The 164516-nt window shown below is 59.9% G+C and carries 163 protein-coding genes and 7 pseudogenes; 77 read left to right on the forward strand and 93 right to left on the reverse strand.

All coding sequences use genetic code 11. The features are described 5' to 3' along the window. Positions 1 to 213: 213 nt before the first annotated feature. The 4 genes from ACSSVY_RS15045 (at position 214) to ACSSVY_RS15060 (ending at position 5196) form a co-directional block, all read left to right on the forward strand. Positions 214 to 2391, forward strand: coding sequence for a ParB/RepB/Spo0J family partition protein (locus tag ACSSVY_RS15045; protein ID WP_454270486.1), 2178 nt, complete (start codon positions 214 to 216; stop codon positions 2389 to 2391). A 99-nt stretch (positions 2392 to 2490) separates the two neighbouring features. Next, positions 2491 to 2964, forward strand: a complete 474-nt coding sequence (locus ACSSVY_RS15050; protein ID WP_114276003.1) for a hypothetical protein — start codon at positions 2491 to 2493, stop codon at positions 2962 to 2964. 383 nt (positions 2965 to 3347) lie between these two features. Beyond that, positions 3348 to 3512 carry a hypothetical protein gene (locus tag ACSSVY_RS15055; RefSeq protein WP_007803240.1) on the forward strand — a complete coding sequence of 55 codons (165 nt, stop codon included), beginning with the start codon at positions 3348 to 3350 and terminating at the stop codon, positions 3510 to 3512. Between the two features lie 238 nt (positions 3513 to 3750). Then, positions 3751 to 5196 carry a hypothetical protein gene (locus ACSSVY_RS15060; protein WP_114276004.1) on the forward strand — a complete coding sequence of 482 codons (1446 nt, stop codon included), beginning with the start codon at positions 3751 to 3753 and terminating at the stop codon, positions 5194 to 5196. A 9-nt stretch (positions 5197 to 5205) separates the two neighbouring features. Here the strand turns inward: ACSSVY_RS15060 and ACSSVY_RS15065 are convergent, their stop codons facing one another. Then, positions 5206 to 5493 carry an H-NS histone family protein gene (locus ACSSVY_RS15065; protein ID WP_009827212.1) on the reverse strand — a complete coding sequence of 96 codons (288 nt, stop codon included), beginning with the start codon at positions 5491 to 5493 and terminating at the stop codon, positions 5206 to 5208. 83 nt (positions 5494 to 5576) lie between these two features. On the opposite strand from ACSSVY_RS15065, the gene ACSSVY_RS15070 reads away from it, so the two are divergent. After that, positions 5577 to 5705, forward strand: a complete 129-nt coding sequence (locus tag ACSSVY_RS15070; RefSeq protein ID WP_454270490.1) for a hypothetical protein — start codon at positions 5577 to 5579, stop codon at positions 5703 to 5705. A 207-nt stretch (positions 5706 to 5912) separates the two neighbouring features. After that, positions 5913 to 6317: a single-stranded DNA-binding protein gene (locus tag ACSSVY_RS15075; protein ID WP_009827211.1), complete on the forward strand. Its 405-nt coding sequence runs from the start codon at positions 5913 to 5915 to the stop codon at positions 6315 to 6317. Positions 6318 to 6371: 54 nt separating this feature from the next. Here the strand turns inward: ACSSVY_RS15075 and ACSSVY_RS15080 are convergent, their stop codons facing one another. After that, on the reverse strand, positions 6372 to 6968 hold the full coding sequence (locus ACSSVY_RS15080) for a hypothetical protein (protein ID WP_037954955.1): 597 nt from the start codon (positions 6966 to 6968) through the stop codon (positions 6372 to 6374). Positions 6969 to 7007: 39 nt separating this feature from the next. Here ACSSVY_RS15080 and ACSSVY_RS15085 point away from each other — a divergent pair, with 39 nt between their 5' ends. The 15 genes and pseudogenes from ACSSVY_RS15085 to ACSSVY_RS15155 all read left to right on the forward strand — a co-directional run bounded on the left by ACSSVY_RS15085 (position 7008) and on the right by ACSSVY_RS15155 (position 17371). Beyond that, entirely contained in the window at positions 7008 to 7913 is a 906-nt protein-coding gene (locus tag ACSSVY_RS15085) for a hypothetical protein (RefSeq protein WP_114276002.1), read from the forward strand. A 137-nt stretch (positions 7914 to 8050) separates the two neighbouring features. Further along, positions 8051 to 9250 carry a DUF932 domain-containing protein gene (locus tag ACSSVY_RS15090; protein WP_454270492.1) on the forward strand — a complete coding sequence of 400 codons (1200 nt, stop codon included), beginning with the start codon at positions 8051 to 8053 and terminating at the stop codon, positions 9248 to 9250. A 127-nt stretch (positions 9251 to 9377) separates the two neighbouring features. After that, positions 9378 to 9818 (forward strand): JAB domain-containing protein, encoded by a 441-nt coding sequence (locus tag ACSSVY_RS15095; RefSeq protein WP_114276349.1) that lies wholly within the window; start codon positions 9378 to 9380, stop codon positions 9816 to 9818. A 109-nt stretch (positions 9819 to 9927) separates the two neighbouring features. Next, positions 9928 to 10446 carry a DNA repair protein RadC gene (locus tag ACSSVY_RS15100; protein WP_114276373.1) on the forward strand — a complete coding sequence of 173 codons (519 nt, stop codon included), beginning with the start codon at positions 9928 to 9930 and terminating at the stop codon, positions 10444 to 10446. A 103-nt stretch (positions 10447 to 10549) separates the two neighbouring features. Further along, entirely contained in the window at positions 10550 to 11041 is a 492-nt protein-coding gene (locus tag ACSSVY_RS15105) for a DUF6878 family protein (protein WP_067297141.1), read from the forward strand. 10 nt (positions 11042 to 11051) lie between these two features. Next, positions 11052 to 11444: a DUF6915 family protein gene (locus ACSSVY_RS15110; protein ID WP_454270494.1), complete on the forward strand. Its 393-nt coding sequence runs from the start codon at positions 11052 to 11054 to the stop codon at positions 11442 to 11444. A 1-nt stretch (position 11445) separates the two neighbouring features. Continuing rightward, complete coding sequence (locus ACSSVY_RS15115) at positions 11446 to 11643, forward strand: hypothetical protein (protein ID WP_047998245.1); 198 nt, start codon at positions 11446 to 11448, stop codon at positions 11641 to 11643. 75 nt (positions 11644 to 11718) lie between these two features. Further along, on the forward strand, positions 11719 to 12138 hold the full coding sequence (locus ACSSVY_RS15120; protein ID WP_067297244.1) for a hypothetical protein: 420 nt from the start codon (positions 11719 to 11721) through the stop codon (positions 12136 to 12138). After that, positions 12131 to 12391: pseudogene (locus tag ACSSVY_RS15125) on the forward strand (antitoxin of toxin-antitoxin stability system); the annotation flags it as partial. The gene ACSSVY_RS15120 and the pseudogene ACSSVY_RS15125, both read left to right, overlap by 8 nt. 165 nt (positions 12392 to 12556) lie before the next feature. Then, a complete protein-coding gene (locus ACSSVY_RS15130; RefSeq protein ID WP_454270497.1) occupies positions 12557 to 13783 on the forward strand; it encodes a site-specific integrase in 1227 nt (408 codons plus the stop codon). Beyond that, positions 13777 to 14694 (forward strand): tyrosine-type recombinase/integrase, encoded by a 918-nt coding sequence (locus tag ACSSVY_RS15135; protein WP_454270499.1) that lies wholly within the window; start codon positions 13777 to 13779, stop codon positions 14692 to 14694. The genes ACSSVY_RS15130 and ACSSVY_RS15135 overlap by 7 nt, the downstream gene beginning before the upstream one ends. Continuing rightward, positions 14691 to 15698 (forward strand): tyrosine-type recombinase/integrase, encoded by a 1008-nt coding sequence (locus ACSSVY_RS15140; protein ID WP_454270501.1) that lies wholly within the window; start codon positions 14691 to 14693, stop codon positions 15696 to 15698. The genes ACSSVY_RS15135 and ACSSVY_RS15140 overlap by 4 nt, the downstream gene beginning before the upstream one ends. 122 nt (positions 15699 to 15820) lie before the next feature. Further along, a pseudogene (locus ACSSVY_RS15145) lies at positions 15821 to 16213 on the forward strand (antitoxin of toxin-antitoxin stability system); the annotation flags it as partial. Between the two features lie 58 nt (positions 16214 to 16271). Next, on the forward strand, positions 16272 to 16673 hold the full coding sequence (locus tag ACSSVY_RS15150) for an MbcA/ParS/Xre antitoxin family protein (RefSeq protein ID WP_067297291.1): 402 nt from the start codon (positions 16272 to 16274) through the stop codon (positions 16671 to 16673). Next, positions 16670 to 17371, forward strand: coding sequence for an RES family NAD+ phosphorylase (locus ACSSVY_RS15155; RefSeq protein ID WP_067297288.1), 702 nt, complete (start codon positions 16670 to 16672; stop codon positions 17369 to 17371). The genes ACSSVY_RS15150 and ACSSVY_RS15155 overlap by 4 nt, the downstream gene beginning before the upstream one ends. 522 nt (positions 17372 to 17893) lie before the next feature. Here ACSSVY_RS15155 and ACSSVY_RS15160 read toward each other — a convergent pair. After that, positions 17894 to 18187, reverse strand: coding sequence for a hypothetical protein (locus ACSSVY_RS15160; protein WP_067297285.1), 294 nt, complete (start codon positions 18185 to 18187; stop codon positions 17894 to 17896). Between the two features lie 176 nt (positions 18188 to 18363). Between ACSSVY_RS15160 and ACSSVY_RS15165 the strand changes: the two genes are divergently transcribed. The 8 genes from ACSSVY_RS15165 to ACSSVY_RS15200 all read left to right on the forward strand — a co-directional run bounded on the left by ACSSVY_RS15165 (position 18364) and on the right by ACSSVY_RS15200 (position 30674). Next, on the forward strand, positions 18364 to 22746 hold the full coding sequence (locus ACSSVY_RS15165) for a strawberry notch-like NTP hydrolase domain-containing protein (protein WP_454270503.1): 4383 nt from the start codon (positions 18364 to 18366) through the stop codon (positions 22744 to 22746). A 3-nt stretch (positions 22747 to 22749) separates the two neighbouring features. After that, complete coding sequence (locus ACSSVY_RS15170) at positions 22750 to 23781, forward strand: DUF7146 domain-containing protein (RefSeq protein WP_067297302.1); 1032 nt, start codon at positions 22750 to 22752, stop codon at positions 23779 to 23781. A gap of 372 nt (positions 23782 to 24153) precedes the next feature. Continuing rightward, on the forward strand, positions 24154 to 25086 hold the full coding sequence (locus ACSSVY_RS15175) for a DUF2493 domain-containing protein (RefSeq protein WP_067296638.1): 933 nt from the start codon (positions 24154 to 24156) through the stop codon (positions 25084 to 25086). 85 nt (positions 25087 to 25171) lie between these two features. Next, positions 25172 to 25429, forward strand: a complete 258-nt coding sequence (locus ACSSVY_RS15180) for a WGR domain-containing protein (protein WP_067296648.1) — start codon at positions 25172 to 25174, stop codon at positions 25427 to 25429. Between the two features lie 50 nt (positions 25430 to 25479). Beyond that, positions 25480 to 25710: a DUF6429 family protein gene (locus tag ACSSVY_RS15185; protein WP_067296651.1), complete on the forward strand. Its 231-nt coding sequence runs from the start codon at positions 25480 to 25482 to the stop codon at positions 25708 to 25710. A gap of 387 nt (positions 25711 to 26097) precedes the next feature. After that, the gene (locus tag ACSSVY_RS15190) at positions 26098 to 27231 is read left to right on the forward strand and encodes a ComEC/Rec2 family competence protein (protein WP_067296640.1); all 1134 of its coding nucleotides are present in this window, start codon (positions 26098 to 26100) and stop codon (positions 27229 to 27231) included. After that, complete coding sequence (locus ACSSVY_RS15195) at positions 27224 to 29506, forward strand: ThiF family adenylyltransferase (RefSeq protein WP_161489486.1); 2283 nt, start codon at positions 27224 to 27226, stop codon at positions 29504 to 29506. Before ACSSVY_RS15190 ends, ACSSVY_RS15195 begins: the two co-directional genes overlap by 8 nt. Next, entirely contained in the window at positions 29499 to 30674 is a 1176-nt protein-coding gene (locus ACSSVY_RS15200) for a patatin-like phospholipase family protein (protein WP_067296653.1), read from the forward strand. The genes ACSSVY_RS15195 and ACSSVY_RS15200 overlap by 8 nt, the downstream gene beginning before the upstream one ends. 30 nt (positions 30675 to 30704) lie before the next feature. Here the strand turns inward: ACSSVY_RS15200 and ACSSVY_RS15205 are convergent, their stop codons facing one another. Next, positions 30705 to 31934 (reverse strand): MBL fold metallo-hydrolase, encoded by a 1230-nt coding sequence (locus ACSSVY_RS15205; protein WP_114273189.1) that lies wholly within the window; start codon positions 31932 to 31934, stop codon positions 30705 to 30707. A 121-nt stretch (positions 31935 to 32055) separates the two neighbouring features. Between ACSSVY_RS15205 and ACSSVY_RS15210 the strand changes: the two genes are divergently transcribed. Continuing rightward, the gene (locus tag ACSSVY_RS15210; protein ID WP_454270507.1) at positions 32056 to 32205 is read left to right on the forward strand and encodes a hypothetical protein; all 150 of its coding nucleotides are present in this window, start codon (positions 32056 to 32058) and stop codon (positions 32203 to 32205) included. Between the two features lie 294 nt (positions 32206 to 32499). Here the strand turns inward: ACSSVY_RS15210 and ACSSVY_RS15215 are convergent, their stop codons facing one another. Further along, entirely contained in the window at positions 32500 to 32769 is a 270-nt protein-coding gene (locus ACSSVY_RS15215) for a hypothetical protein (protein WP_072506879.1), read from the reverse strand. Positions 32770 to 32928: 159 nt separating this feature from the next. Beyond that, a complete protein-coding gene (locus ACSSVY_RS15220) occupies positions 32929 to 33108 on the reverse strand; it encodes a hypothetical protein (protein WP_114273190.1) in 180 nt (59 codons plus the stop codon). A 43-nt stretch (positions 33109 to 33151) separates the two neighbouring features. Here ACSSVY_RS15220 and ACSSVY_RS15225 point away from each other — a divergent pair, with 43 nt between their 5' ends. After that, complete coding sequence (locus ACSSVY_RS15225) at positions 33152 to 33631, forward strand: hypothetical protein (RefSeq protein WP_162792792.1); 480 nt, start codon at positions 33152 to 33154, stop codon at positions 33629 to 33631. Here ACSSVY_RS15225 and ACSSVY_RS15230 read toward each other — a convergent pair. Both ACSSVY_RS15230 and ACSSVY_RS15235 read right to left on the reverse strand, forming a co-directional pair. Beyond that, on the reverse strand, positions 33588 to 34277 hold the full coding sequence (locus ACSSVY_RS15230) for a hypothetical protein (RefSeq protein ID WP_114273191.1): 690 nt from the start codon (positions 34275 to 34277) through the stop codon (positions 33588 to 33590). The two genes, ACSSVY_RS15225 and ACSSVY_RS15230, sit on opposite strands and share 44 nt — an antisense overlap. Then, positions 34270 to 35061: an AAA family ATPase gene (locus ACSSVY_RS15235; RefSeq protein ID WP_121066451.1), complete on the reverse strand. Its 792-nt coding sequence runs from the start codon at positions 35059 to 35061 to the stop codon at positions 34270 to 34272. The genes ACSSVY_RS15230 and ACSSVY_RS15235 overlap by 8 nt, the downstream gene beginning before the upstream one ends. Positions 35062 to 35738: 677 nt before the next feature. On the opposite strand from ACSSVY_RS15235, the gene ACSSVY_RS15240 reads away from it, so the two are divergent. Genes ACSSVY_RS15240 through ACSSVY_RS15250 form a run of 3 tightly spaced genes read left to right on the forward strand, consistent with a single transcriptional unit; the run spans position 35739 to position 40098 of the window. Further along, a complete protein-coding gene (locus ACSSVY_RS15240) occupies positions 35739 to 36287 on the forward strand; it encodes a helix-turn-helix domain-containing protein (protein ID WP_121066454.1) in 549 nt (182 codons plus the stop codon). Next, entirely contained in the window at positions 36280 to 38154 is a 1875-nt protein-coding gene (locus ACSSVY_RS15245) for a relaxase/mobilization nuclease domain-containing protein (RefSeq protein WP_163025966.1), read from the forward strand. Before ACSSVY_RS15240 ends, ACSSVY_RS15245 begins: the two co-directional genes overlap by 8 nt. A 12-nt stretch (positions 38155 to 38166) precedes the next feature. Next, entirely contained in the window at positions 38167 to 40098 is a 1932-nt protein-coding gene (locus tag ACSSVY_RS15250) for a type IV secretory system conjugative DNA transfer family protein (protein WP_121066459.1), read from the forward strand. Positions 40099 to 40140: 42 nt separating this feature from the next. On the opposite strand, the gene ACSSVY_RS15255 is transcribed toward ACSSVY_RS15250, so the two are convergent. From ACSSVY_RS15255 to ACSSVY_RS15350, 20 genes are all read right to left on the reverse strand, one after another. Further along, the gene (locus ACSSVY_RS15255; RefSeq protein WP_114295062.1) at positions 40141 to 41331 is read right to left on the reverse strand and encodes a GIY-YIG nuclease family protein; all 1191 of its coding nucleotides are present in this window, start codon (positions 41329 to 41331) and stop codon (positions 40141 to 40143) included. Next, positions 41324 to 43372 (reverse strand): pseudomurein-binding repeat-containing protein, encoded by a 2049-nt coding sequence (locus ACSSVY_RS15260; protein ID WP_114295063.1) that lies wholly within the window; start codon positions 43370 to 43372, stop codon positions 41324 to 41326. Before ACSSVY_RS15260 ends, ACSSVY_RS15255 begins: the two co-directional genes overlap by 8 nt. A gap of 175 nt (positions 43373 to 43547) precedes the next feature. Further along, positions 43548 to 45002 (reverse strand): ATP-binding protein, encoded by a 1455-nt coding sequence (locus ACSSVY_RS15265; protein WP_454270511.1) that lies wholly within the window; start codon positions 45000 to 45002, stop codon positions 43548 to 43550. A gap of 14 nt (positions 45003 to 45016) precedes the next feature. Next, complete coding sequence (locus ACSSVY_RS15270) at positions 45017 to 45166, reverse strand: hypothetical protein (protein WP_454270513.1); 150 nt, start codon at positions 45164 to 45166, stop codon at positions 45017 to 45019. Further along, positions 45163 to 45579 (reverse strand): hypothetical protein, encoded by a 417-nt coding sequence (locus tag ACSSVY_RS15275; protein ID WP_134078432.1) that lies wholly within the window; start codon positions 45577 to 45579, stop codon positions 45163 to 45165. The genes ACSSVY_RS15270 and ACSSVY_RS15275 overlap by 4 nt, the downstream gene beginning before the upstream one ends. Next, positions 45576 to 48314 carry a class I SAM-dependent DNA methyltransferase gene (locus ACSSVY_RS15280; RefSeq protein ID WP_454270515.1) on the reverse strand — a complete coding sequence of 913 codons (2739 nt, stop codon included), beginning with the start codon at positions 48312 to 48314 and terminating at the stop codon, positions 45576 to 45578. The genes ACSSVY_RS15275 and ACSSVY_RS15280 overlap by 4 nt, the downstream gene beginning before the upstream one ends. After that, complete coding sequence (locus ACSSVY_RS15285; protein ID WP_454270517.1) at positions 48311 to 48733, reverse strand: PIN domain-containing protein; 423 nt, start codon at positions 48731 to 48733, stop codon at positions 48311 to 48313. Before ACSSVY_RS15285 ends, ACSSVY_RS15280 begins: the two co-directional genes overlap by 4 nt. 3 nt (positions 48734 to 48736) lie before the next feature. Then, positions 48737 to 48985, reverse strand: a complete 249-nt coding sequence (locus ACSSVY_RS15290; protein WP_054540688.1) for a FitA-like ribbon-helix-helix domain-containing protein — start codon at positions 48983 to 48985, stop codon at positions 48737 to 48739. A gap of 126 nt (positions 48986 to 49111) precedes the next feature. After that, entirely contained in the window at positions 49112 to 50122 is a 1011-nt protein-coding gene (virB11, locus tag ACSSVY_RS15295; RefSeq protein ID WP_454270519.1) for a P-type DNA transfer ATPase VirB11, read from the reverse strand. After that, positions 50122 to 51579, reverse strand: coding sequence for a TrbI/VirB10 family protein (locus ACSSVY_RS15300; protein ID WP_454270520.1), 1458 nt, complete (start codon positions 51577 to 51579; stop codon positions 50122 to 50124). The genes virB11 and ACSSVY_RS15300 overlap by 1 nt, the downstream gene beginning before the upstream one ends. Positions 51580 to 51581: 2 nt before the next feature. Further along, positions 51582 to 52313 (reverse strand): TrbG/VirB9 family P-type conjugative transfer protein, encoded by a 732-nt coding sequence (locus tag ACSSVY_RS15305; RefSeq protein ID WP_238373085.1) that lies wholly within the window; start codon positions 52311 to 52313, stop codon positions 51582 to 51584. 3 nt (positions 52314 to 52316) lie between these two features. After that, a complete protein-coding gene (locus ACSSVY_RS15310) occupies positions 52317 to 52961 on the reverse strand; it encodes a virB8 family protein (protein ID WP_238373086.1) in 645 nt (214 codons plus the stop codon). A gap of 2 nt (positions 52962 to 52963) precedes the next feature. After that, the gene (locus tag ACSSVY_RS15315) at positions 52964 to 53965 is read right to left on the reverse strand and encodes a type IV secretion system protein (RefSeq protein ID WP_224557930.1); all 1002 of its coding nucleotides are present in this window, start codon (positions 53963 to 53965) and stop codon (positions 52964 to 52966) included. Next, a complete protein-coding gene (locus tag ACSSVY_RS15320) occupies positions 53965 to 54387 on the reverse strand; it encodes a hypothetical protein (protein WP_454270522.1) in 423 nt (140 codons plus the stop codon). The genes ACSSVY_RS15315 and ACSSVY_RS15320 overlap by 1 nt, the downstream gene beginning before the upstream one ends. Before the next feature lie 69 nt (positions 54388 to 54456). Then, positions 54457 to 55266, reverse strand: coding sequence for a type IV secretion system protein (locus ACSSVY_RS15325; RefSeq protein ID WP_165809168.1), 810 nt, complete (start codon positions 55264 to 55266; stop codon positions 54457 to 54459). Then, positions 55256 to 56287 (reverse strand): lytic transglycosylase domain-containing protein, encoded by a 1032-nt coding sequence (locus ACSSVY_RS15330; protein WP_454270524.1) that lies wholly within the window; start codon positions 56285 to 56287, stop codon positions 55256 to 55258. Before ACSSVY_RS15330 ends, ACSSVY_RS15325 begins: the two co-directional genes overlap by 11 nt. A gap of 222 nt (positions 56288 to 56509) precedes the next feature. Next, a complete protein-coding gene (locus tag ACSSVY_RS15335; RefSeq protein ID WP_454270526.1) occupies positions 56510 to 58879 on the reverse strand; it encodes a VirB4 family type IV secretion/conjugal transfer ATPase in 2370 nt (789 codons plus the stop codon). Further along, on the reverse strand, positions 58869 to 59144 hold the full coding sequence (locus ACSSVY_RS15340; RefSeq protein WP_037239481.1) for a type IV secretion system protein VirB3: 276 nt from the start codon (positions 59142 to 59144) through the stop codon (positions 58869 to 58871). The genes ACSSVY_RS15335 and ACSSVY_RS15340 overlap by 11 nt, the downstream gene beginning before the upstream one ends. Positions 59145 to 59167: 23 nt before the next feature. Next, positions 59168 to 59452 carry a TrbC/VirB2 family protein gene (locus tag ACSSVY_RS15345; protein WP_219436497.1) on the reverse strand — a complete coding sequence of 95 codons (285 nt, stop codon included), beginning with the start codon at positions 59450 to 59452 and terminating at the stop codon, positions 59168 to 59170. Next, on the reverse strand, positions 59449 to 59997 hold the full coding sequence (locus ACSSVY_RS15350; RefSeq protein ID WP_408646201.1) for a lytic transglycosylase domain-containing protein: 549 nt from the start codon (positions 59995 to 59997) through the stop codon (positions 59449 to 59451). Before ACSSVY_RS15350 ends, ACSSVY_RS15345 begins: the two co-directional genes overlap by 4 nt. Positions 59998 to 60618: 621 nt before the next feature. Here ACSSVY_RS15350 and ACSSVY_RS15355 point away from each other — a divergent pair. The 3 genes from ACSSVY_RS15355 to ACSSVY_RS15365 all read left to right on the forward strand — a co-directional run bounded on the left by ACSSVY_RS15355 (position 60619) and on the right by ACSSVY_RS15365 (position 63024). Continuing rightward, positions 60619 to 60888, forward strand: coding sequence for a hypothetical protein (locus ACSSVY_RS15355; RefSeq protein WP_454270528.1), 270 nt, complete (start codon positions 60619 to 60621; stop codon positions 60886 to 60888). 85 nt (positions 60889 to 60973) lie between these two features. After that, a complete protein-coding gene (locus tag ACSSVY_RS15360; RefSeq protein ID WP_151976084.1) occupies positions 60974 to 61633 on the forward strand; it encodes a hypothetical protein in 660 nt (219 codons plus the stop codon). A gap of 224 nt (positions 61634 to 61857) precedes the next feature. After that, the gene (locus ACSSVY_RS15365) at positions 61858 to 63024 is read left to right on the forward strand and encodes a helix-turn-helix domain-containing protein (protein WP_151976083.1); all 1167 of its coding nucleotides are present in this window, start codon (positions 61858 to 61860) and stop codon (positions 63022 to 63024) included. A gap of 108 nt (positions 63025 to 63132) precedes the next feature. On the opposite strand, the gene ACSSVY_RS15370 is transcribed toward ACSSVY_RS15365, so the two are convergent. The 6 genes from ACSSVY_RS15370 to ACSSVY_RS15395 all read right to left on the reverse strand — a co-directional run bounded on the left by ACSSVY_RS15370 (position 63133) and on the right by ACSSVY_RS15395 (position 69720). Further along, positions 63133 to 63912, reverse strand: a complete 780-nt coding sequence (locus ACSSVY_RS15370) for an SDR family NAD(P)-dependent oxidoreductase (protein WP_151976082.1) — start codon at positions 63910 to 63912, stop codon at positions 63133 to 63135. Between the two features lie 37 nt (positions 63913 to 63949). Beyond that, positions 63950 to 65269 carry a TRAP transporter large permease gene (locus tag ACSSVY_RS15375; protein ID WP_151976081.1) on the reverse strand — a complete coding sequence of 440 codons (1320 nt, stop codon included), beginning with the start codon at positions 65267 to 65269 and terminating at the stop codon, positions 63950 to 63952. 45 nt (positions 65270 to 65314) lie between these two features. Beyond that, the gene (locus ACSSVY_RS15380) at positions 65315 to 65803 is read right to left on the reverse strand and encodes a TRAP transporter small permease (protein ID WP_454270532.1); all 489 of its coding nucleotides are present in this window, start codon (positions 65801 to 65803) and stop codon (positions 65315 to 65317) included. 68 nt (positions 65804 to 65871) lie between these two features. Continuing rightward, complete coding sequence (locus ACSSVY_RS15385) at positions 65872 to 66957, reverse strand: C4-dicarboxylate TRAP transporter substrate-binding protein (protein ID WP_151976079.1); 1086 nt, start codon at positions 66955 to 66957, stop codon at positions 65872 to 65874. 41 nt (positions 66958 to 66998) lie between these two features. Further along, a complete protein-coding gene (locus tag ACSSVY_RS15390) occupies positions 66999 to 68543 on the reverse strand; it encodes a class I adenylate-forming enzyme family protein (RefSeq protein WP_151976078.1) in 1545 nt (514 codons plus the stop codon). Between the two features lie 4 nt (positions 68544 to 68547). Beyond that, positions 68548 to 69720 (reverse strand): acetyl-CoA acetyltransferase, encoded by a 1173-nt coding sequence (locus ACSSVY_RS15395; protein WP_151976077.1) that lies wholly within the window; start codon positions 69718 to 69720, stop codon positions 68548 to 68550. A gap of 112 nt (positions 69721 to 69832) precedes the next feature. Here ACSSVY_RS15395 and ACSSVY_RS15400 point away from each other — a divergent pair, with 112 nt between their 5' ends. Continuing rightward, positions 69833 to 70405 carry a LuxR C-terminal-related transcriptional regulator gene (locus ACSSVY_RS15400; RefSeq protein ID WP_151976076.1) on the forward strand — a complete coding sequence of 191 codons (573 nt, stop codon included), beginning with the start codon at positions 69833 to 69835 and terminating at the stop codon, positions 70403 to 70405. Between the two features lie 629 nt (positions 70406 to 71034). On the opposite strand, the gene gdhA is transcribed toward ACSSVY_RS15400, so the two are convergent. The 3 genes from gdhA to ACSSVY_RS15415 all read right to left on the reverse strand — a co-directional run bounded on the left by gdhA (position 71035) and on the right by ACSSVY_RS15415 (position 73884). Beyond that, entirely contained in the window at positions 71035 to 72387 is a 1353-nt protein-coding gene (gene gdhA / locus ACSSVY_RS15405; RefSeq protein WP_151976075.1) for an NADP-specific glutamate dehydrogenase, read from the reverse strand. 495 nt (positions 72388 to 72882) lie between these two features. After that, positions 72883 to 73323 carry a nucleoside diphosphate kinase regulator gene (gene rnk, locus ACSSVY_RS15410; protein WP_254699958.1) on the reverse strand — a complete coding sequence of 147 codons (441 nt, stop codon included), beginning with the start codon at positions 73321 to 73323 and terminating at the stop codon, positions 72883 to 72885. 87 nt (positions 73324 to 73410) lie between these two features. Continuing rightward, positions 73411 to 73884, reverse strand: coding sequence for a hypothetical protein (locus ACSSVY_RS15415; protein WP_151976074.1), 474 nt, complete (start codon positions 73882 to 73884; stop codon positions 73411 to 73413). A 1502-nt stretch (positions 73885 to 75386) separates the two neighbouring features. Here ACSSVY_RS15415 and ACSSVY_RS15420 point away from each other — a divergent pair. Together ACSSVY_RS15420 and ACSSVY_RS15425 are read left to right on the forward strand one after the other, a co-directional pair. Beyond that, the gene (locus ACSSVY_RS15420; RefSeq protein WP_151976073.1) at positions 75387 to 75866 is read left to right on the forward strand and encodes a hypothetical protein; all 480 of its coding nucleotides are present in this window, start codon (positions 75387 to 75389) and stop codon (positions 75864 to 75866) included. A 736-nt stretch (positions 75867 to 76602) separates the two neighbouring features. Then, a pseudogene (locus ACSSVY_RS15425) lies at positions 76603 to 76695 on the forward strand (FAD-binding protein); the annotation flags it as partial. 32 nt (positions 76696 to 76727) lie between these two features. Here the strand turns inward: ACSSVY_RS15425 and ACSSVY_RS15430 are convergent. The 3 genes from ACSSVY_RS15430 to ACSSVY_RS15440 all read right to left on the reverse strand — a co-directional run bounded on the left by ACSSVY_RS15430 (position 76728) and on the right by ACSSVY_RS15440 (position 79044). Further along, on the reverse strand, positions 76728 to 77987 hold the full coding sequence (locus tag ACSSVY_RS15430) for a D-amino acid dehydrogenase (protein ID WP_151976072.1): 1260 nt from the start codon (positions 77985 to 77987) through the stop codon (positions 76728 to 76730). Positions 77988 to 78111: 124 nt separating this feature from the next. Beyond that, positions 78112 to 78543 carry a nucleoside diphosphate kinase regulator gene (gene rnk / locus ACSSVY_RS15435; protein ID WP_151976071.1) on the reverse strand — a complete coding sequence of 144 codons (432 nt, stop codon included), beginning with the start codon at positions 78541 to 78543 and terminating at the stop codon, positions 78112 to 78114. 48 nt (positions 78544 to 78591) lie between these two features. Next, positions 78592 to 79044: a hypothetical protein gene (locus ACSSVY_RS15440; RefSeq protein ID WP_151976070.1), complete on the reverse strand. Its 453-nt coding sequence runs from the start codon at positions 79042 to 79044 to the stop codon at positions 78592 to 78594. A 921-nt stretch (positions 79045 to 79965) separates the two neighbouring features. Here ACSSVY_RS15440 and istA point away from each other — a divergent pair. The 11 genes and pseudogenes from istA to dctP all read left to right on the forward strand — a co-directional run bounded on the left by istA (position 79966) and on the right by dctP (position 89125). Next, positions 79966 to 81453, forward strand: coding sequence for an IS21 family transposase (gene istA / locus ACSSVY_RS15445; RefSeq protein ID WP_151976069.1), 1488 nt, complete (start codon positions 79966 to 79968; stop codon positions 81451 to 81453). Beyond that, positions 81450 to 82214, forward strand: coding sequence for an IS21-like element helper ATPase IstB (istB, locus tag ACSSVY_RS15450; RefSeq protein ID WP_151976068.1), 765 nt, complete (start codon positions 81450 to 81452; stop codon positions 82212 to 82214). The genes istA and istB overlap by 4 nt, the downstream gene beginning before the upstream one ends. Before the next feature lie 354 nt (positions 82215 to 82568). Further along, a pseudogene (locus tag ACSSVY_RS15455) lies at positions 82569 to 82735 on the forward strand (IS3 family transposase); the annotation flags it as partial. Between the two features lie 220 nt (positions 82736 to 82955). Next, a complete protein-coding gene (locus ACSSVY_RS15460) occupies positions 82956 to 84098 on the forward strand; it encodes an IS110 family RNA-guided transposase (protein WP_441347337.1) in 1143 nt (380 codons plus the stop codon). A 16-nt stretch (positions 84099 to 84114) separates the two neighbouring features. Beyond that, positions 84115 to 84411, forward strand: a pseudogene (locus tag ACSSVY_RS15465) (transposase); the annotation flags it as partial. Between the two features lie 71 nt (positions 84412 to 84482). Beyond that, a pseudogene (locus ACSSVY_RS15470) lies at positions 84483 to 84770 on the forward strand (transposase); the annotation flags it as partial. 500 nt (positions 84771 to 85270) lie between these two features. Continuing rightward, entirely contained in the window at positions 85271 to 85471 is a 201-nt protein-coding gene (locus ACSSVY_RS15475; protein WP_425442833.1) for a transposase, read from the forward strand. A gap of 44 nt (positions 85472 to 85515) precedes the next feature. Next, positions 85516 to 85710 carry a hypothetical protein gene (locus ACSSVY_RS15480; protein ID WP_008282851.1) on the forward strand — a complete coding sequence of 65 codons (195 nt, stop codon included), beginning with the start codon at positions 85516 to 85518 and terminating at the stop codon, positions 85708 to 85710. 495 nt (positions 85711 to 86205) lie between these two features. Continuing rightward, positions 86206 to 86706 (forward strand): TRAP transporter small permease subunit, encoded by a 501-nt coding sequence (locus tag ACSSVY_RS15485; RefSeq protein WP_008282852.1) that lies wholly within the window; start codon positions 86206 to 86208, stop codon positions 86704 to 86706. Continuing rightward, positions 86696 to 88018, forward strand: coding sequence for a TRAP transporter large permease (locus ACSSVY_RS15490; RefSeq protein ID WP_198133619.1), 1323 nt, complete (start codon positions 86696 to 86698; stop codon positions 88016 to 88018). The genes ACSSVY_RS15485 and ACSSVY_RS15490 overlap by 11 nt, the downstream gene beginning before the upstream one ends. Before the next feature lie 15 nt (positions 88019 to 88033). After that, positions 88034 to 89125, forward strand: a complete 1092-nt coding sequence (gene dctP, locus ACSSVY_RS15495) for a TRAP transporter substrate-binding protein DctP (protein WP_008282854.1) — start codon at positions 88034 to 88036, stop codon at positions 89123 to 89125. Positions 89126 to 89361: 236 nt separating this feature from the next. Here dctP and ACSSVY_RS15500 read toward each other — a convergent pair whose 3' ends face one another. The 5 genes from ACSSVY_RS15500 to ACSSVY_RS15520 all read right to left on the reverse strand — a co-directional run bounded on the left by ACSSVY_RS15500 (position 89362) and on the right by ACSSVY_RS15520 (position 95449). Beyond that, positions 89362 to 92448, reverse strand: coding sequence for an efflux RND transporter permease subunit (locus tag ACSSVY_RS15500; protein WP_008282855.1), 3087 nt, complete (start codon positions 92446 to 92448; stop codon positions 89362 to 89364). A 32-nt stretch (positions 92449 to 92480) separates the two neighbouring features. After that, on the reverse strand, positions 92481 to 93629 hold the full coding sequence (locus tag ACSSVY_RS15505) for an efflux RND transporter periplasmic adaptor subunit (protein WP_254699911.1): 1149 nt from the start codon (positions 93627 to 93629) through the stop codon (positions 92481 to 92483). Then, positions 93616 to 94158, reverse strand: a complete 543-nt coding sequence (locus ACSSVY_RS15510; RefSeq protein WP_151975917.1) for a TetR/AcrR family transcriptional regulator — start codon at positions 94156 to 94158, stop codon at positions 93616 to 93618. The genes ACSSVY_RS15505 and ACSSVY_RS15510 overlap by 14 nt, the downstream gene beginning before the upstream one ends. Positions 94159 to 94314: 156 nt before the next feature. Then, positions 94315 to 94911 (reverse strand): TetR/AcrR family transcriptional regulator, encoded by a 597-nt coding sequence (locus ACSSVY_RS15515; RefSeq protein WP_232279252.1) that lies wholly within the window; start codon positions 94909 to 94911, stop codon positions 94315 to 94317. A gap of 187 nt (positions 94912 to 95098) precedes the next feature. After that, entirely contained in the window at positions 95099 to 95449 is a 351-nt protein-coding gene (locus ACSSVY_RS15520) for a winged helix-turn-helix transcriptional regulator (RefSeq protein ID WP_254699909.1), read from the reverse strand. 128 nt (positions 95450 to 95577) lie between these two features. Between ACSSVY_RS15520 and ACSSVY_RS15525 the strand changes: the two genes are divergently transcribed. The 6 genes from ACSSVY_RS15525 to ACSSVY_RS15550 all read left to right on the forward strand — a co-directional run bounded on the left by ACSSVY_RS15525 (position 95578) and on the right by ACSSVY_RS15550 (position 102856). Further along, complete coding sequence (locus ACSSVY_RS15525; RefSeq protein ID WP_151975916.1) at positions 95578 to 96390, forward strand: DODA-type extradiol aromatic ring-opening family dioxygenase; 813 nt, start codon at positions 95578 to 95580, stop codon at positions 96388 to 96390. Between the two features lie 29 nt (positions 96391 to 96419). Beyond that, on the forward strand, positions 96420 to 97313 hold the full coding sequence (locus ACSSVY_RS15530; protein ID WP_454270536.1) for an SDR family oxidoreductase: 894 nt from the start codon (positions 96420 to 96422) through the stop codon (positions 97311 to 97313). A gap of 23 nt (positions 97314 to 97336) precedes the next feature. Continuing rightward, the gene (locus ACSSVY_RS15535) at positions 97337 to 97825 is read left to right on the forward strand and encodes a luciferase domain-containing protein (protein ID WP_151975914.1); all 489 of its coding nucleotides are present in this window, start codon (positions 97337 to 97339) and stop codon (positions 97823 to 97825) included. Between the two features lie 133 nt (positions 97826 to 97958). Continuing rightward, positions 97959 to 99002, forward strand: coding sequence for an HlyD family secretion protein (locus tag ACSSVY_RS15540; protein ID WP_037239698.1), 1044 nt, complete (start codon positions 97959 to 97961; stop codon positions 99000 to 99002). Continuing rightward, complete coding sequence (gene rbbA, locus ACSSVY_RS15545) at positions 98999 to 101740, forward strand: ribosome-associated ATPase/putative transporter RbbA (protein ID WP_454270537.1); 2742 nt, start codon at positions 98999 to 99001, stop codon at positions 101738 to 101740. The genes ACSSVY_RS15540 and rbbA overlap by 4 nt, the downstream gene beginning before the upstream one ends. A 3-nt stretch (positions 101741 to 101743) precedes the next feature. Further along, positions 101744 to 102856 carry an ABC transporter permease gene (locus ACSSVY_RS15550; RefSeq protein WP_454270538.1) on the forward strand — a complete coding sequence of 371 codons (1113 nt, stop codon included), beginning with the start codon at positions 101744 to 101746 and terminating at the stop codon, positions 102854 to 102856. Positions 102857 to 102884: 28 nt separating this feature from the next. Here the strand turns inward: ACSSVY_RS15550 and ACSSVY_RS15555 are convergent, their stop codons facing one another. From ACSSVY_RS15555 to ACSSVY_RS15585, 7 genes are all read right to left on the reverse strand, one after another. Beyond that, positions 102885 to 103091, reverse strand: a complete 207-nt coding sequence (locus ACSSVY_RS15555; RefSeq protein ID WP_454270539.1) for a universal stress protein — start codon at positions 103089 to 103091, stop codon at positions 102885 to 102887. Between the two features lie 440 nt (positions 103092 to 103531). Then, positions 103532 to 104248 (reverse strand): copper-binding protein, encoded by a 717-nt coding sequence (locus ACSSVY_RS15560; RefSeq protein ID WP_037275420.1) that lies wholly within the window; start codon positions 104246 to 104248, stop codon positions 103532 to 103534. Positions 104249 to 104294: 46 nt separating this feature from the next. Continuing rightward, positions 104295 to 105653 (reverse strand): multicopper oxidase family protein, encoded by a 1359-nt coding sequence (locus tag ACSSVY_RS15565; protein WP_102106004.1) that lies wholly within the window; start codon positions 105651 to 105653, stop codon positions 104295 to 104297. 11 nt (positions 105654 to 105664) lie between these two features. After that, on the reverse strand, positions 105665 to 107128 hold the full coding sequence (locus tag ACSSVY_RS15570; RefSeq protein ID WP_099911350.1) for a TolC family protein: 1464 nt from the start codon (positions 107126 to 107128) through the stop codon (positions 105665 to 105667). Further along, on the reverse strand, positions 107128 to 107373 hold the full coding sequence (locus ACSSVY_RS15575; protein WP_232279254.1) for a hypothetical protein: 246 nt from the start codon (positions 107371 to 107373) through the stop codon (positions 107128 to 107130). The genes ACSSVY_RS15570 and ACSSVY_RS15575 overlap by 1 nt, the downstream gene beginning before the upstream one ends. A 49-nt stretch (positions 107374 to 107422) precedes the next feature. Further along, on the reverse strand, positions 107423 to 107845 hold the full coding sequence (locus tag ACSSVY_RS15580; protein ID WP_008282876.1) for a hypothetical protein: 423 nt from the start codon (positions 107843 to 107845) through the stop codon (positions 107423 to 107425). Between the two features lie 179 nt (positions 107846 to 108024). Continuing rightward, positions 108025 to 108168, reverse strand: a complete 144-nt coding sequence (locus ACSSVY_RS15585; RefSeq protein WP_162655212.1) for a hypothetical protein — start codon at positions 108166 to 108168, stop codon at positions 108025 to 108027. A 287-nt stretch (positions 108169 to 108455) separates the two neighbouring features. Here ACSSVY_RS15585 and ACSSVY_RS15590 point away from each other — a divergent pair, with 287 nt between their 5' ends. Next, on the forward strand, positions 108456 to 109160 hold the full coding sequence (locus ACSSVY_RS15590; protein ID WP_230802100.1) for a hypothetical protein: 705 nt from the start codon (positions 108456 to 108458) through the stop codon (positions 109158 to 109160). A gap of 11 nt (positions 109161 to 109171) precedes the next feature. Here ACSSVY_RS15590 and ACSSVY_RS15595 read toward each other — a convergent pair whose 3' ends face one another. The 18 genes and pseudogenes from ACSSVY_RS15595 to ACSSVY_RS15680 form a co-directional block, all read right to left on the reverse strand. Continuing rightward, positions 109172 to 110515 (reverse strand): APC family permease, encoded by a 1344-nt coding sequence (locus tag ACSSVY_RS15595; protein WP_454270540.1) that lies wholly within the window; start codon positions 110513 to 110515, stop codon positions 109172 to 109174. Positions 110516 to 110623: 108 nt separating this feature from the next. Then, complete coding sequence (locus ACSSVY_RS15600; protein WP_198133622.1) at positions 110624 to 111328, reverse strand: ferric reductase-like transmembrane domain-containing protein; 705 nt, start codon at positions 111326 to 111328, stop codon at positions 110624 to 110626. A gap of 85 nt (positions 111329 to 111413) precedes the next feature. Further along, positions 111414 to 112067 (reverse strand): methyltransferase family protein, encoded by a 654-nt coding sequence (locus ACSSVY_RS15605; RefSeq protein ID WP_008282881.1) that lies wholly within the window; start codon positions 112065 to 112067, stop codon positions 111414 to 111416. Further along, positions 112067 to 112336, reverse strand: coding sequence for a DUF2933 domain-containing protein (locus ACSSVY_RS15610; RefSeq protein WP_037298741.1), 270 nt, complete (start codon positions 112334 to 112336; stop codon positions 112067 to 112069). The genes ACSSVY_RS15605 and ACSSVY_RS15610 overlap by 1 nt, the downstream gene beginning before the upstream one ends. A 15-nt stretch (positions 112337 to 112351) precedes the next feature. Further along, the gene (locus ACSSVY_RS15615) at positions 112352 to 114706 is read right to left on the reverse strand and encodes a copper-transporting P-type ATPase (RefSeq protein WP_008282883.1); all 2355 of its coding nucleotides are present in this window, start codon (positions 114704 to 114706) and stop codon (positions 112352 to 112354) included. Then, positions 114703 to 115650, reverse strand: coding sequence for a ribose-phosphate diphosphokinase (locus ACSSVY_RS15620; protein WP_008282884.1), 948 nt, complete (start codon positions 115648 to 115650; stop codon positions 114703 to 114705). Before ACSSVY_RS15620 ends, ACSSVY_RS15615 begins: the two co-directional genes overlap by 4 nt. Then, on the reverse strand, positions 115647 to 117155 hold the full coding sequence (locus ACSSVY_RS15625) for a thymidine phosphorylase family protein (RefSeq protein WP_008282885.1): 1509 nt from the start codon (positions 117153 to 117155) through the stop codon (positions 115647 to 115649). The genes ACSSVY_RS15620 and ACSSVY_RS15625 overlap by 4 nt, the downstream gene beginning before the upstream one ends. Further along, complete coding sequence (locus ACSSVY_RS15630) at positions 117152 to 118534, reverse strand: MBL fold metallo-hydrolase RNA specificity domain-containing protein (RefSeq protein ID WP_008282886.1); 1383 nt, start codon at positions 118532 to 118534, stop codon at positions 117152 to 117154. Before ACSSVY_RS15630 ends, ACSSVY_RS15625 begins: the two co-directional genes overlap by 4 nt. Beyond that, a complete protein-coding gene (locus ACSSVY_RS15635; protein WP_008282887.1) occupies positions 118531 to 118896 on the reverse strand; it encodes a DUF5676 family membrane protein in 366 nt (121 codons plus the stop codon). The genes ACSSVY_RS15630 and ACSSVY_RS15635 overlap by 4 nt, the downstream gene beginning before the upstream one ends. 466 nt (positions 118897 to 119362) lie before the next feature. Further along, the gene (locus ACSSVY_RS15640; RefSeq protein WP_454270541.1) at positions 119363 to 119830 is read right to left on the reverse strand and encodes a phospholipase D-like domain-containing protein; all 468 of its coding nucleotides are present in this window, start codon (positions 119828 to 119830) and stop codon (positions 119363 to 119365) included. Positions 119831 to 119988: 158 nt separating this feature from the next. Then, positions 119989 to 120684, reverse strand: coding sequence for a CBS domain-containing protein (locus tag ACSSVY_RS15645; RefSeq protein WP_008282889.1), 696 nt, complete (start codon positions 120682 to 120684; stop codon positions 119989 to 119991). A gap of 39 nt (positions 120685 to 120723) precedes the next feature. After that, positions 120724 to 121319, reverse strand: a pseudogene (gene petA / locus ACSSVY_RS15650) (ubiquinol-cytochrome c reductase iron-sulfur subunit). Next, positions 121316 to 122158, reverse strand: coding sequence for an enoyl-ACP reductase FabI (fabI, locus tag ACSSVY_RS15655; protein WP_008282891.1), 843 nt, complete (start codon positions 122156 to 122158; stop codon positions 121316 to 121318). Before fabI ends, petA begins: the two are co-directional and overlap by 4 nt. Beyond that, complete coding sequence (locus tag ACSSVY_RS15660) at positions 122151 to 122330, reverse strand: hypothetical protein (protein ID WP_008282892.1); 180 nt, start codon at positions 122328 to 122330, stop codon at positions 122151 to 122153. The genes fabI and ACSSVY_RS15660 overlap by 8 nt, the downstream gene beginning before the upstream one ends. After that, positions 122314 to 124107 (reverse strand): DUF3141 domain-containing protein, encoded by a 1794-nt coding sequence (locus ACSSVY_RS15665; RefSeq protein WP_454270542.1) that lies wholly within the window; start codon positions 124105 to 124107, stop codon positions 122314 to 122316. Before ACSSVY_RS15665 ends, ACSSVY_RS15660 begins: the two co-directional genes overlap by 17 nt. Then, a complete protein-coding gene (locus tag ACSSVY_RS15670; protein ID WP_180287451.1) occupies positions 124097 to 124429 on the reverse strand; it encodes a hypothetical protein in 333 nt (110 codons plus the stop codon). The genes ACSSVY_RS15665 and ACSSVY_RS15670 overlap by 11 nt, the downstream gene beginning before the upstream one ends. A gap of 91 nt (positions 124430 to 124520) precedes the next feature. After that, positions 124521 to 125147: an RNA polymerase sigma factor gene (locus ACSSVY_RS15675; protein WP_230802091.1), complete on the reverse strand. Its 627-nt coding sequence runs from the start codon at positions 125145 to 125147 to the stop codon at positions 124521 to 124523. 220 nt (positions 125148 to 125367) lie between these two features. After that, positions 125368 to 126222, reverse strand: a complete 855-nt coding sequence (locus tag ACSSVY_RS15680; protein ID WP_454270543.1) for a DMT family transporter — start codon at positions 126220 to 126222, stop codon at positions 125368 to 125370. On the opposite strand from ACSSVY_RS15680, the gene ACSSVY_RS15685 reads away from it, so the two are divergent. From ACSSVY_RS15685 to ACSSVY_RS15700, 4 genes are all read left to right on the forward strand, one after another. Then, positions 126221 to 126472, forward strand: coding sequence for a hypothetical protein (locus ACSSVY_RS15685; protein WP_162655213.1), 252 nt, complete (start codon positions 126221 to 126223; stop codon positions 126470 to 126472). The two genes, ACSSVY_RS15680 and ACSSVY_RS15685, sit on opposite strands and share 2 nt — an antisense overlap. Before the next feature lie 41 nt (positions 126473 to 126513). Further along, positions 126514 to 127182: an RNA polymerase sigma factor gene (locus ACSSVY_RS15690; RefSeq protein ID WP_008282897.1), complete on the forward strand. Its 669-nt coding sequence runs from the start codon at positions 126514 to 126516 to the stop codon at positions 127180 to 127182. 242 nt (positions 127183 to 127424) lie between these two features. Then, a complete protein-coding gene (locus ACSSVY_RS15695; protein WP_099911744.1) occupies positions 127425 to 128765 on the forward strand; it encodes an SAM-dependent methyltransferase in 1341 nt (446 codons plus the stop codon). 5 nt (positions 128766 to 128770) lie between these two features. Continuing rightward, complete coding sequence (locus tag ACSSVY_RS15700; RefSeq protein WP_454270544.1) at positions 128771 to 129805, forward strand: type II glyceraldehyde-3-phosphate dehydrogenase; 1035 nt, start codon at positions 128771 to 128773, stop codon at positions 129803 to 129805. Positions 129806 to 129850: 45 nt separating this feature from the next. Here the strand turns inward: ACSSVY_RS15700 and ACSSVY_RS15705 are convergent, their stop codons facing one another. The 6 genes from ACSSVY_RS15705 to ACSSVY_RS15730 are packed head-to-tail and all read right to left on the reverse strand — an operon-like array spanning position 129851 to position 137663. Beyond that, positions 129851 to 130621, reverse strand: a complete 771-nt coding sequence (locus ACSSVY_RS15705) for an SDR family NAD(P)-dependent oxidoreductase (protein ID WP_008282900.1) — start codon at positions 130619 to 130621, stop codon at positions 129851 to 129853. 18 nt (positions 130622 to 130639) lie between these two features. Beyond that, positions 130640 to 131551 carry a carbamate kinase gene (arcC, locus tag ACSSVY_RS15710; RefSeq protein ID WP_088635786.1) on the reverse strand — a complete coding sequence of 304 codons (912 nt, stop codon included), beginning with the start codon at positions 131549 to 131551 and terminating at the stop codon, positions 130640 to 130642. 2 nt (positions 131552 to 131553) lie between these two features. After that, the gene (argF, locus tag ACSSVY_RS15715) at positions 131554 to 132555 is read right to left on the reverse strand and encodes an ornithine carbamoyltransferase (protein WP_008282902.1); all 1002 of its coding nucleotides are present in this window, start codon (positions 132553 to 132555) and stop codon (positions 131554 to 131556) included. A gap of 23 nt (positions 132556 to 132578) precedes the next feature. Continuing rightward, the gene (locus ACSSVY_RS15720; protein WP_088635785.1) at positions 132579 to 133808 is read right to left on the reverse strand and encodes an arginine deiminase; all 1230 of its coding nucleotides are present in this window, start codon (positions 133806 to 133808) and stop codon (positions 132579 to 132581) included. Positions 133809 to 133831: 23 nt separating this feature from the next. Further along, positions 133832 to 135280, reverse strand: coding sequence for a YfcC family protein (locus tag ACSSVY_RS15725; protein ID WP_037275431.1), 1449 nt, complete (start codon positions 135278 to 135280; stop codon positions 133832 to 133834). 16 nt (positions 135281 to 135296) lie between these two features. Then, positions 135297 to 137663, reverse strand: coding sequence for a heavy metal translocating P-type ATPase (locus ACSSVY_RS15730; protein ID WP_454270545.1), 2367 nt, complete (start codon positions 137661 to 137663; stop codon positions 135297 to 135299). A 358-nt stretch (positions 137664 to 138021) separates the two neighbouring features. Between ACSSVY_RS15730 and ACSSVY_RS15735 the strand changes: the two genes are divergently transcribed. Further along, on the forward strand, positions 138022 to 138708 hold the full coding sequence (locus tag ACSSVY_RS15735; protein ID WP_037275433.1) for a DUF6629 family protein: 687 nt from the start codon (positions 138022 to 138024) through the stop codon (positions 138706 to 138708). Between the two features lie 46 nt (positions 138709 to 138754). On the opposite strand, the gene ACSSVY_RS15740 is transcribed toward ACSSVY_RS15735, so the two are convergent. The 5 genes from ACSSVY_RS15740 to ACSSVY_RS15760 form a co-directional block, all read right to left on the reverse strand. Beyond that, on the reverse strand, positions 138755 to 139318 hold the full coding sequence (locus ACSSVY_RS15740; RefSeq protein ID WP_037275434.1) for an RNA polymerase sigma factor: 564 nt from the start codon (positions 139316 to 139318) through the stop codon (positions 138755 to 138757). A gap of 31 nt (positions 139319 to 139349) precedes the next feature. After that, positions 139350 to 140273: a prolipoprotein diacylglyceryl transferase gene (gene lgt / locus ACSSVY_RS15745; RefSeq protein ID WP_454270546.1), complete on the reverse strand. Its 924-nt coding sequence runs from the start codon at positions 140271 to 140273 to the stop codon at positions 139350 to 139352. 96 nt (positions 140274 to 140369) lie between these two features. Next, the gene (locus ACSSVY_RS15750) at positions 140370 to 141056 is read right to left on the reverse strand and encodes a TVP38/TMEM64 family protein (protein WP_454270547.1); all 687 of its coding nucleotides are present in this window, start codon (positions 141054 to 141056) and stop codon (positions 140370 to 140372) included. A gap of 38 nt (positions 141057 to 141094) precedes the next feature. Beyond that, entirely contained in the window at positions 141095 to 141481 is a 387-nt protein-coding gene (locus ACSSVY_RS15755) for a DUF302 domain-containing protein (RefSeq protein WP_037275483.1), read from the reverse strand. Between the two features lie 145 nt (positions 141482 to 141626). Further along, a complete protein-coding gene (locus tag ACSSVY_RS15760; protein ID WP_245875212.1) occupies positions 141627 to 142184 on the reverse strand; it encodes an EF-hand domain-containing protein in 558 nt (185 codons plus the stop codon). A 198-nt stretch (positions 142185 to 142382) separates the two neighbouring features. Between ACSSVY_RS15760 and ACSSVY_RS15765 the strand changes: the two genes are divergently transcribed. The 7 genes from ACSSVY_RS15765 to ACSSVY_RS15795 all read left to right on the forward strand — a co-directional run bounded on the left by ACSSVY_RS15765 (position 142383) and on the right by ACSSVY_RS15795 (position 148564). Further along, positions 142383 to 143105: a response regulator gene (locus ACSSVY_RS15765; protein WP_037275440.1), complete on the forward strand. Its 723-nt coding sequence runs from the start codon at positions 142383 to 142385 to the stop codon at positions 143103 to 143105. Continuing rightward, on the forward strand, positions 143105 to 144514 hold the full coding sequence (locus ACSSVY_RS15770; RefSeq protein ID WP_037275442.1) for an ATP-binding protein: 1410 nt from the start codon (positions 143105 to 143107) through the stop codon (positions 144512 to 144514). The genes ACSSVY_RS15765 and ACSSVY_RS15770 overlap by 1 nt, the downstream gene beginning before the upstream one ends. Beyond that, entirely contained in the window at positions 144511 to 144831 is a 321-nt protein-coding gene (locus ACSSVY_RS15775) for an SHOCT domain-containing protein (protein WP_075571760.1), read from the forward strand. Before ACSSVY_RS15770 ends, ACSSVY_RS15775 begins: the two co-directional genes overlap by 4 nt. A 451-nt stretch (positions 144832 to 145282) precedes the next feature. Next, on the forward strand, positions 145283 to 145861 hold the full coding sequence (locus ACSSVY_RS15780; RefSeq protein ID WP_037275444.1) for a L,D-transpeptidase: 579 nt from the start codon (positions 145283 to 145285) through the stop codon (positions 145859 to 145861). 31 nt (positions 145862 to 145892) lie between these two features. Further along, positions 145893 to 146351: a c-type cytochrome gene (locus ACSSVY_RS15785; RefSeq protein WP_037275446.1), complete on the forward strand. Its 459-nt coding sequence runs from the start codon at positions 145893 to 145895 to the stop codon at positions 146349 to 146351. A 348-nt stretch (positions 146352 to 146699) separates the two neighbouring features. Next, positions 146700 to 148088, forward strand: a complete 1389-nt coding sequence (locus ACSSVY_RS15790) for a multicopper oxidase family protein (RefSeq protein ID WP_454270548.1) — start codon at positions 146700 to 146702, stop codon at positions 148086 to 148088. After that, positions 148070 to 148564, forward strand: a complete 495-nt coding sequence (locus ACSSVY_RS15795) for a c-type cytochrome (protein ID WP_081508717.1) — start codon at positions 148070 to 148072, stop codon at positions 148562 to 148564. The genes ACSSVY_RS15790 and ACSSVY_RS15795 overlap by 19 nt, the downstream gene beginning before the upstream one ends. 201 nt (positions 148565 to 148765) lie before the next feature. Here the strand turns inward: ACSSVY_RS15795 and ACSSVY_RS15800 are convergent, their stop codons facing one another. Beyond that, complete coding sequence (locus ACSSVY_RS15800; RefSeq protein ID WP_290898666.1) at positions 148766 to 148972, reverse strand: heavy-metal-associated domain-containing protein; 207 nt, start codon at positions 148970 to 148972, stop codon at positions 148766 to 148768. Between the two features lie 137 nt (positions 148973 to 149109). Between ACSSVY_RS15800 and ACSSVY_RS15805 the strand changes: the two genes are divergently transcribed. The 6 genes from ACSSVY_RS15805 (at position 149110) to ACSSVY_RS15830 (ending at position 155293) form a co-directional block, all read left to right on the forward strand. After that, positions 149110 to 151629: a heavy metal translocating P-type ATPase gene (locus ACSSVY_RS15805; RefSeq protein WP_454270549.1), complete on the forward strand. Its 2520-nt coding sequence runs from the start codon at positions 149110 to 149112 to the stop codon at positions 151627 to 151629. A gap of 13 nt (positions 151630 to 151642) precedes the next feature. Continuing rightward, a complete protein-coding gene (gene cueR / locus ACSSVY_RS15810) occupies positions 151643 to 152065 on the forward strand; it encodes a Cu(I)-responsive transcriptional regulator (RefSeq protein WP_009820195.1) in 423 nt (140 codons plus the stop codon). A gap of 11 nt (positions 152066 to 152076) precedes the next feature. After that, a complete protein-coding gene (locus tag ACSSVY_RS15815; protein ID WP_454270550.1) occupies positions 152077 to 152493 on the forward strand; it encodes an ion channel in 417 nt (138 codons plus the stop codon). Positions 152494 to 152592: 99 nt separating this feature from the next. Further along, on the forward strand, positions 152593 to 153462 hold the full coding sequence (locus tag ACSSVY_RS15820) for a DUF305 domain-containing protein (protein WP_114276288.1): 870 nt from the start codon (positions 152593 to 152595) through the stop codon (positions 153460 to 153462). Between the two features lies 1 nt (position 153463). Further along, positions 153464 to 154237 (forward strand): MauE/DoxX family redox-associated membrane protein, encoded by a 774-nt coding sequence (locus ACSSVY_RS15825; protein WP_454270551.1) that lies wholly within the window; start codon positions 153464 to 153466, stop codon positions 154235 to 154237. 126 nt (positions 154238 to 154363) lie between these two features. Continuing rightward, on the forward strand, positions 154364 to 155293 hold the full coding sequence (locus ACSSVY_RS15830) for a permease (RefSeq protein ID WP_454270558.1): 930 nt from the start codon (positions 154364 to 154366) through the stop codon (positions 155291 to 155293). A gap of 136 nt (positions 155294 to 155429) precedes the next feature. Here ACSSVY_RS15830 and ACSSVY_RS15835 read toward each other — a convergent pair whose 3' ends face one another. From ACSSVY_RS15835 to ACSSVY_RS15885, 11 genes are all read right to left on the reverse strand, one after another. Further along, a complete protein-coding gene (locus tag ACSSVY_RS15835) occupies positions 155430 to 156170 on the reverse strand; it encodes a cytochrome c biogenesis CcdA family protein (protein WP_454270552.1) in 741 nt (246 codons plus the stop codon). Continuing rightward, positions 156167 to 156658 carry a hypothetical protein gene (locus ACSSVY_RS15840; protein ID WP_454270553.1) on the reverse strand — a complete coding sequence of 164 codons (492 nt, stop codon included), beginning with the start codon at positions 156656 to 156658 and terminating at the stop codon, positions 156167 to 156169. Before ACSSVY_RS15840 ends, ACSSVY_RS15835 begins: the two co-directional genes overlap by 4 nt. Next, a complete protein-coding gene (locus ACSSVY_RS15845; protein ID WP_454270554.1) occupies positions 156655 to 157359 on the reverse strand; it encodes an SCO family protein in 705 nt (234 codons plus the stop codon). Before ACSSVY_RS15845 ends, ACSSVY_RS15840 begins: the two co-directional genes overlap by 4 nt. After that, positions 157359 to 157649, reverse strand: coding sequence for a hypothetical protein (locus ACSSVY_RS15850; RefSeq protein ID WP_007121402.1), 291 nt, complete (start codon positions 157647 to 157649; stop codon positions 157359 to 157361). Before ACSSVY_RS15850 ends, ACSSVY_RS15845 begins: the two co-directional genes overlap by 1 nt. Before the next feature lie 82 nt (positions 157650 to 157731). Next, positions 157732 to 158244 carry a TlpA family protein disulfide reductase gene (locus tag ACSSVY_RS15855; protein WP_454270555.1) on the reverse strand — a complete coding sequence of 171 codons (513 nt, stop codon included), beginning with the start codon at positions 158242 to 158244 and terminating at the stop codon, positions 157732 to 157734. After that, complete coding sequence (locus ACSSVY_RS15860; protein WP_454270556.1) at positions 158241 to 158837, reverse strand: DsbE family thiol:disulfide interchange protein; 597 nt, start codon at positions 158835 to 158837, stop codon at positions 158241 to 158243. The genes ACSSVY_RS15855 and ACSSVY_RS15860 overlap by 4 nt, the downstream gene beginning before the upstream one ends. Continuing rightward, positions 158834 to 159259, reverse strand: coding sequence for a c-type cytochrome (locus ACSSVY_RS15865; RefSeq protein WP_037275465.1), 426 nt, complete (start codon positions 159257 to 159259; stop codon positions 158834 to 158836). Before ACSSVY_RS15865 ends, ACSSVY_RS15860 begins: the two co-directional genes overlap by 4 nt. A gap of 149 nt (positions 159260 to 159408) precedes the next feature. After that, positions 159409 to 159543 carry a hypothetical protein gene (locus tag ACSSVY_RS15870; protein WP_007121580.1) on the reverse strand — a complete coding sequence of 45 codons (135 nt, stop codon included), beginning with the start codon at positions 159541 to 159543 and terminating at the stop codon, positions 159409 to 159411. Between the two features lie 66 nt (positions 159544 to 159609). Beyond that, complete coding sequence (locus ACSSVY_RS15875) at positions 159610 to 160065, reverse strand: DUF411 domain-containing protein (RefSeq protein ID WP_009820203.1); 456 nt, start codon at positions 160063 to 160065, stop codon at positions 159610 to 159612. Between the two features lie 40 nt (positions 160066 to 160105). Continuing rightward, the gene (locus tag ACSSVY_RS15880) at positions 160106 to 160591 is read right to left on the reverse strand and encodes a multicopper oxidase domain-containing protein (RefSeq protein ID WP_454270557.1); all 486 of its coding nucleotides are present in this window, start codon (positions 160589 to 160591) and stop codon (positions 160106 to 160108) included. Between the two features lie 102 nt (positions 160592 to 160693). Continuing rightward, on the reverse strand, positions 160694 to 163645 hold the full coding sequence (locus tag ACSSVY_RS15885; RefSeq protein ID WP_028094409.1) for a Tn3 family transposase: 2952 nt from the start codon (positions 163643 to 163645) through the stop codon (positions 160694 to 160696). Positions 163646 to 163785: 140 nt separating this feature from the next. Between ACSSVY_RS15885 and ACSSVY_RS15890 the strand changes: the two genes are divergently transcribed. After that, the gene (locus tag ACSSVY_RS15890) at positions 163786 to 164352 is read left to right on the forward strand and encodes a recombinase family protein (RefSeq protein WP_028094410.1); all 567 of its coding nucleotides are present in this window, start codon (positions 163786 to 163788) and stop codon (positions 164350 to 164352) included. Positions 164353 to 164516 lie beyond the last annotated feature (164 nt).

Here is a 164516-nt window from a genome sequence, read left to right on the forward strand (position 1 = left end):
CCGACGCAACAACCCGTCAACTGACGGCCTTCCAAGCCCTTCAGGCTGCGCCAACTGCTCCATAGTCGAGAAAACAGTCAAAAATCGAGGTGCCCCTTAGTTGGCCATGGCCAACTTTCTAACCCAGCTTAGAGGGAGAGAGTGGTTGTGAAGGGTTTGACGGGAAGTGAGATCGGGAGAGTGGCTTCCGACGCCCGTCGTGGAGAAAAACTGATGGCGAAACCTGTCCAGAAAATCACCCTGTCCCCTTCACGGGATATCCCTTTCGACAAGCTGGTGCTCAGCCAGTCCAACGTGCGGCGCATCAAGGCTGGCGTATCCGTCGAGGAACTGGCCGAAGACATTGGCCGCCGCGGCCTCTTGCAGAGCCTGAGCGTGCGGCACGTCTTGGCTGACGATGGGACCGAGACCGGCAAGTTCGAGATCCCGGCCGGTGGACGGCGGTTCCAAGCGTTGTCCCTGCTGGTGAAGCAGAAGCGTTTGGCAAAGACGACACCCATTCCCTGCATCGTGCGGGATGCAGCGTCCGACATCCTCGCCGAGGACGATTCCTTGGCCGAGAACATGCAGCGCGTCGCCCTGCACCCGCTCGACCAGTTCCGCGCGTTTGTGTCCCTCCGCGACAAGGGTCAGAGCGATGCAGAGATTGCTGCGGCCTTCTTCGTGACGCCACAGATCGTGAAGCAACGCCTGAAACTCGCCTCCGTCGCCCCTGCACTGCTTGAGGTCTATGCCGAGGATGGCATGACGCTGGAGCAGCTCATGGCCTTCACCGTGAACCCCGATCATGCGCGTCAGGTTCAGGTCTGGGATGTGATCCATTCATCCTGGAACAAGGAGCCATTCCAGATCCGGCGCATGCTGACAGAGACGTCGGTCCGGGCGTCTGACCGGCGCGCGGTCTTTGTGGGTGTTGAGGCCTACGAAGCAGCGGGCGGCACGATGCTGCATGACCTCTTTCAGGGCGATGACGGTGGCTGGCTCGAGGACCCTGCCCTGCTCGATCGGCTGGTGACGGAAAAACTCCAGGCCGAGGCTGAGACGGTTGCGGTTGAGGGCTGGAAGTGGATCGAGGTCGCGCTTGACCTGCCCTACGGCTACAGTCACGGGCTGCGGTCTCTGTCTGGTGATCCGGCACCGATGACGGATGACGAAGGTGCAGCTCATGCCAAGCTGCTCGCCGAGTACCGAGCGCTCGAGGAGGAATACGCGGATCAGGATGACATCCCCGACGAGATCGACACGCGGCTTGGCGTATTGGAAACGGAGATGGAAAAGATCGAGACCCGGCCGTTGATCTTCGACGCGGAGGAGATCGGGCGGGCAGGGGCGTTCGTCACGCTCGACCGCTACGGCGCGCTGGCCGTCTATCGCGGCTATGTGCGTCCAGAGGATGAGCCCGTTGACGAGACCGCGGTCCAGGATGGTACTGATCCTGCGGTGGCGGGGCGGGGGGATGATCGTAATCTCACCGATAGCCATGTCAGTGCCGCTCCTGGCGGAACCGTCATCATGTCGGGTGGTCAGCCGATCGGAGCTGACTTGCCGGAGGATGAGGACGACGGGGCGTTGAAGCCGCTGCCCGAGCGGCTGGTCATGGAGTTGACGGCCCACCGGACGCTGGCGCTGCGTGAAGCGATCGGGCGCTCGCCGGATGTCGCGCTGACACTCCTGCTCCTGAAGCTGGTGACGGACACCTTCCGCACCTCATCTGCTTCGGGCAGCTGTCTCGAGGCATCCGTGCGTCAGGTCTATATGTCAGCGCAAGCGCCCGATCTGAAAGACAGCGTGGTGGCGAAGCTGGTCGACGAGCGTCATGCGGAATGGGAAGCCGATCTGCCGCTTGGCGATGATGCAGCGCTCTGGGACTATCTGACGGTCCTCGATCAGGGCAGTCGGTTGGCCTTGCTGGCGCATTGCCTCAGCTTCGGCGTCAACGCGCTGCATGAGAAGGTGAACCCATACGGTGCAGGCATCTCCGCAGGCGGTCTGACCCGGCGGATGGCGCATTCCGATCTCGTGGCGCGTGCCACAGATCTCGACATGGTCGAGGCGGGCTGGGAGCCGACGGTCGACACCTATCTCAACCGCGTGCCCAAGGCCCGCATCCTCGAGGCCGTGCGCGAAGCGAAAGGGGAGGGGACTGCCCAGCTCCTCGATCACCTGAAGAAAAGCGAGATGGCCAGTGAAGCCGAGCGCTTGCTGAAGGGCAGCGGCTGGTTGCCCGAGGTCCTGCGCCGGAACGATCTCGTGGCGCTGGACGGTGAGGACTGTGCCGAAGGCCAGGGGGCGGATGCCGAAGTGGCTGACAGCGTCAGTGAAGCTGACCTTCCTGCATTCCTGACGGATGACCTGCCTGCTCAAGGCGCATCGATGCTGGCCGCGGAATAACGTGATCCAGTGGGGGGCGGAGATTCCGCCTCCAATCACCCTATAACGTAACAATATCAATAAGATGAATGCGATTACTCGCATTCAGAATGAGGAATCATGTCTGCAACAACCATCATCGACACCGCCCCCCTCGGGGCGCTCATTCGCTACACTGACGGCAGCCCCAAGCCACCGGCACGCTTCACCAAGAAGCTGGCGGCCTGGGAGCGCTCGAACGGCGTCGGCCGCCTTGTGAAAAAGGAACCACCCCGGCTTTACGCGACCTGGACGGCACCCGCGTCGTTCACGCTGCATGAGGGCAACTTCTCCTCGGACGGGGTGATCCTCGTGACCATCATGCGCAGCCATTCTGCTGACAGCACCCTCGTCTTCGAGGTGGCCGAGGAACCGAAGCCCGGGCAGGTCCGCGTGCTTCTCGACTTCGGCGGCAACACGGAGCTGCTGCATTTGGCGGAATCTGTCACTGCGGCCGAGCTTTGGATCGCCAAGGAAGGATACCGCAATGCGCGACTTGAAATCGTTGGCGATGAAGATGGCGAAAGGGCAGGGGGCGCGGACCTGGCCGCCTGAGCCCACTGAAACCGAGGGGCCCGCCCAAGCGCGGGCCTCTCAACCATCACAACCTCGTCCTTTGAGTTCGCGGGGCGCCAAAGGAACCATCCCCAAGGAAGGACGTCTTCAACCAAGAGTTTGGCCGGGAGGCTGGCGGCAAAAGCATCAGCGGGACAACCGGCTCCAGTCGTCAGGGCACCATCCCCCGCTCGCCATTCCCTTCCTTGGCCCAAATTCTGTCTTCGAGATCAACCCGCGAGGGGTCGGACTACGGGCGAGCCCGTGCCGCCGGGCGGATTCGGACGAGCCGAACGCACCCGGTGATGTCAGCCAGTATTCGGGCCTTCGAGGTCCTGTCGCGCGGGGGATGGTCCCCCGCCTCCAAGACAGGAGCCAAACAGATGTCCCGCAAAGATGCACACGCCTTCGCCGCCTCCCTCGCCGCCACGCTCATGGTCTCGATCGTCGTCTTCCAGGCAGGGGATGGAACCTTCGGCGCCGTCCCCGCCGATGAAATCGACGGCGACGAGGTCGTGATCGTCTCGGAGTACGATCCCTTCGGGTGAGGCTTTGGCCTCACTTCCCGAGGGCCCGGGCACCGCGCAGGTGCGCCTCCGGGCCTATCGGCGACCAAGTGATCGGCGATGCCGATCTGAGGAACGCCGGTCTGCGGCCCTGAGCAGATCGTGGTGCGCAGGGTTGGCCGGGCAGCGGACATGCGCAGTTGCGTCGAAGCCCTCAAGGACTATCAGCAGGCCTTGCCAAAGCCGACCTTTGCAACACTCGTTCAATCTGACACCGTACGTGAACATCGACAGCAGTGTTAAAGGACTTGCTTTGAAGGAAATTTCCGAACTCCGCTTCAATGCAATCGCTGGCTATGCCCGGCACCCGAGGGCAGTTTTGACTGGTGAGGAACTGGCTTACTACGAGGCAGAGGATGGGAGCATTCTCGGCCTGCTCATCAGGGACCGAACAGACGGTGACTTCGCGGGAATGGCCTTTGGCCGGGACGCGAAATTGCGGTTCCGGTGGACTTCCATGACCAATTTCCTCGAGAGCCCGGAACTGGCGCACGACGCATTGGCGGAACTGATGACCAATTTGCTCGATGAGCCGGACGAATTTCATCACCAAGGTGATGAAAGGGGGGAGCCGGTCAATTTCTTCACTCTTATGCACCCACTGGATGTCTTGCACCCGGACTTCCAGCAGGTCGCATCCGAAATTGGGTTCTTTCCTGCCCGGGGCATAATCGAACCAATGATGCGGTGGCACGAGGATCTAGATGGAAACTTCGTGGAGCAGTTCCAGTCCACCGCTTTCGACCAGCGGATTTGGGAACTTTACCTTTTCGCGACGCTAATCGAACTTGGGTTTTCCCTGGATGTGACGCATGCTGTGCCCGACTTCATCGGCACAAGCTTGTTTGGGCCCATCGCCGTCGAAGCGGTGACGGTTGGACCGACTCGGCGAGGCGCTGAAATTGTTCCGCCACCGCCCGTTGAGACCCAGGAACAGATGGAAGCGTATCTGTGGGACTATATGCCGATAAAGTTCGGCAGCCCATTGTTCAGCAAGCTAAGGAAAAAATACTGGGAAAAGGAGCAGATCGCTGGTGTGCCGCTGGTGTTTGCAATCGCGGACTTCTCATCGCCCGGCTCCATGATCCACACCCGATCCGCACTCGAGCGGTATCTCTACGGGTACTCCTTTGACGCCGCACGCGACGAGCAAGGAAGAGCCGTAGCTCAGCCCATAAAGATCATTGAGCACCGTTGGGGGGACAAGGTGATACCCTCCGGCTTCTTTGACATTCCGGACTCAGAACATGTCAGCGCCGTTATCTCCACAACCGCTGGTACGATCTCAAAATTCAATCGAATGGGGATTCTGGCCGGGTTCGACGCGGGCAATGTTTTGATGACGCGTACTGGCACTGTCGTCGACCCCGATCCCGTAGCGAGGGACCCGCTGCTCTTTAAGGCGATCGTGAACGCCAAAGGATACCATGAGAGCTGGGTGGAAGGACTCAACGTCTATCATAACCCGCGCGCCATCATTCCGCTTGAGGAACACCTCGTACCTGGTGCCGCGCATCACCATTGCGACGCGGAGGGCAACTGGACAACAACCGCCCCCCGCTTCCATCCTCTGGCATCAAGTACTGAAATCCTAGGCGGCGTGAATGTCGCTAAAGCGCTCGCGAATTTCGAAGGTTCGGCGATACGGTTCTGGAAAAAACCTTAGTGGTGGGCCCTATCTTGACGGTGCGTTCGCCATACTACTTCCTTGGCGACCCCGGCTGCACCAGGCGAGCGACAGGTTAGGGTGCCGGTATTTCGGCTGCGCAGGCGCACGGGCGGTTTTCGTCTCGGTGCCGACAAGTTCGGCCAGGGAGTAACCCAGATCCTGGGCGAGAGCTTCCACCTTGGAGCGGGCTTCCGCCTTCTGTCGATCCTCATAGGTGGAGATCGCCTTGGCGACGTCCTTCCGCATTTTCTTCAGCTCGCCGAGCGACAGTGCCTCGAGATCGTAATCAGCCATTGGTGCGCTCCGTGTCCTGAATGATCCGGTATCGATAGCCTGTCGCGGCAGGGTGCCGCAACTCCCGGAAGGAGGGGAGGCAGGTGACGAGCATAATCTTGGCCGCTAGTGGGGTGCTGGGCTTGGGTTCAGGCAGTCCCGATTGGCAGGATGACAGGGTCTGGCATGGGCTCCCCGCGCATCTCTGTCTTCTGGGCCATCCCTTCGACTGACAATCCCCTAATCCCGTTCGCTTGCCTGCGCGCAACCCCGCGTCAGCCCGGGCCGTGTTGGCCGCCTATGGCGTCCTACCCGCTCCACCCCGGTCCTTTGGGGGTTTCCGGTGTCCATGCTGTCCACCGTGCACGCATCACCCGACGGGCTTTTTCCGGGTCTTGTCGAAGGGACGGTCCCGAAGACAGGAAACACAGGAGCTAATCATGCAAAACATCGTCATCCTCGCCGGCAACATCGGTCAAAAACCCGAAACCCGCACCACCCAGGGCGGCACCAACATCACCAACTTCAGCCTTGCCACCTCACGCCCCCGCCTCTCGGAAGGTCGCGTCCTGCGCGACGAGAACGGCTACCGGATCATGGACACGGAATGGCACCGCATCACCTGCTTCAACGGTCTCGGCAAGACGGTCGCCGAGCACTGCGAAAAGGGCATGAAGGTCCTCGTCCATGGCCGCATCCACTACAGCAAGTGGATCGACAGCATGGGCAACGACCGCTACGGCTGCGAGATCATCGCCGAGAAGGTCGACTTTCTGAGCCGCCCAAAGTCGGCCGAGAACGAAAACCCCGAGCTGGTCGATCGCGACGATGAGATCCCGTTCTAAGAACGGGGTCTCCCCCTCGGGCCCGGCGGGACAACCCGCCGGGTCTGTTAAACTTCAGTCTTGCGTCTTCATCGCCGCCAGCTTCTTGTCGATCCTACCGATGTGGTGGTCCCAGTCATCTGCCCAGCCCTCGGCTTTCGCTTGCTCGCAGAGCGCCCTCGCCAAGGTCCAGTTGCCGCGCTTCTCTTCGATGATGCGAAGCTGCCGGTAGCCCGCGTGGGCAGGGATGAAGCCCCAGTTCTTGTCCTCGCGGAAGAACCGGGCGACATTAGCCCCGAGCCCGATCTGGCGCTCGAAACTCTTCACTGCCTCGTCCAAGGCGAACGGATCGTGATCGCGCCACCGGTAATAGAACCCACCCCTGACCGCAAAGTAGAAGTGCAGGTTAAGAACCGGGACGTTCTCGTTCACCAGCGTGTCCGCCCGATCTAGCAGCTTGTACCCCAGATGGCGCAGGTGCTCCTTCTTCAGGTATTCAGCCAGTGCGCCGAGGCTGTTCGGATTGGTCGACCGCGCAAGGCTTTCCGCCGTGCCTCCGCCGAGTGGCGCGAAGACCCCTTCGATGGTCGCGTGTTCCTCCGGCGTGAACGCTTCCGTCCACCAGTCACCGGTCGGTTGCGATTCGGCCTTTCGACGGAAAAATGGCAGCATCCTGTATCCCTTTCCCGCCACCGTGGGTAGCATCGCACTATGCAAATACCTGACGACATCACACCCATCCTGCGCGAGATCGACCAGTCGCTCAAGGAAAAGGCAATACCGCCGCACTCACGCCCCATAATGGCGGTGCTCGAGTTCGGAAATAGGTTCCGCATCAGTCTTCCGATTGCGAAGCTCCCGCCCGGTGCACCGGCAGAACTGGTCGCGACCAGCGTATACACCGACCGCATTCACCGCTGGTACGAAGAGGTCTATGGCGACCTGATCAAGACCGATTTCTCTGAGAAGGCCAAGGTCGCGGTCCTCGCGGATGGGGACATCTGGGAGATGCGGATTCCACTGATCTACGGGACAGTGGTCATCGAGGCCAAACGCGATCTGCCCAGCCACACCTGGAACAGAGTTGGGACACAGGTTCTCAACGTCAACGCATGCGTCTCGCTGACGGGCATCACTGAGGCCCGCCTGAAGCACTTTTCCGACGACGACCTGAACGAGGTCTACGGGCTGTTCGTGGTCGGGCTAGATGTTCGTGATGCATTCAAGCGGTTCCGCAAGTCCGACCCGATGTTCGCCGCCGCCGAACAGGATTGGTTCGCAGCAGTCGCGCATATGACCAACCAATCCCCGAACTGGGGGCAAGCCCGGTGGTCCTCGCTACAGATGACCGAGAAGTTCATGAAGGGCTTGATTGCCATCATCGGGGATTACGAGGTTCCATGGGGGCACAAGCTGAAAGAGCCGCATGCCGTCCTTGCCAAATCAATCCGAGGCCTCGACCTTCGCCACCTAATTGCAGACATCCAGTGTGACGCTTCGGTTCGGTACAACGACCCGAAGATGCCTTCCACACGCCAGCAGGCCTACGCTGCCCACAAGGCCAGCCTGCTCGTCGTGCGGGTCTTGGGCGACGTCCAGTACAGCCAAAACCGATGACTACCCGCAAGCCTCGCACACTGCCGCTTTGCTCTAATTCGCCATTGTGAACCCAAGAGCGAGAGGAGGGCCGGTTTCCCGGTGACGGGTTGAAGGCTGGGAGAGTGGCTCCCGGCGCTCGTCGCGGGAGATAGCCGATGGGCGTTGTAGAAGTTCTGGATCCGGTGCAGCCGATGGGGGCTGGTGGCTGGAAAGTGGATGTAAGCCGGGGTGAGCGGAACGGGCGGGTGTCGTCCGAATGGTTCAACCGGCCCGATGACGAGCGGTATCTGTCGCTCGACGATCTCTGGGCCAATGTGAAAGGCCGGTCGGAACGCAGCCGCAGCCGTGTGGTGCAGACGGCGAACATCCGGGTCGAGGCCGCGCGCGACAACCCCGAGCGGTTGCACCTGATGCTGCCGAAGGCGCAAGAACCGGTCGCGCCCACGCATTGGGCGTTTGGCCAGCTTGCCAGCATCGTTGGCGCACCGGCCTCCTACCTGCGGCAGCTGCCTGCGCCGCTGGCGGGGATCAACCTGCAATACGGCCTGACCAACCACCGCGCCGAACAGGTCAAAACCTTCGAGACCGAAGACGGCCGCTCCGAACTGCGCGCCGTGACGGGCCCCGACTATGGCCGCATCCACGATTTCGAGCTGGTCGAGGCGGTGCAGCGCATCGCGGGCAATGGCACTGGCGACACGCGCTGGAAGGTGCCGGGCGTGCTGGACTGGTCGACAGGGGTCTACAACCCCGATGTCGAAATCAGCCGCGACACGACCACGCTTTATGCCTCGGACCGCGATGTCTTCCTGTTCCTGGTCGATGATCGCAACCCGATCGAGGCGGGTCGACTGCCCGACGGCTCTCCTGATCTCTACTTCCGGGGCTTCTACTGCTGGAATTCCGAGGTGGGCGCGAAAACCCTTGGCATGGCGAGCTTCTACTTGCGGGCGGTGTGCCAGAACCGCAATCTCTGGGGCGTCGAGGATTTTCAGGAGATCCGGATCCGGCATTCGAAATACGCCGCCTCCCGCTTTGCCCATGAGGCGGCCCCGGCGCTGACGCGGTTCGCCAATTCCTCGCCGCAGGGCTTCGTGAACGGCATCAAGGCCGCGCGGCAGCAGATCGTGGCGCGCAGCGACGAGGATCGCGCGGATTTTCTGCGCAAGCGGGGCTTCTCGAAGGCGGAGTCCGGCAAGATCATCGAGAAAGTGCTGATGGAAGAAGGCCGCCCGCCCGAGAGCATCTTCGACTTCGTGCAGGGCATCACGCGGCTTGCGCGCGACAAGACCCAGCAGGATGCCCGCCTCGACATGGAAGGGCGCGCCAAGAAGCTCCTCGACCGGGTGGGCTGATAGAGCGCCCAAGCAGCGATCGCCCGACACCGGGGCGGTCGCTGTAGCCTTTTTCTCAACATGCACGCCTTTGGCCTTGTCCCGAAAGGATAGGACGCTTCGGTGTGCGGATTTCAGCGAGACACCCATGACTCCCCAGGAAGAAACCGTCATCCTTGAGGCCCGCGACATCCTTGGCCGCTATCTCAGCCAGAACCCGGTTATCGGCAGCTGGCAGGCGCTGATGGATTATTGCGCGCTGACCGTGCGTGGGCCGATCGAGCGGTTCCACGTCCTCTATCTCGACCGCAAGAATCGCATCATCGCCGATGAGCTTCTGTCTACCGGCACAGTTGATCATGTCCCGGTCTATCCGCGCGAGGTGATCAAGCGCGCCCTGATGCTGAACGCCAGCGCCCTGATCCTGATCCACAACCACCCGTCGGGTGATCCGACGCCGTCCGAGGCTGATCTCAGCATGACCAAGGAAATCCAGAAGGGCTGCAAGTATCTCGGCCTGACGCTGCATGACCACATCATCGTCGGCGCCGGGACGGAGCTGAGCCTGCGGGCCCTCGGCAAACTCTGACGCTGTGGCCAGATCCATCACCGTCGCCCTTTCGAGGAAGAGGGTGGCGGTTTGGTCTGTGACGGATGATGCGGGGAGAGTGGCTTCCCGCGCCGTTGGAGACATTGCCATGTTTGACCTTCCCCTGCCGATCCAGCCGAGCCCGCGTCCGATGGGCCCCGTTCTAAATGGCCCGACTGTCGCTCCTGATCCCAGCCTGCCTTTCGCGCTGACGCGGATGCACCAGACGCCGGCAGGCCTGATGTCGGGCACTGCTGCCCCCGTGGTCGTTGAGCGTTTCCCGACGTTGGTCGACGCCATGCAGGGGGCGTTTGAGTATGCAAAGGATAACGGCCTTGAAGCAGCGCCGCAGCTTCTGGCGATCCTTGATTGCGACCAGCGCCTGGTTCTTGCCGGGGCCACCAGTCATGGCGCTGTGGCTTGGTGCCACCCTGTCGCCAATGCTCTTGAGGCGCGGGCCATTGTGACCGAGGCGGTTCATCTGCGCGCCCAGGCTGGCCGCGCCACTGACTGGCACGAGCCTGAATTGGCGCAGCGGCTTCGTCACCGTGCTGATCTGCTGGATGCCCGCCTTGTCGACCCGCTCTGGCGCGCTTTTGCCGCCCGGGCGCTGCAGATCGCGGCGTGACGCCCGAGAGACAGAGGAGGGCTGGGAAGGGTTTGAGCCTTCGGGGGGCAGAGGAGTGCGCCACCCGGGGGGTCTGACCTGTCCTCACCGAACGGAGATATTCATGACCCAGACTGAACCCACTCTGGCCGCCCCGCTGCGGCCTTCCACCGTCGATTTCGGGGCGATCCTTGCCGCGCATGCCGAACGCACCGCCCGGACCCTCGCCCTGCGCCCATGCAACAAAGACCGCCTGTTCGATGGCCTCATGGCCGCCGGCATCACCCATGTCACCGTGACCTTCGACGGGGCCGGTGACAGCGGCCAGATCGAAAGCATCGGCGCCTGGGCGGGCGAGACGGCTGTCGACTTCCCCGCGACTGAAATCCCCTATGCCGCGCTGACGTGGGATGATCCCGAGGTCGAGATGCGCAGCCTGTCACTGGAGGATGTTGTCGAGCAGCTCACCTACGACTTCCTCTCCGATACCCATGACGGTTGGGAAAACAACGACGGCGCCTACGGCGAGTTCTGCTTCGACGCCGCCGCCCGCTGCATCCATCTCGAGTTCAACGAGCGCTTCACCTCGTCCGAACTTTACACGCACGATTTCTGAGGGGGCGACGATGGCACATCCCTACCACCACGCCCTGTCCTCAGTGAAGAAATGGGGCGGCACGGTCGATGATTTCATCGCGGTGCATGCATGGTTCGACCAAAGCAAGGAGATCACCGCCGATTTTCGGCACCGGGCCCTGCGGCACCGGGCCCTGCGGCACCATGCCGAGGGTATCTTCATGGCCGAGACGATTTTCGGTCCGACCCTCACGCTTTCGACCGGGCGCATCATCCCGACCCGCTGGGTCGGCGAACAGCACGTGAAGGAAGACCTCGGCTTCATCCCGAGCTTCGCCGACTGGGTGAAGGCCATCCGACCCGAACCCTGGATGGGCCGGTCCGAGCGGATCGAGGCGCTGGTCGATCCGCATCTCGCCTCGCCCTTGGTCGAGGTCAGTTGACATGACCGACCCGGCCTATCATCGCCTCGGCCTGCCGGTGACCGCTTCGCCTTACGCCGTCCTGCGCGCAGCGGTCCGGGCGCTTCATCCCGACACGCGCGCCGTGCGCGGCTTCCGGACCTCGCGCAAGCGCTTCTACCAGCAGATGCTCTGCGCCCATGCCGCGCGACAGGCGGCGGGCGACCAGCCAAACGGCTGATTACCCCCAACCACCCCTTCATTCCAACACAACGCCCGGCCGCCCGGCCGGGTTTTCCCCATTCAGGAGGTCCCCATGGCGGATTACTTCACCCATTTCTCATGCCTGATCGACGTCGGCAGCCCCGACAAGGCCGCCCGGGCCCTTGCCCTGTTCCAGCGCTTGCGCGCCGCGGATCAGGACGCCGATGACCCGGAGGTCTCGGGCTTCACTCTTGAGCGCCAGGACGCGCCCGAGGGCAGCACGCTCTGGATCCATGACGACGAGCACGGCGATGTCGAGGCGGTTATCCGTTTCGTGCTGCGCCTTGCAGAAGACTTCGAGCTCACCGGCCTCTGGGGGTTTCAGTACGGTCTGACCTGTTCCCGCCCGCGCCTCGACGCCTTCGGCGGCGGCGCGCATGTCATCGACCTCGGCGCGCAGAAATCCGTCGGCTGGACGAGCAGCCAGGAATGGCTGGCCGCCGCGCTAAACGGGGAGGAGGTCGATGCCTGAGGTCATCTGCACAACAGTCTACCAGTTCCCCGAACTCTCGGATGCCGCCAAGGAAAAGGCGCGCAGCTGGTATCGCGAGCTTGGCCCCCATGACGACTGGTGGGACGCGGTCTACGAGGATTTCGAGCGTATCTGCGATATCCTCGGCATTCGTCTCAAAACCACGCCCGTGCGCCTGATGGGCGGCGGCACGCGGGCCAAGCCCTGCATCTGGTTCTCAGGCTTCTGGAGCCAGGGCGACGGGGCTTGTTATGCCGAGCGACGGATTATGCGGAGCGGTCAGGTCATCACGCTGTAAACGCGAGTGATTTTCGACAATCCGCTCCGCATAACGACGGGCTTGTGCCCTCGCGGGTTCTTTTGGGCGAGAAGTGGGTCGCCGGCATTTTCCGGCATTGAACCCATGTCAGGAGATCGAATGTCCAGCACCCCCAAGAAAAGGCGGAACACTCCGCGGTATCTCACGCTTTCAAGGCTTCATTTCGCCCGCCCACACTTCGAGGGCTATGTCCGTTGGCTTCACGCACGGAATTACACCAAGTCAACGATTTCGATGCTGACCATTTACTTGGGGCACTGGACGGATTGGATGCACGACGCCGGCTATGACCTCGGCACCATCCACAGTGGATACGCAGCATCTGTACCGGCCTTCAGGGCCATGCCGAATTACTCTATGCGATTGCGATCAGGTGCCCTGTTTGTTCTCTTCCTTGAAGAACTGGGTATTGTCGACCCACTGCCGAAGCCGCCGTCCCCGAGTGATCGGTGGCCGATCCTTGGCGAGTTCCGGGATTGGATGCTCCGAAATCGCGGGGTGTTGGACAGCACCCTCGATACCTATCAGAACATCCTTGTTCACCTGTTTCTCGTCCTTGGCGACGCGCCTGAGGCTTATAGCGCCCATGCAATCAGGGAGTTTGTGCTGGAACGCGCGGGCATGCACGGCGTTGCCCATGCAAGGATAACGGTGACCACCACTCGCGCATTCCTGCGTTTCCTGATTGCAACTGGGCGTTGCCCGGCCGGCCGTGACCAGGCCATCCCGAATTTTGCGGGCTGGCAATTGGCGCCAGTGCCAGACTTTCTCAACGACGAAGATATCGCGAGGATCTTGGCAGCTTGCGGCGGTGAGGCCCGCCTGCGCGATCATGCGGTCATTCTGTTCCTTGTCCGACTCGGCTTGCGCGCAAGCGAAGTCGCAAACCTTGAGTTCGATCACATCGACTGGCGGAATGGTCGCATTGCCATCAGGGGTGGCAAGTCTCGTCGTGAAGAATGGCTGCCTCTTCCTCAAGAAGTCGGCGAAGCACTGCTGGCCTATCTGGATCGGGGACGGCCGTCATTTGCCACGCCGCGCGTGTTCGTCACAGCAAAAAATCCGATGCGTCCGATGTCGAGGTTTGCTGTGAACTGTCTGGTTCAGGCGGCTCTTGACCGGGCGGGCATCCAGAGTGGTCGACGTGGTTCGCATCTGCTTCGTCATTCGGCGGCGACAGCGATGCTTCGGCATGGGGTCAATCTTGCAGGGGTCGGAGCGGTCCTCCGGCACCGCTCCCTGTCCACCACCATGCAATATGCGAAGGTTGACTTCGCTTTGCTCCGCGAAATCGCTCAGCCCTGGGCGGGGGAGGCCGCATGCTGATCGAGGAAATCAATCGCTACATCGCACTGCGAAGGTCGCTTGGCTTCAAGCTCAAGGAGACGGCCAAGAACTTGGCTTCGTTCGGCCAGTTCGTCGAAGCCAAAGGTGAGCGACACGTTAGGACCGCAACAGCGGTGGCCTGGGCTGACGGTGCGTCGACGCCAGACACTCGGTATCGCCGCATCACGGATGTCATCCGGTTGGCAACCTTTCTGCACGCAGAAGACGCTTCACATGAGATTCCGCCGGGAGGCATCTTCAAGGCGCATCGGACCAAGTTCATTCCTTACATCTTCACGGACGATGAATTGGCGAGGTTCATCGTTGCAGCTCGAGTCAGGCAACAGAACGAAAGCTCGCCAGTTCGGCGCGAAATCTATGCCGTCCTATTCGGCCTGATCGCATCGACCGGCTTACGGATATCGGAGGCCTTGAACCTGGCCCTGAGTGATGTTCTGCCGGATGGCATCTTGCACATCCGAAAGACCAAGTTTGGCAAGAGCCGGATGGTGCCACTGCATCCGAGTATGATGGGCATTCTCGACCGGTATCTGGAACTGAGGCTGGACGTCGCGGCCGAGGACGACCATCTCTTCCTTTCCGAAGGAAAGAGGAAAATCTATTACTCTGTCCCGCATAGGGCGTTCCACGAAATCCTTGCCATCGCGGCGATTGCGCCCGGTCGGCCCAGGCGCCCTCGGATCCACGATCTGCGCCACACCTTTGCGACACGGGTGCTGGAAAAATCTGGGGCCGGGCGCGAAGCGATTGCGCGCAATGCTGTCGCGCTGATGACGTACATGGGGCATTCCAACCTCCGATACACGTACTGGTATCTGCATCGGACGCCCGAGCTGTTGGCCGAAATCTCTGCCGCAGCCGAGGAACTCTTGACGGGGGGCGGCTCATGACAGCTCTTGCGCCGGCTATTACGCAGTTCATGCAGGATTACCTCCCTCGGCAGCGCGGGTTCAGCGCCCACAGCAGCGAAACCTATGCGCATGCCTTCAAACTGCTGTTCCAGTTCGCGGCGAGGCGTGTCGGATCCAGCCCGTCGCAGCTCAGTATCGAGCAGCTGGACGCACCATTGATCCTGGCCTTTCTGGATCATCTCGAGATAGATCGGGGAAATGGCGCCACTTCGCGAAATGCACGGCTCGCGGCCATCAAGTCGTTCATGCGGTTCGTTGAATACCAGTATCCAGCCCTCCTGGCCCAAGTCGCGCAAATCCGGGCGATCCCGACAAAACGTTGCGAGAACAAGCTGGTCCAGCACCTGTCCAAGGACGAGGTGCAGGCCGTTCTGAATGCTCCCGATGTCACGACGCGCTTAGGTGCCAGGGATCGCGCCATGATGCACCTTTGTTTTGCGGGAGGGCTGCGCGTGTCGGAACTCGTAGGGGCTGCCTTGACCGATCTGGTTCTAGGCCAGGCTCCAAGCCTGCTGGTTCGAGGAAAAGGACGAAAGCATCGGCACTTTCCACTCTGGAAGCAGACAGCTTCAGACTTGCGGGCTTGGCTTGCCGTGCGAGGGCTTACGCCTGCACCGGAGATCTTCGTCAATGCCGAAGGGAGAGCGATGACGCGATCCGGGTTCGAGTATGTGCTCGACAAACACGTCGTGAAAGCGTCTCAGCACTGTCCATCATTGGCGGGGCGTTCAGTGTCGCCCCACCAGCTCAGGCATAGTTGCGCCGTCATCATGCTGGAGGCGACCCGCGACATCCGAAAGGTCGCGCTTTGGCTGGGACACGCGGACATCCGAACGACCGAGACCTATCTGCGCGTTGATGCAGCCCAAAAGCTCGAGGCTGTAGAGGCGGTCATCCCGCCCGAGCTGCGTCGCGGAAAGTTCAAGGCTCCGGATGCGTTGATTGCGATGCTGATGACCGGAAGGAAGAATACGCTGACCTGAACCCGTCCGGAATTATGTGGAGCGGATTGTCGAAAATCACTCGCGTTTACAGCGTGATGACCTGACCGCTCCGCATAATCCGTCGCTCGGCATAAGACGCCTTATGCGGTGCTCTGCATAAGGCTTGCTTCGAAGGTTACTGGTCCCACTCCAAGGGCGCGGCCGCGCGCATCCGGGACTACGCCCCGACGGACGCGACGCTGCATGGCATCGCCGACTGGCTGCAGGCCATCCAGCGGCGGAATTTCTACCAGCTCGCTGCCGAGGTCAGCCACCGCGGCCGCTACTACCACGAATACACCATGTCCGTGGACGTCACGCGGGACAGCCCGACCTGGCAGCCGCCGACCGAAGACGCCGAGGAGATCGTGACCGAGGCGCTGCGTGATCTGGCCCGCTGGCTCTACCGCCAGCTTCAGGCTGAATACGACCACCTGACCTCGGACGAGGCCATAGAGGAGGGGATCATCGTCAACGAGTACACCTTCACCGAAGAAGGGCGCCGGTTCGGGTGAGAGCGCAGGCAGTTCATTTGATCTTTACAATCAGGCCATATGATCTATATTCAGCCCAATGGAGGACGCCATGTACGTCGCAGAGAAAATCCGGGAACCCGCACAGATCAACGCCGTCGCGTTGAAGGCTTACGCGCGCGTGGTCGATGCTTGGGGCCTTAACCTGAACGAAGCGGCTGGCCTTGCCGATATGACGGTGAGCACGTGGAAGCGCGCCAAGAAGCCGGACTTTGCGGGAGAACTGACCAAGGATCAACTCCTGCGACTCAGTGCGGTGATCGGCATCTACAAGTCGCTCGAACTCTACTTCTCCGAGCCGCTCGCGCGAAGCTGGTTCACCCGACCGAACACAGGGCCGCTGTTCGGGGGTAGCCGTCCGGTTGATACCGCCATCGACGGGGGCTTGCCGCAAATTCTCGCGGTTCGGACCTATCTTGATGCATTGCGCGGTGGGGCATGAAGCAGACCGAGATTTCTGATCGTGGTCTCGTTCGTCTCCTGCCCGCCACTTACCACAAGCCGCCATCCCTGCGCGGTCTCGTCGATACCGATGACGAGATGGAGATCCTCGCAGAGATCGAGGGCCTGACCAGCGGCCGCCTTCTGGCCGAACGTGGCCGCAATCCCCATCTGGACCCGCGCGAGCTTGCCTGGCAGCGGCGCAGCCGCGATCTGCGCATTTACGGCGACAGTCATGTCAACGCTGCCTTCACCTATACCCGCGCCGGCGGGAACCGCTTCAACACCGAAGATCGTGGCGCCTGGTACTGCGCGTGGGAGGTGATGGTTTCTGTCAGCGAAGTGGCCTGGCACCGCACCCGTGAACTCGGCTTTACCGGCAGCTTCCATGACAGCGCTCGCTATGTGGAATTGTTGGCGGATTTCATCGGGATCTTCGATGATCTGACCGATGAGCCGGAACACCCAGCGCTGCATCCCGATCCGGCTGTCGGATATCCCGAGGGCCAAAGCCTGGCCCAACATCTTCGCCGGGCTGGATCGCGGGGCCTGATCTACCCCTCAGTTCGGGCTCCCGCGCCGGGCGGGAATTGCCTCGTCTGCTTCGAGCCCCACGCCATCCAGAACGTCCGGCCGGGCGCGTCTTGGGATCTTGTTTGGGATGGGACACCGCACTACTCGCTTACTGCCGTCGGCTGACGAGTAATGGCGCATGCGCTTTTTTGGGGGGGGCGAAGACATGAAACCGGCAAACGGCAACAGGCCGGACGTCACGCATTTGAAGCCGTGTGACCATCAGTTGTTCTTTGAGGCTTTGGACTGAGTCCGCCGGTCTTCTGGGCTTCGTATAGACGCGCTGAGGAAGGCGACGTCTCGGCCCCAAGAGACCACTATAGTTTTCTTCGATGAGGTTGCTTTTCCAGCGTTATGGACGCTCCAACATCACCATTTCCAAAGAACTGAGGGGCTAGCCCCAAGTGGAGGAAGATCTGAAGACGCTGGGTCGAGAGACGACTACGACTTGCGGTGGTTGCCGAAGGCCGATGTAGGCATCTCCCGGCGTCCCGCCGGGCCCAGGTCTTGGTCCTTCGGACAGGAGTTTGACCGAGGCTGATGTCCCGAAGGGCTAATCTGCCAACCTATAGGTTGGCAACTACGCTCGGTTTGCCAAGCCACGGTATGGCAGAAGCTCCGGAAGGCCGGAGCCAGCCGGTGCCGTGCTCACTTGTTCCCGTCGATCCACTTCGACATCAGCCCCTTGTCGCGGAAACATTCGTCCGGCACGGCGCGGCGCTTGATCCGGGCGAGGCGTTCTGCAAAGGCGACCTGCCTTGATGTCGGGCGGCTTTCCTGCGCGCCCGGGTTCATCTTGGCTTGTTCGTCGATCCAGGCACTCAGGGATCGCCGATCTTGCTGAACCTCCCACGGCAGAAGCGTCTGGTTGCGCAGGGCCAGCGCGCGGGCATAGGCGATCTGCTTTGGCGTCGCGGGCAGGGCGTAAGTGGTGCTTTCCATCGGGGATCTCCCTTCTTAGCGTCGCTTTCAGCATAGAACATAACGGGAACAAAATCAAGCCGCCTGCGGAAATCATGGGGTTTGAGAGGAAGAGGAGGGCCGGGGAAGGTCAGGCCTGAGGGTGCCCGAAAGAGGGTGTCCGGGGCTGATCCTGTCCCTCATTCCGGAGTTTCCCGATGACCCATCTCGCCCATTTTGCGACCGAGCGCGCACTTGCGCCTGTTGTCCCCATCCCGTCCCCCGATACGGCCGCTGCGATCTTGAGCGTGGCCAAAGCGCTGCAGACTGATCTGGCGCAAGGTTTCCAGATCGACGCGCTGCGCCTGCGCCTTGAGATGGAGTGCGCCTTTGGCGGCTCTGACGCGACCGGCGCCTGGGACTGGAAGCTGGCCTATGAAGCAGGCGAGGCAGCGCTTGTCCTGTTCCTGCGGAAATTCGGCCGCGCGCTGTTGGCGCGGGCGGGCTCGCCCGCAGCACTGCTGCCGATCCTTGCCAAGGTGTCCGGCCTTTTGCCGACCCACACGCGGCGGTCTGAAGAGATGGAGCGGTTCCAGCAGTTCTCGACGCCGCTGCCCATGGGGCTGGCGGCACTGGCTGCAGCACAGATCACCGCGCGCGATCTGGTGCTGGAGCCATCGGCCGGAACAGGCCTTCTGGCGGTCCTCGTAGAAATCGCGGGCGGCAGCCTCGCGCTGAACGAGCTGGCCGACACCCGCGCTGATCTCCTGCGTCGACTGTTTCCGGGTCGGCCTGTCACTTGCTTCGACGCTGCACAGATCGACGATCATCTCGACGCGGATCTGCGCCCGAGCGCCATCCTGATGAACCCGCCATTCTCGGCGGTGGCGAATGTCGACGCCCGCAGCACTGAGGCGACAGCCCGGCATCTGCGCTCGGCGCTCGCGCGTCTGGCCCCCGGCGGACGGTTGGTCGCCATCACCGGTGCGGGCTTCGCGCCCGATGCGCCCGCCTGGGCTGAGACCTTCGGGCGCCTGACCGAGACCGCGCATCTGGTCTTTACGGGTGCGGTGTCCGGTGCCGCCTTCGCCAAGCACGGCACCAGCTTTGAGACGCGGATTTCGGTCTTCGACAAATGCCGCGGTGGCGAGGCGGGCGGCATCACAGCCGATCTGGCGCGCCCGATATCGCCTGATGTCGCCAGCCTGCTGTCGCTGATCACTACCCATGTCCCCCCGCGCCTCGAACTGGCGCAGGTCGCACCAGCCGGGCAGGGCCCCACTTCCCCCTTCCCGGGAAATCCTGCCCGCACCACGCGCACAGGCATCAGCTCGTCGCGCGCCACGCCTGCAACAGCCCCCACCAACACCGCGGTGCAGATCGAGGCCGCAGACCTCGCCTATACCCTGCGCGATGCAACCGAGGACGGGGCCAGCGCGCGCCTGTCGGATGCTATTTATGAGACCTTCCGTCTGCAGGCGATCGACATTCCCGGAGCGGAACCGCACCCGACCAAGCTTGTGCAATCTGCGGCCATGGCTTCGGTCGCGCCCCCAAAACCCAGCTACCGGCCCAAGCTTCCAGCCGCCATTCTGCGCGATGGCCTTCTGTCCGACGCGCAGCTTGAGACTGTGATCTACGCGGGCGAGGCGCATGGCGCTTATCTCGCGGGGTCTTGGACCGTCGATGAGACCGGCGACATGGTCTCGGCCGCGCCGGACGATGGCGCTGACGCCGTCCGTTTCCGCCGCGGCTTCTTCCTTGGCGACGGCACCGGGGCGGGCAAGGGCCGCCAGTCGGCCGGGATTGTGCTCGACAACTGGGCTCAGGGTCGGCGCAAGGCGCTCTGGATCTCGAAGAGTGACAAGCTTCTCGAGGACGCTCAGCGCGACTGGTCTGCCCTTGGCCAGGAACGCTTGCTGGTCACGCCGCTGTCGCGTTTTGCACAAGGCCGCGACATCCCGCTCTCCGAGGGCATTCTGTTCACAACCTATGCCACGCTGCGCTCCGAGGAGCGGGCTGCAAAAAAGTCCCGCGTTGACCAGATCGTCGACTGGCTCGGGGCTGATTTCGACGGGGTGATCCTGTTCGATGAAAGCCATGCCATGGCCAACGCCGCAGGAAGCAAGGGCGAGCGCGGCGATGTTACGGCCTCGCAGCAGGGCAGGGCGGGTCTGCGGCTGCAGCACAAGCTGCCGAATGCCCGCGTGGTCTATGTTTCGGCCACGGGGGCAACCTCGGTGCACAACCTTGCCTATGCGCAGCGCCTCGGTCTGTGGGGCGGGGAAGACTTTCCGTTTTCGACGCGGGCGGAATTTGTGCAAGCTATCGAAGCTGGCGGCGTTGCCGCGATGGAGGTCCTGGCCCGCGATCTGCGGTCGCTTGGCCTCTACACGGCGCGCTCGCTGTCCTATGACGGCGTCGAATACGAGATGCTGGAACATGCGCTGACGCCGGAGCAGCGCGGCATCTATGATGCATATGCGCTCGCCTTCGGAGTCATACATCGGAACCTGTCCGCGGCGCTGGAAGCGGCCAACATTACTGGCGAATCCGGCGGCACGCTAAACCGTCAGGCCAAATCCGCGGCACGCTCGGCCTTCGAGTCCGCCAAGCAGCGCTTCTTCGGTCATCTCCTGACCTCCATGAAGACCCCCAGCCTCATTTCCAGCATCGAGGCTGATCTGGCAGCAGGCCATGCTGCCGTCATCCAGATCGTCTCAACCGGTGAGGCGCTGATGGAGCGCCGCCTGTCGGACATCCCCACGGATGAATGGAACGATGTGCGCGTTGACATTACGCCAAGAGAGGCCTGCCTTGACTACCTCGCCCATTCCTTTCCGGTGCAGCTCTACGAGCCCTTCACTGACAGCGAGGGCAATCTGTCCTCGCGCCCGGTCACGCGCGATAGCCAGCCGGTGGAATGCCGCGAGGCGGTGCGCCGCCGCGATGCGCTGATCGAGCATCTGGCAAGCCTGCCGCCTGTGCCCGGCGCGCTGGACCAGATCGTCCAGCGCTTCGGCACCGATCTGGTGGCGGAAGTGACGGGCCGCTCGCGCCGCATCGTGCGCAAGGGCGAGGGTCATTTGGCGCGGCTCGTCGTCGAAAGCCGGGCGGGGTCTGCCAACCTCGCGGAAACCGCCGCCTTCATGGATGACCAGAAGCGCATCCTGATCTTCTCGGATGCCGGCGGCACGGGGCGCAGCTATCACGCCGATCTCGGGGCGAAGAACCAGCGCCTGCGGGTCCACTACCTCCTGGAACCGGGCTGGAAGGCCGATGCGGCCATTCAGGGACTGGGCCGCACCAACCGCACCAACCAGGCGCAACCACCGCTGTTCCGGCCCGTTGCTACCGATGTGAAAGCAGAGAAACGCTTCCTCAGCACCATCGCGCGTCGCCTCGACACGCTCGGGGCGATCACGCGCGGCCAGCGTCAAACCGGCGGGCAGGGGCTGTTCCGGCCCGAGGACAATCTGGAGTCTCCCTATGCCCGCGATGCCTTGCGCCAGCTTTACCGCCGCATCTATCGCGGCGATGTTGCGGGCTGCTCGCTTGGGGAATTCGAGGATGCCACCGGTCTCAGCCTGACCGATGACAACGGCCTCAAAGACGATCTGCCCCCGATCACGACTTTCCTCAATCGCCTGCTGGCGCTGACGATCGACATGCAGGCCGTGCTGTTCTCGGTCTTCGAGGAACTCCTCGACCAGCGAATCGAGGGCGCTATCGCTGCCGGGGTCTACGACCTCGGGCTCGAGACGCTGCGCGCCGAGAGCTTTCAGGTGACGGACGCACGGGTGATCTACACCCATCCCGGCTCCGGCGCAGAAACCCAGCTCCTGACCATCGCGCAAAAGCAGCGCAACACGCCGACCGCGCTCGCTGATGCGCTCGACTGGCTGGACGATCCGAAGGCGCGTTTGCTAGTTAACAGCCGCTCAAACAGGGCTGCCGTGCAGGTGCCCGCGACCAGCTTGATGCTGGACGACGGCACCATCGAACCGCGGCTGAGGCTGATCCGGCCAACGGAGGCCAGCACGGTTCCGGCCCGGATGATGGAGGACACCCACTGGCTCGAAGCCGACCGCGCAGTCTTCGCCGCCGCCTGGACCGCGGAACTGGCCGAGGTGCCGGAATTCACGGAAACCACGCTGCACATCGTGGCGGGGCTGCTGCTGCCGATCTGGAAGCAACTGCCGCAGGACGAGACCCGCGTCTACCGGCTACAAACCGACGATGGGCAGCGCATCATCGGTCGCCGCGTCTCGCCGTCTTGGGTCGCGACCACGCTGGCCGCCGATGCGCCGAAGCTCACGGCGGCGCAGGTCCATGCCCTTGTTCTGGAGGGCAAGACGGTCGTGCGCTTGGCCGAGGGGATGGAGTTGCACAGGTCCCGCGTCATGGGGGTGAACCGGATAGAACTGTCGGGCTTTTTGGGTGCCGCCAAGGACCGGCTCAAGGCAGATGGGTTCTTCTCGGAGATCATCGCCTGGAAGCTGCGGCTCTTCTGCCCAGCAGACTCCAGCGGCATCGCAGTGCTTGATCGTCTGCTTGCACGTTGTCCCGTGACAGGACTACATGCGCGTGGAGGGTGCTGAGCCATGTATTCCGAGACTGAAGATGTGATCCGCGCTCTGGCGGAGAACGCAGAGAGCGTGTGTCGCGCCTACCTTCCCGCCGGACGGCGGGAAGGGTCCTACTGGATCGTCGGCGATTTGCAGAACAATCCCGGCCGGTCGCTCTTCGTGCGGCTGACTGGACCCACATCAGGACCGGGAGCCCGTGGCAAATGGCAGGACGCTGCTGTCGGATTGCATGGTGATCTTCTCGACATCATCCGTGAGCGAACGGGGATTTCCCGCTTTCCCGATCTTCTCACTGAGGCCCGAGCGCATTTGGGCCGCCCCCAGCCGGTCCTCCCGAATACGCCAGTGCCGAAGAAGGCCAAAGCCCCCGGTGGCACACGAGCCGCGGCGGCGCGGCTCTTTGCAGCCTCTATGCCAGTCGCAGGCACGCTTGCTGATACCTACCTCCGCTCCCGAGGCATCACCCAAGGCGGCACGATGAGCGCGCTGCGCTTCCACCCGAAGTGCTGGCATCGGGATGAGGGCCAGACCCGGAGCATCCCCAGACCGGCGCTGATAGCTGCGGTCACCGATGGGGCAGGGGCCTTGCAGGGTGTGCATCGCACCTGGCTTGCGCACGACGGACAGGGCAAGGCGGAGGTCAAAACGCAGCGACGTGCCATGGGTCACCTCCTGGGCAATGCCGTCAGGCTGACCCCGCAGCAAAACATCCTCGTGGTCGGCGAGGGCATCGAGACCATGCTGTCCCTGTCCGAGGCGGCCCCCGGCCTTCCCGTCTGGGCGGCGCTCTCGTCGGGTCACCTCGGGGCCGTCCTGCTGCCAGAGGGATTGCAGCGCCTCTACATCGCGATCGACCGCGATCCGGCCGGGCAACGCGCGGCAGAGAGGTTGAGCGCCAAAGCCACAGATGTCGGGATTGGGTGCCATGTGCTCGAGCCACAACTCGGGGATTTCAACGATGATCTCCGGGCGACCGGCAAAGAGGCGCTGCGCCAGCATCTGGCAGGGCAGATCGGGCTTGAGGATCGGCAGCGCCTGTCAGGCTGAGCAGCATCGCGCAGGGGGCGGTCAGGGGCAGAGGGGGGGTAGGGGTCCTGCAGTCCTGTCGCGGGTGTGGATCATCACCTTTGCCTCTTGCCGGGTAAATCTCATCCACCCGACACCCGCGCGGCCTTCAAGAGATGGGCAGGCGGCCGTCAAAGGGGACGCCCCATCAAGGGCGGCAGGCAAGCTATTTCCGCCGCTGGGGACGAGCCCCCGCTTTGCATCGCGAAACAAATAGCTTGCCTGCCGCCCTCCTCCACATGCGTTCCGGCCCCGAAAGGCGGGGTGAAGGGGCGTCCCCCATGACGGCTTTCGCAGCCCATGAAGGCCGCGCGGGTGTCGCGCGGTTGAGACAGGCCCGGAGGCAAGAAACCGATGACGATCCACACCCACGACGACGCGTATGAACCCGCCCACACCGCATCCCAGACCGCCCATGCGCTCGACGAGTTGCAGCTTTATGGCTTCCGTCCTTTTGATGAGCCCGATCCGCGCCCGATGCCCGATGGGCAGCGCCTTGCGGTCGCCGTCGCCGACATCTTCGATGCCCTCGTCGCGAGCCTTGAAGACACCCGCATGGAACCCGACCTCGAAGAGGTGCTCTGGGGCCAGGTCAACCTCTTCCACCGCGCGACGGCCCGGATCGAGCGGTCGCTCGATGAAAACGAACAGGCGCAGCGCCGCCTTCAGCGCGAGCAGGACGGCTCCGAGGTGAAATCCACCGAACTCGAGCGCCTGACGGCCGAAGGCCTGACGCTGATCGAACGGCGCAACTGCATGGACATGATGCGCGATCACGCCGCCACCGAGTTCGTCCATCACACGGGATCGTCCTGGCGCCCCCGCACGGGCTCGATGGTGAACCGTCAGCACATGACCGCCGCGCTCATTGACAGCCGCGACTTCCTCGCCGCCAAGCGCCGCGCAGAAACCGAGGTGATGTTGCCCGCAGGCCCCAAGGTTGCCCTCACCGGCGGGACCGACTTCAACGATCACCGGCTGATCTGGGGAAAGCTCGACCAGGTCCGGACCAAGTATCCCGACATGGTCCTTCTCCACGGTGGAAGCCCCAAAGGCGCGGAACTCATCGCCGCCAAATGGGCCGAGGCCCGCGGCGTGACGCAGGTGGCCTTCAAGCCCGACTGGACCAAGCACGCCAAGGCGGCGCCCTTCAAGCGCAACGACGCTATGCTGGACGTGCTACCCGTGGGCGTCCTCGTCTTCCCGGGCACCGGCATCCAGGAGAACCTAGCCGACAAGGCCAAAAAGCTCGGCATCCCGGTCATGAAGTTCGAGAAGGGGGCATGAGCCCCCTTTTCCTCTCGCGGGGAAATCGAGGTGGAAGAGCAGGCTTCCACCTGATATTTTGGAAGAAAGCCTGCTGGATCACGATATGTCTCACTCTGTCGCTCAACTTGAGGTGTTCCCGACCGACCTGCAGATGCGGCGGATCGATCCAGCCTGCAACATGCGGCGGTTTTACCGCATGAGCATTCAGCCCGATCTCTTTGGGGGCGCCAGCTTGGTGCGCGAATGGGGCAGCATTGGCGCGCGCGGGCAGATGATGATTGAGCAGCATCCAGATGAAGGGCGCGCCGTAACCGCGCTGATGAAACTTGCGGCGATAAAGAAGCGGCGGGGTTATGCATGATGCGCGGCCGCGGTTCGAAAAGCGGGCAGACACAGGAAAACGAGGGGGAGATGGCACTCGACACTGACAAGATCGATGATGCGGCTCTCGCGATCCTTAGCCTGACGCTGCATTACGGCGATCAGGTCTGGAAGGGAATCGATTGGGCCATCACCAACCGGCTTTTCGAGAAAGGCCTGATTTTTGATCCCAAAAACAAGGCGAAATCGTTGAGCCTGACCCCAGAAGGGGTCGCGCATGCGCGGGAAATTCTCGCGCGGGAGTTCAGCAAGGCCGAGTGACGGGCGGCTTTGCGGGACCTTACAGTCGTTCGCTGCATCTGCGCGCAATTTGCTCGCATCCGCATTTGCAGCATCAGCAACGCGCAGGGCGGCAAGCGGGCGTTCGCTGCGCTCCCGTCGAAAATCACCTGTCCTTCTGAAAGCAGTCATTCATTTGGGCGTAGAAACCAGTCGGCCGATCGGATGATCCGCCGCACTACACCGAGGCGCCTCCAGCAGAATCAACCTTGAAGCTGTTGGAAAGCCAGAGGGAATAGCCGAAAATCCCCGTTCTCTCTAACCCTACATCTTGTATCATGTTGCCTCAACCGCAATATCCGTAGTATGCTTTTGGTGAGCTGTTGCGTCAGCGATGGTGCGTATTATTGACCAATACTGAGGCAAACAATGTTTGATGAACCTAAGGTGATGTTCTGGCCAGTCGGCACAGGGGATAGCACAACTGTTGTCGTCCAGAATGGCATTGTTTTGCAGGTTGACTTGCGAGATCTTCATAGCGCTGGCGATGCAGACGATGATCATGCTGCCTTGGTCGACAAACTCGTAGAAAACCTCCCCACAGTGAACGGCAAACCATATCTTTCAACCTTTGCTTTGACCCACCCTGATAAAGATCACATTCAGGGCTTCCACGATTTGCTTGATCGCGTCACGATTGGCGAAATCTGGTTTACCCCGCGCGTCTTCATCGAGAACGATCAGGATTTGTGCGATGATGCAGTAGCCTTCAAAGAAGAAGCCGAGCGCCGTGTTCAAGAAACGATCAACTCAGGTGGTGACGTTGGCGCAGGTGATCGGGTCAGACTCATCGGATACGATGCCCTTCTCAAAGAAGATCACTTCGTCGGCTTCCCGGAAGATCGCCTGACTGTTCCTGGCAACTCGATAACAGAAATTGACGGTGTCGATTACGAGGGAGACTTCAACGCGTTCATCCATGCACCATTCGCGGAAGAAACTGATGGTGACCGCAACAACACAAGCCTTTGCATGCAGGTTGTTCTGGGTGATAACCCTTCCAAAGGGGGCGTTCTCCTGTTCGGCGACATTGCCTACCCGCGTCTGCGCAAGATCATCGACAAGACCAAGGAGGCTGGCAACGAGGAGTACCTCGCCTGGAAAGTGTTCCTTGCACCGCATCATTGCAGCAAGTCGGCCATGTACCAAAAGGAAGGCGACAAAGAAGTTCTCAAGCAGGATATTCTTGATGATCTGGCGGAGTATCAGGTTGATGGCGGCGTGATTGTCGCCAGCAGCGAAAAAATTCCCTTGCAGAATGCATCTGGCGAAAATCCACCGCACGCAAAAGCGAAGAAACGCTACGAAGAAATCGCTGATGGAGGTTTCCTCTGCACTCACGAGGATGGAGAAGACGGAGAGCCCCTGGTCTTTGATGTTTCCGACGGCGCGCTAGACGCTCCAGAAGTTGCGCAAGCGGCCGCTGCAAGGAAACTTGCCGATGCGGTTGATGATGCGCGCGGATCAGACAGCCCGCCCTCGGAACAGGTCGGGTATGGCTGATTTCACGACGAGAGGGCAACAACTTGCACTCGACCAACTCCAAGATATCGCGGCAGCCAGCGATGATACGATTGATATCGTTGACGTAAAGCCACCTGCTGGCCAAGGCCTTTCTCTTGTTATTCGCGTGTCTATTGATACGAGCGGATACGCTTATGAAGATGGCGGCTTCGACTATAGAAGGCGCGAGCCGCTGAACATTTTCGTGTCGCCGCATTTTCCAGTGGAACCGCCAAGGGTCTACTTCGCACACAAGCGCTTTCTCGGGCGCGCCCATGTGCAGTGGGGTGACTACCTCTGTTTGTACCAGGCAACGGATGTCGAATGGGCATCGCAGGATGGAATGTTTGGCCTGATCAAACGTCTGGACGATTGGCTGCGTGATGCTGCCCGCAATCAGCTTGACCCGGAGGATGCACCTCTTCACCCGCCAGTTGAATACACTTCCTCCGACATCAAACTTGCGGTCGAGATCGATGCGCCAGAGATTGAAGATGGGAAATCCTTCTGGCTTGGAACAGGAAAACTAACCAGACGGAATGACCATTGCTTTGATATTTCAGAATGGTCCGAGACGCCGAGCTCGCTGCCGAAGGATGAAAAGTTTGCCGCAGTCGTGCTGCTCAATCAGGCCATGCCGATGGAGTACCCTGACACGATCAGCAAACTCATCACGACGCTGGAAGCTCGCGGAGTTCCCTTCGATCTGCTGTTCTCAATCCTGAAAATATTTGCCCTGTGCCAACCTGATAACGAACCGCTCTACTTCATTCTTGGCGCGCCCATGAGGCGAAGAGCGGCGGATGAGCCATTACGACAGCACCTCAGCGCCTGGAAGATGGATGCGGAGTATGTCAAAGCTCTCCAGGGCATAATTCTGGAAGAGAATACCGAGGCAACGCTGGAAGCCTGGAAGGTCGTTCTTGAGTGGGCAACCGAAGCCAAGACCGAATGGTGCCGCGTCTACGATAACCGTCCCGAGGTTACCTTTCGTCGGGACCAAGGCACCAAAGCCAGCTGGTTTCTTGGCAAGAAGATTGCGCTGTTGGGTTGTGGCGCGCTCGGCTCTCATATCGGTGAATACCTCGCTCGCGCTGGAGCCGAAAAAATTCGCCTGGTCGATTATTCAGCCGTCAATGCTGGCATCCTTGTTCGGCAGCAATTCCGAAACTATCAAGTCGGTTACTCAAAACAAAGCGCCTTGTCTGTACAGCTGCGTGCGATCAACCCAAAGGCAGACATCGATCATGAATTCGCCAACCTAACAAAAGGTTGGCCAGAGGCACTTAATATCAGTGATTTCGATCTTGTCATCGATGCGACGGCGTCAAGACGGGTTGCCACCGCCTTGCAGCTTGATCTGACAAAGCACAATGATGTGCCGCCGATGCTACGATGCGCGATCAGCGCAAATGCATCAAAAGGTATCGCCACTTTGAACATGCCTGGTTCAGCTTTTGGCCCTGCCGACCTATTGCGTCGCACCAAAGTCGCCGCAATGTCTGATAGCGGTTTGACAGATTTCGCCGAAGCGTTTTGGCCATTCGATCAGCACGAGCGAGGGTTTCAACCCGAACCAGGTTGCTCCGAGCCTACCTTCGTGGGATCAGCTGCAGATATCGCCTTTTTCGCATCCTCATTCTTCAACTTTGCAGCTTCGGCCTTGAGGGAGGGCGGTGACTCAAAGGCAACAGCATGTTTCGTTCGTGTGTCACATGATGACGGCTCAATGTCCTCGCATCTTGTCCCGCTTTGCCAACCCAGTATCCACGTCGAGGCTCATCATGGATACCGCGTCCATCTCTCTCATCGCGCGCAATCAGCGATAGACAGTGAGATCAAGTCAAACGCCCGTACGGGCAGCGCTAAGGACGAAACTGGGGGTATCCTCCTTGGCGAAATTGATGATGCGCTGGGAATAATTTCGATTGATGTGGCCACAGGACCGCCGCCAGACAGCAAAAAGTCTCCCGAGCTTTTTGAGTGCGGCATTGAAGGGACGCACGCGCTTTGTGAATTCCACGCAAAAGAAAGCGGCAACTCAACGAAGTTCGTTGGAGTCTGGCATACGCATCCTGTTTCCATACCAAAGCCAAGCATGGTAGATCTTGGCGCCATGGCGCAGATACTCCATCTACAGGAAAAGACGCCGCGTCATGTTGTGATGCTGATCGTTGGTCATGCAGCCACGCGTCCGACCTGGCGCTTTCATCTGTTCAGGCGCAATGAATTTCAAGTCGTTACCCTTGCCGCTGGGGAGAGTGTCGATGAGTAGCAAGTCTTTCAAATTCGGACTTGCGCTATCAGGCGGTGGCTCGCGAGCGGCAGCGTTTCATCTTGGATGTATGAGGGCTTTGAATGATCGCGGCATTCTCGATCAGGTCCTAACGCTTTCCACTGTATCCGGCGGAAGTGTGATTGGCGCGCTTTGGGCATACTCGGACGATAGTTTCGAAGAATTTGATCAACGCATGCAAATTATTCTGCGCAAAGGGCTGAAAAAGGGGATCATCCGATACACCCTCTTTTCTGGCGAAGCGCCGAAGATCGTTGGGACGATCTTCACATCAGGCGTTCTCGCGGCGCTATGCTCGTCGGCAAGGCTTCTGATTTCTGCGCTTGGGCTTGTCGGCATCAAACATGCGAGCCTGGATTCATTGAAGCTACGTCTTCAAGCACCGCTTCCCAGATTTGCGAGCAGAACAACAGCCTTTGCACGATTTCTTGACGATGAGTATTTCAAGGGAACCCTCCTCAAGGGGGTCAAACGCCAGAACCTGAAAATCATTATCAACGCGTCAGAGCTCAGAACCCAATCGGCATTTCGCTATGGCTCAATGGAATCTGGATGTTGGAGATTTGGAACGCTAACCGAAGACACGTTAGTCGCAAAAGCTGTTGCGGCCAGTGCCTCGTTTCCAGCCATCCTTCCAGCTTTGGATGAACAGCAGCGCTACATAAAGCGCGGTGAAACGGCCACGCATCGAACAATCGTCAGTGACGGCGGCGTCTATGATAACCTTGGGACGAGTTGCCTCATCCCTAAGCGCGATAGCAGTTTTAGCACGAATGTGAATGAGACTGATTTCATTATTGCCTGCGTCGCAGGCCAGGGCATTCCCGATGGTTCCTCGCTACCATATTTTTGGCCGTCCCGAATGATCGAGACGATTAACACAATTCATCGTCGGACTCATTCAATAACATTCGATCTCTTGCACCGTCTCAAGGAAAGCGGTGAGATTAAGGGTTTTCTTTTGCCGTATCTTGGGCAGAACGATGCTGCCCTGCCGTGTCCGCCCCCTGACCTCGTAGCGCGTGACAAGACGTTTGATTACCCAACGAACTTCGATCCGATGTGTCAGGAAGACTTGGAGTTGATCGCAAAGCGTGGTGAACAGCTCACCAAAAACCTAATCGAGACATATCATCCTGATCTTTGAAAGATTGATTGGCGCATAGCCAGCGCCGTCCTAGTCTCGGTGAAGTTCAAAATGGGCCCAGTAGTGATTCACTTTATCGACTTGGACAGGTCGAAATGGCCAGAGATCACGCAAGACATCTGCATGCGGATGTCCAAAACTGCGATGCCCAGGATCCGAGCTAAAGATACTGAGCCCGGGTTCGATCATGGATGCAAGGCCGGTAAACCAATTGTTCTTTGAGCCATGATGGGGCACTTGAAACACTGTCGGCTGGAAAGATCGTTTGTGTCCCAAATATCCGACCAAAGACTGCCATTGATGGTCCGTACTTAGATTACCATCACCCGTATAGATAACTGAGCCGTCAAATTTTTCCTCGAACCACGGCCAGTTGGTCCGCCAATGGCCGATGGGACCTCCATATAAGAATAGGCTAAGATCGTTGAGCTGAGACTTCGGGAATGTCCGCACGTAATGATCCTTCAGTTCCCGTAGCGCATCCTTGCGATCATTGTCGGAGCTGTTTAGGAGGGCATCGCGCAAATCATTCACTCGCTCGACAAACCTCGCTACGTTCTGTGGCCTAGTCGTTGGATCGTTGTAGGGCACGAATTCCCAGAGGCTAGGGATGAACGCCGTGCCACGCGGATGCATCATCAGCATTTGGTAATGATGCCTTGCGCCTGACAGATATGACATCCATTCGGCCATCCAGTCTTGGTCGCCTTTCTCCTGGCGGATCTCTGCTTCGGCTTCAATCTTCAACGGCAGATCGCCATCAGGGTCAAAGTCAGGCTCGCCGCCCCCGTCCGGATCAGCTGGTCCGTCACCATCAGAAAACGGCACAAAGACGATTTGATTGAACCCGTCACCGGCTTGATCGACTAAGTATTGCGCTGGGTCGGTATAGAACGCAAATTCGGGATCGTCAGGTTCGAGCCCCTGCGCATATCCGATGGCGAGCCGGTGCCAAAGCGGGGCCCAAGGCAGCATGAGGGTGCGCGTACCCACATCGTTGAGCAACTTCACCATCCCGCTGATATGGTCAGCGTCAAAATGAGAAATCACAACAAGATCTAGCCTGCGTCCATCTACGCGGCTCTGGAACTTACCAAGAGCGTTCCTCACCAGCCGTTGTGACGAGGATGTGCCGCAATCATAAACCCATTGAAAATCCGGTCTCGAATGATGGTTAAAAGATGAACCAAGGGTAAGCCGCCCTGCGGAAAATAAGCCTTGGCCTACTGGGTGGAAACGATACTGGACATGTATTTTCATCAATAACCTTCAAAAACTTGCAACTATTTTCTGTGACTCCAGACTAGCAACTTTTCCAGCCAACCCAATAGGCCAATCGTGACCGATTGCATGACTCTGCAAGTTGCTGTGAAGCTCACCAATGACCGGAAGTGGCGCGCTCCGGCGGAACGTGGTTGGATGGATGTTGAGCCTTGCACCGATGACCGCTTTGGTTCGCTGCGTTTGCGAGATTGATGGCATGGTTGAAGGACAGGTTTGGGCCGAACACGATGCTGCACCTGCGAAATAGGCTTCCATGCTGCGATGTGCGTGACTGTAATGGTGAAGGTTTCGACATGGGCAAGCCCCGTAAGCGGGGCCGGGCTGCTGAGGCTCCGCCCTGAATTCTGACCTTGCTGTATTCCTGTGCCAATACGTCTTGGCCTGTCTCATCCTGAGCCATCCCAAGACGTTTGCCACATGGTCGCCTTCACGATCCGCTTTCAGCCCTGACGGGTCTGCATCCCTCTTGCAAGGCGGACGCTGCCGCCGGGCGAAGCCGAGGGGCTTTAGTCTTCGCCACCTGGCATAAGATTCAGAAGGGCTATGCGTCTGGCTTCTGGTCGAACAGAATAACGTGCGCGCCTTCTTCACTGTCAGGGTTGCCTACCAGCACGAACGGCATATCCGACCCGTTCTTCTCGTAGAGACGGCGGTATTTCATCTGGCCGCTGAGCGGATCGCGCACTTGGTCATAGCGAAAGCTGTGCTGAACGCCGTCTTCGATCCAGGCCTTGACGCCATCGGGGGTCACCAGTGCAAGCGGCGCGCCGTCAAGCAAGATTGTCTCGCCAACGTTGAAAATCTCTTTCATCTCATGGGTCTCCTATCGGTCTTCTTTGGTAGCGTTACAAACCGTCGTCGCCTTTGCAACGATCTCTGCCCCGCGTGTTCCCTCTCTCGGTGTCATTGCCCCGGATCACAATCGTGTCCTGCTCCGGTCGCTCGCGAGCATTTTAGGGCTGGAGGCGGTCTATCCCGCGTCCTCATAGGGCTCGTACCTCAGGTTCGCGCCGTCCGCCTGATCAAAGTCATCGGACCATCTGGTACGGCGCATGCCGCAGCTCCATTGGAATACGACGCCGACCTCGACGTCTTCACCGTTTACCGACGCCCAAATGACTTCGACGGGGTAACCCGCATAATTCTTCATGCTCTTCTCCTGACCTCCATTTGGTCGGAGCCGCAGTAATCAGGTGGCAGGTATCTGCCTGTACCTATATATGCTTGGCCACCACAAAACGGAGTTTAGTAACTTGCTTTACAGGCCTCTACATATTGCGCTCTTTCTGGGCGCGGCTTCATCCTCCGTCGCGGCCGAGTGGGAGATCGGCTTGTCGCGAGGTCTGGACACCTATGCTGCGACTGCAAACGACGGGACTTTGCTCTTAGTTTGCGACCCAGACCGTGTCTACAACCCAAACGTGAGCCATGCGTACTTTTTGTCGCGTCAAAGCGATGGCAAAGCGCCACAACGCATTGTCTTTCTCGCGGCGACCGGAGAGCAGGCTGCCTTTTCTGTGCAGGACGGGATCGCAACGCAACGGGATGCTGATCCTTCCGAATGGGCACAGCTCATCGATATGATCGAGGCGGGCGGTCAGATCGCTGTCGTGACCGCACGCGATGCCTTTACGCTGGATCAGGACGCGCTGCCCGGGCTTCGATGCCGCTGATCTTTTGAGTGAGCTCTTCGATCTCGGAGTGCAGCAGCGCCTTACCGAAGGCGGATAACAGCTGCGTCACCCCATAGACGTTGAGAGGGTCATCAATGCTTGTCTGCAACGCCGCCACAAGGGTGGCGTCGAGCCTGATCATCGATTTCATAAAGGGGGCACCAGTGCCTTTGGGCTCGGCCAGGCGTGGTCGTGCAGCGGAGGCAATCTCATGCCAGGTTGCGGTGTCGCGCAGGTTTTGCATGCGGGCGCGAACCGCTTTGATCAAGGCACGCCGAACGTAGTCCGGGTCAAGGCCAGATCGTTCTGCCAGCGCATCAATCCGTGCCTGATCCTCAGCCCCGATGCGCACGTAATAGGTTCGAGACTGCGCTTCGGTGCTATTGCTGCAAGCATCGTCCGCCAACGGCTGGGTGGATACCCCTGGGTTGATGCGCGCCGTTTCAGCCGAGGCTGCCTTTTCCCCTTTCCGGGGTTCTTTCTTGTCCACTGAATTTGCCGCTGGGCCTTCTGTCGCGACCGCTGCCGCCGTACTCTGATTGAATGCGGCATATTTCGTGGCGCTCGTGGCGAACTGCCGCGATCGCGCCAGCCTGTCTTCGTTCGAGACAGCGGTCCCGGACCGGTTTGGAATCTTCCTAACCATTGGCAGCGTCCACCATGGCCTCGATGTCGCAAAGGACATCGCTGCACAGTGTCAGGGCTGAGGAAAGATGCCCCGCTTGCAACCGATGACGACGATCTTGTTCATAAATGTCCCGCACATATCCCAGCGGTCCGGTCAGCGGCATGCGCTGGATCGCAGTGAGATGGGGCACCGGCGTGGGCAGAAGTGGCAGGGTTGAAATCACCTCGAAAACCTCAAGGTCCTGCCGGTGAACCCTGCGTCTTGCCGCATCACGCTCAAAGTCATCTCCTGCGGTCACGAAATCGATCGCGCGTTTGTCCGCGTTCATCAATACCGCTGAAAACAGCGGGGCGGGGTCATCCGGCCCGAGGGTCTCGATCATGCGTATAACCCATGTAAGGGTTTTCAGGGCCGCGACGAAATCCGATTGTACCGGCACGGCCGGCACCAGGATCATGTCGCAGGCCAGCGCCAGTGTTTCGGTGTCGGGGTGCTCGCCGGGGCGGGTGTCGATCAGAACCAGATCAACACCTTCAGCCTCAAAGCTGTCCAGCGCGTGGTAAAGGCCTTCAACGGTCTCGGGGGCATCGGCCACGGTCAAGCCCGTGGGCCATGGAAGGCGTGGCAGATCACCGAAGTCGGCGCGCGCGCTTTTTGATTCCCATTCGAGGATCTGCTTGTCAGCATCCGCATCCATGACATGCACACGGCGGCCGCGTGCCAGCATGGCGGACGCAAGCATCTGTATGAGAGTTGTCTTTCCCGAACCGCCCTTCGCGGAGATGGCCGTCACAACAAGCATTCAATGTCTCCATAACGTATATTTTGCGCCGTTATGGCGATGCCTCGGGATGGCGTCCAGACCTTGCGCGATACAGACGTTCAACCTTTGGGTCAGACAGATGTGTATCTGCTGAGGCGATGTGCTGTTTTGGCGATCATCTGCGTACGCGTTCGGTCAATTGGTCAGCAGGTCACTCACGCCGACCGTGATTGCAGCGTCCATCCTTTTCGCCATCGCGTCGCTGTGGCAATTTCCCAATGCTGCCATCAGCCTTCGAGGTGTCGGGTCACCTGACCATCGACTATCCGTATCAGCGCCGACGTAATACGCACGGTGCTGCGCAGGCGTTCCAATCCCACAAGGTCTTCTTCTCCTTCCGGGAGAACCCCTTTGAGCATTCAACGCCAATGAAGGGATATCGTGTCGGCTGCGCCGACGTCATTCCCGCGCCTGTTCAGGATCCGGGCCGGGGTCCCGGATCGCGGCGCGGGGGAGGCGGTGTCCCTTCGGTCTGTTCGTTGTCGCGTGGGGTTTACAGCAGGCATGGCCAAGGCCCTGCCTGCTGATCACCGAAGGTGCGACAACGGACCGAAGGGACGTTGACAGGAACGGTATTGTGTATGACAAAACTTGTGCGGCGACTCATTAGAGTTTTCGTGTTTACAAAAACTATCTAATGATAAATCTTGCCGCCCATGTCGAAACGCCTCTCCACCATAGCCCGACAGGAGGTTCTCCGGCTTGCCGCTCAAGGGCTTGGCGATGGGGAGATCGCCGTGCGTGTTGGCTGCTCCCGACCCACTGTCGCCCGCGTGCGGGCGCGCGGTGTGGTGACGGATCGAACCACAAAGGGCCGCGTGCTGCAGGTTCGGGTGTCCGCCCGTGAGGCCGAAGCATTCGAGGCGCTTGTGGCTGAGACTGGCATGACCACGTCGGGTTTGCTCCGGCACATGATCCGTCTCTCATCCGGCATTGTCGCGTTTCGCCGGGACGAGGTCACGGCGCTCAAGGCGTCGGCCAATCAGCTCAATGCCTTGGCGCGCAATCTTGTCCAGATGCTGAAGCTTGCCCATGCGGGCAAGCTGCGGTGGAACGCGCGCGACGCGGCAATGGTCGGTCGGCTTGCGGATCGGGCCGAAGAGGTTGCCCGGGCCGTGCAGGCTTTGCGCGCGGCCTCGCTGCGCGGGTCCTTCGTCCGGGTGTCCGATTTTCGGGACGTTGGGGAGGGGCAGCGCGATGGCTGAAACACGCACCCTCCAGCAGGCGGTATTGGGCGAGATTCTGCCTCATGTGGGGCGGCGGTCTGCAGCCATGGCAGGCGAAGCGCGCGTATCGTCGGGCCGTCGGCGTGGCACGTCCGGCGGGGCAGTTGCGGTAATGTCCTGGAACGCGCTGCGGGTGCCGCAAAGCGTGGTGAAGCGGGTCGGCACGGGCGGGTGTCATTCGCCAAAAGAGTTACGCCGACAGATGAAATACATTCTGCGCGACGAGGCGCGGGTCGCAGCCTGGTCAAACCAGATCGGCATCGATCGTGCCTTTGGCGAGCGCGGCATGGAAAATATCATTGCCGATTGGAGTGCTTCCTGGTGCGGGGCGCCGAAACGGGGTCACACCGATCACATCATCCTGTCCTTTCCCAAGGGAACCGAGGCGGAATTGGCGGAAGCCATCTCGCGCGAATGGGCGCAGGAGGTGTTCGGCGGGGATTACCGGGATCGATATCGGTATGTGGCGGCCCTCCATTGCAACACAGACCATGTGCATGCCCATGTTCTTGTCGACAAGGTCGGGATGGAGGACGGCAAGTTCCTCTCGATCAGCCGCCATTCCGAGATCAGCTATGACATGATGCGCGAGCTGCATGCGCAGATCGCGGGCGAGCACGGGCTGGTACTGAACGCCTCTTCCCGTCTGTCGCGTGGCATCATGGAAAACGCCCCGAGGGACACTGATTTGCAGGCGGCCCGCAAGGAGGGGCGGGAGCCAGTGGTTGCCCCGCTGGATCCTGCAAGCCGCGTTCTGCGAGAGGCCGAGATGCGCAGGCACGCCGAGGGGTATCGGCAGCTGGCGCAACTTGCGGGGATGGGCCTGGAGGCCGACACCCCTCCGAATGGATGGATGGGGCGCATCGCGGAGAGCGCGGAGCTTGCCGCCACCAACTTGATGAAAGGAATGCCGGTGAAAGAAGGGTTTGCCGAAGGGGTTGATATCCCCGCTGCCGGAGCGGATGTGATCGGTCGTCTGATCGCCGCCCGCGAGACATTGCAAGCGGAAGCCGACACCGCGTGGAGCGCCATTCAGGACATGGCTCCCGGTGCCGAAAAGGTCGAACTGGAACAGCTCTTTGCGGGGAAGGCCCGCGAAATGGGCAGGCTTCTGGGCCGCGACTTTCTTGCGGATCATTCTTCATCGGTGTCGCCCGAGCGCGATCCCTACAGAGTTCAGGGGATTGCGGGGCTGGCAGCACGGGCAGCAGAGGAGGGCAATCCGCTCGTCGTTGAGGCGGATGCTGCACTGGGTCGTTTCAGAGCGGAATTGGCGCGCGTTCTGGCACCGATGGAGGCACGATTCGAGGAGGCGGGCAGCAGCATCGAAGAAGTCGCTGCCCGTTTCACCGCACCCCATCGCAGCGAGGCGCAACTCGAAGCCTCACGCCCAGTGGACGCCCAGGAGCGCTCGGACTGGCTTGGGCTCGAACGCGACCTGCAGGCGCGCGCGCGTGATGTTTTTGCGGGGCTGCACATGGATCGTGATCTTTTGGCGGATCTGGCGCGTCAGGATATTCTTGACGCGGGGCAGGGCAGTCGCCTTGCCGACATCGCCACGCTGGACAAGCTGATCTCCGACGTGCGGCAAGACCTGCGCGACGGGGATATGGATCAGCTGGCCGCTGGCCGGATCGATCCGCTCATGGACCGCATCGAAGACCCCGGTCTGCGACAAGCCGTGTTCTCGGAGCTAAAGGCCATCGCCGCAGTGGATGCGGGTGATGACATTACCGGGCGCGACAGCGAACCAGCCGCCACCTACCGGACCCGGATCGAGGCTTTCGAGCGCGCCGAGGAGCGGGGGCGCGACCGGGACGATACCAGTGGCGATTACGGCCTCTAGAGGATTCAAAACATGCTGCATGCAATGGAAAGCCGTTGGCGGTATCCAATCGCCATCCTGCTCGGTCTCGGTGTTGGCACCTGGATCGGTGCCGCGATCGCCACGCTCTATCTGATGGCTCGATTTGGCGAAGACCTGGGTGGGTTCGATATTTTCGAACTTTGGCTGCTCAATCTGTCTGATCCACGGGTCAAGGCAAACCCTGCGGTGGAACATACTGCGTGGCTCATCACGGCACTTCCTGCCCTGCTTCTGGCGGCGACAGGAGCTACATCCGTTCATCGCGGGTCGCTCACCGATTATGATGATGCGCATTTCCAGTCGCGTCCCGAGCTCCGCCGCAACCGTATGTCTGCGTCTCTTTCCCAGAACGGCTTTCTGTTCGGCAAGCTCGGGTCACCTGCGTCCCGCGCGCCTTTCGTGTCGGCCACGCCAGATCGCTTCCCACACGCAATGATGATCGCGCCAACGGGCCGGGGCAAAGGGGTAGGCTTCGTTTTGCCGAACCTTTTGCACTTCCAGGGCAGTGCCGTGATCCTTGACGTCAAGGGCGAGAATTTCGAGAAGACATCCATCCACCGCCAAAAGGCGCTGAACAATCAGGTCTGGTACTTTTCGCCCTATGACTACGTTCAGCCCGAGGGCAAGAACGGGCCCGTCCTGACCCGCACGCACCGGTTCAATCCTCTCCAGCGCATTGCCGATCTGCCCAGCCCCGAGCAGCAATACACCGCCGTCAACACCATGGCGGACTTGTTCCTCATCGTCGAAAGCGTGAACGCGCAGAGCTTTTTCCAGGCCGGACGCAGCCTGTTCGTGGCGTCTTGCCTCTATGCCATCGAGACCGGAAAGCCGACGATCGGTGAGGCGCTGCGGATCATGACTGGCGGCGGCAACAAAAAGGAATTCTACAAACGGGCCGCGATGCAGACTGCAAACCCGGTGGTGGCAGAGATTTTCCTGAGCATGGCCGACGAAGTGGACAAGATTCTCGATTCCTATGTCAGTGTGATCCGCGGTGCCGGATTGGAGCTCTGGCTCGATCCGGCGGTGGACCGGGCGACACAGGCAAGCGATTTCGACTTCGGGACGTTCCGACGAGAGCCACAGTCGCTCTATATTGTCGTGCAGCCGGAGCACCTGAAAACACTGGCCCCCCTGATCCGGCTCCTGTTCGCCGATGCCATCGCATGTCTGCAGCGCGCGCATCCCGGACCGGACGAGGCACATCCCGTCATGTTCCTGATGGATGAATTCGACCAACTGGGCAAACAACCCCTGGTCTTGCAGAGCATCAAGACGATCCGCTCCTATGGCGGGCGGCTCTTTATCATCTCGCAGTCGATCCCCGGTCTTGAGGGCATCTATGGCGAAACCGACCGCCGCGCGCTGCAGGCCGGTGCGGGTGTGCAGATCTACATGACCCCGCAGGATGATCGCACCGCCGACGTGCTGTCCGCAGCCCTCGGCAAGCGCACGATCGTGGGCAAGACCAGATCACAGGCAACCGTGCGCAAGCTCTCGGAAAGTGCAAATATCAGCCGTCGCTCGGAAGAACGGGCGCTGGTATCCCCCGCTGAATTGCTGCGTTTCCCGCTCGACAAGGTCCTTGTCCTGCCCGAGGGGCAATATCCCATCAAGGCGGATCACATCCGCTACTATGCGGACCGGCATTTTGAGGAGATCGACAAAGCACGGCAGGGGCATTCCTTGCCCTATCCTCCTGCTGCAGCGCCAGTCTCGAACAGGCCGAAGAAAATCACCCTCGAGCATTCAGAACCTGCAGCACCCGCGGCGATCTCCATGGGCGACAAGGAATTCGAGACTGCGGTGCAGACCTACACAGGCGCGCTACAGGGATACGCAGAAGCCGCGAGGGCAAAGCCAAAGAAAACACGTTTTGGTGGTCGGGCGCGCTCTTCGGACGCAAAGGCGAGGGGATGATCTGGAAATCGAATGTGGCTGTGCTGTTCTGCCATGCGCCAGCTATGAGACAGATACCAATCGCGCCTGTTTCGGGTCATAGACATAGCCCGAAATCGTCCCGTCCTTGATCCGTTCAACTGCATCCTTTATCGCGAATATTGGCACGAGAAACCACTCTCTCGGAATCACGGGCCTACCAAAGCGATCCATGATCTCGATCTCGAGCCGCGCGGGCTCGAAGATGCGATGGATCAGGTTCTCCAGTTTTGTCCGATTGATGTTGTAGAGTTCATAAGTCGCAACCACCTCGACGTTCGCCATCAGAAACGTTGGTTGCAGATGTGCGCCAGCGATCCGCTTTTCAACGCTCATATTGGTGACGCCGATCTTGTGTACGAGTTCGCGATTTTCGGCCACAAGTGGATGATCGGATTTGCTGCGAAGCACATAAATGATCCCGCTCGCCTCATCACCGTCGAGTGTCTGATCGGAAAAAAGTGGCCCTGCCGATGGATCGGTGATCCGCCGTCCGGCGTCGTCCTTGTTCAACGCGCGCTGAAGCGAGCGCATCAGCATGTTGCTCTCGGTCCCGTTGTCGAAAATCACCCGCAGACGCGCATCCGTGCGACCTTGCTCGTTGGTGATGGTCTCGCCCTTGTCGGCGACATAGGCCTTTTGACCGCTGACAATGAAGAAGCGTCCCTTCTCGATCTCGGCTTTCATCTCGAACGGGCGAGTTTCGCGCAAGCCGCTATCCAGTTCTTTCTGGACCTGCTCGAACAAGGGTTTGAACGTCGCGAAATCCTTGCATTTCTCGCGGTTTGCGACTTCATCGGCGGCCTTTTTCTCGGCTGTTGACCGGACATGCTTCAATTCCGTGAGGGGTGATTTAGCAACTTCCACGCCCAGTTCGGCGAGGAGGGCATCGTCATCGAGGTCATCGGAGTCTGATGCTGAGGGCGCAGGGGTGTTTGCTAGGAGACCCTGCTCGTCGAGTGGGGCAAGGAGGTCGCGGCATTCCTGCAAGTCGCGGATCCGATCAAGACGCACGGCGTAGAGGCGTTCAAAGATATCACGATCCTCCCCGTGCTGGGGAGGCCGGCCATGCTCATCTGCAAATCGCAAGATTTCCTCAAAACCTGCGATGATGCGTTCTTCGCGTGGTGTGCGGCTGAGCTGCTTCTTGACCTCGACCTCGACGCCAAGCTCAGCAAGGAGGGCGTCGTCTTCGTCCGTGAAACCCTTAGCCATTGGCAGCCTCCTGCTTCATGCGCGCGAGATACGCCACGCCTTCGGCCATTTTCTTCTCCCACGGATCAGGCGATGTGATGGAAGGCAGACGGCCCCGCTCCTGCTTGAACTTGACGGCGCGTTTCGCCAGATCTCGCGCCTCGTCCGGTGACAGTTGCACCTTTTTCGCCGAGATGACGGCCTGGACCTGCCGAAGGCTTTCCTCGCTCATCGTCTTTGCCAGAATCGAGTAGGCTTCGCCGAACGGGTTGATGCGATCAATCAGATCGATGTCGAGTTCGCGCACGTCCATTGCGAATTTGCGCACCCCGTCGATCAAGGCGGTATTGCCGGTTGTTTCTGTGTCATCGCGGTTCGACAGCGCGATCTCTTTCGCCTTTTGGGTCAGGTTCAGCGCAGCAACTGCGTGTTGGCGCACCGCTTCCTGATCCTCTGCATCTAGCTCTGGGAACCTGGCACCGACAATCTTGCCCATGCGAACCTGCGTCAGTTCCTCCGGCACCAGCTCTTCGTCGAAGAGACCCCGTTCGATCGTAGTCTTGTCCTGAACGAAAGCTGTGATCACCTCATTGAGGTCCTCTTGGCAGATGCGCTTGGCTTCCTTGCTCTTGGGTTCGACCAGACCTTTGATTTCGATCTGGAACTGCCCGCTGGCCTCGCTGAAGCCAACGTTCTCTTTGTTGGGGTCATAGCCGCCCTCGCCGTAATCGAACCCTTCGACAGGGCCACTTTTCACGGTCTTGGGCGTGAAGTTGAAACGTGGGGCCAGCACCTGCTCCATCAGCAGGCTTGCAGCGATCGCCTTCAGTGTATCGTTGACTGCCTCGGTCACGGCTTCGGCCGCGGCGTCGGGCTCCGCGATAAGGTTGGTGAACCGCGCTCGGGTCTTGCCCTCGGCATCGCGGGTGGCGCGGCCGATGATCTGCACGATCTCCGTCAGGCTGGCGCGATAACCCACCGTCAGGGCGTGTTCGCACCAGATCCAATCGAACCCTTCTTTCGCCATACCCAGGGCGATGATGATGTCGACATGATCGCGGTTGTTCTTCTGCGTGGAGTCTTTCAGCGCGGCGGAAACCTTGTCACGCTTGGATGGCTCGTCGTCCACCAGATCGGCGATGCGTAAGACTCGCTCGTCGGGCGTCTTGACCAGCTGAAAGCCTGTGATGGGATCCGCTCCCTGCCAATCGCCCAGGGCGTCAATGATATGCTCGACCTCGCGATGCTTGTCCTTGGTGCTTTCGCGCGAGTTCACGTTCGGGATGTGAAGGATTGTCTTCTCGGTCGGATCCAAAACCTTGAGGATGTCGTCCGCATAGGACCCGGAATAGAAGAAATACCCGATGTCGAGCGTCTTGAGGTATTTGTAACCATTCAACTGCTGATAGTAGGTATAGGTAAAGGTATCGAACTTTGCCTCATCTTCGGGCGACAGAACGGCTTCGGCATCGCCGCGGAAATAGGACCCGGTCATCGCAACCAGATGCACCTTGTCGCGCGCGACCAGTGCGCCCAGATGCGTGCCCAGCTTGTTATCAGGGTTGGCAGAGACGTGGTGAAACTCGTCTACCGCGATGAGCCGATCATCAAACGCTTCAATCCCGAACTTGTCCACGGCGAACCGAAAGGTCGCGTGGGTGCAGACCAGAATCTTGTCGTCGCTCGCCAGAAACTTGCCGACAGCGCCGACCTTGCCGTCATCCCCGCCGGGAGCGTTGCATAGGTTCCATCGCGGTTGCACGGTCCAGTCTGCCCAGAAGCCGTACTTGCTCAGCGGCTCGTCGTTGAAGCTGGACCCGATGGATTTTTCTGGTACCACGACGATGGCCTGACGCAGGCCTTGATTGTGCAGCTTGTCGAGTGCGATGAACATGAGCGCGCGGCTCTTGCCAGATGCCGGCGGCGACTTGATCAGCAGGTATTGCTCGCCCCGCTTCTCATAGGCACCCTCTTGCATTTCGCGCATCCCAAGCTCGTTCGATTTGGTCGAGCTTCCATTGGCCGCGTAATTTACAGAGACGGAAGGAACCTGCTGTGTCATGATATTTTCCTTCTGAGGGGCGCGGAATCATTCGCTTTGGGGCAGGCAATCAAAACCCGATCAAGTAACGATACCGCACCCTTCCTATCGTAACAGCATGATTTATATGTATTTTCCAATTTACGCCCTCTAGCCCACATACGCACAATCAAAACCCGATCAAATGTTGTCCCTGTCACGCCCATGAGGGGACATATCCGGCACGAGGGCGTTCAGCATCCGCAGGACGGATCAGATCAGCATCCAGCGTTGCGCGAATAACCCGCGATGCCTGCGCAGCGTTCTGGTCGTCGATGCCAAGCCGCTCCCGAAGTGTCGCGTTCGTCATCTTTTGACCGCCTACGTATTTGAGCGCGGCATGTTGGTAACACGCTCGCACGGCTTCTTCCGGTGTCATGTCCGCAAATCGGCGTGGTGCAAACAGAACCACGCGCACGGCGTCTCCCTCCATGCGGAAATCCGGTGGGGGCAACTGGTGCAGCTCAACCGCCGAGATCACCTTGTCGATGCCGGTGCCTTGTTCTTCGCAAAGTTTCATCCGCCGCATCAACGACGCAAGGGCTTCATTTCGGGAACGCGGCGGCGAGTCCAAAAACCGGTCGGGGCTAACCAAGGGGGCGCCCGGGTTCGTGATCTCCATTCGATCACTGAACAACTCGATGAGTGGTCCTGCGCCGGTGATTGTCATGTCTTGGTGGATCAATGCGTTGGCGATCAATTCGCGGATCGCTATCGACGGGTAAAGCGGTCGCTCCTCGCGGAACGCTTTGCCAATCAGTTCGTTGCGGGGCAGAAGACCGTCGATATAGTCCACCAAACCCTGAAAACCCGCTGCATAGCCGCGCTGGCCATCCTGGCGGTGACTCACGTCATCTGCACGTCCGGTGCCAGCATAGGCCACGAAACGAACCCCTTTGCGCTCTACAGAGGGGCCGAAATCGGAAAGTTTCTTGGCATACAGGATTGCGCCCAGATTGGTGATGTTCCAGCGGTCGCTTACATCTTTCTGGATCAAGCGATCCGCCAAAAGCCTGTCGAAAATCCCCTGGCGGTTATCCGGCAAAGGCTGGCCCGTGAGATCGAAGTAGTTGGCGTAATTCAGCCGCGCAAGAACGTCGTCGCCGGTCAGAAACTGCGCGGCGACCCCTGTCTCCCAAGCGTAGGGCTGCAACTTGGCCCAGAGGGCGCGCAGGCGTTCTGGATGGTCGGACAGGCGCGGCGTGGCGCTCCCGATGCGCAAGTAGGCTGTGCGGTCAAATTCTACCGGGGCGGTCGCGGCGGCGGGGATGGTCAGCAGGATCAGGCGCCCCCCATCGTGATCGACTTCTTCGAAACGAAACTCGATGCTTGGCGACAGGTGGTTCGCAATCCACAATTCGAGCGGCTGCCCCTTCTCCTTCTTCACTGTCGGCTCAAAAACCGTGCCGACAGCCGCATGATCACCGTCTCTCACCCCCCAAACCACATAGGCGAAGTGCTGATCGGCCAGCCGCGCGGCATTGGACAAGGCCGAAATCAGCTTACCGATCAACGCTCCGTCGGCGTTGTTTTCCTTGAACTCGATCCAGGTGGTTTCTGCCGGTTTGGCGCGCAGATCGTCCACCAGCCTGCGGGTGCGTTCCGCGCTCATGACAGGGTCAAGGGTCATTGTGTGTTCACTTTCTGACCCATCTCTCCCGACCGGCGCTTTTCATAGGCGCCCTCCTGCATCGCGCGCATGCCCAGCTCGTTCGACTTGGTCGAGCTGCCGTTGGCGGCGTACTTGACGGAGACGGAGGGGACACCTTTGGTCATTGCGAAATCCTGTACTCGTTCAAATAGCTGATGGCCCAAGCAGGCGGGCTTGGCCAACTACGAAAGCCCTTCTGATGCCAGGTGACGCTGTCCGCGCCGATCTTGTCATTAGCTTCCATGAAGCCGACCAAGGCATCGTGATCGTAGAGATAGAGATCGTCGCCATGAAGAAAGGCGATGTGAATGCCCTTGCCGGTATATTTCCGGTCGATGACAAGCCGCCCCTTGAGCTGAATTTTCAGAAAGGTTTCGCCGTCGATATGCACGGCGATGAAATCCGCGCCCTGCCAGTCATCGGTCAGGCGGATACTGTTGAAGCCGTAATCGGCCAGTCGCCCGGCGACCTTCTGGAAGTTGTAGTTCTCTTTCTGCCGTGAGTTGAGATCGGCATAGGCGACGCGCTGAAGCTTCATGCGGGCACCTTCGTCGTCATCTTCGTGTACATCTCGAACAGCTTTTCCAGCCGTTCGGTGTCGTTGCGGAAGCGGCGGCCGATGTAGATGCGTTCCAGCACCTCGTCGTTGTGGTCATGCGCGGCGCGGAGGTTGGCGGGCATTTTTTCAGGGTCGTAGAGGTCGGCGATGGTGGCGGGGAAATGCGCCTCTCGGGCCAGCAGGATGCCCTCCGCCGCCGCTGTCAGGTCGGCGCGGTTCTTTTCGGTCAGTTTGGGGACGGGGAAGGTGTTCCAGCCGAGGGTGTTGGAAAACCTATAGTCTGTTTTGATTTTCCCACAAACGGCAGCAATCCAAACCAAGCACAACCGCGATGCCATTGTCGCAATATTCCACAACGGCGGATCGAAAAAGGCAAACCCACCGTCCCCAACAATAGCACCGCGCGGCAAAGTAGCCACTGGATAAAACTCGCGCTCTTCGGAAGAGTGCCTGGGAATCTGAAAAACTATCTCGTCACCAGTTTGTCGAACCTGCTGAAAAAGATATGGAGAGCTTGCACCCGCCTTTGTGAGTTCCTTTTCGCTCTTTTGCCTCATTTCTGCAACAATATCGAAACGTTCCTTAAATTCAGGTATTTCTCGAAGCGCTGCGTAGTCTTGGTCATTCATCCATAAACAGTACCGGCCAACACCATGTGTTGCATCGTGCGCCCCAAAAAATGGTCGAATGACGTCAGTGCGATGTCCCGCCTTTGAGCGAAGACTAGCAGCAATCTCTGAGTTAAAAATCAGCCCTCCACCATCAGCAGGTTTGCTTCCGTTCACAACTGGACTTAGGCCTTGCAATGGTCGTGTTGCGTTTTGAACATACACGTCGCGATATGGGACCAAATAAGCATTTATATTTTCAACTTCTCGCACATTTCCTTCCATCCCATCAAAGAGCTTTGCCTGTCCAGGCTTCCTTGAGAACCCGACAATACATACAGTGACACCAGCATTTCGAGCAGCAAGATTTTGCCATTTGAACGAGGTAACAGCAAAATTTATACGAACTGACTGATTGATTATACTTGGCCAAAATCGGAAAACTTGTTCCCCTTGGCAAACGGAGTTTGTGGTAACAAAAGCCGCAGATGCCTCTGTAAAATCCAAATAGCGTCGCGCCTTGAGAAAAAAGCCCAGTATATAGTCAAGTGACTTCCAAGTAGGAAACTCGCCGTCAAACAAGGATCGCATATCGTCCTTTTGGCTTGGCTCTTGTTCGGTTCCACCCTTGTATGGCGGGTTCCCGCAGATATAGGTCTCGCCCCCTTCGTTCGCGAAATCGATCTGCGCCTGATCCAGCGGCGACATGAACAAGTCATCCGCTTGAAACTTCACCCCCGTCCCCGTGGGCGGGCAGACCGAAAGCCAGTCCAGCCGCAGGGCGTTGCCGCAGGTGATCCAGTTCTGCGCGTTCAGCGGCAGGAACTCGGCCAGCGCCTCCTTCTGGCCGCGATAGGTCACGTCGCATTGGTATTCCGCGATGATCAACGCCAGCCGCGCGATCTCGGCCGAGAAATCCCGCAGCTCGATCCCGCGATAGTTGGTCAGGGGAATGTCGGTGCGGCGCAGCGGCTCGCCCCGGCGCTTGTTGATCTCATACTCCAGCGCGCGCATTTCCTTGTAGGCGATGACAAGGAAGTTGCCCGACCCGCAGGCGGGGTCAAACACGCGGATCTTGGCCATGCGCGCCCGCAGATTGGCCAGCTTGCGCGCGTTGTCGCCCGCCGCCTCCAGCTCTGTCCGCAGGTCATCGAGAAAGAGCGGGTTCAGCACCTTCAGGATGTTCGGCACCGAGGTGTAGTGCATCCCGAGGACCGAGCGTTCCTCTTCATCCGCGACAGCCTGGATCATGGAGCCGAAAATGTCGGGGTTGATCTGCGTCCAGTCGAGGCTGCCGATATGGGACAGGTAGCGCTGCGCGATCTTGGAAAAGCGGGGGGCTTCGGTGCTGCCCGAGAAGAGCCCACCGTTCACATAGGGAAAGGCATCAGCCCAACGGGGCAGCTTGGCCTCGGCCCGTTTCGCGATGGGCGTGTTCATCGCGCGGAAAATCTCGCCAATGATTTCGTGCGTGTTCGACCCATCGCGGTTCGCCATCTGGTCGATGGTGGCGGTGAACAGGTTGTCGCTGACGAAGATGTCGGTGTCTTCGGCGAAGAAGCAGAAGATTAGCCGCGCCATGAAGTGGTTCATGTCATGGCGTTTCTCGGCGCTGCCCCAGTCGGGGTTGTCCTTGATCAGCTCGACATAGAGCCGGTTGAGGCGGCTGGTCGCGCGGATGTCAAAGGCGCTCTCTCGGATCTGCTTGACGGTGGATATGCCGGCGAGCGGCAGGAAGAACCCGAAATGGTCAGGGAAATCAGTGTAGCGGCAGGCGATGGTTTCGCCGGTGGTGATATCCTCGGCCTCAAGGTCGATGCCGTCGGTGGCGAGGATGAACTTCGCCTTGGCGCGGGTGGTGGCGGGGCTGTCGCGAAGGGCGGTCAGGGTCGCCGCGATGTCGCCCGGCGCGCAGGTGGCAAGGTGGATGTTGTTGGTCTGCAGGACGCCGCCGACGTCGGACTTGTTCGACGCGCCGGTACGCAGCCGCTTGATGGTCGTGTCCTTGTTGCCGAAGGCCATGAGGAAGGCATAGGGGAACTCGGCCGCGTCAAAGGGCTGCTCGGCGAGTTCGGAAACGGCTTGTTCGATTTCAACGGCGTTCATGCGGCTGTCCAGGGGTTGATCAGGTCGATCTCGCAACCCTCGAAGTCAGGCGTATTGCGCGTGGCGACGGTGGCACCATGGGTGTGGGCAATGGAGGCGATCTGGCAATCGGCCTGGGCGATCGGTCGCCCGGCGGCGCGTCGTGCGGCGGCGATGGTGGCATAGGACTGCGCGGCGTTGCTGTCGAAGGGCAGAATCCGACCGGCAAGGTCCTCGCGCAGGATACGATCCACCGCGTCAACCAGTGCGGCGCGGCGCTTGCCGTTCCCAATGATCGCAAGACCATATCGCAGCTCCGCCTCGGATATCGAGGTCAGGTAGACGTTGAGCCCGTCCTGAGCCGACAGCCATTGCTCGACCTTGGGCTCCGGGGCCGGGCGCAAGAGCTCGGAGATGACATTCGTATCGAGGATGATCATGCGTCAGGCCTGGTCGAACGCGGGCGGTTCCCGCATGGCTTCACGCTGCGGAAGGTCGAGATCAACGCCGCCCAGAGGCGCGACCCGTGCACGGATCGCCGCGGCAAGATCGTGGGATGGCTTCGCTTCGCCGACGACGTGGCGCAAGATCTCGCGCGCCTCCTCTTCCATTGAACGGCCATGTTCGGCTGCGCGGATGCGAAGGCGGCGCTTCACGTCATCGTCAAGGTTCCGGATGGTAATGCTTGCCATGATGTCCTCCTGAGAGGAGTGTAATCATCGCAATCAATGCGATCAAGCGCAAACGCGTTCATGTTGTGACAAGACGGGAGAGGTTACCGTCCGATAGTGCTCAATGCGCACCCTTCCAAACATCCCTCAGCTGGTCACTTCTGATTTTAAGATACCAGGCACCCACACCTGTTCGACCCCACGTCTTCCGTCTTTCCGACCAAGCTGCACCACGACATCGATGCTGGACGCGGCATAGCGCCTTACCTCCTCAAAACTCATATTGATGCCCACCGACATGACCATGAGGGCAAGGCGGTCGAGTGCCTTCTGAGCGGTATCGGCGTGAATTGTGGTGAAAGAGCCTGAATGGCCGGTATTGATCGCGTCAAGGAAGGTCTTGCACTCATCGCCGCGCAACTCGCCAAGAATGATCCGGTCAGGACGCATGCGCAAAGATGTCTCCAGCAATTTGGCCGCGGTGCGTTCACTTGAGGGGATACGGTCAGCCTTGAGCATCGCGCGATTGGGCTGTGGAGGAAAGAGCTCGAATGCGTCCTCGATGGTCACGATACGTTCCGCCTCGGTCACCAGCGCAAGAAGTGCCCGGGCAAAAGTCGTTTTGCCCGTGGACGTCCCGCCGCTGATCATGATGTTCAACCGCTCATCGATGCAGAGTTTCATGGCGGCTCGAATATCCCCCGCCTCGGTCAGTGCGATGACCTGTTCGGCTTTTGCCTGTCGTTCGGCACCCAAATCCACCAGTCCACCGTGCAACAGACCGATGTCGCCCAAGGTGAGTTGGTCTTCACTGTAGCGGCGCAAAGTGATCGAGGGCCCGCCATCCACGACGGGCGGATAGACGACCTGTGCCCGGATCGGCTTGCCATTCATCTCAATCTTGCCGGAGACGAGCGGCTTTTTCTCGCTGATCTGTCCGTGGGTGGCGCTGGCAATGGATGTTGCAAGGTCCCGAGCTTGGGAAGGGGAGAAAAACACACCTTCGAGGCCGACCATATGCTCAGCCCCCCGGGTTTCCACCCAGACTTTTCCATCGGGATTGACCGCTATTTCGACCACGCAGGGATCGGCGAGCGGTGCAGCCAGAGGTTTTAGATAAGTCGAAAGAAAACTGGCTTTTTCTGCCGCCGGGTTCATCAATAGAACTCGAGATCACGGTCGACGATCACACTGATCGCAGCACCCGGCTGGACCGAGATAACCGGAGGCAGGGTGGCATATTCGCCGATCACCGCATTGGTGGCCTGCGAAAAACTGCCCGCGACATCCTCGGCAATTTCTGATCCGGTCTCGGAGCTGGCCTCGGATGCGGCGATTGCCGGTCCTGCGCCGATGATCGAGAGCAATGCAGCTGTGCCAAAGCGCAGCCCAAAGCGGGAGTTCACGGAGCCCGTCACGCCCGAGCGGCCCTGATCGTCCGCGCCAAATGCGGCGAGCTGAACCGATTGCCCCTCGGGTGTGACGATGCGTGACCAGCCAACCAGAATGCGGGCCTGGCCCAAAGAAACATTCGAATTGTAGGTCCCGAAGAGGCGGGAGCCTTCGGGAATGAGAACGCGGGACTGATCGAAACTCCAGACCGGGTAGTTCACGATGGCGGTAATCTGTCCGGGCAATGTGGATTCGATGGCGGTTTCCAGTGACGCTTGAATGAGCGTGCCCTGCAGAACCGTATTGGAAGGATTGGCGATAACCTCCGCTGTCGCGACTTGAACGGGCTGGGCACCGTCCAACACGAAGGCGCGCGCCGCTGCATCTCCGACCGCGGGCCCCCTCTCGGGGTCGGATGCCGGACTGCCCGTCTGGCCGCCCGCATCAAAGATCACCCCTTCGGACCGGATTTGTGTGTTGCGCAGCGCCGCCGCCTCGGCACGCCGACGGTCCAGTTCAGCCCGCCGCGCGGCTTCCTCGGCAGCGAGCTGATCCCGCTCGGTTTGCGCGCGTAGAGCATCATTCATACCGTAATCGATCTGCTGTTGCAGGGCGTCGTTCTGGCGCTGCAGTCCGAGCATTTGCTCCATCAACTGCTCCATCCGGCCATCGGCAACACGTGCGCGTGCGGCAACCTCATCGGCGATACGCTTTTGCGCTTCAAGATCGGCTTCTGCCAACCGGGTGTCCATCTCGCTTTGCATCTGGGCGATGAGCGCCGTGTTCTGTTCCTGGACCGAGCGCAGCGCTTCGGCCAGCTCGGCCGAATTGTCGGGGGCAGGGGCCTCGGCCAGTCTTGCCAACTGGGCTTGTAGGGCGACCACGTCGCTCGCAAGCTTGGCGTTCTGTTCCTCGAGGGCTTGGCGCTGCGCCGCGAGTTCATCCTCGATTGGTCCGGGATCGAACCTCGGCTCTGATCTTTGTTCGGTCGGTTCCGCGTCGGTTGTCATGCGGCCGAACCCGTCACCGTCGACCTGATCCTGAAAGTCGTCGGCTTTCGATGTTTCAACGGCAGAAGTGATGCCGCTGCCTTGCACAAGCGGGTAGGCAACGATGGCGGTCCCTGCCAGAAGCAATGCACCCAAACCAAGCCTGAGCCCGAGAGATGCGCGCCGCTTGGGCGCGAAGCTGTATTCCTTTTCCCCTGTTTTCTCGTCGCTCATGATCAGAACTCCCGTCCACGCAGGGCGGCCACGGCAGCAGCCTCGGTCGTGAACCCACCAGTCTCACGGGTAATGCAGATATGATCGTCGCCCATGCGGATCGTGTAGGCGTCCCGCACGCCGGTGACCCGCACGACCGCACCTTGCGTCTGGCTGTTCTGGGTGATCTCGTAGCCTTGGGCGTTCAAGCCGAAGATCGAGGGCCGCACGCCGGGCCGGAATTCAAAGAAGGTCGAGCGCCCATCATTCCAGACCCGCACCGGGCGGATCGCACCGCTGCCCGCGAACTGATAGCCGGTATCTCGGCCTCCAGCCGCAAGCTGGCGCCCGGCGGGGCGCTCGTCGGGAAAGTTTACGACGACCCGGAAAGACTGTGTCCGCGAGCGTCCCTCTGTCAGATAGAAGGCGATAGCGCGGCGGTTGGTAAAGATCGTCAGGTTTGTCGCGGCCCGAGCCTCGACAGGCTTGATCGAGATCGTATTGCGGTTTGACAGAACCTCCACTTCATAGGACGCGGAGTCACCGATCAGGACTTGATTGATCCGTTCGCCGGGACCGAGTTCGATTGACGTGTTTACCCGAAGGTGGGTGTCGATCCGGATCACATCCGTAGGGTTGAAGGTCACGTGGCGAACGCGGGCGTCCTGACCCATGGTGACCGGTGCGCGCTCGGCCAAAGCGGGCGTTCCGAGCAACCCGCCGACCGTTGCGATGGCAATTATAAAGGTTTTCATGAACTATTCTCGTGTCAGTGTTTCGGCATCGACCCGGTAAGCGGTCACCGAGAAGCCAAGGGGATTTTCCCAAACGCGTGTCAGGGAGCGTTCGCGGCGGGGGGCAAACTCAAACCCTACGGTGGCGATGAATGTTTGCGTGACGGGGGTCTGGTTGGGTCGGGTGAGGCGTTTGTCGAACCGGATCTGAGCCACTTCGTCCTGCAGGAAGGTGATCGCCCGCACGCGGACATCGACCTGCGCATTCGCGCCGTAGCTGCGCGGTGGATAATTCTCGGACCCCGCGGTCCAGAGTTCTATCAGCGAGGCGCGGGCGGGCCCACTGGAGCGCCGCTGGACACTTTCGAGCCGTTCTTGAATGCCGTTCCTGAAATAGCTTTCGCGGTCGCTGATATAACTGACAAGCAGGGATTCCTTGATCGCTTCCTCATCGGTGATACCAGTCGGCTGAACCTGATAGATGCGTTCTGCTGCACCCGACGTGCTGTCGACGAGGACGGTAAACACTTCGGTTTCGCGCAGGGGCAACATAACCGTAATGGTCAGGGCCAACAGCACGGATACGGCGCAGGAACAGCCCGCAACGATCCATGCGGCGCGCGCTGCCCGGCGCGGACCCATCACCAAATCGATATCGAAATCACTCATGACTATCCCTTCTTCATCTTTCCGGCGAGCTTGACCGCACCGCCCGCATAGCTCCCGGCGCGGGCCGCGCTGGACGATCGGTCGGAGACGCCTTGTCCCTGAAGTCCTGCATTGAAGCCCCGTCGCATGTCATCTCCGCCCCGGATCGCGGCACCGGTATTGCGCCACGCGTTCCCGGGCATCCGCGCGGCATTTGCACCGATCGAGGCGAGGCCGATGTTCGTGGCGGCAAGCCCTTGCGCGAAAGTTGGCACGAGCAACATCAGGCCGGCGCCGATCATCATCACCACGACGAACGAAATCGCGTCCCCGAGTGTTTCGACGCTGTCGAGGCTCCCCGGCGCGACGGCGTTGCCAGTGGCAATGGTAAATCCTGCCATGGCAGCCACGAACAGCGGCACAAAGGAAAAGCCGATGGCGAGTTTGACCCAGGCCTCGAACAGCGGCGCGGATTGTTTGAACAAGGTGCAGGCCACGGCCACAGGTGCGATAGCGATCAATACCGCCAACATGATCTTGGCAGCCGACAGAACGATGATGGTGATCGTCGCCATGGCGGCGGCCACAAGAAACATGACCACGCTGGTCATGGCACCGGCCAGCCAGCCTCCATTCTGGCTGATCGCCTGTCCGACATTCAGGGCTTGGGAGTAGAGATCGTCGATTCCATCATAAAGGTTCCCAACTGTGCCGCCTGACAGTGAGTTCAGTATCCCCGCGCCGAGCTCCGCCGGGGCGTTTGTCAAAGCGTCATAGGGGACAGAGAGGTTCGCGAAGGTCAGGAACACGTTCACCAACGCCAAACGCAGACCAAGGGCGACGATCGTTGCACGCGTAAGTTCAACGCTTTGGATCAGCAAATTAGCACCAACGAGGATCGTTACTAATACGGACGCTGCTCGCACCACGGGGCGCACAGCTGCAACGGTGTTATCATAGGTATCAGCTGCGACACCTGCCACAGTCGCGTCGACCATGGTCAATACGTCCGCGATGATCGCCATTACGCGCCACAGCTTTCTTCGCGAAAGGTTGCATACCGTTGATCAATGGCATTCCAATCAGCGTTTCGATACCGGCGCATGGTATTGAAATCCGCCGCTGTGAGCGCATGCGCAGGCTTGTCGACCCGTTCTGTTGTGAACGCATCGAGCGACCCGAGATCATAGATGCAGCCGCAGAAGCCCTGCGACATTGCAAGCTCTCTCAGGTCGGTGCCGAAGCCCCGTCGAACCGCTCCACGGAAAATCTCGTTGCCGAAAAACTCAGTGTCCGGATAGCTGAAGTTGCAGGTTTGCGGCTTCGGGAACATCAAGAGCCCTCTTGCCTGTACCTCGCGCATGAGATCGAGGAGGCGCTCTTCCTCCCCATTTTCGGTGGCAGTGACGACCTCCCCGAGCAACGTATCGTCGGGCAGGTCTTGCAAGTCTTCCGCCCAGGCACTGCCTGCTAGGGCGATGAAAACTGCAAGTGCTTTGAGTGATGTATTCAAGGGTCAGTCCTCGGCGCCGGAGAAATCAAAGAAGGAGCGTGTGCGGGCCTGCTCGGCCGCGAAATCAATGCCGTTCTGACCTTGCGCCAAGCCTTGGGCGGCATTCAGGCGCCACATCTGGCCCAGCATGTAATTCGTCTCCGCGGCCATACGCGTGTTGAGATCGATCGATTCCTTGAGCGTTTCCTGATCGCCAATCGCTTCCACCAGCCCATCGATACGCTCGATGCTCTGGGCGGCTTCCTCGTAGGAAATTTGGGCTTGCCCGATAACCATGGCATTGGCAGCCGCCAGATCGGCTATGGCAGCGCCTTGCGGGTTCCCGGCGTCGTTCAGCTCGGTGAGCTTTTCCGAGGTGAACCCCGCACTGGCCATGGTCTCGCGCATGGCATCTGCGGCGCGGCGCTCACCCATGGTGACGTCGCCATCGAGCAGATCGTCCAGCAGGCTGTCAAAATCCCCGAGCGACAGACTGTCCATGAAACCCGATAGATCGGTGATCTTCTGGGCACGGGCACGCAGGTCCTCCACATCGTTGTAGAGGGCTGCGATTTCATTCAGGCCGGTAATTGAACCCAGGACGTCATCAAGAAGGCCCTGAATATCAGTGAGGCGCTCGATCTGGGTACGCAATTCCTCGATTTGCTGGAGCTGGTTTTCCGCATCGCGCAGCGCGGCCTGCAGCTGCTCGATATTCTGCGCGAGGTTCGATCCATCGATCACAGGCACACCCTGAGCGAAGGCTGGGGGCGGGTGTGCCGCCATGAGCGTGCCCGCGACAATAATTGCGGCAATGCGGGTGTCAGCCCTCATCGGAATACCTCCAGAAAGTGGATTGCTCCAGGTGATCGGCGGCCTCGGTCAAACCTTGTGCCGCTTCGACTTTCACGTGGGCCGCGCGCAGACGCAGCGTCAGCGCCATGAGCCGCGCCCGTTCAGCAAGCATATAGGTGGAGCGGTCCAGCGCCTCTTTTGCGTTATCGGGCGGATCTTCACGCAAAAGCGCCGCGATCCTCGTCATGGCCTGATCGATCTGGGTGCCCATGTAGGCGCCATAGCCGACCGAGGCATCCGCCCAGTTGCCCCAGGCGGCCGAGGCACCATCGAAGCCCGCCAGTGACCCCGTCATGTCGACGCCGGTGATGGTGCCAAGATAGTCGTTGTAATAGCCGTTGATGCGCCGGACGTAGGTCTGGGTTTCCTCGAAAGGAGGCACACCACCATATTCGAGAACACGGCCGGGGCCTGCATTATAGGCCGCCAGAGCGTGATCAATCCGACCGAAGCGGTTCAGTTGCGTGAGAATGTAGCGTGCGCCACCGTCCAGGTTTTCCCAAGGATCATACGGGTTCACACCGAGATCCGATGCTGTGCCCGGCATCAGCTGGCAAAAACCGCGCGCACCCACGTGGGAGACGGCTGCATTGTTGAAACGACTTTCCTGCTTGATCAGTGACTGAAACAAGATACGCCATGTCAGTGGCGTCAGACCGGCGGCCGCAACACCGGGATGACCCTCATAGCGCCGCGCCACCGTGATGATCATGCGCTCCACGTCGCTTGGCTCACCGAAGAGGCGATCGGCATCAGGATGATCTTCCTGGGCTGGGTAAGTCTCTGCAGCGCTCGCCCAGCCAGGCCCACCAGCCTCGAACCCACTCAGGTCGGTGACACCGGTGGTCTCCGCAAGGAAACGCTCATAGGCTTCAAGCTGCTCTTGATAGATATCCGCTTGTTCCTCGCGGGCATCGCGCTTCTGGCCCTGCCGCAAGGCGTCGCGTGCGAGCTCTTCGACGCGAGACACAGCGCGGGCAAGGTTGGAGCCATCGATCACTGGCACGCCCTGCGCGGAGGCAAGCGAGCCAAGACCCAAGGCCAACGGAATCGCCATTCTAGAAGCTCTGGAAATCACAATGCGCATTCCGTGAAACAAGGTCGGGAGCAGGGGCCGAGAACGCCATAACGGGCCGCTCAAAACAGGGCGATCGCACGCCTGTTGATGCACCTTCGCAAGCGCTCAGGACCGTCATGGCGACCAACAGAAAAAATCGTGCTTTCACATCATGTCCTTCCAGAATTCTTCTTTCTTGCGCCAATCAGCAGGCGCCTTTTCCTCGCCGGTCTTGCCGCCACCAAGAACAGTAACCAGACCGCCCAAGCCTGCGAGATCGGTATTGACGAACACGCTGTCGGCGCCAGAACGGATCAATGCCAGCCGCAACCCGGCTGTCGGGCTGGAAAGAAAATCCGCCTCGCGCGCGTTCAGGCGCAGGATGCTGTAATCCTCCGGATTTGCCCGTGGATTGGGAAACAGGATCTGGGTTGCCACACTTTCCGCGATGATCTGGCCGACCGAACTTTGGTCCAGATGGCCCGGTGTCTGGGTCAACATCATCACCACGCAGTTGCGCTTGCGCATGGTAACCAGCCAGTCATGGAGGCGCTTGACGAAGATATCGTCAGCCAACATCTTCCACGCCTCGTCGATCACAATGATTGTTGGTCTGCGATCCTCGATCACGCGCTCGATACGGCGGAAGAGATAGGCGAGCAGGGCGGAGCGTTCTGCGTCCTGGTCCAGAAGTTCGGTCATGTCGAGACCAAGGACATCCTCGCCAATGGCAATCGCCTGGGCACTGGGCCTTGAGAAAAGCCAACCGTACCGGCCGACTTCTGTCCATTCCCGCACGCGGGACACCAGGTCGCCATCATCATCGGTGGAGGCCACGAGACTTGCCAAACCGTCGAAGGTTCTGAGGCCCGGCTCCGCGGCGGCGATCTGACGAACCGCCTCGTTCAGTGCTGCGGTCTGGACCGTCTCAAATGGACGGTGACGGGCCAGAATGTCGCCGAGCCAATCTGTCAGCCAGGCGGCCCCCCGCGCATCGGTCTCCGTGGTCATCGGGTTAAAGCCGGTGGGCTGGCCCACCTTGATTTCGCTGTAGCTGCCACCCAAAGCGCGGATCGCCATCTCCAACCCCTGATCCTTGTCGAAAACGATGACTCGCGCACCCACTCTTCGGGCCTGTGCCATGAGAAAAGCCGTGCCGAGTGTCTTGCCGGACCCGGTGCGGCCCAGAACAAGCGTGTGCCCGACGCTTGGCTCATCGATCCGGCGCCCCGCTTCGTGAAAGTTGAACCGGTAGAGGCTGGAGGTCACGGTCGGGAAGGCCGTGATCGTCTTGCCCCATGGGCTGGCCTCAGGTCCGCGCCCTGGCCGTGTCTTGTGAAAGGCCGCCAGTTCCGCGAAATTGTGCGACGAAACGATCCCGTCACGGATCCGGTAGGCCCAGTTTCCGGGCGCTTGCGCGAAATAGAGTGCCTTTGCGGCCCAGGATTCCCGGACCAGAACGGCACCGGTCTCTTGCCCCGCACGCCAGATCTCGGAAGCTGCCTGTTCCAGTTCCTCGGCGCTGTCACAGAAAACCTGCACGGAGGCGTGATGTGTCCCAAAGGTCGACCGGCCGGATGCCACGGCGTCGGCGGCTTCGATCAATTGCTCTGTCAGGCTGACACCAGCATCCTCGGAGGCACCCCGCTGGCGAAAGGTGCGTTGAATGCGCTCAACCATCTCATTGGCGCGCCGCGGCGTGAAAGAGTTGGTGATCGTGATGTCATAGGGCAGTTCCAACGCGTCAAGCATGGTTGGCCAGGTGCGACTGGGATAGGATTTTATCCCGAAAATCGCGCCGTATCGTGCACTGTCGCCGCTTTCCAGCCGCATGGTTTTGCCTTGAAAGCTGACGTCGAAATTGCTCATCGTGTCAGCCAACAGTTGCCCGGGGGCCGCGATGATTTTGCCGTAGCTCTGTCCGTGAACCGCGGCCAACACTGCAAGCCAGTCCCCGCTCGAGACTGTCAGGCGCGCTGCACCTGCGTCGGAATACATGGCCATGAGCAGCGTCATGGCCTCTTCCAGGGCAACAATTCGCGTATCGATGTCTTTCTGGAAATCGCGGCCGCCTCCAAGGGCGCCCAGAACCTTCGAGAATGCCTGCGGCATCGACGGACGCATCAATACTGTCAGCATCAAGGTGCGGGCTTTCAGGTCACGTGCGCGCAGGCTTCTCTGCCACGCCGCGTCTACCGCATTTGCAAAAGGCATACCGTCAGGCGCAGCAAGGTCCGCGACATCCGGGCGTGATACCTTGTTGATGTGGAAACCGAAACGCTCGCCCAACTGACTGACGATCCGGGCAAAGCCTTCACTGATCTCATCGATCCGGGCGTCATCGCTGGTGAAGCTGTCGATCCCGCCAAGCGTGACCGACGCCATCAGATCACCCTGCCGCGTCAGGATGACATTGTCTCGCACCGCAGCAATGTAAGGTAGGTGCCGCCCAAGACGCTCGGCTTTCAAAACCTTGTCCCCAAGTGCATCCCGAACAGCGCTGCTGGCAATTAACCCCCGAAACTCACGCGACATAGAGATCGCCCCCATTACAGGATCGCACACTCGTTCGCGGGGTGCGCGACATCACCACGTTCAAAATCTGAAACAGATGTGGATTGCGGTCTGCGACCAGCCAAAGCGGTGGGTAGCCCGCGAGGAAAACCAGCAGGAACCGCATGTCGTCAACCAGAATGAAAGGGATCACGGATGCGAAGACCAGCGCCACAAAATATCCGATCGGGAGACCGAATATCCGTGGCGGCTTGGTCAGCCCCAGAAAGAGTGGTGTGTCGCGCATGGAGGTCTCTGCGGTCGGTCAGATCAAGGAGCCGCAAAGCCGTCGATGATGGTCTCGGCCGAAAAGATCAGCACCACGCCGACAAACACGGCGACGAAGATCGGCCAGTTGAGGCGCCCGAAAAACATCATGACACCCGATCCCACGAGAGCGAGCACACCGAGGCCACGACCGATCGGACCCGTCACCGCGTCGATGATGTTGTCGATCATGTCAGAGACCGGGCTAAGGTCTTGTGCGAGCGCCGGGGCCGCAGCCAACATCAGCAACGCGGCCAATACCGCCCGGGTGTAGTCAATGCGTTTCATGTTTGGTCTCCGATTGATTGGGCGTAGACGGCCATGACCTTGCGGACATGGCCTTGGGTTTCGCGGTAGGGGGGAATCCCGCCATGGCGCGCCACAGCTTCGGGGCCGGCGTTGTAGGCCGCGAGCGCAAGCTGCGGCGTGCCAAAACGATCAAGTTGTGTCAGCAAGTAGCGGGCGGAGCCATGCAGGTTTTGCTCAGGATCATGCGGATCGACGCCAAGCACGCGTGCAGTGTCCGGCATCAACTGCCCAAGCCCGATTGCGCCGACATGCGACCGCGCGCCTGGATCAAATGCGCTTTCAATAGCGATGTTGGCGCGAAAGAATGCGAGCCAGTCGCGAGAGGACATCCCGGCCCTGCGCAGGGCCGGGTGGTCCGCGTAGACCGAACCCACATCAAGGATCATAGTCTCGACCGCAGGGCGGCCCGATGGGACCCGAGGCGGAGAAAGGCGTGGTGAGTCAAGAGGGACGACCTCAGACCGTGCGACAATGTCGCCTTGCTCGGGTTGGGGTCTTGCAAAGTCGAGAACGCTACTGGTCAGTCGACCAACACGGTCTGGAGCATCGAGATCGATAACGGATTGTGCATAAGTGGAAGGGCCTGAAAGCCCCCAGAGAACGAGGCTAGCCGCTGGTAGGATACCTTGTCGTCTCAAACTCCCACGTGCCTCTCTCACCTTCTCGGAGAGGGCAGCTGAATACCTTTGCGTCGAGCTCCAGGCAGAAGCTCATGAGCCCTGCTGCGGTCTTGAAGACGCGTGGTTTAAGATCCCGGTTGGTCACATAGACCGACCGGTGCACACCGCCTTGACCGTCATTGGAGCAGACGAAAACCGTCCAGCCACCCCTATGCGTATTGCCGCCCTTTTCCGGGGCCTCAACGCATTCCACCTCGATCCATGCCCCACCTTGAATCGCCTCTTGCATGTGCGATGTTAGGATCACGGGGTATTTTGTTCCTGCCATTTTGCCTCCGAAGGAAAGAAGTTCCTACGGAAGTAACCTGCTTTTGCACCGCTTCAAACAGTGCATGTCACAAGATATGCGGCGATGTATCGGAAAACACTTTAGATGGTCAATAAATATCTTTTGATTGATTACGATATTTTTTTGGTGATAGGTCCGACACACGATTCGCCCACAGATTGTCGGGAGACCACCAGATGTCGCGGTTGCTGGCATGTAGCACATTCATCGCCCTAGCGATCCCAGCAACCGCCGAGACGCTGGCGATGGACTGCGTGTTGCCATCGCGGCCGGAGCTGGCGGCCTCGCCTGCGCTCCTGAACGAGTACGGCGATGACATCAGAGCCGAGTTCAACACCTACTTCGATGAGGCACAAACCTATCTGAATTGCCTCGCCGCAGCATCAGCTTCCGCGCAGGCCGAAGTCCGCTTTGTGCTTGACGCTTACCAGGAGATGTTCCAATGAAACGAAGCGCAAAATATGTCAGTAATCATGACATAATTAACATAAGTCTTATTATACGACAACAGTTTAGCGGCGGCGCTCTGTTATGAGGCGGCTTCTGTCAACTGCCGCGATCATCGCGATCGGGCTTACACCGCTTGCTGCCAAACCTGCCGCCGCACAAGGCTACCAGATCGATTGTGCGATCCTCCTATGCCTCGCAGGCGGTTGGCCTGCGTCGGTTCCCTGTGCGCGGGCGCGTGCGGAGTTCATCCGCCGCATCACTCCCTGGCCGGTCGAGCCACCACTGCAGATCTGGCGCTGCCCGATGCGCGCGGCGCTTGAAACGCCGGATCCGGTCGCGCGCCTTTACAGGCTGGCGGGGGTCAATCCCGGGCCAGCAGTTTCCCCGGCCCCCCAGATGGAAGGGCTCCATCTCGCGCAGGCTGTCGGACATGGTGCTGATATCGATGTCAGCGGGTCCGCCTTCGCCTTCATCCGCTCCATTGATGTGTTTGACGCTTCTTTGTCCCAATGGGTGGTTGGCGAAGGCGAGCATTGTCGACGCACGGACCTGATCCGGCATGGTTCTTACGACAGCACCGGACAGTTTCGATGGCGTATCGCCTCCCCGGGCGACCTACCGCCAGCCTTCCAGGGCGACGAAGGTTTCGGGGCCACCTGCCCGAGCATCCGGGTCCGTGCCGTCTTTGTCGACTGGGAAGATCACGAGGGCACTTACGGCTCTGAGCAGGTCAATTACTGATCCCAAACCCCATAGAAGGACTCGACACCCCAGAAAAGAGAACCCCCGCAAGGCGGCAACCATGCGAGGGGCTCAAAGAGCAACGGAATTGGCGTTCCGATAGGTCAACTCAAACTGTGACCCTGTTCTAGCAGCCCCGACGGTCAAGGCAAAGAAAAAACGTATCTCTTGCCGGGATGCGAATGCCCTGTTGCGGCCTTGTCCCATACTGACAAGGACAAGATATGAACTCCACTCGAAACCACCCGGCCTTGCCGGACGTCTGGACCAAAGGCGCTTTAATGGCGCTTCTCTCGGAGATAGCCCCGCATATCGGTCTGCGCCCGGCGCGCCTCGCGGTGCTGAACTACATCATCGGGCGCACCCGCGCCTCCGACTGGATCTCCCCGCACCGCGAACCGGTGTTCTTTGGGACGCAAGACCTCGCAGCGGTCGAACTTGGCAAGACGCCGCGCCAGTTGCGCTCGGATGAGGCCGCGCTGGCAAGGCTCGGCCTGATCGTCAAACGCGTCGCGGCGAACGGGGCTCGCTATGGCCGCGCCGGTCTCGGCTTGATCCTCACGCCGCTGATCGCGCGCCTGGAGGAGTTCATTGCCCTTCGCGACCGGCTCCGCGCGGAACGGAAGCATTTGCGCACCTTGAAAGATCTTCGGTCCCTGCACTTGCGGCACATGAAGCGTGCCATCTCCGCCCTGCCCTCCCGGGCCACTGAGGATCCGCAGGTCGCAGATATTCTTGCCAGTTTCGCAAGCTGGCCACGCAGCGATGCGTTGAGCCGCCTAGGTATGGACCGGCTTACCGCCCACCTGAAGGCAAGTTCCGAGTTGTGCGACCGCATCGACGACTGGCTTGAAAAACACGGGCTTTCTTCCGGCGAACCAGCGGAAAACTTCCGGCCCTTTATACAGAACACCAAGGAAGACTCTCAAAATGTAGAGCAGCCTAGTGCTGTGGATAACTCTACAAAACGCGAGGAATTTGCAGACAGTGAGGCGCCGCCATCACTGCCCTGCCCCGTGTCACCCACTTTGACGCCTGAGACACTGTACGACATTGCTGGCGACGGCCTACGCATGATGCTTGATGCCCGCCGGGAACAAAGCCGACCACTCAGAGACCACGACATCATCGAGGCGGCCTGGCAATTATTGCCGATGCTCGATATCCATCCGTCAGTCTGGTTTGAGGGTCAGAGCACCTTGGACGATCACGGATTGGCGCTCTGCCTTCTTCTGGTTGATGCGGGACGAGATCATCCCAAATATCCTGTCCGCAACTCGGGTGGCTTCATGCGCGAGATGGTACGTCGAGCCAATGCACAAAGGCTTGACATAAATGCAGGCCTTGCAGCTCTGAAGCGGCGCCGTACCGACGTGTCCTTGGCAAAGTAAACTGATGGGCTCTATGTCCTCGACGACATCGGTCTGTTACAACTGTTCGGAAGGAACCAACGCGTGAGAGTTGCGATTTGAAACTAATTGCATATAAGTGGTTGCGGTTCAGACCTCGAGACCGGCCGTCTGAGTCATCCCGGAGGCGAGGTATCCACCATCTACCGGCATCGTATGCCCGTTAACGTAGCGCGCCTGCTCTGACGCCAGGAAAACGATGGACGGCGCGATATCTTCAGGCACTGCGATGAAGCCCGACGGGATCATTTTGAGGAATTCTGCCTTGTTCTCGTCTGTGTAGGCGGCAGCGGTCATGTTGGTCATCGTGGCGCCCGGCGCAACCGCGTTTGCGGTTACACCATAGCGGCCGAGTTCGAGGGCCATCTGCCGGGTGAGTTGGGCGACCGCGGCCTTCGATGTCCCGTAGGCCGTACGACCCACACCGGCGCGAAAACCTGAAACCGACGACAGATTGATGATCCGGCCATACCGAGCTTCCATCATGCCATAGGATGCACGCTGAGCGCACTGGAAGCTGCCCGTGACGTTCACGTTCATGACGTCGTTGAAATCCCGCGGGGAGAAGGTATCGAACGGCTGGACACGAAGGATGCCCGCACTGTTGACGAGGATCGAGACCGTCCCCTTCCAATTCTCAGCCGTCTCGAAGGCACCGTCGATGGCATCGACATCCGTGACGTCCAGACCGACGGAGATCGCGTTGCCGCCTTCTCCCGTAATGATGGCGGCAGTCTCTTCGGCCGATGCCAGATCGATATCGGCCACGACGACTGCAACGCCCGCCTTTCCCAGCATGACCGCCGTCGCCCGGCCAATGCCGGAGCCTCCACCGGTGATCAGAGCGGGTCCCGTTGCGAATGTCAGCATAATTTCCTCCCAGGTGCCGGGCTATGCCCGGGCAAAGTCAGTTCATGACCATCATGTTCGGCAGCCAGGTGATGATACCCGGGAATGCGAACAGGATGATTATCGTGACGAATTCCATGGCGACGAACCACAGGGCTCCTCGGAAAATCGTCGGCAAGGGTGTCTCTCTGTCGATCCCTGCTATGACAAAGCAGTTCAGCCCCACCGGTGGCGTGATCAGACCGATTTCGCACATCTTCACCGTGAGGATACCGAACCAGATGGGATCGAAACCAAGTGAGCGCACGGTCGGAAACATGATGGGGATCGCGATCACCATCATCGAGAACGCATCCAGGAACATGCCCAGAGGAACGAAGACCAGCAGGAGGCAGGCGATAACGAGATATGGCGGAAGGCCTGAATCGACGACTGCTTGGGCGAGCTGGTTGGGCACTTGCACGAGCGTCAGGAAGTATGAGAATACTCCCGCCCCGATGATCGTGAAAAGGATCATTACCGTGGTGTCGATTGTCGAGCGGAAGCTCTCGGTTATCTTCCCGAGTATGCCTTCCTTCCACGCTCCGCGGTGTGACAGAAGCATGAGAAAGGCGGCGAACGCGCCCAGAGCACCGGCTTCGGTCGGCGTCATGAGGCCAAGGTATATGCCACCCATCACTACCATGAAGAGAATGAGTACCTGCCAGGCCTTGCCGGTTCCGACGACAGCCTCTCCCCAACCGGCGCGTGGGGTCACGGCGTTCCGCGAGGCGCCGTTCTTTGCGATGAAGTAGATGCCGATCATGAAAACGACGGTGGTCAGCAGTCCCGGTACAAATCCGGCAATCAGCATCTTTCCCGCTGAGGTCTCCGTCAGCGCCGCGTAGAAGATCAGCAGGACGCTCGGCGGGATCAGAACGCCGAGAACGCCACCCGCAGCCACCGCGCCCGCAGCAAGAGACGGCTCGTACCCGGCTTTCTTCATCTCGGGAAGGGCAACGCTGCCAACCGTCGCCGCGGTAGCAACCGATGAACCCGATGTGGCAGCAAATCCCGCGCTCGTAAGGATCGACGCCATCGCAAGACCGCCGGGAAGATGTCCGACCCATTTGCTCGAGACCTGAAAGAGTTTCTTGCCGACCTCGGCATGATGGGCAAATGACCCCATCAGGATGAACAGGGGAATGATCACCAGGGTGTAGACGGCCGTGGTCGAGTACGGCAGGGACTTCAGACGTGTCATGATGACCGCGAAGTCTTCGACCATGATGATCCCCGCCGCCCCGGACAATGCGAGAGCCGCGAAGACAGGGACGCCGAAGGCCATGAAGAAGAAGATGAGCGCGACCGCGATATACGGCGCCAGTGACGGATCCATGGGGTACCTCTCAGTTGCAGCGCGGGCAGCGCGGGCAGTGGCGGATCATGCTTCTGCTACGCTCGACGTCTCTTCCGCCTCATCGTGAATGAGGGCGGTAACCGCATGGAAAGTCATCTGGATCGCGGCAAGCCAGAGCCCGACAGCAACGCCAACCTTGGTCCACCAGATCGGAAACTGGATGTAGCCCCAGCGGAATTCCCAGATCGAGACGGAATAGATTGCCTCCTGGGTGGAGGACCATGCGAACATGAAGAGTGCGAGTGCTCCGCATCCCCAGGAAAACGCCATCGCGATCCGGTGCGGAAGCCCGGACAGCTTCCTGGTCAGGATGTTGACCCGGATATGCGCATGATCGTTCTGAGCCCACATTGCGCCGAGAAAGACGATCATCACCAGGCTGAGCTCGGACATCTCGAAGACGCCGGAGATCGGATTGCCGGTGATTGCCCGTGTGATGACATCTGCCGTGATGCCGAACATCAGGAAAGCAAGGAAGAGCATCGCGACCGCTCCGAAGGCATCGGAGATCAATTTCAGGATTTTCCTGATTAGGTTCATGATTTACCTCGTGAGCGGTCGCGCGTTATCGTTCGACGTGTTTACGATTCTTGGCTGATCTCATACGGGCGCCTGAGCGTGCCTTCAGGATCATATTTCGAGATCGCATCCGAAATCATCGACTGCATCTCTTCACCGTCGATGCCTGCCTGGGGCGCGGTCTCCTCGACCCATTTGTTGACTTGGGCCGGTTGCACGAGATCGCGAGCGCGCTGCTTCTCGGTGTCAGATACCTTGTTCAGCGTCACGCCTTCCGAGGTCGCCGTCTCCACGTAGCTGGCCAGCACATCCTCGTATATCTCGGTGAACTTGCCGCCGTAGATCTCGCCGACAATCTCGTCCGAAACGGTCCGCACGTCATCGGGTAGTCCATCGTAGACCTGCTTGTTCATGATCGTTGCCGCGGGCGCGTGGGGGCCATCGCCGATATCGTAGAAGTTCGGCGCAATTTCATGAAGTTTGTAGGCCACAGCGGTGACGAAGTCGAAGCCATACACCCCGTCAAGGATGCCCCGTTCAAGTGCCTGGTAGACCTCGCCCGCCGCCATCGGGATGGCGGTTCCGCCAAGCGCCTCGATGACGTCAGTCGCAACACCGTATCCGCGGATACGCTTGCCCTTGAGGTCCTCGAGGGATTCGATGGGTTCGCGCATGACCAGCGGCGCATAGTTCCAGTTAGTCCAGTAGAGAACCTTCGAGCGATGCCGCTGCTCCCATTCAGCGCGCAGCGGTTCGTAGTTCTCGTATACCTCGCGGCATACCCGCTGGAGTGCGTCGGCGTAGTTCATGCGGTAGTACCACTCGAGGCCGCGCGTCACCGGCAGCTCCGCCTGGTAGTAGCCGGGCGAAATCAGCGTGATTTCGGACGTGCCATCACGGGCCGCCCCGAGATGCTCGCCGACCTTGTTCAGCGATCCCGACCAGTAGCGGCGGATTTCCACCTCGCCGTTGGTCCGTTTCTCGAGCTCGTCGAGATACCAGCTGTCGATCCAGGACGGTCCGGCGGTATCGGACACGTAGCTGTCGAACTTGAGTGACGTCGCCGCCCGCAGGATCGACGGTGTACCCATCACGAACGCACCGCCAGCGGCGGCCGCGCTCGTTGCCAGGAAATGTCTGCGCTTCATTTGGTTCCTCCCTTACTTCTTGGATTTTTCCGGTTGTCTCGTCACAGATCCTCTTCTGCAACCGCGAGACGTTCTCGTAGACTGGTCTTCAGAACCTTGCCGTAGCTGTTCTTCGGCAACTCGTGAACGAACACGTATTTTTTGGGCTTCTTGAACGAGGCGATACGGCTTCGACACCAGGTGTCCAGCGCATCCCTGTCGCAAGTGGCCCAGTCGTTCATCACCACGAAGGCCACGACCTCTTCTCCCCACTCCGTGTTGGGGCTGCCGATCACCGACACCTCGTAAACACCGTCATGTTCAAGGATAGCCTCCTCCACTTCCCGGGGATAGATGTTGGTGCCGCCCGAGATGATGACATCCTTTGACCGGTCCGTCAGGGTCAGAAACCCTTCGCTGTCCATCGCTCCGAGGTCGCCGGTCTTGAGCCATCCGTCGACGATGGTTTCGTCGGTTGCTTTCTGGTTTTTCCAGTAACCCTTCATGATCGTATCGCCGCGCACGATGATTTCGCCAACTTCTCCCGTCGGCTTGTTCTTCATGTTATCGTCGACGACACGGACTTCGACACATGACTGGGCAATACCGACAGACGCCCTGCGAGCATCGGCGCGAGGATGAATCCTGTCGGAAACCACATCCCGCGGCATTGCAGTGATGGTCATCGGGGACTCGCCCTGCCCGTAGATGTGGACAAAAAGCGGCCCGAAAGTCTCCAGCGCTTTTGTGATGTCCGCCAGGTACATCGGTCCGCCGCCGTAGATCATGGTCCGGATGCCCTCCCCGCGATAACCGGTCTGCTCTGCATGCCTGACCAGTCGCATCACCATTGTCGGCGCCGCAAAGAAGACAAGGTTGCCCAGCGACTGGGCGAGGGCCTGGATTTCAGCAGGATCGAAACCCTGCGATTCTGGGATGACATGACAGGCACCGGCGCGCACGAACTGGAAGTTGTATAGCCCTGCCCCGTGCGACATGGGAGCCGCGTAGAGGGAATGGTCGCGGCAGGATACGAGGTCGGCATCCAGCGCGTAGCTCGTCGCCATCATGCGCAGGTTCCGGTGCGTTGTCATCACGCCCTTGGGACGGCCGGTTGTGCCCGACGTATAGAACAGCCACGCGATGTCATCCTCTTCGGCATCGACCGGAGGGCGATACTGGTCGGCATGCGACCGGCCGATAGTGCCCGCGAACTCCGGTGCACGGATCCCGACTTCACGGCATGCGACATCCAGATCACCAGGACGGGAGTACAGATCACCTGTCTCGGTTATGACCAGCTTGGCTTCCGAATTCCCGATGATCCAGGCAGCTTCCCGCGGGTGCAGCTTGTTGTTGATCGGAACCACGATCGCACCGATCCAGATCACGCCATAGAGCATCTCGAGGTATTCGGCGCAATTCTTGGCGAAGAGCGCCACGCGATCACCCGGTCGGATGCCATACTGGGACTGCAGGTGGCTTCCGATAGCCCAGCTGTGGAAGGCGAACTCGGCATAGTTCGCGTGCAGGCGCTTCCCGAGCCGGATGGCCGGAGCATCGGGACGCACGAGAGCCGTCTGGTGAAGCCATTTTGCGATGTTCATGTTTTCAGGATTTCTGCGCTTCCAGGACCGAGACGTAGTTGGCCACCGCTGACCCACCCATGTTGAAGACAAGTCCGACGCCTGCATCGGGGAGCTGCATGTCGCCCGCCTGTCCCGTCAGCTGACGGTAGGAGATGGCATGCATCGACACACCCGTCGCACCGACCGGGTGGCCTTTTGCCTTCAGGCCGCCCGAGAGGTTCACAGGAAGCTTCCCGTCCCGGTATACGATACCTTCCTCAAGTGCCTTGCCGCCCTGCCCTTTGGGCATGAGCCCCATCGCTTCGTAGGTCAGTAGTTCCGCGATGGTGAAGCAGTCGTGGACTTCTGCGAAATCAACATCACCGAGTGACAGACCGGCCTCCTCGAATGCCTTGGCAAACGCGCGCTCGGGCCCTTCAAAGGCAAGAAAGTCGCGGCTCGACATCGGGATCAAATCGCTCACATGCACGGCGGAGCGGAAGCGGACGGCCTTGTCGAAACAGGCTGCATTCTCTTCGGTCGTAAGGATCACCGCCGCAGCTCCGTCGGTGACCAAGGAGCAGTCCGTCAAGCGAAGTGGTGGCGCGATCTCGGGGTTCTTGTTGGTGACCTGAGATGTCTCCTCGAAGGTGAATTCCTTCTGCATGTGCGCCAGTGGATTGCGCATGGCGTTGGCATGGTTCTTGACGGAGATCCGCGCCATCGCATCCAGCGGACTTCCGTACCGGCTGGTGTAATCCTGCGCGGCAACACCGAAAACCTGGGGAAAACTGAGCTTCTTTTCTTCTTCGTCGTTCTGGTAACCTGCACCTGCGAGGGCGAGGGTAACGTCCTGCGTCGAGCGGTGAGTCATCTTCTCTGCACCCACCACGAGCACGGTCTTCGACTTGCCCGCCAGGATCGAGTTCATGCCGGCATGGATCGCCGCAGAGCCGGATGCACAGGCGTTTTCCGCCCTCATGCCAGGCTTGAAGCGCAGTTCAGGGTAAGCCTGATGGATCAGGGACGAGGCAAAGCCGTCTGTCACCAGTCCCGAATTGAAGTGACCCAGGAACACCGCGTCGATATCGGCGGGATCGACACCTGCCTCCTCGACTGCTTCTCGCGTGACCTCGACGATTAATGTCTCGAGGTTCTTGTCCAGGCGCCCGAACTTCGAGTGCCCACTTCCGATGATGGAAATCCGCCTAGTCATGAAAAAGTCCTCCTCGAAGAAAATGGTATCACGCACAACTGTTAGGTGGTATTCGTAGAACTACGCGTATATCTCAGTAGTTCTACTGATAGATGGGTCGGGGGGAGGCTTCATGATCGACACATCGACACCCGAGAAGGCCGGTCTCCTGGCCTTTCGCGAATCGCCTGTTGCTCAGATCATGGTGCGATATCGGCGGATCGTTGAGATCAACCGCGCCATAGAGACGCTGTTCGGCTTTGCACGAGTCCAGCTTGTCAACAAGTCTGTCCAGCTCCTCTACCCGACCATCGCCGATTTCAAGCGCATCGGAGAAAACTGCGAGGAAACGCTGCGCAAGGGGGCCACCACGCTCTACGAAGACGAGCGATTCATGCAGACGGCGAAGAAGGAGCTCTTCTGGGCACGTGCCAGGGGCATCACGCTCACGCCCGAGGATCCGTTCAAGCTCATGATCTGGAGCTTCGACCGCATCCAGGACAAGAGGCAGTACCAGTCTGTGAACCTGACCGGTCGTGAACGCGAAATTGCACCGCTTATTGGTCAGGGAATGACGTCTCGGAAAATCGGCGAGCAACTCGGCATCTCGGTCCGCACGGTGGAGTCTCACCGCGCGAAGCTGATGCGGAAGTTCGATGTCAGCAACACCGCCGAGCTCGTATCGCAGATCATTGTTTCGATCTGACATCATACAAGCCAGGGGTTATTCATAGTGCGGATTTGTCGCGCCGCATGACAATCGGGATTAAAGCACTCGATCCACTTGCGGGCATTGACCGTGCTGATGAATAAGCCTCTGGGCGTGATGTGCTCGCACAAATATGCGCGCACAGTAGACCATTATATCCCGCCAGCGCGCCGGAGACGCCGCAATCCAGCGATCTCAACCATTGGCCGCTTGGACAAGCAGGCATCGGGACTTTGCTGCTGACCGATGACGCCGATCGCCTGCACCACATCAGCGGCCCGAAAAATAAAGTCAGAAAGACCTATCGCGCGATAGCTGGTGGGTCATTTCGACGATAGCGAAAGCGCCCTGTTTGCATCGAGCACCTTAAAATTCAAGGGAGATGACAAACCGCTGGCATCTGCCGAATTGCAAACACTCTCAGAAACCGAAGCGCTGCACTGTGTGACCGCAAGCAGATACCGCCACGTGCGCTGCATGTTTGCGGCGACCGGAAATTTCATCGAGGTCTTGCGGCGCGGAAGCCTAGGCGATCTTTGCTTGCCTTAGAACCTGCTCCCCTGTGAGCGGAAGCTGCCGGGCCAATAAGAGATCTCCCTTGTCTTTCGCCATCCTGCGGGGCCGACTCAGATTACTCCAAGCAGCCGCATCGCTTCGGCAACTCGGACGAAACCTGCGATGTTGGCGCCCAGAACATAATCCCCGGGAGCGCCGTATTCATCGGCAGTTTCAGCGCATCGGTCGTGGATACTCTTCATGATCTGCGCCAACCGCTGTTCGGTCTGTTCGAAGCTCCAGCGGTCGCGGCTGGCGTTCTGCTGCATTTCCAATGCCGAGGTCGTAACGCCCCCGGCATTCGCCGCCTTGCCCGGCCCGAACAGGATGCCGGCCTCGCGCAAGATTCGGATCGCCTCAGGTGCGCAAGGCATGTTGGCACCTTCGCTTACAGCAAGCACGCCGTTCCTGACTAGGGATTTCGCATCCTTGCCTGACAGTTCGTTCTGCGTGGCCGAAGGCATCGCCACCTCACAGGGGATATCCCAGATCGAACCTTTGCCCACTGGTAAGAAATGCACGTCGCCGCGCAGCCGTGCATACTCCGAGATGCGTTTGCGGCGGACGATCTTGACTTCCTTGAGAAGTTCTAGATCAATCCCCGCCTCGTCTATGATATAGCCGCTTGAATCCGAACAGGCGATGACCGTGCCGCCAAGCGATTGCACTTTTTCGATGGTGTGGATGGCAACGTTGCCCGCGCCCGACACCACCACGCGCTTGCCGTCGAACTCGGTGTTACGGGTCTCGAGCATAGCCTTAGTGAAATAGGCATTGCCAAAACCGGTGGCCTCAGTACGGGCGCGGGAGCCGCCGTAGGCAATGGCCTTTCCAGTCAATACACCGGATTCATAGCGGTTTGTTAGTCGTTTGTATTGGCCGAACATGTACCCGATTTCACGCCCACCCACACCGATGTCGCCTGCTGGAACATCCGTCTGTTCGCCTATGTGGCGGTGCAGTTCGGTCATGAGCGATTGGCAAAACCGCATGATCTCGCCATCGGATTTGCCCTTGGGGTCGAAATCCGTACCGCCTTTGCCACCACCGATCGGCAGTCCAGTCAACGCGTTTTTGAATATCTGCTCAAAACCGAGAAATTTGATGATGCCCAAATTAACGGACGGGTGGAAGCGCATTCCACCCTTGTAAGGGCCAAGAGCCGAGTTGAACTGAACGCGAAACCCGCGATTGATCTGGACGTTCCCCAGATCGTCGACCCATGGAATGCGAAAGATGATCTGGCGCTCGGGTTCGCAGATCCGTTCGATGAGTGCGTGCTCGAGGTAGTCCGGCTTCTTTGCGACGACGCGCCCGAGACTTTCCATCACCTCGTGTACGGCTTGGTGGAATTCAGGCTCACCGGCATTGCGCCGCATCACTTCCGCAAAGATTGGGTGCAGTTTTTCATCGATATTGTTCATTGATTTAGTCACTTTTCGCGGACAATTTTGGTCGGGTGATGGATGCGCGGGCAGATAAGTTGTCTTATGCCAACCATAGAGCCAGTTATTTGATCCTCAACCGCTGTGCAAGGCGTTCTCAATCAGGATGAGGTCGAGAAAGGTATGTCATGAGGTCGCGGTTAGATGGTTCAAGTTGTGCGGCCTCCAAACCGATGCCGATAGCAATAGGTTTCTGGGCGCGGGTGATGCGCCGATGCCTGATCGTCTAATTACGCGAAGATCGCTGCGGCAATCGATTAATGCAACAGTCCCATCTTGCGGCAGATTCTGCAGGTCAAGGCCATTTCCCCGCAGGACGGATATGTTATGCAAGATTGCTGATTCATAAATTTCTTGAATTGCCGGGGGCGCTGGCTGCACCTCCAAGGATGCAGCCCGGATCGGTCGGAGGCGGAGTTACGGTGCCAGATAGCAGATAAGTGGGCACGTCACGCGCCCGGCATCAACCATGCACTAGAGGGAAAGCTCGTCCTCAGGATTGCCCGAAGCGACCCTGAGTACGGTCAGCGCGCGACGCTCGCCTTCTAGTGTCTGCCAGTGGAAGACTGCACCTTCGGAGAGACCGATGAGTGCGACGCCGATGGGGGTCATGACCGAAACGCGTTGCTGTGAGATGTCGGCATCTTCTGGCAGGACCAGCCTGACAGTGCTTTCATGCGCGGTAGTTTCGTCGCGATAGGTCACTGTCCGGCCAAGCGAAACAGCATGGGGTGGGAGCTTTTTCGCGGGTACTATACGCGCGCGATCAAGTTCATCGAACAAGCGATTCGCAAGGTCTGGATTGCGTCGAAACCCGCCTTCGGCGAGTGACTCTAGGATGTTGAAATCCTCCTGGCAGAGGTCGAGTCGGGGGCGGCGGCGCAGCAGGTTCGACTGGGTCATGGATTTTTGCATGGTGTTGTTCCTTTGCGTGCAATGCGCTGAAGCGCGTTTAAGAAATTCATGGATTGGATAGCGCTGGCCTGAAGCGAATTGGGCGGCCTAGACCGCCGCAATATCCTGATGCGGTAAGGTTTCGAGGATCACGAGCGTGTCGACGGTTCCGTCCTCACGCAGCATCGGGGCACGCTGGTGCCGACGCATTCCAATCATGGTCGCGCCCAGCATCGAGGCGACCCGTATGACACCGGGGCGCTGCATCAGGTCAAATGTCAGGACACCGCTTTGAACACCGCCGCCGCTGATCATGTACACCACATGACAGCCGCCGGTGACCAGATCCTCGGAGGCCGGTTCGCGGGCCGGTATCGCGGTGCGTAGCTTGTGACGCAGAAAGCCGGTCAGGATGATCGGGTAGGGTGTTTCGAACAGCGCCCTGTCCAGCAGTAGCCGTTCAAGCGACGTCCGGTCACTGCGGGTCAGCGAGAACGCGCTTCGTCTAGTGAGGCATTTCCGGTTCGGCCAGGGCGCACCGGTGCCGTGATGTTTATGGGTATTGGTATTGGTTGTGGACATAGTCTTACTCCCGGGAGCGGCAATATATTGCCTACACTTTTCAAGGATTTGAAGAGCCCCGGGTGGTAGGGAAGAACGCTATGCGTCGACCGCCCGGGGAGCCCGGCGGTTCAGAACAGGAAACCGGATATGATTCATGTTCGCTACCATGTAACCCACGGTAGACGTACCCGGTTGTCTGTCAACACCTATTTCCTGAACCGACAAAACCCCGCCTATTGCACACGCCGATAGGGCACCTCTGACTTTGAGCCGACTACTTTGCCCGGATCCGGACAATCTGTTTGCGCGACATCGCCCAGCTGTGGCCCAGCGAATGGTCGATCGGAGTTTGAGTCAAACCACCCGAGAATTGGCGCCAATCGTATGACTGCCGGTATTCATGAACAGGTTGTCATATTGCATCGACCCCAGAACAGGCGTGCCATCAGGTGTAATCGGTCGCAAAACCGGTCCAACCTTCGGCTTTGGAAGTGTCTCCGCGCCGGGTAAGCTGATCGCCAATGACGTCTTTGACTGTATTCGTGGCATGTGGGCCGTGTCGGTTAAAATAGTCTGCAATCTCCGTTCACCTTGCCATGCGAGTGCTGCTACCCAAACGGGCTATCGCACGTTTGTGGGTTTCATCTATGATCGTAAACTTCGGCGCGAAGGCATCATTCGTCACCGGATAGGTGACGGAATATCCCTTCACGGGGCTAGACTGGCAGCTTGATCCCAATGAGGTTCAGCGCGCCCTAGGCATAGCTACCCATGGCGCAAATGTAGGCGCCACCCGTGATGCGGTCGGCGATCTCTGTGTCGACGCCTGCAATCTTACTCCCAATGTTGCATTGTCTTCACGAAGCGGCCATATGGATGGCATGGTGATGTTCACGATCCATAAGAGGTTCCTGCAGTACGCGGGAAATCTGCTAAACCGCAGGTAACCCCGAGCGGGCAATAGTATTATTGCCGTGCTTCGGGGAATCGATCGAACAGCCATCGCAAACCGTTCAAAGCAAGTCATCTCGAACGTGTCGGCAATTGGTTGGCGCGTTGAAAATGTTCGAAGGTTTGGCCTCTTACGAATGGACGACCATATGTTTGCATTTGAGCCTCTCGATGTACGCGCATCCCTGAATAGACGTACCTTTGGGCTAATGGTTACCGTTCCGTTCAGGCGGTGGATGCGGGCAGCAGTCAAGAAATGGCAAGGGCGGACGATGACTGCGGCTCACGCCGCCGGGGATGATCCAACCCTGTGAGATATCGCGATGCATCGGTACGAAATCGCCTGCGGATTCGATGGAATTGGCGACCCAGCGTTTACGGGTAAACAACCCACTCGAAGGAGTGTTGCACCATGACTAAGCCTTTCTTCTTGTTCTGGAACATTGTCCCAACGCGCACGCTGCCCGGAGTGGGTTCATATACGCGCTCAGTGTCGCTGCTCCGGGACCTCCAACACCAACTAACACTCAAATGCCGTGGCGACATTCTTGTCGCCCAAGGAGGTTGAAATGGCCTATTCCGATTACAGCGGACTCGTCCTCGACACAAAATCCAACGAAAAAAGCGAGTATGAAATTCTGAAATCACATTCGGGCGAATGCCGGCTTTCAAAGCGCGATAGACGCGCCCTTACAGCGTACCTGGAACACGCAGTCCATGTAGATAAGGGTTTCTACTTGGCATTGTCGCGTCTTCTGCGCAGGAAATTAAACTATGCGCTGGACTTAGCTGCAGCCTCTCATTTGCGCTCGACTGCGATCGGGGGATCTCGGATCACGTTCGCAATCGACAGGCTCCGAACGCAAAATGGGCGGTTGGTATATTGTGAAAACTACAACCCGAGACAAGACGATATTAACATGGCGTCTTTGCTTGGTGCAACATTGACCGGGATGGAAACGGGTGAGACCGCACCTTTCCTTCAAGCGGACGGATCGTTCCGGCAAGTGCATCTCTTCAGTGTCGTTCACCAAGTGGAGCAATCCTGATTTAGGAATATTCTACGCGATTTCACTCAGGTCCGCTTGCCCAGGTTTGCTGGAATTACCCGTCGCAGGTGGACCTAATTCTCTTTAGCAGACGCTCTGGAAGCCACACGATCAAGAGATTTCCTTTCGCTCTTGAATAGGCATGGTATAAATTTTTCGCTCAAATGTTGAGCATACTTGTGTCTGGGCAGTTTCAAGTCAAAGGTGCCACAACATGTCGATCCTTCTCAATCTAAGTCCCGCCATGGCCGAATTTCGCGCGGGCGAACCGCTACGCGCCGGTCTTGGAGCGCTGGTCGGCATAACGCTCTGCGCCGTTGTCGTCAGCCTTGATTACTTCGTCCCGTCTAGCACCGCTGATGCTGGTTGCACTGGCATGACGAACACGAATGCGTCGGGGTCAACACACGGTGGCATAACTGATCAGAAGCTGCCACTTCGGCAACCATCTCTGGAGTCCGATCATTCGGCGTGGTGTAGATCGCGCGCGTAAACTGCACGGTCGGGTGAGCCGGTGGCTCGATTGCAAGATCGAGATAATCTATCAAAAGGTCTGGCACACGGTCGTGCAACTGCTCGGCAAAGTATTTGGACAGGGCGCACTGAGTGTGCTCCCTTAGAGCTGGCGTCTACATGCATCAGTTTCAAGATAACTCTCCAATCTTGAAAAAGTGAGAAGGCGAAGCAAATTGATCAATGGAAGCGGGCTGGTCCCCGAGACCAAGCAACTACGTCACAGACCGGCAAGGTCCTCGCCCCCGATCTCTATGTCGCTGTCGGCATTTCGGGCGCAATCCTGCACCTCGCCGGTAGGAAAGAAAGCAAGGTAGCCGACCAACACAGTTTGCTGACACCCCTAGTTTAGTGGGAATATCTTTCCGCAGTCAGCCCATCCATTAAAATCTCTGGCGTTTTGCCCAACACGACGTCGGCAACCGCGCGCCCGGAACCGCAAGCCATGGTCCAACCAAGCGTACCGTGGCCGGTGTTCAGGAACAGGTTGTCGTATTGCGTCGATCCGAGCACGGGCGTGCCATCGGGCGTCATCGGGCGAAGACCTGTCCACCCTTCGGCTTTGGAAATATCACCTCCCTTGGGGAACAGATCGCCAATGACGTGTTTGACAGTATTCGTGGCATGTGGGCCAAGTCGGTTGGAGTAACCCGCAATCTCCGCCTGCCCTGCCACGCGAATGCGGTCGCCCAGACGGGTGATTGCCACCTTATGAGTCTCATCCATGATAGTAGACTGAGGCGCATAGGCATCATCCGTCACCGGCAGTGTGACGGAATAGCCTTTCACGGGATAGACCGGCAGCTTGATACCGATCGGATTCAGTACGCCAGTAGCGTAGCTGCCCATGGCGCAGACATAGGCGTCGCCTGTAATCCGGCCCGCGATTTCGGTATCGACGCCCGCAATCCTGCCACTAACGACAGCGATTGATTTAATCGACTGGCCATACTGGAACTCCACCCCCATCTCGACACACTTCTCAGTAAGAGCGATGGTGAACATGCGGCAATCACCGGTGCGGTCAGCGGTCAAGCGCAGACCACCAACGAACTTGTTACGGACTTCCGCCAGTGCAGGTTCAACGGCAATGCAAGCCTCGGGGTCCAAGACCTCGTAGGGGCTGTCGTATTCGGTCAGAACGTCTTGGTCGGCCTTCGATGCCTTGAGCTGTTTTGCGGTGCGGAACAACTGCAACGTGCCTAGTTGGCGGCCATCGTATTCAATGCCCGTTTCGGCGATCAAATCAGGCATAACATCCCGCGAATAGCTAGACACACGTACCATGCGTCCCTTGTTGATGCGGTAGGCATCCTCGTTGCAGTTGCGGACCATCTGCACGCACCACTTCCACATCGTCGGACTAATCAGCGGCCAGATGAACAACGGACGGCGCTTCATGAACATCCATTTGACGGCTTTCATCGGGATTCCGGGGGCCGCCCACGGAGAGGTCATGCCATAGCTCAGCTGTCCCGCGTTAGCGTAGCTGGTTTCAAGCCCAGGTCCGGATTGGCGATCAATCACCACAACCTCAACGCCCTGCTTCGCTAAATAGTATGCGGTGGTGACGCCGATAACGCCCGCACCCATGACAACAACTTTCATAGCAAATACCTTTCGTCCGCAGCTTCAGGCGCAAATTATGCCCTCATCGCGATTACATAATTGCAGACGAGCACCATTCTGCGAGGATGGTGCCCATCGAGCCTTTCGAGTTCGACGTACAGCTTCAGTGGTCCGAAGAAGGTTGGTGAACGCTTAGGATCGTCAAAATGCGCCGCTGGTTCGCCCGCGTGTCCCAATAGAAACTGGCTCCCTCAGCCAAGCCCAAGAGCGCGACACCAATAGGTGTCATGACTGATACGCGCATTTTGGCGATATCTGCCTCTTCGGGATAGACCAGCGTAACGGATTTTTCCTGCCCCGTGGTTTCGTCACGGTAGGTCACGGCGCTGCCCATGCTGACGACGCCTCGGGGCATCTTTGAGGATGGCACGATACGCGCACGCCCGATCTCGTCGAATAGGCGGTCTGCGACTGCAGGTTGACGCTTCATCATGCCGTCGGCCAAACTCTCCAGATGCGTCAGATCATCTAAATTGAGAACTATCTTGGGATTCCGTCTGCTCGGCCTTTTTGCTGTTTGAATAGATCTAGACATCTTTAACTCTCCCTATTTTGGTGATGGTCTTGGGTTTTGCCCAGAGACCTAAATCGAACTTCTAACGTCTTTCACAAAAAGCCTGCCGATACTGCCGTCTTCAAGCAGTAGCGGAGCACGCTGCCCGGTCCTCATGCCGATTAAGGTAGCCCCCAGCAGTGAGGCCACGGGGATGACTCCGCTGGGCTGCCCAGTTCTAGCACGGTGGACAAGCAGACGTGTCTGGGGTGCCGTCCCATCAATGACATAGGTGACGCACGACCCTCCAATCACCAGATCGGTGTAATGCACATCGTCAGCGGGCCGCGTATTCATCAACTTGTTGGCCAGCACATAAGCAAGCAATCTTGTGCCGGCACGACTGGCACATTCGCAGTCCTCAAGGTGCTCCTGTAGCTTTTGATAGTCCGCGGTTGGCATGGTTGCGGGAGTGTTGCGAAGCATTCTGAGCGGGTATTGGGTCTGGATATCTGACGGATCGGGCTGATTGACATCGAACATAGCTTCTCCTCGGGCGAATTTCGCCGCGTTCAGGTTTCATGACTGTGAGGAGCCCCGGGAAGTATGGCAGGCGCGAACGCGTCTAAACCGCCCGGGGGAACGGGCGGTTTAGAAGTAGAAAGCGAAAATGATCTACATGTTCCAACATAGCGTAGAAAGTAGGTCTGGAGCTCTTACGCGTCAATCCTGACTTGTGAATAATTGCGGATCAGCATTTTTGTGCCCTAAATGACCCACTTTTTGGAAAGACGGCTCGAACCAGAGTTGAGTTGGGCTTTAACCGTTGAAAGCGCGTGTCATACCCCCATCTCAAGAAACATGATGATCCGCTGTCATATGGGGTTCGTGCTCTTTGCAGGGCAGATACTGAACCGCCGTTAGCCCCGGGCGGGGCTGGCATTTTTGTGCCGCTTCACGCAGTGGGGCTGCTAAAGATCACGCTGATCTTCTAAATTAGAGATGGTCGTTCCATCTGACGAAATCAAATTGTGATAGTGTGCAAGTTCGATTTCCGGATGCGCGCAGGAACCCGACGTTATTGTTTCAAGTACCTTGTTGTTGGAAGATGACATGCATCCCATGATCTTTCACCAAAACCACACCTCTCTGCACGACGATCCCGTTCTCATGCAGGGCGGAGGTATGTGGCACCGGACACGCGCGGCGTATGAAAGCTGGAAACGGTTCGGAACGATACCGGCTTTCAAACCCGTAAACGATCGCTGGCTCAGGGACATCGGGATTCTACGTCGCCATATCAGGCGCATTTCACACAGCCACTGTGGTGTCGACTCCTGCATTTTTGAGAACGGCGGTGCGAAAGTAGGCCACGGTAGCGGCGGGATGAGCCTGCTGCGGGCGGCGTAAAAGTCGTCCACCTTTACCCTTTCTGGTCACAGGGAGGGCGGGAGGATTTTCACTGTGGATTTGTATCGGAAGGTTCGGCTGGCCTGTGCTGAGGGCATGAGCCAGCGTGAGGCGGCGCGGCATTTCAACATCTCGCGCGATAGCGTAGCCAAGATGATGGCGTTTTCGGTTCCACCTGGATATCGGCGGTCGGCACCGGTTAAGCGACCGAAGCTGGATGGCTTCACCGGGATCATCGACGGTTGGCTGGACGGCGATCGGGAGGTCCATCGCAAGCAGCGGCACACGGCGACGCGGGTGTTCGAGCGGCTTCGCGACGAGCACGGGTTCACCGGCGGCTACACGATCGTGAAGGATTACATACGACAGCGCGAACGGCGCGGCCGGGAGATGTTCGTGCCGCTGGCGCATGCGCCCGGTCATGCCCAGGCCGACTTCGGCGAGGCGGTGGTCGTCATCGGCGGCATTGAGCAGAAGGCGCATTTCTTCGTGATGGATCTGCCCCACAGCGACGCCTGTTATGTCCGTGCCTATCCGGCGGCCACTGCCGAGGCCTGGGTGGATGGCCACGTTCACGCCTTCGCGTTCTTCGGCAAGGTGCCGGTGTCGGTCCTCTACGACAACGACCGCTGTCTGGTTGCGAAGATCCTGCCGGACGGGACACGTCAAAGGGCCACGCTTTTCAGCGGGTTCCTGTCGCATTACCTGTTCCGTGATCGTTACGGGCGGCCCGGCAAGGGCAATGACAAGGGCAACGCGGAGGGGCTGGTCGGTTATTCCCGCCGCAACTTCATGGTGCCGATCCCGCGGTTCGCGACCTGGGACGCGTTCAACGATTACCTGGAGGCGCAGTGTCTCAAACGTCAGGCGGATGTCCTGCGAGGTCAGTCTGAGACGATTGGCCAACGCCTCGAGCGGGATTTGGCCGCGATGTCCGACCTGCCTGCGGCGCCGTTCGATGCCTGCGATCAGGCCACCGGACGGGTCAGTTCGCAGGCGCTGGTGCGCTACAAGACCAACGATTATTCAGTGCCGGTCGCCTACGGCCATCGCGACGTCTGGATCAGGGGCTATGTCGACATGGTCGTGATCGGCTGCGGTGGCGAGGTGATCGCCCGTCATCCCCGCTGCTACGACCGCGAGGACATGGTCTTCGATGCGGTGCATTACCTTCCGCTGATCGAGCAGAAGATCAATGCCCTGGACCAGGCGGCACCCCTGGCGGAATGGGACCTGCCGTCGGAGTTCACGACCCTGCGCCGCCTGATGGAAGCGCGGATGATCAAGGCAGGACGCCGCGAGTATGTTCAGGTTCTGCGCCTGCTCGAGACCTTCGACATCGACGATCTCCACGCTGCGGTGAAGAAGGCCCTGCAACTGGGCGCGGTCGGCTTCGATGCCGTCAAGCACCTTGTCCTCTGCCACGTCGAGAAACGGCCGCCGAAGCTGGATCTCGATGTCTATCCATACCTGCCGCGGGCGAACGTCGAGACCACGTCCGCGGCCAGTTATATGGCCCTGATGTCGGAGGATGCGGCATGACCGACACCCCGAAGATCCTGCTCGCGGATCATCTCAAGACGCTGAAGCTGCCCACCTTCCTGCGGGAATACGAGAAGCTCGCCCGCCAATGCGCCGCCGAAGGGCTGGATCATGTCCAGTTCCTAGCACGTCTGGTCGAGCTGGAATTGATCGACCGCGAGCGGCGGATGATCGAGCGGCGTATCAAGGCAGCGAAGTTCCCGGCGACCAAGAGCCTGGACAGCTTCGACTTCAAGGCGATCCCCAAGCTGAACAAGATGCAGGTACTGGAACTCGCGCGATGCAACTGGATCGAGCGACGCGAGAATGTCATCGCCTTGGGGCCCAGTGGCACCGGCAAGACCCATGTTGCCCTCGGGCTGGGGCTGGCGGCCTGCCAGAAGGGCCTCTCGGTCAGCTTCACCACCGCCGCGACGCTGGTCAACGAGATGATGGAAGCCCGAGACGAGCGCCGTCTGCTACGGCTGCAAAAGCAGTTGGCCGGCGTCAAATTGATGATCATTGACGAACTGGGCTTCGTGCCACTGTCCAAGACCGGTGCCGAGCTCTTGTTCGAACTGATCTCGCAGCGCTATGAGCGCGGGTCCACGCTGATCACCAGCAATCTGCCCTTCGACGAATGGACCGAAACCTTCGGCACCGAACGCCTGACCGGCGCTCTCCTCGACAGACTGACACACCACGTAAACATTCTCGAGATGAACGGCGACAGCTATCGCCTCAGCCAAAGCCGCGCTCGAAAGGCCCGATCCGCCACCTGATCACACCTAACAGAATTGGCCCTCCGGGCCAATGCGCCATGGCACGTGCCAGCTATTTGGGGAGCGCACGCTATCTGGAAAGATGGCACCGAATTTGAGGCAAAGGAGGCCTAAAACCAAACGCAAGCCGCGACATACCGCGCCCGCAAAAAGTTGCCGTATCGACCACAGCGGCAGGCAATCGACAAAACCCGAGCGATCTACATGCGAGCCCTACGCATCGCGAATATCACCGTCGGGAGGTCGACGCCTTGGATGCCGAGATGAAGCACCAAATGGGATGACTTCAAAAAGAACCTTGCAGGTGGCCGATACACTCGACAATATCGACGAGCGCAGATGATCAATTAAAGAACCTACATCCCCATGGCGCGTGGGTTCATCTATCTGGCGGCCGTGCTCGATTGGCTCACGCGGCGCGTGTCGATCACGCTGGAGGCCGATTTTTGCATAGAATTTGCATAGAAGCTGTGGAAGAGGCGCTGGCTCGTCACGGCACGCCCGAGATCTTCAACACGGATAGTCTATGATGGTCACCAGTTCTCGGGTGGTTTGACTCAAACACCGATCGACCGTTCGCTGGGTTGGTGCCGCTTGGCTTTCCGGTTTGGTCTGACCCAAACAGCGACCGACCAGACACGTGTCTTTCCCTGGATCTGTCGACCGCCCGGGAACGCCTTGCGGTGAGGCTTTGTCTCAAAGATGCCGCGTGAACCAAGAAGGGCCTGACCATTTGGTCTCATGACTGTCCTGTCCGTGCATTTTTGTCAACGAAGCAAGTCTGCCACTGCCGGGAAGGATGATCCTATAGCCAGATCCAAACAAACCACCCCAGTTGTTGGCGGGGTTGATACGCACAAAGACCTTCATGTTGCAGCTGTTGTGGATGACAATGATCAAGTGCTGGGAACGCAGAGCTTTGCCACAACACGGCAGGGCTACAAGCTGATGCTGACATGGATACGCTCATTCGGAGACTTGCAGCGGATTGGCATTGAATGCACCGGCAGCTATGGTGCCGGGCTTTTGCGATATATGCAGGTCGCTGGTGTGGACGTCTTGGAGGTGACCGCGCCGGACAAATTGGACCGAAGGCGGCGTGGCAAGAACGATGACTTCGATGCACAGAGCGCTGCCCACGCGGCCTTCGCAGAGCGGCGCACGGTAACCCCGCGCAGCCGGGATGGGATGGTAGAATCCCTGCGTGTATTAAGGGTTTGCCGCAAAACGGCTGTTCAAGCCCGGCGGGTTGCATTGCAGATCATCCAAACCACAATCATCTGCGCACCTGACCGTCTACGTGATCTTTTGCGCAATATGACCCGCATGCAATTGATCAGGACACTGGCAGCTTGGCGTCCGGATTTGACAGGGTTTCGGGATGTCGAAGAATCTTACAAGATTGCGCTCAAATCGCTAGCACGTCGATACCTTGAGCTGCACGATGAGGTCGCCGATCTGGACGACATGATCGAAGCAATCGTCACTGACCTTGCCCCATATCTGATTGCATGCAGCGGGATCGGCTTTACCAGCGCGGCTCAATTGTTGCTGACCGCAGGCGACAATCCTGAACGGCTCAGATCCGAAGCCAGCTTCGCTGCTTTGTGCGGCGTCAGCTCAGTTCCTGCATCCTCGGGGAAAACAACACGACACCGATTGAACCGGAGTGGCGACCGAGCCGCGAACAGCGCACTCCACATCATCGCAATTGGGCGGTTACGGCTGGATTCGAAGACAAAGGAATACGTTGCGCGACGAATAGCTCAAGGCCATTCAAAGCTGGAAGCTATTCGGTGCCTGAAACGATACATCGCACGTGAAGTCTTCAACATCATCGCGCGACGTCACAAACAGATCAATCAGGCTCAAATCGCGGCTTGACACTTAGAAGGGCGTCCAGGGATCGCAGTTCACATCCACCGACTTCATCAAGGTGCTGGCCGCCCGTGAGATCAAGATCAGCATGGATGGCAAGGGCGCCTGGCGCGACAACGTCTTCGTCGAGCGGCTCTGGCGGACCATCAAATACGAGGAGGTCCACCTGCGGGCCTATGCCAGCGTGTCCGAGGCCCGGGCCGGAATCGGACGGTATCTCGCCTTCTACAACAGCCGACGCCCGAATTCATCGCTTGACGGGAAAACCCCCGATCAGGCCTACTTCAACCAGCCAATGCCCGAGGCGGTAGCGGCATAAAAAAGGCGGAAAACCACTTAGAAAACGCCCGGAACCTGTTCAGATCAACCGAACCACCTCTCTGTCGGGCTTGGCTGGGCCTGACCACCCGGCGATACCAATCCGGGGAAGTCGACTACGACGGTCACACATCCCGGCGCGGCGACCGCCATGTGAGAAGCCTTCTCTATGAGGCGGCAACGGTCATTCTGACCCGCAGTCTTGCCGACAGCGATCTGCGGACATGGGGGCTGAAACTCAAGGGACGCATCGGCTTCAAACGCGCTGCCGTCGTGGTGGCTCGAAAACTCGCAGTCATAATGCATGCAATGCTCCGGGATGACACCCCGTTCGTGCGGGTCGCAAAGGCCGCAACCTGACACGTCACCAATAGCGCTCAAGTCGCGAGCGCGCGAAGGCGTCCCTGCCGGGACGTAGGTCGAGCCATTCCGCTGATCGAGTTGCACCAGCTAAAACAGCTGAGTGCGTTTCGCACATTGGAAGGCTCCTCCGCGAAGACCCATCATGCGGCGACCGACGTGTCGACCGCGAAGACGACCCTGACCCGGCAAACGTTTCGACGACGCGCACTCGGAGCCTCAGGCGCATTGGTCTCACGCATGACCTGAAGACCGACCTCCCGCCGTCCAACGCCCGGTGGTGCAAAGAAAATGCTTGCAATTCTGGCTGCGATTAGACGACTCGATCACACGCCCCTGGGGTCAGAAACTTCTTGCCTGACGGGCGGCAACCACAGAATTTGCGTTTTGAACGACCTCAGATTAAACTCTCTCTGATCGGATGGTTGTGCCATTTCCGTTTCGGATTGGGCGGGTTCGAAGCTAGGCGCCTAAAGGCGCTCGGTGATCTCGATGGGGTTTTGGTCATCGATGATACCAGGTTTCTGAAGAAGGAGGCTCACTCCGTCGGTGTTGGTCGACAGTATTCCGGTACGGCAGACCGGATTGAGAATGCCAGATCGGTGTATTCGCCGCCTATGCCAGCCGCGGGAATCACGCACTGCTTGATCGGCGGCTTTACCTGCCGAAGGACTGGGCCAACGAGTTGTAGCGGTGCATAAAGGCGCGTGTGCCGGAAAACGTTATATTTGCCACAAAGTCGGCCATGGCCTGCGAAATGACAGAAAAGCTGCTGGGTGAGGGGGCGCCAAGCGCCTTTGTCCTCACCCATGTGGTCTATAGCTCGGACTATGGGTTCCCGCACATGCTGGAGGATCGTGGTCAGCCCTATGCGCTGGCGGTGCGTTCGACCCACAACTTGCACTTTCTGGAAGAGCGGCGCTGGTACAGACAAACCTGAGGACGATGATTTCCGAACCGCCCACAGAGGCCTGACAGTTCCTGTCCGCCGGTAAAGGTGCCAAGTGCATACGCCGATGGAGAACCGTTCGGCTGGACTCAGGTAAATGCCATTTTTTGCTCGATATCCACGGAGAGTACAAGACTGGATGGCGGGGAATTCCGCCACTTACGATTAGCGGGTCCAAGTGATTTTAGGCACGATCAAGATCTTGATGATTGGGTGCTTTACCTACCCTTTTGGTTGCTTGGATATGAAGCTATGGCTTCTATCTTCGTGGAGCGTTCAGCCCGATGTTTAATACAAAAGCCCGACTCGCCTGCACCGAAGCCGCTTGAAAACGTCAAGCGAGCCGAGTGACGCTCACCGGCTTAACGAACCGTGAGTAGTTACCGTGTCTTTCTGCAATCCTAAAATAGTTCTTCTTCTCAATTCCTCGCCTTGTATCCTGCCCGTGTCCGGATAGTATGCTGACACATACTGGCGGAGGAAACCATGATCATTCGCGCCATTGACGGGCTTAACGAAACCGTCGGCAGAATCGTCTCTGTGGTGGCGATCGTGTTCGCGGCATTCATCATCTATGACGTATTCATGCGTTACGTGCTCAACGATCCGACCCGCTGGGCGTTTGACGTCACAAAGCAGATGTTCGGCTTCTACTTTGTGCTGCTCGGCGGCTATGCGCTGCGGCATCAGGCGCATGTGCGGGTGGATCTGCTGACCGCCAATCTGTCCGAGACCCCGGCCCGTATTGTCGATGCTCTGGGCTATCTGATCTTCTTCTTTCCCTTCGCCTGGGTGTTCACAACCCGCTCCTATGAATTTGCGATGCGGTCCTATGCGCAGGGTGAAACCACCTATGGCTCGGTGCAATTGCCCGTCTATCCGCTCAAGATGGCGATGGCTGCGGCGGCGGCCCTGCTCTTGTTGCAGGGGATCGCAGAGGTTCTGAAACTCGTATTCAATCGTCAGGAGGTGCGCAGTGACGCCTGAAGTCATCGCCCTGTGCATGTTCGGCCTGCTGCTGCTTGGCCTCTTCATGGGCCATCCGCTGGCCTTTGTGCTGGGCGGCACCGCCGTTCTGGGTGCGCTGATCGCGGGCAAGCCGATGGTGCTGGGCATCGTCATCAATCGCATCTTCGGCGATGTGCTGGATAATTTCACGCTGATTGCCATTCCACTGTTCGTGCTGATGGCCCGGTTTCTCTCGGACAGCGGCGTCACCGACCGAATGTTCGAATCCCTCCGGCTGATGATGTCCAATGTGCGCGGCGGTCTGGCACTGGCGGTCGTGTTCATCTCGATCCTCTTGGCGGCGACCACCGGCATCATCGGCGCCTCGATCACCGTGATGGGCGTCATGGCCCTGCGCCCGATGCTGCAATATGGCTATAGCCCGACGCTCACCACCGGCGTCATCGCGGCCTCGGGCTGCCTCGGCATTCTCATTCCGCCCTCGATCATGCTCATCCTGATGGCCAGCTACTCACCGCTCTCGGTGGGCGAACTGTTTGCCGGTGCAATGATCCCCGGCATATTGCTCGGACTGCTCTACGCCGTCTGGGTTGTGATCGTGGCCTTCGTGCGCCCCGATATGGCCCCCGCCGTTGAGTCGGACGAAAAGGTCAGCCGCAGCGCCCTGCTCAAGATGCTGGCGATTGAGGCCGTACCGCCCTTGGTGCTGATCCTCGGCATCCTCGGCTCGCTCCTAGCGGGCATAGCCACGGCAACAGAGGCCTCTGCCATCGGGGCCATGCTGGCGCTGCTGATCGTGATCTTTCGCGGCAAGTTCAGATGGATCAGCTTCTACGGCGCAATGCTGGAGACCGGGCGCACCTCGGCGATGATCCTCTTCATCGTGATCGGAGCAACCGCCTTTACCGGCGTGTTCAACATCACCGGCGGGTTGCGCGCCACTCAGGAAATCATCCGGGGCATGGATATGGAGCCGTGGATGCTCATTACGATGATGCTGTTCATCGTGTTCATTTTGGGCGCTTTCCTCGACTGGACGGGGATTGTCTTGCTTTCGTTCCCGATCTTTCTGCCCATCGTGCAAGAGATGGATGTCAGCCTCTTGTGGTTTGTTGTTCTCATGTCGGTGGTGTTGCAGACCTCGTTTCTGACGCCGCCTTTTGGCTATGCCTTGTTCTATTTGCGCGCTATCGCGCCCAAGTCGGTCAAAACCTCACAGATCATCATCGGGGTGTTGCCATTCATTGGCTTGATCCTGATCATGTGCCTCGGTGTAGCCATCTTTCCGCAACTGGTCACATGGCTACCAGAGACGCTCTACACCAAGTAAACAAGGAGACTACCCATGCTGACGAAGATTACTCTCGTAACCGGCCTCGCTCTGGCCGCAGGGATTGCGACGCAATCTGCCGCGCAGGAAAGCTGGACCATGACAACCACATGGCCCAGCTCTCTGGAGCTGATCGAGATCGACAAGCATTTCGTCGACCTCGCCAACAAGCTGACCGGCGACGCGTTGACCATCGAGTTCTTCGAGGGAGGCGCGCTTGTGCCCGCAGGCGAAGTCTTTGGCGCAGTGGAATCTGGCACCATTCAGGCTGGCGGGGATTGGCCGGGCTATTGGGCAGGCCGCGATTCGGCGTTCTCCCCCTTGGCAACCACCGCCAGCCTCTTCAACGCCATCGACTACGTCAACTGGATCGAACAATGGGGTGGTGCCGATCTCTATAACGAGATCTACGGCAAATTCGGCATGGTCTACCTGCCCTACGGCGTGACCAACAACGAATCCGGTTTCCGTACCAATGAGCCCATCGTGACCCTTGAGGATCTGCAAGGCAAACGCCTGCGCCTGTCCGGTCTGGAACAGGGTCGCCTGCTCGAAAAACTCGGCGGCAATCAGGTCTCCATGGCCGGTGGCGAAATCTATCAGTCGCTAGAACGCGGCGTGATCGACGGCGCAGAATTCTCGACCCCCAATGTTGATTATTCAGGCGGCTTCCATCAGGTGACCAAGTTCTGGGCCACTCCGGGCTGGCACCAATCGGCTTCGGTCTTTGGCGTGATGATCAACAAGGCCTCGTGGGATGCGCTCTCTCCTGAAACGCAGGAGGATCTGAAAATCGCGGCTCAGGCCAATCTGATCTGGTCGCTTTCCTTCACCGAAAAGCGCGCCACCGAGGCCTATCAGCAGTTCAAGGACGCTGGCATCGAGATCACCCGCTACGACGACGAGACCTTGGCGCGCGTGCAGGAACTCGCCAATGAGGTGATCATCGAGACCGCCTGCGAAAACCCCGCCTCGGCCAAGGTCTATCTCAGCCAGCTCGAATATCTGGCCGATTACGCCAAATGGCGCGATGCGTCCGCCCCCTTCAATCTGGGTCGGTCACCCAATGGGCCGGACATCGAAGCCATCCGCGCCTGCGCGAACTGATACAGAGAATTCAACCGGAAGGCCCACCATCACTGGTGGGCCTTTTGCGTTTAACGAACGGACCGCTTTGCGGCAACATTCTCTTTTCCGGGCGTAGCTGACCCTCGCGCAAGCAAGAAATGTTGATGGTCTAAAGAAAATATCGCCTGCCTTCGCCACGATTTAGAAGCTGGCGCTACTCTACAAAGGCATTTTGTTCCAAGGGTGATCCCTACCTACTTGAAGCATGAACCACTTCAACCAGAGGCTGTTCCGGTTTTCGAGTCGGTGCTTTCTTCTTTTGGTGGACGGATACGGAAAAGAAGTGCGTAAAGTACCGGCACGGCGACAAGGGTCAGCACCGAGGCAAACGCGAGGCCACCCATTATCGTCACCGCCATAGACGCGAAAAACGCATCCGGCAGCAGGGGTATCATGCCGAAGATCGTCGTGCCTGCGGCGAGCACCACAGGGCGTAGACGACTGACCGAACCGTCAATCACTGCCTTGTAATCCGCCACACCCTCTGCGCGCTGAACGTCGATCTCTTCGACCAGAACGATCGCGTTCTTCATCAGCATTCCCGACAGCGAAAGGAAGCCGAGCAGAGCAGTGAAGGTGAAAGGCAGGCCGGTGAAAAGCAGCCCGAGCACCATGCCCGTCACGGACATTGGCACGACAAGCCAAAGGATGAGGGGTTGGCGCACCTTGTTGAACATGAGAATGGAGATTGTCAGCATGACAAGGAAGCCTAGGGGAAGCTGTTTGCCAAGGCTGGTCTGGGCGTCGGTTGAACTTTCATACTGGCCACCCCACTCCATGCTGTAGCCGTCGGGACGCGGGAGTGCCTCGATCTCGGCCCGCACGCTTTTGAAGGCCTCATCGGCGGTGAGATCCGCCCGTGCACCGCCAAGGGCAGTAATGGTGCGTTCGCGGTTGCGCCGGTGAATCAGCGCCTCGACGAGGCGCGGCTCGAACCGTTCCACAAGGTTGGCCATGGGAACGTAGGTGCCAGCACCATCGGACCAGGCCGACAGATCCCGAACGCGGTCAACCCCGTCCCGTTCGGTCGCGGGCAGCCGCAGGTGGATCGGGATGACCTCGTCGCCTTCGCGCAATTCACCGACCCGCAAGCCCGACGTTCCGTAGCGGACGGTATCGGCAATCGCGCTGCGCGTGGCCCCGGCCAGCCGCATGCGCGACTCATCGACGATCGGCTCAACAAGGATTTCGCGCTGGCGCCAATTGGTGCGCGGGTTGGTAATTGTGCCGGCGGCCTCGTATATCCGTAATGCATCGTCGGCGAGTTGGCGCAGAACGACCGGATCGGGACCAGAGAACCGGACCGCCACATCGGCACCGGAGGGCGGGCCGAAGACAAGCTCTTCGACCCGGACGAGCGCGTTGGGAAATTCGGCCGGCAGATCACGATTCAATCGATTGGCCATAGCCGGGATCGCCTCGGCGTCGGCCACACGAACGATAAGCTGGCCATAGCTGGCATCTGCCTGCTCCGGGTTGTATGTCAACATGAATCGGCTCGCGCCGCGCCCCACCAAGGTCGTCACGTCGGTCACCTTGTCTTCAGACAGGATCAACTGTTCGAGCCGTTTCATTTCACGGTCGGTGACGTTGATGTCGGTCCCTTGCGGCATCTGGAATTCGACATAGAAAAGCGGGGTATTTGACGCCGGGAAAAAGGCCTGCTTGACCTGCCCGAAGGCCATCACCGACACAATCGTGATTCCCACGATTACAAGCACAACCAGCACACGCGCGCGCAGCACGAGCCAGAGCAACCCGCGATAGATCGCGTAGAACGCGCCCTTGTAGGGATCATCCGAGGTATTTTTTTTTGGCGCCTTGAGCAGCAGCATGCCGAGATATGGCGTGACCGTAACAGCCAGAATCCAGCTCATCAGCAGCGAGATGGTGATCACCGCGAAGAGCGAGAACAGAAACTCGCCGGTGGAGTCCGGCGAAAGTCCGATCCCGGAAAAGGCCATGATCCCGATCACGGTGGCTCCAAGCAGCGGAATGGACGTGGAACTTTCGGTCTCGGCCGCAGCTTTTATCGCGCTCTTTCCGCGCGCCATGCCAATCACCATTCCTTCGGTGATCACGATGGCGTTGTCGACCAGCATCCCCATCGCGATGATCAGGGCACCAAGGCTGATCCGTTCCATCGCGATCCCGAAGACCGACATGAAGAACAGCGTGACGAACACAGTGAGCCCGAGCGTCGTGCCGACCACCAGGCCGGCGCGCCAGCCCATTGTGATCATCAGCGCCCCGACAACGATGGCGACCGACATCGCAAGGCTCAGGAGAAAGCTGGAGACGGCCTCGTCAACGACGACGTGCTGTTCGTAGATCGGCGTGATCTCGACGCTGTCCGGCAAGTCGGCCTTCAACGTCTCAAGCCGGGCCGCGACCGCCGAACCAACTTCGACCACGTTGCGGTTCGTCAACGCCGAAACCCCGAGGGTGAAGGCTGCCGTGCCATTGTGGCGGATCACCTGGCTCGGCTGTTCCGCCTCGTCGCGGGAGACGCGGGCGATGTCACGGATCGCAACCTGTCCGACCTCTCCGGCCGCGCCAAGCCGTAATTGTTCGATCCCCTCGGGGGTCACGTAACCCGGCGGAACGGACAGGCCGATGCGGGCGGGGCCCTCGGTGATCTCGCCATTGTTGAAAACGAGGTTTTCATCGTTCAGCACGCCCAGAACCTGGTTTGGCGGCAGGCCCAATTCCGTCAGGCGCGCGGACGGGATCGAGAGGGTGATCGTCTCTTCCGTAAGGCCCTGAACCTCAACCTTCGCAACGCCGTCGACGGTCACCAGCCCAAGCCGTAATCGCGTGGCCAGATCCCGCTCCTCGCGCGGGCTGAGACCTTCGGTTTTTACCGCGTAGAACATGCCGTAGACATCGCCGAAATCGTCGTTGACAATGGGTGCGCGCGCGCCCTGGGGTAGGTCGTCCTGCACGTCGCTGATGCGCAGCCGCATCTCGTCCCAGACTTGCGGAATCTCATCCGGGCCATAGGTGCCCTCGATCTCGACCGTGATCTGCGCCATGCCCGGCATCGACTTCGATTCGACCCGGTCAAGCTGCTTCATCTGCTGCAGCGCGTTTTCGATGACGTCCGAGACCTCTTCCTCGACCTCGACTGCTGTCGCGCCGGGATACGGCACGAACACGAGCGCGGTCTTGAGCGTGAAACTCGGGTCTTCAAGGCGGCCCACGGTGTTCAGCCCCCAATACCCGCCCAAAAGACAAAAAAGGATGAGGAGCCAGACCGCCACGGGCCTCTGGATGCTTGCGCCGGAAATGCTGAATGCCATGGATTTGTTCGTGTCCTGTCAAGGGGGCGGGATCAGAGCCCCGCAACCGTCACGGTCTGATTGTCGCGAAGCCGCCACCACCCGCCGGAGACGACCAGTTCATCGCCTTGGAGACCTTCCAGAACCACGATCTCGTTATCGACGGGAAGGCCCAGACGCACGGTCCGGCGCCTGACCTGCCCCGACTCTTCGTCGTAAATCCAGACCGAAGGCTCGGTTCGGCTAGAGGTATCGATCGCTGACACGGGGACCATGGCAGATTGTGCACTGGATTCGGCCGCCGCATTTGAAAGGCGCACCCTGGCCGTCATCCCGGGCAGAAGCCGCGAGTCGACATCGCCCGTGATGGCGAATTCCACATCGTAGGTCTGCGCCGTGCGGTCAGCATCGGTTGCAAAGGACCGAAGCACGAGCGGAGCCGTGTAGCCGGGCACGGCTGGAAAACTTGCCACGAGATCAAAGGCGTCGGGTGCGCTGCGTGCGACCGCCGCCAGTTCTTCCGGCAGAGAGATCATGATCCGCATCTCGCTGACATCCTGAAGACGCGCAACCGGCGCCGCGGAGGTGACGTTGACATATTCCTCGATGAAGGTGCGCGCCACGATTGCATCGAAAGGCGCGATGATCTGCGTCTGTGAGAGGCGCCGCTCGGCCTCGCGCAGCGCAACTTCGGCCTGCGCGTATTCGGCACGGGCGGTTTCGAAGCGCGCTTCGGCCGCAACCCCTCGTTCGGCAAGGCTCTTCGCGCGCTCGAGCTCGGATTTCGCAAGGTCAAAGGCGGCCCGCGCCCGATCCACCGCAAGTTCGAAATCGACCGGATCGAGTTCCGCGATCAGATCGCCTTGGCTGATCTTGTCGCCCGGTTCCACCTCGAGGCGCAGGACCTGTCCAGAAACCTGGAAAGCGATGTCTACGGTGCGGGCTGGCGCGACCCGCCCGGCAACGGTGCGGCCACGCGTGACGGTGCGACTTGTTGCTCGGGTCACTTCTACTGTGACCTTCCGGTCGTGTTCAGCCCCCTCGCGGGTTTCGGCCGCAGGCTTTGGCGCGTCAGTCGTTGTCTGGGCCCGGACATCGGTCCGGAGCGCCGGAAACACCGACAAAACCAGCAGCGCCGCCGCCGCGATCACGGTAACCGATGCGATCCGTTTCCAGCTCTGCTTCATTCTATTCGAGTTCATCGATCAGGGTCCTTAATCTTTCGATGACGCGACCACGGAGATCCGCCCCGCCGTCTGGCAGCTTGAGAAGTTTCTGGAAGCGCACCCCCTGAATCGCCCAAAAAACCACCATGGCACCCTGCGTGTCTTGTGTGTCGGACAGGATACGCCCGATGTCGTCGGTCAATTCTCCCCGCAGCGGATCGAGCAGTTGCGGATCTGAGGCCGCTGTCGCGAGGATCGCCATCGACAGGTCATCATCCACCTCTTGCGATTGCAGAACCGTTTCGAGATGCCCACGCAGGGTTCGCGCGGGGTGCCGCTCCGGCACGCTGTCCAGCAGCTCCCGATGTTCGGCCAACATCGCATCGAGCAGCCCCGAGAGCAGGGCCTTCTTTGTCGGGTAATTGTAAAGCACGCCCCCCTTGCTGAGGCCCGCCTCCTTTGCAACCGCGTCGATCGTTATCTTTCCCGCACCTGCGCGCGCGGCGATAGCGCGCGCAGCAGACAGTATCCTGCGAGACGCGCTTCTGGTTTCTGCTGGGGTCATGTGCTCACTCAAAACTGTACCGTCCGGTCGGTGCATATGCTAGGGTAGCTAGTGTCCGGCACCATCTGGGTCAAGTGTTCAACCGGATCAGTCACCTTGAGGCGCGGCATGGCACCTGTCGAAGCACCAGAAGGCAAGCTGTTTGGGCCTCCCACGCTATAAGTCATTGCGTCGGCCATATACCGCCAGAAAAGCGTCAACCGCCCTCTTTGAATGCTCAGATGCATCGACAGGCTGGTCGACGGCCAGCAATCGCGGCATGATGACGTCGGAGATGGACAGGTGAATGAACTGACTGGCGGCGTTTTGAACGTTTTCAACGTTCAGTGATTTCGTTTCGTGCAAGTCTTTGAGTATTTGCGCGACGTGTGTGATAGCGCGCGTTGGGCCTGCATCCATGTATATTTCGCCTGCCTCCGGCAGAACCGGAACCGCGCCGATGCAAACACGAAGGAGACGAATGTAACCCTCATCCATGACCAGCCCGATCATGCGCCGCGAGAGCTCTTCAAGGGCATCTTGTGCATTGCCCAGGTTTGAAAGCGGACGGCAGATTTCTTCAGAAAGTCTGTCGCATTCAGCTCGTAAAACGCTTAAGAAGAGCCTGTCTTTGCTTGAGAAATGCGCATAAAGGGTCGCCTTCGAAACCTTGGCTTGTTCGGCAATGGCATCGACACTGGCGCCTTCGAAGCCGCACTTCAAAAAGACCTCCCTGGCCCCTCTGAGCACATCGGCACCTTTACTTTCTCTCATGGTGATCACCTGCTTCCAAAACGTGATAACGATCGCACAGCGCAACATGACTGGCCGCGCTCAAAGGCGTCCAACAGGTCCATCAACTGTCATTCGCAAAAGCCGAGCGGCGCTGCGTAGCTCACAACCGTTATGAATCGGCACCGCCCAAAGCTGGTAAACGCACGCGTTTTTCGGGCTGGCGCAGTCAAACAGCGCCCAAGTCATCGTCCTGAAACACCCCCTCAGCCTTCCATCGTTCTGCGATTTGTCCCAGGCCGTCGAGAACGCTTCGCAACTCGTTGCCGCGCGGCGTCAAGCCATAGGTGACGGCAGGGGGGATCGTCTCGGCCTGTTCGCGCCAGATGACCCCGGCATCTTGCAGCATCCGCAGCCGTTCGGTCAGCATTCGGGTCGATATCCCCGGCACGGAGCGCTTCAACGCCCCGAACCTTTGCGGCCCCTGATCGCTCAGCACCCAGATGATGTAGGTGGTCCATGGCCCCATGAGCAGCCTCAGGATCGCATCCATCGGGCACTGTGGCGGCGTTTTGGACATCGCTGTGCGCTTCCTTTCCAGGTGGTTACTTTATCATCCCTACTTTAATTTTTGCCATATCTCAACTATTACTCCTCCTGATACAGCCACTCGAGGGTTGCCTTGGCAACCGGGAAGGACAATCGGACATGGCCCGCCAGCCCACGCTCTTCATTCCCCACGGGGGCGGCCCTTGTTTCTTCATGGACTGGAACCCGTCCGATGAGTGGGACCGGCACCGGCAGTTCCTGCAGGATCTCCCGGGCACGCTGCCTGAGCGCCCCGGGTCAATCCTCGTGATCTCGGGTCATTGGGAAGAGCCCGCCTTCACCGTGCAGACCAATCCCGCCCCACCGCTTTTGTTCGACTATGGCGGTTTCCCGCCCCATACCTACGAGTTGACCTGGCCAGCCCCTGGCGATCCGGCGCTGGCCTATCGGGTGCATGACCTGATCCGCGCCGCTAGGCTTCCAGCCGCGAAGGATGCCGCACGGGGTTTTGACCACGGCGTCTTCGTACCGCTCAAGGTCGCCTTTCCAGAGGCTGACATTCCCTGCGTCCAGCTTTCGCTTGCCAGCGATCTGGACCCCGCGCGCCATATTGCGCTTGGTCAGGCCCTGGCCCCCCTCCGTGATGAGGGCGTGCTGATCCTCGGCAGCGGCAACACCTATCACAATATGGGCGTGCTGATGCGGAGCCTGCGTGGCGGGCCGCGGGGCGACATCGTTGGCGGCGCATTCGATACCTGGCTGACCGAGGCGATGACCTGCCCCGATCCCGATCAACGCAACCGCAGGCTGACGCATTGGTCAGAGGCGCCGGGCGGCCGCGAGGCCCATCCGCGCGAAGAGCACCTGATGCCGCTGCATGTCGTGGCGGGTGCGGCGGGCCACGATATCGGTCGCAAGACGCTGGAGGATCACGTTCTTGGCGCTGTCGAAAGCGCCTTTCGCTTCGGTTGAACAGAAACTTGGAAAAGGAACACAAAACCATGTCCAATGCCATCAAGGGTCCCTTCATCGTGACCGGCGCATCTGGTCAACTCGGCAGTCAGGTCATCGAGAACCTGCTGGCGCAGGGGGGAGAACCCCTGGTCGCGATCACCCGCACACCGGAAAAGCTCGCGGCACTTCGGGCGCGCGGGGTCGACGTCAGGGCGGGCGATTTCAATGACCCGACCACTCTTGGCAAGGCCTTCGCCGGCGGCGGGCGGCTGCTGATCATCTCGACGGACGACCTTGAGCCGGGCAAACGGCTTGCCGCGCACCGCAACGCGATCGCCGCCGCGCAGGAGGCCGGTATATCGCATATCGTCTATACGTCGCTCACCAATCCAGATGAAAGCAGCCCGATCACCTTTGCCGCCGATCACCGCGAGAGCGAGGCGCTGATCAAGCAGACCGGTATCCCCCACACGATCCTGCGCAACTGTCTTTACGCCGATCTCTTGCTGATGAGCGGGGCGCAGGCGATTGGCACGGGGGCGCTTTACGCGGCGGCGGGCGACGGCAAAGCGGGCTATGTCACGCGCGCCGATTGTGCCCGCGCCGCTGCCGCGGCCCTGTTATCCGAGACGGGCTCGACCCTGCGCGACATCACCGGACCCGAGGCCGTCGGCCATGCCGAGATCGCCGCGATACTGTCCGAAGTTGCCGGCAAGGAGATCCCCTACGTCCCGATCGCGCGCGACGCCCTGGTTGAGGCGATGGTCACGAATGGCCTGCCGGACTTCATGGCGAATGTCTTCTCGTCCTTCGATGTCGCCATTGCCAAGGGGAATCTCGACATGGCCTCGGATGACGTGGAAAAGCTGACCGGACTAAGGCCACAATCGGTCCGCGATTTCCTGCTGGCCAACACGCCCGCACTGACCGGGCAGGCGTAAACAACACCCACGGAGGCCCCGTTATGCTGAATATCCCGCCGCGCGAGGGGCCAAGGCCCGTCACCACGCCTTGTGCCCCGCATACGCAGATCAGTCAGAACCCTGATGCCGCGTCATATCGCGCTTTCAAGGACAGGGCCTTCGATTTTCCCTTTGTCATCCGCCAGCCCTCGATGATCTCGGTGCCGGGGGCCGAGGCACTTTGCCTCGAACACGGGCGCGGCTGCGGCTGCCGTGAGGCGTTCATGATCGGTACCGAGTTCGCCCATGTCCATCCGCCGCAGGACGGCAGCCTGCACATGATGCTGCCAGAGGATGCGGTGCCGAAGATCGTCGATCTTGGCTGGGCAGAGCCACATCCGATGGCTGCGGCGGGCATGATCCCGCCCACGGCTGTCATGGTCTATGCGCCCAGAAACTCGGCGGAAATCGAAACCGTGCTCGGCATTCTGGGCCTGTCCTGTGACTTTGCCCGGGGCCGGCTCGGACGGGTGGACAACATCGTTCTGTAACGGATACGACGTTCAATCCGGTTGTGAAACCGCATGCGGATGATTTAGGGTTCAGGCGCGTCGCAAGAATAAAAAACACGCCCGAATCATCACAACAAGCGAGTATCCAGTGGCAAAAAACAGACCCGTTATCATGGCCGCGATCGTCATCGCTGTCGCCGTATCCGGCTTTTTGATCTGGCAAAGCACCCTATCCGATACGGACGCGGAAGGATTTGCGCGCGGCAACGGGCGGATCGAAGCGGTCGAAATCGACGTTGCGGCCAAGCTGCCCGGGCGAATTGACACGGTGCTTGTGAACGAAGGAGGGCTCGTGACGGCAGGTGCGCCTCTGGCCACGCTCGACACGCGGCAATTGCAGGCCAATCGCAACCAGATGGTGGCGGAACTGCGCCGCGCTGAAATCGCCGTGGAAAACGCCACGCTGCTTGTCGAACAGCGCGCGGCCGAAGTACGCGCGGCCGAGGCCCTTCTGGAACAGCGCCGCGCGGAGGAGGATGTCGCGCGGCGCCAGTATGAGCGCTCCGAGTCTCTGACGCAGAACAGCATCACATCCGAACGGCAATTCGAGATCGACCGGGCCAACGCCTTTGGCGCTGCGGCGGCGGTTGCCTCTGCAGAGGCATCGCTTGCGGCGGCACGGGCGGGGGTAGCATCGGCGAAAGCTTCGGTGATTGGGGCCGAGGCCGCAGTGACCGCGGCCCAGGCGATGATCGAGGCGATCGACGTCCAGATCGAGGACAGCACATTGAAAGCGCCGCGTGCCGGGCGGGTGCAATATATCGTCGCGCGCGCGGGCGAAGTCGTGGGTGCCGGCGGGCGCGTCGTCAACATGGTGGACCTCAACGACGTTTACATGACGTTTTTCCTTCCGACGGCAGATGCAGGGCGTATCGGGCTGGGAACCGAGGTGCGCCTGCTGCTGGATGCGGCACCGGGCATCATTATCCCTGCCAGCGTTTCCTTCGTGTCGGACGTGGCGCAGTTCACGCCCAAGACGGTCGAGACAGAGGTTGAGCGCGAGAAGCTGATGTTCAGGGTTCGGGCCAGGATCGCGCCGGAGCTCCTTCAAAAGCACCTCGATCAGGTCAAGACCGGGCTTCCCGGCGTCGCCTGGGTGCGGCTTGATCCGACCGCGCCCTGGCCGGCCGAGGCACAGGGCAAGGTGCTGGAATGACCGATTCCATGCCTGCGGTGCGTGCCGAGGGGCTCTCGCTCCGCTATGGCAATACCCTGGCCGTGGACGATGTTTCGATCGACCTGCCGTCAGGCCGTTCCGTCGGCGTCATTGGGCCGGACGGCGTGGGAAAGTCGAGCCTTCTGGCGCTGATCGTCGGGGCGCGTCGGATGCAGACAGGGCGGCTCGAGGTGCTGGGGGGCGACATGGCCCGCGCCGGGCATCGCGCGCGCATCGCCCCGCGCATTGCCTATATGCCGCAGGGGCTGGGGCGGAACCTTTACCCGACGCTTTCGGTCCGCGAAAATGTCGATTTTTTCGGGCGCCTTTTTGGCGAGGGCGCGCAGGAACGCGCGCAGCGGATCGACGAACTGCTCAAGGCGACCGGTCTCGCCCCGTTTGCCGACCGCGCGGCGGCCAAGCTTTCGGGCGGGATGAAGCAGAAGCTGGGCCTGTGCTGCGCGCTGGTCCACGACCCCGACCTTCTGGTTCTCGATGAGCCGACCACGGGCGTCGATCCGCTGTCGCGGCGCGAATTCTGGGCCCTGATCGACCGCATCCGCGCTGATCGCCCGAACATGAGCCTGCTGGTATCAAGCGCCTACATGGAAGAGGCCGCGCGTTTCGATCATTTAGTGGCGATGGACGCGGGCAAGGTTCTGGCGACCGGCAGCCCCGACGAAATCCTGGAACGCACCGGTGCTGCTGATCTGGATGCGGCCTTCATCGCACTTCTGCCCGAGGAAAAACGCAGCCGCCACAAGGACCTGAGCATACCGCCGCGTGATCCCGCATCCGACGGGGAAAACGTCATCGAGGCCGAGAACCTTACCGTGCGGTTTGGCGATTTCACCGCTGTCGACAAGGTGAGCTTTCGCATCAAGCGCGGCGAGATCTTCGGCTTTCTGGGCTCCAACGGCTGCGGCAAGACCACCACCATGAAGGCGCTGACCGGGCTTCTGGACCCGAGCGATGGCACCACGAAGATTTACGGTCGCAAGGTCGATGCCCATGACATGGCCACGCGCACGCGCATCGGCTACATGACGCAATCCTTCTCGCTTTATTCCGAGCTGACGGTTCGGCAGAACCTTGATCTGCACGGGCGGCTTTTCGACATGATGCCAGCCGAGATCAGGCCACGGATCGCGGAACTCGCGGCACGGTTCGACCTTGAAGAGGTGCTCGACAGCCTGCCGATGCGCCTGCCGCTGGGTATTCGTCAGCGCCTGTCGCTGGCGGTTGCGCTGATCCACCGGCCCGACATCCTGATTCTGGATGAGCCGACATCGGGGGTGGACCCGGTGGCGCGCGATATCTTCTGGCAATCGCTGATCGATCTGTCCCGGAACGACGGCGTAACGATCTTCATCTCCACCCATTACATGGCCGAGGCCACGCGCTGCGACAGGATTTCGCTGATGCACCAGGGCCGCGTGCTTGTCAGCGACACGCCCGAGGCGATCCGCGAAGAGGCGGGCGCAGAGACGCTGGACGATGCCTTCGTCCATCATCTGAAGCGCGCGCAGGATCAGGATACTCCGCCCGCGCTCGAGACGAAAGAAGGGCTTTCCGCCGGGCCTGCCACTTCCGCCCGGCGGCGGCGCGGGCGGTTCAGCCTGGCGCGGCTGCTGAGCTTTTCATGGCGCGAGTCGTTGGAGTTGCGCCGCGATCCGATCCGCCTTACGCTTGCCAGCCTTGGCAGCGTGATCCTGATGATCGTGCTGGGCTATGGCGTTTCCATGGATGTCGAAAACCTCAAATTCGCGGCGCTCGATTTCGATCAGAGCATCCTCAGCCAATCCTATATCAACGACCTGGCCGGGTCGCGTTACTTTGACGAGGAACCGCCGCTTGTCGATCACGCCGATCTGGATTACCGGATGCGTGCGGGTGAAATCAGCCTGGCGTTGGAAATTCCGCCGGGGTTCGCCGCGGATCTTGAACGCGGCCGCCCCGTCGCCATTGGCGCGTGGTTCGACGGGGCCATGCCGATGCGTGCCGATACGGTGCGCGGGTATATCCAGGGGATGCACGCCCACTGGCTGACCGGGCAGATGCGGCAGGTCTTTGGCGATGAGGCGGTGACGGGAAACTTCACGCTTGAGGTGCGCTACCGCTACAACCCCGATGTCGAGAGCCTGGCGGCCATGGTGCCCGCGATGATCCCGCTGCTGCTGATGCTGATCCCCGCCACACTGGCCGTCCTGTCCGTGGCCCGCGAAAAGGAAACGGGGTCGATCGTCAATCTTTATGTCACCCCGGCGCGACGGCTGGAATTCCTGCTGGGCAAACAGGTGCCCTATGTCGTGCTGGGTTTCATGAATTACCTTTTGCTGCTGGCGCTGGCGGTGGTGGTCTTCGGGGTGCCGGTCAAGGGCAGCCTGCTGGCACTTTCGCTTGGGGCGCTGATCTATGTCGTGCTGGCCACCGGGCTGGGCCTGCTTATTTCCGCCTTCACCCAAAGCCAGGTCACGGCCCTGTTCTTTACCTTTCTGGCAACGCTTATCCCGGCAATGCAATATGGCGGCATCATCGATCCGGTTGCGTCAATGGAGGGCATGGGCCGGGTGATCGGTGAAATCTATCCCACCAGCCATTTCGTCACCATCTCCCGCGGGGCCTTTTCAAAGGCACTGGGATTCGATGATCTGGGCGGGTCTTTCCTGCCGATGCTCGCGCTTGTGCCCGTGGTGATGGTGCTGGGTGCCATCTTCGTGCGCAAACAGGAGAAATAAACGATGCGGCTTTGGCATGTTCTGCAACTGTCGCTGAAGGAAATTCGCGGACTGTTGCGCGATCCGCTTCTGATGGTGCTGGTCGCCTATGCCTTCACGCTCGATGTCTATGTGAGCGCGACCGCCATCCCCGAATCGCTCAACCGCGCCACGATCGGGATCGTGGACGAGGACGCCTCGGCCCTGTCGCGGCGCGTCGCCGATGCGTTCCTGCCACCCTATTTCGTGCCGCCGACCCAGATCGATATCGCGCAAATGGATGCGCGGATGGATGCCGGGATCGACACGTTCTCGCTGGTGATCCCGCCCGAGTTCCAGCGCGACCTGCTGGCCGGGAACCGGCCCGAGTTGCAGCTCAATGTCGATGCGACGCGGGTCAGCCAGGCCTTTACCGGGGCGGGCAGTATCAGCGCCATCATCAATCAGGAGATTGCCGGATGGCTGGAACGCGATGCCGCCCCGACCGATATGCCGGTTGACCTTGCCGTTCGGGCCCGTTTCAACCCCTCGCTCGACCCGGCCTGGTTCGGGGCCGTGACCTCGGTCATCAGTACGGTGACGATGCTGTCCATCATCCTGTCGGGCGCCGCCCTGATCCGCGAGCGCGACCACGGCACGCTGGAGCATCTGCTGGTCATGCCCGTGACCGCCGCCGAGATCATGACGAGCAAGGTGCTCAGCATGGGCAGCGTTGTGCTGGTGGCGACGGCGATTTCGCTTACCCTGGTGGTTCAGGCGGGGATGGGCATCCCGATCGAGGGATCGGTCGCGCTCTATCTTGTGGGCGCGGCGTTGCACCTCTTCGCGACCACCTCGATGGGGATCCTGCTGGCCACCATTGCCGGTTCTATGCCGCAGTTTGCCATGCTGCTTTTGCTGGTGCTGTTGCCGCTCGATATCCTGTCGGGCGGCGTCACCCCGCGCGAGTCGATGCCCCAAGCCGTGCAATACATCATGCTGGCGGCCCCCAACACGCATTTCATTGCGCTGGCACAGGGGGTGTTGTTTCGCGGAGCCGGGCTGTCGGTGGTCTGGCCGCAGCTTGTGGCGTTGATGCTGATCGGGTCGGTGATGTTCGCTTTCGCCCTGCGCCGGTTCCGCGACTTCCTGCGCTGACAGTCGGGGCGGCGTAACCGCCTCTTGGCTATACTTGCTCAGCCCTTGTGGAACGCTCAGATTCCTTGACGACCTTTTGCGCCAGAAGCAGGCTGCATCCCAGTGCGTCGCTCAGTCCGGCAGCCACTGACCGGCTCATCCAGCGGGTCCAGAGGCCTTGCTGGTGATGCCCGACGACGACCAGATCGGCCCCGGTTTCGGCCGCGACACTGGTGATTTTCCCGACAGGTGTCACTGTACCCTAATTAATCAGATTCTGTGGATTCAGGGCGATTTGGGGCGAGATTGTACCCCTAATTACAATATTTCCACAGCCCGTGCTGCAGGCCGACACTAAACGTTTTACGCTTCCTAGAAGGGCAATATCTGTTGGCGCGCTACACGAAGCGGTTAGGTTATCCACAGTTTCAACCGTCTGGTAATTAAGGGTGCAGTATTGCAATTAACGGTACAATGCGAAAATTAAGGGTACAAAATGCCATTGATATCGCCGGACAATTTCAGGCCGGATTCTGATTAATTAGGGTACAGTGACAGCGATGGTGCAGGTTCTCAGGAAATTCGTCATGCTCGGCTACCTCCGTAGCGCTTGATTTTTTGGGATCTTCTTGCTTGCTCGGGCCAAGCCTCAAAGCGATGGGGCCAAGGCGTTTGCCCTGGCCCCATGGATTTTCATCACTTGATCTGTGTGACAGTGAGTTTGCCCTTGACCCGGTCAGCGACGAATTCGATGTCCTGACCTTCCGACATGTTCGCGATCATCGTCTCGTCCGCGCGAAACACCATGGTCATGGCGGGCATGTCGAGCGTGACCAACGGCCCGTGGATGATTGTAACCTTGCCGGCCTTGGCGTCGATTTTCTTGATGGTGCCGCTCGTGTATTCCACGTCAGCCTGAGCCATCTGCTCACCTACTGCGACCTCACGGTGCATGCCGGATTCGTAGTGGCCGGCGATCAAGCATGCCGCTTCGAATGTGCCAGAATTTGCGAAAGTCCAGACAACCTCGCCCGAAGCGCCCGCATCGAGACGGATACGGTTCGGATCGTCATGTTCCATGTCCATCTTGGCCATTTCGATCTTATGCTCGGCATTACGCTCTACCGTGTCGAGGACGAATTCATGCTCCAGCTCACCCTTGTTGGTGATGTTGAAGCGGATGGTTTCGCCCTCCTTGATATCCATCGGCTCACTCTCGATCAGCATCTGGCCCTCATCGTTTTCGAGCAAAGTGACGTCGATTGTGCGGTCAACCTTGGCGGCGTCACCCGGCATGCCGACCATCATTGCGGCTGGCTTGGTCTCCCCATGTCCGCCGTCGTGTGTACCTGCAGCAAAGGCCGGTGCTGATAGCGCGATCGCGAAGCTTGTCGTCAAAAGAAGATTTTTCATTTTATTGTCCTGTAGGTTGGTTCGGTTGGAGATGACGAAGGGCCGCTCAGCCCTTCGAGGTTGGTTTCGGTGTGAGAATGGTCTTGGGGCTGTTGTTGGAGGCAAAGTCGGGTAATTCGCCAGTCCATTCGTAGGCCATCTCGCCCGGAGGGTTCTCGTACCAGCCGGGATCGGAGTAATCGTCCGCGTCGATGCCGTCCCGCACCTTCACGACCGAAAACATGCCGCCCATCTCGATGGGTCCGTACGGGCCCCAACCCGTCATCATCGGGATGGTATTGTCGGGTAGCGGCATTTCCATTTTTGCCATGTCCCCCATGCCGGACATGCCCATCGGCATGTATTCAGGCTGGAATTGACGGATCTTCTGGGTCAGCGGCTTCTTGTTCACCCCGATGAACGTCGGCACGTCATGGCCCATGGCGTTCATCGTATGGTGCGATTTGTGGCAATGGATCGCCCAATCTCCCAGATGATCGGCGACGAATTCGTAGGCGCGCATCGCACCTACGGGAATGTCGATGCTGACCTCCGGCCACTGTGCTTCAGGCGGCACCCAGCCGCCATCCGTGCAGGTGACCTTGAAGTCATAGCCGTGCATATGGATCGGGTGGTTCGTCATCGTAAGGTTCCCAACCCGTACTCGCACCCGGTCGCCCTTGTTCACGACCAGCGGATCGATGTCGGGGAAGATCCGGCTGTTCCAGGTCCAAAGGTTGAAATCCGTCATCGTCATGATGCGGGGTACATATGTCCCCGGATCGATGTCGAAAGCATTCAGCATAATCAGGAAATCGCGATCCACCGGCATGAAGGCCGGATCCCTGGGATGGACCACGAACATGCCCATCATCCCCATCGCCATCTGCGCCATTTCGTCGCCGTGGGGGTGGTACATGAACGTTCCGGACTTCACCAAGTCGAATTCGTAGACGAAGGTTTTGCCCGGCGGGATGCTTGGATGGCTCAACCCGGAGACCCCATCCATGCCTGAGGGAAGAATGAGTCCGTGCCAGTGCACCGTTGTGCCTTCCGGCAGCTTATTGGTGACGTAGATGCGCACCCGGTCGCCTTCGACAGCTTCGATCGTCGGGCCGGTGGATTGGCCGTTGTAGCCCCACAAATGCGCAATCATGCCGTCGGCAAGCTCGCGTTCTACCGGTTCGGCCACGAGGTGGAACTCTTTCACCCCGTTGTTCATCCGGTGCGGCAGGGTCCACCCGTTCAATGTGACCACAGGTGTGTAGTCCGGCCCGGAATTGGGACGCGCCGTGATCGCCGTTGCTGCGCTATCCATTTGGGCAGCTTCGGGCAGGCCCATGTTCAGGGTTTGACCCCAGGCTTTCGAAGAGACCAGCGTTGCACCTGCCGCGCCGGCTCCGAGTAATTGACGTCTATTTAGCATGTCAGTTCCTTTCAGTGTCCTGCGCCGCCACCGGCGGCAAGTGTCGCGCCTTCTCCACCAGCACCGCCACCGCCTTCGCCGCCGCCATAGATCGCAGCGGTCAGATCAGCCTGTGCCATGTAGAATTCGCGTTTTGCGTTTGCCGCTTCCAGTGATGCGCCCAGTTTCTCGCGCACGTCTGTCAGCAGCTCGAAAGTGTTGGTGATCATGCCGTTATAGGACAGCAGACCCTCTTCTTCGACGGTCGTGCGTAGCGGCACCAGAACGTCGCGATAGTGGCGGGCGATCTTATACGCGGCGTGATAGGAGGCTTCAGCACCACGCGCTTCGGACCGGACGTTGACGGCTCTTTCTGCCAGCACGTTGGCTGCTTGCAGGTACGACAATTCCGCCTTGCGCATCCGTGCCTTCCCGGTGTCGTAGATCGGGATTGCGAACTCCACCTCCACCTGAGGGGTGGTCACGGTCTCCGTTTCTCCGTCCTCAATTTCCCGCTCCGCTTCGAACCCGGCAATGAATTCGAGATCGCTGATAATGCGAGTCTGATCAGTCAGACCAAACGCTTTGGCCTGTGCTTCCAGGCCAAGTTTGGCAACGCGCAGATCAACCCGATTTCGCAATGCTTTCGCTTCGATGTCAGTCACACGGCCGACGGAACGCGGCAGCGCAGGAAGGGCATCGGGCACATAATAGTCGACTTCGGTGCCCCACAGCCCCATGAGCCTGGTCAGCTGCTCTTTGGACCGGGTAGCATTCAAGCGTGCCTGGGCAAGTTGTCCGGCGAGTTCGGCATTGAATGCCTGTTCACGGGCCTGCCCGGCTGTGTTAAGCGCGCCGGTCTCGCCCAGTCTCATCGCTAATTCCGATCCGGCGTCAGACGTCGCTTTCGCACGGCGCAGATAGCTCACGGCCTCGAAGGCGGCTACGGCATCGACCCATGCCTTCCGCGTCTGATTGGCCAGTGCGAGTGTGTCGTTCACGGCGCTCAGTTGAGCCTGCCGGAAGTTTGCGTCTGCAATGGCCGTACGCTGCTTGCGAGTGGTGGCATCGAGCACGTTCGACCGGATCAGTCCTTCGATCGCCCTGTAGGCACCCAGTTCGGGCGCACCGATGCCCAGTATACCGATTGCGACGATCGGGTTTTCCGGCGTCGATTGCTGCCAGGCCTCTGCGGCCGATAGGCCAACGTTCGCATAGGACGCCTGCAACCCCTTGTTGTTCAGAAGCGCGACCTGAACGGCGGTGTCCGCCGAAATGGTCTTGCGATGCACCATTGCGTGCACCTGCTTTTTCAGTGCCTCGTTTTCGGCCTGGGTTTCGGCGAAGGCTGTCCGTTTGCCAATGGCTGGTGTGACCTGGCTGGAAATATTGGCGAAGCCAGCTTTTGGTTCCGTGTAGATGCCTGGTACAGCTGTAGCACAGGCACCCAAGATTAGCGGAAAGCCGAAAACCAGCGGAAACTTCGATACCCGCATCAGTTGCCCTCCGTCTGTTCTTGATTGACGGAACGCCAGTCGCGGGGACCTGTAGGGCCGCGATAGGTGTAGCCCGCCAACGGGTCCTGATAGCTGATCGGCGATGAAACTGCCGTGTTGATGACGGCCTGTTGGGTCGCGACGGACGGCAACGGGGTGGGCTCATAGGCGCATGCGCCAAGCCCGAGGGCCGAAGCCCCCATAAGTAGATGAATTTTCATGAACGTGACCTGATTGATGAACATTGTCTCACGCAGAATTTGCGCAAGGCTCACACCCGACTTGGGTGCCGGTTCAGATCAGGAATCGAGGGGGCCGCAGAAACCCTGCTGTTTCTACCGAATACGTTTGACCGTCCAGAATGACATATTCACTTGTACCAACCGGCTCTGCTCTGATCTTGGTGTCTTCGATGAAGACGACAGAAATACAGATACCGTTGCAACACTCTTGGGATTGCTTCTCTTTGCCATCCTTGTCGGACGCTGCGATGTCGATGTCGCTTGTGACCTTAAGCTTCGTATGCGCGTGATGCGCATCGCTTCCAGTGTCATGGGTCTCGGCAGCACCAACGATACTAACAGACTTGGCTTGATGTCCGTCATGCATGCCGGACGCCGCGTGAGCGGCAGAAGGTGGTGAAAACACCAAGGCCAACGCAAACGCAATGCACGTAAACGCCTTGATCCAGCTTGATATGACAACTCGAAAGCTCATGTCCAAGACATCGGATACCGAAGCAATTCTGTCAATCCGTCCTGCGCGGGAAGGTTTGTCGCTTTTTTGTGAAACAGGCGGGATACGGCCACTGCAGCCAGAAAATGTTGCATATCAGAAACATATGAACAGCCAATACCTCGCTCCCGCTCGCCGGAGCGTTGCTGACGCGTCTTGTGCTACCGAACTTCAGCCAGTTTCTCGGCGCCATAGCCCGCGCCGCTGATCGCTGCGGCCAATGCAGTTTCATCCAGAGTGCTGTCGACGCCGACGATAGGTGCAGTCAGATCGCACGAAACTTTTGCATCTGGGTCGGCAGCCATGATGGGCTTTTGCATGGAAGCGGCACGATGGCCGCGATCTCCGCGCAGATTGCAATAGACCCTGAAAGGAGTCCGCCCACTCGGATAGGAATATTCCGTTCTGAAAATCACCGCCAGCGTAAGACATGCAGAAAAGCTACTTTCCAATGCTATCAACATTTCCGCAACTAGGTCCGGCAGTAACCTACCATTTGTTATGTCGCTCGGCCTGCAGTTGAGACATGGAACGCGGTTCAGGAGATTTCGAAACTTAAATTTCATTCGTCCCAAAGACCTGGAGCGAATGCTTGGTTCCCAAACGCAGGTTCAACATCCTCGATCTCAAGCCGTATATGTGCCAACGTTCTTACATGCAGAGGTTTTTCTCCGTCGACATGCCCGGTATTCAGTTTGTGAGCATTGTCTTGGCATTCAGCCTCGCAGCGTTACTGCCGGTCCTCTGCCTTTATATCTTGCTTTCGCCGGGCTTTGCAGCGGCTCTTGCCGCCGGCGGGCCATCGCTGGCCCGCTTTCTGAGGCAAGTTACGACCAACGGTCTGCCCGTAGTTTTTGCCGTAAACTATGTCAGTTTTTTTCTTTTCGCGGTGATACAGAAACCAAAGGTCGCCCGCCGAGATACGGCGTTTTTCGTGCTGGTGGATATCTTGCTCAGAGCCATTCTCTTTCCAAGCCTCCACGCATTGATCTACGTTTTGTCTGCCGACTGGTTCGAGTCATTCGGGGGCAGTCGTGCAACCGCGTTGTCGGTCGTTGCCCCAACCCTTGCGCGTTCGGCGTTTTTTGAGAACATCTCCGGAGTTTATCTTTATGCGACAATGATCAGCGCGCTGCCGCTATATGTTTCAGCTTTCGGGCAGTCGGAATTTCTTGGACCGACTGTTCGTCGCTTGCCAATAAAAGCGGGCTTGATGCTGCTCGCCTTGTTTGCGTTTGCCCTGTCGGTCGGATTGATCGCAATCGGTGCACAAGGCATCGCATACCTTCAGGGCTAGATGATGGCTGGCTATTCACCGTGGGAATGCGCGGCCTGAGGTGCCAACCATCGCGACAAGTAAACGCGCTCGAAAGCGAAGACAGCGATCATTCCGACAGCCGCATACAGAACGATCATTGGATCACTTTGAAGCTTCATTACGGTGAAAGCTGCCAATACAATTGCATCGAGAGAAAGCGCAGACAAAAGCACGATACTGGAGGCGCCAACTTCGGTTCGACGATAGCGGAACACGCCCCAATGTATGATCATGTCCATGACGAGGTAAAAGAAGGCACCAAGGGATGCGATCCGTCCCAAATCAAAGAGCACGGCCAGCGTCGAGGCGATAACGACTGTATAGACCAGCATATGCCGCTGGACAGCCCCGGACATGCCAAAATGGCTGTGCGGGATCATTTTCATCTCCGTCAGCATGGTCAGCATCCGCGACACTGCGAAAACGCTGGCCAGCACGCCGGATGCCGTGGCCACGGCCGCCAACACGACCGTCAAGTAAAAGCCGACCTGCCCGAGTGCGGGCTCAGCCGCCTGGGCCAGCGAATAGTCGCGCGCGGCGATGATTTCGTCGATTGTCAGGCTCGCGCCCACGCCAAAGGCCACAAGCAGGTAGACCACCACGCAGATCGCGATGGACAGCATGATAGTGCGGCCCACATTGCGGTGGGGATCGGTGATTTCGCCGCCGCTGTTGGTGATCGTGGTAAAGCCCTTGAAGGCAAGGATCGCCAGCGCAACAGACGCGATGAAGCCTGTCACTCCAAAGGTCTCGGCCGTTTCTGACGCGGCTGCGAACTGAAACCCGCTTGACCAGAGTGCTGCGATACCGAACAGCGCGATGCCCCCGATCTTGATCGCCGCCATGATTAGAGAGAATAGCCCGACGGAGCGGTTTCCTGCGATGTTGACCAAGAATGCGAACACGATCACGGCAACCGCCAGAACGGGCACAAGTGGCCCGCCCGTGATGTCGAAAGGCCGCAAGACATAAGTGGCGAATGTCCGTGCGACGAGGCTTTCCGCGATCACCATGCTGAGCGCCATCAAAAGCGCCGCTCCCGCCGCGACCGCCCCCGATCCATAGCATTTCTGAAGGATCATCGCGATGCCCCCTGCCGAGGGCCAGGCGTTCGACATCTTGATGTAGCTGTAAGCGCTGAAGCTGGTCACGATGGCACCAGCGATGAACGCGAGTGGAAATAGTGGTCCAGCCAGCTGGGCGATTTGTCCGGTCAGGGCAAAGATGCCCGCACCGATCATCACGCCCGTGCCCATGGCAACAGCTCCGCCAAGGGTGATCGAGCCTTCACGGTAGCCGTCGTTCCCATCGTGGTTTTTATTGTGTTTCTGCATTTCGATCTGCCTTGGTTGCTTTTTAGGTCGTTACGCCTCTGCGCATGCCCACCCGATAGGTTTCAGGCCGCCAGAAGTCCCGACCCTGGGCGTCTGATGAAATCGCGACTACTCCCGTTGCGAGGGTGCGCCGTAGATCCGCCGGGAAGTTTGCGAACGCCATGTGACTACAACGGCGGCCCCTTGCAGAGCGATAACTGACGCCACAAGGGCAACGAACGGCCATCGCGCCCAGTTCGGCTCAGGCATTTGGCGGTGAAAATCAAGAAAATGAAAGAACAAGAAATAGGCCGTGTGCAGCACTGCCAGCCACCACAGAACATAAGCGCCCTGCTGGATGTATTTCCACACGGACGTGCCAAGTACCCTTTGGCTGAAATTATTCGACGTACCGGCAAGCACAAAGCCGTAGAGCAGTGCCGCGATCCCAACCACATTGGCCAGCGCAAACCCGTGCTGAAGCATCACGTAGCGTTGCAGCTGGGGGTGAAACTCAAAACCGAACAGCCGTGCAAAATCAAGCTCGACCCAGCCGATCAGTATGATGATGGTATGCACCGTCGCCGCCAGAACCGCATAAATACCGAGCTCGCGTCGGTACGGCATGAGCTTCCGTAAAAAGGGCGCAGACGACAAGCGTGCGAGCGGCCCAATCGCCATTGCAGCAACGATGAGCAGCAGTGAAAGATCCCCCAGCGCTCGGTTGTAGCGGTGCATCTCCGACCACTCGGCACGCGAAGCAAGCAGCAGGTATCCCGTCAGCACGGACCTTCCTATGATTAGTACGTGCCGCAGAAGGGCGGGTTTTTTCATCATGGTTTCAGATACCGTATGTTTGCAGTCTTCCAAAGATGTTTTAGGCACGCAAATAACACATCAGATCGGCTTTCGCTTCCAATCAGCGTTCAACATTCTGCAGAGTGTTAACGTTTGGTATGAAAGCGGGAACCCGGCTGGCATACCTGTCCCAGCCAGCGCCGAACCGTTCTCGGCTGTCCTTCTCCTCGCCGCGGGCCAGCCGTGCGTACATCCAGACCAGTACCGGAAACATGGCCAGCGTCAGGAGGGTCGGCCATTGCACGAGAAAACCAAGCATGATCAGAACGAACCCCACATATTGAGGATGGCGAATGCGGGCATAGGGGCCTGTCGTCGCAAGCAACCCCTGACGCTGCGCATTCCACAGATGGTGCCATGCCACGGATATGAGCCAGAAGCCGCCGCCGATAAAGACGAAGCTCAGGAGGTGGAACGGCCCGAAATGCGGGTTCGATTGCCAGCCGAACATCATTTCGGGGAGATGTCCGCTGTCGTGGGCGAACCAGTCTACCTCCGGCCAGGTCGATTGCAGCCAGCCGGAAAGAAAGAAGATGGTCAACGGGAACCCGTACATCTCGGTGAAGAGAGCTACGACAAAAGCGCTGAACGCTCCAAAACTGCGCCAGTCGCGTTTTGTCTGCGGCTTGAAGAAACTGAAGGCGAAAATGATGAACACCCCCGAATTGATAAATACCAGCAGCCAGAGTCCATAGGAAGCACCTGCATCGGTCATTACTGGTCGTCTCCCTTTCCGTGCCCGTCGTGGCCTCCATGACCGCCGTGCATGAAGAAGTGCATTCCGACGCAAAGCAGCAATGGCAGCCAGATCAGCAATCCGCTGCTCAGGATGTGCACCCGGTGGTCGTAACCCAGGAGAAGGACGCCAACTGCCAGCGCAACGATCAGATAGATGCCGGCGCGTGATCGCCAGAATGAGGGCGGGCGGGGGGCATGCTCCGATTGACTTTGATTAACATGTGATGGATCAGGTTGATGGGTCACGTTGTGGCTTCCTTTCTAGATCTTTGCGCCGCGAAGGCGCAGCGAATTGAGCACCACCGATATCGACGAGGCGCTCATGGCGAAGGCGGCAAACATCGGGCTGATGAGGATGCCGAAGAACGGAAACAGCACCCCCGCCGCGACAGGCACGCCAGAGGCGTTGTAGATCAGTGCGAAGAACAGGTTCTGCCGGATATTACGCATGGTGGCCCGTGCGAGCCGCCGTGCGCGCACGATACCGTCGAGGTTGCCCTTGACCAGCGTGATGCCCGCGCTTTCGATGGCCACATCGGCCCCGGTGCCCATGGCGATGCCGACATCGGCCTGGGCCAGGGCCGGCGCGTCGTTGACGCCATCGCCGGCCATCGCCACCTTGCGGCCCTGCTGCTGCAATTCCTTGATGATCCGCGCCTTGTCCTCGGGCAGCACGTCGGCCCGGATCTCGTCAATGCCGAGACGTGCGCCGATCGCCTTGGCCGTGCGCTCGTTGTCACCGGTGGCCATGATGACGCGGAACCCCAGTGCATGCAGGTCCTTGATGGCGGCGGGCGTGGTCTCCTTCACCGGATCGGCGACAGCGACGAGACCCGCGATCTCGCCATCCAGCACCACGAACATCACCGTCTCGCCCTCGTCGCGACGGGCATTTGCCTTGGCGGTCAGGTCGCCGGCCTCAAGGCCAAGGTCCCGGATCATCGCCAGGTTGCCCAATGCGACCACCTTGCCGCCCACGACGCCCTTCACGCCCTTTCCTGTGACCGCCTCGAAGTCGTCCGCGTCCGCCATCTTCACATCGCGTTCTTCCGCGCCGCGCACGATGGCCTCAGCGAGGGGGTGTTCCGATCCGCGCTCCAGCGATGCGGCGAGACGCAGGACCTCGGCCTCGTCGTGACCGGGTTGCGGCAGGACGGCGACAAGCTGCGGCTTGCCCATCGTCAACGTGCCGGTCTTGTCGACGATCAGGGTATCGACCTTCTCGAACCGCTCCAGCGCCTCGGCGTTCTTGATCAGCACCCCGGCCTGGGCCCCCCGCCCCGTTGCCGTCATGATCGACATCGGCGTGGCGAGGCCGAGCGCACAGGGACAGGCGATGATCAACACGGCGACAGCCGAGATCAATGCGTAGGACAGCGCCGGGGATGGCCCCCAGACCGCCCACGCGATGAAGGACAGGACCGCGATACCGATCACGGCCGGAACGAAATATCCCGCCACCTTGTCGGCATACTTCTGGATCGGTGCGCGCGAGCGTTGCGCGTTCGACACCATCTCGACGATCTGCGCGAGCATCGTGTCGGACCCGACACGCGTCGCCTCCATCACCAGAGAACCGGTGCCATTGATCGTCGCGCCGGTCAGCGGGTCGCCCTCGGTCTTCTCCACCGGCACAGGTTCACCTGAGATCATGCTTTCATCGACCGAGGACCGGCCGTCCAGCACAACGCCATCGACCGGCACCTTGTCACCGGGACGCACGCGCAGCCGGTCCCCGACCTGTACGTCCTCCAGCGGTATCTCCTCTTCGGACCCGTCGTCTCGGATGACCCTCGCGGTCTTGGCCGCCATGTCGAGAAGCGCGCGGATCGCCTTGCCGGTGCCTTCACGGGCGCGCAATTCCATCACCTGGCCAAGCAGCACGAGCGTCACGATCACCGCCGCCGCCTCGAAATAGACGCCGACATGACCTTCGGCGTCGCGAAATCCGTCCGGGAATATGCCGGGTGCCAGAACGGCGACGACGCTGAAGAGCCAGGCCGCGATTACCCCCATACCGATGAGGGAGAACATGTTGAGATTCATCGTCCGGAACGAATTCCAGCCCCGAACCAGAAACGGCCAGCCGCACCAAAGAACCACCGGGGTCCCGAAAACCAACTCGATCCAGAGGGTTGCGCGCTCGCCGAAAATCTCGCGCACTCCCGGAAAGCCGAGATAGGGACCCATGGTGAGGATCAGAAGCGGAATGGTCAGTACCGTGCCAACCCAGAAACGCCGGGTGAAATCCACCAGTTCGGGGTTCGGGCCGTCGTCCATCGGGACCCCGGACTCAAGCTCCAACCCCATTCCGCAGATCGGGCAGGAGCCGTGCTCGACCTGGCGAACCTGCGGGTGCATCGGACAGGTGTAGACAGCGCCGTCATAGCCCTCCGGGACGGTATCATATCTGCCGTCCGCCGGGGCGGCACCAGCGTGATGGTCATGACCGTGGTGATCATGCCCGGCATGGTTGTCGAGCTCCGCCTCGGGCACAAGATGCATCCCGCATTTCGGGCAATCGCCCGGACCGTTCTGCCGTACCTCAGGGTGCATCGGGCAGACGTAAATGTTGGATTCGGTTTCATGTGCAGCATGGCTTACTTGGTCGTTCATTCGGTTGTCCTCTCGGCGGGATTCGGGTCCAGCCTAATTGTTCCAGCAACTGGAAGGTCAAGGGCTGTCACGACCGAAAGGATCGCTTCGGCCAATAGACCGGCAATTCCGATCGCATTCGTTGGATGGGGTATGGTGTCGGTGGTGATGATTCTTGCCGCACCAGCCGACAGAATGGCGTCCTGAGCGCCGTGCGCAAAGACCGCATGGATAGCCAGGCAGACAGGCGCGGCGGTTCCAGCCGCAAGCAATCTTTCGACGGCGCGTGCCATCGTGACGCCGGAAGATGCGATGTCGTCGAGGATCACTGGCGTACCTTCGTGCAGCGCCGCGCTTTCGGGCACACTGACATCGACACTGCGGTCACCGGATCTCACCTTGCGCAAGACCTCATAGGGCCGTCCGGCCAGCCGGGCCACCTCGGCGACCCATTGCTGGCTTTCGCTGTCAGGGCCCAGAAGAACGGCGTCTGGCAGGTTCGTGCTGATCCAGGTCGCAAGCAGCGGGGCGGATACGGCGCGTATGGCAGGCATCGGGAAGACATCCTGCAGCCGCGCGATGCGGTGCAGATGCGGATCGACACTCGCCAGCCAATCGAAGCTTTCCCCCAGGAATTGCGCAAAGAGCGGCGCGCTGACCGCCTGCCCGCGCTCGAAGCGGCGGTCCTGCCGCATGTAGCCAAGATAAGGCGCGATCAATCCGACGCGACGCGCGCCCATCTCGCGCGCCGTCGCCGCGGCGAAGCGCAAGGGCAGGGCAAGCCGGTCGGGATCGCGCAAAGTCGCCAGAAATGCCACATCGGCCCCGTCCAGATCGCCGGGCAGCGAAATCAGGCTTTCGCCATCTGGGAAGTGGTGCCAGTCGAGAGCGAGCAGGTCCGCCCCAAGCGCGGGTGCCAGGTCTTCGGCAAGCGGCCTCATCTCGGGAAACGCGACAAGGATCATGACACTGCCTCGGACAGCGTCAGCACCCCGGTCTGGGACTCCGCGTAAGCCAGGGCATAGGCCAGTTCGCCTGGTGTCTCGGCATGAAGCTCATAAAGCGGCTGGCCCTTGTCCACCCAATCCCCGATCCGCACCAGAAGGCGGATGCCGGCGCTCTTCTGACGCGGGGCCCCGGCCAGCTTGGCGATGCGTGCGATGCGTCGGTTGTCGATGGCGGTCAACTGGCCCGCATGAGGGGCGCGTATTTCGATCTGCTGCGCTGCGGTTCCGGGTTTGCGGAAACCGCCCTGTGCCGCGCAAATTGCCATGAACTTTGCCTCCGCTGCACCACTATCGAGAAGCGCCTGCGCGCGGTCCCGCCCCCGCCCAGCAACGGCGTGCGGTGCGAGGTCCAGAAGATGTCCGGCCAGATCCAGCGCCCGCGCACGCAGGTCGCCAGGTGCATCCGGCGCGCGCCGCAAAACCGCGAGCACGTCGTGCGCCTCCAGCGCCGGGCCCATGCCACGTCCCACCGGGGCCACGCCATCGCTGATATGTAGCGCCAGGTTCAGACCCAACGCCTTGCCCACCGAAGACAGCCGTATCCCGAGTGCCTCCGCCGCTCCGGCAGACCGCACCTTGGCCGTTGGTCCGACCGGCATGTCGATCAGAACATGGGTGGCACCGGCGGCCGCCTTTTTCGACAGTACGCTCGCTACGAGTTGACCGGTGGAGTCGAAATCGAGGGGGCGTTCGACACGGATAAAATGATCGTCGGCAGGACTGAGGGCGAGCCCGCCACCCCAGACGAGGCAACCGCCCTCGGCTTCGACCACCCGGCGCAGCGCGGCGGCGTCAAGCGCGACGGGCGCCATCACCTCCATGGTGTCGGCGGTTCCGGCAGGCGATGTGATCGCACGGCTCGACGTCTTGGGGATCAGATGCCCCGCCGCCGCGACGATCGCGACGACGATGGGTGTCGTCCGGTTGCCCGGCAATCCGCCGACGCAATGCTTATCGAGGACAGTGTGCTGCCCCCAGTCGAGCGTCTGCCCTGCTTCCTTCATGGCGCGGGTCAGCGCCACGGTTTCGGCCTCGTTCAGCCTGTCGCCGGCGCAGGCGGTCACGAAGGCGGCAAGGTCGAGATCCGATAACCGGCTGTCGAGCGTGTCGCGCACGATCGTCGCGAACCCGGCCCGGTCCAGCCGCTCGCCATAGGCTTTCGCCCGGATCATAGACGCCGAAGCGGGCGGTTCAGGGTGCGAGAAAGCGGCTTCGTCTCCAATCTCAGCGCCAAGCGCGGCCCAGGCGGAAACGGACAATGCCGCCTGGTCCACGGCAAGCCATGCTCCGCGGCGGACGACATTCAGGGTCGCGATGATCCAGCGGTCCTTCAGGTCGATTCGTATGCGTGTCTGGGCAGCAAACCCCTCGGAACGGCAGACGTGACAGTCTTCATGCATGTAGACGACCGGCTGCCGGTAGGTGTCGATGCGGGAAGAGACCAGGGCAAGCGTTTCGGTCATCGCGGCCTGTCCAGGTAGACGGATTCGAGATGTTCGGGCACGCGCACGGATCGCCCTAGCTCGTGTTCGACGCGGAATCGCAGGGTGTCGGCGGTGACAGGTTCCCCATGGGTGAGATAGGTCATCTCGGGGGCGGGACCGGCGGACATCCAGCGCAGGATCTCATCGGCATCGGCATGTCCGGAAAAGGACTGGAGCTGAACCACTTCGGCCTCGATCGGGAACTCCCGTCCGAACATGCGCAATGTCCGCGCGCCCCCGGCCAGCGCCGCGCCACGCGTGCCGCCGGCCTGGAAACCGGAGAGCAAGATCGCGTTCCGCCGATCGCCGCCGAAGCTGGCCAGATGGTGCAGGATACGCCCGCCGGTCAGCATTCCGCTGGCGGAGACGATGATCATCGGGCCCTGGCGCGTGTTCAGCTCCTTGGATTGCTCGACCGTGTTTACCCTCTTGGCGATCTCGAACATCGCAATGCAGTCTTCGCGGCTGACGTGGTGCTCGGCGTGATGACGGTGATAGATCTCGGTCGCATTCACCGCCATCGGGCTGTTGAGGAACACCGGGACATAGGGAATATCGCCGCGCTCCATCAATCGCGCAATGTGCAGCATCAGCCCCTGCGCCCGTCCGACGGCAAAGGACGGGATCAGCACCGTGCCGCCGCGGGCAAAGGTGCGTTTGAGGATCGGGGCCAGTTCGGCTTCTGGGTCCACGTCGGGATGGGACCGGTTGCCATAGGTGGACTCGCAGACCAGAACATCTGCTCCGCCGAATGGCTGGGGCGGTCGCATCAGCGGATCGGGATCATGGCCCAGATCGCCGCTGAAATGGACAACCCTGCCGCCGACCTCAAGCCGGATCTGCGCCGCCCCGAGCAGATGCCCCGCCGGAATGAAACGGGCCGCGATGCCGTCGCCTAAATCTATTCGCCGGTCGAACGGTTGAAGATCAAAGCGGTCCAGCGCGGCCTTTGCATCCTTGAGCGTATAGAGCGGTTTTGGCTTCTTGTGTTTGGAATATCCCCTCCGCGCGGCAAAGCGCGCCTCTTCTTCCTGGATATGGCCGCTGTCGGGCAGAATAAGCCCGCACAGATCTGCCGTTGCTTCTGTGCAAAGAACCCGCCCGCGAAACCCCGCCCGGATCAGTGTCGGCAGATATCCCGAATGGTCCAGATGAGCATGGGTGAGCAGCACAGTGTCGATGGTGTTGACACGCACAGGGAAAGGTTTGCGATTGCGCGCCCGCAACTGCTTGAAGCCCTGGAACAGCCCGCAATCGACCAGAATGCGCCGCCCCAGGGCCTCGACCAGATAGCGCGATCCCGTCACCGTCCCGGCGGCGCCAAGAAAGCGCAGTTTCGGACGTGCGGTCGGGATCACGTCGCTGTTCCCCTTGCCGCGATGGCGTTGTAAAGGCCGCCGAAGATCAGCGCGGCGTACCAACCGTAGAGAAAGCTCTCGACCAGCCCGATGATGAAGCCCACCGGGGTCAGCCAGACGAAACCGGGCAGCAGACCGGACCAGGTTTCATACATTGCATAGGCGGGAAAGATCAGATCGAATGCGATGCACACAAGGTAGGTCAGCGCCAGGAACAGGCTCAGCGCCCAACCAAGCGGCACAACCGGCAGACGCACACGCCCTGCCCCGGCAGGCCCGCCCATGACGCAGGCCCCGCACGTCATGCGCAGGGCCAGGAAAAGGATCACCGCGACTGCGGTGAAATAGAAAATGGGCATCATGGCTTTCTCCCTTCTTGTCGTGGATCCGGACGGAGCGCGAACACATCCGCTGGACGGCGCCGGTTCAGGATGGGCGCACCAAGCGCCAGACGCCCATCCTGCGGTGGCTTTGCCTCGGCCCTAGCCGCAGCAGCAGCCGGATTTGGCCGGTTTTGCCTTTGCGGGTTCCGCGACCTGCGGTTCGACATTTGCTTTCGGCTGCGCGTCGGTCTTGCCACCGCAACATCCGCCCTGTTTTTGCTGTGCTGTGTCTTGCGTCTGAGAAGTTGATCGGTCGTCCATCTGGACCTCCTTTTGTTTGGTTTCGTTCTATAGACGCGCCCCGACCGGAAGCATTACAGAAATTGACAACCTGTCGGTCTTCGTTAGTACAGGAGCAAGTGTATCGCTCTGCCGTAGGAAGGCGTCGATATTGCAGACAGAGTTACTGCATCCCGGCAGGCTATCGGCTGACCGGTGCCATAGGTTACAGCAGCCGCCGCGCGGCCCATCCGATCACCTCGAAACCTCGCGCGCGCCAGCCGCGGGAATGCCAAGCCCGAAGAGTGACTTCGCGGGCATCCGAAAGATCTTGCAGATATTGGGCCTGCAACTGCCCTGCCAGCACGCGGTCATGTGCGACCAGAACCAGCTCCTGATTGACGAACAGGCTTCGGTAGTCGAGGTTAGCTGACCCGATGATCGACCAGCCTGTATCGACGACCGACGTCTTGGCATGCAATGGACGGGGCAGATACTCGTAGACCCTCACGCCCGCCGAGAGAAGCTGCGCATATGCCGCCCGCGTCGCCCAGCCAGCGACCATAGGATCGCTCGTGCGAGGCACCAGCAGACGGACGTCCACGCGGCGACGCGCGGCATCCTGAAGCGCCCGGTCGACCACGGTGCCCGGACCGAAATAGGGCGACGTCAGATAAACGCAGGTCTGTGCCATCCCGATCAGTCCCGCGTGCAGACAGGCAAGCCTCTTTTGACACTTGCGCGAATAGCTCGGTACCAGCAGTCCTTCGATTGCGTCGGCCTCTTCGGGAATGGCGTTTGATGGAAGCGGGCGGGCGTCCTGCCAGGCCGGGTTTATCTGCGCAATGTGAGTCAGATCCCGTAAGCCCAGGCCGGCAGTCGTCCCATATGGACCTCAACCATCCTGACACCGGGCACGTTTTCGACGGCAACCCGGATCGCATTCTCCTCGAAATCGCTGTCGGCGACACCCCAGACGGCGACATTCCCCTTGTCCACCGTGTAGTTGATGAGGTTGACCGCTGCACCGGGCACTTCTTTCAGAGCCTCTTCAATCTTCGCACGCAGCACGCGGTCGTCCTCCGACGGCTCCGGCAGCGCCCCATCCTGAAGCGCCGACAAGGCGTGGAGCAGGTTCGCACGGCTGACGATGCCGACCACTTTGTCGGATCTCACCACCGGCACGCGCTTGATCCGGTGCTTTTCCAGAAGACGCGCGATTTCCGCGACATTCGTATCCTCTTCTACCGAAACCACATCCCTTGTCATCACGTCTTCGACCCGGTGGCTTTTGAGCTTCACGAAATCCTGTGCGGATTCGCTTGCCCCGCCAAGCACCTCGAGCCACCATGACCGGCGTGGTCCGTCTGTTTCGCGGACACGCCGCATGAGGTCGCCTTCGCTGACAAGTCCCTTGAGGTCGCCCTCGGCGTCAACGACGGGCAGCGCGCTGATATTGTGGTCGAGCATCAAGCGTACCGCGTCCTCGATTTGTCCCTCCAGCGGGACCGAGATCACCGATGTTGTCATGATATCCTTGGCGAGCATGTCATAGTCTCCTTCTTGAGTTTTGGCTTGTTCAGCACGTCAGGTGCCGATAACGAGTTGCAGGTCGTCGCCCAAATCGTAAGGTGGGATGTCGAGGTTGCGTGGGGCCGGCCCCTTCCGGATCCGGCCCGAGGTGTCGTAATGCGATCCGTGGCACGGGCAGAACCAACCGCCGAATTCGCCGACCCATCCTGGCCCAAGGGGATACAGCCGAGATGGGTACAGACACCGATAACGACCAGCCATTCGCCATCCTCGCCCGCCGCGCGGTTCTCATCCAGCGCTGGCTCCTCGCCACTTGTGTTCGGATTCTCGCCCGCTTCGTCAACAGGATCGGGAAGCTGGTCGAGATCGACGGCCCGTGCAGCCTGGATCGCTGCCTCAGACCTGCGCCAGACAAAGACCGGGTGGCCCTGCCACTTCACGGTAATACGTTGGCCCGGTTCGACGCCGGAAAGATCAACCCTGACCGTGCCGGACGCGGTCACGTCGGCCGAGGGGTTCATCGAATTGATCAACGGCCAGACCGCCGCGCCTGCGGCAATCGCGCCGGTTGAGGCCGTTGCATAATAAAGGAAATCGCGGCGCTCTGTTGCGGGCAATTGATTGGTTTCGTCAATGGTCTGGCGCATCATGATTCCTCCGATTTGACGTTCATTTTGGCTGCGGCGACAGGGCTTTCGACGTGAACACCCGCATCGACATGCAGCACCTCGCCCGTGATGCCGCCGGTATAGTCGCTGGCGAACAGCAGGGCGGCGCGGCCCACCTCGTCGGCCGTGACGTTGCGCCGCAATGGGGCAACTCGCGCGGTCGCGTCCAGAAGACCCGCAAAGCCGGTCAACCCGGACGCCGCGCGGGTCATCACGGGTCCCGCCGAAATGGCGTTGACGCGGATGTTCGACGGCCCGAGTTCGTGAGCCAGATAGCGCACGGTGGCCTCAAGCGCCGCCTTGACCGGCCCCATCACGTTGTAATTCTCCACCACACGTTCGCCACCCAGATAGCTCAGAGTGATCAGGCTGCCGCCGCTTTTCATCAGGGGCTCGGCAAGATGCGCCATGCGGATCAGCGAATGGACGGACACATGCATCGCTTGGGAAAACCCTGCAGCCGAACAGTCAGTCAGGCGGCCATGAAGGTCGCCGGGCGGCACGCTGCCCACGGCATGAAGGATGAAATCCAATTTTCCCCAGCGGTCCGTGATGGCGTCGAAGACAGCGTCGAGTTCGTGCGGCGCATTCACGTCACAGGGCAGCAGGATCGGCGCTTCGAGACGTGCAGCTAATGGCACCACATGAGGTTTGGTGCGCTCATCGACATAGGTGATGGCGAGCTCGGCACCCGCTTGACGGAAATGCAGGGCAGCAGGCCACGCCAGACTGCGATCATTGGCGATGCCGACAACCAGACCCTTCCGGCCGGACAGATCAAGCAGTTCCGCAGGATCGCAGCATGCGTCGAATTCAGGCATCCTCCGACACTGCCTCGGTATCGGCGGAAGCTTCGGACTTCTTGTCGTGCGCACCATGACGCTTGGCCGACTTGCCATGTTTGTGTCCGCCATGTCCGTGCCCGAAAAGGTGCATTGCGGCCATTCCGCCGAAGACGAGAACCAAAACCCAGTTTTCAAAAAGCCATTCCATAATTGTTCATTCCTTTTTTTGATGAGGCCGACGGTTTTTCCGCCTGTGTGGTTGCTGCGGCGAACGGGAAATTGCCGAACATCGCGCCAAAGACATGGGTGATCCAGGCATCGCGTCCCTTGCGCCATGCGCCTATACCCTCGCCGGTGCGCGCCGACAGCGCACGCTCGGCCACGATCGCGGGGTGGTCGTCCGGCAATGGTGAGCGCGTCTCGCGCAGCGTTTCGGCGGTGGACTTGATCAGGGCCATCCACGGGTTCACCTGTTCGGAGAACATCGTTCTGGTCCAGCGCATGGGGTGCAGCGCACGGAGCGCCTCAGCGCTGGCCGGGGTCGTCGCGGCGCGGATCCAAGGACTGACGAAAATCGAATAGACCGCCTCGTTGATCCGCGATATCTGCGCCACTTGTTTCAAGGCCGCATCGTCCGATGCAATGCCCAGATCATCGACCTCGCGCGGTTCGAATCGCACCTCAAAATCGCCGGTCTCGCAGTCCGGGTCACCCGACGGGTTGTCGATCACCATCTCGTAGAGACCCGGGGAAAGGGCCTCGACATCGTCCAGGCTTTCCAGAATCGCACGATGCTGGAGCCGCGCGACGGAGCCGGAGACGAAGATGCCCAGATGCCCGACACGCGGATGCGTCATATAGACGATGCGCTGCCCGGCTGCCTTGAGCGCATCGGTATCGGGATAAAGCTTGCCAATCCACCCCATTGCCTGTTCGGGCGGCGTGATGTTGTCACCGTCCGAGGCGAAGATGATCAGCGGATTGCTGATGCGCTTAAGATCGACGGTGCAATGCGCATCCAGCTGCATCTCGCCCTGTTCCAGCCGGTTGCCGATGAACAGGTTCTGCGTGATGCCGAGGATTTCCTCGCGGCTGAGCGTGTAGTAGCCATTCCACCAGCGTTCGAACTCAAGGAACCGCTCGCGTTCGGTGTCGGCATGGGCAAAGAGGTTCGCGTATTTGTCCCAGATCGCCTTTTCGGGTTGCAAGGTCTCAAAATTCTGTGCCAGCCAGGCACCGTCGAACCGCCCGTCCCCCAGATCGGAGATCATATGGGCGGCCCATGCCCCGCCCGACAGTGCGCCCATCATCCGCATCGGGCTGCTTGCCGCCTCGCCCGACCAGTAGCTGAGCGGCGAGCCGTTCAGTACAATCGGACCGGTCAGACCGTCGCAATCCGCCGCCAGCAGCGTGGCCGCCCAACCGGCCTGGCAATTGCCGTAGAGCACGGGGCCTGTGTCCGGGTGACGGCGAGCGACCTCGGAGACGAAGTCGCGCAAGGCATAATGCACATCCGACAGCGTCTGACCTGGCATGGGCTCGGGGTAGAAGATCACGAAATAGACCGGATGGCCCTCGTGCATCGCCATGCCGACCTCGCTGTCGCGCTTGAAGCCGCCGATACCGGGCCCGTGCCCGGCGCGCGGATCAATGACGATCACGGGCGGCTTGGCCTCGTCCACGCAATCGTCCCAGCAATCGTCGCCGACCCGCGTGATCCTGAGCAGCGCGTAGTTGGCCGACCGCTCAAAGGTGCGTGCGTCCAGCAGCAGTTCGTAATCGAAATCCAGAAGCGGCGGCATGCCCTGCCGCTCATGCGCGATCATATTGTCGGCGCGTTCACGCAGCGTGTCGAGAAGCAGCACCCAGCGTTCAAAGGCGTCTTGGACGTAAGGCACGTTACTAGCGGTCGTTGCGTTACCGGAAACGGGTGCAAGAAATTGTTCCGGGGTCACTGTCGCAAGGCGCAGGCTCTTATTCATCATCAGCTTCCTCTTGATTGGTAGTGTCTATGGAGGGTCGTCCAGCGAGCATCACACGCACGAAATCCTTCGCCACATCCTCGCGCAGACCGGAAAGGAGATAGGTCGCATCGCGAGACGCAATACCCAGCGCGCGTGCCGCAAGCGTCGGGGGTTGTTTCATCACTTCCACACGGTTGAACAACGCGCGTGCCATCGGGGCATCTGCGTACGCGGAAGTCTCGGCACATGCGCAGGTCATCCGGGATAAAAAGACGCGAAGATCGTCATCGGATGATGGTTGACGGGGTACTCCCGAGTTCCAATCCGACGTGATACGTGGCATGTTCAATTTCTCCTGCGGTTGTGCCTTCGGGCACACTCACAGAAGAAGACGCTGGATCATGGAAATCGTTACAGACCCGACTTCGCTGCGATCAGGATAGTTGTCCCTCTTCTTCGCAATCAGTCTCGTGTTTGTCGTTCTCGCAGCCCTCGGGCGGACAGTAACAATCGTCCCGGTCCTCTTGGCAGCACTTGCCGCAATGCGTTGTAAGCGCCTCGCGCAAAGCAGTGCGTGCCCGGTGTAGCCGGACACCAAGTGCGTTGCGGTTAAGCCGCAGATCGGCTGCCACGCTTTCGCGATCTTCTTCGCCGAAATCGATGCGCCGGATCAGTTCGGCATCCGCCGGGCGCAGTTCGGAAATCAACCCGCCATGGCAGGTGCACAGCCGCGCCATCTGTGAGGGCGCATCGGCAATCCATTCCTCTGGTTCGCGCGCCGCCGCCGCCGCCAGCCGGCTACGCCGGGTCCCTTTGCGGTAGTGATCGTTCAAAGTGGACCGCAGGATTGTGTAGAGCCACGCATCCATTCGTTCGACCTCTCGGAGCTGATCCTTGCGTGACAGCACGCGGATGCAGAAGTCTTGCAGGACATCCTCTGCATCTGCGCGGTTGCCAAGCCGTTTGACCAGAAATCCCATAAACGCTCCGCGCCCGTCCAACAGGGCGCGTTCCGGCGAAGCGTCGGGCACATCGGGCTTGCCACTGTCTTGCGATGCCATGATGTCTCTGCCCTTTCCAAGAGGTTTGCGAAGGTGCGATCAGCGCTGATTCGAGCATTGTCTCTCTAACGTACAATGCGCGCAGTCATTCTAAGAACAATTTGCCCCTCCGCGCGTCACTCTGAATAAGCAACACACATTCGTATCGAAGCAAACAGGCTTTCGACGAAGACAATAGCCAAAACGACCGTTTGAAAACAGGTTAACAGGTTGTTCTGTATTATCGACCTTGAGACCGCCGTGCTCCCTTAAGATTGACGAACACGATCCCCAAAATGACCAGCGCAATACCGGAAAATTGAATCCCGGACAGGCGTTCCCCGAAAAACAAGGCACCAATTGAAAGACCGAAGATTGGAACAAGAAAGCTGAACACAATCGCCCGGTTCAGCTCAACTGCCTCCAGCACGGAAAACCAGAGCCAATACACCAGCGCTGAGCCGAACAGGGCCAGCCCCAAAAGCGATGCCGTGAAGACCGCGTTCCATTGAATGGCGTTTTGATCTTCCAGCGCGAGGGCTGCGAACGCGAGCGGCGCGCTGCCGATGAGCAACTGTAACCCCATTGCAAAAAGCCCGTCCACTTTGCCGGCGATGGACTTGATGGCCACGTTGCTGATGGTCACCCCAACCGCGGCCAAAACGATATAGGCGAAACCGATGGCCGACCCCTCTTGCCCTCCATCAAGCAATTGCGGCAGCGCGATCACGAGGATTCCCATGAATCCGATCGAAAGGCCGACCCAACCGACCTTCGGCAGCCTTTCGCCAAGCCATACAACACCCAGTATTGCGGCCAGCAGCGGCTGCGCGTTTGCGATGACCGTGGCGAGGCCCGGAGACACGAATTCTGCTGCATGAAACATGCCCAGAAATCCCAAACTTGTCGCACCAATCCCGACGATCCCCAAGGTCAACCACGTGCGCCAACCGCGCGGGAATGGTCTGCGCAAAATCATGGCCAGACCCACCAAAGTTGCTCCGGCCAGAACTGCGCGCATTGTCGCAAAAGTCAGATGCGGCGAGTATTGCAGCCCTGCCGTGATCAACGGAAAGCACGCCGCCCACAGGAACATGGCCAAAACGATTTTGGTTATGACAGTCGGCGACATCGAGATTTCCTTTCCAAGTCAGAAGTGGCAGGAATTGCAGAAATTTTCCGATGTGCCAACTCAGGGGCGAAGTAAGAAGACGCTGCGGCAGCCGAAACCTTACGCATTCCTGGGCATACGCCCGTTGGCCCGGGTTCCAAAAGACCGCGCCTGTGCATACCCAACAGCAAAACCACCAACAATCAGGTCACCCGAAGCACCCGAAAAAGTGTAACGTTCTCGATGGTTCGGCGTCTTACTTTTCAGAGGTGTATCATGAATCACGACCCGAATGATCGGTTATCCACAGCAGATCAGCCCAACACAGCCGCCAAGGATGCGGACATCGCTGTCCGTCGCTCGCTGGTGGAAGGTCGGCAGCATATCCTGAATTTCCTGCGTCGGCGACTGGGAGATCCGGAGGCAGCCGAGGATGTCCTGCAAACGTTCATGCTGCGCGCCATTGACCGCTCCGAGCAACTTCGCGATGTGCGCGCCGTTCGTGGCTGGCTCGGCCAGATTCTGGCGTCGTCCATCGCCGACTACGGTCGCAAGGTTTCGCGAAGGCGCCAGAGGGAGGTAGTCATGGCCCCAACCGACCTGGACAGCGTCCAAAACGGGTTCGACGAAGAACTCGACGAGGCGATATGCAATTGTCTGTACAAGCTGTTGCCGACGCTCAGACCGGAATATGCCGAAGTAATCTGGCGCGTCGATCTTCAGGAGCAGCCGCGCGATGCTGTCGCCAAAGACCTTGGCATCACCTTGAACAACATCACGGTCCGCCTTCACCGGGGTCGGCAGGCGTTGAAGACAAGGTTGGAACAGATGTGCCTGACCTGCCCGGTTCATGGCTTTCTCGATTGCGATTGCGACGCAGCGGAAAAGGCCCGCGCTCGTTTTCAAGCGATGAAGGACGACGCCGGAGCGAAAACGACGGACTGAGCCCCGATGTGCTGGCCCTCTCTCACCGGCGTGTCTGCAATTCACGGATCGCGTTCTATTGTCCGCCAGCGAGGACACGCCGATCCGTTTTCCAAGGGTTCCGCCTACGCACGCCTGTGCACCGCGGGCACCGTGTCGGCAGGCCGCTGCGCTGTAATGAACCTTGTCATCTTTCGTCTGTTTTATCAGAAAGCGGCGGTTGACGCCGCCTGCCGACAAAAAACAAGACGGAGCAAGCGATCATGTCCAATAGCGAAACCTCTCCCGACGAACGCTTTGAACAAGAAGGTAGCCGGATTGAAACCGGACGTCTCGCACCGGGACGGGCGGCCATGTGGTTGCTCGCCAAATCGCTGCGACGCCTCGTTCAAAACGGACGCCTCACCATCTACGATCCCTGCGGCCAGACGTGGCATTTCGGCCCCGGCGGCGAACCCGCCGTTTCCGTCCGTTTGACCGAAAAGGTGCTGCCTGTGCAACTTCTGGTGAACCCCAGCATTGCACTTGGCGAGGCTTATATGGACGGGACGCTGCGCATTGAAACTGGCAGCCTGCGCGACCTCCTCTCGATCTGCATGACCGACATAGATACTATCGACGCATTGCCTGGCAGACGATTGACCCGCTGGCTGGACGCATTCCTGAGCCGCAGGCTGCATCATAATCCGATCAGCCGGTCTCACGCGAACGTGGCGCATCACTACGACATCTCGACCGAACTCTACGACCTTTTTCTGGATGCGGATCGACAATACTCCTGCGCCTACTTCCCGATCGGGACCGAAACGTTGGACGAGGCCCAGGCCTTCAAGAAAAAGCACATCGCAGCAAAGCTCTTGATGCGACCCGGTCTGGAGGTTCTCGACATCGGCTCGGGCTGGGGCGGGCTGGCGATGGAGCTTGCCCAGCAACACGAGGCGCGCGTGACCGGGCTCAGCCTCTCGACCGAACAGATTGCCGCTGCCCGCGAACGTGCCCAGCAAACCGGCCTGTTTGATCAGGTGGCCTTTGAACGGCGCGATTACCGCGAAGAGCATGGGCTATACGATCGCGTCGTGTCCGTAGGTATGTTCGAGCATGTGGGCCGCAGCGGATTCGATGCGTTTTTTACCACCCTTCAGCGCGTTCTCAGGCCCGATGGCGTCGCACTTTTGCATGCGATCGGCAGGATGGCGCCCAAAGGCGGCAGCGATCCGTGGATCCGCAAATACGTCTTCCCCGGGGGCTATCTGCCCACGCTGTCCGAAACCATCGCGGCAGCAGAGCGTGCGGGAATGTGGGTCACGGATGTCGAGGTCCTGCGGTTGCATTATGCCGAGACTCTGCGCCACTGGTCCGAACGATTTGCCCAGGAACGCGAAACAGCGCGCATGCTTTACGACGAGCGGTTCTGCCGTATGTGGGAATTCTATCTGGCTGTCTGCGAAATGGCGTTCCGGAATGGGCGGTTGATGGTCTTCCAGATCCAGCTTGCCAAGCGCCGTGATGCGGTTCCGCTGACCCGTGACTATATCGCCAAGGTCAAGGCAGGCGAATCCGCCTGGGATATTTCGACCGGCACAGAATTCACGAGAGCGGGATGACTGACATGAGACCTATCAGAGTTGCCGTAAACGGATACGGCGTGATCGGCAAACGTGTGGCAGACGCAGTGGTCGCACAAGAGGACATGGACCTCGTTGGCGTGGCGGATGTCACCTCCGACTGGCGCGCCCGCATGGCGCGCGCGAAGGGTTTCGCGCTTTATGCCGCCGACCCGGATCGCACCCCGGCCAGGCGAGAGGCCGGCCTTGACGTGGCCGGAGGGCTCGACGACCTGCTTGCTACCGCAGACATCGTGGTGGACAGCACGCCCAAGAAAGTGGCTGTGCGCAATGTGGAAACCTATCGCGAAAGAGGCATCCGGTTCATCGTTCATGGCGGCGAAAAACACGAGGTGACCGGCCATTCCTTTGTTGCCGAAGCAAACTATGCAAGCGCGATTGGGCGCGATCGCACCCGCGTGGTGTCCTGCAACACGACGTCGATCGTCCGCACCCTCACAGCGCTGAAAGTTGCAGGGCTTCTTGGCTCAGCGCGCGGAACGCTCCTGCGGCGCGCCACCGACCCGTGGGAAAGCCATCTGGGTGGAATCATGAACACGCTTGTGCCCGAACCCGATATTCCCAGCCATCAGGGCCCGGATGCACAAAGCGTCGATCCCGATCTCGACGTGATCACGATGGCCGTGAAGGTGCCGCAGACCCTTGCCCATCTGCATTATTGGTCGGTCAGGATGCCGCGCAAGGCGTCCAAAGACGAGGTACTCGAAGCGTTCCGCGCCTCCTCCCGCATCGCGTTGATCCGGATGGCGGACGGGCTGGGCGCACTTAACGCGGTCAAGGAGATGATGGCCGATTTCGGGCGTCCCAACGACAGCCTCTATGAGGTGGCTCTGTGGGAGGACATGCTCAAGGTCGAGGGCGACGAATTGTACTATGCCTACATGGTCGACAACCAAGCCATCGTGATCCCCGAAACCATCGACGCGATCCGCGCCCTGACGGAAGCCGAGCGAGACGGATCGGCGTCGATTGCGCGTACGAACGCGGCGCTTGGGGTCGGGACATTTACGGCGACCTGACAGCCCCCTAGCAACAGGTTCCAAACCCATAGGGCAGAGACCCGATCAGCCCGCCGACATGCCCCCGTCGATGGGATACTGCGCTCCCGTGATGAAGGCGGACTCGTCGGAGGCGAGGAACAGGACCAGATTGGCGATTTCTATGCTTTCACCATAGCGACCCAGCGGAATCGTGCCGGCAAGCTGTTGCTTCACTTCGTCGCCGTGGCCGGGATTGAACCCTTCCTCCAGCGACCGCATCATCCGCGTGTTGACCGGCGAGGGATGCACCGAGTTGACACGCACGTTGTGGCCTGCGACCTCTATCGCGGCGGCGCGCGTCAAACCGACAACGGCATGTTTCGACGTGATATAGGGCGCGACGTTCGGGCTGCCCTTGAGGCCCGCGATCGACGACATGTTGATCACGCTGCCCGATTGCTGCCCAGTCATCACGGGCAAGACATGCTGCAACCCAAGGAAAGCGCCGCGCACATTAACCGCCATCACGCGGTCAAAATCCTCGATCTTCTGATCGACCAGCGGCGCGACCATGCCTTCGACTCCGGCGTTGTTGAAGAACACGTCGATGCGCCCGAACTTCTCGACGGTCTGCGCGACGTATCTTTTGCAATCTTCGACCGATGAGACGTCGGCGGCGATTGTCAGCAGGTCGTCCGGATTGCCCAGATCCCCCGCAGCATCCGACAGGTCGTCAACGTGGAGGTCCACAAGCGCAACCTTGGCCCCCTCACTCAAGAAAAGCCGGGCGGTTTCCAGACCGATGCCTGCCGCTCCTCCAGTGATCAGGGTGACTTTTTCTGCCAGACGTTTCATCGAATATGCTCCTTGGGTTCAGTTGTTTACGATCATCGTGCCCGCCTTGCCATCTAGCAGGGCAAGCGCATCCTCCAGGCGACCCACGGAGGCGAAACGCGCACGATCGGATACGAAAGTCGCGGCGGCGGCCACCTTCGGCGCCATCGAGCCGTCGGGCAAGTCCAGACGCACTGCGTCCTCCGGCGACACCTGCCTAATAGCCGATTGCGTTTCGGTGCCGAAGTCGCGGAACACGGCCTCGACGTCAGTCAGCAGCAACAGCGCGTCGGCGTTCAGCTTGTGCGCCAGAAGCGCCGTCGCGTGATCCTTGTCGATCACCGCCTCGACCCCGATCAGCGAACCGTCGGCACGCCGGACGACCGGAATGCCACCGCCGCCTGCGCAGATCAGCGTCACGTCCTGCTCGAGCAGCAGTTCCAGCACTTTCAGGTCGGGAATGCCACTCGGCATCGGCGACGGCACCACGCGGCGCCAATGCGCGCCATCCGCAGCAATGCTCCACCCCCGCGCCTGCGCGAGCCGTTCGGCTTCCGCCTTGTCATAGACCGGGCCGATGAACTTGGTGGGTTTGGCGAAGGCCGGGTCTTTGGGATCGACCTCGATCTGGGTCAGCAGGGTCGCGACCGGGCGGTCATGGCCCAGGGCGTTTTCAAGCGCCTGCTCGATCATGTAACCGATCATGCCATCGGTTTCCGCCCCCAGCACATCCAGCGGGAACACTGCATCGGGTTTGTAGGCCGCACCCTGCAATGCAAGCAGGCCGATTTGCGGCCCGTTGCCGTGGGTGACGACCAGCCGGTGTCCGGCCTTGATGATCTGCGCCAGCGCGGTAGCCGCGGTGGCGACGTTCTCGCGCTGCGCCTTGGCGGTCAGCGGCTCGCCACGGCGCAACAATGCATTGCCCCCCAATGCGGCGACAACCAGCACCGCTAGTTGCCCAGCGTGGCGACGAGCACCGCCTTAATCGTGTGCAGCCGGTTCTCGGCCTGATCGAACACGATGGAGGCCGGGCTTTCGAACACCTCTTCGGTGACTTCCATCGCCGTGATGCCGAATTCCTCTTCGATATCGGCGCCGACTTCGGTCTCGGCATTGTGGAAGGCGGGCAGGCAATGCATGAACTTGGCCCTCGGATTGCCGGTTTTGGCCATCACATCGGAATTCACCTGATAGGGCGTCAGCAGCTCGATCCGTTCCGCCCATTTTTCCTTGGGCTCACCCATCGACACCCAGACATCGGTATAGACGAAATCGACGTCTTTCACCGCGGCGTCCACATCCTCGGTGATCGTGATCCGCGCGCCGGTCTGCACGGCGACGTCATCGGCCTCGTCGCGGATCGCCTGGCCCGGCCACAGGCTTTCGGGCGCGCACAGGCGCACATCCATGCCCATCTTCGCCCCGCCGATCAGCAGGCTGTCACCCATGTTGTTGCCCGCATCGCCCATGAAGCAATAGGCGATCTCGCGCAGCGGCTTGTCGGAATGTTCCTGCATGGTCAGGAAATCGGCAAGGATCTGCGTCGGGTGGAATTCGTCCGTCAGCCCGTTATAGACGGGCACGCCAGCGTATTGCGCCAGCGTCTCGACGATAGGGTGACCAAATCCGCGATATTCGATCGCGTCATAGACCCGGCCTAGCACGCGCGCGGTGTCCTTGACGGTTTCCTTCTTGCCCAGATGCGACCCCGAGGGGCCAAGATAGGTCACATGCGCGCCCTGATCGTGGGCCGCCACCTCAAAGCCGACGCGGGTGCGGGTGCTGTCCTTCTCGAAGATCAGGGCGATTTCCTTGCCGGTCAGGCGCGGAACTTCAGTGCCGGCGTATTTCGCCGCCTTCAGGTCGGCGGAGAGTTTCAGCAAGAAGCTGATTTCCTGCGGCGTGAAGTCGCGCAGGGCCAGGAAATGGCGGTTTCTCAGATTGTAGGACATGGGATTTCCTTATCGTCGGTGGTTCAGATTGCGTCGCGGATCGTCGGGCAACTCATGCAGTGGCTGCCGCCCCTGCCCCGGCCGAGTTCGGCACCGGGGATGGCCAGCACCTCGATCCCGGCCTCCTTCAGTGCGGCGTTGGTGTCGTCGTTGCGGTCATAGCCGATGACGACGCCGGGGCGCAGCGCCAGCACGTTGTTGCCATCATTCCACTGTTCGCGCGATTGCTCCGCGGCGTCGGCCCCGCCGGTGGGCACTAGATGCAGTTTCTTGTGGCCCAGAATTTCAGCGGTGATCTCGAATATGTGGCGCGCATCCCGGCGGATATCGAGCGCGGCCTTGCCCTGACCGGGGCGCAGGTCATAGCAGGTGATCGCATCCGCCACCTCCTTGAAAGTGGTCACCACATCGCCCCCGCAATGGGTGAAAACGGTGTCCAGATGCATCGCCGCGCGCGAACTGGGCATCTGGCAGGCGATCACCCGCGTCACGTCGCCACCCTCGAACAGCGCCTCGGCCAGTTGGCCCACCGCCTGCGGGGTCGATCGTTCGCCCATGCCGACCATGACGACACCGTGCCCGATTGGCATGATGTCGCCGCCTTCCAGCGTGGCCGTCCCGAATTCCCGCGTCGGATCGCCGAACCAGACCCGCACTCGATCCGCGAATGTCGGATAAAACCGGTAGACTGCTGCCATCAGCAGCGTTTCGGGCCGCCGTGCCGCGAAATGCATCGGGTTCAGGCTCACGCCGCCATAAACCCAGGCTGAATTGTCGCGGGTAAAGATGAAATTTGGCAGCGGCGGCAGCACGAAACCGTGGGGGCCAAGGTAGCTGCCGAACATGCCGGAGGGCGTGAAAGGCAGATCGTCCACCCGGATGCCGCCGACCAGCAAACGGGCCAGTTCCGTGCCGGGCAGACCCTCCATCCAGGCACGCAAGTCGTCCCGCATCCCCACGCCGACGTCATTGCGGGTGATGCGGTGGTCGAGAACCCAGGCGCGCGCGTCGGAAATGTCCAGCGTCTCGCCCAGCAGCGCCATCGCATCCAACACCTCGACCCCTTCGCCGCGCATGACATCGGCAAAGACGGCGTGATCCTTGATCGCCTGTTTGACCCAGAACACATCGTCGAACAGCAGGTCTTCGCGGTTGTCCGGTGTCAGACGGCGATGCGCCAGGCCGGGTGGCGATACGATCACCTGCCGCAATGTACCGGCTTCGGAATGAACGCCCAATTTTGGTTCAGACATCTGGAATGCCTCCTTCTTTCTAATCAGAGAATGGCGGCCAGGCTGATCCCGGCCGAGATGAAGACGACGAGGATCAGCAGCAGGGGCCAGACGAAGACGACCCAGCGGTCGAACGACACGCGCCCGATGGCCAGACCGCCGATCACAACCGCAGAGGTGGGCGTGATCAGATTCACGAGCCCGCTCGCCGATTGATAGGCCGTCACCACGAGGTCACGGCCGACCCCCGCGAAATCCCCCAACGGGGCAAGGATCGGCATCGACAGGACGGCCAGGCCGGACGACGACGGCACGAGAAAGCTCATCCCGATCTCGATCCAAAGCATCAGGTTGATGAACGCGACTTCCGGCAGGCCGCCGAGGGTATCGGCGGCACTATTCAGGATCGTGTCGGCAATCAGGCCCTGCTCCATGATCACCACGATGCCGCGCGCCAGACCGATCACCAGCGCAACTCCCAGAAGATCCTTCGCTCCGTCGACAAAGGACGACGTTAGCTTCTTCTCCCCCATGCGGGCGACCAGCCCGACGACGATGGCCATGCCGAAGAACAGCGCGCCCATCCGAGCCATCCACCATCCCTGGCTCGAGACACCCCAAATCATTACCGCAAAGGTCGTAAAAAACAGGATCAGGACCAGCTTCTGAGTTCCGCTCAGCTTCGGCTCCTCGAACGTTGCATCCGTCTCGTTCAGAAAAAACTGCCGGTCGCTGTCGCGTTGCGCAGCGACGACGGACCGGGCCGGGTCGGCCTTAACCTTCGAGGCATAGCGCATGACGTAGGCCACGCAGATCGCGAGGCCGCCCAACAGAAGGACCAGCCGCAGCGCAATACCATCCGTGAACGGGATGCCTGCCGCGTTAGACGCGATCACCGTGGCGAAGGGGTTGATTGTCGATCCCAGCGTGCCGATCCCGGCACCGATCAGGATGATCGCCACGCCGGTCACGGAATCGTAGCCCGCCGCGATCACCACCGGGATCAGAAGCGCGTAAAAGGCCAGCGTTTCCTCGGCCATGCCATAGGTCGTGCCGCCCAGGGCAAAGAGCGACATCAGGATCGGGATCATCCAGATCTCGCGCCCCTTCAGCCGCACCATCGCCGTCTGGATGCCGGTGTCGATGGCATTCGTGGCATTCACCACGCCCAGAAAGCCGCCCAAAAGCAGTACGAACAGCGCCACGTCGATGGCATTTGCGGCATAGCTGTCGGGATCATAAAACCCCGCCACCGGTGCCAGCATGACGTCGATGACCCCCTGTGGATTGGGCTCGACCGTTTGATACGTACCCGGCACGGCGATCTCGCGCCCGACCTCTTCGTTCATGGCGCGGTCATATTGGCCCGCAGGGATAATCCAGGTCAGCGCCGCGACAACGATGATCAGGCCGAACAGGATGGAATACGCGGTGGGAAACCGCGCCGCCATGCCCTTCCCGTCCGGTGTCTTGGTCGATGATGTGTCAGACATCTCAAGTCCCCCTTATTCAATGTGATTTCTGCGAGTGTCCGGCGTGAAGCGGCACCTGGCCTGCCTGCGCATCGCCCTGACCGCCGCCGCTGGCGGACCCACTCTTGCCCGCACCAATACCTTCCAGCCGCGTTCGTTTCAGCAGCAGCGCGTTGACCGCCACCAGCGCGGAGCTGCCCGACATGGCAAGTGCTGCCACGGCGGGGCTGATGATCAACGGATAAAACACCCCTGCCGCCATCGGAAAGGCGACCACGTTGTAAGCCACGGCCCAGAACAGGTTCTGGTGCATCTTGCGCAAGGTGGCGCGCGACAACTCGATGGCCCCCACGACATCGTAGGGATCGCTTTTCATCAGCACGACATCGGCGCTTTCCATCGCCACGTCGGTGCCCGCACCGATGGCAAATCCGACATCGGCCTGGGTCAACGCGGGTGCGTCGTTGACACCGTCACCGACCATGCCGACCTTCTTACCCTGGGCCTGAAGCTCTTTGACCTTCTCGGCCTTTTGGCCCGGAAGAACATCTGCCAGCACAATGTCGATGCCCAGCTCGCCCGCGATCCGCCTTGCGGTACCTTCGTTGTCGCCGGTCAGCATCGCCACCTCGACGCCGCGTGCGCGCAGCTTGGCCACGGTGGCCTTGGCGCTCGGACGCGGCGCATCAGCGATGGCGATCAGGCCCAGCATCCGTCCGCCCTGCGCCACATGCACAACCGTGCGGCCCTCGCCCTTCAGGCGCTCGGCCTCCGCCGTCAGGGTGCCGACGTCGATACCCTCCTCGTCCATCAGGCGCCGATTGCCGACCAGCACGGTCTTGCCTGCGACTTCGGCGCGCGCGCCGCGGCCTTCGAGGTTGAGAAACTCGGCCATCTGCGGGACGTCGAGGTCCGCCGCGCGTTCGACAATGGCGAGCGCCAGCGGGTGGTCCGAGCCGCGATCGACGGCCGCCGCAGCCCGCAGCGCGTCATCCTCCGCGCCGCCTTCGGCGGCAACGACCTCGACCACGCGCGGTTCGCCCATGGTCAACGTGCCGGTCTTGTCGAAGACGATCACGTCAAGCTTGGTCGCGTCTTCCAGCGCACCGGCATTCTTGAACAGGATACCGTGCTGCGCCCCTAACCCTGTGCCCACCATCACCGCCATCGGCGTAGCAAGCCCAAGCGCGTCCGGGCAGGCGATGACGAAGACGGTGATCGTCAGCGTCAGCGCGAACAAAAGCGGAGAGCCGATCCACCAGAACCAGACCGCGAAGGTTGCAAGTCCGATCACGACGGCGATCAGCACCAGCCATTGTGAGGCTTTGTCGGCCAGAAGCTGGGCGGGTGCCTTGGAGTTCTGCGCCTCCTGCACCAGCTTGACGATCTGCGCCAGCGCGGTGTCGGCCCCGACCTTGGTGGCGCGGTACCGGAAACTGCCGCTCTTGTTGATGGTGGCGCCGATCACGGTGTCGCCGACGGCCTTGTTGACCGGCATGGATTCGCCTGTCAGCATGGATTCGTCGACCAGCGACGCGCCTTCGACAACCTCGCCATCCACCGGGATCTTGTTGCCGGGCCGGATCAGCACGATCTCGCCCTCAAGGACTTCGGAGGTAGGCACCTCGACGTCTTGCCCATCGCGGATAACGGTCGCCATCGGCGGTGCAAGATCGAGCAGTGCGCGGATTGCAGCAGACGCCCCGGCCCGCGCGCGCATCTCCAGCCAGTGACCCAACAGGATGAACACCAGCAGGACCGCCACCGCCTCGTAGAATTGCACGCCCGGAAAGAAGAAGGTAGACCCGACGCTGAACAAATAACCGGTGCCAACCGACAGCACGACCAGGACCGCCATGTTCAGGATGCCGTTACGCAGCGCCCGCCAAGCGGCGACGAAGAACGGCCAGCTTGGCCAGATAATCGCGGCACTACCCAGGAAGAACAGCCACAGATCCAGTTCCAGCCCGAAGGGCGGCGCGGGTGGCGTGAACAGGCCACCCATCGGCGAATAAGTGAAGATCGGGATGGTGAACAGCAGCGCCACCCAGAAGCGGTTGCGCATGTCGCGGACCATGCTGGCCATGTCCATGCCACCGCCGTGGCCCATCTCGTGCGCCATCGCGTCGTGGCCAGCCGGGGCCTCCGCGCCAGATATTTGATGGTCGGCGTGGCAGACATGGTTCGGAACCCGCTCCCCGGCGCAGTGGAATCCGCAGGCCTCAACCGTGTTGCGCAGCTCTTCCTCGCCCACTGCCGTCTCATCGTAGTGGACTGTCACGCTTGCCGATGCCGGGTTCGCTTCGGCGCTGTGCACGCCGCCGAGAGCTGACAAATGGCGTTCGACCGCGAGATGATCGAGTTCCTCGAACAGCCCGCGGACCTCAAGGGTCAATTTTTTCAATGTTGGCTCCTGTCGATTTTCCTTGCGATCGAGAACGACCGTTTAGGTAAATAGACGTTGCCGGTCTCCAAACCTTACAGTTCCATCCGAAAGGCATTGATTTGCATGAAAGCCACTGGCGATTCCTCAACTCGGCAATTCGAATACTTTGCCGACGGGGCGCGCCAAGTCTCCGCAGAGGCCTCGTGCTCAGGGAGGTAATCGCGACTGAGCTGCGCCCGCGACCGTCCCATCGCAATGGGTGGTCAGCGGCGCCGAGAGGACTCCCGTAATGAGCCGGTTGCTTTTCAACGCCCAGTTTGTGCCTTAGGTTTGCACTTTGGGCCGTCCCAAAAAAATATGTCGGAGAAAGAATTCCATGTGCTTGTCCGCGCAAGTCAGCTTTGCCGCCAGCGTTTTTCTTGTTGGCGGCGGCACGGCCATTTCAATTGTGGCGTGGCGGCGAAACAAACGGTATCTTCCGCTTGCCCTGATGCCGCTTTTTGCCGGACTGCAACAGTTTACCGAGGGTTTTGTCTGGGTCGGCATGAACGGAAACGATCCCCTGACGGTCTTATGGGGAGCTATGGGGTTCATTTTTTTCACCTGGTTCATGTGGCCGATCTGGGTGCCATACTCGGTCTACGTTCTGGAACCGGACGACAGCCCTCGGAAGCGGTTGTTCCGCCTCATGGCGTTGATCGGACTGGCCTTCGGTCTATTGCTTTACATCCCGCACGGGCTGAACAGCAGCATGGTCGTGGTCGAGATCAACAACCAGTCGCTGGCCTATGAAAAATCAATGTGGCTTGATTACATGATGCCACGCTGGCTGACCAATACGATCTATGTGACCCTTATCACCCTGCCGCCAGCGCTGTCGCATTACAAACATATGCGCCATTTCGCCCTGACGCTGGTGGCGGTGATCGTGATCGATATCGCCTTTCTCCAGTTTGCCTACATTTCGTTTTTCTGCCTGCTGGCGGGGCTCGCAACGCTGCATCTGGTGTACATCATTTTGACCAACAAATGCGCCCGTGAATGCCCTGAATTGTTCGCCTGATTCCGTCGCCTAGCTTTGCTTGTCGCAGTAGGGGATCGCTTCGGCGCTAGACTGGGCAGTAGCAATCATCGGGATCCTCCAGGCAGCAGGCTCCACAATGGTATTGGATCGCCTCGCGCAGAGCAGCGCGCGCCCTGTGCAGCCGAACGCCAAGGGCATTGCGGTTCAACCCCATATCGGCGGCCACGATTTTCCGATCCTCTTCACCGAAATCGATCCGCCGGATCAATTTGGCATCAACGGTACGAAGCTCGGTAAGCAGCCTGCTCGGACAAGTGCACAGCCGCGCCATCTGCACCGGCGCATCGGCAACCAACTGATGTGGGTCTCGTGCGACAGCTACGGCCAAGCGGCTGCGCCGAGTGGCTTTGCGAAAATGATCGTTCATGGTGGACCGGAGGATCGCGTATAGCCATGCATCCATGCGTTCCACGTCGCGAAGCTGATCCTTGCGAGTCAGCACCCGAATGCAGAACTCTTGGAAAACATCCTCGGCATCCGCGCGGTTGCCGACCCGTTTCGCGAGGAAGCCGAGAAACGCTTTTCGCCCTTCGACCAGTGCGTTCTCGGTCGCTGTTCCACTATATTGTTCTTCCACATTGCTGTTCATTCGAGTTCCTCCTTTTATTGGCTCCACTTAATCACACGACGGTATTTAGCCTCTGGTCGGCCGCGCTTCCGAAGTGACTGAAGGAGTAAAAAATCAGAGCCAGTCCTGTCACGATCATCGGCGCGGAAAGCACTTGACCCATCGTCAGCCCCCATTCGCCGAAATGAAGCGCGTGACCGATCGGATTCTCGGCGGTCACGAACTGCATGTCCGGCTGCCGGAACAGTTCCACGAAGCTTCTGGCAAGGCCGTACCCAGTAAGGAAAACCCCGGTCAGAGCACCGGGGGCCTTCAGCCAGCCGCGCCGCCAGGCGAGATAGAGCAGGAGTGTTCCGAGCAGCAGCCCTTCCAGAAGCGCCTCGTATAGCTGCGAAGGGTGTCGGGCGCAGAGCCCGGTGATGCCGTCACAGACTTGCGCCGCCTCGCCCGGAAAGATTATCGCCCAAGGAACGTCCGTAGGCCGCCCCCAAAGCTCGTTGTTGGTGAAATTCGCCAGCCGTCCCAGAAACAGCCCCGGCGGAGTTGCCAGCGCAAGCAGGTCTGCGGTGCTGAGCAGGGATCTTTTCTGACGAAGACAGAATATCAGCGCCGCAATCCCTACACCCGCAAAACCGCCGTGGAACGACATGCCGCCCTGCCACACCTTGAGGATTTCCAGCGGGTTGGCCAGGTAATAGCCGGGCTGATAAAACAGCACGAAACCCAGGCGCCCACCCACGATCACGCCCAGTATGATCCATGTCAGAAGGTTCTCGATCTGCTCGCGATCAAGTGGCGGACCGGCCGGGGGCCAGAGTGCCGGGCGATTGACTGCGGCCAGACAGATGCGCCATCCGATGAGGATGCCGACGATATAGGCCAGCGCGTACCAACGCAGCGCGAATGTGAAACTGCCGATTTCGATCGAGAACAGATCGGTTCCGATGTCCGGAAATGGTATCGCTGCGGTCAACATTGAGGGAGTCCCTGTTCTTTGCTTTGGAACCGAAAACCGAAATGCCCCTGGCGCTCAATCCATGGTGCTCGTTTCAGAAGATGGTGTGCGTCACGATCAGTCATGGCGTAATCTACATCTTTGCCAGTCCCTGACGCCGATGAAGACGAGCGGGGTCAGGGTCAGAGCGCCCAGTCCGATTGCAGCCCAGGCAGCACGGGAGGTGTCTCCGCTGACGGCTTCGTTGCCGAAATGCGCGAGTACGAAACTGGCAGGAATAATTCCGGCTAACGTGGCCAGTCCGAAGCGCCAGAAATGCAGTCGGCTGAGCCCCGCTGCATAGCTGACAATATCGAACGAAACGAATGGTAACAGCCGACTGATAAAAACCGTGAATGTTAGCGCGTTCTGAGAGCCAAGCCAGCCAACATCGATCTTGTCGCCAAACCATTGCCGCAATACGTCCCGACCCAAAAACCGGGCGAGAACGAAGGCTGCAAGAGCGCCGAATTCGGCACCGAGAACGATGTAAACTGTTCCGACGGTGTGGCCGTAGGCCGCGCCTGCAGCCAGTGCGATGGGTGCACTTGGGATCGGCGTGGCCACGATCGCTATCGTCATCAGTCCGACGACTAAAATTGGCCCCCAGATACCTGCAGCCATGACCCAAGCAGAGATCCTGTCGCCGTTCAGGCGGGTCAGGGTGTCGGGCAGCGGTCCGAACGCAAGGACCAGCAAGGCCGTCGCGAATGCCAGCGCGATGGCGGTCTTGACGGTTGGTGTGAGCGTATTGTTACGGTTCATCTGCGCCTCATGTCAGGTCAAGGGCATCGAGAGAGACTTCAGGCCGCGTCCAAAGCGGCCCGGAGCAAATCGCGGACTTGATCGGCGACTTCGTGCAACTCGGCGTTCTCTACCGCTTGCATAGAGGCCACAGGGTCAATGGCGCTGATTTCGGTGCCTCCGTCCATCTGGCGCAGAATCACATTGCAGGGCAGCATCGCGCCGATGCGCGGCTCGATTTCGATGGCCTTGTGGGCCATGCCCGGATTGCAGGCACCAAGGATGCGATAGGGCGCCATCTCCACACCCAGCTTCTTTTTCATCGTCGCCTTCACGTCGATCTCGGTCAGTACGCCAAAGCCCTTTTCTGTCAATGCATCGCGGACGCGCATTTCAGCGTCGCCCAAGGCGACATCTTTCAAGACACGATCATAGGTATAGGCCAATTCGATTTTCTCCCTTTCGGATTTTCTGTGGTTGCTGCTCATTGCCTGGACTTGGCAAGTCCGGACGCGGTCTGGTGTTGCGTCCGGATGTTTTCGGATCAGACGTTTGGGGAAGCGGCGCCAGTCAGAGCTGGCGCCGAACCTCTCAATTGTCGTTCATCATGGTGCCGTCGCCCATGCCCTGGCCATTGCCGGGCTGACCCTGCGACTGCGCCATGTTCGACCGCATCATCTGCATCCGTTCCATCATTTCGGCAGGCGCCACCATCTCTTCCGCCGTCACCGCGCCGTCACCGTCGGCATCGAGGTGCTGGAATCGGTCCACCATCATCTCGCGGATCATCGCGCTGTGAAGCGTTTCGAACTCTGCAATCGAGAGGGAGCCGTCGCCATCGCCGTCATATTCGGCAAGCTTGGCCTGCAGCTGCGTGCGCATCTCTTCAGGAGTGACCTTGCCGTCGCCATCAGCGTCCAGCATCTTCGTCATACCTCCGCCCATCGGGCCCATAACGCCCATCATGCCGCCGCCCATCATGTTGCCATGCATGCGCTGCATCATATCCATCATTCCATCCATGCCCTCCATCATGCCCATCATGCCGGGGGCACCTCCTTGCGCGGCACCGGGTCCGGATTTTCCGCCGTGTCCGTGGTGGGACTCCGCGAACGCGGCACCGCCAAGGACGGTTGCAGTGAGGGTCATTGCAGCGAGTAGAGTATTGCGTTTCATTTAGGTTACCTCGTGTCAGTGTTGCGATACAGAACATATGGCAGATGCCTGTCGCGAAGGAATGCAGGGAGCGCAGGCGTTTTGTATCGGCAGGTCGCAAACGCGGGGCCTGTTACACTTCGTGACAAATCTCTTCGGGAAAGCACCCGGCATTCATCTAAAGGAAGGCTTATGAGCGAACCGCCGCACATTCTTGTCGTCGATGACCACCGCGAAATCCGCGATGCCGTGACGCGCTACCTGGAAAAGAACGGGATGCGCGCAACGTCCGCGCGCGACGCGGTCGACATGGATGCGAAGCTTGCGAACGGCAAGTACGACCTCATCGTCCTCGATGTCATGATGCCGGGGGAAGATGGTCTTTCCGTGTGCCGCCGACTTTCGGCAAGTGGATCCGTTCCGATCCTGATGTTGACCGCGCTCGGGGAGGAAACCGACCGGATTGTTGGCCTTGAAATCGGCGCGGATGACTACCTAGCGAAACCCTTCAACCCGCGTGAACTGGTCGCCCGGATCAAGGCCATCCTGCGCCGTTCGACGAAAGCCGAACCCTATGCAGGTACACTTTCGGGCCGACGTATCGCATTTGCCCATTGGATTCTGGACACGGACAGTCGGGTACTTTCGAACGAGGACGGTGAGCAAATCGATCTGACCAGCGCGGAATTCAAGCTTTTGACCGTCCTGCTGGAACGTCCTCGTTTTGTCCTCAGCCGCGATCAGTTGCTCGATCTGACGGCAGGCCGCGCAGCGTCAGTATTTGACCGGACCATAGACAATCAGATCAGCCGACTGCGCCGGAAGATCGAGCTTGATCCGTCGCGGCCGCGCATCGTCACGACTGTGCGCGGCGGCGGCTATTGCCTGGCTGCCGATGTCCACGAGTTGAGCTGATGCCGCGCCCCTTCGATAATCTTCGTGGGCAGTTGGTCCTGCTGATCGTCGCGGCGCTTGCTGTCGCACAGACGATCAGCCTGTGGCTGTTCGTCGACGAGCGTGGTCTCGCCGTGCGCGCCGCCTTGGGTTTCGAAGCGGCAGGCCGGGCCGCGAACGTCGCGCTCTTGCTCGAAGAGGCGCCGGAGTCCTTGCAGCAGGCGATCCTGAGAGCGGCGAATTCCCCTTTGGTACGTTTCGATCTTTCGGACATTCCCGCTGTCGATCATGAAAGCCATGCAGACGGTGGAGCCGTAGAGGCGCGCGTTCGCGGACTACTAGGTGGCGCGAACGATCGAGAAATCCGCGTGGAATTGCACGAGGTCGAGCAAGGCATTCCGCCGATGCCACATCTCGCGCCGGAGATGGCCGAAATGCATCTCGCGATGATGCGGGGCGAGCTTTCCGCGATCGAAATGCAACTGTCGATCGCCCTGGCGGACGGGCAGTGGCTGAATGTCGGAACAAGGTTCGAGCGGCCGCCGTTGCAGTGGCCATGGGCTTCAATCGTCAGTTTCGGAATCACGGCGGCGATCATTCTAGTCTCGGCCTGCTGGTTTCTTCTGACCCGGCTAACCGGACCGCTTCTGCGCGTTTCGCGCGCAGCCGACAGGCTTGGAAAGGGGGAAGCCGTCGATCCGTTGCCACTGATCGGTCCGAGCGAGGTGCGCGGCCTCACGCAGGCCTTCAATCGGATGCAGGCGAGACTGACGCGTTTCGTCGCGGACAGGACAAGACTTCTTGCGGCATTGGGCCATGATCTGCGCTCTCCGCTGACCGCCATGCGGGTGCGGGCGGAGATGGTGGACGAGGACGAAACGCGTGAAAGTCTTGTCGCCTCAATCGAGGAAATGCAGGAGATGGTCGATGCAACGCTTGCCTTTGCACGGGGCATGGCCAGCTCCGAAGTCTACGAGACGGTGGATCTGAAAACCTACCTGAAGCAGTTGCAGGCCGACATGATCGACGGCTTCACCCTTGATACAGCCAACAGCATAAGCGTTCGCTTGCGTCCCCAATCGGTGCGCCGCGCCCTGCGCAACATCATCGAGAACGCGCAGCGCTATGGCGGGGGGGCGGAGGTCACCTTCGTACATGACGCCGAATACGTCCAGATACGGGTCTCCGACAACGGACCTGGGGTTCCCGAAGCCGAACTCGAGCAAGTGTTCGAGCCGTTTTTCCGGCTCGAAAAATCCCGCTCGCGCGAAACCGGTGGGACCGGTCTTGGCCTGTCGATCGCGCGAACGATTGTGCGGGCCCATGGCGGCGACGTAGCGCTGACGAACCGCACCGAAGGCGGTCTTCTCGTGACCGTCACTTTACCACTCGAAACAGAACCTGATCAGCAAGAAAGGAACACCTCATGATAAAAATGGTATCCGCTGTAACCCCGTCAGCCCTAGTATTGTCCGCCGGAGCCGCGCTCGCCGATCCTGCGGACAGTTGGGGCAACGGTTTCGGTCACATGATGTGGGGAGGTGGATTCGGCATGGCTGGCGGTTTGATGATGCTGTTGTTCTGGGGGGCGATCATCGCATTGATCGTGTTGGCCGTCCGCGGGTTCTCGGCCGGGTCCCGCTCAGGCGGCAAATCCGACGCGGCCGAGATTCTTCGCGAACGCTATGCCAAAGGTGAGATTGACGAAGAGGAGTACGAGCGCCGCAAGGCGAAACTCGAATTGTGACGCCAAGGCTGATGCTTTTGATGCCCACCGAACTATGAATCATTAACTATCGACCTTCCCGCCATGGAACGCTGTGTCCACTAAGGGAACGGCCGAATGATTGGGAAATCGGACAGGTTGTTTTCGCCTTCGGCTTCGACACCGCAGTGTTCCAAACCGTGCTGCCCATGAGGGTTGCAATGTTCCATGGATGCATATTGCGCGCCGTTCGTGTTTACAGGCCTCGCATTCAGGTCATTTTGGCACGGCAACAAATCGCGTGATGTCAGTAAGCCGAAGGTAGATATTTGAGGATCACGATCTGGTGACAGCCGGGTTCGCGCGCACTTTTTTGCGATGCTACGAACTGATACAAAATTCACTGTTATGTCAGACGAGCTCGCTTGACCCTCCAGTGCTGGAAGGTGGTTTATGCACACCTGATAGGCAAGAAATCAGTAGCAGGAATGCCATGGTAGAGCAGGCACCCTTTGTAATCCATAGACGTCGTTTCGTACTGGCTGCGGCGAGCGGCGTAATCGCGTTGGCTGCGCCGTCGTTACTCCGGGCGCAGGGAGTGGAAACGACGCGTCGGAACTTATCGTCTTTCCGCACGCACGAGTGGCGGGACCATTTCGAGTCCCTGGACAAAGGTATCATCATTTCGGATACGATCACGAAAGTGTTGCAGCATTGGACCACCGATGGCGAAATGCGAATCTATCCGACATCGGTTCCCCTGACCGATGAGTTGACAAAGCGGGGCTATACCGAGGTTGTCGAAAAAAGGGAGAACCCGAGCTGGGCGCCAACGCCGTCGATGCGTGAGCGCAACCCCGAATGGCCAGCACTTATTCCAGGCGGAGACCCCGCCAATCCGCTGGGCACCCGTGCGCTCTATCTGTCTTGGCAGTATTACCGGATCCACGGAACGCAGGATACTCGGAAGATCGGGCGCAAGTCGTCGAACGGATGTATTGGCCTCTACAACGAACATATCGAGGAAGTCTTTGAACGAACGGCTCTGGGAACGCAGGTGAAGCTGATTTGAGCAGAGTGGTTCTCGCGAGGGACAGTAAAGAATGAACAAGATGCTTCTGGCCATTCTGGCCCTTTTTTTGATCGGGGGCCTCGCCGTTTATTGGAACGCGGCCCCATCCAGGCAACAGTCGGCCGGTCACTCGATGGTGCCACCGGACACAAGCGGCGTGGCCCGAGGGGCACCCATCGTGGAGGTTTCGGTGCCGACGGACCTGTCAGCGAATGCACAGATCGGAAAAGGCGCATTCGAGGCGAAATGTGCCGAATGCCATGGCGCCAACGCAGCAGGTCAGAATGGTGTTGCGCCGCCACTTGTGCACAAGATCTATGAGCCTTCACATCATTCGGACATGGCTTTCGTCTTGGCGGCGAAAAACGGTGTCCGGTCGCATCACTGGAATTTCGGGAATATGCCTCCGGTCAAGGGACTGACAGACGCTGATGTCAAGATGGTCACGCAATTCGTCCGGGAACTCCAAGAAGCGAATGGCATTTTCTAACAGATTAAAGGGTAAAATTTTTTTTTACCGGGAAGTTGGCCAATCGCCACCGACCGCGACTCTTCCAGAGCTTCTTGCCGTGCGCGGCTGGACCGTCGCGGACCTGAACTATGATTTGCTCGGCAGTTTGACTCGGCAGGGCAACGTGTTCGGTGGAATTCGGCGCGGTCGTGTAAACCGAAACTCGGTTCCTCCCTATTTTCGACTTGCCTGCGATGTCGGTCAATCTTCTGGCTATCAGGTTGCTGAAAGCAGAAGAGAAAATCACCTTACGGGTGTCGCAGCCGAACTACGATCAAAGCGACGGGGCGCGCCAGAGCTCCATACTATTTAAGGCTAGGAGAGAACATGATACGTCGGGATTTCCTTTTGCGTAGCGCTTCGGCGGCCGCTGTCCTTCCATTGCCCAGAGCGGGGCGCGCATTGACGCCTCAATTTGACGAATTCAAAGCTCAAGTGAGCGCGGTCCAGCTCGCGCCGCCGCCTTATCCAAAGACGGAAATATGGGGCTATGACGGCATGATGCCCGGCCCGGAGTTGCGGATCGCGCAGGGTGCCCGCGTTCAGCGAAAGTTACTGAACGCGCTGCCACAGGCAAGCTCGGTCCACTGGCACGGAATCCGGATCGACAACGCGATGGACGGCGTCGCCGGGCTGACCCAAGCCGCCGTCGAACCGGGCGAGAGTTTCGATTACGACTTCGTTGTACCTGATGCCGGAACCTATTGGTATCACGCCCATGCGAGGTCCTTCGAACAGGTCGCCCGAGGGCTTTACGGCGCGCTGATTGTTGAGGAAGCGGAAGCTCCGGAAGTGGATCGCGAGGAGGTTCTGATCCTGGACGATTGGCTTCTCGATCCCGAAACCGCACAGATCAATCCCGACTTCACCTCTGCGCATTCCCGCAGCCACGCAGGCCGCATGGGAAATTTCGTTGCGACGAACGGACAGTACGGTCTTGCGATCGATGTGCGTCAGAATGAACGGCTTCGACTGCGTCTGATCAATGCGGCCAACGCGCGGATCTTCGTCGTTGATATCGCCGGAATGGAAGGCTGGACCATCGCGTTGGACGGGATGCCACTGGCGCAACCCCAGAGGCTCGGCGAACCCCTCATTCTCGGCCCCGGCCAGCGCGCCGATCTGATCGTCGACGTGACTGCCGACTCCGGTGAAACGGCCCATCTGGTGCGCCTCGACAATGGGGAAGGTATGTCACAAGTTGCCCTTACCGTGACCGGTCGGGCGTCCGCCGTACGCCGGGATGACCCCCCTGCCCTGCCGAGCAATGCGAATATGGATGTTCCGGGCCTAGACAATGCGGTTCCCGTTCGCCTTAACATCGAGGGCGGTGCGATGGGCCGGATGCAATCGGCGGTCTTGAACGGTGAACGGAAATCCTTCCGCGATCTGGTCGACGAAAACGAATACTGGGCCTTAGACGGCACCGTCGGAATGCCCGATGCACCGCTTGCCGGTCTCGCTCTCGGGCAGACCGTCAAGCTTGAGATTAGCAACGACACGTCCTTCCCGCACGCGATGCACTTGCACGGGATGCATTTCCGCGAAATCGGCGAGGATGGCACATTGGGGCCGCTCCGGGATACGATAACGATGTTCCGGGGCGAAACGCGGACCGTTGTCTTTGTCGCCGATAATCCAGGCGACTGGCTGTTTCACTGCCACATGCTCAGCCACGCGGCCGCCGGCATGATGACATGGATGCGAGTGACGTGATGCGAAGATACCTGATGCTGTCGGTGATTTTTCTGGGCGGTGGCGGAGCCGCAGCCTGGCTCATGAGCACGGCCGGTGTGCTGACCGAATCCACGCCGGAAGCCGCCGACATTGCACAGGGTGAAGATCTTTACAGAGAATATTGCGCGGCCTGCCATGGTGCCGATTTGGAAGGACAGCCGGATTGGCGGTCGGCCGGACCAGATGGCGTCCTGCCTGCACCGCCGCATGACGAAACCGGTCATACCTGGCATCATCCCGATGGCGTGCTGTTTGACTACACCAAGCTGGGCGGCAAGGCCGCTCTTGCCCTCCAAGGGGTCGAGTTCGAAAGCGGCATGCCCGGGTTCGGCGACCAGCTGTCGGACGCCGAAATCTGGAACATCATCGCTTACATCCAATCAACGTGGCCGGAGCGTCAGCGCGCTATTCAAGCCGAACGAAGTGCTGACCAGCGACAGCAGGAAGGCAACTGAACCGCGTCCGAGAAAGGCGCTGAATATCTTGAGGTCGAGGAAAAGTTGGACTGGTTGTCGAGCGAAGGTATGACGCAATCGAGTTACCGCCCATCCAAGGACAATCATTTGGTCGAGTGCGCTTAATCGACTTGGCACGACAGGACGCTGGGTACGTGATCCGGCAAGTTTTGCACCAGTAATTGCAGTCCCAAGGGTTATTCAGATCGCGGCTGGCGCCGACACATCGTATCCTGCGTTTTTGATCGCTTCCGACACCGCCCTGACGCTGAGAAAACTCTCGACCGAAACGGTATGCGTGCTCAAGTCGCACGAAACGGTCGCAGTTGGGTCAATAGACCTAATCGCCTTGTCAATTGTTGCGGTGCAATGCCCGCAACTCATTCCCGGAACTGTGAAGCTGCTCATATACGTCTCCTTCTCTCTTATCTTCAGGTGGGCGCTTCCAGCGGAGGAAGGTCAAGGGCAAAAAAATATTCTGAAAAGCTTGACCTTCCAGTTGGTGGAAGCCCTAGATATCTTACCCAGAGACGAAGGAGACGCTCATGCCAGTCACACAAGACCTGCGGGTCTCTGTCCAGAACATGTCCTGCGCATCATGTGTCGGTCGGGTCGAGCGCGCGCTCTCGGCGCTGCCCGGGGTCGAAGAAGTCAATGTGAACCTTGCGGCCGAAACTGCGCAGGTCCGAATCGACTCGGAAACCCGGATACCGGAGCTGATCGACGCGCTGGATCGGGCCGGCTATCCCGTCCGGACGCAGACTATTCGCCTGAACGTCTCGTCCATGTCCTGCGCGTCCTGCGTCGGCCGTGTCGATAAGGCGCTGGCGGCAGTGCCTGGCGTTCTGGAGGTCAACGTCAATCTCGCCTCCGAGACCGCAACCGTGACTTATGTCGAGGGCGCGATGAAGATCTCCGATCTAATGAAAGCTGCCACAGACGCCGGCTACCCTGCTGAACCGGCGGACAGTGTCTTGCCCGAGGAGCACAGCGCCCGCAAGGCAGGCGAAGCGCGCGATCTGGCCCGTAAGACCGCCTTCGCTGCGACATTGGCGCTGCCGGTTTTCCTGCTCGAGATGGGTGCACACCTAGTGCCGGGGATGCACGAGATGATCGGCCGCACCATCGGTCACCAGACAAGTTGGATGATCCAGTTCGCACTGACGACAGTTGTGCTGTTCTGGCCCGGACGCCACTTTTACGCCAAGGGCTTCCCCGCGCTTCTGAAGGGCGCGCCCGACATGAACAGCCTCGTCGCCGTTGGCACCGGCGCAGCCTATCTCTATTCTCTTACCGCGCTCTTTGCGCCTGCGCTGCTGCCCGTGGCGTCCCGTGCCGTTTACTTCGAGGCAGCGGCAGTCATCGTCGTGCTGATCCTTCTGGGCCGCTGGATGGAGGCGCGCGCCAAGGGCCGCACCGGTGCCGCGATCCAGAAGCTTCTTGGCCTTCAGGCCCGCACTGCGCGAGTTCTAGTGGACGGGGAGCCGCAGGACGTCGCCATCGAACGGATCGGCACCGGCGACATCCTCGTTGTGCGTCCCGGCGAACGCATTGCGGTGGATGGGGACGTCACGCAAGGCAGCGCCCATGTCGACGAGAGCATGATCACCGGAGAGCCGGTTCCCGTCTCCAAGTCCGAGGGCGATCCGGTCACCGGCGGCACCGTCAACGGCACCGGCAGCTTCCAGTTCCGCGCCACACGTGTCGGCGCCGACACGACGCTCGCGCAAATCATTCGCATGGTGGAGCAGGCGCAAGGCGCCAAGTTGCCGATCCAGGGCCTGGTGGACCGGATCACGCTGTGGTTCGTGCCGGCGGTCATGGCACTGGCCGCGTTGACCGTTCTGGTCTGGCTGCTGGTCGGCCCCTCGCCCTCCCTGTCCTACGCGCTTGTGGCCGGGGTCTCGGTTCTCATCATAGCCTGCCCCTGCGCCATGGGACTGGCCACGCCGACCTCGATCATGGTCGGTACTGGGCGCGCAGCCGAGATGGGTGTGCTTTTCCGCAAGGGCGACGCGCTGCAACGACTGACGTCGGTGAATGTTATCGCGCTCGACAAAACCGGCACCGTCACCCAAGGGCGCCCCGAACTGACCGATATGGTCCTGGCCGACGGGGTCGACCGGGCCGACATCCTGGCACTGGTGGCGGCGGTCGAGGCGCAGTCCGAGCATCCCATCGCCGAAGCCATCGTGCGCGCGGCCCAGGCCGAGAACGCGGCACGTCACGACGTCGAGAGCTTCGAATCCATCACGGGCTACGGCGTTCGGGCCAAGGTTGCCGGCCACGAGGTGCTTGTCGGTGCAGATCGCCTGATGGTCCGCGAAGGACTGAGCATCGGGTCGCTGGTCGAGGCGGAGGGCCGCTTGGCCGTGCTGGGCCGCACGGCATTGTTTGCCGCGGTGGATGGCAGGGTTGCAGCGGTCCTCGGCGTGTCCGATCCGGTCAAACCCGCCAGCGCGGCCGCCATTGGCGCGCTGCACCGCCTTGGGCTGGAGGTCGCTATGATCACCGGCGACAAGCGCGAGACAGCCGATGCCATCGCACGCGAAACCGGCATCGACCACGTGATCGCCGGCGTTCTGCCCGATGGAAAGGTGGCCGCACTAAACGAGCTTCGCCAAGGGGGCCGACGGATCGCCTTCGTCGGCGACGGCATTAACGACGCCCCCGCGCTGGCACATGCGGATGTCGGTATCGCCATCGGCACGGGAACCGATGTGGCCATCGAATCCGCCGATGTGGTGCTGATGTCGGGCGATCTACGCGGCGTGGTCAACGCCTTTGAAGTATCAGGCCGCACGATGCGCAACATCCGTCAGAACCTGTTCTGGGCGTTCGGCTACAACGTCGCGCTGATCCCGGTGGCTGCGGGTGTGCTCTACCCCACGTTCGGCTTGTTGCTCTCGCCAGTCCTGGCTGCCGGAGCCATGGCACTGAGTTCGGTCTTCGTGCTGACCAACGCCCTTCGGCTACGCAGGGTCCGTCCCATCATGGAAGAAGCCAGAGCGCGCGGTGGTGAAGAGGCCACTTTACTATCCCCTAACCCTGTCGCCGCTGAATAAGGAGAACCTGATCATGAATATTGGAGATGTCGCCGCCCTTTCTGGCCTCCCAGCCAAGACGATCCGATACTACGAGGATGTCGGGCTTGTGAAGCCTCTTCGCAGCACGAACGGCTATCGCACATTCCGTGAAAGCGATGCGCACAAGCTCGCGTTTCTCGGCCGTTCCCGGGCGCTCGGCTTCAGCATTGAAGACTGCCGCAACCTTATTGCTCTGTACGAGGACGAAAAACGCGCCAGCGCCGAAGTCAAGGATATCGCCGAGCAGCATCTTGAACGGATCGACGACAAGATTGCGGAGCTGAAGGAAATGCGCGCGACGCTAGCACATCTAGTGGACGCCTGTGCCGGGGATCACCGCCCGGATTGCCCAATCCTCGCCGATTTGGCAACGAAACACCGCGGCGAAGAGCAACTCAAGAATACTGCGTTGTAGGGTGCGAGCGTTTGGCTTGGGCGATCCTCTTTGCGATTGTGCTCTTCGGTTTGAGCGGACTTGTGCATGTCCGTGCGATGAGTTTCGTCATGACGGCCACCAAACGCACTCCATTCACACAATTAAGCCGCCTCTTATTTGCCCTCTATATACTCGCGACCGCCCACATAGGTGAAGCCGGGCTTTACGCACTGGGTTTCAGTTTCGGCGAGTTCTTAGGTATTGGCGGTTTCGCTCAAGACAACGTCGATTCATTCATGGATGTTTTCTACTTTTCCATCGTCAATTACTCCTCTCTGGGGCTTGGCGATATTTATCCCACGGGTCATTTGCGCTTTCTTGCCGGCATCGAGGCCCTGAATGGCTTTCTCCTCATCAGCTGCTCGGCCTCTACAATCTTCCTCGTGGTCACGAGAAAGATGGATTAGGAGCGCCACAAAACCTCATCCCAAAAGAGTTGGAACCCTCCATCGCTGGAAGGTTGTTGATGTTCTGAACGGGGATGGAACAAGCGAAAGGAGCACGTCATGTCATATTGGAGATTTGCCGCCATGATCGCGACCTCGACGGTCGTGATGTTCGGGCTGATGTATCTCAACACCTATCTTCTGACCCATGTTTTCTGGTCCGAAACCCGAGCCTATATGGCGCTGTTGATGGGTGCGACGATGGCGATCATCATGTTGGCGTTCATGCTTTCAATGTATTCGAGCAAGACCGTAAATGCCGCTATTTTCAGCGGTGCCGTCGTCGTGTTCGCCGCCTCGCTCTGGCTCGTACGAAGCCAGGTCACGGTGGGCGATACCAGCTACATGCGCGCGATGATCCCACACCATTCGATCGCGATCATGACATCGAGCCGCGCCGATATCTCGGATCCGCGCGTGCGCAAGCTCGCGGACGAGATCATCTATGCGCAAGATAAGGAAATCGCGGAGATGCGCTATCTGATCAACGATATCGATGCATCCGGCGACACATCCGAGACTGCAAGTGTCGAGAGCCCCCGTATTGTGAGCTTGGATCAAGCCCTGTCAACAGCAAACGTCGCAGTGCTCGACCCCGGCTTCCTGACGAAGGAGGATATCGCGCAGCTTCTGCCGAATGGCGCGGCGTGCACATTCAACTATACAACCGGCAGTCCGGCCTCACTGGCATTGGGTGAGATCGATGGCGCAGCCGTCGGGCTCGTCAAGCTGAGCGGCGATCTCGTCCGGGTCGAACAGAATGCAGCCGGCGAATTGGGCACAGAAGGCCTGTCGATCCGCCTTGGCGTTCCCCAAGACGGTGCTGCGCTCGAAACCGCAGGTACCGAACCGGTCGATGCGACTCTGACGATCGAGCTCGATGCCGGTCTGACCGCCGGATTCCGGGGATTCTACAGTTGCGGGGCATGACATGAAGCACCATTCAAGCACACAAGCGCAGTCGGCGACGCTGTACCGCATGGTCATGCCGGGCCACCTCTGCCCCTACGGTCTGAAGTCCAAAGACTTGCTGGAGAGGCAAGGGTATGAGGTTGAGGATCACCCTTTGACCACGCGTGAGGAAACCGACGCGTTCATGGAAGAGCACGGCGTCGAAACCACCCCGCAAACCTGGATCGGGGACGAGCGGATCGGCGGATATGACGACCTTCGGGTCCATTTCGGCATCGATGCGCCGGAAGACGAACGCTCGGACACGTCCTACCAGCCGGTGATCACGATCTTTGCCGTCGCGTTCCTGATGGCGCTCGGTTTGTCGTGGTACAGCTTCGAGAACATTTTCACCCTGCGCGGGCTGGAATGGTTCATTTCGATCTCGATGTGCTTTCTGGCGGTACAAAAACTTCAGGATGTCGAGAGCTTCTCGACCATGTTCCTGAACTACGACCTGCTGGCGCGTCGGTGGGTGCGTTATGGCAAGATCTATCCGTTTGGAGAGGCTTTCGCAGGTATCCTCATGGTCGCCGGGGCGCTGACCTGGCTTTCGGCACCGGTGGCCTTGTTCATCGGCACTGTTGGCGCAGTATCGGTTTTCAAGGCGGTCTATATCGACAAGCGTGAATTGAAGTGCGCCTGCGTCGGCGGCGACAGCAACGTACCGCTCGGCTTTGTCTCGCTCACAGAGAACCTGATGATGATGGTCATGGGGATCTGGATGCCGATCAGGGTCTATCTGATCGGCTGAAAGGCGGGTGCCGTTTTCATATCCCTCGGACTCGTTCTCCCGATAGATGCGCAAGTCGGACAGCACTGCGAAAAAGGGTCAAGCTGAATGGACCAGATAATCGAAGCATTCACGACCGGGGCGGGCATGCTCTGGAAGGCGCTCTGGGCGCTCATCTTCGGGTATATCATCTCCGCAGGCATCCAGATTTTCGTGACACGGGATCAGATGGCGCGTGTTCTTGGCGACCGTGGTGCCAGGAAGGCAGGCATTGCCGGCTTCTTTGGGTTCGTGTCATCGTCCTGTTCCTTCGCGGCTCTTGCCGCGTCGCGTTCGATCCTCGTGAAGGGTGCGCATCCGGTCAATTCGATCGCCTTCCTGATTTCATCGACAAATCTGGTGATCGAGCTTGGAATTGTCCTTCTGGTCCTGCTGGGCTGGAAATTCATGGTGGCAAATTTCATGCTTGGCATCCTGATGACGATCTACGCCTATGCCCTCACCCTGATATGGCTTCCAAGGTCGTTTGTCGAAAGCGCAAAAGAGCATGCGGAGAAGGCCCAGTCCGACGAAGGTATGGACAGGGACCAGACCATGAAGGGTTCGTTCCGCGACAAACTGCTGTCCCGCGAAGGATGGGACCGGATCGCCCGCGCTTTCTTCATGGAATGGAAGATGGTCTGGAAGGAGATCCTCTTCGGCTTCACGGTCGCGGGTTTCATTTCCGTCTTTGTGCCGCAGAGCTTCTGGAACGCGATCTTTCTGGTCGGAGATGGCGGTGCGCAGGACGCGCCGGGCTTCCTGATCGTTCTTGAAAACGCGCTGGTGGCACCGGTCGTGGCCTTCTTCACCTTCATCGGGTCGATGGGCAATGTCCCCCTGGCTGCGATGCTCTGGTCGCGTGATGCGTCGTTCGGAGGCGTGATCGCCTTTCTCGGAGCCGATCTTGTTGCTGCCACGGTGATATGGGTACACGCAAAATATTACGGCTGGCAGTATGCGCTCTATCTTTCAGGCTTGCTGTACCTGTGCATGGTCGCTGCGGGAATACGGTGCATTACCTGTTCGCTCTCGTAGGGATGATCCCGACCGAGCGGCCTTCGCTTCAGGAAATGGTCCGGTTCAGCATCGATTACACGTTCTTCCTCAACCTGATCTTTCTTGTCATCGGGTCAGCACTGATCTGGCTTCACATCAGGAATGCCGAGGAAGACTAACCGATTGAGGCCAAGAATGGGAAGGTTCCCAGAAGCCAGTAGGCAAACCGGGACAATTGGCCGGTCATGATGGCAACGCCCATGATGATCATGGCGACGCCCGCGCCCTTGTAGAGCCAGCGACCGGCTTTGCCGATCTGTCTGACCCGTGCGGCGATGGCGTCGGTGAACAGCGCGGCCAGCAGGAACGGCACGCCCAGCCCTGCGGAATAGATCGACAACAGCCAGATGCCGTCCGACATACCGCCGGATGTCGAACTGAGCGTCAGGATTGCGCCGAGGATCGGCCCGATGCAGGGCGTCCATCCAAAGGCGAAGGCCAAGCCCAGGATGTAGGCTCCAAGCGGGCGACCCCCCGGAATGTCGAGTGTGAAGCGGGTGTCACGCGAGAAGGCATCCAGACGAAAGACGCCCAACATGACCAGTCCGAACAGGATGATGATCGCGCCGCCCAGATAGTTCAGCTCGATGCGCCATGTCAGCAGCAATGATCCGATCGCGCTGGCCCCGGCCCCGAGGGCGACGAAAACCGTCGAAAACCCCAGAACGAAGCAGGTGCTTAGGCCCAGTGCCCCGGCGCGCGCCCGCAGACCGACCGACCGTGTCGTGCGCAAATCCGGCTGGCCAGCGATGTAGGAAACATAGCCCGGAACCAGTGGCAGGACGCAGGGCGACAGGAACGAAATGGCCCCCGCCAGAAAGGCCGCGAAGATGCCGATGCCGGAAATATCCATCATGCGTTTCCATGTCCGCTAAAGGGCCGTGATGCCCACCAGAAGGCAATCAGCGGGATTACGATCCATTGCAGCACGGGCGACAGCCCTGCATCGAGGACCGGAATGATCGGCATCAGGTCCGAATAGGCCCAAGCCGCGCGGATCACGATGTTGAGCCATTCGCTGAACAGCGTATATCCCAACCCGAACACCACCGTCAGGACGGTTACCGAGCGTCGCGTCGAAGCGACAATGGGCCAGCCTCGGCCCGACATCATCAAGGCGAGCACCAGCGCGCTCATGGCAATCAGGATGTCGCCACCCGTGCAATGAACCGCAGCGAAGACGATCTCACCCCAGGTGCCCTCGTTCCAGATCGTGTAGAGCGGCATGTGCGCGAACTCCCAGACCAGATTGGCCGGGATGATTACCGAAAAATACCGACGCAGGGCTGTCAGTGAAATTCCGTCTGTCGAGGACAGCATGACGCCAGTCGCGGTGACACTCATTGAAACACCCCTGTCACCCGGTCCCACCAACTGCGTTCCCGGCGTCGATGCTCGGCATTGTTGATCAACTCGCTGACATAGAGGATCAGGTTCACATTCTTGAAATCCATGCCATGGAACTTTGCGGCGAACCGCCCGCCGATATCCACGACATGGGTGACCGCACCGTGCATCATCATGTCGCTGTCGGCGGTCGTGGTGAACTCGAGCCCATAGTCCCGCGCCACAAGGCGCGTCGCGTCGTCGCTCTGATCGGGCCGTTTGGTCAGAATGACCCAGTTGCTCGGATCGAGCCCATGCCGGTCCGCGTAGTCGCGCAGAACGTCCGGCGTGTCATTCACGGGATCGGTTGTGATCGAGATGAATTGCACCAGATCCCTCATCGGCCCGTCGTTGATCGAAGCCTGGACCGCCGCGATCTTTTCCGCATGGAGCGGGCAGATATCCGGGCAGTTGGCGTAGATGAAATGCAGGATGACGACCCTTTCGCTGAAATCCGCCAAGCGCACAGGATTGCCCTCCGCATTCTGCAACTCGAAATCCGGGGCCTGTGCCGCGTCGATGGCCTGGAAGTATGGCTCCATCTCGAACATCCGGGCATCCAGATTTTCACCCGGATGATCGGCGGAGGCCGGAAAGGCGATCGTGGCCGCAAATGTCGCCAAGGCGGCGCGCCGGGTCAGATAGACAATCAACTGCATCACCTTTCGGATTGATCGGGCTTGCCACCACCCGCATCGTCGCATTTCCCGCCGGACCCGCCCTTCATGCACAGACCAAGCCCGCACATCGCGGCACAGGGTGCCAGCGAAACCAAGACAGGCGCGAGACCGATCGCGGTGAGCCATCCCCAGTTCAGCGCCATGCCGCCGCCCATAACGGTTGCCGCACCGACGAACAGCAGTCGTCTGCGCGTCAACCACCGGGGCCAGTTGCCTGCGCTTTCGATGTCGGCGGCACCCGCATCGTTGGAAGATGATATGTCGGTCATCCGGAAAATCCTTCTGAAGTTTGAGTACTGGTCATTCTGATAACTGGGCGGTCAAGGGCGGGCGGCGCTCTTTCAGGGGCGCTTATTCGATAAAGCCTCGCAAGAAGGAGACCATCTCGGGATCATCCCATTCGGCCTGGCCGACCAGTCTCCCAAGCTCCCGCCCCTGCGCGTCGATCAGGATCGTTGTCGGCAGACCGACGGTGCGCAGCGCGGTCATCGACAGCATGGTCTTGTCGACATATATCTTGAGATTGGTGACACCGATCTCGTCGTAGAAACGCCGCACGACGGGCGATCCGGCCCGGTCGATGGACAGGGCGACCACTTCGAACCGGTCGCCGCCAAGTTCCGCCTGAAGCGCATCCAGCGTCGGCATCTCTTCCCGGCATGGCACGCACCAGGTTGCCCAAACATTCACGAGGATCACCTTGCCGCGAAAATCCTCCATGTCCCCACGGCTGCCGTCCTCGGTCTCGTAGCGCACATTGATGACCGGCTGCGGCGTGTCGTGCAGTGCGAAGCCTTGCGGCCCGGCAAACGCAGCGCCGACGGACAATGCCCAGACGAGCAGCGCCGTTTTTAGATATTTCATGGCGTTGGCTCCTTGCCGGCTTGGGTTTTCAGATCACGGACGATCGGCAAAAGGGTTTCCTCCAGAATCGCTCGCGTGATGGGGCCGACATGGCGGTAGGCAATGGTGCCGTCGGACGTGATGACATAGGTTTCAGGCACGCCGTAAACACCCCACTCGATGCCCGCAAGTCCGTTTATGTCGGCCCCGATGCGGGTGTAGGGATCACCCAGTTCGTCTAGCCAGGCGCGCGCCTGTTCGGGCGGATCCTTGTAGTTGATCCCGTAGAGCGGCACTTCGCCCGTGGCGCTCAATTCCATGAATAGCGGATGTTCGGCGCGGCAGGGCACGCACCACGAGGCGAAGACGTTCACCAGCGAAACATGGCCGATCAGGTCCTGCGTCGAAAGACCTTCCTCGCGGCCGAGCACCGGAGCGAGTGCAAACTCCGGTACGGGCTTGTCGATAAGCGCGGACGGCAGATCATCGCCCTCGCTGAAAAGCCCCCAGCCAAACAGGACCATAAGGGCCAAAGCCACGACGGGCACCAGCACAAAGCCGAGATTTCTCCGGCGGGGCGTGGGAACAGTCATATTGTCACGATAGCTGGTCATGGCTTTGCTTGCTGGTCCTCGCGGGTCCGCTCACTCTGAAAGGCACGTTCTTTGTCGGGCCAGGTGCTCTTGATGTAGTCGACGATCGACGTGATTTCGTCATCTGTCAGTACGCCCTCATATCCGGGCATGTCGCTTTCATAACCGGCCCCGACAATCGCCGCCGGTCCGCGTTTCACGATGTCGAACAATACGCGGTCCGTATGATGCCAGGTATGACCCGACGCATCATGCGGCGGGGCAGGCAATCTGCCGTTCGGCAATCGGGTGCGCCAATCAGGCTGCCCCTCCAGGTTTGCGCCATGGCAACTGGCACAATTCTCCTGATAGAGACGCTCGCCCATGCGCAAGTCGCTCTCCGCCGAAACGGGAGAGACCGTTGTGGCGAGCAAGACCGCGGCGAGCCTAATGGTGTTTTTCATGTCGCTTGTGCCTTCTTCTGGCTATCCAAATACAACGAGAGTGCTACTATCGATGCCACGACAAGCAGGACGCACGCCCCCAGACCAATCCCCATCGACAACAGGCCGTCGCCGTTGCTGTCGCCCTCATTCCGCATCTTGGCGCATTTCTATTTTCCGCTGTCCGAGCGGATGTATTTGACCAAGGCGATTGCCGCGAGCACCAGCACCGCCACGATGAGTAACCAAACCAGTCCCATCGCGATCATCATGCCGCCACCCATCATTCCACCATCCATCATCATGCACTTCATCCTTTGTTTTCCCTTGAAACCGGTCAGGCACGGGATCGCACCAGTCCGCGCAATTAATCATTCGACCGCATAGACGGTCGGGTTCACACCTTCTTCGACGGTGTAAATCTTGAACGGTTCCTGCTTCGCGCCCCCCATACCCGGCGATCCCAACGGCATGCCGGGAAGTGTCAGACCGGCAATGTCCGGGCGCTCATCAAGCAACTTGTTGACGACATCAATTGGCACATGACCGCTGACGACGTAGTCACCCAGAAAGGTCGTATGGCAGCCCTGGAAATCGTCCGGGATACCTGCATCACGGCTGATCTGAGCCAGATCATGGGTCGGCTTTACCTCGACCGTGAAGCCATTCTCGCGCAGGTAGTCCGCATAGCTCTCGCAGCATCCGCATTGCGGGTTCTTGTAGAGCGTGGCCTCTTGCGCTGCTGCAGGCGCGGCATTCAGGCTCATTGCAAGGACAGCGGCAGCACCTGCGGTGCCAAGACTGGCAAGTCCAATTAGTTTCTTCATCGGTTCTTTCCTTTCGTGGTGATCGTTACGTGAGATTGTTTCAGGTTTTGGTCGTGCCAGGATCGACACGTATGATGCCCATCATGCCGGCCGCCTGGTGTTCCAAGATGTGACAATGGAACATCCAGTCTCCCGGATTGTCCGCCACGAAGGCGATCTCGACCCGTTCCTCCGGTGCCATCAGGACGGTGTCCTGCCATTCGCGATGCCGTGTCGGTTGCCCGTTCCGTGTGATCACACGGAACGAATGTCCATGAAGATGCATCGGGTGATGCCACGCGGTGCGATTGTCCATCTGCAGCACATGCGACGTGCCCTGCGGCAGGACCAGCAATGGATCCATCATGTGCCCCGTTGCTGCTTTGCCGTTGATGAACCACATGTTGCCTTCGCGCATCTGCTCCATCATGGACCCCATGCCGCCGCCCATCATCATCTGCCCCATCATGCCGCCATTAAAGATGATCTGATGCCGCGTGGCAGCTTGCATATCGGGTTCGGCCAGCGGGTTGGGTGGCAGTTCCATCGACCAGTCCGGGACCGCGTCCCGTAACCGATCCGGCCCGTAGGCCCCATCGGAAGGTTTCTTCGTAGAACCACGCTAAGGAAGAACTTTCAGCGAACACAATCAGGTTCCCCAGTCTCTGGCTGGCCTGATGTTCAGTGGTCGCGCAATTTTGCGGTCTGCGGCTCCAGAATGCCAATCGAAGTCGCCGGATAGAATGACGTGCTCCCACCCGAGGGGCGATGTGTGAGGAAGCAGCTTGACGTCGTAGATCTGGGTGGTCTGCGCGAGGTGGCTGGCGGCCTTGTCCATGTAGATCGTATTCCAGAACGTGATGGCGGCGATGACGAGGTTGAGCGCCATGGCCCGCTTCTGTTGGGCGGCATCAGAGCGATCATGAATGCGCCCTTGTGAGTGGGCAAAGACGGCCCGAGCCAGCGAGTGTCGCGCTTCACCCTTGTTGAGGCCTGCGTGGCATTCCATGCGCAGGTCGGCGTTTTCGATCCAGTCGAGCATGAAGAGCGTGCGCTCGATCCGGCCGATTTCACCCAAGGCAAGGTAGAGCCGGTTTTGCTGGCGGTACGCTCCAAGCTTGCGCAGGATTTCAGACGGTTTGAGAGACTTGTCGCGGATGCTGGCGGCGAGACGCATGATGTCACCCCAATGCTGCCGGATCACTTCTTCGTTGATGGGCTTCCCGATGAGGGATGACAGGGTGGGCCACGCCTTCGCGCTTCCGAAGCATGCCAGCCGCCGGTCGGGAAAGTCGCGCAAGCGCGGGGCGAATGTCATCCCCAAGAGATGGAACAGGGCGAAGACGTGGTCCGATACGCCACCGGTATCTGTGTAATGCACAAGAGGGTCGAAGCTGGCCGGATTGCTCAGGAGGCCATCAAGCACGAAGGGGGCTTCGCCTGCGGTCGCCCCGATGACACTGGAATGGAACGATCCGTACTGACCCGACAAGAAGGAGTAGATCTTCAGGCCGGGATCGGGTCCGTATTTGGCGTTGATGAGCCCACTGCCACGATTGGCAGCGAAGAACTGCCCATCCGATGAGCTGTGCTCCACCGCGCCCCAGTGCTGCGCAAAGGGCAGGCCATGATGGGCGTCGACGATACGGCCCAAGGCATCCGCGAATGTCTCCGGCCGAAGGTACCATGTCTGCGCCCAGGTCAGCTGCGCATGGCTGACGCGCGATGAGGCATGCGCCATCCGCTCGAGACCAAGATTGGTGGCCCCGGCCAGGATCGTGGCCAGAACGGCGGCGGGTTCATCGTGCTGCTTGCCAGACCGCAGGTCGGTGAAGGCATCAAGGAACCCGGTCTGCGCATTCACCTCCCAGAGCAACTCCGTGATGCGGATGCGCGGCATCACGGCATCGATCGCCCGTTCCAAACGCATCGCTGCGGGCGGTGTGACCGCGTCATGCGGCGTAATCTTCAACCGCCCGTGTTCAATGCGGACACCAGGGAGCGCATTGCGCTTCAGGGCGCGGTCAACTTGCTCAAGGCGTTTCGCCAGCGTAGCCCGCCGGTCAGACAACCATGCGTCTGGATCGGTTTCGAATCCCGCGTCCCGCATGATGATTTCGGCTTTGTCCCGGGGCTTCAGGTAGCTGTCGAACCGGCGATAATCACGACTGCCGTCAACCCAGACATCCCCGGCGCGCAGGCGCTCTCGCAAGGTTGACACAACCGCAGTCTCGTACACGCGCCGTTGTGGCTGACCATCCTGAATGATCAGCGATGGCCAATGCTTGGCCGCGAACGGCATGGGAGGATCGTCGGGCAACTTGCGTTTGCCTGTGCGGTTTTGGTCGCGCAGCAAGGCAATTGCCTCCTTGAGGTCATCCCCCGCATCGGTGGCATTGAACTCGAACGCTTCAAGGAAGGCCGGGGCAAACTTGCGCATATAGACATAGCGCTCAGCCGCCAGAGCGAGCGGATCACTGGTTGCCAGCTCTCCAAAGCCAGCGATTTCGTCACGCTTGCCCAAGAGCGTTTCCCACCCGACATCCGCATCCAACGCAGCAAAGGGATCTTGCCCCAAATCTTGTGCGCGGGCCATGGCATCAATGGACGCGCCGAAGAGCTGCATCAGCTTGCCAACCTTGGTCTTGCCCATACGCCAGACCTCCTCCTGGCGATTGCGGGATCTTGAGAAGAGCTGGCCGGTCAGTCGCTCGAACATGGCGATCGTCGCATCGGTGAGCGTGATGGATAAATCCGCCATCTGCGCCGCGACCGTAGCGATCCGCCGCCGTTCACCAAAATCGTTCAGCAAGCTCACAGGCGCCACAGCGCCCTCGCGCGCGAACTTGAGCAGCCGGTCAGGGTGGAGGCCGTGCCCAAGGTTTGGCGGCATGTTCAGCGATCGCAGATATTTCAGGCGATCCAGAAGCGCGGTCATGCTGGCCGGGCTGGCGGAATGCGGATAGCCACGCAGCCACGTGAGCCGCGTTTGCCCAACAGATGGATCGTTGACCAAGAGCGCCTGCAACTGGACACGTTGACCCGGAGAGAGAGCATCAAACAGCGCTGCGGCAGCCTCGCGCCGGGCGCGTGCCCGCCCTTTCAGGGCAAGACGCTCAAGCGTGTCCACGCTCGGTAACACCAGATGCTGCTTGCGCAGCTCCGCAACCAGCGTCTCAACAATCTTCACGCCGTGATCCGTCGCGAAGGCCGCCATCGTGGCGATATCCTCCGCTTGCTGCACATGTTCAGGTCCGAAAGGGGAAAGCCCCAAGTGGCGCATCGCGAGGGCATGATGTTCGTGCCGCGTATTCCGCCTGATGGCATAATCGTCGAGAGTACAGGCCTCCACCTGAAGCTGTTCAGCAAGCCAAGCGATCAGTTCCGCTGGCGGCATGATGCCGTCGCTCCACCCGAAGCCCGGGTAGCGCAGCAGACAAATATGCACCGCGACACCAAGGAGGTTTTCGGCGCGACGTCGGGTACGGATCAGGTCAATGTCGTCCCGGCTCAGCAGATAATGGCGGATCAAAGCATCAGGATCCGTCAGCACCTCGAAGAGGTCTGCATGCGCGCGGGAAGAAAGTAGTCGGCGGGCCATAAAGTGTCCTCAAAACGTAGTTGCAAGTTTGAAGACCTCGAATATTATAGAGACCAATAAAAAGACAGATTTGCTGCGCCAATTCAGGATCACAGCGATCACGTGAAGTCAGGCTACAAAACGGTCGTTTTGGAGACACCATGCCACGCACCGGCGACATCCTCGGATACGCAAGGGTCTCAACCGCCGACCAAGACCTGTCCGGCCAAAAAGACCGACTGCTGCAACACGGTGCCATTCGCGTGTTCGAAGACGTGATCTCCGGCAAGACGTTCAACCGGCCCGGTCTGGCGGCCTTGCTTGATCAGGCCAGGCCCAACGATACTCTCGCTGTCATCCGCCTAGATCGCTTGGGCCGCTCGCTCAAAGAGCTTCTGGAATCCGTCGATGACCTCAAGGCCAGAGAGATCAATCTGATCAGCCTTGAGGAGCGGATCGACACGACATCCGCCGCTGGCGAACTCGTATTCCACGTCTTCGGGGCCATTGCGCATTTCGAGCGCCGCCTGATCTCAGAGCGCACCAAAGACGGCCTGATCAACGCTCGAAAGCATGGCCGCACCCCGGGGCGGCCGCCATTGCAGCCCGAGACAATCTCAGCCCTTCAAGATCTCGTCAGCGCCGGAAAATCCGTCGCCCAGGCCGCAAAACACCTCGGCATAGGCAGATCAACAGCTTACAAGGTGATCAGAAACACCACACCATAAGCCATGTTTATGCTTCGTTCTTCCTTAGCGTGGTTCTACGAAGAAACCTTCCGATGGGGCCTTCTTCTTGAGAGTACCGTAAAGTGTGGGGCAATCATGCAGCCATTTCGGTTTCGGACGAAGGCTTCAACGCCGGATGCCATTGCTCGAACTTGGCGCGCAGG

Source organism: Roseovarius sp. MBR-51 (genome assembly GCF_053628575.1).

Excerpts from the sequence above, each read along its gene's own strand:
- ACSSVY_RS15660 (WP_008282892.1), bottom strand. The coding sequence starts at position 122,330 with ATGGAATGGCTTTTTGAAAACTGGGTTTTGGTTCTCGTCTTCGGCGGA.
- ACSSVY_RS15860 (WP_454270556.1), bottom strand. The coding sequence starts at position 158,837 with ATGACCAGCTATCGTGACAATATGACTGTTCCCACGCCCCGCCGGAGA.
- ACSSVY_RS15325 (WP_165809168.1), bottom strand. The coding sequence starts at position 55,266 with ATGAGGGCTGACACCCGCATTGCCGCAATTATTGTCGCGGGCACGCTC.
- ACSSVY_RS15520 (WP_254699909.1), bottom strand. The coding sequence starts at position 95,449 with ATGTCCAAAACGCCGCCACAGTGCCCGATGGATGCGATCCTGAGGCTG.
- ACSSVY_RS15355 (WP_454270528.1), top strand. The coding sequence starts at position 60,619 with ATGTCGCGGTTGCTGGCATGTAGCACATTCATCGCCCTAGCGATCCCA.
- ACSSVY_RS15430 (WP_151976072.1), bottom strand. The coding sequence starts at position 77,987 with ATGAAAGTTGTTGTCATGGGTGCGGGCGTTATCGGCGTCACCACCGCA.
- ACSSVY_RS15540 (WP_037239698.1), top strand. The coding sequence starts at position 97,959 with ATGGCCGCGATCGTCATCGCTGTCGCCGTATCCGGCTTTTTGATCTGG.
- ACSSVY_RS15375 (WP_151976081.1), bottom strand. The coding sequence starts at position 65,269 with ATGGATCCGTCACTGGCGCCGTATATCGCGGTCGCGCTCATCTTCTTC.
- ACSSVY_RS15310 (WP_238373086.1), bottom strand. The coding sequence starts at position 52,961 with ATGAGTGATTTCGATATCGATTTGGTGATGGGTCCGCGCCGGGCAGCG.
- ACSSVY_RS15550 (WP_454270538.1), top strand. The coding sequence starts at position 101,744 with ATGCGGCTTTGGCATGTTCTGCAACTGTCGCTGAAGGAAATTCGCGGA.
- gdhA (WP_151976075.1), bottom strand. The coding sequence starts at position 72,387 with ATGAACAATATCGATGAAAAACTGCACCCAATCTTTGCGGAAGTGATG.
- ACSSVY_RS15560 (WP_037275420.1), bottom strand. The coding sequence starts at position 104,248 with ATGAAAAATCTTCTTTTGACGACAAGCTTCGCGATCGCGCTATCAGCA.
- ACSSVY_RS15360 (WP_151976084.1), top strand. The coding sequence starts at position 60,974 with ATGAGGCGGCTTCTGTCAACTGCCGCGATCATCGCGATCGGGCTTACA.
- ACSSVY_RS15260 (WP_114295063.1), bottom strand. The coding sequence starts at position 43,372 with ATGACACAGCAGGTTCCTTCCGTCTCTGTAAATTACGCGGCCAATGGA.
- ACSSVY_RS15835 (WP_454270552.1), bottom strand. The coding sequence starts at position 156,170 with ATGATGGATATTTCCGGCATCGGCATCTTCGCGGCCTTTCTGGCGGGG.
- ACSSVY_RS15420 (WP_151976073.1), top strand. The coding sequence starts at position 75,387 with ATGGCCTATTCCGATTACAGCGGACTCGTCCTCGACACAAAATCCAAC.
- ACSSVY_RS15580 (WP_008282876.1), bottom strand. The coding sequence starts at position 107,845 with ATGAGCTTTCGAGTTGTCATATCAAGCTGGATCAAGGCGTTTACGTGC.
- ACSSVY_RS15305 (WP_238373085.1), bottom strand. The coding sequence starts at position 52,313 with ATGAAAACCTTTATAATTGCCATCGCAACGGTCGGCGGGTTGCTCGGA.
- ACSSVY_RS15570 (WP_099911350.1), bottom strand. The coding sequence starts at position 107,128 with ATGCGGGTATCGAAGTTTCCGCTGGTTTTCGGCTTTCCGCTAATCTTG.
- ACSSVY_RS15535 (WP_151975914.1), top strand. The coding sequence starts at position 97,337 with ATGCTGAATATCCCGCCGCGCGAGGGGCCAAGGCCCGTCACCACGCCT.
- ACSSVY_RS15695 (WP_099911744.1), top strand. The coding sequence starts at position 127,425 with ATGTCCAATAGCGAAACCTCTCCCGACGAACGCTTTGAACAAGAAGGT.
- ACSSVY_RS15675 (WP_230802091.1), bottom strand. The coding sequence starts at position 125,147 with ATGGCATCGCAAGACAGTGGCAAGCCCGATGTGCCCGACGCTTCGCCG.
- ACSSVY_RS15090 (WP_454270492.1), top strand. The coding sequence starts at position 8,051 with ATGGGCGTTGTAGAAGTTCTGGATCCGGTGCAGCCGATGGGGGCTGGT.
- ACSSVY_RS15340 (WP_037239481.1), bottom strand. The coding sequence starts at position 59,144 with ATGCGCGACACACCACTCTTTCTGGGGCTGACCAAGCCGCCACGGATA.
- ACSSVY_RS15880 (WP_454270557.1), bottom strand. The coding sequence starts at position 160,591 with ATGGAACTGCCACCCAACCCGCTGGCCGAACCCGATATGCAAGCTGCC.
- ACSSVY_RS15800 (WP_290898666.1), bottom strand. The coding sequence starts at position 148,972 with ATGAGCAGCTTCACAGTTCCGGGAATGAGTTGCGGGCATTGCACCGCA.
- ACSSVY_RS15195 (WP_161489486.1), top strand. The coding sequence starts at position 27,224 with ATGGCTGATTTCACGACGAGAGGGCAACAACTTGCACTCGACCAACTC.
- ACSSVY_RS15780 (WP_037275444.1), top strand. The coding sequence starts at position 145,283 with ATGGTAGAGCAGGCACCCTTTGTAATCCATAGACGTCGTTTCGTACTG.
- ACSSVY_RS15865 (WP_037275465.1), bottom strand. The coding sequence starts at position 159,259 with ATGAAAAACACCATTAGGCTCGCCGCGGTCTTGCTCGCCACAACGGTC.
- ACSSVY_RS15080 (WP_037954955.1), bottom strand. The coding sequence starts at position 6,968 with ATGCTGCCATTTTTCCGTCGAAAGGCCGAATCGCAACCGACCGGTGAC.
- ACSSVY_RS15725 (WP_037275431.1), bottom strand. The coding sequence starts at position 135,280 with ATGTCTGACACATCATCGACCAAGACACCGGACGGGAAGGGCATGGCG.
- ACSSVY_RS15315 (WP_224557930.1), bottom strand. The coding sequence starts at position 53,965 with ATGGCGATCATCGCGGACGTATTGACCATGGTCGACGCGACTGTGGCA.
- rbbA (WP_454270537.1), top strand. The coding sequence starts at position 98,999 with ATGACCGATTCCATGCCTGCGGTGCGTGCCGAGGGGCTCTCGCTCCGC.
- ACSSVY_RS15085 (WP_114276002.1), top strand. The coding sequence starts at position 7,008 with ATGCAAATACCTGACGACATCACACCCATCCTGCGCGAGATCGACCAG.
- ACSSVY_RS15775 (WP_075571760.1), top strand. The coding sequence starts at position 144,511 with ATGATAAAAATGGTATCCGCTGTAACCCCGTCAGCCCTAGTATTGTCC.
- ACSSVY_RS15130 (WP_454270497.1), top strand. The coding sequence starts at position 12,557 with ATGTCCAGCACCCCCAAGAAAAGGCGGAACACTCCGCGGTATCTCACG.
- ACSSVY_RS15180 (WP_067296648.1), top strand. The coding sequence starts at position 25,172 with ATGTCTCACTCTGTCGCTCAACTTGAGGTGTTCCCGACCGACCTGCAG.
- ACSSVY_RS15840 (WP_454270553.1), bottom strand. The coding sequence starts at position 156,658 with ATGAGTGTCACCGCGACTGGCGTCATGCTGTCCTCGACAGACGGAATT.
- ACSSVY_RS15210 (WP_454270507.1), top strand. The coding sequence starts at position 32,056 with ATGACCGGAAGTGGCGCGCTCCGGCGGAACGTGGTTGGATGGATGTTG.
- ACSSVY_RS15365 (WP_151976083.1), top strand. The coding sequence starts at position 61,858 with ATGAACTCCACTCGAAACCACCCGGCCTTGCCGGACGTCTGGACCAAA.
- ACSSVY_RS15515 (WP_232279252.1), bottom strand. The coding sequence starts at position 94,911 with ATGAGAGAAAGTAAAGGTGCCGATGTGCTCAGAGGGGCCAGGGAGGTC.
- ACSSVY_RS15785 (WP_037275446.1), top strand. The coding sequence starts at position 145,893 with ATGAACAAGATGCTTCTGGCCATTCTGGCCCTTTTTTTGATCGGGGGC.
- ACSSVY_RS15240 (WP_121066454.1), top strand. The coding sequence starts at position 35,739 with ATGTCGAAACGCCTCTCCACCATAGCCCGACAGGAGGTTCTCCGGCTT.
- ACSSVY_RS15230 (WP_114273191.1), bottom strand. The coding sequence starts at position 34,277 with ATGGTTAGGAAGATTCCAAACCGGTCCGGGACCGCTGTCTCGAACGAA.
- ACSSVY_RS15680 (WP_454270543.1), bottom strand. The coding sequence starts at position 126,222 with ATGTTCCTGTGGGCGGCGTGCTTTCCGTTGATCACGGCAGGGCTGCAA.
- ACSSVY_RS15190 (WP_067296640.1), top strand. The coding sequence starts at position 26,098 with ATGTTTGATGAACCTAAGGTGATGTTCTGGCCAGTCGGCACAGGGGAT.
- ACSSVY_RS15575 (WP_232279254.1), bottom strand. The coding sequence starts at position 107,373 with ATGTTCATCAATCAGGTCACGTTCATGAAAATTCATCTACTTATGGGG.
- ACSSVY_RS15885 (WP_028094409.1), bottom strand. The coding sequence starts at position 163,645 with ATGGCCCGCCGACTACTTTCTTCCCGCGCGCATGCAGACCTCTTCGAG.
- ACSSVY_RS15095 (WP_114276349.1), top strand. The coding sequence starts at position 9,378 with ATGACTCCCCAGGAAGAAACCGTCATCCTTGAGGCCCGCGACATCCTT.
- ACSSVY_RS15640 (WP_454270541.1), bottom strand. The coding sequence starts at position 119,830 with ATGGCACAGACCTGCGTTTATCTGACGTCGCCCTATTTCGGTCCGGGC.
- ACSSVY_RS15215 (WP_072506879.1), bottom strand. The coding sequence starts at position 32,769 with ATGAAAGAGATTTTCAACGTTGGCGAGACAATCTTGCTTGACGGCGCG.
- ACSSVY_RS15165 (WP_454270503.1), top strand. The coding sequence starts at position 18,364 with ATGACCCATCTCGCCCATTTTGCGACCGAGCGCGCACTTGCGCCTGTT.
- ACSSVY_RS15805 (WP_454270549.1), top strand. The coding sequence starts at position 149,110 with ATGCCAGTCACACAAGACCTGCGGGTCTCTGTCCAGAACATGTCCTGC.
- rnk (WP_151976071.1), bottom strand. The coding sequence starts at position 78,543 with ATGTCTAGATCTATTCAAACAGCAAAAAGGCCGAGCAGACGGAATCCC.
- ACSSVY_RS15795 (WP_081508717.1), top strand. The coding sequence starts at position 148,070 with ATGGATGCGAGTGACGTGATGCGAAGATACCTGATGCTGTCGGTGATT.
- ACSSVY_RS15700 (WP_454270544.1), top strand. The coding sequence starts at position 128,771 with ATGAGACCTATCAGAGTTGCCGTAAACGGATACGGCGTGATCGGCAAA.
- ACSSVY_RS15645 (WP_008282889.1), bottom strand. The coding sequence starts at position 120,684 with ATGCTCGCCAAGGATATCATGACAACATCGGTGATCTCGGTCCCGCTG.
- ACSSVY_RS15400 (WP_151976076.1), top strand. The coding sequence starts at position 69,833 with ATGATCGACACATCGACACCCGAGAAGGCCGGTCTCCTGGCCTTTCGC.
- ACSSVY_RS15160 (WP_067297285.1), bottom strand. The coding sequence starts at position 18,187 with ATGGAAAGCACCACTTACGCCCTGCCCGCGACGCCAAAGCAGATCGCC.
- ACSSVY_RS15770 (WP_037275442.1), top strand. The coding sequence starts at position 143,105 with ATGCCGCGCCCCTTCGATAATCTTCGTGGGCAGTTGGTCCTGCTGATC.
- ACSSVY_RS15820 (WP_114276288.1), top strand. The coding sequence starts at position 152,593 with ATGTCATATTGGAGATTTGCCGCCATGATCGCGACCTCGACGGTCGTG.
- ACSSVY_RS15855 (WP_454270555.1), bottom strand. The coding sequence starts at position 158,244 with ATGAAATATCTAAAAACGGCGCTGCTCGTCTGGGCATTGTCCGTCGGC.
- ACSSVY_RS15530 (WP_454270536.1), top strand. The coding sequence starts at position 96,420 with ATGTCCAATGCCATCAAGGGTCCCTTCATCGTGACCGGCGCATCTGGT.
- ACSSVY_RS15625 (WP_008282885.1), bottom strand. The coding sequence starts at position 117,155 with ATGACCGAAACGCTTGCCCTGGTCTCTTCCCGCATCGACACCTACCGG.
- fabI (WP_008282891.1), bottom strand. The coding sequence starts at position 122,158 with ATGCCTGAATTCGACGCATGCTGCGATCCTGCGGAACTGCTTGATCTG.
- ACSSVY_RS15395 (WP_151976077.1), bottom strand. The coding sequence starts at position 69,720 with ATGACTAGGCGGATTTCCATCATCGGAAGTGGGCACTCGAAGTTCGGG.
- ACSSVY_RS15595 (WP_454270540.1), bottom strand. The coding sequence starts at position 110,515 with ATGCAGAAACACAATAAAAACCACGATGGGAACGACGGCTACCGTGAA.
- ACSSVY_RS15370 (WP_151976082.1), bottom strand. The coding sequence starts at position 63,912 with ATGCTGACATTCGCAACGGGACCCGCTCTGATCACCGGTGGAGGCTCC.
- ACSSVY_RS15115 (WP_047998245.1), top strand. The coding sequence starts at position 11,446 with ATGACCGACCCGGCCTATCATCGCCTCGGCCTGCCGGTGACCGCTTCG.
- ACSSVY_RS15670 (WP_180287451.1), bottom strand. The coding sequence starts at position 124,429 with ATGCCACGTATCACGTCGGATTGGAACTCGGGAGTACCCCGTCAACCA.
- ACSSVY_RS15135 (WP_454270499.1), top strand. The coding sequence starts at position 13,777 with ATGCTGATCGAGGAAATCAATCGCTACATCGCACTGCGAAGGTCGCTT.
- dctP (WP_008282854.1), top strand. The coding sequence starts at position 88,034 with ATGCTGACGAAGATTACTCTCGTAACCGGCCTCGCTCTGGCCGCAGGG.
- ACSSVY_RS15525 (WP_151975916.1), top strand. The coding sequence starts at position 95,578 with ATGGCCCGCCAGCCCACGCTCTTCATTCCCCACGGGGGCGGCCCTTGT.
- ACSSVY_RS15790 (WP_454270548.1), top strand. The coding sequence starts at position 146,700 with ATGATACGTCGGGATTTCCTTTTGCGTAGCGCTTCGGCGGCCGCTGTC.
- ACSSVY_RS15665 (WP_454270542.1), bottom strand. The coding sequence starts at position 124,107 with ATGATGAATAAGAGCCTGCGCCTTGCGACAGTGACCCCGGAACAATTT.
- ACSSVY_RS15250 (WP_121066459.1), top strand. The coding sequence starts at position 38,167 with ATGCTGCATGCAATGGAAAGCCGTTGGCGGTATCCAATCGCCATCCTG.
- ACSSVY_RS15255 (WP_114295062.1), bottom strand. The coding sequence starts at position 41,331 with ATGGCTAAGGGTTTCACGGACGAAGACGACGCCCTCCTTGCTGAGCTT.
- ACSSVY_RS15735 (WP_037275433.1), top strand. The coding sequence starts at position 138,022 with ATGTGCTTGTCCGCGCAAGTCAGCTTTGCCGCCAGCGTTTTTCTTGTT.
- lgt (WP_454270546.1), bottom strand. The coding sequence starts at position 140,273 with ATGTTGACCGCAGCGATACCATTTCCGGACATCGGAACCGATCTGTTC.
- ACSSVY_RS15120 (WP_067297244.1), top strand. The coding sequence starts at position 11,719 with ATGGCGGATTACTTCACCCATTTCTCATGCCTGATCGACGTCGGCAGC.
- ACSSVY_RS15335 (WP_454270526.1), bottom strand. The coding sequence starts at position 58,879 with ATGTCGCGTGAGTTTCGGGGGTTAATTGCCAGCAGCGCTGTTCGGGAT.
- ACSSVY_RS15825 (WP_454270551.1), top strand. The coding sequence starts at position 153,464 with ATGAAGCACCATTCAAGCACACAAGCGCAGTCGGCGACGCTGTACCGC.
- ACSSVY_RS15285 (WP_454270517.1), bottom strand. The coding sequence starts at position 48,733 with ATGATCATCCTCGATACGAATGTCATCTCCGAGCTCTTGCGCCCGGCC.
- ACSSVY_RS15565 (WP_102106004.1), bottom strand. The coding sequence starts at position 105,653 with ATGCTAAATAGACGTCAATTACTCGGAGCCGGCGCGGCAGGTGCAACG.
- ACSSVY_RS15500 (WP_008282855.1), bottom strand. The coding sequence starts at position 92,448 with ATGGCATTCAGCATTTCCGGCGCAAGCATCCAGAGGCCCGTGGCGGTC.
- ACSSVY_RS15235 (WP_121066451.1), bottom strand. The coding sequence starts at position 35,061 with ATGCTTGTTGTGACGGCCATCTCCGCGAAGGGCGGTTCGGGAAAGACA.
- ACSSVY_RS15415 (WP_151976074.1), bottom strand. The coding sequence starts at position 73,884 with ATGTCCACAACCAATACCAATACCCATAAACATCACGGCACCGGTGCG.
- ACSSVY_RS15155 (WP_067297288.1), top strand. The coding sequence starts at position 16,670 with ATGAAGCAGACCGAGATTTCTGATCGTGGTCTCGTTCGTCTCCTGCCC.
- ACSSVY_RS15345 (WP_219436497.1), bottom strand. The coding sequence starts at position 59,452 with ATGAAACGCATTGACTACACCCGGGCGGTATTGGCCGCGTTGCTGATG.
- ACSSVY_RS15100 (WP_114276373.1), top strand. The coding sequence starts at position 9,928 with ATGTTTGACCTTCCCCTGCCGATCCAGCCGAGCCCGCGTCCGATGGGC.
- ACSSVY_RS15280 (WP_454270515.1), bottom strand. The coding sequence starts at position 48,314 with ATGAACGCCGTTGAAATCGAACAAGCCGTTTCCGAACTCGCCGAGCAG.
- ACSSVY_RS15875 (WP_009820203.1), bottom strand. The coding sequence starts at position 160,065 with ATGAAGAAACTAATTGGACTTGCCAGTCTTGGCACCGCAGGTGCTGCC.
- ACSSVY_RS15850 (WP_007121402.1), bottom strand. The coding sequence starts at position 157,649 with ATGACCGACATATCATCTTCCAACGATGCGGGTGCCGCCGACATCGAA.
- ACSSVY_RS15750 (WP_454270547.1), bottom strand. The coding sequence starts at position 141,056 with ATGAACCGTAACAATACGCTCACACCAACCGTCAAGACCGCCATCGCG.
- ACSSVY_RS15290 (WP_054540688.1), bottom strand. The coding sequence starts at position 48,985 with ATGGCAAGCATTACCATCCGGAACCTTGACGATGACGTGAAGCGCCGC.
- argF (WP_008282902.1), bottom strand. The coding sequence starts at position 132,555 with ATGTCCTACAATCTGAGAAACCGCCATTTCCTGGCCCTGCGCGACTTC.
- ACSSVY_RS15045 (WP_454270486.1), top strand. The coding sequence starts at position 214 with ATGGCGAAACCTGTCCAGAAAATCACCCTGTCCCCTTCACGGGATATC.
- ACSSVY_RS15760 (WP_245875212.1), bottom strand. The coding sequence starts at position 142,184 with ATGACCCTCACTGCAACCGTCCTTGGCGGTGCCGCGTTCGCGGAGTCC.
- ACSSVY_RS15765 (WP_037275440.1), top strand. The coding sequence starts at position 142,383 with ATGAGCGAACCGCCGCACATTCTTGTCGTCGATGACCACCGCGAAATC.
- ACSSVY_RS15265 (WP_454270511.1), bottom strand. The coding sequence starts at position 45,002 with ATGAGCGCGGAACGCACCCGCAGGCTGGTGGACGATCTGCGCGCCAAA.
- ACSSVY_RS15175 (WP_067296638.1), top strand. The coding sequence starts at position 24,154 with ATGACGATCCACACCCACGACGACGCGTATGAACCCGCCCACACCGCA.
- ACSSVY_RS15720 (WP_088635785.1), bottom strand. The coding sequence starts at position 133,808 with ATGTCTGAACCAAAATTGGGCGTTCATTCCGAAGCCGGTACATTGCGG.
- ACSSVY_RS15385 (WP_151976079.1), bottom strand. The coding sequence starts at position 66,957 with ATGAAGCGCAGACATTTCCTGGCAACGAGCGCGGCCGCCGCTGGCGGT.
- ACSSVY_RS15245 (WP_163025966.1), top strand. The coding sequence starts at position 36,280 with ATGGCTGAAACACGCACCCTCCAGCAGGCGGTATTGGGCGAGATTCTG.
- ACSSVY_RS15270 (WP_454270513.1), bottom strand. The coding sequence starts at position 45,166 with ATGACCAAAGGTGTCCCCTCCGTCTCCGTCAAGTACGCCGCCAACGGC.
- ACSSVY_RS15480 (WP_008282851.1), top strand. The coding sequence starts at position 85,516 with ATGGCCTGCGAAATGACAGAAAAGCTGCTGGGTGAGGGGGCGCCAAGC.
- ACSSVY_RS15220 (WP_114273190.1), bottom strand. The coding sequence starts at position 33,108 with ATGAAGAATTATGCGGGTTACCCCGTCGAAGTCATTTGGGCGTCGGTA.
- ACSSVY_RS15185 (WP_067296651.1), top strand. The coding sequence starts at position 25,480 with ATGGCACTCGACACTGACAAGATCGATGATGCGGCTCTCGCGATCCTT.
- ACSSVY_RS15460 (WP_441347337.1), top strand. The coding sequence starts at position 82,956 with ATGACTGTCCTGTCCGTGCATTTTTGTCAACGAAGCAAGTCTGCCACT.
- virB11 (WP_454270519.1), bottom strand. The coding sequence starts at position 50,122 with ATGAACCCGGCGGCAGAAAAAGCCAGTTTTCTTTCGACTTATCTAAAA.
- ACSSVY_RS15050 (WP_114276003.1), top strand. The coding sequence starts at position 2,491 with ATGTCTGCAACAACCATCATCGACACCGCCCCCCTCGGGGCGCTCATT.
- ACSSVY_RS15105 (WP_067297141.1), top strand. The coding sequence starts at position 10,550 with ATGACCCAGACTGAACCCACTCTGGCCGCCCCGCTGCGGCCTTCCACC.
- ACSSVY_RS15615 (WP_008282883.1), bottom strand. The coding sequence starts at position 114,706 with ATGAACGACCAAGTAAGCCATGCTGCACATGAAACCGAATCCAACATT.
- ACSSVY_RS15110 (WP_454270494.1), top strand. The coding sequence starts at position 11,052 with ATGGCACATCCCTACCACCACGCCCTGTCCTCAGTGAAGAAATGGGGC.
- ACSSVY_RS15605 (WP_008282881.1), bottom strand. The coding sequence starts at position 112,067 with ATGACCGATGCAGGTGCTTCCTATGGACTCTGGCTGCTGGTATTTATC.
- ACSSVY_RS15205 (WP_114273189.1), bottom strand. The coding sequence starts at position 31,934 with ATGAAAATACATGTCCAGTATCGTTTCCACCCAGTAGGCCAAGGCTTA.
- ACSSVY_RS15585 (WP_162655212.1), bottom strand. The coding sequence starts at position 108,168 with ATGGCTGCCGACCCAGATGCAAAAGTTTCGTGCGATCTGACTGCACCT.
- istB (WP_151976068.1), top strand. The coding sequence starts at position 81,450 with ATGACCGACACCCCGAAGATCCTGCTCGCGGATCATCTCAAGACGCTG.
- ACSSVY_RS15690 (WP_008282897.1), top strand. The coding sequence starts at position 126,514 with ATGAATCACGACCCGAATGATCGGTTATCCACAGCAGATCAGCCCAAC.
- ACSSVY_RS15830 (WP_454270558.1), top strand. The coding sequence starts at position 154,364 with ATGCTCTGGAAGGCGCTCTGGGCGCTCATCTTCGGGTATATCATCTCC.
- ACSSVY_RS15870 (WP_007121580.1), bottom strand. The coding sequence starts at position 159,543 with ATGATGATGGATGGTGGAATGATGGGTGGCGGCATGATGATCGCGATG.
- ACSSVY_RS15065 (WP_009827212.1), bottom strand. The coding sequence starts at position 5,493 with ATGGCTGATTACGATCTCGAGGCACTGTCGCTCGGCGAGCTGAAGAAA.
- ACSSVY_RS15505 (WP_254699911.1), bottom strand. The coding sequence starts at position 93,629 with ATGAACTCGAATAGAATGAAGCAGAGCTGGAAACGGATCGCATCGGTT.
- ACSSVY_RS15055 (WP_007803240.1), top strand. The coding sequence starts at position 3,348 with ATGTCCCGCAAAGATGCACACGCCTTCGCCGCCTCCCTCGCCGCCACG.
- ACSSVY_RS15685 (WP_162655213.1), top strand. The coding sequence starts at position 126,221 with ATGGCCAAAACGATTTTGGTTATGACAGTCGGCGACATCGAGATTTCC.
- ACSSVY_RS15845 (WP_454270554.1), bottom strand. The coding sequence starts at position 157,359 with ATGCAGTTGATTGTCTATCTGACCCGGCGCGCCGCCTTGGCGACATTT.
- ACSSVY_RS15170 (WP_067297302.1), top strand. The coding sequence starts at position 22,750 with ATGTATTCCGAGACTGAAGATGTGATCCGCGCTCTGGCGGAGAACGCA.
- ACSSVY_RS15635 (WP_008282887.1), bottom strand. The coding sequence starts at position 118,896 with ATGATGCCCATTTTCTATTTCACCGCAGTCGCGGTGATCCTTTTCCTG.
- ACSSVY_RS15620 (WP_008282884.1), bottom strand. The coding sequence starts at position 115,650 with ATGATCCTTGTCGCGTTTCCCGAGATGAGGCCGCTTGCCGAAGACCTG.
- ACSSVY_RS15705 (WP_008282900.1), bottom strand. The coding sequence starts at position 130,621 with ATGAAACGTCTGGCAGAAAAAGTCACCCTGATCACTGGAGGAGCGGCA.
- ACSSVY_RS15140 (WP_454270501.1), top strand. The coding sequence starts at position 14,691 with ATGACAGCTCTTGCGCCGGCTATTACGCAGTTCATGCAGGATTACCTC.
- ACSSVY_RS15440 (WP_151976070.1), bottom strand. The coding sequence starts at position 79,044 with ATGTTCGATGTCAATCAGCCCGATCCGTCAGATATCCAGACCCAATAC.
- ACSSVY_RS15300 (WP_454270520.1), bottom strand. The coding sequence starts at position 51,579 with ATGAGCGACGAGAAAACAGGGGAAAAGGAATACAGCTTCGCGCCCAAG.
- ACSSVY_RS15600 (WP_198133622.1), bottom strand. The coding sequence starts at position 111,328 with ATGAAAAAACCCGCCCTTCTGCGGCACGTACTAATCATAGGAAGGTCC.
- ACSSVY_RS15275 (WP_134078432.1), bottom strand. The coding sequence starts at position 45,579 with ATGAAGCTTCAGCGCGTCGCCTATGCCGATCTCAACTCACGGCAGAAA.
- ACSSVY_RS15740 (WP_037275434.1), bottom strand. The coding sequence starts at position 139,318 with ATGAACAGCAATGTGGAAGAACAATATAGTGGAACAGCGACCGAGAAC.
- rnk (WP_254699958.1), bottom strand. The coding sequence starts at position 73,323 with ATGCAAAAATCCATGACCCAGTCGAACCTGCTGCGCCGCCGCCCCCGA.
- cueR (WP_009820195.1), top strand. The coding sequence starts at position 151,643 with ATGAATATTGGAGATGTCGCCGCCCTTTCTGGCCTCCCAGCCAAGACG.
- ACSSVY_RS15510 (WP_151975917.1), bottom strand. The coding sequence starts at position 94,158 with ATGACCCCAGCAGAAACCAGAAGCGCGTCTCGCAGGATACTGTCTGCT.
- ACSSVY_RS15200 (WP_067296653.1), top strand. The coding sequence starts at position 29,499 with ATGAGTAGCAAGTCTTTCAAATTCGGACTTGCGCTATCAGGCGGTGGC.
- ACSSVY_RS15890 (WP_028094410.1), top strand. The coding sequence starts at position 163,786 with ATGCCACGCACCGGCGACATCCTCGGATACGCAAGGGTCTCAACCGCC.
- ACSSVY_RS15485 (WP_008282852.1), top strand. The coding sequence starts at position 86,206 with ATGATCATTCGCGCCATTGACGGGCTTAACGAAACCGTCGGCAGAATC.
- ACSSVY_RS15390 (WP_151976078.1), bottom strand. The coding sequence starts at position 68,543 with ATGAACATCGCAAAATGGCTTCACCAGACGGCTCTCGTGCGTCCCGAT.
- ACSSVY_RS15075 (WP_009827211.1), top strand. The coding sequence starts at position 5,913 with ATGCAAAACATCGTCATCCTCGCCGGCAACATCGGTCAAAAACCCGAA.
- ACSSVY_RS15150 (WP_067297291.1), top strand. The coding sequence starts at position 16,272 with ATGGAGGACGCCATGTACGTCGCAGAGAAAATCCGGGAACCCGCACAG.